This window comes from Rhizobium gallicum bv. gallicum R602sp (assembly GCF_000816845.1).
Lineage (GTDB): Bacteria > Pseudomonadota > Alphaproteobacteria > Rhizobiales > Rhizobiaceae > Rhizobium > Rhizobium gallicum.
On record NZ_CP006877.1, the window covers coordinates 803,438 to 1,028,974 of the forward strand.

At 60.9% G+C, this 225,537-nt stretch carries 217 protein-coding genes, 1 tRNA gene and 4 pseudogenes (2 of these 222 only partly in view); 125 read left to right on the top strand and 97 right to left on the bottom strand.

The genetic code is table 11. The features are described from left to right. Positions 1–177 carry the 3' portion of an ester cyclase gene (locus RGR602_RS03940; RefSeq protein ID WP_039844029.1) on the top strand. It extends 210 nt beyond the left edge of the window, so 177 of the gene's 387 nt are visible here — the last part of the coding sequence; its start codon lies off the left edge, out of view; the stop codon is at positions 175–177. 27 nt (positions 178–204) lie between these two features. On the opposite strand, the gene RGR602_RS03945 is transcribed toward RGR602_RS03940, so the two are convergent. The 3 genes from RGR602_RS03945 to RGR602_RS03955 form a co-directional block, all read right to left on the bottom strand. Further along, positions 205–1,452, bottom strand: a complete 1,248-nt coding sequence (locus tag RGR602_RS03945; protein WP_039844030.1) for an NAD(P)/FAD-dependent oxidoreductase — start codon at positions 1,450–1,452, stop codon at positions 205–207. 77 nt (positions 1,453–1,529) lie between these two features. Further along, positions 1,530–2,033, bottom strand: a complete 504-nt coding sequence (locus RGR602_RS03950; RefSeq protein WP_039844031.1) for an isoprenylcysteine carboxyl methyltransferase family protein — start codon at positions 2,031–2,033, stop codon at positions 1,530–1,532. After that, positions 2,030–3,082: a type III polyketide synthase gene (locus RGR602_RS03955; RefSeq protein WP_039844032.1), complete on the bottom strand. Its 1,053-nt coding sequence runs from the start codon at positions 3,080–3,082 to the stop codon at positions 2,030–2,032. The genes RGR602_RS03950 and RGR602_RS03955 overlap by 4 nt, the downstream gene beginning before the upstream one ends. Positions 3,083–3,251: 169 nt before the next feature. On the opposite strand from RGR602_RS03955, the gene RGR602_RS03960 reads away from it, so the two are divergent. The 6 genes from RGR602_RS03960 (at position 3,252) to RGR602_RS03985 (ending at position 7,881) form a co-directional block, all read left to right on the top strand. Continuing rightward, on the top strand, positions 3,252–3,797 hold the full coding sequence (locus RGR602_RS03960) for a tetratricopeptide repeat protein (protein WP_039844033.1): 546 nt from the start codon (positions 3,252–3,254) through the stop codon (positions 3,795–3,797). Between the two features lie 37 nt (positions 3,798–3,834). Next, positions 3,835–4,440 (top strand): RNA polymerase sigma factor, encoded by a 606-nt coding sequence (locus tag RGR602_RS03965; RefSeq protein WP_039844034.1) that lies wholly within the window; start codon positions 3,835–3,837, stop codon positions 4,438–4,440. Next, positions 4,437–5,228 carry an anti-sigma factor family protein gene (locus tag RGR602_RS03970; protein ID WP_039844035.1) on the top strand — a complete coding sequence of 264 codons (792 nt, stop codon included), beginning with the start codon at positions 4,437–4,439 and terminating at the stop codon, positions 5,226–5,228. Before RGR602_RS03965 ends, RGR602_RS03970 begins: the two co-directional genes overlap by 4 nt. Before the next feature lie 77 nt (positions 5,229–5,305). Continuing rightward, positions 5,306–5,833 (top strand): hypothetical protein, encoded by a 528-nt coding sequence (locus RGR602_RS03975; RefSeq protein WP_039844036.1) that lies wholly within the window; start codon positions 5,306–5,308, stop codon positions 5,831–5,833. 77 nt (positions 5,834–5,910) lie between these two features. Then, the gene (locus RGR602_RS35300) at positions 5,911–6,075 is read left to right on the top strand and encodes a DUF1328 domain-containing protein (RefSeq protein WP_022717247.1); all 165 of its coding nucleotides are present in this window, start codon (positions 5,911–5,913) and stop codon (positions 6,073–6,075) included. 183 nt (positions 6,076–6,258) lie between these two features. Further along, the gene (locus tag RGR602_RS03985; RefSeq protein ID WP_039844037.1) at positions 6,259–7,881 is read left to right on the top strand and encodes an ABC-F family ATP-binding cassette domain-containing protein; all 1,623 of its coding nucleotides are present in this window, start codon (positions 6,259–6,261) and stop codon (positions 7,879–7,881) included. Positions 7,882–7,894: 13 nt separating this feature from the next. On the opposite strand, the gene pepT is transcribed toward RGR602_RS03985, so the two are convergent. Then, the gene (gene pepT, locus RGR602_RS03990; RefSeq protein ID WP_039844038.1) at positions 7,895–9,127 is read right to left on the bottom strand and encodes a peptidase T; all 1,233 of its coding nucleotides are present in this window, start codon (positions 9,125–9,127) and stop codon (positions 7,895–7,897) included. Between the two features lie 109 nt (positions 9,128–9,236). Here pepT and RGR602_RS39610 point away from each other — a divergent pair. After that, positions 9,237–9,425, top strand: a pseudogene (locus RGR602_RS39610) (DUF2950 family protein); the annotation flags it as partial. Between the two features lie 260 nt (positions 9,426–9,685). Here the strand turns inward: RGR602_RS39610 and RGR602_RS04000 are convergent. The 4 genes from RGR602_RS04000 to RGR602_RS04015 form a co-directional block, all read right to left on the bottom strand. After that, a complete protein-coding gene (locus RGR602_RS04000) occupies positions 9,686–10,744 on the bottom strand; it encodes an adenylate/guanylate cyclase domain-containing protein (protein ID WP_039844040.1) in 1,059 nt (352 codons plus the stop codon). A gap of 229 nt (positions 10,745–10,973) precedes the next feature. Beyond that, positions 10,974–11,423 carry an SRPBCC family protein gene (locus tag RGR602_RS04005; RefSeq protein ID WP_022717253.1) on the bottom strand — a complete coding sequence of 150 codons (450 nt, stop codon included), beginning with the start codon at positions 11,421–11,423 and terminating at the stop codon, positions 10,974–10,976. 195 nt (positions 11,424–11,618) lie between these two features. After that, complete coding sequence (locus RGR602_RS36870) at positions 11,619–11,936, bottom strand: DUF899 family protein (RefSeq protein WP_039844041.1); 318 nt, start codon at positions 11,934–11,936, stop codon at positions 11,619–11,621. 305 nt (positions 11,937–12,241) lie between these two features. Beyond that, positions 12,242–13,078, bottom strand: coding sequence for a DUF899 domain-containing protein (locus RGR602_RS04015; RefSeq protein ID WP_052451484.1), 837 nt, complete (start codon positions 13,076–13,078; stop codon positions 12,242–12,244). A 122-nt stretch (positions 13,079–13,200) separates the two neighbouring features. Here RGR602_RS04015 and RGR602_RS04020 point away from each other — a divergent pair, with 122 nt between their 5' ends. Then, complete coding sequence (locus RGR602_RS04020; RefSeq protein WP_039844042.1) at positions 13,201–14,421, top strand: hypothetical protein; 1,221 nt, start codon at positions 13,201–13,203, stop codon at positions 14,419–14,421. Between the two features lie 48 nt (positions 14,422–14,469). Next, positions 14,470–15,099: a Vgb family protein gene (locus RGR602_RS04025; RefSeq protein ID WP_039844043.1), complete on the top strand. Its 630-nt coding sequence runs from the start codon at positions 14,470–14,472 to the stop codon at positions 15,097–15,099. A 175-nt stretch (positions 15,100–15,274) separates the two neighbouring features. Here RGR602_RS04025 and RGR602_RS04030 read toward each other — a convergent pair whose 3' ends face one another. The 5 genes and pseudogenes from RGR602_RS04030 to RGR602_RS04045 all read right to left on the bottom strand — a co-directional run bounded on the left by RGR602_RS04030 (position 15,275) and on the right by RGR602_RS04045 (position 21,088). Beyond that, positions 15,275–16,321, bottom strand: a complete 1,047-nt coding sequence (locus RGR602_RS04030; protein ID WP_039844044.1) for an adenylate/guanylate cyclase domain-containing protein — start codon at positions 16,319–16,321, stop codon at positions 15,275–15,277. Continuing rightward, the gene (locus RGR602_RS04035; RefSeq protein WP_039844045.1) at positions 16,318–16,695 is read right to left on the bottom strand and encodes a response regulator; all 378 of its coding nucleotides are present in this window, start codon (positions 16,693–16,695) and stop codon (positions 16,318–16,320) included. Before RGR602_RS04035 ends, RGR602_RS04030 begins: the two co-directional genes overlap by 4 nt. Beyond that, positions 16,688–18,208 (bottom strand): hybrid sensor histidine kinase/response regulator, encoded by a 1,521-nt coding sequence (locus RGR602_RS38050; protein ID WP_267285096.1) that lies wholly within the window; start codon positions 18,206–18,208, stop codon positions 16,688–16,690. The genes RGR602_RS04035 and RGR602_RS38050 overlap by 8 nt, the downstream gene beginning before the upstream one ends. 3 nt (positions 18,209–18,211) lie before the next feature. Then, a pseudogene (locus RGR602_RS38055) lies at positions 18,212–19,906 on the bottom strand (PAS-domain containing protein); the annotation flags it as partial. 87 nt (positions 19,907–19,993) lie between these two features. Beyond that, positions 19,994–21,088, bottom strand: coding sequence for a branched-chain amino acid ABC transporter substrate-binding protein (locus RGR602_RS04045; protein ID WP_039846632.1), 1,095 nt, complete (start codon positions 21,086–21,088; stop codon positions 19,994–19,996). Positions 21,089–21,654: 566 nt separating this feature from the next. Here RGR602_RS04045 and RGR602_RS04055 point away from each other — a divergent pair. Together RGR602_RS04055 and RGR602_RS04060 are read left to right on the top strand one after the other, a co-directional pair. Continuing rightward, on the top strand, positions 21,655–23,049 hold the full coding sequence (locus tag RGR602_RS04055) for a selenium-binding family protein (RefSeq protein WP_039844047.1): 1,395 nt from the start codon (positions 21,655–21,657) through the stop codon (positions 23,047–23,049). Positions 23,050–23,078: 29 nt separating this feature from the next. Further along, the gene (locus RGR602_RS04060) at positions 23,079–23,708 is read left to right on the top strand and encodes a hypothetical protein (protein ID WP_039844048.1); all 630 of its coding nucleotides are present in this window, start codon (positions 23,079–23,081) and stop codon (positions 23,706–23,708) included. Between the two features lie 228 nt (positions 23,709–23,936). Here the strand turns inward: RGR602_RS04060 and RGR602_RS04065 are convergent, their stop codons facing one another. From RGR602_RS04065 to RGR602_RS04075, 3 genes are all read right to left on the bottom strand, one after another. Beyond that, complete coding sequence (locus RGR602_RS04065; protein ID WP_039844049.1) at positions 23,937–24,320, bottom strand: response regulator transcription factor; 384 nt, start codon at positions 24,318–24,320, stop codon at positions 23,937–23,939. A gap of 102 nt (positions 24,321–24,422) precedes the next feature. After that, positions 24,423–25,067, bottom strand: coding sequence for a response regulator transcription factor (locus RGR602_RS04070; RefSeq protein WP_203226196.1), 645 nt, complete (start codon positions 25,065–25,067; stop codon positions 24,423–24,425). Continuing rightward, positions 25,064–26,947, bottom strand: a complete 1,884-nt coding sequence (locus tag RGR602_RS04075; protein ID WP_082046489.1) for a sensor histidine kinase — start codon at positions 26,945–26,947, stop codon at positions 25,064–25,066. Before RGR602_RS04075 ends, RGR602_RS04070 begins: the two co-directional genes overlap by 4 nt. Before the next feature lie 347 nt (positions 26,948–27,294). On the opposite strand from RGR602_RS04075, the gene RGR602_RS04080 reads away from it, so the two are divergent. The 7 genes from RGR602_RS04080 to RGR602_RS04110 all read left to right on the top strand — a co-directional run bounded on the left by RGR602_RS04080 (position 27,295) and on the right by RGR602_RS04110 (position 36,989). Next, the gene (locus RGR602_RS04080; protein ID WP_039844051.1) at positions 27,295–28,962 is read left to right on the top strand and encodes an arylsulfatase; all 1,668 of its coding nucleotides are present in this window, start codon (positions 27,295–27,297) and stop codon (positions 28,960–28,962) included. Between the two features lie 162 nt (positions 28,963–29,124). Next, a complete protein-coding gene (locus tag RGR602_RS04085; RefSeq protein WP_039844052.1) occupies positions 29,125–30,747 on the top strand; it encodes an arylsulfatase in 1,623 nt (540 codons plus the stop codon). A 128-nt stretch (positions 30,748–30,875) separates the two neighbouring features. After that, positions 30,876–31,889, top strand: a complete 1,014-nt coding sequence (locus tag RGR602_RS04090; protein WP_039844053.1) for an HAD family hydrolase — start codon at positions 30,876–30,878, stop codon at positions 31,887–31,889. A gap of 100 nt (positions 31,890–31,989) precedes the next feature. Then, a complete protein-coding gene (locus RGR602_RS04095) occupies positions 31,990–32,277 on the top strand; it encodes a hypothetical protein (protein ID WP_039844054.1) in 288 nt (95 codons plus the stop codon). A 150-nt stretch (positions 32,278–32,427) separates the two neighbouring features. Further along, positions 32,428–34,662: a tetratricopeptide repeat protein gene (locus RGR602_RS04100; protein ID WP_223843998.1), complete on the top strand. Its 2,235-nt coding sequence runs from the start codon at positions 32,428–32,430 to the stop codon at positions 34,660–34,662. A gap of 161 nt (positions 34,663–34,823) precedes the next feature. Then, a complete protein-coding gene (locus RGR602_RS04105) occupies positions 34,824–36,155 on the top strand; it encodes an alpha/beta hydrolase (RefSeq protein ID WP_039844055.1) in 1,332 nt (443 codons plus the stop codon). A gap of 42 nt (positions 36,156–36,197) precedes the next feature. After that, positions 36,198–36,989 (top strand): hypothetical protein, encoded by a 792-nt coding sequence (locus RGR602_RS04110; protein ID WP_039844056.1) that lies wholly within the window; start codon positions 36,198–36,200, stop codon positions 36,987–36,989. Between the two features lie 143 nt (positions 36,990–37,132). Here RGR602_RS04110 and RGR602_RS04115 read toward each other — a convergent pair whose 3' ends face one another. The 5 genes from RGR602_RS04115 to RGR602_RS04135 all read right to left on the bottom strand — a co-directional run bounded on the left by RGR602_RS04115 (position 37,133) and on the right by RGR602_RS04135 (position 42,052). Continuing rightward, entirely contained in the window at positions 37,133–37,804 is a 672-nt protein-coding gene (locus RGR602_RS04115; protein ID WP_082046491.1) for a sulfatase-like hydrolase/transferase, read from the bottom strand. A 223-nt stretch (positions 37,805–38,027) separates the two neighbouring features. Continuing rightward, positions 38,028–39,218 carry a (R)-mandelonitrile lyase gene (locus tag RGR602_RS04120; RefSeq protein ID WP_039844057.1) on the bottom strand — a complete coding sequence of 397 codons (1,191 nt, stop codon included), beginning with the start codon at positions 39,216–39,218 and terminating at the stop codon, positions 38,028–38,030. Positions 39,219–39,295: 77 nt separating this feature from the next. Continuing rightward, positions 39,296–40,375: an alpha/beta hydrolase gene (locus RGR602_RS04125; RefSeq protein WP_039844058.1), complete on the bottom strand. Its 1,080-nt coding sequence runs from the start codon at positions 40,373–40,375 to the stop codon at positions 39,296–39,298. Positions 40,376–40,406: 31 nt separating this feature from the next. After that, positions 40,407–40,874: a cyclophilin-like fold protein gene (locus RGR602_RS04130; protein WP_039844059.1), complete on the bottom strand. Its 468-nt coding sequence runs from the start codon at positions 40,872–40,874 to the stop codon at positions 40,407–40,409. Then, entirely contained in the window at positions 40,874–42,052 is a 1,179-nt protein-coding gene (locus tag RGR602_RS04135; RefSeq protein WP_039844060.1) for an MFS transporter, read from the bottom strand. The genes RGR602_RS04130 and RGR602_RS04135 overlap by 1 nt, the downstream gene beginning before the upstream one ends. Positions 42,053–42,176: 124 nt before the next feature. On the opposite strand from RGR602_RS04135, the gene RGR602_RS04140 reads away from it, so the two are divergent. Together RGR602_RS04140 and RGR602_RS04145 are read left to right on the top strand one after the other, a co-directional pair. Then, positions 42,177–43,076 (top strand): LysR family transcriptional regulator, encoded by a 900-nt coding sequence (locus RGR602_RS04140; protein WP_039844061.1) that lies wholly within the window; start codon positions 42,177–42,179, stop codon positions 43,074–43,076. 89 nt (positions 43,077–43,165) lie between these two features. Continuing rightward, the gene (locus RGR602_RS04145; RefSeq protein ID WP_039844062.1) at positions 43,166–44,551 is read left to right on the top strand and encodes an IS1182 family transposase; all 1,386 of its coding nucleotides are present in this window, start codon (positions 43,166–43,168) and stop codon (positions 44,549–44,551) included. 652 nt (positions 44,552–45,203) lie between these two features. Here the strand turns inward: RGR602_RS04145 and RGR602_RS04150 are convergent. After that, positions 45,204–46,586, bottom strand: a complete 1,383-nt coding sequence (locus tag RGR602_RS04150; protein WP_203226182.1) for an alpha/beta fold hydrolase — start codon at positions 46,584–46,586, stop codon at positions 45,204–45,206. A 168-nt stretch (positions 46,587–46,754) separates the two neighbouring features. Continuing rightward, a complete protein-coding gene (locus tag RGR602_RS04155; protein WP_039844063.1) occupies positions 46,755–47,651 on the bottom strand; it encodes a LysR family transcriptional regulator in 897 nt (298 codons plus the stop codon). A gap of 96 nt (positions 47,652–47,747) precedes the next feature. Here RGR602_RS04155 and RGR602_RS04160 point away from each other — a divergent pair, with 96 nt between their 5' ends. Together RGR602_RS04160 and RGR602_RS04165 are read left to right on the top strand one after the other, a co-directional pair. Then, positions 47,748–48,068 (top strand): nuclear transport factor 2 family protein, encoded by a 321-nt coding sequence (locus RGR602_RS04160; RefSeq protein ID WP_039844064.1) that lies wholly within the window; start codon positions 47,748–47,750, stop codon positions 48,066–48,068. After that, complete coding sequence (locus RGR602_RS04165; RefSeq protein WP_039844065.1) at positions 48,068–48,847, top strand: SDR family oxidoreductase; 780 nt, start codon at positions 48,068–48,070, stop codon at positions 48,845–48,847. The genes RGR602_RS04160 and RGR602_RS04165 overlap by 1 nt, the downstream gene beginning before the upstream one ends. A 20-nt stretch (positions 48,848–48,867) precedes the next feature. Here the strand turns inward: RGR602_RS04165 and RGR602_RS04170 are convergent, their stop codons facing one another. Further along, complete coding sequence (locus RGR602_RS04170; RefSeq protein ID WP_039844066.1) at positions 48,868–49,335, bottom strand: MarR family winged helix-turn-helix transcriptional regulator; 468 nt, start codon at positions 49,333–49,335, stop codon at positions 48,868–48,870. Between the two features lie 144 nt (positions 49,336–49,479). Here RGR602_RS04170 and RGR602_RS04175 point away from each other — a divergent pair, with 144 nt between their 5' ends. Further along, entirely contained in the window at positions 49,480–50,262 is a 783-nt protein-coding gene (locus tag RGR602_RS04175; RefSeq protein ID WP_039844067.1) for an alpha/beta fold hydrolase, read from the top strand. Positions 50,263–50,432: 170 nt separating this feature from the next. Beyond that, complete coding sequence (locus tag RGR602_RS04180; protein ID WP_039844068.1) at positions 50,433–52,061, top strand: GMC family oxidoreductase; 1,629 nt, start codon at positions 50,433–50,435, stop codon at positions 52,059–52,061. 312 nt (positions 52,062–52,373) lie between these two features. Here the strand turns inward: RGR602_RS04180 and RGR602_RS04185 are convergent, their stop codons facing one another. The 3 genes from RGR602_RS04185 to RGR602_RS04195 form a co-directional block, all read right to left on the bottom strand. Further along, the gene (locus RGR602_RS04185) at positions 52,374–52,595 is read right to left on the bottom strand and encodes a hypothetical protein (RefSeq protein WP_203226183.1); all 222 of its coding nucleotides are present in this window, start codon (positions 52,593–52,595) and stop codon (positions 52,374–52,376) included. Further along, positions 52,592–53,038: a DUF6538 domain-containing protein gene (locus RGR602_RS38060; RefSeq protein WP_223843971.1), complete on the bottom strand. Its 447-nt coding sequence runs from the start codon at positions 53,036–53,038 to the stop codon at positions 52,592–52,594. Before RGR602_RS38060 ends, RGR602_RS04185 begins: the two co-directional genes overlap by 4 nt. Positions 53,039–53,196: 158 nt before the next feature. Next, positions 53,197–53,270: transfer RNA gene (locus tag RGR602_RS04195), tRNA-Gln, on the bottom strand. 248 nt (positions 53,271–53,518) lie between these two features. On the opposite strand from RGR602_RS04195, the gene RGR602_RS04200 reads away from it, so the two are divergent. The 3 genes from RGR602_RS04200 to RGR602_RS04210 are packed head-to-tail and all read left to right on the top strand — an operon-like array spanning position 53,519 to position 56,262. Next, complete coding sequence (locus RGR602_RS04200) at positions 53,519–55,093, top strand: Ppx/GppA phosphatase family protein (RefSeq protein ID WP_039846638.1); 1,575 nt, start codon at positions 53,519–53,521, stop codon at positions 55,091–55,093. Positions 55,094–55,100: 7 nt separating this feature from the next. Further along, on the top strand, positions 55,101–55,820 hold the full coding sequence (locus RGR602_RS04205; RefSeq protein ID WP_039844069.1) for an RlmE family RNA methyltransferase: 720 nt from the start codon (positions 55,101–55,103) through the stop codon (positions 55,818–55,820). Between the two features lie 58 nt (positions 55,821–55,878). Beyond that, positions 55,879–56,262, top strand: a complete 384-nt coding sequence (locus RGR602_RS04210) for a VOC family protein (protein WP_039846639.1) — start codon at positions 55,879–55,881, stop codon at positions 56,260–56,262. A 6-nt stretch (positions 56,263–56,268) separates the two neighbouring features. On the opposite strand, the gene RGR602_RS04215 is transcribed toward RGR602_RS04210, so the two are convergent. Beyond that, entirely contained in the window at positions 56,269–57,690 is a 1,422-nt protein-coding gene (locus RGR602_RS04215; protein WP_039844070.1) for a DHA2 family efflux MFS transporter permease subunit, read from the bottom strand. Between the two features lie 523 nt (positions 57,691–58,213). On the opposite strand from RGR602_RS04215, the gene guaB reads away from it, so the two are divergent. The 5 genes from guaB (at position 58,214) to RGR602_RS04240 (ending at position 62,604) form a co-directional block, all read left to right on the top strand. Next, a complete protein-coding gene (guaB, locus tag RGR602_RS04220; protein WP_039844071.1) occupies positions 58,214–59,698 on the top strand; it encodes an IMP dehydrogenase in 1,485 nt (494 codons plus the stop codon). Between the two features lie 2 nt (positions 59,699–59,700). Then, a complete protein-coding gene (locus RGR602_RS04225) occupies positions 59,701–60,261 on the top strand; it encodes a hypothetical protein (protein ID WP_039844072.1) in 561 nt (186 codons plus the stop codon). 67 nt (positions 60,262–60,328) lie between these two features. Further along, positions 60,329–60,748, top strand: coding sequence for an MAPEG family protein (locus RGR602_RS04230; RefSeq protein WP_039844073.1), 420 nt, complete (start codon positions 60,329–60,331; stop codon positions 60,746–60,748). Positions 60,749–60,831: 83 nt separating this feature from the next. After that, positions 60,832–61,704: a dienelactone hydrolase family protein gene (locus RGR602_RS04235; protein ID WP_039844074.1), complete on the top strand. Its 873-nt coding sequence runs from the start codon at positions 60,832–60,834 to the stop codon at positions 61,702–61,704. 270 nt (positions 61,705–61,974) lie between these two features. Then, on the top strand, positions 61,975–62,604 hold the full coding sequence (locus RGR602_RS04240) for a TetR family transcriptional regulator (protein ID WP_039844075.1): 630 nt from the start codon (positions 61,975–61,977) through the stop codon (positions 62,602–62,604). 3 nt (positions 62,605–62,607) lie between these two features. On the opposite strand, the gene RGR602_RS04245 is transcribed toward RGR602_RS04240, so the two are convergent. After that, positions 62,608–63,564, bottom strand: a complete 957-nt coding sequence (locus RGR602_RS04245) for a LysR substrate-binding domain-containing protein (protein ID WP_039844076.1) — start codon at positions 63,562–63,564, stop codon at positions 62,608–62,610. A gap of 199 nt (positions 63,565–63,763) precedes the next feature. On the opposite strand from RGR602_RS04245, the gene RGR602_RS04250 reads away from it, so the two are divergent. Beyond that, a complete protein-coding gene (locus RGR602_RS04250; protein WP_039844077.1) occupies positions 63,764–64,063 on the top strand; it encodes a DUF1127 domain-containing protein in 300 nt (99 codons plus the stop codon). A gap of 88 nt (positions 64,064–64,151) precedes the next feature. Here RGR602_RS04250 and RGR602_RS04255 read toward each other — a convergent pair whose 3' ends face one another. The 6 genes from RGR602_RS04255 to RGR602_RS04280 all read right to left on the bottom strand — a co-directional run bounded on the left by RGR602_RS04255 (position 64,152) and on the right by RGR602_RS04280 (position 70,641). After that, entirely contained in the window at positions 64,152–65,012 is an 861-nt protein-coding gene (locus RGR602_RS04255; RefSeq protein WP_039844078.1) for a DUF937 domain-containing protein, read from the bottom strand. Between the two features lie 86 nt (positions 65,013–65,098). Then, positions 65,099–66,472: a glutamate--cysteine ligase gene (locus RGR602_RS04260; RefSeq protein WP_039844079.1), complete on the bottom strand. Its 1,374-nt coding sequence runs from the start codon at positions 66,470–66,472 to the stop codon at positions 65,099–65,101. 148 nt (positions 66,473–66,620) lie between these two features. After that, complete coding sequence (locus RGR602_RS04265) at positions 66,621–67,358, bottom strand: 16S rRNA (uracil(1498)-N(3))-methyltransferase (RefSeq protein WP_039844080.1); 738 nt, start codon at positions 67,356–67,358, stop codon at positions 66,621–66,623. 15 nt (positions 67,359–67,373) lie between these two features. Continuing rightward, positions 67,374–68,870: an inorganic phosphate transporter gene (locus tag RGR602_RS04270; protein ID WP_039844081.1), complete on the bottom strand. Its 1,497-nt coding sequence runs from the start codon at positions 68,868–68,870 to the stop codon at positions 67,374–67,376. 64 nt (positions 68,871–68,934) lie between these two features. After that, on the bottom strand, positions 68,935–69,447 hold the full coding sequence (locus RGR602_RS04275) for an NUDIX hydrolase (RefSeq protein WP_039844082.1): 513 nt from the start codon (positions 69,445–69,447) through the stop codon (positions 68,935–68,937). A 297-nt stretch (positions 69,448–69,744) separates the two neighbouring features. Next, on the bottom strand, positions 69,745–70,641 hold the full coding sequence (locus RGR602_RS04280; protein WP_039844083.1) for a LysR family transcriptional regulator: 897 nt from the start codon (positions 70,639–70,641) through the stop codon (positions 69,745–69,747). A gap of 137 nt (positions 70,642–70,778) precedes the next feature. Here RGR602_RS04280 and RGR602_RS04285 point away from each other — a divergent pair, with 137 nt between their 5' ends. From RGR602_RS04285 to RGR602_RS04300, 4 genes are all read left to right on the top strand, one after another. Then, entirely contained in the window at positions 70,779–72,218 is a 1,440-nt protein-coding gene (locus tag RGR602_RS04285) for an FAD-linked oxidase C-terminal domain-containing protein (RefSeq protein WP_039846640.1), read from the top strand. Further along, on the top strand, positions 72,215–73,411 hold the full coding sequence (gene glcE, locus RGR602_RS04290; protein WP_039844084.1) for a glycolate oxidase subunit GlcE: 1,197 nt from the start codon (positions 72,215–72,217) through the stop codon (positions 73,409–73,411). Before RGR602_RS04285 ends, glcE begins: the two co-directional genes overlap by 4 nt. 213 nt (positions 73,412–73,624) lie before the next feature. After that, the gene (glcF, locus tag RGR602_RS04295; RefSeq protein WP_039844085.1) at positions 73,625–74,935 is read left to right on the top strand and encodes a glycolate oxidase subunit GlcF; all 1,311 of its coding nucleotides are present in this window, start codon (positions 73,625–73,627) and stop codon (positions 74,933–74,935) included. 38 nt (positions 74,936–74,973) lie between these two features. Further along, entirely contained in the window at positions 74,974–75,405 is a 432-nt protein-coding gene (locus RGR602_RS04300) for a hypothetical protein (protein ID WP_039846641.1), read from the top strand. Positions 75,406–75,498: 93 nt separating this feature from the next. Here the strand turns inward: RGR602_RS04300 and RGR602_RS04305 are convergent, their stop codons facing one another. Further along, on the bottom strand, positions 75,499–76,170 hold the full coding sequence (locus RGR602_RS04305; protein ID WP_039844086.1) for a L,D-transpeptidase: 672 nt from the start codon (positions 76,168–76,170) through the stop codon (positions 75,499–75,501). A 137-nt stretch (positions 76,171–76,307) separates the two neighbouring features. Then, positions 76,308–77,042, bottom strand: coding sequence for a L,D-transpeptidase (locus RGR602_RS04310; protein WP_039844087.1), 735 nt, complete (start codon positions 77,040–77,042; stop codon positions 76,308–76,310). Between the two features lie 210 nt (positions 77,043–77,252). Here RGR602_RS04310 and RGR602_RS04315 point away from each other — a divergent pair, with 210 nt between their 5' ends. Continuing rightward, positions 77,253–77,882 (top strand): DNA-3-methyladenine glycosylase I, encoded by a 630-nt coding sequence (locus RGR602_RS04315; protein WP_039844088.1) that lies wholly within the window; start codon positions 77,253–77,255, stop codon positions 77,880–77,882. After that, positions 77,879–78,382, top strand: a complete 504-nt coding sequence (locus tag RGR602_RS04320; RefSeq protein ID WP_039844089.1) for a PPC domain-containing protein — start codon at positions 77,879–77,881, stop codon at positions 78,380–78,382. Before RGR602_RS04315 ends, RGR602_RS04320 begins: the two co-directional genes overlap by 4 nt. Position 78,383: 1 nt before the next feature. Here RGR602_RS04320 and RGR602_RS04325 read toward each other — a convergent pair whose 3' ends face one another. Then, a complete protein-coding gene (locus RGR602_RS04325) occupies positions 78,384–79,088 on the bottom strand; it encodes an HAD family hydrolase (RefSeq protein ID WP_039846642.1) in 705 nt (234 codons plus the stop codon). A gap of 239 nt (positions 79,089–79,327) precedes the next feature. Between RGR602_RS04325 and RGR602_RS04330 the strand changes: the two genes are divergently transcribed. Next, complete coding sequence (locus RGR602_RS04330; protein WP_039844090.1) at positions 79,328–80,377, top strand: aldo/keto reductase; 1,050 nt, start codon at positions 79,328–79,330, stop codon at positions 80,375–80,377. A 77-nt stretch (positions 80,378–80,454) separates the two neighbouring features. Here RGR602_RS04330 and copM read toward each other — a convergent pair whose 3' ends face one another. The 3 genes and pseudogenes from copM to RGR602_RS04345 form a co-directional block, all read right to left on the bottom strand. After that, positions 80,455–80,865, bottom strand: a complete 411-nt coding sequence (gene copM, locus RGR602_RS04335) for a CopM family metallochaperone (RefSeq protein WP_039844091.1) — start codon at positions 80,863–80,865, stop codon at positions 80,455–80,457. 70 nt (positions 80,866–80,935) lie between these two features. Further along, positions 80,936–81,287: pseudogene (locus RGR602_RS38065) on the bottom strand (hypothetical protein); the annotation flags it as partial. A gap of 159 nt (positions 81,288–81,446) precedes the next feature. Continuing rightward, complete coding sequence (locus RGR602_RS04345) at positions 81,447–82,205, bottom strand: hypothetical protein (RefSeq protein ID WP_039844093.1); 759 nt, start codon at positions 82,203–82,205, stop codon at positions 81,447–81,449. 136 nt (positions 82,206–82,341) lie between these two features. Between RGR602_RS04345 and hisS the strand changes: the two genes are divergently transcribed. From hisS to hisG, 3 genes are all read left to right on the top strand, one after another. Further along, the gene (gene hisS, locus RGR602_RS04350) at positions 82,342–83,934 is read left to right on the top strand and encodes a histidine--tRNA ligase (protein WP_039844094.1); all 1,593 of its coding nucleotides are present in this window, start codon (positions 82,342–82,344) and stop codon (positions 83,932–83,934) included. Positions 83,935–84,111: 177 nt separating this feature from the next. Next, on the top strand, positions 84,112–85,233 hold the full coding sequence (locus tag RGR602_RS04355; RefSeq protein WP_039844095.1) for an ATP phosphoribosyltransferase regulatory subunit: 1,122 nt from the start codon (positions 84,112–84,114) through the stop codon (positions 85,231–85,233). After that, positions 85,230–85,925, top strand: coding sequence for an ATP phosphoribosyltransferase (hisG, locus tag RGR602_RS04360; protein ID WP_039844096.1), 696 nt, complete (start codon positions 85,230–85,232; stop codon positions 85,923–85,925). The genes RGR602_RS04355 and hisG overlap by 4 nt, the downstream gene beginning before the upstream one ends. Before the next feature lie 57 nt (positions 85,926–85,982). Here hisG and RGR602_RS04365 read toward each other — a convergent pair whose 3' ends face one another. Continuing rightward, positions 85,983–86,429: a DoxX family protein gene (locus tag RGR602_RS04365; protein ID WP_039844097.1), complete on the bottom strand. Its 447-nt coding sequence runs from the start codon at positions 86,427–86,429 to the stop codon at positions 85,983–85,985. Between the two features lie 217 nt (positions 86,430–86,646). Here RGR602_RS04365 and RGR602_RS04370 point away from each other — a divergent pair, with 217 nt between their 5' ends. Both RGR602_RS04370 and RGR602_RS04375 read left to right on the top strand, forming a co-directional pair. Beyond that, positions 86,647–87,357, top strand: a complete 711-nt coding sequence (locus RGR602_RS04370; RefSeq protein WP_039844098.1) for a glutathione binding-like protein — start codon at positions 86,647–86,649, stop codon at positions 87,355–87,357. A gap of 164 nt (positions 87,358–87,521) precedes the next feature. After that, positions 87,522–88,372 (top strand): annotated as a pseudogene (locus tag RGR602_RS04375) (isocitrate lyase/PEP mutase family protein). A gap of 708 nt (positions 88,373–89,080) precedes the next feature. Here the strand turns inward: RGR602_RS04375 and RGR602_RS04380 are convergent. Further along, positions 89,081–89,542 (bottom strand): hypothetical protein, encoded by a 462-nt coding sequence (locus tag RGR602_RS04380; RefSeq protein WP_039846643.1) that lies wholly within the window; start codon positions 89,540–89,542, stop codon positions 89,081–89,083. 75 nt (positions 89,543–89,617) lie between these two features. Here RGR602_RS04380 and RGR602_RS04385 point away from each other — a divergent pair, with 75 nt between their 5' ends. Continuing rightward, on the top strand, positions 89,618–90,139 hold the full coding sequence (locus RGR602_RS04385) for a hypothetical protein (protein WP_203226184.1): 522 nt from the start codon (positions 89,618–89,620) through the stop codon (positions 90,137–90,139). A gap of 35 nt (positions 90,140–90,174) precedes the next feature. Here the strand turns inward: RGR602_RS04385 and groL are convergent, their stop codons facing one another. Next, positions 90,175–91,812, bottom strand: coding sequence for a chaperonin GroEL (gene groL / locus RGR602_RS04390; protein ID WP_039844100.1), 1,638 nt, complete (start codon positions 91,810–91,812; stop codon positions 90,175–90,177). 56 nt (positions 91,813–91,868) lie between these two features. Then, on the bottom strand, positions 91,869–92,165 hold the full coding sequence (groES, locus tag RGR602_RS04395; RefSeq protein ID WP_004675403.1) for a co-chaperone GroES: 297 nt from the start codon (positions 92,163–92,165) through the stop codon (positions 91,869–91,871). A 361-nt stretch (positions 92,166–92,526) separates the two neighbouring features. On the opposite strand from groES, the gene RGR602_RS04400 reads away from it, so the two are divergent. The 4 genes from RGR602_RS04400 to RGR602_RS04415 all read left to right on the top strand — a co-directional run bounded on the left by RGR602_RS04400 (position 92,527) and on the right by RGR602_RS04415 (position 98,279). Further along, positions 92,527–93,375, top strand: a complete 849-nt coding sequence (locus RGR602_RS04400; RefSeq protein ID WP_039844101.1) for a TIGR01459 family HAD-type hydrolase — start codon at positions 92,527–92,529, stop codon at positions 93,373–93,375. A gap of 14 nt (positions 93,376–93,389) precedes the next feature. Next, a complete protein-coding gene (locus RGR602_RS04405) occupies positions 93,390–94,373 on the top strand; it encodes a bifunctional riboflavin kinase/FAD synthetase (protein WP_039844102.1) in 984 nt (327 codons plus the stop codon). Between the two features lie 242 nt (positions 94,374–94,615). Continuing rightward, entirely contained in the window at positions 94,616–97,516 is a 2,901-nt protein-coding gene (ileS, locus tag RGR602_RS04410) for an isoleucine--tRNA ligase (RefSeq protein ID WP_039844103.1), read from the top strand. Positions 97,517–97,655: 139 nt separating this feature from the next. Next, positions 97,656–98,279: a hypothetical protein gene (locus RGR602_RS04415; protein WP_039844104.1), complete on the top strand. Its 624-nt coding sequence runs from the start codon at positions 97,656–97,658 to the stop codon at positions 98,277–98,279. Between the two features lie 300 nt (positions 98,280–98,579). Here RGR602_RS04415 and RGR602_RS04425 read toward each other — a convergent pair whose 3' ends face one another. Beyond that, positions 98,580–99,017 carry a nucleoside deaminase gene (locus RGR602_RS04425; protein WP_039844106.1) on the bottom strand — a complete coding sequence of 146 codons (438 nt, stop codon included), beginning with the start codon at positions 99,015–99,017 and terminating at the stop codon, positions 98,580–98,582. 91 nt (positions 99,018–99,108) lie between these two features. Between RGR602_RS04425 and RGR602_RS04430 the strand changes: the two genes are divergently transcribed. Genes RGR602_RS04430 through RGR602_RS04440 form a run of 3 tightly spaced genes read left to right on the top strand, consistent with a single transcriptional unit; the run spans position 99,109 to position 102,466 of the window. After that, complete coding sequence (locus RGR602_RS04430; protein WP_039844107.1) at positions 99,109–101,013, top strand: pseudouridine synthase; 1,905 nt, start codon at positions 99,109–99,111, stop codon at positions 101,011–101,013. Next, positions 100,994–101,554, top strand: a complete 561-nt coding sequence (gene rsmD, locus RGR602_RS04435) for a 16S rRNA (guanine(966)-N(2))-methyltransferase RsmD (protein ID WP_039844108.1) — start codon at positions 100,994–100,996, stop codon at positions 101,552–101,554. Before RGR602_RS04430 ends, rsmD begins: the two co-directional genes overlap by 20 nt. Positions 101,555–101,614: 60 nt before the next feature. After that, positions 101,615–102,466 carry a patatin-like phospholipase family protein gene (locus tag RGR602_RS04440; protein ID WP_039844109.1) on the top strand — a complete coding sequence of 284 codons (852 nt, stop codon included), beginning with the start codon at positions 101,615–101,617 and terminating at the stop codon, positions 102,464–102,466. Here RGR602_RS04440 and RGR602_RS04445 read toward each other — a convergent pair. Continuing rightward, a complete protein-coding gene (locus tag RGR602_RS04445; RefSeq protein ID WP_039844110.1) occupies positions 102,463–104,271 on the bottom strand; it encodes a monovalent cation:proton antiporter-2 (CPA2) family protein in 1,809 nt (602 codons plus the stop codon). The genes RGR602_RS04440 and RGR602_RS04445 overlap by 4 nt on opposite strands. A 119-nt stretch (positions 104,272–104,390) precedes the next feature. Here RGR602_RS04445 and RGR602_RS04450 point away from each other — a divergent pair, with 119 nt between their 5' ends. From RGR602_RS04450 to lpxK, 6 genes are all read left to right on the top strand, one after another. Beyond that, positions 104,391–105,737: a TldD/PmbA family protein gene (locus tag RGR602_RS04450; RefSeq protein ID WP_039844111.1), complete on the top strand. Its 1,347-nt coding sequence runs from the start codon at positions 104,391–104,393 to the stop codon at positions 105,735–105,737. 34 nt (positions 105,738–105,771) lie between these two features. Continuing rightward, positions 105,772–106,581 carry a 3'(2'),5'-bisphosphate nucleotidase CysQ gene (locus RGR602_RS04455; RefSeq protein WP_039844112.1) on the top strand — a complete coding sequence of 270 codons (810 nt, stop codon included), beginning with the start codon at positions 105,772–105,774 and terminating at the stop codon, positions 106,579–106,581. Positions 106,582–106,642: 61 nt separating this feature from the next. Next, entirely contained in the window at positions 106,643–106,891 is a 249-nt protein-coding gene (locus tag RGR602_RS04460) for a DUF4170 domain-containing protein (protein ID WP_039844113.1), read from the top strand. 177 nt (positions 106,892–107,068) lie between these two features. Continuing rightward, positions 107,069–108,388: a lipid IV(A) 3-deoxy-D-manno-octulosonic acid transferase gene (waaA, locus tag RGR602_RS04465; RefSeq protein ID WP_039844114.1), complete on the top strand. Its 1,320-nt coding sequence runs from the start codon at positions 107,069–107,071 to the stop codon at positions 108,386–108,388. Further along, entirely contained in the window at positions 108,388–109,116 is a 729-nt protein-coding gene (locus RGR602_RS04470; RefSeq protein ID WP_039844115.1) for an HAD family hydrolase, read from the top strand. The genes waaA and RGR602_RS04470 overlap by 1 nt, the downstream gene beginning before the upstream one ends. A gap of 289 nt (positions 109,117–109,405) precedes the next feature. Continuing rightward, positions 109,406–110,449 carry a tetraacyldisaccharide 4'-kinase gene (gene lpxK / locus RGR602_RS04475; protein ID WP_039844116.1) on the top strand — a complete coding sequence of 348 codons (1,044 nt, stop codon included), beginning with the start codon at positions 109,406–109,408 and terminating at the stop codon, positions 110,447–110,449. A 130-nt stretch (positions 110,450–110,579) separates the two neighbouring features. On the opposite strand, the gene RGR602_RS04480 is transcribed toward lpxK, so the two are convergent. Both RGR602_RS04480 and mutL read right to left on the bottom strand, forming a co-directional pair. Beyond that, complete coding sequence (locus RGR602_RS04480) at positions 110,580–110,810, bottom strand: DUF2093 domain-containing protein (protein WP_022716573.1); 231 nt, start codon at positions 110,808–110,810, stop codon at positions 110,580–110,582. Positions 110,811–110,874: 64 nt separating this feature from the next. Then, positions 110,875–112,692 carry a DNA mismatch repair endonuclease MutL gene (gene mutL, locus RGR602_RS04485; RefSeq protein ID WP_039844117.1) on the bottom strand — a complete coding sequence of 606 codons (1,818 nt, stop codon included), beginning with the start codon at positions 112,690–112,692 and terminating at the stop codon, positions 110,875–110,877. Between the two features lie 179 nt (positions 112,693–112,871). Here mutL and RGR602_RS04490 point away from each other — a divergent pair, with 179 nt between their 5' ends. Next, complete coding sequence (locus RGR602_RS04490; RefSeq protein ID WP_039844118.1) at positions 112,872–114,593, top strand: response regulator; 1,722 nt, start codon at positions 112,872–112,874, stop codon at positions 114,591–114,593. 118 nt (positions 114,594–114,711) lie between these two features. Further along, complete coding sequence (locus RGR602_RS04495) at positions 114,712–116,076, top strand: putative bifunctional diguanylate cyclase/phosphodiesterase (RefSeq protein WP_039844119.1); 1,365 nt, start codon at positions 114,712–114,714, stop codon at positions 116,074–116,076. Positions 116,077–116,238: 162 nt separating this feature from the next. Here the strand turns inward: RGR602_RS04495 and RGR602_RS04500 are convergent, their stop codons facing one another. After that, positions 116,239–116,841 (bottom strand): PRC-barrel domain-containing protein, encoded by a 603-nt coding sequence (locus RGR602_RS04500; RefSeq protein ID WP_039844120.1) that lies wholly within the window; start codon positions 116,839–116,841, stop codon positions 116,239–116,241. Positions 116,842–116,979: 138 nt separating this feature from the next. On the opposite strand from RGR602_RS04500, the gene RGR602_RS04505 reads away from it, so the two are divergent. After that, on the top strand, positions 116,980–117,255 hold the full coding sequence (locus RGR602_RS04505) for a hypothetical protein (RefSeq protein ID WP_039844121.1): 276 nt from the start codon (positions 116,980–116,982) through the stop codon (positions 117,253–117,255). A gap of 44 nt (positions 117,256–117,299) precedes the next feature. On the opposite strand, the gene RGR602_RS04510 is transcribed toward RGR602_RS04505, so the two are convergent. Genes RGR602_RS04510 through RGR602_RS04525 form a run of 4 tightly spaced genes read right to left on the bottom strand, consistent with a single transcriptional unit; the run spans position 117,300 to position 120,525 of the window. Next, positions 117,300–118,187 (bottom strand): SMP-30/gluconolactonase/LRE family protein, encoded by an 888-nt coding sequence (locus tag RGR602_RS04510; protein ID WP_039844122.1) that lies wholly within the window; start codon positions 118,185–118,187, stop codon positions 117,300–117,302. A 4-nt stretch (positions 118,188–118,191) separates the two neighbouring features. Next, positions 118,192–118,824, bottom strand: a complete 633-nt coding sequence (locus tag RGR602_RS04515; RefSeq protein ID WP_039846644.1) for a 2-dehydro-3-deoxy-6-phosphogalactonate aldolase — start codon at positions 118,822–118,824, stop codon at positions 118,192–118,194. 13 nt (positions 118,825–118,837) lie between these two features. Then, complete coding sequence (locus tag RGR602_RS04520; protein WP_039844123.1) at positions 118,838–119,755, bottom strand: 2-dehydro-3-deoxygalactonokinase; 918 nt, start codon at positions 119,753–119,755, stop codon at positions 118,838–118,840. Further along, positions 119,755–120,525 carry an SDR family NAD(P)-dependent oxidoreductase gene (locus RGR602_RS04525; protein WP_039846645.1) on the bottom strand — a complete coding sequence of 257 codons (771 nt, stop codon included), beginning with the start codon at positions 120,523–120,525 and terminating at the stop codon, positions 119,755–119,757. The genes RGR602_RS04520 and RGR602_RS04525 overlap by 1 nt, the downstream gene beginning before the upstream one ends. A gap of 98 nt (positions 120,526–120,623) precedes the next feature. Between RGR602_RS04525 and RGR602_RS04530 the strand changes: the two genes are divergently transcribed. After that, the gene (locus tag RGR602_RS04530) at positions 120,624–121,418 is read left to right on the top strand and encodes an IclR family transcriptional regulator (RefSeq protein WP_039844124.1); all 795 of its coding nucleotides are present in this window, start codon (positions 120,624–120,626) and stop codon (positions 121,416–121,418) included. A gap of 235 nt (positions 121,419–121,653) precedes the next feature. Continuing rightward, on the top strand, positions 121,654–122,385 hold the full coding sequence (locus RGR602_RS04535) for a helix-turn-helix transcriptional regulator (protein WP_039844125.1): 732 nt from the start codon (positions 121,654–121,656) through the stop codon (positions 122,383–122,385). A 63-nt stretch (positions 122,386–122,448) separates the two neighbouring features. Here the strand turns inward: RGR602_RS04535 and RGR602_RS04540 are convergent, their stop codons facing one another. Next, entirely contained in the window at positions 122,449–123,423 is a 975-nt protein-coding gene (locus RGR602_RS04540; RefSeq protein ID WP_039844126.1) for a small ribosomal subunit Rsm22 family protein, read from the bottom strand. Between the two features lie 500 nt (positions 123,424–123,923). On the opposite strand from RGR602_RS04540, the gene apbC reads away from it, so the two are divergent. From apbC to RGR602_RS04595, 11 genes are all read left to right on the top strand, one after another. Then, the gene (gene apbC, locus RGR602_RS04545; protein WP_039844127.1) at positions 123,924–125,081 is read left to right on the top strand and encodes an iron-sulfur cluster carrier protein ApbC; all 1,158 of its coding nucleotides are present in this window, start codon (positions 123,924–123,926) and stop codon (positions 125,079–125,081) included. A 412-nt stretch (positions 125,082–125,493) separates the two neighbouring features. Beyond that, positions 125,494–126,471 (top strand): magnesium transporter CorA family protein, encoded by a 978-nt coding sequence (locus RGR602_RS04550; protein WP_039844128.1) that lies wholly within the window; start codon positions 125,494–125,496, stop codon positions 126,469–126,471. A gap of 18 nt (positions 126,472–126,489) precedes the next feature. Beyond that, the gene (locus RGR602_RS04555) at positions 126,490–128,388 is read left to right on the top strand and encodes a potassium transporter Kup (RefSeq protein ID WP_039844129.1); all 1,899 of its coding nucleotides are present in this window, start codon (positions 126,490–126,492) and stop codon (positions 128,386–128,388) included. 146 nt (positions 128,389–128,534) lie between these two features. Beyond that, positions 128,535–129,713: a cell wall hydrolase gene (locus RGR602_RS04560; protein ID WP_039844130.1), complete on the top strand. Its 1,179-nt coding sequence runs from the start codon at positions 128,535–128,537 to the stop codon at positions 129,711–129,713. Between the two features lie 282 nt (positions 129,714–129,995). Beyond that, positions 129,996–130,340, top strand: a complete 345-nt coding sequence (locus tag RGR602_RS04565; RefSeq protein WP_039844131.1) for an AtpZ/AtpI family protein — start codon at positions 129,996–129,998, stop codon at positions 130,338–130,340. Positions 130,341–130,409: 69 nt separating this feature from the next. Then, entirely contained in the window at positions 130,410–131,162 is a 753-nt protein-coding gene (locus RGR602_RS04570; protein WP_039844132.1) for a F0F1 ATP synthase subunit A, read from the top strand. A 68-nt stretch (positions 131,163–131,230) separates the two neighbouring features. Beyond that, a complete protein-coding gene (locus RGR602_RS04575; RefSeq protein WP_027507791.1) occupies positions 131,231–131,458 on the top strand; it encodes a F0F1 ATP synthase subunit C in 228 nt (75 codons plus the stop codon). Positions 131,459–131,536: 78 nt separating this feature from the next. Further along, the gene (locus tag RGR602_RS04580) at positions 131,537–132,178 is read left to right on the top strand and encodes a F0F1 ATP synthase subunit B (protein WP_039844133.1); all 642 of its coding nucleotides are present in this window, start codon (positions 131,537–131,539) and stop codon (positions 132,176–132,178) included. A 3-nt stretch (positions 132,179–132,181) separates the two neighbouring features. Further along, positions 132,182–132,667 (top strand): F0F1 ATP synthase subunit B, encoded by a 486-nt coding sequence (locus tag RGR602_RS04585; RefSeq protein ID WP_039844134.1) that lies wholly within the window; start codon positions 132,182–132,184, stop codon positions 132,665–132,667. Positions 132,668–132,749: 82 nt separating this feature from the next. Beyond that, positions 132,750–133,511: a phosphotransferase gene (locus RGR602_RS04590; RefSeq protein WP_039846646.1), complete on the top strand. Its 762-nt coding sequence runs from the start codon at positions 132,750–132,752 to the stop codon at positions 133,509–133,511. A 184-nt stretch (positions 133,512–133,695) separates the two neighbouring features. Next, on the top strand, positions 133,696–134,145 hold the full coding sequence (locus RGR602_RS04595; protein ID WP_039844135.1) for a DUF4168 domain-containing protein: 450 nt from the start codon (positions 133,696–133,698) through the stop codon (positions 134,143–134,145). 165 nt (positions 134,146–134,310) lie between these two features. On the opposite strand, the gene RGR602_RS04600 is transcribed toward RGR602_RS04595, so the two are convergent. Beyond that, positions 134,311–135,003, bottom strand: a complete 693-nt coding sequence (locus RGR602_RS04600) for a ribonuclease HII (RefSeq protein WP_039844136.1) — start codon at positions 135,001–135,003, stop codon at positions 134,311–134,313. Between the two features lie 194 nt (positions 135,004–135,197). Next, entirely contained in the window at positions 135,198–136,355 is a 1,158-nt protein-coding gene (locus tag RGR602_RS04605; RefSeq protein ID WP_039844137.1) for a PA0069 family radical SAM protein, read from the bottom strand. Between the two features lie 137 nt (positions 136,356–136,492). On the opposite strand from RGR602_RS04605, the gene RGR602_RS04610 reads away from it, so the two are divergent. Continuing rightward, complete coding sequence (locus tag RGR602_RS04610; protein ID WP_039844138.1) at positions 136,493–137,011, top strand: glycosyl transferase; 519 nt, start codon at positions 136,493–136,495, stop codon at positions 137,009–137,011. A 187-nt stretch (positions 137,012–137,198) separates the two neighbouring features. Further along, positions 137,199–137,513, top strand: coding sequence for a hypothetical protein (locus tag RGR602_RS04615; RefSeq protein WP_039844139.1), 315 nt, complete (start codon positions 137,199–137,201; stop codon positions 137,511–137,513). Positions 137,514–137,560: 47 nt separating this feature from the next. Here the strand turns inward: RGR602_RS04615 and moaB are convergent, their stop codons facing one another. From moaB to RGR602_RS04635, 4 genes are all read right to left on the bottom strand, one after another. Further along, on the bottom strand, positions 137,561–138,112 hold the full coding sequence (moaB, locus tag RGR602_RS04620) for a molybdenum cofactor biosynthesis protein B (RefSeq protein ID WP_039844140.1): 552 nt from the start codon (positions 138,110–138,112) through the stop codon (positions 137,561–137,563). Then, a complete protein-coding gene (locus RGR602_RS04625; protein ID WP_039844141.1) occupies positions 138,112–138,999 on the bottom strand; it encodes a 4-(cytidine 5'-diphospho)-2-C-methyl-D-erythritol kinase in 888 nt (295 codons plus the stop codon). Before RGR602_RS04625 ends, moaB begins: the two co-directional genes overlap by 1 nt. A gap of 6 nt (positions 139,000–139,005) precedes the next feature. After that, the gene (locus RGR602_RS04630) at positions 139,006–140,838 is read right to left on the bottom strand and encodes a tetratricopeptide repeat protein (RefSeq protein WP_039844142.1); all 1,833 of its coding nucleotides are present in this window, start codon (positions 140,836–140,838) and stop codon (positions 139,006–139,008) included. 132 nt (positions 140,839–140,970) lie between these two features. Then, positions 140,971–141,987 carry a polyprenyl synthetase family protein gene (locus tag RGR602_RS04635; RefSeq protein ID WP_039844143.1) on the bottom strand — a complete coding sequence of 339 codons (1,017 nt, stop codon included), beginning with the start codon at positions 141,985–141,987 and terminating at the stop codon, positions 140,971–140,973. A gap of 108 nt (positions 141,988–142,095) precedes the next feature. On the opposite strand from RGR602_RS04635, the gene RGR602_RS04640 reads away from it, so the two are divergent. Together RGR602_RS04640 and RGR602_RS04645 are read left to right on the top strand one after the other, a co-directional pair. Beyond that, on the top strand, positions 142,096–142,323 hold the full coding sequence (locus RGR602_RS04640; RefSeq protein ID WP_028739850.1) for a putative signal transducing protein: 228 nt from the start codon (positions 142,096–142,098) through the stop codon (positions 142,321–142,323). A gap of 7 nt (positions 142,324–142,330) precedes the next feature. After that, a complete protein-coding gene (locus RGR602_RS04645) occupies positions 142,331–143,122 on the top strand; it encodes a tRNA1(Val) (adenine(37)-N6)-methyltransferase (RefSeq protein WP_039844144.1) in 792 nt (263 codons plus the stop codon). Here the strand turns inward: RGR602_RS04645 and RGR602_RS04650 are convergent. After that, a complete protein-coding gene (locus RGR602_RS04650; RefSeq protein ID WP_039844145.1) occupies positions 143,100–144,440 on the bottom strand; it encodes an Nramp family divalent metal transporter in 1,341 nt (446 codons plus the stop codon). The genes RGR602_RS04645 and RGR602_RS04650 overlap by 23 nt on opposite strands. 166 nt (positions 144,441–144,606) lie before the next feature. Between RGR602_RS04650 and RGR602_RS04655 the strand changes: the two genes are divergently transcribed. The 8 genes from RGR602_RS04655 to RGR602_RS04690 all read left to right on the top strand — a co-directional run bounded on the left by RGR602_RS04655 (position 144,607) and on the right by RGR602_RS04690 (position 153,286). Beyond that, positions 144,607–145,467 carry a S49 family peptidase gene (locus tag RGR602_RS04655; protein WP_039844146.1) on the top strand — a complete coding sequence of 287 codons (861 nt, stop codon included), beginning with the start codon at positions 144,607–144,609 and terminating at the stop codon, positions 145,465–145,467. A gap of 19 nt (positions 145,468–145,486) precedes the next feature. Beyond that, the gene (locus RGR602_RS04660) at positions 145,487–145,678 is read left to right on the top strand and encodes a membrane protein (protein ID WP_039844147.1); all 192 of its coding nucleotides are present in this window, start codon (positions 145,487–145,489) and stop codon (positions 145,676–145,678) included. A gap of 550 nt (positions 145,679–146,228) precedes the next feature. After that, positions 146,229–147,164: a glycine--tRNA ligase subunit alpha gene (locus RGR602_RS04665; protein ID WP_407692047.1), complete on the top strand. Its 936-nt coding sequence runs from the start codon at positions 146,229–146,231 to the stop codon at positions 147,162–147,164. A 328-nt stretch (positions 147,165–147,492) separates the two neighbouring features. After that, positions 147,493–148,044 carry a LemA family protein gene (locus RGR602_RS04670; RefSeq protein WP_039844149.1) on the top strand — a complete coding sequence of 184 codons (552 nt, stop codon included), beginning with the start codon at positions 147,493–147,495 and terminating at the stop codon, positions 148,042–148,044. Positions 148,045–148,136: 92 nt separating this feature from the next. After that, positions 148,137–149,399, top strand: a complete 1,263-nt coding sequence (locus tag RGR602_RS04675; protein ID WP_039844150.1) for a 3-phosphoshikimate 1-carboxyvinyltransferase — start codon at positions 148,137–148,139, stop codon at positions 149,397–149,399. Positions 149,400–149,442: 43 nt separating this feature from the next. Further along, the gene (locus tag RGR602_RS04680) at positions 149,443–151,377 is read left to right on the top strand and encodes a DUF2207 domain-containing protein (protein ID WP_039846647.1); all 1,935 of its coding nucleotides are present in this window, start codon (positions 149,443–149,445) and stop codon (positions 151,375–151,377) included. A gap of 66 nt (positions 151,378–151,443) precedes the next feature. After that, positions 151,444–152,715: a phosphoribosylamine--glycine ligase gene (gene purD / locus RGR602_RS04685; protein WP_039844151.1), complete on the top strand. Its 1,272-nt coding sequence runs from the start codon at positions 151,444–151,446 to the stop codon at positions 152,713–152,715. Between the two features lie 106 nt (positions 152,716–152,821). Then, entirely contained in the window at positions 152,822–153,286 is a 465-nt protein-coding gene (locus tag RGR602_RS04690; protein WP_039844152.1) for a plant virulence effector HPE1-like domain-containing protein, read from the top strand. Positions 153,287–153,870: 584 nt separating this feature from the next. Here the strand turns inward: RGR602_RS04690 and RGR602_RS04700 are convergent. Both RGR602_RS04700 and glyS read right to left on the bottom strand, forming a co-directional pair. Beyond that, positions 153,871–154,365 (bottom strand): DUF523 domain-containing protein, encoded by a 495-nt coding sequence (locus RGR602_RS04700; protein ID WP_039846648.1) that lies wholly within the window; start codon positions 154,363–154,365, stop codon positions 153,871–153,873. Positions 154,366–154,556: 191 nt separating this feature from the next. Beyond that, complete coding sequence (gene glyS, locus RGR602_RS04705) at positions 154,557–156,869, bottom strand: glycine--tRNA ligase subunit beta (RefSeq protein ID WP_039844154.1); 2,313 nt, start codon at positions 156,867–156,869, stop codon at positions 154,557–154,559. Positions 156,870–157,241: 372 nt separating this feature from the next. On the opposite strand from glyS, the gene RGR602_RS04710 reads away from it, so the two are divergent. The 5 genes from RGR602_RS04710 (at position 157,242) to ubiA (ending at position 163,162) form a co-directional block, all read left to right on the top strand. Next, entirely contained in the window at positions 157,242–159,551 is a 2,310-nt protein-coding gene (locus RGR602_RS04710; RefSeq protein ID WP_039844155.1) for a Tex family protein, read from the top strand. A 136-nt stretch (positions 159,552–159,687) separates the two neighbouring features. Beyond that, complete coding sequence (locus RGR602_RS04715; RefSeq protein WP_039844156.1) at positions 159,688–160,947, top strand: SAM-dependent methyltransferase; 1,260 nt, start codon at positions 159,688–159,690, stop codon at positions 160,945–160,947. A 50-nt stretch (positions 160,948–160,997) separates the two neighbouring features. After that, positions 160,998–161,579 (top strand): histidine phosphatase family protein, encoded by a 582-nt coding sequence (locus RGR602_RS04720; protein WP_039844157.1) that lies wholly within the window; start codon positions 160,998–161,000, stop codon positions 161,577–161,579. 78 nt (positions 161,580–161,657) lie between these two features. After that, the gene (locus RGR602_RS04725) at positions 161,658–162,143 is read left to right on the top strand and encodes a class I SAM-dependent methyltransferase (protein WP_039844158.1); all 486 of its coding nucleotides are present in this window, start codon (positions 161,658–161,660) and stop codon (positions 162,141–162,143) included. A gap of 59 nt (positions 162,144–162,202) precedes the next feature. After that, positions 162,203–163,162 carry a 4-hydroxybenzoate octaprenyltransferase gene (ubiA, locus tag RGR602_RS04730; RefSeq protein ID WP_039846649.1) on the top strand — a complete coding sequence of 320 codons (960 nt, stop codon included), beginning with the start codon at positions 162,203–162,205 and terminating at the stop codon, positions 163,160–163,162. A 57-nt stretch (positions 163,163–163,219) separates the two neighbouring features. Here ubiA and RGR602_RS04735 read toward each other — a convergent pair whose 3' ends face one another. Next, positions 163,220–163,786, bottom strand: a complete 567-nt coding sequence (locus RGR602_RS04735; protein WP_039846650.1) for a DUF6101 family protein — start codon at positions 163,784–163,786, stop codon at positions 163,220–163,222. Between the two features lie 311 nt (positions 163,787–164,097). On the opposite strand from RGR602_RS04735, the gene RGR602_RS04740 reads away from it, so the two are divergent. Next, positions 164,098–166,311: a DUF1217 domain-containing protein gene (locus RGR602_RS04740; protein WP_039846651.1), complete on the top strand. Its 2,214-nt coding sequence runs from the start codon at positions 164,098–164,100 to the stop codon at positions 166,309–166,311. Positions 166,312–166,323: 12 nt separating this feature from the next. Here RGR602_RS04740 and RGR602_RS04745 read toward each other — a convergent pair whose 3' ends face one another. The 3 genes from RGR602_RS04745 to RGR602_RS04755 are packed head-to-tail and all read right to left on the bottom strand — an operon-like array spanning position 166,324 to position 169,412. Next, positions 166,324–167,754, bottom strand: coding sequence for an FAD-binding oxidoreductase (locus RGR602_RS04745; RefSeq protein WP_039846652.1), 1,431 nt, complete (start codon positions 167,752–167,754; stop codon positions 166,324–166,326). 19 nt (positions 167,755–167,773) lie between these two features. Next, the gene (locus tag RGR602_RS04750) at positions 167,774–168,748 is read right to left on the bottom strand and encodes an L-threonylcarbamoyladenylate synthase (protein WP_039844159.1); all 975 of its coding nucleotides are present in this window, start codon (positions 168,746–168,748) and stop codon (positions 167,774–167,776) included. A gap of 55 nt (positions 168,749–168,803) precedes the next feature. After that, positions 168,804–169,412: a DUF6656 family protein gene (locus tag RGR602_RS04755; RefSeq protein WP_039844160.1), complete on the bottom strand. Its 609-nt coding sequence runs from the start codon at positions 169,410–169,412 to the stop codon at positions 168,804–168,806. A 381-nt stretch (positions 169,413–169,793) separates the two neighbouring features. Here RGR602_RS04755 and RGR602_RS04760 point away from each other — a divergent pair, with 381 nt between their 5' ends. Both RGR602_RS04760 and RGR602_RS04765 read left to right on the top strand, forming a co-directional pair. Then, positions 169,794–171,038: an aromatic ring-hydroxylating oxygenase subunit alpha gene (locus RGR602_RS04760; protein ID WP_039846653.1), complete on the top strand. Its 1,245-nt coding sequence runs from the start codon at positions 169,794–169,796 to the stop codon at positions 171,036–171,038. Positions 171,039–171,197: 159 nt separating this feature from the next. Then, a complete protein-coding gene (locus RGR602_RS04765; protein ID WP_039844161.1) occupies positions 171,198–171,677 on the top strand; it encodes a BA14K family protein in 480 nt (159 codons plus the stop codon). Between the two features lie 182 nt (positions 171,678–171,859). Here RGR602_RS04765 and RGR602_RS38070 read toward each other — a convergent pair whose 3' ends face one another. From RGR602_RS38070 to RGR602_RS04775, 3 genes are all read right to left on the bottom strand, one after another. Beyond that, entirely contained in the window at positions 171,860–172,012 is a 153-nt protein-coding gene (locus RGR602_RS38070; protein WP_223843972.1) for a VOC family protein, read from the bottom strand. A 7-nt stretch (positions 172,013–172,019) separates the two neighbouring features. After that, on the bottom strand, positions 172,020–172,259 hold the full coding sequence (locus RGR602_RS39365; RefSeq protein WP_323808234.1) for a VOC family protein: 240 nt from the start codon (positions 172,257–172,259) through the stop codon (positions 172,020–172,022). A 64-nt stretch (positions 172,260–172,323) separates the two neighbouring features. After that, entirely contained in the window at positions 172,324–173,319 is a 996-nt protein-coding gene (locus RGR602_RS04775) for a transporter (protein ID WP_039844162.1), read from the bottom strand. A 200-nt stretch (positions 173,320–173,519) separates the two neighbouring features. On the opposite strand from RGR602_RS04775, the gene RGR602_RS04780 reads away from it, so the two are divergent. The 3 genes from RGR602_RS04780 to mcpU all read left to right on the top strand — a co-directional run bounded on the left by RGR602_RS04780 (position 173,520) and on the right by mcpU (position 178,358). Then, positions 173,520–175,298, top strand: coding sequence for an acyl-CoA dehydrogenase (locus tag RGR602_RS04780; RefSeq protein ID WP_039844163.1), 1,779 nt, complete (start codon positions 173,520–173,522; stop codon positions 175,296–175,298). An 8-nt stretch (positions 175,299–175,306) separates the two neighbouring features. Then, positions 175,307–176,059: a crotonase/enoyl-CoA hydratase family protein gene (locus tag RGR602_RS04785; protein WP_039844164.1), complete on the top strand. Its 753-nt coding sequence runs from the start codon at positions 175,307–175,309 to the stop codon at positions 176,057–176,059. Positions 176,060–176,264: 205 nt separating this feature from the next. After that, a complete protein-coding gene (gene mcpU / locus RGR602_RS04790) occupies positions 176,265–178,358 on the top strand; it encodes a methyl-accepting chemotaxis protein McpU (protein WP_039846654.1) in 2,094 nt (697 codons plus the stop codon). Between the two features lie 92 nt (positions 178,359–178,450). Here mcpU and RGR602_RS04795 read toward each other — a convergent pair whose 3' ends face one another. Both RGR602_RS04795 and RGR602_RS04800 read right to left on the bottom strand, forming a co-directional pair. Then, complete coding sequence (locus RGR602_RS04795) at positions 178,451–179,701, bottom strand: class I SAM-dependent RNA methyltransferase (RefSeq protein ID WP_039844165.1); 1,251 nt, start codon at positions 179,699–179,701, stop codon at positions 178,451–178,453. Further along, positions 179,698–180,444: a TlyA family RNA methyltransferase gene (locus tag RGR602_RS04800; protein WP_039844166.1), complete on the bottom strand. Its 747-nt coding sequence runs from the start codon at positions 180,442–180,444 to the stop codon at positions 179,698–179,700. Before RGR602_RS04800 ends, RGR602_RS04795 begins: the two co-directional genes overlap by 4 nt. Positions 180,445–180,764: 320 nt before the next feature. Between RGR602_RS04800 and RGR602_RS04805 the strand changes: the two genes are divergently transcribed. After that, positions 180,765–182,690, top strand: coding sequence for a methyl-accepting chemotaxis protein (locus RGR602_RS04805; protein ID WP_039846655.1), 1,926 nt, complete (start codon positions 180,765–180,767; stop codon positions 182,688–182,690). Positions 182,691–182,755: 65 nt separating this feature from the next. Here the strand turns inward: RGR602_RS04805 and RGR602_RS38075 are convergent, their stop codons facing one another. From RGR602_RS38075 to RGR602_RS04835, 7 genes are all read right to left on the bottom strand, one after another. Continuing rightward, a complete protein-coding gene (locus RGR602_RS38075; protein ID WP_323808235.1) occupies positions 182,756–182,890 on the bottom strand; it encodes a hypothetical protein in 135 nt (44 codons plus the stop codon). Then, the gene (locus tag RGR602_RS39370) at positions 182,872–183,060 is read right to left on the bottom strand and encodes a hypothetical protein (protein ID WP_039844167.1); all 189 of its coding nucleotides are present in this window, start codon (positions 183,058–183,060) and stop codon (positions 182,872–182,874) included. The genes RGR602_RS38075 and RGR602_RS39370 overlap by 19 nt, the downstream gene beginning before the upstream one ends. A gap of 122 nt (positions 183,061–183,182) precedes the next feature. Then, entirely contained in the window at positions 183,183–185,099 is a 1,917-nt protein-coding gene (gene dxs, locus RGR602_RS04815; protein ID WP_039844168.1) for a 1-deoxy-D-xylulose-5-phosphate synthase, read from the bottom strand. A gap of 101 nt (positions 185,100–185,200) precedes the next feature. Then, positions 185,201–186,124, bottom strand: a complete 924-nt coding sequence (locus RGR602_RS04820; RefSeq protein ID WP_039844169.1) for a pirin family protein — start codon at positions 186,122–186,124, stop codon at positions 185,201–185,203. Positions 186,125–186,196: 72 nt separating this feature from the next. Then, positions 186,197–186,964 (bottom strand): SDR family NAD(P)-dependent oxidoreductase, encoded by a 768-nt coding sequence (locus RGR602_RS04825; RefSeq protein WP_039844170.1) that lies wholly within the window; start codon positions 186,962–186,964, stop codon positions 186,197–186,199. A gap of 88 nt (positions 186,965–187,052) precedes the next feature. Further along, the gene (locus RGR602_RS04830; RefSeq protein ID WP_022716503.1) at positions 187,053–187,304 is read right to left on the bottom strand and encodes an exodeoxyribonuclease VII small subunit; all 252 of its coding nucleotides are present in this window, start codon (positions 187,302–187,304) and stop codon (positions 187,053–187,055) included. Between the two features lie 2 nt (positions 187,305–187,306). Then, entirely contained in the window at positions 187,307–188,242 is a 936-nt protein-coding gene (locus tag RGR602_RS04835; RefSeq protein WP_039846656.1) for a histone deacetylase family protein, read from the bottom strand. A gap of 162 nt (positions 188,243–188,404) precedes the next feature. Between RGR602_RS04835 and RGR602_RS04840 the strand changes: the two genes are divergently transcribed. After that, positions 188,405–188,806, top strand: a complete 402-nt coding sequence (locus tag RGR602_RS04840; RefSeq protein WP_039844171.1) for an acyl-CoA thioesterase — start codon at positions 188,405–188,407, stop codon at positions 188,804–188,806. A 9-nt stretch (positions 188,807–188,815) separates the two neighbouring features. Here RGR602_RS04840 and RGR602_RS04845 read toward each other — a convergent pair whose 3' ends face one another. From RGR602_RS04845 to RGR602_RS04855, 3 genes are read right to left on the bottom strand one after another with little or no spacing between them, the layout of a single operon-like run. Beyond that, the gene (locus tag RGR602_RS04845; RefSeq protein WP_039844172.1) at positions 188,816–189,379 is read right to left on the bottom strand and encodes a biotin transporter BioY; all 564 of its coding nucleotides are present in this window, start codon (positions 189,377–189,379) and stop codon (positions 188,816–188,818) included. A 24-nt stretch (positions 189,380–189,403) separates the two neighbouring features. Continuing rightward, the gene (locus RGR602_RS04850) at positions 189,404–190,012 is read right to left on the bottom strand and encodes an energy-coupling factor transporter transmembrane component T family protein (RefSeq protein WP_039844173.1); all 609 of its coding nucleotides are present in this window, start codon (positions 190,010–190,012) and stop codon (positions 189,404–189,406) included. Beyond that, positions 190,012–190,686, bottom strand: a complete 675-nt coding sequence (locus RGR602_RS04855) for an energy-coupling factor ABC transporter ATP-binding protein (protein WP_039844174.1) — start codon at positions 190,684–190,686, stop codon at positions 190,012–190,014. Before RGR602_RS04855 ends, RGR602_RS04850 begins: the two co-directional genes overlap by 1 nt. 98 nt (positions 190,687–190,784) lie before the next feature. On the opposite strand from RGR602_RS04855, the gene RGR602_RS04860 reads away from it, so the two are divergent. Continuing rightward, positions 190,785–191,975 carry a winged helix-turn-helix domain-containing protein gene (locus RGR602_RS04860; RefSeq protein ID WP_039844175.1) on the top strand — a complete coding sequence of 397 codons (1,191 nt, stop codon included), beginning with the start codon at positions 190,785–190,787 and terminating at the stop codon, positions 191,973–191,975. A 119-nt stretch (positions 191,976–192,094) separates the two neighbouring features. Here the strand turns inward: RGR602_RS04860 and ribB are convergent, their stop codons facing one another. From ribB to RGR602_RS04875, 3 genes are all read right to left on the bottom strand, one after another. Then, complete coding sequence (gene ribB / locus RGR602_RS04865) at positions 192,095–193,198, bottom strand: 3,4-dihydroxy-2-butanone-4-phosphate synthase (protein ID WP_022716496.1); 1,104 nt, start codon at positions 193,196–193,198, stop codon at positions 192,095–192,097. Between the two features lie 10 nt (positions 193,199–193,208). Continuing rightward, positions 193,209–194,306, bottom strand: coding sequence for a chorismate synthase (gene aroC, locus RGR602_RS04870; protein ID WP_039844176.1), 1,098 nt, complete (start codon positions 194,304–194,306; stop codon positions 193,209–193,211). A 369-nt stretch (positions 194,307–194,675) separates the two neighbouring features. Then, positions 194,676–197,855, bottom strand: coding sequence for a bifunctional diguanylate cyclase/phosphodiesterase (locus tag RGR602_RS04875; protein WP_039844177.1), 3,180 nt, complete (start codon positions 197,853–197,855; stop codon positions 194,676–194,678). 244 nt (positions 197,856–198,099) lie between these two features. On the opposite strand from RGR602_RS04875, the gene RGR602_RS04880 reads away from it, so the two are divergent. Beyond that, positions 198,100–198,360, top strand: a complete 261-nt coding sequence (locus RGR602_RS04880) for a DUF1344 domain-containing protein (protein ID WP_022716492.1) — start codon at positions 198,100–198,102, stop codon at positions 198,358–198,360. 7 nt (positions 198,361–198,367) lie between these two features. Here RGR602_RS04880 and RGR602_RS04885 read toward each other — a convergent pair whose 3' ends face one another. The 4 genes from RGR602_RS04885 to RGR602_RS04900 all read right to left on the bottom strand — a co-directional run bounded on the left by RGR602_RS04885 (position 198,368) and on the right by RGR602_RS04900 (position 201,790). Then, positions 198,368–198,958, bottom strand: a complete 591-nt coding sequence (locus RGR602_RS04885) for a histidine phosphatase family protein (RefSeq protein WP_039844178.1) — start codon at positions 198,956–198,958, stop codon at positions 198,368–198,370. A gap of 27 nt (positions 198,959–198,985) precedes the next feature. After that, the gene (gene fabI, locus RGR602_RS04890; protein ID WP_039844179.1) at positions 198,986–199,804 is read right to left on the bottom strand and encodes an enoyl-ACP reductase FabI; all 819 of its coding nucleotides are present in this window, start codon (positions 199,802–199,804) and stop codon (positions 198,986–198,988) included. 122 nt (positions 199,805–199,926) lie between these two features. Continuing rightward, a complete protein-coding gene (locus RGR602_RS04895; RefSeq protein WP_039844180.1) occupies positions 199,927–201,078 on the bottom strand; it encodes a DnaJ C-terminal domain-containing protein in 1,152 nt (383 codons plus the stop codon). 253 nt (positions 201,079–201,331) lie between these two features. Continuing rightward, positions 201,332–201,790: an RT0821/Lpp0805 family surface protein gene (locus RGR602_RS04900; RefSeq protein ID WP_039844181.1), complete on the bottom strand. Its 459-nt coding sequence runs from the start codon at positions 201,788–201,790 to the stop codon at positions 201,332–201,334. Between the two features lie 66 nt (positions 201,791–201,856). Here RGR602_RS04900 and pdxH point away from each other — a divergent pair, with 66 nt between their 5' ends. Then, on the top strand, positions 201,857–202,477 hold the full coding sequence (gene pdxH, locus RGR602_RS04905; protein WP_039844182.1) for a pyridoxamine 5'-phosphate oxidase: 621 nt from the start codon (positions 201,857–201,859) through the stop codon (positions 202,475–202,477). A 4-nt stretch (positions 202,478–202,481) separates the two neighbouring features. Here pdxH and RGR602_RS04910 read toward each other — a convergent pair whose 3' ends face one another. Next, positions 202,482–203,528, bottom strand: a complete 1,047-nt coding sequence (locus RGR602_RS04910) for a polysaccharide deacetylase family protein (protein ID WP_039844183.1) — start codon at positions 203,526–203,528, stop codon at positions 202,482–202,484. Between the two features lie 220 nt (positions 203,529–203,748). Here RGR602_RS04910 and RGR602_RS04915 point away from each other — a divergent pair, with 220 nt between their 5' ends. Together RGR602_RS04915 and RGR602_RS04920 are read left to right on the top strand one after the other, a co-directional pair. Next, complete coding sequence (locus tag RGR602_RS04915; protein ID WP_039844184.1) at positions 203,749–205,014, top strand: D-alanyl-D-alanine carboxypeptidase family protein; 1,266 nt, start codon at positions 203,749–203,751, stop codon at positions 205,012–205,014. A 75-nt stretch (positions 205,015–205,089) separates the two neighbouring features. Beyond that, a complete protein-coding gene (locus tag RGR602_RS04920) occupies positions 205,090–205,389 on the top strand; it encodes a pyrophosphohydrolase domain-containing protein (RefSeq protein WP_039844185.1) in 300 nt (99 codons plus the stop codon). A 261-nt stretch (positions 205,390–205,650) separates the two neighbouring features. Here the strand turns inward: RGR602_RS04920 and RGR602_RS04925 are convergent, their stop codons facing one another. The 3 genes from RGR602_RS04925 to RGR602_RS04935 all read right to left on the bottom strand — a co-directional run bounded on the left by RGR602_RS04925 (position 205,651) and on the right by RGR602_RS04935 (position 208,268). Continuing rightward, a complete protein-coding gene (locus tag RGR602_RS04925) occupies positions 205,651–206,139 on the bottom strand; it encodes a GNAT family N-acetyltransferase (RefSeq protein WP_039844186.1) in 489 nt (162 codons plus the stop codon). Between the two features lie 16 nt (positions 206,140–206,155). Further along, a complete protein-coding gene (gene tldD / locus RGR602_RS04930; RefSeq protein ID WP_039844187.1) occupies positions 206,156–207,571 on the bottom strand; it encodes a metalloprotease TldD in 1,416 nt (471 codons plus the stop codon). 76 nt (positions 207,572–207,647) lie between these two features. Further along, entirely contained in the window at positions 207,648–208,268 is a 621-nt protein-coding gene (locus tag RGR602_RS04935) for an invasion associated locus B family protein (RefSeq protein ID WP_022716481.1), read from the bottom strand. Positions 208,269–208,609: 341 nt separating this feature from the next. On the opposite strand from RGR602_RS04935, the gene coxB reads away from it, so the two are divergent. From coxB to RGR602_RS04965, 6 genes are all read left to right on the top strand, one after another. Next, the gene (gene coxB / locus RGR602_RS04940) at positions 208,610–209,500 is read left to right on the top strand and encodes a cytochrome c oxidase subunit II (RefSeq protein WP_039844188.1); all 891 of its coding nucleotides are present in this window, start codon (positions 208,610–208,612) and stop codon (positions 209,498–209,500) included. An 18-nt stretch (positions 209,501–209,518) separates the two neighbouring features. Then, positions 209,519–211,216: a cytochrome c oxidase subunit I gene (ctaD, locus tag RGR602_RS04945; protein ID WP_022716479.1), complete on the top strand. Its 1,698-nt coding sequence runs from the start codon at positions 209,519–209,521 to the stop codon at positions 211,214–211,216. Positions 211,217–211,282: 66 nt separating this feature from the next. Next, positions 211,283–212,239, top strand: a complete 957-nt coding sequence (locus RGR602_RS04950; RefSeq protein WP_022716478.1) for a heme o synthase — start codon at positions 211,283–211,285, stop codon at positions 212,237–212,239. Next, a complete protein-coding gene (locus RGR602_RS36875) occupies positions 212,239–212,376 on the top strand; it encodes a hypothetical protein (RefSeq protein WP_022716477.1) in 138 nt (45 codons plus the stop codon). The genes RGR602_RS04950 and RGR602_RS36875 overlap by 1 nt, the downstream gene beginning before the upstream one ends. A 4-nt stretch (positions 212,377–212,380) precedes the next feature. Next, entirely contained in the window at positions 212,381–212,989 is a 609-nt protein-coding gene (locus RGR602_RS04960) for a cytochrome c oxidase assembly protein (protein WP_039844189.1), read from the top strand. Positions 212,990–213,050: 61 nt separating this feature from the next. Then, the gene (locus RGR602_RS04965) at positions 213,051–213,929 is read left to right on the top strand and encodes a cytochrome c oxidase subunit 3 (RefSeq protein ID WP_039844190.1); all 879 of its coding nucleotides are present in this window, start codon (positions 213,051–213,053) and stop codon (positions 213,927–213,929) included. Positions 213,930–213,985: 56 nt separating this feature from the next. Here the strand turns inward: RGR602_RS04965 and RGR602_RS04970 are convergent, their stop codons facing one another. Next, a complete protein-coding gene (locus RGR602_RS04970) occupies positions 213,986–214,627 on the bottom strand; it encodes a chloramphenicol phosphotransferase CPT family protein (protein WP_039844191.1) in 642 nt (213 codons plus the stop codon). 127 nt (positions 214,628–214,754) lie between these two features. On the opposite strand from RGR602_RS04970, the gene RGR602_RS04975 reads away from it, so the two are divergent. The 12 genes from RGR602_RS04975 (at position 214,755) to RGR602_RS35330 (ending at position 223,429) form a co-directional block, all read left to right on the top strand. Further along, entirely contained in the window at positions 214,755–215,138 is a 384-nt protein-coding gene (locus RGR602_RS04975) for a DUF983 domain-containing protein (RefSeq protein WP_039844192.1), read from the top strand. Continuing rightward, positions 215,131–215,886 (top strand): SURF1 family protein, encoded by a 756-nt coding sequence (locus RGR602_RS04980; RefSeq protein ID WP_039844193.1) that lies wholly within the window; start codon positions 215,131–215,133, stop codon positions 215,884–215,886. The genes RGR602_RS04975 and RGR602_RS04980 overlap by 8 nt, the downstream gene beginning before the upstream one ends. A gap of 63 nt (positions 215,887–215,949) precedes the next feature. Further along, complete coding sequence (ispH, locus tag RGR602_RS04985; RefSeq protein ID WP_039844194.1) at positions 215,950–216,954, top strand: 4-hydroxy-3-methylbut-2-enyl diphosphate reductase; 1,005 nt, start codon at positions 215,950–215,952, stop codon at positions 216,952–216,954. Between the two features lie 231 nt (positions 216,955–217,185). Next, positions 217,186–218,151 (top strand): homoserine kinase, encoded by a 966-nt coding sequence (locus RGR602_RS04990; protein WP_039844195.1) that lies wholly within the window; start codon positions 217,186–217,188, stop codon positions 218,149–218,151. Continuing rightward, the gene (gene rnhA / locus RGR602_RS04995) at positions 218,148–218,588 is read left to right on the top strand and encodes a ribonuclease HI (protein WP_039844196.1); all 441 of its coding nucleotides are present in this window, start codon (positions 218,148–218,150) and stop codon (positions 218,586–218,588) included. The genes RGR602_RS04990 and rnhA overlap by 4 nt, the downstream gene beginning before the upstream one ends. Before the next feature lie 24 nt (positions 218,589–218,612). Next, positions 218,613–219,416 carry an endonuclease/exonuclease/phosphatase family protein gene (locus RGR602_RS05000; RefSeq protein WP_039844197.1) on the top strand — a complete coding sequence of 268 codons (804 nt, stop codon included), beginning with the start codon at positions 218,613–218,615 and terminating at the stop codon, positions 219,414–219,416. Between the two features lie 165 nt (positions 219,417–219,581). Next, on the top strand, positions 219,582–220,328 hold the full coding sequence (locus tag RGR602_RS05005; RefSeq protein WP_052451485.1) for a GntR family transcriptional regulator: 747 nt from the start codon (positions 219,582–219,584) through the stop codon (positions 220,326–220,328). A gap of 4 nt (positions 220,329–220,332) precedes the next feature. Beyond that, complete coding sequence (locus RGR602_RS05010; RefSeq protein ID WP_039844198.1) at positions 220,333–221,118, top strand: transporter substrate-binding domain-containing protein; 786 nt, start codon at positions 220,333–220,335, stop codon at positions 221,116–221,118. 75 nt (positions 221,119–221,193) lie between these two features. Beyond that, entirely contained in the window at positions 221,194–221,865 is a 672-nt protein-coding gene (locus RGR602_RS05015; protein WP_039844199.1) for an amino acid ABC transporter permease, read from the top strand. After that, the gene (locus RGR602_RS05020; protein ID WP_039844200.1) at positions 221,862–222,521 is read left to right on the top strand and encodes an amino acid ABC transporter permease; all 660 of its coding nucleotides are present in this window, start codon (positions 221,862–221,864) and stop codon (positions 222,519–222,521) included. Before RGR602_RS05015 ends, RGR602_RS05020 begins: the two co-directional genes overlap by 4 nt. Continuing rightward, positions 222,499–223,224: an amino acid ABC transporter ATP-binding protein gene (locus RGR602_RS05025; RefSeq protein ID WP_039844201.1), complete on the top strand. Its 726-nt coding sequence runs from the start codon at positions 222,499–222,501 to the stop codon at positions 223,222–223,224. The genes RGR602_RS05020 and RGR602_RS05025 overlap by 23 nt, the downstream gene beginning before the upstream one ends. Positions 223,225–223,237: 13 nt before the next feature. Then, positions 223,238–223,429, top strand: coding sequence for a zinc ribbon domain-containing protein (locus tag RGR602_RS35330; protein ID WP_170250146.1), 192 nt, complete (start codon positions 223,238–223,240; stop codon positions 223,427–223,429). Between the two features lie 99 nt (positions 223,430–223,528). On the opposite strand, the gene RGR602_RS05030 is transcribed toward RGR602_RS35330, so the two are convergent. Next, the gene (locus RGR602_RS05030; RefSeq protein WP_039844202.1) at positions 223,529–224,728 is read right to left on the bottom strand and encodes an NAD-dependent formate dehydrogenase; all 1,200 of its coding nucleotides are present in this window, start codon (positions 224,726–224,728) and stop codon (positions 223,529–223,531) included. Positions 224,729–225,000: 272 nt separating this feature from the next. On the opposite strand from RGR602_RS05030, the gene RGR602_RS05035 reads away from it, so the two are divergent. After that, the gene (locus tag RGR602_RS05035) at positions 225,001–225,309 is read left to right on the top strand and encodes a Dabb family protein (protein ID WP_039844203.1); all 309 of its coding nucleotides are present in this window, start codon (positions 225,001–225,003) and stop codon (positions 225,307–225,309) included. Between the two features lie 18 nt (positions 225,310–225,327). On the opposite strand, the gene RGR602_RS05040 is transcribed toward RGR602_RS05035, so the two are convergent. After that, positions 225,328–225,537, bottom strand: partial view of a metal ABC transporter substrate-binding protein gene (locus RGR602_RS05040; protein WP_039844204.1) — the 3' portion only. It continues 690 nt past the right edge of the window; the window shows 210 of its 900 coding nt (coding positions 691–900); its start codon lies off the right edge, out of view; it ends in the stop codon at positions 225,328–225,330.

Consider the following 225,537-nt stretch of genomic DNA (forward strand, 5'->3'; position numbering starts at 1 on the left):
CCCCTTATGGCATGCCGGCTGGCTTTCGATTGCGCGCCGAAGGGAACGTTCCTCGGCCTTCCAGTCAACGGAAAGAGAGTCTTTTTCACCGAAAACGTCTTCTATCGCTTCGATCGGGAAAAGATCGATGAGGTATGGTCGATCATCGACAAGGCGGCCATCGAAGCGCAGCTCTAATGAATGCCGCCACGTCTTGTCGTGCCGCTAGGGATTGAAGCGCTGCGGCGAATAGGCGGAAATATTGATGAACGGCGTCCCGCCGGTGATCAGTTCCGCCAGCACGCGGCCGGTCACCGGTCCAAGCGTCAGGCCGTGGTGCGCATGCCCGAAGGCGAACCACAGGCCATTGTGCCGCGGCGCCTTGCCGATGATCGGCATCATGTCGGGCGTGCAGGGGCGCGCGCCCATCCACGGCTCGGGATCGAGCCTGCGTCCGAGCGGGAAGACGGTACGGGCGACTTTTTCTGCGCGGTCGAGCTGAACCGGTGTCTTCGGCGCGTCGAATGCTGCGAATTCCGCACCGGTGGTCAGCCGAATGCCGCGGTTCATTGGCGCGAGGAAATAGCCGCGTTCGGCATCGAGCGTCCAGTTGTTGAGGACGGCATTGCCTTCGGCCGCATAGTGCATGTGGTAGCCGCGCTTGACGCCAAGCGGAAAGGAATAGCCGAGCCGCTTCGTTGCAACCGCAGCCCAAGGACCAAGCGCCATCACCGCGTCGTCTGCCTCGATCGAGCCTTCGGACGTCATGATTTTCCAGCCGGAACCCGACTGGCCGAGCGAAACGGCATCGCCGACAACAAAGCGGCCGCCAAGGCTTTCGAAATAGCTGCGGTAGGCGGCAGTCAGCGCTTGCGGATCAAGGACCGACCAGGGATCGCGCCAGCGGATGCCGCCGGCGAAGGTCTGCATGAGGCTCGGCTCCATGCGGGCAATGTCGGCGGAAGACAGCGTTTCGTAGCTGACGCCGAATTCCTTCTGCCAGCTTTCGGCCTCAGCAAGCTCTTCGTCGCGCTTTCCCTCGGTCCGAAAGATCTTCATCCAGCCATCCTTGCGGATCAGCTGTTCTGCATGCGACGCCTCGATCAGGTCCTTGTGCTCCAGGATCGAGTTCTCGATCAGCGGCGCATAGGCACGGGTGATCATCTCATGGCGCCGTGCATTGGAGTTCCACCAGTATCGGGCGAGGAAGGCGAGCTGGCTCGGGAGTGCCTTCAGGTGATAGTGCGCGTCGATGCGGTTGTTCAACGCGTAGCGCAGCAGCAGTCCGATCTGTTGTGGAAAGCCGTAAGGCACGACACCTTCACGCTGGATCAGTCCCGCATTGCCGTAGGAGGTCTCGCTGCCGGGATTCTTGCGGTCGATCAGCGTCACCTGCCGTCCGCGCCGTTGCAGATGAATTGCCGTCGAAACACCGACGATGCCGGCACCGAGCACGATTGCGTTCTTGGTCATTTTTCCTTGCAGCCAACTGAATTCCAAGGGTCGAAAATGCCCTTAGGATTGCAATGGCGCAATTGAAAAATCGCATTTTATTTCAGAATCATTGCCGTTTTGAGTGCGGCGTTTTCGGCACGGATGCGGATGGCGAGCATGAGCGCATTCAGGATGGTGAAGGCGCCCGCGTAGAGCGGCATCCCGAAGGCAAGCGGCAGGACCGCGATTTCCCCCGCAACGATCGCATAATTCGGATGCCGGATGAATCGATAGGGCCCGCTACGGACGAGCGGCGCCTCCGGCAGAACGATGATCCGCGTCGTCCACCGCTCCTTGAGGGTGGCGAGCACCCAGAGGCGGAGGATTTGCAGCAGCATGAAGGTGCCGAACCAAACAAGGTTCACAGGCCTGTCCAAGGCGAGCAGCCACAACCCGCCGATCCAGGCGGCATGCAGGGCGACCATGTAGGGGTAATGTTCCGCCCCGGTCTCGCGTGCGCCTTTTGCAAGAAGCGCGGCGGTGTTGCGCCTGGAGAGAACAAGTTCGCCGAGCCGCTGGATCGTGACGAAGGTCAGAAGCGCGATGGACGCAAGCATCATGCCGTCCTCCGCAGCGTAACGCAGCTTGCGGAAAATCCCGGTCCCATGGCGATCATCGCAGCGCGCTCGGGCAGACCGGCGCGGATTGCGCGTTCCAGCACGAACAGGATGGTTGGCGAGGACATGTTGCCATAGTCGGAAATCACCGCACGCTCGTGATCGAGCGAACCGGGCGCGAGCGAAAGCGCACTTTCCATTGCCGCCAGCACCTTGGTCCCGCCCGGGTGGCATATGAAACGGTCGATATCCTGACGCGACAGGCCATTGCGCGCAAGGATCGCGTCGACGGCGGGTCCAAGCTCCGTCTCCGCGAAGGGTGGCAGCGACTGCGCAAGCACGATGCCGAAGCCTGCGTCGTCGATCTTCCAGCCCATAATGTCGAGCGTGTCGGCAAATAGATGTTCGCCGCTCGATTCCACTTCGGCGATGCCGTGTCCACCATTGCGAAGCACGCAAGCTGCAGCACCATCGCCGAAGAGTGCGGTTGCAATGATATTGGGCCGCGTCAGCTCGTCCAGCCGGAAGGCAAGGGTGCAGAGTTCGATCGTCACGAAGAGCACGGTCTTGCCCGGTTTGCCTTTCGCCAGACGCGACGCGATGCCGAAGCCCGAGACGCCGGCAGCACAGCCAAGTCCGAATACGGGGACGCGCTCTATATCCGCCCGGAACCCCATTTTTCCGGCAAGCTGCGCATCGAGGCTCGGCGTCGTAAACCCGGTGGAGGAGACGGTGACGACGCAATCGATGTCGTTTGCCTGCAGATCCGCCTGCCGCAGTGCCTTGGTCGCCGCTTCGATGAAGAGGCTGCTTGCGACCTCGGCATAGGCGTCCATCCGGTCCTGCCAGCCATGCGGTTCGTCGAACCATGAGAGCGGTCGCGCCGCATGTCGCTTAGTAATGCCCGCATTGTTAAAGACGCTCGCAAGATGCCGAAAGTCCTGGAAGCGGCCGGCAAAGAGGCGAGCCGATGCCTCGGCTGCTTCTGCCTGCGTAATGATGTGTTCGGGCACGGCAATGGCGAGGCTCAGAAATTTGACCGTATCGTTCACGGCATTCTCCTTTTGCCCCCCGGTGGTAAAGCGGAGAACACCTCTGACGGCGATTTATTCGTAAAGGTTTCGTCACGAAAAGGTGATGGAAAAATGCGTTGCGCCGTCCGAATAAAATTCCGGGCAGGCGTGTTCTTTGGCGGCAACGTCATTATCCCGGAGATATCCCATGACGACCACGATTGTCCGTATCGCTTCTCTCGTCCTCGGCGGCTGCATCGCCGCCTCTATGCTTTCCACTCCCGTCTTCGCAGTCGGCGGCGGTGGTGGCGGCGGCTCGAACACGCCCACCTGCAAAAAGGGTCAGATCTATGACAAGAGGTCGAAGCAATGCGTGAAGCAGCAGAGCGCCAACGTGACGGATGAGAACCGCACCGACTATGCCTATTCGCTGGCAAAGGCCGGCCGCTACGAAGAAGCGCTGGCGATACTGGATACCGTCAAGGACCAGAACAATGCGGAGGTGCTGAATTATCGCGGCTATGCCACCCGTAAGCTCGGTCGCACGGACGAAGGCATCTCCTATTACCTTCAGTCGGTCAAGCTCGATCCCCAATATGCGAAGGTTCGTGAATATCTCGGCGAAGCCTACGTCGTCAAAGGCCGCATCGATCTCGCCAAGGAGCAGTTGAACATGATCAAGGCGATCTGCGGCACGGGTTGCGAGGAATACCAGGACCTCAACGCCGTAATCCTCGATCCATCGAAGATCTGAAAAGAGGCGGCGCGTGGCGGCAAGGAGGGATAGTCGAATGCCGGTCGCGCGCGCCACATTTCCTGCCTATAGTCGCCTGGAAACGGGATTGCCGCTTCGGCTGGCGATCCCCGGAGGACGAACTGGGGCGGAGGCGGCCATCGCGAGCGAAGCGGACATCAGGAAAGGCCTGACAGAGAACCTTGCCAGGCTCTGGCGTTATGGTCTCGTGCTCTCGCGGCAGCGCGATGTGGCCGATGATCTCGTCCAGCAGACCTGTGTCCGGGCGCTGGAACGCGGCGGTCAATTCGAACAGGGGACGCGGCTCGATCGCTGGCTGTTTTCGATCCTGCATTCGATCTGGCTGAACGAGGTCCGTTCCCGCAAGGTCCGCCAGGGCAAGGGCTTGGCGGATCCCGAGGAAGCACTGGTCTTCGACGGAGCCCGCGACACCGAAACGCATGTGATGGCAAATCAGGTGCTGCTGCAGGTGGACGCGCTGCCGGAAGCACAGCGTAGTGCCGTCTTCCTCGCCTACGTGGAAGGGCTCTCCTATCGCGAGGTGGCGGATGTATTGGCCATACCGATCGGAACCGTGATGAGCCGGCTGGCGGCAGCACGCGCGACGCTTTGCGGAGCCATTTCGGACGAGGGACGGCAATGAACAACGATATCAACATAGCCTCTGACGAAGAACTGACGGCCTTCATCGACGGCGAACTGCCGTCGCAGGATGCTGCGCGCATCGAAGCGCTTGCCAATGCCGACGAACGCGTAGCTGCCAGGCTGGAATTCCTGTCCCACAGCAACCTGCCGTTCAAGGAGGCCTTCCTCCCGCTTCTCGCCGCCGCGCCGCGGGCGAGCCTCGAATCGATGCTTGCCGCAATCCCCACACCGCGGGAAAGGAGGGGATCAAGCTTTGGGAGCCGCCGCGCCTTTCTCGGCGCGCTTGCCGCTTCGGTGGTCGTGGGGGTCATTGCAGACCGCGCCTATCTCGGCATCAGCCGCAGCCTTTCGAAGGACGAGGGCGCAGAATGGCGCGCTGTCGTCGCCGAATACATCTCGCTCTACACGTCGGACACGCTGGCAGGTCCCGTTCCGCCTGCCGATGTCCAGAGCGTTCAGCTTGCCCAGATCGACCGAAAGCTCGGGCTTGCACTTTCCCCAAGGATGGTTGCGTTGCCGGGGATAGACTTTAAGCGCGTGCTGCTCCTGGAATATGACGAAAGACCGCTCGCCCAGATCGCCTACCTTGATCCCGAGACCGGCCCGATGGCGCTCTGCATCATCCGCTCGGACAAGGGTGAAAAGGCGCCGGACATCGAAGGCCGCGAGGGCATGAACGTCATTTACTGGTCCAGCCGGAGCCATGCCTTCATGTTGATCGGCCATGCCCCGGCAGACCGGATGCAGGAGATCGTCGATAGCCTCAGGTCAAAATTGACGGCATGATTGCCGTCCGCCATCATGATGACCAGATTGCATGGTGTTGCCGATCATCTCGATACGACAGGGACCGGCGTTTCAGCATGGATTGGATCAATCGTTATATCGACGAGCCGCTGCTTTCCGGCGCGGCGCGTACGCTGCGGGTTTGGCATGTCTACACGGCGCAGCATCCGGAGCGTTTGGAGCCAGTGTGGAACCTGGCGGCGCTTTCGTTCCTGGCAATCGCAAGCCGGTACAATCTCTCTGGACAGCCTCTTGTCCTCAGCCTTGCGGCATTGTTCATGCTGGCTCTGCCGTCCATCTGGAAGCTGGCTTCCTCCGCAAGGGTGGGAAGGGGCGGCTATGACGCCCGGCGTTACAAATCGCTCCGAGCCCGAGCGATCAACAAGCGTGAGGCGGAATGGTCTCTGCGGATGACCGTTCTCTTCGCCTCGGCCGGGCTGCCATTCGTGACGCGCATTGATGATCCCATCGGATCGGCGTTCATGGCTGGCGCATGCATCTGGTTCGTGCTGACAGCGCCCGTGAAGTTCTATCTCGAAGCAGCAGAGCCACCCGCCCCCGACGAAGGCGACCGCACGCATCAGGGCATCTTCCAGTTCGGCTGATGCCCTGAAACCAGGCATTCTGGAACCAATTGCCAAGGGTAGCCGTTGATAGATCAGAATCGAAAGAGGAGTTCACCATGCTGTACTACGCTTTGGTATTTCTCGTCGTAGCCCTGATCGCCGGCGTCCTCGGATTTGGCGGGATCGCAGGGGCTTCGGCTTCCATAGCACAGGTTCTTTTCTTCATATTCCTGGTGCTGTTCGTCGTATCGCTCGTCATGCGCCTGATGCGCCGCGAATAGTGCGACGAAATGAGATGTTTGAAACCCGGCGTTGTGGCGCCGGGTTTTTTGCGTCGATAGGACGCGGTGTCGTCTGGCATCAGCCGCGACCCCGAAATAGATCTTAAAGCGGAAAAACCTGCGACAGCCTCGCCGCCCCGTGGCATAAGGCCCCCGAAAAACTTTTCTGGGTCCTTATCGCATATGATTCGTATCGAAAACATCAGCAAGCAGAACAGCCACCGCATCCTCTTCATCGAGGCGACCGCAGCGCTCAACAGAGGCGACAAGGTAGGCCTCGTCGGTCCGAACGGTGCCGGCAAGACGACCCTTTTCCGGATGATCACACAGGCGGAGCATCCCGACGAGGGGCAGGTATCCATCGATAAGGGCGTCACCATCGGCTATTTCAATCAGGATGTCGGCGAGATGGAGGGCCGCAGCGCCGTATCCGAGGTGATGGACGGCGCCGGCCCCGTGAGCATCGTTGCTGCCGAACTGCGGGAGCTCGAGGCTGCCATGTCGGATCCCGAGCAGGCCGACGACATGGACAGGATCATCGATCGCTACGGCGAGGTCCAGGCGCGCTATGAGGAGCTGGACGGCTATGCCCTGGAAGGACGCGCGCGCGAAGTTCTGGCTGGTCTCAGCTTCAGCCAGGAAATGATGGACGGCGACGTGGGCGCACTGTCCGGCGGCTGGAAGATGCGTGTAGCCCTTGCCCGAATTCTCCTGATGCGTCCTGACGTTATGCTGCTTGATGAGCCGAGCAACCATCTGGATCTGGAAAGCCTTATCTGGCTGGAGGAGTTCCTGAAAGGTTATGACGGCGCGCTGCTGATGACCTCGCACGACCGCGAGTTCATGAATCGCATCGTCACCAGGATTATCGAGATCGATGGCGGCAACTTGAACAGCTACTCCGGCGACTATGCCTTTTACGAGCAGCAGCGCGCCCAGAACGAGAAGCAGCAGCAGGCCCAGTTCGAGCGCCAGCAGGCGATGCTCGCCAAGGAAATCAAGTTTATCGAGCGCTTCAAGGCCCGCGCCTCGCATGCTTCGCAGGTACAGAGCCGCGTGAAGAAGCTGGAGAAGATCGACCGGGTGGAACCGCCCAAGCGCCGCCAGGTCGTCTCATTCGAGTTTCTGCCGGCACCGCGCTCGGGCGAAGATGTCATCAGCCTGAAGAACGTGCACAAGAAATACGGCAGCCGAACCATCTACGAGGGGCTGGATTTCATGGTGCGGCGGCGCGAGCGCTGGTGCATCATGGGCATCAATGGCGCCGGAAAGTCTACGCTTCTGAAGCTTGTTGCGGGTTCGGCGGAGCCGGATGAAGGCAACGTCGCTCTCGGTGCCAGCGTCAAGATGGGATATTTCGCGCAGCACGCCATGGATCTCTTGGACGGCGACCGCACCGTACTTCAGTCGCTGGAAGACAAGTTCCCGCAAGCGGGGCAGGGCTCATTGCGCGCGCTGGCGGGCTGCTTCGGATTTTCCGGCGACGACGTCGAGAAGAAATGCCGGGTGCTCTCGGGCGGCGAGAAGGCGCGGCTCGTCATGGCAATGATGCTCTTCGATCCGCCGAACCTCCTCGTGCTGGACGAGCCGACAAACCACCTGGATCTGGACACCAAGGAAATGCTCATCAAGGCGTTGTCCGAGTACGAAGGCACGATGCTGTTCGTTTCGCACGACAGGCACTTCCTGGGCGCTTTGTCCAATCGGGTGCTGGAACTCACCCCTGACGGCATTCACCAGTATGGCGGCGGCTACACGGAATACGTGGCGCGCACCGGTCATGAGGCGCCTGGCCTTCGCAGTTGAGTCGAGCGCGCGCTTAAGCGCGCTCTTCCCAGATTTTCGCCAGTTCGACGATCGTCTTGACCGCTTTCTCCATATCTTGTCGGCTGACCCATTCGAGCGGCGAGTGGAAGGCGTGGCCGCCTGCGAAGATATTGGGACAGGGCAGGCTCATGAACGAAAGCCGCGAACCATCGGTCCCGCCCCGGATGCTGCCGCGCACCGGCTCCATACCGGCGCGCCGGATTGCCTCGACGGCGTTCTCGATGATTTCCGGATGGCGGTCGAGGATGGCCTTCATGTTGCGGTACTGCGGCTTGACTTTGAAGCCGTAAGAGGAGCCGGGATAGTCCGCCATGACCTCCTTTATGATCCTCTCCAGCATGGCTTCCTTGGCCGCGAGGCCACCGTCATTGAAGTCACGAACGATAAGGTTGAGGGCTGCTCTTTCCATCGAGCCTGTGACGCCCGTCGGGTGGACGAATCCCTCTTTGCCTTCGGTCGTCTCCGGTGCCATGTTCTTCGGCAGCCGGCTGATGATCGCGCCGGCGATCTTGATGGCGTTTTCCATCTTTCCCTTTGCGAAGCCGGGATGGATGGCCACACCTTGAATAGTGATCTCGACGCCATCGGCGGAGAAGGTCTCGTCTTCGATATGCCCTGCCGTTTCGCCGTCCATGGTGTAGGCAAACCGGGCACCGAGCTTTTCAAGGTCGACCTTGTCGACGCCACGGCCGATTTCCTCGTCCGGCGTGAAGAGGATCTTGATCGTCCCGTGCTTGATATCCGGATTGTCGACCAGGATCTGGGCTGCCGTCATGATCTCGGCAATGCCGGCCTTGTCGTCGGCCCCGAGCAGCGTCGTACCGTCGGTGGTGATGATGTCGTTGCCGATCTGGTCGGTGAGCGCCGGATTGTCGTCAACGCGAATGATCTGCTGCGGATCGCCTGAAAGCCTAATGTCGCCGCCGCTGTAGTTCGGCACGATTTGCGGCTTGACATTCGTTCCGGTGAAGTCAGGTGCCGTATCCATATGCGAACAGAAGCAGATGACCGGCACTGGCTTGTCCACATTGGACGGAATGGTCGCATAGACATAGCCGTGTTCGTCGAGATGCGCATCCGAAAGACCGATTGCCAGCAGTTCCTCGACCAGCATACGGCCGAGGTTCTTCTGCTTATCGGTGGAAGGCTGCGTCGACGACGTAGGATCCGATTGCGTATCAATGACGACATATCGAAGGAAGCGATCGGTAACAGTATCGGTCATAGGCTCAAGTCCAGTGCATGATCGTCAGCGATGGACTGCTGTAACCTTCATCCGCCTTGCGGTGAAGGCCTTTTTTGCGCCTGTGTCAGCGCGCAGGCAGGCTTCGTATGGAAACGTGATCGCCGGTTTCGGCCTCGTCGCCTGGCCGGTGACAAACGGCGAAACCGGTATCCACACCTTCGTGGTCAACCGCAACGGCATCGACTATCAGGCGGATCTCGGAGGAGGCACGGAAAAGCTGGCTTCTGGCATCGAGCGGCTCAAGCCGAACGACAATTGGGCCGTGATCGAGGATTGAGCGGATTTCACCGCAGTTCTTGGAAAGGGAATTGCGAGGAGAAATGGCTTGTTGGGAAATCTGTTGACCTCAATCCGGACCTTCATTGGCCGACACCGACACTGGTAAGTGGACTTAGAGCGGAGCCGGAGCGGAGGCCGGAGTCGTAGCCAAGCGCAGCCTCTGGTAATGAACGGCGCAGGTGGAAATATGCCGGCCGCTGCCAAAGCCGATTGCCTGCGGACGTATCGACCTCTCATGAATTGGTGGGACAGCAGAGCTCAATCCTCCGGCAGGGTGAAGACAGCGCAGGGATCAGCGATGCCGCGCAATGGGTGTTCGCCCAAGGGGATCAGGTCCGTTACCGTCTCCTTGGCGACAGCGCCCGAGATGAGCACGCTGTGACCGAGGGGCTTGCAGAGCCCTTCGAGCCGGCTGACCAGATTGACCGCGGGGCCGATGGCGGTAAAGTCCAGCCGGTCGGCCGCGCCGATATTGCCCCATAGCATCTCTCCGAAATGCAGTGCTATGCCGAAGGGCAGCGATGGCAGGCCCTGCGCCTGCCGCGTCGCATCGAGATGAGCCATTCCGGCGCGGGCGGCGGCGACCGCGCGCAGCGCCGCGTCGCAAGCCTCGCCCGGCGCGCCGGCGGCCGGGAAGATCGCCAGCACGCCGTCACCCATGAACTTCAGCACTTCGCCCCCGAAAGCATGCACCGCTCCCGTGACGCGGTCGAACCAGGCGTCAAGGGCGGCGATCATGACGGAGGGCTCTGTCGCTTCGGACAGCGCTGTGAAATCGCGCAGATCGGCGCAGAGCAGTGCAGCGCGGATGGTCTCGCCGGCACCCCGGCAGAGCGCGCCGGCCTGCACCTGCGCGGCGCTGCGCCGGCCGAGATAGGCCTCGAGCAGCGTTGCCAGTGCCGCCCGCGCGGCCAGCGCGGCCAGGGGTGCGGCGGCAAAGCGCGAGGCCTGTCGCAGCCGGTAAGCCTCGACGGGATCGAATGCTCGGCACCCGGCAAAGCCCAGCATCGGGCTTTCCGGAGCCGGGCCGACCGTCTCCTCCAGCACGGGGCCAAGTGCGGCAAGCCAGCCGTGTCCGGCCTGATCGTGCGGACCGCCGGCAAAGCCGAGCGCCTCGATCACTACCCCGGTTTCGGCCCGCCATAACCAGGTGCGGCGGGCGATGATCGGATGCGGCACGGCAAGCGTCAGGGCTGCGCCGGCCAGCGGCAGGCCGTCGGCCAGCAACCGGCCGCCGAGTTCGGCCAGGAACAATTCGGGGCCGGATGAGGCGCCAGCCTCGTCGACCAGCCAGGCGAGGGGGGCGGGAAGATCCATGCCGCGATCATGCCACGGGGGCCGGAGGCTGTCATCCACGCCGTGGCGACGCCATGTCCGCCTGTCCGATGTCGGAGGACATCCCGCGACAGGACGTCATCGAGGAGAGTTGACCCCGGACGAAGCTATCTAGCGGTGCCGCAACGGCCGCTTCACGTTAAGGCCCATGTTCCGGGCGGCTGGCCGTTGCCGGGTAATTGCCTCAAGGCGGGCGTTTCGGGAGCGGAGTTCAGTCGTATCTGCCATGCATCGGATCCGGGCCGGGGTCGCGTCCGGCTGCCACCTCGACCAGCCGGCCGAGGTAGTGAGCCCAGCCTTCCGCATGGCCGGCGCATTGTTCGGCATTGGGCAGGCCAGTGTGGGTCAGGCGCAGCAGCGTCCCGTCCGGCTGCTCGATCAGGTCGATCTCGACCAGGCTCGACCCCGGCGGCACGATCTCGCTGCCGTCCCAGCCGAAGCTGTAGGCCAGACGGTGCACCGGCACCACTTCGCGAAAGGAGCCGCGGGCGAAGCGAGCGCCGGTGACGTTGACCAGATAGATCCCCCCAGGCTGCGGCTCGATCTCCGCCTCGGTACCCATCCAGCGCAGGATTTTCTCTGGATCTGTCAACAGGGCAAACACCGCCGAGGGCGGCGCCGGGATATGGGTTTCGCGACGAACGACAAGGGCCTCTTGCATTGGTCTCTCCTGTTGTTGCTGCCCCGTTTGAGGCGCAGAATGGACGGGGGATGCCCCGCTTGGCGTGAGACAGCATGTAGGCAAACGCTCACCCGCAACAAGGGCACCGGCCACCGCTTGCGATGGCCAGATGATTGCTGGTTATGCCACCGGGCGCCGCATCTTTTGCGTCGGATCAATACTGATCGTGCCGGCTTAGCCACTGCATCGGGTCGTTTTTAAACCGTCCTCGTCAGGGCCCTTTCGGCACGAGGTCGAGGTACTGGTAGGCGCGCGGCCCGATTGGTCGTTATAGGACGCCTCGCCCTTGGCGATCTCTTCCGGGGTGAACGAAACATGATAGTCGAAATTGAAATCGCCCCTCGAACTGATAGGACTTCTCCACGCGCTCCCAGGGCAACGCCACGCGGCGCGCGTCAGCGCATCACGCTGGCGCGTGAATTCCTTCCCGCCAGTGAGCAGGTCAAGGCGCGCCTTCAGCCACTCCTCGTGCGAAACGACTTGATCCTGCATCGTTATTCTCCTGTTCGTTGGTGCTTTGCGGAGCGAAAGCTGAATCGGGACGACAGGTTCCGCTTCGCCGGCTGGAGAGCAGCTTCAGCCAGGGTGCCAAATGAAACGCGCTCATCAGCACGTACATTGGGACCATTCCGGTCAGCGGTGACGTATGAGACGCGGCAGAGCAGATCATGTCCGTACCGCCAGAGACCGACGTCAACACCGCCATGACCGCGAAGGTCGGGGCCGCCGCAAGGGATAGCCAATCGGCGAAACCGAGAGCCGCCAGGTTGCCGCTTTCGCCGGAGGAGCCCAAAGTTTCACGCCGAGCAGCAATCATCGTTGTGATCCCCCCGGCGAAATTGCTTGTCGTACTTGTCGTGGTGGCGCCACCAGACGCCGTGCTCGTTGCGCCCCATAGGAGCACGGTCGAGCCATTGGTACATACCCCACAGGCCGTCCAGACCGCGCGCATAGCTGGAATAGGTATGGTAGACGATGCCGTCGTCGAGCACGAAGGCACTGAGGCCCGGCCTGTCGCGCGTATATGTGGCAACGTCGGTTCCGGTCATGGCTGCGATCTGCGCGACCGGTCCCTCGCTGCCACGCACCTGCCATTCCTGAACGGTTTTTCCTGCGAGCGGCTCCGGTGCCGGCGGCTCGCGATGGAAATTGTATTCTATGCTGCCCTCGCGCTGCTGCTCTTCAGTAAACCAGACGCCGAAGTCACGGTTGAACTCGCCGCCGTTCGACGACGCCCAGGGAAAGGTCCAGCCCATCCGCCGCTTGAACCCCTGCAGCTTTGCGAGCGGTGCGCGCGAGACCGCCGAGAAGGCGACATCGTGGTTCTCCAGATGGACGACGATGCCGTTGAATCCATCTGCGATCGAAGAGCAGGACGGGCAGCCGGCCGTATAGTCGGGACCGAACATGAAGTGATAGACGAGAAGCTGCGAGCGGCCCCTGAAAAGATCCGCCAGCTTGGTGCTTCCTTCATCGGTCTCGAACCGGTATTCCTTGTCGATCCGAACCCAGGGCAATTCCCGACGCCGCAACGCCAATGCGTCGCTGCGCCGTGTCAGCTCCTTCTCATCCTTGAGCAGGTCGAGCCGTGCCGACAACCACTCTTCGCGTGTTCCGGTTACGTGTGCCGTCATCTTTTCTTCTCCAATGGCTGACTGTCGCCGTCTCATTTTCGGTGCGGCGTGTTGCTTGCTGGTCGTGAATAGACTAGGGCCGGATATCGAATGGTGGGAGTTACAAGTGTGACGGGATTCCGATGGACTCGCTGATCACTGCCGCGGCACGCGCCCTCGCCGCAGGCGATCCCCTCGGCGCATTGAAGCGGGTCGCCCTGCGCGACGACGCTCCAGCACTTGCGCTCAGAGGTATTGCGATGGCGCAGATCGGCGATCTCGTCCGTGCCACGGCTCTCCTCAAGAGTGCGGCGCGTGCGTTCGGCCGCAAGGAGGCGGTGGCGCGCGCAAGGTGTGTCGTCGCCGAGGCCGAGATCGCACTCGTCTCGCGCGATCTCACCTGGCCTGCGAAGGCGCTCGACGCAGCGCGGGCGACCCTCGAAGCCCACGGCGACCGCATCAATGCCGCGCACGCACGGAACGTAGAGGTCCGGCGCCTGCTCCTGATCGGCCGCCTCGACGAGGCCGAGCGTATGCTGGCTACGCTCGATGCAGCACCGCTTCCGCCCGCGTCGAGGGCCGCCCATGAGTTGGTGGTTGCGGGGATCGCCATTCGGCGTCTCCAGACGAAATCTGCGCGCGAGGCTCTCACGCGGGCCAGGCACGCGGCGAGCGAGGCAGATATCCCTGCGCTCATGGCGGAGGTAGAACGAGCATCTCGCCTCCTGATAACGCCCGCAGCGCGTCTGATTGCGCGTGGTGAGCAACGCCCCCTCCTGCTCGAGGAGATCGAAGCGCTCCCGGCGTCCGGTGCGCTTGTTGTGGACGCGTGCCGGAATATCGTGCGGGACGCGCGGCTGGCCGTCCCGCTCGCGACGCGCCCGGTGTTGTTCGCGCTTGCCCGTGCGCTGGGCGAAGCCTGGCCTGGAGACGTGCCGAGGGGCGTGCTCATCGCACGCGCATTCCGGGGAAAACATGCCGATGAATCCCATCGCGCGCGGCTGCGGGTCGAGATCGGGCGGCTGCGCGCGGAAATCCGGACGCTTGCAGATGTGAAGGCGACGAAGCGAGGCTTTGCGTTGGCGCCGCGCCGGGCTTGCGAGATCGCTGTGCTGGTGCCGCCCGTCGAAGAGCAGCATCCGGCGGTGCTCGCCTTTCTGGCCGACGGCGAGTCATGGTCGAGCTCAGCACTTGCGATTGCGCTCGGAGCCAGCCCGCGCACGGTACAGCGGGCGCTCGAGCAGCTTGCCGCAGCAGGCAAGGTGCAGTCTTATGGTCGCGGGCGGGCGCGTCGCTGGATGACCCCGCCCGTGCCGGGATTCCCGACAATCTTGTTACTCCCCGGTGCGCTGCCGGGTGATTAAGGTCCGTGCCTGAGCTGAGTTGAAAACCTGAAACGACAGGGTGGAATCATGAAAAGATCCGCAGCCGAAATTCTCCGTGAATATGGACCTTTTCCGGGTGCCGAGCAGGTGCACGGCGTCTCCTTCGACGGGCGGCACGTCTGGTTTGCTTCCGGAGACAAACTGAACGCCCTCGACCCCGCGAGCGGAGAGACGGTGCGCTCCATTGATGTTGCCGCGCACGCAGGGACCGCCTTCGACGGCGAGCATCTGTTTCAGATTGCCGAGGACCGCATCCAGAAGATCGACCCGAAGACCGGCCGCGTCCTCGCCACGATCCCGGCGCCCGGCGGCGGCGACTCTGGCCTTGCCTGGGCCGAGGGCACGCTCTGGGTGGGGCAATACCGGGACCGCAAGATCCATCAGATCGATCCGGAGACAGGAGCGATTCTCCGCACCATCGAGTCCAGCCGCTTCGTCACGGGGGTCACCTGGGTCGACGGCGAACTCTGGCACGCCACCTGGGAAGGTGACGAGAGCGACGTCAGGCAAATCGACCCTGAAACGGGAGAGGTCCTGGAAGTGCTCGCTATGCCGGCCGATGTCGGCGTCTCCGGACTCGAGTCCGATGGCGGCGATCAGTTCTTCTGCGGCGGCGGAAGCAGCGGTAAAGTGCGGGCCATCCGCCGGCCGAGGTGAGACGCGCCGCAGTACAGTCACCAGCTACGCAAAACGGCACTAATCTTCGCTTCCGGGGCTATCCGGACCTTCAGCGGTTTTATATCTCTGCCGAAAAGGCAGCATGCCTTTGCCGTTACCCAGGAACGTCTCAGTCTGGCAAGACGGCGGAATGGCGAAGGGCTGTTCCGATCCCTCAACGAAGTTCCTGGCATTCGATCAGTTCAATCCGACCCTTGCCCTTGATTTCTACGAAGCCCAGTGTATGCCCGCGACCCCGCTCGCGTATGCGATGCCACGTGGCCCCGCTGGTCGCTACAGTCCCAGGGCTAGCATGGGCTGCGATCCGGGAGGCCATATTGACCGTGTCGCCCCACAGGTCGAACACGTATTGCCGCTGCCCGATGATTCCCGCCACAACCGGACCGAATTGAACGCCGACTCGCACCTCCCATTTGGGCTCGATGCGGCGTGATGCCCTCACCATGTCGAGCCCGCATTGCAAGCTGGCAAAAACCGGATCTGGCATGCGGTCAAACAGGCCGGCCGTAGCCATAAAGGCGTCACCAATAGTCTTGATCTTCTCCATCCCATGCTGACTGACGATTCGTTCATATTCGCCGATCAGCGCCTGGAGATCCTCCACCACTTTCTCTGGCGGATTCTCGTCGCAATAGGCTGTGAAGCCAACGACATCACAAAATAGCACCGCGACTTCATTGTATCGGCGGGGACGGACCTCATTGGTCGCTTTGAGCTCACGCACCGCGCCGGCGGGTAGGATGGCGTACAGAAGCTCGTCGGCTCGGCGCTTTTCGTTTTCGATTTGCTGCATATATACCGCCTCTTGGTCGCGCAGCCTCTTCTTTTCCAGGCACGCGGCCACGCGGGCACGCAGCAGAACCGCGTTGAACGGTTTTGCCAGATAATCCTCGGCACCGAGGCTGATGCAGCGCGCCACATTGTCGATCTCATCGACCGCCGATATCATGACAACCGGAATGTTGCGCAGCGTTGTGTCGGCTTTCAGGTGCTCGAGCACTTGGTAGCCGTCCATTTCCGGCATCGTAATGTCGAGCAGCACGAGGTCGAACGGTCTCGTTGCCAGCATTTCGAGCGCCTCGCGTCCATTGCTGGCGCATGCCACGTTCCGGTAGCCTTCTCGCTTCAACCGCTCGGTCAGCGTAAAGCGATTGTCCTCGTTATCATCGACGACGAGCAGGGCATGTCCAACCTCACTCATCGCATCGACTCCTTTGGGAGCAGGGCCTTGATCTTTCCAAGCAGGCGCGCGAAGTCGACGGGCTTGGTATCGAAGTCATCGCACCCGGCCGCCAGTGCTGCTTCGCGGTCGCCAGCCATCGCGTGCGACGAGAGTGCGATCACGGGAATACCCCGCGTCTCAGCCAATGCCTTGAGACGTCTTGTCGCCTCCCAGCCGTCGAGGACGGGAAGGCTTAAGTCCATCAGAATGAGCGCCGGCGCGTCCGATCGTGCACGCGCCACGCCCTGATCGCCATCGGTGGCGACGACTACCTCGTAGCCTTTGCGTCTTAGCCGCGCAGACAGCATGTAGATGTTGTCGTCATTGTCCTCGACATAGAGGATCCTAACCATCACGGCGGTCCTTGTCAGGTGAGCTTCGTTTGACAATGTATCGAGCAACCATCTTGCGCAATTCCTCCAGAAGGTCGTCGCGGCTGAAGGCGGTCTTGGCGAGCACGCGCTCGACGCCACCGTTCAGACGAAGGTGGTCTTCCTTGCCAAGGGTTGCCGCCGTCACAACCACGACCGGCATCGCCTTGAAGGCAGGCTGCTTTCGCAGTGCGATAAGGAACTCGAAGCCGTCCATTTCCGGCATGATGAGGTCGAGAATGATCAGGTCCGGAGGCGCGCGGATCAGCCGTTCCAGCGCGACCCGGCCATTCTCGGCCTCGTCCACATCGCAACCCTCGGTACTCAATATACGACGCCATTGCTGGCGCGTGTTCTCATCATCTTCGACGATCAGAACACGAAGCGCTCGGCTGGGCGCGCCGGACCAGAATTTGGCGATCAGTTTGCGGAGCGCATCGCGGTCGATCGGTTTCATCAAGTAATCGGCGGCACCGAGCGCATACCCCCGATTCCTCTTATCGGCCATGGTGAGCATCACCACGGGGATACTCGCGAGCTCAGGATCTGCCTTCAGTTGCTGCAGGACGCTCCAGCCGTCGCAGCCCGGCATGAGCACGTCAAGGGTGATGAGTGCTGGCTTCACCTGCCGGGCCAGATTAAGGCCTTCGGCACCGTCCCTGGCCGTCACTACATCGCAACCCTCGCGGGCAAGGAACCGGCGCATCTGGTCCCGCACCGCCTTATCGTCATCAACGACGAGGACCACGTTCGAGACGAGGCGAAGGTTATCATCAACGGCGATCCCGGAGCCAGGGGCAGGCTGCTCTTCTAGCATGGGGCCAGCGTCGATTGCCGACGGCAGCCACACCGTGAACTTGGTACCGGCGCCGGGGATGCTGTCTACAGTGATCTGGCCATCCATCGCGCGGCACAGACGTTGGCTGATGGCAAGCCCTAGCCCGGTGCCGCCGTACTTGCGGGTGGTGGAGCTGTCGGCCTGACTAAACTCCTGGAACAGGTTCGTCATCTGCTGCGGCGTCATGCCGATGCCAGTGTCGGCGATGGTGAACATCACGCCACCGCCTCCATCACGCTTCGCGCAGGTCGCCCCAATCGTCACTTGGCCGTTCTCCGTGAACTTGCAGGCGTTACTCAACAGGTTGAGGAGGATCTGGCGCACCCGAAGCTGATCGGCGCGCATGGTGCCAATGTCATCCGCGCAGTGGATGATGATCCGGTTGCGGTTTTTCTGCGCAAGGGGCTGCGCGGTTGTGGCGGCATCTTGAACCATTCCCGCGATATCGAACTCCTCGATATGCAATTCCAGGCGGCCGGCCTCGATCTTTGACAGATCGAGGACCTCATTAATGAGCTTGAGCAGATGCTTGCCGGCGCGCGAAACCCGCTGAAGCGGTTCGACCAGTTCGTCCTGGCCAGCTTCGCTGGCATCTTCCTGCAGCATTTCGGTAATGCCCAGGATGGCGTTCAGCGGCGTGCGCAACTCGTGGCTCATGCTGGCAAGGAACTTGCTTTTGGCCTGGGTCGCCGCCATGGCCGCGTCGCGGGCGATCTCGAGCTCCGTTTCATGCCTCTTAAGTTTGCTGATATCGGTGTAGACCGCGACCGTGCCGCCACCGGTAATGCGCCGCTCGTTTACCTGAACCCAGTGGTCATGGCTGCGATGTTGAACGAGCGTCTGCTTAGGGTTGCAGTGCGCCTCAAGCCGCGCGGCGAGCCACTCCTCCTCCCGACCTTTCGCATCCTCGACGAGGCCCTGTTCCACCGCCTTGCGCACAATCGTCTCAAATTGCGCACCCGGTACGACGGCATCGGCTATGCCGGGATAGAGGATTTCCCTATAGCGGCTGTTGCACAGAACAAGTCGGTCCTCAGCATCGTAAAGGGCGAAGCCCTCGGAGATGCTCTCGATCGCATCGACGAGTCGCTGGCGCGCTTCGGCGACCTCACGCAGGTTTTTTTCCTCGACCTCGACCGCAGTGTCGCGGAACAACAGAAGCGCCTTGGCCATGCGGCCGATCTCGTCGCGGCCCGTGGGAGGCAGTGGTGCGCGAAGATTGCCGCCGGCGATGGCAAGCATGCTTTGGCTCAGCCCCGACAAGCGGGCAAGAAGATTGCGGTCGACATACAGCCATACGACCAGCACCGAACTCAGGAGGCTCAGAACGGCTGAGCCAAGAACAACACCGGTACCGTAGCGCTGGACGGTCGCAGCTTCACGGCCAGCCTCGGTGATGTCACGGTTTGCCGCAGCTACCAGGCGATCCACGGCAACGGTCAAATTACGCGAGAGCTGAGCGTTCTCGACCAATAGCTTCCCGCCGTTTGCGAGTAATGCGAGCTCATCCTCACGCGCTTGCGCGATGCTCTTCGGGCCGTCGATCAGCCCCTCGAACTCGTCAACGCGCTGGCGGAACCGCGTCCGCAGCTTCTCATCGATCTCCGATGTCACCGCCGCAAGCGACTCGACCGAGCGGCGCAGCGGAAACGACATCACCGCTAGGTCGCCGGGCGTCGGCGCAACCGCCGTTTTGAGCAGCGCTTCGTTGATCGCGGAAATCTCCCGTTGGGCCTTTTGTTGCGGGATGTAGGCGGAAATTGCCTGAGCAAGCTCTGTCGTCGCCGCCGCGCGTGCTTCGGGTGGTACGGCGGCATCCGCCACGGTTACGCGCCACTGGGGGACCTTCGAGTTCATCACGAGGATGCCGGGTGCCACAAGACGCTCGCTTGCGACTGTCGTAGCCGACAAACGGCCCAGCAGTTCCTCTTTGCGTGCAACCACACCGAGGCGATCGGCGACAAGATCGTTGAGAGCATTGAGATTGCGCCTCAGGCCAATCACTGCGGCTTCGATCTCAGCCACCGCCGCCGTGCTTGCCGCGGTGCCTTTGAGCGCGGCGAGCAAGTCTTCCAGGCGCGACATCTCCACTCCGATCGCAGCCGAGACCTCGTTGTGCTGAACCGTGCTGGTCGTAGCAAGTACGGCCGGCGTAGTGGCGGCGACCCGCTCAGCTTGGCGGGAGAGCTCGAGCGATGAAAGCGCCGACGGGACCCGTCGCTCCGTGATCCTTTCGACGACCTCGCCCACTTGCAGGAAGGCATACACGGCTGCAGCGGTTGCGAGTACCGCGAAGGTGCTGATCCCAAAGAAAGCGAAGAGTAAGCGACCACGTATGCCGAGACGTTCAAACATCGCGGCGACCCATCGATCCGGCTGATGTGGTCAACATGGCCCGCACAGCTTTTTTCTCGAACGCAATCCGCCGTGGTCAGCGTTGCGTTATTCCAATGGCACGTATTCGCCACCCTTCCAGATATACCATACCCAGCTCTGGACCGTGAGGTCGCCCTTCTCGTCAAAGTCGATACGGCCCAATACAGTATCAAACGAGTGGCCGCGCAATGAAGCAATCACCTCGCCCGCCTCCAGCGAACCGGCTTCCTTGAGCGCCTGCGCCCAGGCCTGAACGGCGCCGTAGCTCAGCAGCGTGTAGCCTGCGGGTTCGAAGTTTTCTGCACGGAACCGCTCGACCACCGGGGCCGCTTCGGGGGTTCGCCGGGCGTCTGCGGAGAACGTGAAAAGGGTTCCTTCAGCGGCTGGACCGGCGATCAGCGCAAATTCCTCGGTTGCCAGGGCATCGCCTGAGATGAACTGAACCGCGTAGCCTTGATCGTGTGCAGCGCGAACCATCAACGCAACTTCAGCATGATAGCCGCCGACATATACGACGGCGACTTTTGCAGCCTTTAGTGCAGCGATTTCAAACGAATAGTCGTTCTTCGCAGGACTGTACGCCTCGTAGATCGTGTCGGTCGCGCCCCTCTTGTTCAACTGCTTTTTGGTCTCATCGGCAAGGCCCCTGCCATAGGTGGTGCCATCATGAAGGATTGCAATTTTCTTGTTGCCCCAATGATCGGCCAGATAGTTGCCGGCGACGACGCCTTGTGCATCGTCGCGACCAATGACGCGAAACACGTTGGCACGGCCTTGCTCGGTCAGCAGCGGATTGGTCGACCCCGGTGAAATCTGCAGAACTCCCGCCGCCTCATAAACCTTTGATGCCGGGATCGAGGCTCCAGAGCAGTAGTGCCCGACGACGAGAACCACACCGTCAGCCACGAGTTTTTTGGCGACGGCCACCGCTTGCTCTGGATCGCAGAAGTCGTCGACCGCGATGAGCCGCACCCGCTGGCCTAAAACGCCGCCCGCCGCATTGATATCGGCCACGGCCATCTCTGCGCCACGCTGTCCCTGTTCGCCGATCCACGCGAGCCGTCCGGTCATCGCTGCTGAAACGCCGATCAGAACCTCAGCGTGCGCGGAATAACCGACCACGGCTGCAAGCGCGAAAACTGAGACGGCGATACGGTGCATGAAACAGCCTTCCGCCTTGATACCAATCTTGCGCACGAGAGGGGTACCGCAACCGCAGCGGGGGCGCCTCTGTCATGATGTGGCACTCGCGACCTGCCGCGATCAGCAGTCTGCTATTCCAGCGGCGCCTAGTCGCACGTTTCAAAATATACCATGCGGCGCTGAGGAGTGATACGGCCTTTAGTGTCGATGGCGCTGAGCAGGGCACGTTGATGGCGAGACGTGAGCGGCTCCGCCGCAAAGAGGGCCGGCAGCGGGGCTTGCCGAGCGGAACCGCCGAATTTCGCGACGTCTGTCGTATGGTGGGCGCTTGCATGAAGCGATGAAGTGGAAGCCGCAATCAGGGAGGCGGCGAAAAAGGGACTGCCAAAACCCGCCATTATCTGAGACAATTATGCGGGGAGGATTACCTCTAAAGTTCGCTCAGCCGCAGAGGGCGGTTTCGAATCTGTATCCCGTCGAAACATCCTTGGATCCTGCCCCGTCCGCAGCGATGAGTCTGCTGTCGGCAAGCATCTAGCGAACACCTTTCATTGTTCAGCAAACGCGAGCCAGGAGCACTTCACATGGTAACGTGGAAACCCGATCCAAGTTTTTATCCGTCACCGCGAATGGCCATGAAGGCTGCGCCGGAGACACTTGCCTATGTCGTCGCCTTCGATCCGACCCGAGCGGTTCCCGACGAACTCGCGGTCGTCGATGTCGATCCTCAATCAGCCTCCTATAGTCAGATCGTCACATCGCTTGCGATGCCTAATGTCGGTGACGAGTTGCATCATTTCGGCTGGAACGCCTGTTCATCCTGCCTTTGCCCGAATGCGCCGCATCCGCATGCAGAGCGCCGCTATCTGGTGGTGCCGGGATTGAAATCCTCGCGTATCCATATCATTGACACCAAGCCCGATGGCCGCAGGCCATCGATCGTCAAGGTCATCGAACCCGGCGAACTCGCCGACCGGGCCGGTTACTCCAGGCCGCATACCGTTCACTGCGGACCAGAAGGGATCTATGTCGCAGCACTTGGCAATGCCGAGGGTAAGGGACCAGGCGGCGTATTCCTCATGGATCACGAGACATTCGAGGTTCGCGGCCAGTGGGAAATGGATCGCGGACCGCAACAGCTTTCCTATGACGTCTGGTGGCATCTCGGCCACGACACACTCATCACCAGCGAGTGGGGCACGCCGGATACGTTCGAAAACGGCCTGGTCCCGGAAATCCTGCTCGGCGCGAAATACGGCCGCCGTCTGCACTTCTGGGATCTGCATAAGCGCAAGCACCTGCAGACTATCGATTTCGGTGACAAGTATCAGCTCGTATTCGAACTTAGACCCGCGCATGACCCGACCAAGGCCTATGGTTTTGTCAACTGCGTTCTCAGTCTTGAGGACCTCTCCTCCTCGATATGGGTCTGGCACCGTGACGGCACCCAGTGGGCGGTGACAAAGGTGATCGACATTCCGGCGGAGCCCGCCGATCCGGACCTGTTGCCGCCGATGCTGAAGGGTTTCAATGCCGTGCCACCACTCGTCACCGACATCGACCTTTCGATGGATGACAGATTTCTCTACGTGTCCTGCTGGGGCACCGGCGACCTGCATCAATACGATGTTTCCGATCCGTTCAAGCCGAAGCTGACAGGCAAGGTTCGGATCGGCGGCATCGTTTCGCGTGCTTCACATCCAGGAGCGAAGAATGGCGCGCTGAATGGCGGCCCGCAGATGGTCGAGATCAGCCGGGATGGTCGCCGTGTCTATTTCACCAACTCTCTCTACGGTGCGATCGACGAGCAGTTCTATCCCGACGGTGTCTCTGGCTGGATGGTCAAGCTGGACGCTAAGCCTGACGGCGGCATTGCATTCGACGAGAAATTCTTCGTCGAATGGCCAAAATCGCATCGCCCGCACCAGGTCCGCCTCCAGGGTGGGGATTGCTCGTCAGATTCATATTGTTATCCGTAAGGAGCGACGCATAGCCGGATGAAGCGCCTATGAACGAACTCTGGCCATGGATTTTGCTGGCGGGACTAGGAGCCTTTCATGGTCTCAACCCGGCGATGGGATGGCTGTTTGCCGTGGCGCTTGGCGTTCACCGGCAGAGTTCTGCCGCCGTGGTTCAGGCAGTGCCCGCCATCGCCGTCGGACACGCCGTATCGATAGCACTGGTGGCTGGAGCCCTGGTCGCGGCCGGCCTCTTCGTGGACCAGGCTGCCGTGCAAACGGCTGCTGGAGCCGGCCTCATAGGCTGGGCTGTCTGGCATCATTTCGTCGGACACGGGCGTCGCGTTCGTATCGGCATGCGCACGGGGCTTGCCGGTCTGGCGTTCTGGTCGTTCCTGATGGCGACGGCCCATGGAGCCGGACTGATGATCCTGCCAGCGTTGATACCACTTTGTCTCGCGGATTCGCCATTGCGCGAAATCGGCGGAGATGGGTCTGTCGCCATCGCGATCGCCGCGGTCGGCGTCCATACACTTGCGATGTTGGCAGTTACAAGCCTCGTTGCCCTGGCGGTCTATCGCTGGGTCGGGCTCGAGATATTGCGCAGCGCCTGGTTCAATGTGGATCTCGTATGGACGCTGGTGCTGCTTGGCACCGGTTGCGTGCTGCTGATCGTCTAGCAAAGACGAGAAAGTTCTTCGACCGGCTTCTGATCGCAAGCGGGACATCCAAGGGGCGAAGGAATACCACGTCGTTGACATAATCATCTGTCGCGTGCCGTTTTACGCCACCTTCTCGTTTGGACGCGAGGTCGGTTCACTGCGTGGGAATAATCAGATAGCGAAATATGATTTACTTGAAAAAATGTGGTTGTCTGGGGAATCTGGGGTCTTCCGCTGTCAGTCCGATTAACATGGACCTTGTGATTTGCACGCGTCGTTGATGGCGTCGATCAGCAAGGCGGCCGGAAACGGCTTCCGTAGATAGGCGATGCAACCTGCTTGTGTCGCCTCAACTTCCAGGGTATCGTCTTCGAGAGCAGTGATGAAGATCACCGGAAGGCCGGAGCCAGCCTCCTTCAATCGGCGCTGCAGCTCTATCCCGGACATGCCGCCCAGATCAACATCCAGAACAAGGCATTCCACATTGCTTCCCGCATCGCGACCGAGAAACGATTCTGCCGACGTATACTCCTCAGCCAGAAATCCGTGGGCATTCAGCAGCCGCAGGACGCTTCTTCGCATACTTGCATCGTCTTCAACGATCGCCACCGTGCGGCGCAGGCTTTCCAACTTGTGCCTCTCTTTCGCTCGTGTGGAAGATGTTCGGCTCGTGCATATGACTGTAGGCCTTCCACGGTACGTCGGATATTGTCCTAAGGGGAAACGGCACGCTCATGAACGCTGCAGCGGTCTCGCGTCGGGATCGAGGAGGCCGCTTTTCTCGGCGATGGAGACCGCTTCGGCCAACGAACGCACCCCAAGCTTTTCCATGATACTGTGGCGATGGGCCTTCACGGTCCTCTCGGAGGTGCCAAGGGCATAGGCGATTTGCTTGTTGAGGTGGCCGCGCACGATCAGGCCGAAGACCTCGGCTTCGCGAGGTGTCAAGCCGGCCACTAGTACCTGCAGCGCGCGAATGCGGTCGTGCTCCACACGCCGCTTTTCGTATTTGACCAGCGCTCGTTGGATGGCCTCCAACAAAATATTGCCGGACGCCGGCTTCTCTAGAAAATCTTCCGCGCCGGCCTTCATTGCACTGACACTGGCCCTTATGTCGCCTTGGCCTGTGAGATACACGATCGGCAGCAGGGGCGCTTTCTCCAAAAGGCGGTCCTGCAGTTCCCGACCGCTCAACCCAGGCAGTTGGAGGTCAAGGAGGAGGCAGCCAGGCTCGGTGGCGGGCAACTGCGCGAGAAACTGATCGCCTGATTCATAGAGAGCCACGCGGAAACCTGACGCCGACAGCAGCCGCCCGACTGCTGTCCGGAAAGATTGGTCGTCATCGACGATGTGAACGACGGGTTCCAATGGATTTATCCGCTTCGGGCAAGAGGCAGCACAACACGAAAAACAGCTCCGCCCTCGGGGCGGTTGTCGGCCCAGATCTTGCCGCCATAGGTTTCGACTATCGCGCGCGCGATGGAAAGGCCAAGGCCCGTCCCGGTGGGCTTTGTAGTATAGAACGGCTCGAAAACGCAGGCGAGCTGTTCGTCAGGGATACCGCGGCCCGTATCGGAAATCGACAACTCGACCTGGGTTTCCTTCGTGAGCGTTGTCTCAAGCACGAGCCTTCTTTCAGTCGTTACCATCTCCAGCATCGCGTCTATGGCGTTGGTCGCGAGGTTGAGAATAACCTGCTGGACATGGACCTTGTCGGCTCGGACCGGCAGCGCCTGTGGGGGCCGGTTGGAACTGACAACAACACCCTTCCGCTCCGCTTCGCCGTGGAGGATTTGGATGGCACTGGTCGTCACTTCATTGAGGTCGAACTCTTGCCAGTCGATCTCGCTTCTCTTCTTAAGCAGGCCTCTCATCCGCAAAATGATATCACCAGCGCGTTGATCGTCGTCCTGAATGTCTATCAGGATCTGCTCGATCAGCTTGAGATCGGGCCTCTCGGATCGAAGAATGACCGCAGCCGCTTCCGCGTTACTGCGGATAGCACCCAGCGGCTGGTTGAGTTCGTGCGCGATCGACGCCGACAGCGCGCCGGCTGTCGCGGACTGATTGAGGTGAACCACTTCGAGGAGACGGCGGCGCGATTCGATCTCCGCCTTCCGGCGGCGGAGGCGTTCGATAAGCAGACCGCTGATGACGATCCCCTGTGCCGTGATGACGGCTAATGCCGCAACCACGGCGAACCAGTGTTGCTCCCAGAACGTCGGTTCCCTGAACATCTGGACTGTGCCCGGAGGAAGGTTCTTCTCCGGCAGCCCCCAGTGCTGTAGTTGCCTCGCGTCTGCGATATAGGTCTGGGGAGACTCGAGGTTGGAGATCGGCTTGCCGGCGAGAGCATCGAGTGCCAGGTCCGCCACGGTCATGCCCAACGACTCGAACGTGACAACGTTGCCACCGACAACGCCGTAGTCGATGTAGGTGGGATATGGACCGTAGATCGGAGCGCTGGCAGTCTGCGATATTTGTCTGATCGCTTCACGCGGAATGAAATTGCGGCCGGCGCTATCTTTGAAAATCGTCAGCGCAAGGACGATGCTGTTACGGGGAAACTCCGCGGCCCGCTTGGTGAACTCGTCGATCGTCATGTCCTCCAGATAGGTCGTTTCGTAGTCCCTGGAGAATGCCGCAAGATCGGCCCGCGCCGTGGCGAGCCACCACCGATCGAATTCTGAGGATCCTCCGATAATGAAGAGATAACGCGCCTCGGGCTGGAGTCCGCGCGCCATCTCCGCTGTCTTTAAGATGTCAAACTCGGTGAAGGCACCGATCACATCGCTGGGCAAGTCTATTTTTTCGGCGGTGGAGCTACTGAAACCGGCGTGGATTATCTTTGCATTCCCTGCAAGCTGCTTGCGGTTCGCAATGATGAACCTTGCCGACTGCTCGCCGAGCGCAACGACCACATCAGGACGACGATCAGCATATTTGGCCGAAAGATACTGCGCCATACGATCAATGTGGGCGCTTTCCGGAAATCTCGAAAGGTCGAGAAATTCGGAGAAAAGATCGATCTTTCCCTGGGTGGCATCCAGCAGCCGCGTCCTCACGGCCTCTCCGGCGGCGGTTGTTGCCGCTATTCGTTCATCGTATGGGTAGAGAATGAGAACACGGGGAAGCCGGCCCACGATCTCCGTGGACGCGGATGGTATCCAAGCGATCACTACGACAAGAAAACAAAAGAGGGCCGCACACCGACCGAGCCGGTCCGATCGAAACGCCCACTTGCGCCCCAAGCCCATAGCCTTCCCCCGAAAAGCTAATCGACGAATGGCAGTTAAGCCAAGTCGCATCGGCCTTGCAACCGTTTAAATATATTTCATGAAGCTTATAAAAAGCCATGGTTGCCCGAAGGTACAATATCGGCGCGGATTGCCATCCGGTATGGTGCGAGCCATGGGTGTCCTTGGCCATCTGCAAGGGATGCTCAGGCTGGATGCCATTTCGACTGAAGGGCGTCCGCAGTTTGATATTGCTCCATTTTGTTTCGATTGAATTCAGAGTGAATACGCGACCGGCGGCGCTCGGTTGCCGTGGTGCGTTTGGATGTACCATCGCTTGGCCGGAAATCACACGGGAGGAACTCAAGATGAATCGCAGAATAATCTGCGGAATTGGAGCAGTGGCTGCTTCAACCGTTCTTTGGTCTACCGCATCGCCTCTGCAAGCCCAGGACGCGCCAGCAAAGCCCAACATCCTATTCATCGTGTCCGACGACACTGGCTACGGCGATCTCGGGCCTTATGGCGGCGGCGAGGGCCGCGGCATGCCGACGCCGAACATCGACAAGCTGGCAGACGAAGGGATGACCTTCTTTTCCTTCTACGCTCAGCCAAGCTGCACTCCCGGCCGCGCCGCGATGCAGACCGGCCGTATTCCAAACCGCAGCGGCATGACGACGGTCGCCTTCCAGGGCCAGGGCGGCGGACTGCCCGCAGCCGAATGGACGTTGGCGTCGGTGTTGAAGCGAGGCGGCTACCAGACCTATTTCACGGGCAAGTGGCACCTTGGCGAGGCGGACTACGCGCTACCGATCGCGCAGGGCTATGACGAAATGAAACATGTCGGCCTTTATCATCTGAACGCCTACACCTATGCCGATCCTACCTGGTTCCCGGACATGGATCCGGCGCTCAGGGAGATGTTCCAGAAGGTGACCAAAGGCTCGCTGTCCGGCAAGGCCGGCGGCGAGGTCAAGGAAGACTTCAAGATCAACGGCCAGTACGTCGACACGCCGGTGATCGACGGCAAGGAAGGTGTCGTCGGCATCCCATACTTCGATGGCTATGTTGAGAAGGCGGCGATCGAATTCCTGGATGCGGCCGCCAAGAAGCCGGATCAACCGTTCTTCATCAACGTCAACTTCATGAAGGTGCACCAGCCGAATCTTCCAGCCCCCGAGTTCCAGCACAAGTCCCTGTCGAAGTCGAAGTATGCAGACTCGATCGTAGAACTCGACACGCACATCGGCAGGATCTTGGACAAGCTGCGTGAAACCGGCATGGACAAGAACACGCTGGTTTTCTACACGACGGACAATGGAGCCTGGCAGGATGTCTATCCGGACGCCGGATACACGCCGTTTCGCGGCACCAAAGGCACCTTGCGCGAGGGCGGCAACCGCGTTCCCGCGATCGCCGTATGGCCCGGTAAGATCAAACCTCGCGGCAAGAACCACGACATCGTCGGTGGTCTCGATCTCATGGCGACATTCGCCTCCGTCGGCGGAGTGCCGCTTCCCGACAAGGACCGTGAAGACAAGCCCATCATCTTCGACAGCTTTGACATGTCGCCAATCCTGCGCGGCACCGGAAAGTCGGACCGCAAGTCATGGTTCTACTTTACCGAGAACGAGCTCTCGCCGGGCGCGATCCGCGTCAACAACTACAAGTTTGCGTTCAATATCCGCGGCGATGACGGAGCGTCAACGGGCGGGCTGGCCGTCGATTCCAACCTCGGCTGGAAGGGTGCGGAGAAATATGTAGCCACGGTGCCCCAGGTGTTCGATCTGTGGCAGGACCCGCAGGAACGCTACGACATTTTCATGAACAACTTTACGGAGCGAACCTGGATGGGCGTGGTCATGGGCGAGGAATTGAAGAAGATCATGGCCACTTACGTGGAGTATCCGCCTCGGAAGCCCCAAAGTCTGACTTACAACGGTCCCATCACACTATCGGATTACGAACGCTTCCAGTGGATACGGGACTCACTAGCAAAGGAGGGCGTAAGTATTCCGATGCCGACCGGCAACTAACGCTGGCGCGGCGGCTTGGGATTACGCCTGGGCCGCAGCGTTGCGGGCGGATTACTTAACCGCGCATCAGAGCGAATAGGCGACCGGCGGCGCTTGATGAATTGCCGTCGTTCGTTTGGATGAATCATCGTTCGGCCGGAAATCGCACGGGAGGAACTTAAGATGAACCGCAGGATAATCGACGGCATTGGAGCATTGGCTGTTTTGGTCGTTCTTTGGGGCCAACCTGTCTCCCCGCGGGCGCAGGATGCGCAAAAACCAAACATCGTCGTCATTATGGCAGACGACGTCGGCATCTGGAACATCGGCGCCTATCACCGCGGCATGATGGCGGGGCGCACGCCGAACCTCGACAAGATCGCCGCCGAGGGAATGCTCTTCACCGACTACTACGCCGAGGCGAGCTGCACGGCTGGTCGCGCGGCCTTTGTTATGGGCCAACTTCCAATTCGCACTGGCCTGACCACCGTAGGACAAGCCGGCGCCACTGTCGGCATGCCTGCAGAAGCGATGACCATCGCGACGGCGCTCAAGGACTTGGGCTATGCCACGGGTCAGTTCGGCAAGAACCATCTCGGCGACCGCAACGAGTACTTGCCCACGGTCCACGGCTTCGACGAGTTCTTCGGCTATCTCTATCACCTCGACGCCATGGAGGACCCGTCGCACCCCGGTTATCCGCAGGAGCTGCTGGACAAGGTCGGCCCCCGCAACATGGTTCACAGCTTTGCGACCGAAACCGACGATGCAGCGGTAGACCCGCGCTGGGGCAAGGTCGGCAAGCAGAGGATCGAAGACGCCGGCACTCTTTATCCGGATCGGATGGAGACCGTGGATGAAGAAATCCGCGACGTCGCCTTCAAGTGGCTGGACAAGGTGAAGGCGGACAACAAGCCGTTCTTCCTGTGGCTCAATCCCACACGCATGCATATCGTAACCCATCTGTCACCCAAATATGAGGCTTTGCGCAATTCGAAGAACGGATGGTCGCTTCAGGAAGCGGGCATGGCCCAACTCGATGACATCGTCGGCGCGACCATGCAGAAGTTGAAGGACATGGGCGTGGACGACAACACGATCGTCGTGTTCACGACCGACAACGGCACTGAGACCTTCACCTGGCCGGACGGCGGCAACACGCCGTTCAAGGGGCAAAAAGGCACCGTCTATGAAGGCGGCTTCCGCGCCCCCGCGATGATACGCTGGCCCGGCAAAGTGCCTGCCGGCAAGATCGAAAATGGCATCATCTCCGGTCTCGACTGGTTCCCCACTTTCGTTGCCGCTGCCGGCAACCCAACCATCAAGGAGGAACTGCTGAAGGGCAAAACCGTCGGCGACAAAACCTACAAGAACCATCTCGACAGCTATAATCAGTTGGACCTGGTTACCGGCAAGGGACCCTCAGCCCGCCAGGAGGTGTTCTATTTCGGCGAAAGCACTCTCGGAGCGGTGCGGGTAGGCGACTACAAGTATCGCTTCATTGACCAGCCCCACGGTTGGATCGGGGTCAAGAACCAGCTCAACGCGCCCACCCTCACAAATCTGCGCCTGGACCCGTTCGAGCGCTTTGGCGATCCTGAAAACGGGACTTTGGATGGCGCGCAGGGAAATTTCATGGGCTGGTTCGTCTACGAGTTCTGGCGCTTCGTGTTCGTCCAACAGCAGGTAGCTGCTCTTGCCCAAACGGCAATCGAGTATCCACCACTGCAGAAGGGCGCAAGCTTCAACCTCGACGCTGTGAAGGCGCAAATCGAGGCAGCGGTTAAACAACGCGCAAGTCAGTAGCACGGCGTCAATCGGGCGGCTGATCGCTCTTTGCGGTCGGCCGCCAACGAATATGTCGCCGTCGATCGGCAATCAGCAGCAGACATATAGCAGCCGTTCGACAACGTCATGAACATATGGAGTGTCACATGCTTGCGAAGTATGATCTACCCGAACTGATCCGTCGCGTCATATTGGCTGCCGCCGCGGCTCTGCTCGTCGCTCCCCTCGCTCTCGCCCAGACCGACCCTCTTCCCTCCTGGAACGACACCGCCCCGAAAGCGGCGATCGTCGCCTTCGTCGAGAAGGTGACAAAGGAGGGTTCGCCCGAGTTTATCCCGGAACATGAGCGCATTGCCGTGTTCGACAACGACGGCACGCTTTGGACCGAGCATCCTATGTACACCCAGCTCGCCTTCGCGCTCGACCGCGTCAAGGCGCTTGCTCCGGACCATCCGGAATGGAAGGACACGCAGCCGTTCAAGGCCGTGCTCGAAGGCGACATGAAGACCTTGGCCGCATCCGGCGAAAAGGGCCTTCTGGAACTCATAATGACGACCCACGCGGGAATGACCAGCGACGACTTCCAGAAGGTCGTCACCGATTGGCTTGCCACAGCGCGCGACCCGAAATTCAAGCGCCCTTACACGGAGCTGGTCTACCAGCCGATGATCGAGCTGCTCGCTTATCTGCGCGCCAACGACTTCAAGACCTTCATCGTTTCAGGTGGCGGTATCGAATTCGTGCGGCCATGGGCGGAGAAAGTTTACGGCATCCCGCCTGAGCAGGTTGTCGGGTCGTCGATCAAGACAGAGTTCAGGATGCGCGATGATACGCCGACCTTATATCGCCTGCCGCAAGTCAACTTCATCGACGACAAGGCGGGGAAGCCTGTTGGGATCAACGAGCACATCGGCCGTCGGCCGATTGCTGCCTTCGGCAATTCCGACGGTGACCTTGAAATGCTGCAATGGACGACGATGGGCGGTGCGCCCGCGCGTTTCGGCATGCTCGTTCATCACACAGATGCGGAACGCGAATATGCCTACGACCGTGAGAGCGAATTCGGCCGCCTTGACAAGGCGCTTGATGCGGCAGCGATCACTGGTTGGACCGTGGTCGATATGAAGGCCGACTGGAAGCAGATTTTCCGGGAGAAGTAGGGCGTTTTGTGCCAGCGACGGCTTTGGCGGAGTAATCCATCTGCAACAAGAATGGACAGGTGGCCCTGCCGCTTGTCCCGAAGCTCGAGGGAGAACAACAATGAACATCCATCGTCTCGCCCGCGTGCCAGCCTTTGTCGGATGCTTGGCACTGGCATCAACTGGTGTAGTCGCCCAGGATTCCACCAAGAAACAACATGTGCCGCTGGCAAAGAACATTGGCCAAGTCCCCGCCACCGCCCCGGTGCCGTCGCTTGCGGTCATCAACTCGGATGGCGCCAGGATTGATGGCGAAAAGCTGGTACCCACCGTGCTACTAAGCTTTTGGGTTGGTCTAATCGGCACGAATGCAAGCGTTCCCAACAGATGGTCGAAAAGCTCCGGCTGATTGGAGGCTGCCCAGTTGCATTTTTGCCCGATGCTTGGTCAAGCTGCCGGGTACAGCGAGACCTTTGTTCCAGAACGACGCGGGAGCGATCGATTGACGGGGTTTTTCCACTCAGCGGCAATTGTTCGGGCAGCCTTATTATTTGGCGCCCTGCTTGTGTTTGCCGCACCGATTGTTGCCGCCGAGACGGCTCCGTCGTCGACTGCCGATCCTCGAATCTCCATCCACACCGGATTCGTGGACGAGAAGACGTGTACATCCTGTCATGGCGACCAGTCAGCCGCCTTCGCCAAATCCAACCATTCAAAAGCGATGGCACTCGCCGATGAGAGGACGGTGCGGGGCAATTTCGACAATGTCCGGTACGATCACGACGGCATCGTCACGATCTTTTCCCGCCGCGACGGCCGCTTTTTCGTCAGGACCCAGGGGCCGGACGGCAAGCAGGGGGAATTCGAGGTCAAATACACCTTCGCCTATGAGCCTTTGCAGCAGTATCTGGTCGATCTGGGCGGCGGCAGGCTGCAGGCTCTCGACATTGCCTGGGATACCGACAAGCGGGAATGGTTCTGGCTTGGCGAAGGCAAGCCAGCAAAGCCGGGCTCGACATATCATTGGACAGGTCCGTTCTACCGGTGGAACCGCACCTGCATCGACTGTCATTCCACCGATCCCCGGAGCAATTTTCAGCCGGAGACGAGCGACTATCGATCAACCTATGTCGCGACCAGCATCGGCTGCCAGTCCTGTCACGGCGCTGGTGCCAAGCATGTCGAATGGGCCGAGGCGAGGTCGAAAGGTGCTTCAATACCCGTCGGTCCGGGTCTGGGGTTACCGCAGGTCGACGCGAACACCTGCGTCGGTTGCCACTCCAGGCGGATCAAGCTTAGCGACGGCTATGCTGCTGGGAAGCCTTTTCTTGATCATTTTTCGCCGGCGTTGCTCCGCCCGGACCTCTACTTTCCGGACGGGCAGATTCTCGACGAGGTTTTCGAGTATGGCTCCTTCCAGCAGAGCAAGATGGCAAGAGCGGGCGTCACCTGCCTTGATTGCCACAGGCAGCACGAGGCAACGTTGAAGGCGGATGGCAATGCCTTGTGCACTCAATGCCACACGAAAACCGCGTCCGAGCGGTTTGCCAGGAATGACCCGAGCGGCATGTTCGATACCCCGGCCCACACTCACCACCCGGCCGGTTCGAGCGGCGCGCAGTGCGCCAACTGTCACATGCCGGAGCGTCCCTATATGAAGGTCGATCCGCGGCGCGACCACTCCTTCGTGATCCCGCGCCCCGATCTCTCCGTCGCTTACGGAACGCCGAATGCCTGTACGACGTGTCATGAGCACAAAACCAATGCCTGGGCGGCGGAGAACATGGACAAGTGGTACGGGACCGCCTGGCGTGCGCGCCCAACGAACGCGCACGCCTTCGCCGCAGCCGCAAGAGGCGATCCGGCTTCGATCGGGGCTCTGCGCAAGCTTGTGGTGGACAAAGAACAGGCTGGCATCGTCAGAGGCAGCGCGATCGCGCAGATGAGCCGCATTGGCGGAGCCGACGTCGTCGCTGACGTAAAAGCGGCCGCGGGGGACTTCGATCCTTTGGTCAGGCTAGGCGCCGCAGAAGCGGCCGGCAGCTTGCCGCCCGAGCTCAGATTGGAGGCTATCGGCAATCTGCTCGGCGATGCAACCCGCGCGGTGCGCGTGGCTGCAGCGACGGCACTCGGCAGCACGCCGTCGTTGGACCTCCTTGGCAATCAACGGAAGAGCTTCGACGCCGCCGTCGAAGACCTGCGTGCCTATGTCGAGGCCAACGCCGACGTCGCCGAGGCACAGAACAACTACGGAACCTTCCTGTTCGGCCAGCGGCTCGCCGGAGACGCGGAAAAAGCGTTCCGACAGGCGATCGTGCTCGACCCGGCGCTTGCGGGTCCACATATCAACCTTGCCGAACTCTACCGCGCTACGGGCCAAAACGACAAATCGGAACGCGCCTACGCCGAAGCCATCGCGATCTCTCCCGATCACGCGGGTCTGCGCTACGGACATGCGCTGTCGCTCGTTCGCGAGAAAGCAATGCCAGAGGCGATGCGGGAACTCGATGAAGCCATACGGCTGGATCCGGGAAATACCCGCTACAAGACGACGCTTGCCATCGCACTCGACTCGCTCGGCCGGACGCAGGAGGCACTCGACCTGCTCGGTCGCGCAGTTGCGGGCGGAGAGCTCGACGCCGAGCTGCTCGGATCTGCGGTCAGGTACGGACTGAAGCTCAGACGCTTTCCGGAGACACTGGAATATGCCGAGGCGCTGGCCCGCCTGCGGCCGGACGATCCACAGGTTGCGGAGCTGGTCAGACAATTGCGGGAAGTAACCGGTGCAAAATGATGGCAATACATACGATCAACCAGTCGCCTCCGCACGACCAAGTATTGCTGTGCTTCGGCCCCAATACTTGCTATCTGTAGAGAGCTGATTTGTCTTTGCGAGTGCGCAGACAGCTTGGGGACGCTTGCTGCGCTGAACATGACTTAGGCTCGGGGGGAAGCGTGAGCAGTCTTCGCAGTGGTGGCATCCGCGTCACCTCATCATCGTCGCTTCGTCGCCTTCTGCGGCTGTCGTTTTGCATCGCGCTCATCGTCCCTGCCGGATGTGGCGGGCATCCGAAGGGCGTGTTGGCGCCCGTTGCCGATGCGTCGCCCGGTTCGAGCAGGGTCAGCATGCTGATCACCACCACGCGTGGGCGCTCGGAGCGTGCCGGAGAGATGTTCACGGGCGAGCGGGCACGCACCCCAGCCTTTGCGGACATCACGGTGTCGATCCCGCCTGTCCGCAAGGTCGGCGATGTCGCCTGGCCAAAGAGGCTTCCCCCCAATCCGGCGACCGATTTCGCGACTCTCAAGGCCGAAGAGATCAGCCAAGAGGAGGCAAAGACCTGGCTCAACGCCGCGGTGAAGAAGAGTCCCGACCGCAGCGCGTTCGTCTTCATCCATGGGTTCAATAATCGCTTCGAGGATTCCGTCTACCGCTTTGCGCAGATTGTCCACGATTCAGGTGTCCGCAGCGCTCCCATTCTTGTGACCTGGCCATCGCGAGGTAGCCTGCTCGCCTATGGATATGACCGCGAAAGCACCAATTACACGCGAAACGCCCTTGAGAAATTGTTTCAGTATCTGGCTGCCGATCCTGAAGTGAAGGAGGTCTCTATCCTCGCGCACTCGATGGGCAACTGGCTGGCCCTCGAAGGGCTACGCCAAATGGCGATCCGCAATGGTGGTCTGCCACCGAAGTTCAAGAATGTGATGCTTGCTGCTCCGGACGTCGACGTGGACGTGTTTCGCTCGCAGATCGAGGACATGGGCAAGCGGCAGCCGCGCTTCACATTGTTCGTATCCCGCGATGACCGCGCGCTGGCCTTTTCGCGCAGGGTCTGGGGCGACATCCCCCGGCTGGGCTCGATCGATCCGGAGGAAGCGCCCTACAAGGACGAGATGGAAACCAATGAGGTCACCGTCATCGACCTCACCAAGGTGAAGGCGGGCGACGGTCTCCACCACAGCAAGTTCGCGGAATCCCCGCAGGTGGTCCAGCTCATCGGCGCACGCATCTCCGAGGGCCAGACGCTGACCGACAGCCGGATGGGCCTTGGGGATCACCTGATCGCCGGAACGACGGGGGCGGCGGCAGCGGCCGGCAACGCCGCAGGTTTGATCCTTGCCGCTCCGGTGGCCGCGGTTGATCCGCATACCAGAGACAACTACGCCCACCAGGTAAGCGGGATGGCTGGACACATCGGCGCAGAGCAGAAGATTGCGGTGAACGACTGCACGTGGAAGCAGGCAGCGGCACGGGATCCGGCGTGCCGCGCGGTGCAGAACTGAGGAAGTAATGGCAATGGTGCCTTCCGACAGAAGGGGATTGGGATGAAGCTTTTGAAATTCGGGCTTTCCGCGGCTGTCGTCGCCATGATTTGCAGCGGCGCCCAGGCGGCCGACGTATCGCCGCTCCTTACTCAGGACCCAAAGCCTGCAGAAGCCCCGGAAGGCTGGACATTCTCGATTGCTCCATACCTGTGGATGGCCGGGATATCCGGCGAGACGGCGCAATTCGGGCTTCCCACCACGGTGGACATCGATGCCGACTTCGGCGACATCCTGGACAATCTCGATTTCGCCTTCATGGCGGCAGGCGAGGCCCGATATGACCGCTTCAGCGTCATCGGCGACGCCATCTATGTCAAGGTGTCTGCCAATGGCGAGACTCCTCTTGGAATATTTGCGACTGATGTCGATGTCACGTCGGAGAGTTTTTCGGGCTTGCTGGGCATAGGCTACGCGCTCCTCGATGGTCCGGCCGGACATCTGGACATCGTCGGGGGTGCGAAGCTCTGGTCGGTCGACACAACGCTCTCGTTCAACGGCGGCCTCCTCGGCGGCATCGAGCGAAGCGACAGCGCGACATGGGTGGATGGCATGGTCGGCTTGCGTGGGAAGTATTCCTTCACGCCGGAGATTTATCTGACGGGATGGGGACTGGTCGGCGGCGGTGGAGCCGACATCGACTGGGATGTCGCCATGGGCGTCGGCTACGATTTCAACGACAGGATTTCCGCCATCGCCGGATATCGAGCCCTCGGAGTTGATTACAGCGACGACGGCTTCGTGTTCGATGTTGTTCAGCAAGGACCGATCCTCGGGCTCGCCGTCCGCTTCTAGCGCGATTTCGCCTCTGACAGCCTGGAGCGCATCGCGACAGGCTGTCGACGCCGGCCATCGTCAGCTTTCGTTGAAAAGTTTTGTTACAGGATCGTGCAGTTTAAACACCATTCAGCGCCGGAACCGACCAGCAATATTGGCATTCAGAACTTTGTCATGTTCGCCGCCGGTGGGTTGGGTGATCGCTCGAGGGTCGCCTTGTATTCCCCCACTACCTTCAGCAGCGGTCCGAGAACCCAGTTGTACATCTCGCCGATATTGTGCTCTTCCTGCGGATCCGACTCAATGTTGAACACCTTCGGATACCCGTTCATAGGTGCGGCGCCGGATCCGATACCGCCCATCAGCGTCGCGCCGCCTGGGCCGCTCCGTCCAGGTGCTACGTCCACAAAATAGGCCCGGAATTGTTTCCAGCGAACGGCGACCAACTCGGAACCCACGAAGGTCAGCAAATGCTCTCGCCGTCCTCTATCATTCTCGCCGCGCAGCAGATCGATCTGGTTGATACCGTCGATTGGCCTGTCGTCGGGCGCCTTGCCGTCTGCCACGTGCGCGAAGGTGGGGAAGAAATCCATGATCGAAAACATCGCGTGGGAGGACCGTGGCCTGATCCGTTGCGGCCAGCGGATCACGGCGGCGGTGCGGATCGCGCCTTCGCTGACGTCACCCAACGCGCCGCGATAAGGTCCGGTCGTCCCCATGTCTGGCATGTCGGTGCCGAAGCGGCTCGCTCCGGGGCCGTCCGGTCCGTTGTCGGAAGCAAAGACCACGATGGAGTCGTCCGCAATCCCAAGCTCCTTCAACGCATCAAGCATCGCGCCGAAAATTGAATCTGGAGGACGTCGCGTTGGGCATCAGTCAACAGGAGGGTACAGCGGCAATTATTTCCGCTGGCCGGGCCGAAGTCGTCATCTGGCGATGACCGCGTGCGTGACCGTTTTGGAATTGCGGACTTCGGCCGCGTCAGAAGCCTAGACGAAACGGCGTCCGAAAAGTCGCGACGGGATGAACAGCATCCCGCGGCGCCACGCTTATCGATCAGCGTACGGTGCCCTTGCTGTAGTCTCCCTCCGAGACCTTCTCCATCCACGTCACCGAGCTTCCGTCCAATGCTTCTGCCACGGCGAAGTGCGTCATCGGCTCACCGCTCGATGCTCCGTGCCAGTGACGGACCTGCGGAGGTATCCAGACGACATCGCCCGGATTAACTTGCTGGATCGGTTCTCCTTCCTTCTGCACCCAGCCACGGCCACGTACGATGAACAGCGTCTGACCAAGCGGATGGGTATGCCATGCCGTACGCGCACCCGCCGAGAAGGACACTGTTGCGCCTCCGACGCGCGCAGGCTCGTCAGCCTGGTAAAGGCCGGAGATCCCAACCTTCCCTGTAAAAAACTGCTCGGGAGCCGAAGCCGCCCCGCTTCCCGCCGGAGTGATCTTGAGGTCTGCCTGGGGAGCGGTCACCTGGGTTCCCTTCCTGCTTTCGAACACCTGCTTGAGAACGGGTACGGCTGACATTGCTCTCGGCCAGCCCGCGTAGAAGGCGACATGGCTCAGAACTTCGGACACCTCTGCCTGGTTCAGGCCGTTGTCCATGGCGCGGTTGGCGTGGAATGGCAGTTGCTCGGGCTGACCGACGGCGATCAATGCCGACATCGTCACCAGGCTGCGGTCGCGTGCCGAGAGTTCCGGGCGCTGCCACAGATCGCCGAACAGGACACGGTTGGTCAGGTCGGCAAGCGCCGCCGAGGTCGGTGCGACCGACGTGTTGAGGGTCTGTCTGCGAGCAGCCTCGGCGGCTGCCTCAAGTTCGACGCGCGGCGCGGCGATGTTCTGAAGCGGCGCGATCTTCCGCTCATCGAAGACCTTTTTCGTTTCCTCGACAGCGGAGATCGCGTTCGGCCAGCCGGAGTAGAAGGCGAGATGCGTTACCAGCTCTCCGATCTCTTCCGGCTTCACGCCGTTATCCAGCGCGCGACCGACATGCGCGCCGATCTGCGCCGTCTTGCCCGTCGATACGATCGCCGAGACCGTGACCAGGCTGCGGTCACGAGGTGCGAGCTCCTTCCGTTCCCAGACTTCACCGAACAGGACATCGTCGGTGAAGTGGCCGAGGCCGGGCGCGACATCGTAGACGGCCGGCGGAGCAACACGGCGGCGTTCTTCCTGAGCCTCCGCTCCCGTAGCAGCGAGCGCAGAGATCGCTATGGACGCAGCGATGTTCTTCATCTTTCAGTTCCTTCTCAAAAAGGTCGGCGACGTCGAGCCCAGCTCGCCCGACGACGCCGGGTCGGTGGCTTCCTCGCCTATGCCAGATGCTGTCCGAAGAAGTCGGCGATCCGGTCGAAGGGGATCTTGTCTACCCGGTCGTACAGGTCGGTATGGCTGGCACCGGGGATGATCATCAGCTCCTTAGGCTCCGCGGCGGCGGCGAAGGCAGTTTCGGCGAAGTAGCGCGAATGGGCCTTCTCGCCGTGGATGAAGAGCACCGGGCGCGGAGAGATCTCCGCGATGTAGGTCAGGATCGGCATGTTCATGAATGACAGCGGCGTCGTCTGGGACCAGGCGTTGCCGGAGTTGACCGCGCGCGGGTGGTAGCCACGCGGTGTCATGTAGTAGTCGTGATAGTCGACCAGGAACGGTGCTTCGCCGCCCTTGAGCTCGTTGTAAGGGGACTGATACGCAGGGGTTCCTTTCTCGGCATCCGCCCAGCGCTGCCGGCTCATCTGCTCGAGCGCCTGCGTCCGCTGCTCCAGCGTCACGCTGTCGTTGTAGCCTTTCGACATCACGCGGGTCATGTCGTACATCGTGCTGGCGACGACCGCCTTGACGCGCTTGTCCACGGCGACGGCATTAAGCGCCATGCCGCCCCAGCCGCAGATGCCGATCATGCCGATGCGCTCGCGGTCAACGAAGGAGTGGAGGCCGATGAAGTCCACCGCCGCGCTGAAGTCCTCCGTGTTGATCTCCGGCGAGGCTATGTTGCGGGGCTCGCCGCCGCTTTCTCCCGTATAGGAACCATCAAAGGCCAGCGTCGCAAAGCCGCGTTCGGCCATCGTCTGCGCGTAAAGTCCGGAAGACTGTTCCTTCACGGCGCCGAAGGGGCCGCCGAGGACAAGCGCGGCAAGCGGTGTATTTCCCCGCTCCTTCGGCAGGTAGAGATCGCCTGCCAGCACGATGCCGTAGCGGTTCTTGAACGACACCTTCTGGTGATCGACCCTGTCGCTCTTCGGAAACACCTTGTCCCATGAGGTCGACTGGGCTAAAGCCTGCGTCGCGGCGACTGCCGGAACCACGCTCATCGCAGCGACGGCGATGCCCGTCGCCTTCATCAAGCTGCGCCGGCCGGCGTTGAATCCTTCGGCATTATCTATCTTCCTGGTCATGATCGGATCTCCTTCTATATGAGGCGTTTGGTTACTGGATACGTTCGATACGCAATGGGAATTGCCCTCGGACATGCAGCGCCTCGTAGCCGTCGTCGAAGCGTCCGAGGCGCACCAGCCCTGGATGCTTGTAGTCGGCGTAGAACATCGCGAGATTGCCCCAAGGCATGTAGTAGCAGAGGTCGTACGGCCGCTCGTTCGTGAATGGGCCGTGGCCTTCCACGGTCAGTTTGCGAGGAAGGTAGGCGATCTTCTCGTTGGATCCGAAGTCGTCGATCTTGAGATCCAGCGGAAGCATGGAAGCGAAGTCGCGCGCCGACGGGTTGTCGTAGAGCGTCGCGGTCATCGTATGCTTTTCGAACGTCAGCCTGATCTTCACGTTGGTTCGCTCCTGATTATTGGGATCGCTCTGGCCGAACACGGTTCTTGGGAAGACTGCGGCGGCCATGGCCGTTGCGAGAAGGCTGCGTCGGGTCAGGTTCCTGAACGGGATGCTCATCACGACCTCGTCACACGCCACACTGCAAGGGATGCCAGCGATGATCCGCACAGCAGCGCGGCGCTAAGGGCGAAGGTGGACTGCCAGCCCACGACATCGAACAGAAGACCGCCGAGCGAGGCCCCGGCCGTGATCGCTAGCTGTATGACGGCAACCTGGAGTCCGCCGCCGGCCTCCACATCTTTCGGGAGAACGCGGCTCAGCCAGGTACCCCAGCCGACTGGCGCGGCCGTTCCGAGTAAGCCCCAGCCGACCAGCGACAGGAACACGGGGAGCTTCATGTCGCCGAATGCGATCATGGCCAAGGCGATGCAGGCCATCAACAACGGGATGACCATGAGAATACTGAACAGGCGATGGGACAGGAGCCAGCCGATAACCCATGTGCCGACCGCTCCCGCGAGGCCCATCATCAGAAGCGCGAGCGAAAGCGTTTCGATCTCTAGGCTAGTCACTGTTTCCAGGAACGGCCGCAAATAGGTGAAGAGCGCGAACTGTCCCATGAAGAGGAGCAGGATCGCCCCCATGCCGAGCGCGACGGGCGGACGTCCCAGGAGCCGGAACACGTTTCCCGAGGTTCCCTCGCGGCGTGGGGGGAGGCTGGGCAGGCTGATCCACTGCCAGATGAGTGCGAGCAGCGCTACCGGGACGACGAGGAAGAAGGCGCCGCGCCACCCGATGTAGGCGCCAAGCAGGCTTCCCATCGGCGCGGAGATCGTCGCGGCGATCGCGTTGCCTGCGTTGAGCAGGGCGAGGGCCTTCGGCACTTGGTCTTGGGAGACGAGACGCATCACGATCGCCGTGGACATCGACCAGAAGCCGCCGATCGAAATGCCGAGCAGGGCGCGACCCAGCATCAGGACCGGATAGGAAGGTGCGAGGGTCACTGTGATCCCCGACAGCATCAGCAGTCCCGTCAAAGCCAGTACGACCATGCGGCGGTCTGACCGGCGGATAAGCGTTGCGATGAACAGGCTGGTTAAGACGGCGAAGATGCCCGAAATCGAAATCGCCTGTCCTGTGTTTCCTTCCGAAACGCCGAGGTCGGCCGCGATGGGCGTGAGCAGGCTGACCGGCATGAATTCAGACGCGATCAGCACGAAGACGCACAATGTCATGGAGAATACGGCCCCCCAAACCGAGCGTCTGCTGTCGATATGGTCGATGGTCAGCGTCATATGCAATCGTCCTGGATGGATCTCGTTTTCAACGTTGCACGGAAGATAGTTCTTGCGTACTTTGCGGATAAGTCGAGCCAATCCGCATGGACCTATCGGTCTCCAATATGAATAAGGTGCGCCGATGCAGCGCGAGGACGTGAAGGATCTGCTCTGGTTCCTCGAGGTGGCGAAGGAGCAGAGTTTCACAAAGGCCGCCGCGAACCTCGGCACGTCGCAGTCGACGCTCAGCCACGCCATCAAGCAGTTGGAGGCTCGCCTCGGCGTCCGTCTCCTGACAAGAACGACCCGCAGCGTCGCCACGACGGAAGCCGGGGAACGCCTGTTCAGGTCGATCGCTCCACGCTTCGATGGGATCGAAGCGGACCTTACAGATCTTGTCGCCTTCCGCGAAAAGCCGTCCGGCACCGTCCGGCTGACCCTGTCGGATCATGCCCTGCAGACGACGGTATGGCCGAAGCTGGCCCGCGTCCTCGCTGGCTACGCCGACCTCAAGGTCGAACTCTACGCCGACAACGGGATGCGCAACATCGTGGAGGAGCGCTTCGACGCGGGCGTGCGGCTGGGAGAGAGCGTCGACAAGGACATGATCGCCGTGCGGATCGGTCCCGACTGGCGGCTTCGCGCCGTCGCCTCGCCGAAATATCTTGCGGCCTACGGATCTCCGACGACGCCGCAGGATCTTGTGGGGCATGTCTGCATCAACACACGCCAGGCGACATGGGGTGGATTCTATGCATGGGAGTTTGAGAAGGACGGTCGGGAACTCCGGGTCAGGGTTGACGGCCAGCTCAGCTTCAACTCCTCCATCGTCCAGATAGACGCCGCCTTAAACGGGTACGGGATCGCATATATCCCGGAAGACCTCGTCGAAGAGCACATCGCCGCGGGGAAGCTGCAGCCGGTTCTGGACGACTGGAGTCAGCCGTTCACCGGCTACCATCTCTATTATCCCAGCAGACGTCAGATGTCGCCGGCCATGGCGGTGGTCGTAGACGCTCTTCGACATCGCGGCGGAGCTTGAGTCTCGGCTTCCGTTAGCCTGTTTTGGGCGGATATTGTTGATTTAGTCGGTGGTTGATCTCGTTACTGCTTCGAGAGGAGAGCGCAACGATGATGGGGATGCAGTCGGAACCGGCGCAATTGTTTTACGATTTCTGCCTGGATGATCACCTCCCCGACGAACATATGCTGCGCGGCATCGATCGTTTCCTCGACTGCGGCGATATCCGCAGAGAGATGAAGCCATTTTACAGCTCAATTGGCCGGCCTTCGATTGATCCAGAGCTGATGATCCGGATACTGCTCGTTGGCTATTGCATGGGCATTCGTTCTAAGCGGCGTCTGTGCGACGAGGTCCATCTCAACCTTGCCTATCTCTGGTTCTGCAAACTCGGTCTCGACGGCAAAGTGCCTGACCACTCGACCTTCTCACGCAACCGCCATGGCCGCTTCCGCGACAGCGATCTTCTCCGTCATCTGTTTGAGACTGTCGTCAAGCGATGCATGTCAGAGGGCCTGGTGCGTGGCGAGGGCTTTGCCGTGGACGCAAGCCTGATCGCCGCCGACGCTAACAAGCAGCGCTCTGTTTCCGGTGAGGAGTGGGCCGCGCCAAACGACGAGGATGCCGCGCGTGCGGTCAGGGAATATCTGGAAAAGCTGGATGATGCCGCCTTTGGAGCGGCCTCGGAGGTGACGCCGAAGTTCATCTCTGCTGCCGATCCGGCCGCGCAATGGACCGGGGCGCACAAGGGCCATGCCTTCTTCGCCTATGCCACCAATTATCTGATCGACACCGACAATGCCGTCATCCTGGATGTCGAGGCTAGTCGTGCCATCCGCCAGGCCGAGGTCGGCGCTTCCCGCACCATGATCGAGAGGACAGAGACAAGCCTTGGGCTCAAGCCAGAATGGCTTGTGGCCGACACCGCTTATGGATCGGCCCCAAACCTTGCCTGGTTGGTAAAGGACAAGAAGATCACGCCGCACATCCCGGTCTTCGACAAGTCGAACCGCACCGATGGCACGTTCTCACGGGCCGACTTCACATTTGATGCGGATGCAAACCACTACATCTGCCCGGCGGACAAGCTGCTGGTGCAATTCCGGCGTACCTACGACAAGCCGCGGACCGGCATCACGAAGGCCGGAACCAAGCTTTACAGGGCCAGCAAGAAGGACTGTGCGGTCTGCGATCTGAAGCCAAAATGCTGCCCGAACATGGTCGCTCGAAAGGTTCCGCGCGACGTCAATGAGGATGCCCGCGATGTGGCCCGTGCGTTGGTTGGAACGCCGGAATACGAGCGCGCACGACATCTCCGCAAGAAGGTCGAGATGCTGTTCGCTCACCTCAAACGGATATTGAGGCTCGGGCGGCTGAGACTGCGAGGTCCACGCGGTGCGCGTGACGAGTTTCTGCTGGCCGCCACCGCGCAAAATCTACGAAAGCTCGCAAAATTGCGACCTCTCGTGGCTCCAACCAACCCGATCGCGGCATAGGGAGCATAGAAATGCGGGCCACGCCACCTACCACCAGCACCGAAGCTCGATAAACGAGGCACTACCCGACGGAACCATCAGCTATGAGACGGCAGACACGTTGAATCCGCGACTAAATCAACAATATCGGCCGATTGCGGACCTCAATCCAAACACGAGCGCGCCAGTAAAATATGTTGCCGCGGCCAGTAAGGTTCTCGACGTCGTGGCGGACCGCCATGGGGTATTTGCCCTTGCCTGCCACCTGCTATACCGCCACGCAGTTTTCGCGTGGGCATCACCTGTGGGCACCAGTTCTGGTGCATCAGGTCGCCAATGATGCCAAAACGATATCCAGCACGACTAGAAAATCAAGGAATTAAGGGGATTTAGAGAGAATTGGCTGGGGAGCCTGGATTCTCACATGATTTCAATGACTTAGCGAAATCGCCTTTGAATTCCCTATATTTTCCCGCCGCGAGCGACCGTGGATGCCACCTTTGTGCCCGGCTTTGGGCCTCAGTCAACCGGTGTGCAAAACGGTAATAATTTCCGCTCTTGGGGCGTAAAGCGGACCTCGCACGTCAGGGTGTTAAGGTCCGAATCGCGTGGATAGCAGAAGTTCAAAGCGAAGCCGCTGAAAAGCCGCTTTGCGCGCCATAGCGGCCATATTTCACTGGTTGTACGCTGTCAGGAACCTGGAGTACTCGTCAAAGAACTGTTCGAAGGCAGCCGTGTCCTCCATGAGCACATGATTGTTTCCAGGAAGCTCAACGAAGGTCGCGTTAGGAATAAGCGTAGCCATGAGACGCCCTTCCTCTATCGGCGCGACGCGATCGCCGATGCAATGCAGGACCAACGTCGGAACATTGACCTGCTTCGCCAACTCCGTCACATCGACCGTGCTGTTCATTTTCCAGATCCGCATCGCCGCTTCCGGACTCGTAGCAATGCGCTGAAGTTCGTCGAAATTCGCAGCCATCTCGGGCTGAGCGTCGGGCATGAAGGTTGTTGTAAAAAAATGCCTGAAGACTGGATTGGTCGAGCCCCAGCCGTCGCGGATCATCATCGTCCCGAGTTTATAAAGGTGCTTTTGGTCCGGTTGCGTCCGCTTGAGCCGACCCCGAAGAAATCCGCCCAAGAGGACGAGGCAGGTCACCTGCTCGGGATTCTCCACGGCGTAGCGGACACTGAATGAGCATCCTTGCGAAATGCCGAGAAGCGCGAACCGGCTCAGTCCAGCAGCGGCTGCGACGGTCGACATGTCGCCAGTCATTGCCCCCTCGGATACAGCTTCGACGCCCCAATCCGATAGGCCATTTCCCCGCTGGTCGAATCGTACCAGCCGGCACAGCCTCGCCAACCTGACCAGCCATGGGTGCCAGATTGGACTGCGCCATTCATACTCCAGATGGTTCAGCCAATTCGGTGCCTTCAGCACCGGCATCCCTTGGCCAATACTGGCCCACGCGATCTGCACTCCGTCTGGGGCAGTGGCGAACTGTACCTGTTGTTGCTGCGCAGCTTTGGGAAGCTCCGAGCTAGGCAGCGAAGCGTCGGGTGTCCACTGCCAAACCCGGATGGGGCGGGAGATATTCTTCACCCGCTGGTTGCCCATGTCGCGAAAAGGCACTTTGATCTTATCCGCGACCGCTTGATGTACAATGTCGGAGATGCAGATGCCGCCTGGCTTCGCCAGCCCCTCAAGGCGGGAAGCCACGTTGACGCCATCGCCGAAGATATCTCCATCCTCGAAGAGGACATCCCCGAGATTGATCCCGAGGCGGTAGAGAATGCGGCGTTCTTCCGGTGACGCTCCCTCACGGTCCGCCATAGCCACTTGGATGTTGATGGCGCAGCGGACGGCATCCTGTGCTGAAGCGAATTCGACCAACATCCCGTCGCCCGTGGTCTTGACGATGCGGCCTCCACGAGTTGCGATCTGCGGATCGAACAACTCCGTGCGGTGCACCTTCTGACGCGTAAGGATATCTTCCTCATTTTGCTCCATGAGGCGGCTATAGCCTGCCATGTCGGCGGCCAGAATCGCGGTCAAGCGACGTTCCACAGAGCGCGTCCCCATAGTTTCAGCCAGATATCACACTACCACATGTCGGCGATCGGATTAAGATTGAGCGCAAGTGCCGAGCCTTTGAGAAAATGCACATCGTAATGCGACGACCGGCTGAACGGCCGCATCGGGCTTGCAAACGAACATAAGAGCTCACTGTCGCGAGAGCTCACGCGCAAGTTCCAAGAACGCCCTCACCCCGGCTGACAGATTTCGGCGCCCAGGGTAGTAAAGGCAAAGCCCCGGATATGGTGGCGTCCAGTCTTCCAGTACACGGACGACGCGCCCCGCCTCAATGTCCGGGAAAATGTCTTGCTCGAAGATGTAGCCTATACCGGCGCTTTCCAGGACAGCGGTTCTTGTGAGGCCAGCCTCGTCCAGGGATATCGGACCGCGTGCATCGATTTGCACCTGCTCCCCGTCCTTCTCGAAACGCCACCGAAACGAGGAGCCATCGGGCAGGCGAACGCGAATGCATCGATGGCTGAGAAGGTCGGGAGGGACCACCGGCTTCCCATGCCTCTCGAAGTATTCAGGAGACCCAACCACAGCATGTCGCTGGGGGTGGCCGAGCGAAACGGCAATCATGTCGCTGGGAACGAGGCCCGCAACCCTAACCCCCAGATCAAACCCGTCCTTGACGATATCAACCATCTTTCCTTCAGTTACAATATCGACATTCATGTCGGGATAGCGGCGCAGGAACTCAAGCACGAGCGGTGAGATGATGGCGCGAGCCGCAAACGGCGCCGCGTTGATCCGTATTGTTCCGGAAGGTGTCTCACGTTGCGCACGCACCGAATCCAAAGCGGCATAGAGATCCTGGAGCGACGGCGCCACCTGCTGCACAAAGAGCCTGCCGGCATCTGTGAGCGACACGCTGCGTGTGGTGCGGTTGAACAATCGCACTCCCAGCCCCGCCTCAAGCCTGCCGATTGTGTGGCTCAGCGCGGTCGTGGACATGTCGAGATCGATGGCCGCTGCACGGAATGTCCCACGCCGGGCAATAGCAATAACCGCTTCAAGTTCTTTCAGGCTGGTCTGTTCCATTGTCCCGGTCTGTTCATTACCGCATGCCGGTTTATCCCACTTATCTACGCAATGGTCGAGCGCTAACTATCGGGTCAACCAGTGAGGAGAAACACAATGGATATGCCCGATATCGTGAACATGTACTTTGACGCTGAGAGCGGCAGCAACGCGGATGCGCTGTCGGACACCTTTGCGATCGAAGCCGTTGTCGAAGATGAGGGATCGCGCCATCAAGGCGTCGTCGCAATCCGTGAATGGTGGGTGGCAGCGAAGAAGGCGACTCAGTACGTTTCTGAACCTTTGGAATCCACCATTGACGGCAACAGAGTGCTCGTCCGAGCCAAAGTTAGCGGCCAGTTTCCCGGCAGTCCGGTGACGCTCTCATATGCCTTCACCATCAAGAACGGCAAGATCGCTAAGCTGGAGATCCGGTGATGACAGACTTTCTCAACCTGAGAGGCAAACGAGCCCTCATCACTGCTGGAACCAAGGGCGCCGGGGCTGCGACCGTCAGCCTGTTTCGGGAACTCGGCGCGCAGGTGTTGACGACCGCGCGGGCGCATCCTGAGAACCTGCCGGAGGAATTGTTTGTCGAGGCCGACCTCACGACTGAAGAGGGGTGCGCGGCCGTCGCGGACGTTGCGCGTCAACGTCTCGGCAACATCGATATCATCGTTCATATGCTGGGTGGCTCGTCAGCAGCCGGCGGTGGTTTTGGGGCGCTAACTGATGCCGAGTGGCACAAAGAAATGTCGCTCAATCTTTTTCCCGCTGTTCGACTCGATCGCGAATTGGTTCCAGACATGGTCGCACGCGGAACCGGTGTGGTTGTGCATGTCACGTCCATCCAAAGAGTGCTGCCTCTCCCGGAAGCGACTACCGCTTACGCTGCAGCCAAGGCAGCACTCTCGACTTATAGCAAGGCCATGTCCAAGGAGGTGTCGCCCAAGGGCGTCCGCGTCGTGCGAGTTTCTCCGGGTTGGATCGAAACGGAAGCGTCCGTCCACTTGGCCCAGCGCTTGGCGGACAAGGCGGGCACGGACCTTGAGGGTGGCAAGAAAATTATCATGGATAGCTTGGGTGGCATACCTCTCGGGCGCCCGGCCAAGCCGACGGAAGTCGCAGACCTGATTGCCTTCCTGGCATCGGATCGCGCTGCATCGATCACTGGTACCGAATACACCATCGATGGAGGAACGGTGCCAACAGCTTAGGAACGAGACGCCTTCACGGATCAAGCGGGTGCGTCCCAGCCGCCGATCTGTGAATAGATGGCGTCGCGGAGATGCCGGACATCGCGATTCAAGGATGCCAACTCCTGAGGCGTCTGTGTAGAGGTTGCGAGCAGGGTGTCGCTGAGGCAGCCGGCCCTGTGCTGCAACGTGCGTCCCTCGTTCGTCAATGCAACGACAACCTGCCGTTCATTGCTCAGATTTCGTGTCCGTCGCAGCAAACCCGATGCTTCAAGACGCTTCAGAAGTGGCGTAAGCGTGCTGGATTCCAGAGCGAGGGTATGGGCGATGGCACCAACCGTCTGCTCGTCCTCACGCCAGAGGACGTTGAGCACGAGGTACTGCGGATAGGTCAAGCCCAGTTGGTCGAGCAATGGCTTATAGGCGCGCTGAATAGCGATGCCCGCGGTGTAGATTGCGTAGCAAAGCTGATCATGAAGCGCTGGTGGATCGTTATGCCGTTCGGTCATTTGTAAACTCCTATCGGCTCAGAAATAGCAAATGATACCGCAAAAAACAATATCGCGATAAATGATGTTTGACACGGAAAATGAAATCTGCCAGCTTATAGTTACCGCGATAACAGTTATCGCATACACAAAGAGGAGAAAGCCATGACCACCAGGACCATATTGGCCGCCGTCGCAGCCGCAGCCGCAATATCCGCCGCAGTGCCTGCGAACGCTGCGGACATAATCCGTGAAAACCAGACCGTGAAAAACGTTGTACTCGTTCACGGTGCCTTCGCCGATGGCTCTGGCTGGAGGGGCGTCTACGACAATCTCACGAAGCGCGGATATCGCGTCACCGTCGTCCAGAATCCGTTGACCTCCCTCGAAGACGATGTTGCCGCCACCAGGCGCGCAATCGAACGACAGGATGGTCTCGCCATTCTGGTAGGCCATTCATGGGGTGGTACAGTCATTACGGAAGCCGGCATCGATGCGAAGGTCGCGGGGCTGGTCTACGTCTCCGCGCTGTCACCGGACGCAGGCGAGACGACGGCCCAGCAGTATGAAGGTTTTGCCCCTGCAACGGAATTCGTCATCGAGACCACGAAAGATGGTTTTGGTTATGTCAGCCCCGAAAAGTTCAAGGCGGGATTTGCGCATGACGTTAGCGACGCCGACGTCGCCTTCATGCGGGACGCGCAGGTCCCCATCAACATGTCGGCGTTCGGCACGAAGCTGGAAAACGCTGCTTGGCGAACCAAGCCAAGCTGGGCTGTCATCGCCACCGAAGACAAGGCATTCGACCAAGCCATGCTGATCCATATGGCAGAGCGGATTAAAGCCAAGATTACCAAGGTTTCAGCAAGCCACGCGCTGTTCATGACGCAGCCGACGGTGGTGGCGGACACTATCGACGAGGCCGCGAAAACTGTTTCGGCGCAGTAAGGATGATCATTCGAGCTTTATCATCGGGACAGGCATCCCTGTTCCGATGATTGCTTGCTGGAACGTCCTCAAACCGTCGATCTCCAATTGAGATCGATTGCGCCTTTGAGCCGTTAGCGCGCACCGCCATTTCTCACAATTTAAGCTCATCAATTCACAAAGGTAACCCCGTGGATCAGAATACGCATGACCTAAACCGACATGAAAATCCGGCACCAACACGTCATGAGGTTTCAGACGATTTTGATTTTATCGTATGTGGAGCGGGCTCCAGTGGTTCAGTGATTGCCGCTCGACTGGCAGAATGCGGAGACGCCCGCGTCTTGCTTCTTGAGGCAGGCGGCGATGACGTAGCCGAGTCTGTTAGAGACCCGGCGCAATGGCCACTCAATCTCGGCACGAGCCGTGACTGGGGTTTCGTTGGAGAGCCGGCGCCTGAGCTCTGCGGTAGGCGGCTTCCTCTCAGCATGGGCAAGGGTCTGGGCGGCGGCTCGAGCATCAATGTCATGGTCTGGGCGCGAGGCCACAAGGAAGACTGGAATCATTTCGCGGCCGAAGCGGACGATGAAGCCTGGGGCTATGAATCGGTTCTCGGCTACTATCGGCGGATCGAAGACTGGCGCGGCCCGCCAGATGCTGTGCGCCGCGGCGCTGGAGGGCCGGTTTATGTCGCCCAGCCACGTTCGCCACAGCCCATCGCGGAGGCTCTATTGAACGCTGCATCGGCGATTGGCATTCCGGTATTCGACACTCCGAACGGCGAACTGATGGAAAGTGCCGGAGGTGCATCGATCGCGGAACTGCGCATCCGGGATGGCAGGCGGGAGTCCGTATTCGGATCCTATGTTCGTCCGCTCATGTCACGACCAAACCTTACGGTCCTCACCGACGCGTTGGTCACGAGCATCATCTTCGATGGCAAACGGGCGACAGGCGTTGAGGTTCTCGTCAACGGTCAGCGGCGTGCGTTCACTGCGCGATGCGAAACGGTGTTGTCGCTGGGTGCGATAAACACGCCAAAGGTGCTGATGCAGTCAGGCATTGGCCCGAAGGATGAACTGAAAGCTCACGGGATACCTGTCGTGCAGCATCTCCCTGGTGTGGGTCGAAATCATCAGGATCATCTCGCGTTCGGCTGCACGTGGGCATATCGAAAGCCGGAGGGCGTCGGTGGGGGAGGTTGCGAAGCAAAACTCTTCTGGAAAAGCGACTCTCGCCTCTCTCAGCCGGACATTCTTCAGTGCCAGTTGGAGTTCGCCGTACCTTCGCCGGCGGAAACAGGTCTGGAAACCCCGGCGCATGGCTGGACGATGTTTTCAGGGCTTGCGCAGCCGAAAAGCCGTGGCCGGCTGAGGCTCTCCGGCCCCAATACAAACGACCCTATCCTGATTGAACCAAATTCTCTCAGTGAGCCGGAAGACATGGCTGCCGCCTTGGCCGCGGTTGAGCTGTGCCGCGAACTCGGAAACAGCGACGCCTTCACGCCGCTGGTCACGAGCGAGGCAGCTCCGGGCACACGCGACCGGGCAGGGATGATCGATTTCATCCGAAAGTCGGCCGTCACTTACTGGCACCAGTCCTGCACGGCCAAAATGGGACGCGACAGCATGTCCGTGGTCAATAACGAGCTCAAGGTCTACGGGATTGAAAGTCTTCGTATCGCAGATGCCTCGATCATGCCGCGTATCACCACCGGAAACACGATGGCACCGTGTGTCGTCATCGGAGAGCGCGCAGGCGATTTGATCAGGAAGACGCATGGTCTTGCTGTCTTGAGTGGTGTCGCTCCATTCGCCTGAAGATGCTTTAGAAGAGCTCGGCGGTCAGCATACACTGGCGGTCGAGCTCTTTGCGCCCTCTTGGGTCAACCGTTCGGCGTGTTCAAGACCTTCTACGAGCACCTCATAGATGAGCGCTTACTGAGTTGTGCTCAGCATATTGACGGCAGTGTCGCGCACCCAATCGGGCATTGAGCCTCAGAGATAGAGCCCGGAAAAGCAGACAGTCACTTCCGAAATTGTCGAAGTGCAGGAGGAAGCCAAGTCGCCGCAGAAAACCTGCGGTATCCGACGAAAAACATCGATTCGCCCTCGATTTGACCTCCGGCATAACTAAGTAGCGACCAGTTCGGCGATTTTAGCGGCGACTTCCGCCATCGGCTCCTCGGCAGTATTCAGCCCGGCTCGGGAGGCTAGCAGGAGGCTGACCTGTTCAAGCTCTTCATAGGTCGTTCCGTGAACGACCGGGACGAGCCGCTCTCGCCGGAGTAGCGCCGAAAGCTCTTTGTCTGCGATGCGTTCTGCCGGGAGGCGCCGCAACAGAGCCGGGGTCACCAAAACGATACCGACCGCGAATTCACCAAGCCCTTGTCGATCGCCCGCATCATCGGCGCCCGAGGCGAAGGCTTCTGAAAGTCGGTTGTGGCCCTGAGACGACCGACATGAGGTGAGCGACGGAGTGGTATATATGCTAGGCTCTGGCCGACAGCGGAATGACAGCTACCGGCCCTCTCGAGTTCCTTGTCCCGCTCATGCTCGAACAGGATCTGGAGCTGCTGTTTGGTGGTCATCGCGTCCTTCGAATTCATCTTCAGTTCGGCCAGCCGGGTGTTGAGCTTCCGGCCGATGATCTGAGCCTTTCTATGGTCCGAACAATGAAGGCTGAGTGAAAGACGGCTACCCGGACGGCAGTGAACGAATGCGGCGGGGATGCGCGGCCGCCAGTAAAAGATGTTTCCGCGGCGGATCAGATTCTCGACCTCGTGGCGCACGGCCATGACGAATACCCTGTCTTCGCCCGAAGGATCGGCTGCAGCGCATTGCGCGCCTGGGCATCACCTGTGGGCACCAGTTCTGGGCATCAGGTCGCCATTGATGCCAAAACGGGATCCGGCACGACTGGAAAATCAAGGAACTAAGGGCTTTTAGGGAGAATTGGCTGGGGAACCTGGATTCGAACCAAGATCGACGGAGTCAGAGTCCGCTGTTCTACCATTGAACTATTCCCCAGCAGCGCGCGGCCGGCAAAGCGGCTCCGCTGGTGTGCGGCGCTTATAAACAAAAGCCGGAGGAATGCAAATACCTGTTTTGGAAAAATTTCTGCTCCCTAATCGGGTGAGGTCGAGCGGGTCTCAAATTCTGAATCCAAAAAGAATTTGGCGATTTTGCATCGCGCTGGTATTCTCGCGGCAACGCAAAAATCTAATGAGCGCCTGCTGCATACCGTCATGGACTTGCGCGGCGCGTGGAAAACGAACGTGGAAGACCCCGAAGGCGGCGCAAAGCCGCAATTTGACGGGGCGTCAGCGGCAGTGCGCAGGGACGGCAAGAAATCCCGGCGCCGAAAGGGCAAACGGGGCGGTCAGTCCCGCAACGCGCCTCATGCCGCTTCGCAGGCCTCCTCCGAGACATCCGGAGAGGCAGCGCGCCCGATGGAAGCTGCAGCCGGGAACCCGGCCCGCAAGCGCAAACGCCGCCGCGGTAACGGCGGCCAGCGGCATGACGGCGCATCCCCAGCGATCCAGCAGCATGAAAAGCCGGCTTCGGCCGCGCAGGCCGATGGCGACGCTTCATCCAGCCGCCGCAACCGGCGCAAGCACCGCGGGAAGCGCGGCCTGCAGGGCCGTCCGCTGGCGCCTGGCAAGCCGGTCGGCCAGCCGGGGATCGCCGCCCAGCCTGCCGCCATTGCCCGGGATCCTGCCATTGCGAGAACCCCAACAACGGCCAAGGCCAATGGGCATTCCGAGCCTCGAAACGATGGCTTCAATCGCGGCGGCCGGCCGCCTGAACGCGAGCGCCGCGATCAGGGAGCCGAGCATCCCTGGCCGGACGAACTTTATGCCGCGCTCGACCTCGGCACGAACAACTGCCGCCTGCTGATTGCCCAGCCCACCCGGCCGGGCCAGTTCCGCGTCGTCGATGCCTTTTCGCGCATCGTGCGCCTCGGCGAGGGGCTTGCCGCGAGCGGCCGCCTTTCCAACGAGGCGATGGACCGCGCCGTCGATGCGCTACGCGTCTGCGCCGGAAAGCTGAAAAGCCGCGAGATCCGCCGCATGCGACTGATCGCCACCGAAGCCTGCCGTCAGGCGGCAAATGGCGCCATTTTCCTAAATCGCGTCGTTGCCGAAACCGGCCTCGAACTGGAGATCATCGACCGCGAAACGGAAGCCCGCCTTGCGGTATCCGGCTGTTCGTCACTGGTCGGCCGCGAAACGCGTTCCGTCGTGCTTTTCGATATCGGCGGCGGCTCCTCGGAAATAGCGGTCATCCGCATCGGCGAGAATCGGTTCAGCCGCCTTGCCAATCACATCACTCACTGGACCTCGCTGCCGGTCGGCGTCGTCACGCTTTCCGAGCGCCACGGCGGGCAGCATGTGACGCCGGAGAGCTTCGAGACCATGGTATCGGAGGTGGGGGGCATGCTTGCGCGGTTCGACTGCCCGGAAATCGAGGTCGCACATTCCGGCGATTTTCACCTGATCGGCACGTCCGGCACGGTGACGACGCTGGCGGGCGTCCACCTCGACCTGCCGCGCTACGACCGCCGCAAGGTGGATGGCATCTGGCTTTCGGATGACGAGGTTTCAGCCATGCAGGCGAAGCTTCTTTCGTGGGATTTCGACAGCCGCGCCGCCAATCCCTGCATCGGGCCGGACCGCGCTGACCTGGTGCTCGCCGGCTGTGCCATTCTGGAGGCGATTCGCCGCCGCTGGCCGAGCCCGCGCATGCGCGTCGCCGACCGCGGCTTGAGAGAAGGCCTCTTGACCGACATGATGGCGGACGACGGCGTCTGGCGGCGCCATCGAAACCGCCGCGGCCAGCGCGCAAGGTAGGGACAGAATGACCAAGGCACCGATCGCGGGCAACCGCACCGGCCGCAAGCTCGGCCAGCGCGTCAAGAAGAAGAAGCTCAAGGCCTCCTCGCGGCAATGGCTGCAGCGCCATATCAACGATCCCTACGTGCAGCGCGCGCAGCTTGAGGGTTACCGGGCGCGGGCTGCCTTCAAGCTTCTGGAGATCGACGAGAAGCACAATATCCTCAAAGGCGCCCGCCGCATCATCGACCTTGGCGCCGCACCGGGCAGCTGGTCGCAGATTGCCGCCAAGGTGACGGGCTCGACCGACGAGGATGTCCGCGTCGCGGCCATCGATTTTCTGGAAATGGCGCCGCTTCCCGGCGTGAAGATCCTGCAGCTCGACTTTCTCGATCCGGACGCGCCGACGAAACTGATGGAAGCGGTCGGCGGTACGCCGGATCTGGTGATGTCCGACATGGCCGCCCCCACGACCGGACACCACCGCACGGACCATCTGCGGACGATGCATCTCTGCGAAGTTGCCGCGCATTTTGCCGTCGACGTTCTGGGCGAAGGCGGCCATTTCCTCGCCAAGACCTTTCAGGGGGGCACGGAGCGTGAATTGCTCAACATGCTGAAGCAGCATTTCCGTCAGGTGGTGCACGTCAAACCGGCTTCCTCACGTGCCGAATCGGTCGAGATGTTCCTGCTGGCGAAGAGCTTCAAAGGCCGCAAGCCGGTCACGGACGCTGTGGGAGCTTGATCTTTGGCTTCGTCTGTGGCGATGATGGCGGCTTGCAGGATTGGAATACCACGATCTGATGCTACTCTACGTCACTCTCGGAACCAATGACATCGAGCGCGCCCGGCGCTTCTATGACGCCGTTCTGCCGGTGCTCGGTTACAAACTTCAGCGTCTCTCTGACGAGGAGATCGGCTACTCCGCCGATGGCGACACCCGCTCGCGCCTCTGGATCGTCACGCCGTTCAACCGCCGCCGTGCCGCCGCCGGCAACGGTTCGATGATCGCCCTCAGCGCTGAAACGCGCGCGGATGTCGATGCGTTCTATGCGGCGGCCCTCGCGGCGGGCGGTACTGATGACGGCAAGCCCGGCTTGCGCTCCTATCATGCGAATTTCTACGCCGCCTATATCCGCGATCCCGACGGCAACAAGCTTGCCGCCGTCTGCGAAAAGCCAAAATAGCAGGGCTTATTTCACCGCTTGTTGCTCGGTCTCGATGGCTGGGCCGATCCGCTTGGCGCGATGGCCCGAAACCAGCGCCCCTGCATTCCTGTCCATGCGAATGAAGGGGATCGTCGCCACGACCGTCAGTCCGGCGATGACGTAGAAGGCCAGATGGAAGTCGGCGACCTGCAGTGTCTCACCGCGGAAATAGATGGATGCCTCGAGGATCGCTGCTGCCACGGCAACGCCGAGCGCGAGGCTGATCTGCTGCATCACCGAGCTCATCGATGTGGCCTGGCTCGCTTCTCGATCCTCAATGTCCGCAAAGGCCAGCGCGTTCACCCCGGTGAACATGAACGAGCGCGAGAATCCGCCGATGAGCAACACCGTGATGATGACGAGATGCGGCGTTGCAGGCGTGAAGAAGCCCGTCGTGATTGTGACGATCGTTGTGACCGCGGCTGCCGAAAGAAGCGTCGTGCGAAAGCCGGTGGCGGCGAAAACGCGCCGTGCCATGAATTTGGTAGTGATGGCGCCGATTGCGCCGGAAAAGGTGATGAGGCCGGATTGGAACGGTGTCAGGCCAAAGCCAAGCTGCAGCATCAGCGGCGTCAGGAAGGGCATGGCGCCGACGCAGATGCGAAACAGGTTGCCGCCAGTCGTAGCAGTGCGGAAGGTCGGGTTGCGGAAGAGGTTCAGGTTCAGGATCGGGGCTGGGTGGCGCTTGGCGTGACGCACATAAAGGTAGCCGCAAAGGAAGCCGGTCAAGGTGGATGTGACGCCGATTGCCGGCGGCAGCGCCGGAAGGCTTACGACGGACAGGCCGAAAACGACACCCGCGGCGGAAAGTGAGGTCAGCATGAAGCCGGTGAAGTCCAGTTTCGGCGGCATGGTTGCTTCAACCTCCGGCAGAAAGATTGTTGCAAGCCAGACGCCGATGATGCCGACAGGCACGTTGATCAGGAAGATCCAGTGCCAGCTGAAATAAGTGGTGATGAAGCCGCCGAGCGGCGGACCGGCGAGCGGACCGACAAGGGCGGGAATCGTCAGCAGCGCCATGGCGGAAACCAGTTCGCTCCGCTGGGTGGTGCGTAGGAGAACGAGCCGGCCGACCGGCGTCATCATCGCACCGCCCATGCCTTGCAGGAAGCGGGCGAAGACGAACTCGACCAGATTGGAAGATACTGCACAGAAGATCGAGCCGATGACGAAGACGCAGATCGCAAGCCGGAAGATGCGCTTGGCGCCGAACCTGTCGGCCATCCAGCCGCTGACGGGAATGAAAACCGCAAGCGACACCATGTAGGAGGTCAGCGCCAGCTTCAGCGTGATCGGCCCGACATTCAGGTCGCTGGCGATCGCGGGCAGGGCGGTCGAAATGACGGTGGAATCCATCTGCTCCATGAAGAGCGCGACGGCGAGGATCAGCGGAACAATGCGGTTCATAGGCAAAAGCCTTGGGCGACTCTTGGGAGGATGGCTCGGGGCCCGTGCTGTGTAGTCCCAGTTGCCGCCTCTGCCAATCCCTGAAACTGCGGGAGCTGCGGGTTTGCATCACGTGTGCGTGACGCGGCGGTTCCCGGCAACTTTTCCGTTCAAAATCGACCCAGGTTCAAGCCGCCGCAGCAAGAATCCCGGACGGCAAAAGGGGTCTGCGCGGCGCGACCACCGGCGTTATTGGAAAGTGGATATATGGCAGTTTCGTTGGCAATGAAGCGGCCACGCTTTTTGATGCAGGCCTTTTTAAGAACGAGCTACCTTTCGTGCTGAAGACTGTCAGTTGGACATCTGATCCAGGCGCAAGGCAGCCATTGCGCGCCCGGTGCATGCGCCAGGCGTTTTGCTATTCCCTTCCTGTCATAGACGTGTTACGAGCCCTCGCCAACTTCCAAAGCAACCCTTGCACACCGCCGGTGCGGACGATTCGTTCCGGGTGGGTCGCATTTTTCTTAATTGAAGGAAATTGGCCATGGCTCGCATCATAGAAACGGCAACCGGAGCGGACGCGCTCACCTTCGACGACGTGCTCTTGCAGCCCGGTCACTCCGAGGTCATGCCCGGTCAGACGAACATCGCAACGCGCATCGCGACCGATTTCGACCTGAACATCCCGATCCTCTCTTCCGCAATGGATACCGTCACCGAAAGCCGATTGGCGATCGCCATGGCGCAGGCTGGCGGTCTCGGTGTCATTCATCGCAATCTAACCCCGATCGAGCAGGCCGAGCAGGTTCGGCAAGTCAAGAAGTTCGAAAGCGGCATGGTCATCAATCCGGTGACGATCGGCCCGGATGCGACGCTTGCCGAAGCGCTGTCTCTGATGAAGACGCACGGCATTTCCGGCATTCCGGTCGTTGAGAAGTCGGGCCGTCTCGTGGGCATCCTGACCAACCGTGACGTCCGCTTTGCCTCCGATCCGGCCCAGAAGGTCCACGAACTGATGACGAAGGATAATCTCGTCACGGTCAAGGAGAACGTCGATCAGCAGGAGGCCAAGCGCCTGCTGCATTCGCACCGCATCGAAAAGCTGCTGGTCGTCGATCCGGAAGGCCGCTGCGTTGGCCTCATCACCGTCAAGGATATCGAAAAGTCGCAGCTGAACCCGAACGCTTCCAAGGATGCGCAAGGCCGTCTTCGTGCTGCCGCCGCCATCAGCGTCGGCGATGATGGCTTCGAGCGTGCCGAGCGCCTGATCGAAGCCGGCGTCGATCTGCTTGTCGTCGATACTGCGCACGGCCATTCGCAGCGCGTTCTCGATGCCGTCACCCGTGTCAAAAAGCTGTCCAACTCGGTTCGCATCATGGCCGGCAACGTCGCGACCTCGGATGGCACCAAGGCACTGATCGATGCCGGTGCGGATGCCGTCAAGGTCGGCATCGGCCCAGGCTCGATCTGCACGACGCGCATAGTCGCCGGTGTCGGGGTGCCGCAACTCGCCGCCATCATGTCGGCTGTCGAAGCCGCGCGCGCACTGGATATTCCGGTCATCGCCGACGGCGGCATCAAGTTCTCGGGCGACCTTGCCAAGGCGATGGCTTGCGGCGCTTCTGCCGTCATGATCGGCTCGCTGCTCGCCGGTACCGATGAAAGCCCGGGCGAAGTCTATCTCTATCAGGGCCGCTCCTTCAAAGCCTATCGCGGCATGGGATCGGTCGGCGCCATGGCGCGCGGCTCGGCAGACCGCTACTTCCAGGCGGAAGTCCGCGACACGCTGAAGCTCGTGCCGGAGGGCATTGAAGGCCAGGTTCCTTATAAGGGTCCGGTCTCCGGCGTCCTGCACCAGCTCACGGGCGGCCTGAGGGCAGCGATGGGTTATGTCGGCGGCAAGGATATCAAGGAGTTCCAGGAACGCGCGACCTTCGTGCGCATCTCCGGCGCCGGCCTTCGCGAAAGCCATGCCCACGACGTGACGATTACCCGCGAGAGCCCGAATTACCCGGGCGTAGGCGCCTGATCGTGACTGCGGGCAGCCGGATACCCTCCCGGATGATCGGGCTGCTTGCCATTCTCTGCCTCGCAGTGCTGGCATGGACGACCTTCGGCTTCGTCCTGCCATTCCGGCATGAAACCGGAGCAATGGTGCTCGACACCTATTTCACCGGCTATGATCGGCCTACGGTTGCCGCCATGCAGCATGTGCTGAGCGACAACGATGTCGCGCGTGCGCTGCTGCGGAGCATGTATCTTGGTCCGGAGCTCGTCCTGCCGGCGCTGGTGATGATGCTTCTCTTCACGATTGTTGTGAAGCTCCAGCCGGGCGGCAGCTATTTCGGCAAACCGATGCATCCAGCGTTCATCAAGGCGATCTACGTTCTGCCGTTCGTCTACTGCTTTGCCGATTATGCCGAGAATCTCTCCAGCCTGATTGCTTTCGGTGACAGCGGCGCCGCGGCATCCGCCGCCGCTTTGCTGCCCTGGATGACAAAGCTGAAATTCGCAACACTCGCCGTTTCGGCAATCGTCATCCTTCGTTTCGTCCTGATCCGTCTGACACCCGGCGGTGTCGACGGGCGATAGGCTGGAAAGTGCCGGAGCTTTCCTCTACTGCTTTGAAAAATATGAGAGAAGCCGCAGAGGAGACATTATGACCGGCTACGAAATGTTTTGGCCCATTATTGCCCACGTCGCGCTGGTCAATGGCCTCTACATGCTGCTCAGCGTTCGCCGCCGCAAGGCGGTGGAAGCCGGCAATGTGAAGCTTTCGGACTATCGCGAAAACCGCAGCGAGCCGCCGGAAAGCCTTTTCGTCAAGAACAGCATCGCCAATCAGTTCGAGCTGCCGGTTCTCTTTTATGTCTGCTGCATCTTGCTCTACATCACCGAGGCCGACAATCTGGGCGCCCTCGTGCTCGCCTGGATCTTCGTGGCGTTGCGGTATGCCCACGCTTTCGTGCATGTGACGAGCAACCGCATGCGCTTGCGCAGTCCGCTCTTTGCTGCCGGATACGTCGTGCTTGGTGCCATGTGGGCGTGGCTTGCCGGCTGGTTGGCCTTCAGCGGGTAACGCAGTTTTGTTCCTGCGTTATCGTCGGCTGGCCTATCTTCTCTCATCGGGCTTTGGCTCGGCGAGGAAAAGAGGAGGTTCACATGGACAAGCCGGAAATCACGCAGGCGATGATCAACGCGTATGACGAATACACGCATCTGACGCTCGACCGCCGCAGCTTCATGGACAAGCTGACGAAACTTGCAGGATCGGCAGGTGCTGCCGCCGTCATCGCACCGATGCTTGCGGCAAACAAGGCGAGCGCGGAAATGGTCCCGGCCAACGACGAGCGGCTGAAGGTGCAGGATGTCAGTTATCCCGGCGGCAGCGGCGAGATGAAGGGCTATCTGGTCGAACCGAAAGAGGCATCCGGAAAGCTCGGCAGCGTTATCGTCATTCACGAAAATCGCGGCCTCAACCCGCATATCCGCGACGTCGCCCGGCGCATGGCGCTGGAAGGCTTCGTGGCGCTAGCTGCGGATTTCCTGTCGCCGCTCGGCGGTACGCCGGAGAACGAGGATCAGGCGCGGGAAATGTTTGGCAAGCTCGAGCCGGCCGAAACTGTCGCGAATGCCGAAGCAAGCCTCAAATACCTGAAGACGCTTCCCTCCGCCAATGGCAATGTCGGCGCCGTCGGCTTTTGCTGGGGTGGCGGGGTCGTCAACAATTTCGCGACGCAATCGCCGGAACTGAAGGCAGGCGTCGCCTATTACGGTGCGCAGCCGAAGGATGGCGTGCCGAACATAAAGGCGGCGCTGATGCTGCACTATGCCGGTCTCGACGACCGCATCAATGCCGGCATCGAGGCCTACAAGAAGGAACTGGAAGCAAACGGCAAGAGCTTCCAGATCTTCGTCTACGACGGCGTCAACCATGCCTTCAACAACGACACGTCCTCGGCGCGCTACGACAAGAAAGCGGCCGATCTTGCCTGGAGCCGCACCGTCGAGTTCTTGAAGAAGAGCCTGGCCTGATCAGGATGCAACCGCCGCTTTCGTGCTCTTGAAAAACAGCACGGCCACAGGCTCGATGCGATCCGTGCACAGCCGGCGGCTGCCTAATAACTGATCCACAGCTTTGGGCGACCAAATCGGGGCTTATCACCCCGATTTTCATATGCTTTCTGGCGTCTGTTAAAATGCGAGCTTTTCGATTTACGGCGCATGAATACCTGCATGCCATATCGCTCGGATGCGCCGGGTTGAGCCATCTTCCGCCGCTCAACGATAATTCATGGGAACGATATGAGCGCGCAGGGTATGGATCGCATCGGCCTTCGCCGGAAGCCGAAGCAGGAACGCAGCATCCAGAGACTTGATCTGATCCTCGCCGCCGCCGCAGAGCTGATCGCGCAAAAGGGCGTCAGCGCCATGCGCATGACGGAGCTCGCCGCTGCCGCCAAGGTGCCGATTGGCTCGGTCTATCAATATTTCCCTGAAAAGGCGGCGATCGTCAAAGCGCTCTTCGACCGGCATGCGGCCGCAGTCCAGGCGAAAACGGCCGTCATGTTCTCCAACGTCGAGTCCCTCGATGAAGCACTGGATCTGATCTCGGTGATGATCGACTGGTACTATAACGAATACCGCAACGACGCCACCTATCTCGGCGTATGGATGGGAACGGAGACCGACCAGGATCTCTTGCAGCTCAACATCGAGCACAGCAATCGCGTGGCCGAGATTTTCCTCGAGGCGATAAAACGAATCGCCCCGGAGATGCCGGAAGTCGATATGCAAGCGCGCACTTACCTTTTCAGCCACCTGATCGGCGCGTCGATCCGCCTCGCGGTCAAGAGCGAAGAAAAGCTGGCAAAAAGGATGCTGGACGAATGGAAGCACGTCATCCGCGCTTCGCTTTTCGCCGAGGCGGCCTGAAGCCTACCAGCTCGGTACCATGTTAGCGGCCTTCAGGCGCGGATACTGCCGCGCATAGGCCGTCTTCACATCCGGTTCCAGGTTGTCGTCGACGACCGCAGGGGTGATGTTGTCGAGGCAGGCGGTGATATGCGCCGTGATCGCGTTCATCAGCGAGATTGAAACCCCCGGACGCTTCATGATGCCGATCTGCACCGGCGGCAGGGCAGGGAAGCCGTCAGCCTGGCTCAAAACCTTCATGCCTGTCCGCAATGCCGATTCCGGCATCACCGATACCGCCATGCCGGCAAGCACCGCAGCGGCAACCACCGTGCATGACCAGCTTGTGAAGAGGATCTGATGCTCGCGGCCCACGGCATCGAGCGCCGAACAGGCGAGTTGCCGCCACTGGCAGTCGCGGCGTCCGACAGCAAGCGGCACAGGCGCGTCGTCACGGAGCGGGTGGTTGGCGGAGCCAACCCAGCAGAGCGGCTCGGTTCTGACGACGTCGGACATTCGTTCCCGCGGGTTATGCGTCACCAGCGCGATGTCGAGCTCGCCCTTGTGCATGCGTTCTGCCAAATCCACCGAAGGCTCGCACACGATGTAAAGCTCCACATTCGGATGAGTCTTGGCGAAACGGCCGATGATCTCCGGCATGTAGCGGTCGGCGTAGTCGTCCGGCGTGCCGATGCGCAGCATGCCTTCGAGACGATTGTCGTCGAAAGCGGCGATTGCCTCGTTGTTGAGGCGGATGATACGGCGGGCGTAATTCAGAAGCTTCTCGCCCTCCACCGTCAGGCGGTTGCCGCGGCCATCCTTGATGAAGAGCTGCTTGCCGATTCGTTCCTCGAGGCGGCGCATCTGCATCGAGACGGCGGATTGCGTCTTGTAGACGCGATCGGCCGCCTTGGTGAAGCTGCCGGAATCTATGATGGCGATGAAAGTCTGCAACTGGTCAATATCAAGAGGCGCGGACATGGGCTCACCTATAACGATTGCTGATAATAACCATTAGAAACATTCGTTGGACTGATCAATAGGTCTTTGGCATCTTCGGGATGCAAATCAAGCAAAGTGACGGACAGACACCCTGCTGTCCTGCCTAGGTTTCAGCCCTCCTTCCCGCTCGACCTCGCGGGAGGGGTGGGCTGTTGCGCCCGAAAGAAAGGAGAGTTCGATGCGCATGATTGACCAGACAGTAGAACTCGACTGTGCCAAGCAGCCTGCGACGTTTTCCCAGCGTCTCGGCGGAACCCTTGCGCCGCTGACGGCTCTCTTTCGCGCATTCCGCAATCGTAGAGCGATCAACGGCCTGAATGACCTCGACGACAATCAGTTGCGGGATATCGGCCTGACGCGGGCCGACGTTACCGGCGCCCTGTTGACGTCGAGCTTCTTCGAAGATCCGTCGGCGCATCTGACGAACTCGGCGCGCCGCCGCTGGCGCCTCGCGATATTCCGTTCCTGCGTCGAGTAGGAGCGGCCAGTTTCCCCGCAGGGTGATAGCCAATAGCCCTGCCGCTTGACCCGGTGACCGGCTTTCCCAAGCCGTCTCCGGGTTTTTTTTATATCTTGGAGGAAGGCTGGCCCTTCTTAGGCAGATATGTCTCGAAGATCGATTCCATGCTTTTCTGATAGCCCCTCTGCACCTCAAGCCCGCTGTCGAACATGGTGTTGAGCATCTTCAGATAATTCTCCGCCTGCTCCTTGGCTTCTTCTTTCGGAGGCTCGGGCGCCTTTTGCGCCGCCGGCTGATTGAGGCTTCCCATCATGTCCTGAAAGGCCTTGGCGAAAGGATTGTCGAGGAACGGGTTGGCTGGAGCCTTCTTGGATTCTGGTTGCGGCGTGCTGAACATCAGCTGCATCGCTTGCGTGAACGGATTGTCGAAGATGCTCGGCTCGGGTGCTGTTTTCGGCTTTGGCGCAAAACCGGTGCTTTCCAGCCATTTCTGGATCGTTTCGCCCATCGCGGTATTGATGAAGGGGTTGACGGGCGAGATCATCTGTCCGGTCGCTTGCTTGAAGAGCCCGCCCATCAGCGTATCGGCCATCACCGGCAGCATCTGCTTGTAGATCTCCTGGCCGATGCCGGTCATCTGCGCTGCTTGTGCGGCGACGGCGCGCGAAACCTCCTTGGAGCCGAAAAGCTGGCCGAGGATATTGTTGCCGTCCGAGATGCCCTGCGGGGTGAAGGCCTTCGTCATGTCCTCGAAATATTTGGCATAGTTGCCGGATGCGACCGCCTGCATGAGACCCATGAAGTCATAGGGATTGCTCGTGCTGCGCTTCAGCCCGGCGGAAAAGGCCGGCATCAGCGCCGCCATCGCCTTGGTCGCCTGTTCCTGGGCAAGGTTGAACTGCTTGGAGATCGCGTCCATCGCCGCGCCATTCTGCGCCTGCATCATCATGTCGAAGAGTGGCAACATGATAGTCCTCCCCCGCTTTCCAGTGCTTGTGAATCGCCACTATAAACGGAAATCGGAATGCGCAAACGGCTTTTTGCCGAAGGGGTTCAGTACTGATATTCCTCGAAGACCGGCTCGACGGAGTGCTGCCAGCGGCCGTTGTAACGCGCCAGCAGGTCCTCGGCGAGCGTGGCTTTTTTGGCCATCACCTCGTCGAGCGGCGATAGGAAGATGCTCTCATCCTGGCCTTCCTTGTTCAGCCGGTTGCGCGACTTCAGACCCGCCTTCGAAATTCCGATGACCTCGCGGGCGGTTTCATAAAGGGCGTGGCCACCGAACTCGGCCTTCAGGCCGGCCGTTGGAACGGCATTGCGCAGCGCGCTGACTTCGGCAAATGTCCAGTTCTTCGTCAGCTGATCGGCCGCATCGAGCGCCGCTTCGTCGTATAGAAGGCCCACCCAGAAGGCGGGCAGGGCACAGATGCGGCGCCACGGACCGCCGTCTGCACCGCGCATCTCGAGGAAACGCTTCAGGCGAACGTCGGGGAAGAGCGTCGAAAGATGGTTCGTCCAGTCGCCCATCGTCGGCTCCCACGCGGCGACCTTGCCCTTCAGCGCGCCGTTCATGAACTGGCGGAAGGTGACGTGGGTACAGTCGTGATAGTGGCCGTCGCGGACGATGAAGTACATCGGCACGTCGAGCGCCCATTCCATGTAGTGCTGGAAGCCGAAGTCGTCGCGGAAGGTGAAATCGAGCAGGCCGGAGCGCCGGTTGTCCGTGTCGCGCCAGATGTCGCCGCGCCAGGAAAGCATGCCATTCGGCTGAGCTTCTGTGAAGGGCGAGGACGCGAAGAGCGCGGTTGCCAGCGACTGAAGCTTCATCGACACGCGCATCTTCTTCTGCATGTCGGCTTCGGAGGAGAAGTCGAGGTTCACCTGGATCGTGCAGGTGCGGTACATCATGTCGAGGCCCTTGGTGCCGACCTTCGGCATGTAGCGGGTCATGATGTCGTAACGGGATTTCGGCATGCGCGGCGTCTCGGCGAGCGTCCATTTCGGGCTGCCGCCGATGCCGAGGAAGCGGATGCCCATCGGCTCGGCGATTTCGCGCAGCGTCGCGAGATGCGAATTGGATTCCCGGCAAGTCTCGTGGATCGTTTCCAGCGGCGCACCGGACAGCTCGAACTGGCCGCCCGGCTCGATCGAGATCGCGCCCATGCCGTGCTGTTCGGCAAGGCCGATGATATTTTCGCCGTCCATGATCGGCTCCCAGCTGTTCTTTGCCTGCAGGCCCTTCAGAAGGGCTGAGATGCTGGCTTCGCCGGCATAGGGAACCGGGTTGTTGTCGGCACGGAAGAAGGCGAACTTTTCATGCTCGGTGCCGATGCGGAAGCGCTCCTTCGGCTTGTTCCCCGCAGCAATGTAATCGGTCAGCTCCTGCACCGAAGAAATCGGTGTCTGGTCGGTAGTATCGCGAGCCATTCAACGTAACCTGTATTCTGGGGAATGCCCGGTAGCACGGGCAATTGGAAGGGTGATTAGTGCCGGTCTCACGTATGTTGCAAGTGAAATTCTTTCAACGACGCATCAAAAAAATAGCAGGCTGTGTCAACGGACCCTGATTTGAAGGTTAATTCCAGTCGCCGACCGCCGCCTGGATGACCGCCATGGCCGCAACCGCAGCCGTGTCGGCGCGCAGGATACGCGGCCCGAGCGGGATGGCCGTGACGAAATCGAGGCCGCTCAGCCGCGCGCGCTCCTCCTCGGAAAAACCGCCCTCCGGCCCGACGAGCAGCGCAAGCTGCTTTTCCTCGATCTTTAAAAGCAGTGGCAGCGGGTTTTGCCCCGCATCGCCCTCGTCGCAAAATATGATCCGCCGCTCTTGCGGCCAGTTGTCGAGCAGATCGAAGAGCTTCACCGGCTCGGCAACTTCCGGGATGGCGAGGATGCCGCATTGCTCTGCCGCCTCGACAGCATTGGCCTTCAGTTTATCGAGATTGGTGATCTTGCCCTGCACATGTTGCGTCATGACCGGCTGCAGCACGCCGGCGCCCATCTCGACCGCCTTCTGCACGAGGTAGTCCAGGCGGCCGACCTTCAGCGGCGCAAAAAGATAGTGCAGGTCGGACGGAGCCGGCTGGGGCCGGGTCTGCTCGGTTGGCGTCACGAGGATGCGCTTGCGGGTCGGAAAGGAAAGGCTTGCCTTCCATTCTCCGTCTCGGCCGTTGAATACCAGGATTTCGGCGCCGTCGGTCATGCGCAGCACATTGGCGAGATAATTGTACTGGTCGGAACTGGCCTCCACTGCGGCGCCCGGCGACAAGGAAGCATCGACGAAAAGCCGCTGCATGCGGAAATTGGCGCGCATCTCAAACAATCCCGATCAAACGAAGAGGGCGAACATAACCCAATAGAGCAACGCCGCAAGCGCCGCCGACACAGGCACGGTAATGATCCAGGCTGCAACGATGGTCATGAAATGCGAGCGCCGCACAAGATAGCGGCGGCGCGCCTCATGAACGTTCGGATCTTCCGGTTCGTCGATCGCCCAGGCCTCGGCCTTGCTGCGCATATATTCGATGCGGCGCTTGGAATTGCGCGTATACCATTCGCGGAAGAAACCGACGCCGAAGACGGCGCCGACGGCGATGTGCGTCGTGCTGACCGGCAGTCCGAACCAGGACGCGACAATGACGGTGAAGGCAGTCGAGAGTGCGACACAATAGGCCCGCATCGGATTGAGTTTGGTGATCTGCTCGCCGACAAGGTGGATGAGGCGCGGGCCGAATAGCAGCAGACCGACGGACATACCGAGGGCACCGATCAGCATCACCCAGAGCGGCGGCGCGTCACCGCCGGATGAAAGGCCCGATATCGAACGCACGATCGCCGAAAGCGGGCCGATGGCGTTCGAAACGTCGTTGGCGCCGTGTGCGAAGGACAGCAGCGCTGCAGAGCCGATCAGCGGGAATTTGAAAAGAGTGCGCAGCGAACTGTTGCGGTTTTCGAGGCCTTGCGATTGCCGTGCGACGATCGGCATTGACGCTGCCCAGGCAACGAGGCCGGCAGATAATCCGAAGGCAAGGATCATCGGTGACGAAAATCGCCCGGCGGGCGTGAGCTGCAAGATCATATAAGCCGCAAAACCGCCGGTCATCATGGCAATCAGAGCCGGAACCCAGCGCCGTGCTGCCGCAATCTTGTCGTCACGGTAGATGATCAAGGTCTTGACGAGGTAGAGCAGGCCAGCGGCGATGACGCCGCCGATCAGAGGCGATGTCATCCAGCTTGAGGTAATCTCGACCATGACGCGCCAGTTGACGGGATCCGGCCCGACAGCGGCAATTCCGGCACCGATCACCGCGCCGACGATCGCATGTGTCGTCGAGACTGGCGCGTTCAGCCAGGTCGCAAGATTGATCCATAGCGCTGCGGCCATCAGCGCGGCCATCATGATCCAGGCAAGCAGGCCTTCGGGAACCTCTACGGCATCGATGATGCTCGACGAGATCGTTCTGACCACCGCTCCGCCGGCGATGGTTGCTCCGAGAACCTCGAAGGCTGCCGCGATGACGAGAGCCTGTGCCATCGTCATGGCACGCGCCCCGACGGCGGCGCCGACATTGTTCGTCACGTCGTTCGCGCCGATGTTCATGGCCATGTAGGCAGCGAGCGCAGCAGCGGCGATGACGAGAACGGCGCCCTGCCGGTCGAAGACGTAGACGCCTGCAAATAGCATCGCCAGACCGAGGAAGATCAGGCCGAGGCCCGGGGCGACCAGCTTGCGCGCGACGAACTTCGCCGCGTCCTCGGCATGGGTGATTTTGTCGAGGTCCTTGTCGAGCGTTCGTTTCGTAAGAACGGGAGTTCGGCTGGGCATTCTGTTCCTTGGGGCAAATCCTGCGTTAGCGCCCCTCTATCCTAGCAGCGCAAGAAGGCAGGAATCATTCCGCTGGAATCTGCCTGGGCAAGCTTGCCTGAGGCCGCTCGCTCATCCTTCGCTTGAAGAGCAGGAAGAGATCGCGAAGCTCGGGCTCGTTGACGCGCTTGACCGCCTCGTCACAGGTTACCCACTCGATCTTGCGTTCGCCCTTTTCCTTGAAGTTCTTGGCGACATCGATGACCTCAAGCACATAGACCTGGACCTTGCAGGTTACTTTCAGTCCGTCCTTCAGGATCTTCGGATAGGTGTAGGAGCCGAGCGGCTCGTGTTCGACAGCGCCACGCGCGCCCGCTTCCTCATGGGCCTCTCGGGCGGCAACTTCATAGGAGCGCTTGCCGTTCATCGGCCAGCCCTTGGGGATGACCCAGCGGCCCGTATCGCGGCTCGTCATCAGGAGAACCTCGACCTCACTGGTCTTCTTCTTCACCCGGTAGCAGAGGGCAGCATATTGCAGTCGCGGCGGGCGACGGAACATCAGCTGCACATCAGAAGCCAGTCGGGTAAGAATCGTCAATTGTCGGGTCACCTTTTAAAGTCTGCCTCAGGAATCACTAATATAAGTTTCGCATGGAAATCTCGCACGGTCCATGCGCCGTTCGACGGTCGAGGACATGATCTACACTTCGAATAAGGAAATTCGTTGCCGTTCCGCTTCGGAATTCCGTCAGATCGTGTGCTGATTCCGTCCTTGCACAGCTGTTCAATATGATCTCGACTGACATCTCATTCAATGCCGGGCACATTTGTTCCTCCGGAATCTTTCAAGATATGGTGACTATGCGTCTTCCGCTGCTCAACTCTCGTGCGTTGCCTAAAGTTCCCAGTAAGGAACCGGGCCGTAGAGGTCGGCGAGATAGTCGATGAACAGGCGAACCTTGGCCGGTAAAAACTGCCGGCTGGGGTATACTGCGGAGAGCGCCACGTTGCGGGAGCCCTCATAGGCCGGCAGCACCTGCACGAGATTGCCGCTCTTGAGTTCATCGCCGATATCCCAGGTGGAGCGCAGCGCGATGCCGAGCCCCGCGATCACCGTCTCGCGGATCACCTCGCTGGAGTTGGTGACGAGCATTCCCTCCGGCCGCAGGCTCGTCGCGCCGCCCGGTCCTTCAAGGCGCCATAGGTCGTTGTTGTGCGCCGGCAGGCAGCGATGGTTCTTCAGGTCGTCGATGCTTTGCGGCATGCCATGCATGTTGAGATAGGAAGGCGCGGCACAAAGCAGGCGCCGGACCGGCGCGAGCCTTCGGGCGACGAGGCTGGAATCGGTGAGCTCGGCAATGCGGATTGCCAGGTCGAAGCCGCCGCCGACGATATCGCTTAGTTCATCCGTCAGCACGAGGTTGATCGCAAGCTCCGGGTGTGCGTCCATGAACGCCTTGAGATGCGGCGCAATATGCATGCGGCCGAATGAAGTGGGTGCCGAGATCTTTAGCGTGCCGTGCATCAGCGCCGAGCGGCCGGAGATATAATATTCCGCTTCCTCCAGCCCAGCGAGAATGCCGAGCACGCGGTCGTAGAAACCCTGGCCGGCCTCGGTCAACGAAATCTGGCGGGTCGTGCGTTGCAACAGACGTGTGCCGAGCCTGTCTTCCAGTCGTTTGATGCGCTTGGAAACGACGGCCGGCGAAAAGCCGAGCACGCGCGCGGCAAGCGACATGCTGCCGGTCGAAACGACCTTGGCAAATATCTCGAGATCACCCAGATTTGTCATATTGCTTTTAGACTTTTTCCCTTTTTGGCATAAATGCCTAGCATTTGCGCCGGTTTCGGGAAAGTGCTAAGCCAAACGAGCCGGTTGTCGTGGAGGACGCGCCGGTTTCGCCGCCATTCGTCCGAAGGAAGCGCGCCATGTCCGACGCCATCTCTTTTCTCGCTCCGCGCGCCGATGTGCTGGCCCGCCGCCGCCAGATCGTAGGCGACCTCATCGACTTGCTGCCGCCCGAATGTCTCATTCACGAGGCGCGAGAGCTCGTGCCCTTCGAAACAGATGCCTTCGTTGCCTATCGCCGGGTGCCGCTTGCCGTCGCATTGCCACGCACCACCGTCGAAGTCGCAGCCGTGATGAAATATTGCAATCGCTACGGCATTCCGATCGTGCCTCGCGGGGCGGGCACGTCGCTCTCAGGCGGCGCCATCCCGCAGGAGGATGCGGTCGTGATCGGCCTTTCGAAGATGAACCGCATTCTGGAAATCGATTATCAAAACCGGGCAGCCGTCGTCCAGGCGGGCGTCACGAACCTCAATATTTCCGAATCGGTCTCCGCGGATGGTTTCTTCTACGCGCCCGATCCCAGCTCGCAGCTGGCCTGCACCATCGGCGGCAATATCGGCATGAATTCCGGCGGTGCGCACTGCCTGAAATACGGCGTCACGACCAACAACCTACTCGGCGTGAAGATGGTGCTGACGGATGGAACGGTCATCGAGCTCGGTGGCAAGGCGCTGGATGCGGGCGGCTACGACTTGCTGGGTCTCGTCTGCGGCCACGAGGGACAGCTCGGCATCGTCACCGAAGCGACGGTCCGCCTGATCGCGAAGCCCGAAGGTGCGCGGCCCGTGCTTTTCGGCTTCGACAGTTCCGAGGAAGCCGGCTCCTGCGTCGCCGATATCATCGCGGCGGGCATCATTCCCGTGGCGATCGAGTTCATGGATAAGCCGGCGATCGAGATATGCGAGGCCTTTGCCCATGCGGGATACCCGCTCGATGCCGGTGCGCTGCTGATTGTCGAGGTCGAAGGCTCCGAGACGGAGATGGACGGCATTTTGAAAAACATCGTCGAGATCGCCCGCCGTCATGGCGTAAGATCCATTCGCGAGAGCCAGTCGGCGACGGAGGCGGCCCAGATATGGAAAGGCCGCAAATCTGCATTCGGGGCCACGGGGCGGATTGCGGACTATATCTGCATGGACGGCACGGTGCCTCTCAGCCAACTTTCCTATGTGTTGAAAAAGTCGTCGGAGATCGTCGATCGCTACGGTCTGCGCGTCGCGAACGTCTTTCACGCCGGCGACGGCAACATGCATCCGTTGATCCTTTTCAATGCCAACGATCCGGAGGACGCAGCGCGAGCCGAGGCCGCCGGCAACGACATCCTGAAGCTCTGCGTCGATGCCGGCGGCTGTCTCACCGGCGAACATGGCGTCGGCATCGAGAAGCGCGACCTGATGCGGCATCAATTTTCCGAGGTAGATCTCGCTCAGCAGATGGCGGTGCGTTCCGCCTTCGATCCGGGCTGGCTGCTCAATCCGTCCAAGGTCTTCCCGCTTGATGGGCGCGCCGCTGTATGACCGATTTTCTGCCGGAGACGGAAGAGGCCGCAGCCTCGATCATTCGTGAACACGCGGCCGCGGGTAAACCGCTTGCCATCTGTGGCGGCAACACCCGCTCGGGCTTCGGCAGTGCTGTGGCGAAGGACCGCTTGCGTTCTACCGGTCTGACCGGCATCGTCTCGTACAATCCCGGCGAGATGGTCCTGACCGCACGCGCCGGAACACCGCTTGCAGAGGTCGAGGCGGCGCTTGCGGAAAACGGGCAGATGCTGGCTTTCGAGCCGATGGACCACCGCCCGGTCATGGGCACGTCCGGCGAGCCGACCATCGGCGGCGTCTTTGCCGCCAACGTCTCCGGTCCTCGCCGCTTCGTAGCAGGCGCGGCGCGCGACAGCCTGCTCGGCATCCGCTTCGTCAACGGCAGGGGCGAGATCGTCAAGGCGGGCGGGCGGGTGATGAAGAATGTCACCGGCCTCGATCTCGTCAAGCTTCTCGCCGGTTCACACGGCACGCTTGGCTTGCTGACGGAAGTCACCTTCCGCGTGCCGCCACGGCCGAAAACGGAAGAGACTATCGTCGTCTCCGGCCTCAATGATGCGGACGCAGCCACTGCGATGGCCGCGGCGATGGCACAGCCGGTCGAGGTCTCAGGTGCGGCCCATCTTCCCTTGACCGTTACCTGGAAATTCCTCGGCGGCAAGCTGCCGGAGGGCGAGACGACCGTTCTCAGGATCGAAGGTCTGCCGGGCTCCGTCGAAGCGCGTGCTGAAAGGCTGGCATCGGCGATGTCGGCCTTCGGCGCGGTCGCGATATTGGACGAGCCCGCCAGCCGCCAGCTCTGGCGCGAAATACGCGATGTGCATCCTTATGTCGATGAAACGATGCGGCCGGTCTGGCGCATCTCCGTCGCTCCGACCATCGGCCATCAGCTCGTCGCTGCCCTGCGCCTCGAAGCTGGCGTCGATGCGTTCTACGATTGGCAAGGCGGCCTGATCTGGATGCGGATGGAGGCCGATCCGGAGTCGCAGCTCATCCGACGGTTCATCAAGGCGCTGGGCGGCGGCCACGCTACGCTGATCCGTGCAACTGACGCGGCGCGCGCTGCCGTATCGGCGTTCCAGCCGCAGCCCGAAGCCGTCGCCCAGCTGTCGGCGCGGGTGAAGGAGAAATTCGATCCGGCGGGAATACTCAATCAGGGAAAGATGGGGTGATATGATGGCCGTTATCCGCTTGTGGCAGCACCCCCCTGCGTCCCTACGGGACATCTCCCCCACAAGGTGGGAGATTGGCAATACATGTCGTGCGCTCTTTCCACTCTGGTCCAACTACGACCGCAAGGCCGTCTCATCCGATCGTCCCCCTTGGGGGGGAGATGTCTGGAAGGACAGAGGAGGGCATGCCTCCCCGCGGCCCGGAGTTGCCTGATGCAAACCAACTTCACCGCCGAGCAGCTAACCGATCCGCACGTCGCCGAATCCGAGAAGATTCTGCGCAAATGCGTGCATTGCGGTTTCTGTACCGCGACCTGTCCCACCTATGTGACGCTCGGCAACGAGCTCGACAGCCCGCGCGGCCGCATTTATCTCATCAAGGATATGCTGGAAAACGGCCGGGCCGCGGATGCCGAAGTGGTTACACATATCGACCGTTGTCTCTCCTGCCTGGCCTGCGTGACGACGTGTCCCTCCGGCGTCGACTACATGCATTTGGTCGATCATGCCCGGGCCCACATCGAAAAGACCTATAAACGTCCTTTCATGAACCGGTTCACTCGCACCATCCTCGCGGCGGTGCTGCCCTATCCCGGCCGCTTCCGCCTGGCGTTGAAGCTTGCGAAGATCGGCAGGCCGCTCCAGGGCCTGATGCGTGCGCCGGTCATGAAGCCGTTTGCCGCGATGCTGGCACTTGCGCCGAAACATATTCCGGCGCCATCGCGCTTCTCGCTGCCGGCGGTCCATGCTGCGAAGGCGGAAAAGCGCGGCCGGGTTGCAATTCTGACGGGCTGCGCTCAGCCGGTGCTCGATCCCGCGATCAACGAGGCGGCGATCAGGCTTTTGACCCGCCTTGGCATCGAGGTGGTAGCGCCCGCCGGCGAGGTCTGCTGCGGCTCGCTGGTGCATCATATGGGCCGCGAGGAGCAGGCGCTTGCAAACGCACGGGCAAACGTCGATGTCTGGACGCGCGAGATCGACAAGGGTGGTCTGGACGCGATCATCATCACCGCCTCCGGCTGCGGCACGACGATCAAGGATTACGGCCACATGCTCCGTCTTGATCCCGCCTATTCACAAAAGGCGACGCGCGTGGCGGCGTTGGCGAAGGACATAACGGAATTCCTGGCATCGCTCGACCTGCCTGCCCATGTGCCGAAGGGCCTGACGGTAACCTATCATTCTGCCTGCTCCATGCAGCACGGCCAAAAGATCACCATGGCGCCGAAACAACTTCTGAAGGCGGCCGGCTTCACGGTGCGCGATCCGGCGGAAGGCCATCTCTGTTGCGGTTCGGCTGGAACCTACAACATCATGCAGCCGGATATCTCCGCGGCGCTGAAGCTGCGCAAGGTGAAGAATATTGAGGCGACGAAGCCGGATGTGATTGCAACGGGAAATATCGGCTGCATCACGCAGATCGCGACCGGCACAGCGATCCCAATTCTGCATACGGTTGAACTGCTTGATTGGGCCTATGGCGGCGATATACCGCAAAAATTAAGAGGTTTTCCGTTAGCGTGAGCCTGGCCGGTTTTCGGCTGGTCACGGAGTTCAGCGCTATGGGGCGTACAATCTTATTGCTCGCAGGTCTGCTTGGCGCGGCAGGGGCTGCTCACGCCGACAGCCGTTTCTTTTGCTCAACAGACGATAATAGCGCGCGGTTCACGATCGAAAGCGGCTTTCAGGACGAGGCCGGCCACAGGCTCAATCATTTCCGCGGCGCGCTGATCGTCAAGAACAACTCGGTTCCCGAGGCCTTCAGGAAACGCGTGTTCGATTCCAGCAAACTCACGAACCGCTGGTCGCATGACGGTGAACTCCGCCTCGAGATTTTCGATGATGGCAGCGAAGACGCCAAAGACCAGTCACTGAGCCTCGTCATTCTTGCCGAGGGTCGGGGGAAGAATTTTTCGGGCACCTACGGACTGACGGTCAGCGGCGACGGAAAGCCGTTCACCGCCAGCGGCAAGGTCAGCTGCGGCTCCAAGTAGCCGTAACGGCTTGAACAGGTCGCAACAATCTTACCTGACGTCAATGTGAAAAGGGCGGCACAAGGCCGCCCGTCGTTACAGTAATCAGCGACGTCAGCCGCCGCCGAAGATGGTGCGCAGCACGTCGATGCCCCTGTCCTGGAAGGCGACGCTGCCTTGCTTGTTGCCGGGGCCGATGACGATCACCTTCGTGCCGACCGGCACGCGCGAATAGAGATGGATGACGTCATTATTCATCATTCGGATGCAGCCGGAAGACATGTTGAGGCCGATCGTCCAGGGCTGATTGGTGCCGTGGATGCGGAAAATGGTGTCGCGTCCGCCCTTGTAGAGATACATGGCGCGTGCGCCGAGCGGATTGTCCTCGCCACCCTCCTGAAAGGCGGGAATGATATGGCCCTTGCGGGCTTCGCGGATGCGCATCTCGGCCGGTGGCGTCCAGCTCGGCCATTCTGCCTTGCGGCCGACCTTGACGACGCCCGACCATCCGAAGCCATCACGGCCGACACCGATGCCGTAGCGCGTGGCGCGGTTCTTCGACTCGACGAAGTAGAGATACTTGTTGTTTGTATCGACGATGATCGTCCCCGGTACTTCGTCGGTCACGAGCCGCACGAGTTTGCGCTTATACTGCGGCTTGACGAACTTCGACTGCGCGACGCGGACGACCGGCGCAGCATCGTGCACTGGTTGGGCAACGGCGGGCATTATTGCGACGGAAAAGGCAATGCCGGCGGCCACAAGGCCGGAGGCGACTTTCAGCATGATTGATTCCCCTCAAAAGCAAGATCGGGCTGAAGCTACCTGAACTCCAGCCTGATTCAAGATCAGTCGCCGGCGCCATTGCACTTTTCGAGTATGCCGGCCCGGATGTTCTTGCACAGCGGAACTAAATCCGGGCGTTACATGACGATAACCCGCGTGCCCACGTTGACGCGTTCGTAAAGGTCGACAACGTCTTCGTTGCGCAGGCGGATGCAGCCGGACGAGACGGCGCTGCCGATCGTCCAGGGTGCGTTGGTGCCGTGGATGCGGTAGAGCGTCGAGCCGAGATACATGGCGCGCGCGCCGAGCGGGTTCTGCGGGCCGCCATCCATGCGCGCAGGTAGATAATGGCCCTTGGCAGCTTCGCGGCCAATCATGTCGGAAGGTGGCGTCCAAGCCGGCCATTCCGACTTGCGGGTGATCTTGTGCGCGCCGGCCCACTCGAAGCCCGGCTTGCCGACGCCCACACCATATCGCCGGGCCGTGCCGTTTGCCATCACGAGATAGAGAAAGCGGTTGTTGGTATCGATGACGATCGTGCCCGGCTTTTCCTTCGTTTCGTAATCGACCATCTGCGGCAGATATTGCGGCTCGATCTGATGGCGGATCACCGGTACTCCGGGACGAACGGCCGCAACCTGCTGCACGGCCGGTGCCCGGCGGAAGAACCGGCGCTGGAAGAAGCCGCGCGGCTGCACGGCCGGGCGCTGATAGACGACGGGACGAACGCCACCGCCGAGCTGGTTGAGCCAGGGCGCGGTGAGATCGGGGCTGAGAACGACCGGCGGGCGGCTCGCATAGCGATCGTTGCCGAGCGCCGGCGAGACAAGAAGGCCGATCAGGCCGGCGGCAATCAAGACTGATTTCATCATCGGACGGACTCTCTACAAATGACCGAGAATGCATGAGGGCGGCATTTCTGCCTGACAGAATGCTGCCATCATCCCGCCAGCGAATGGTAAAGATCGATTCATTAAAAGCCGGCCCCCGCAATAAACTTTTCGTCAGGGTTACTCTTCGGTTTGGAAACAAGGTTTCTAAATGGTAAAGCCGGATTCTGAGCGCAGGAGCTGCGGAGAAACATGAGCGAATCGGGTATCATCACCGGCGACGACGGCAAGAGCCGCTGCCATTGGCACGCGAATCTCCCCGACTACATGCGCTATCACGACGAGGAATGGGGCCGGCCGGTCACCGACGATATCCGCCTCTTCGAGAAAATCTGCCTCGAGGGTTTTCAGTCCGGCCTTTCCTGGCTGACGATCCTGCGCAAGCGCGAGAATTTCCGCACCGCCTTTGCGGGCTTCGATTTCGAAAAGATTGCGCTTTTCGACGAGCGGGATATCGAGCGCTGCCTTGCCGATCCCGGCATCGTGCGCCACCGTGGCAAGGTCGCCTCGACCATCAACAATGCGCGGCACGCGATCGCATTGAGGGCCGAATTCGGCTCGCTCGCGCATTATTTCTGGAGCTATGAGCCGCAACTCCATGAACGTCCGGCCCTCGTTGACCGCCAGCATGTTGCCGCCAATCCGACGACGCCGGTTTCGGCAAGGATATCGAAGGATTTGAAGAGGCGTGGCTGGACCTTCGTCGGTCCGACCACAGTTTATGCCTTCATGCAGGCAATGGGTCTCGTCAACGATCATATCGAAGGCTGCTTCTGCCGTGCCGAAGTGGAGGCGATGCGCGCGGCATTGGTACGCCCATGAAAGTGTGGGTCGGAACCGGTGCGGCAGTCCTGTTGTCCACCACGGCGGCATTTGCTCAGGCGCCGCAACTCGACCCTGGCGAAAAGCTCGAGAAGTTGCAGTTTCCGGCCGTTACCATGCAGATCAAAGGCTGGACCAAGTTCGGCAACAGCGATGTCTATACGCTGCCGGTGCGCGCCGGTCAGCGCGTGAAGATCAGCTTCACGACCAAGAGCCAATTCGCCTTTCTTGCGATCTTCGACCTTTCGAAGACGGATGACGAAGCTTTCTTCGGTACGGACGAGGATGGCACGACGCTGGATGTGACCGTAAAGGAAAACACCACGTGGTTTCTGCGGCCCTATTATTCCAAGGTCTCGCCCCGCCGTGGCCTCGGGGCGCCTTATACGCTACTGGTCGAGCCGCAGCCAGTCGGCGAGCCGCAGCCTGCCACGCCGCAAGAGCCGGAGCGCCCTTCACTCTTTCCGCCGGCACCTTCGAAATCCGGCACCGGCGAATAGGTCAAGACAGTGCCCCGAGCAAGCTGCCAAGCTCGCCAAGGTGGGCGATCTTGCGAAAGCGTGGCGCATCCTTAGGTTCGTCGACGTGCTCCAGAACCCAAGTCATTTCATGCGGCACGAAGACGCCGTAGCTTCCGGCGGCAATCGCCGGCACGATGTCGGATTTCAGTGAATTGCCGACCATCATCGCCCGCTCCGGGCCATCGCCGACCTTCGAGAAAACCCGGCGATAGGTGACTGCGGTCTTCTCCGAGACGATCTCGACGGCATCGAAGAAATCGCCGAGGCCGGATTGTGCGAGCTTGCGTTCCTGGTCGAACAGGTCGCCTTTGGTGATCAGCACGAGCAGGTAATTCCCCGACAGCGCTTCAAGCGTCTCGCGCACATGCGGCATGGTCTCGACGGGATGGGACAGAAGATCGCGGCCCGTGTCGAGAATTTGGGCAATCACGCTCGTTGGCACCTTGCCTTCGGTGATTTCGATCGCCGTCTCGATCATCGACAGCGTGAAGCCTTTTATGCCGAAGCCATAGTGGCTGAGATTGCGCTTCTCGGCCTCCAGCAGGCGCTCGGAAATCTTCGGACCCTCGGCGAAATCGGCGAGCAATTCCCTGAAGTGCTCTTCGGTCAGCCGGTAATATTGTTCGTTCTGCCAGAGCGTATCATCGGCATCGAAGCCGATTGTCGTCAGCGCATGTGTGCTCATCTCAAGCTCCTGCAATCCATGAAGCAATCTATTGAGCGGCCGCGTCGAGACAAGGGCTTTTGCTTTTTCGTCGCAGCCTGTTGCAGCGGCGTTGAAAAGCGGACGATCGGCATTAGGTAAAATATTGCCTAGCCTGCAGCCAGCCTTGGCTGTGCCTGACACGTGCAGGCCAATAATCAAAAATTAGAGTTCAGCAGTCCGCAAGCGGCCGCTTGCGGCCGACACAAGGAAATTTCTCCATGCGATACAATCAACTCGGAAATACGGGACTTTTCGTCTCGGAAATCTGCCTCGGCACCATGACTTTCGGCGAGGCGGTCAGCGGCACCATATGGGGTTCCATTGCCGATGTGGACCAGAAGGCGGCAGACCAGATCGTCGAGCGCTCGCTCGCTGCCGGCGTCAATTTCATCGACACCGCCGATGTATATTCCTCCGGTGAATCCGAAAGGCTGCTCGGCCAGGCGCTGAAGAACCTCGATGTCCCGCGCAAGGACGTCGTCATCGCCACCAAGGTTTACGGCGTGATGGGTGACAAGCCGAACGATCGCGGCGCATCGCGCGGTCACATCATGGATTCCGTCGAGGCCAGTCTGAAGCGGCTGCAGACGGACCATATCGATCTCTACCAGATCCACGCGACCGATCCCGTCACCCCGATCGACGAGACGCTGCGCGCTTTCGACGATCTCATCTCGCGTGGTCTCGTGCGCTATGTCGGCGTTTCCAACTGGCAGGCGTGGCGAATCGCCAAGGCGCTCGGCATTTCCGAGCGTCGCGGCTTCGCCCGCTTCGAAACCGTCCAGGCCTACTACTCGATCGCCGGCCGCGATCTCGAACGGGAAATCGTGCCGCTGATGAATGAGGAGAAGATCGGCCTGATGGTCTGGTCGCCGCTCGCCGGCGGTCTACTTTCCGGCAAGTTTGGCCCCGGTGCGCCTGGCAACGGCGAAGGCCGCCGCGCCAATTTCGACTTTCCGCCAGTGGACAAGGACAAGGCCTGGGCCTGCGTGGCCGTCATGCGCGAAATTGCCGAGAAGCACGGCAGCAACGTCGCAGCCGTTGCGCTCGCTTATGTCCTCGCAAAGCCGTTCGTGACCAGCGTCATCATCGGCGCGAAGCGCATCGATCAGCTCGACCAGAACCTTGCCGCCGTCAAGCTGAAGCTCGATGCCGGCGACATGCAGAAGCTCGACGAGGTCAGTGCGCTGGCGCCGGAATATCCAGGCTGGATGCTGGCTCGCCAGGGTGTCGCGCGCCGCCCGGAACCGTTTGAGCCGAACGCCTGAAAACGGCGAACTGAAAACGCCGGTGCGGGAACGAATAGCCCCCGAAAGTTGGACAACAGCCTTCGGGGGTATCGGCCTTACTTGCCGTGGGCTTTCAGCCAGGCGTTCATGTCCGCGATCTCCGCTTCCTGAGCCTTGATGACGGCTTCGGCGAGTTTGCGGATGTTCGGGTCCTTGCCGTATTGCAGCTCGATCTTTGCCATGTCGATCGCACCTTGATGATGCGGGATCATGCTGCGAACAAAATCTGCATCGGCATCGCCGGTCATTTCAATCGCCATATCCTTGTGCATCTTGGCGTTCGCCTCGGCAAAGGCCTGGCTTGAAGGCCCCTGGTCGCCCATCGGCTTGCTCATGTCCATCTGCATATCATGCATTGGCATATCTTGATTCATGTGCATCGTCTTATCCTGGGCAAGCGCTTCTTGGACAAGCGCTGGGGCGGCGAAGGCGAAGGCTGCGGTAAGGGCAAGAATTTTGATAGACACGGGACTTCCTTCCTCTGTCTGACATAAGTGCTTTTGCGCGCCGCGCGATCGGTATGCGGAAAGTATTGTCAGACAAGGCGGGGGGTGGTGCCTGCGGTGCAGGGCGAAGATCGGCGAGCGCATGTGCAGCGGCCGATGAAGGATACGCGAAGAGAGACTTCGCGCTTCGACCGATCGTGAGCGGCGGAGGCACGATAAGACATACCGCGCAGAAGGCCATGTGGGCCGTGTCGCCTGTTGCGCAGGCATCCTTGGCTGCGACACTCTTTTGCCCGGCCGTATCCATGCCGGCCATATCGTGATGCGTTTCGGCCAGGACGGGCTGTTGCATCGACGCGCACATAGGACATCCCGGCCAGCGCGGACATCGCGCTGTAGAACAGCCAGGCGAAAAGCATCGTCGAGATGGCGAAGACACGCATGCCATCAAAATAGGCACGCCCGGCAAGGATGCCAAGCGACCCATGTGGGAATTTCAAAGCTTGGCGCCTTGCGCAACGCCTCAATGATGCGCCCCCCAGCCCTTGCCCGTCGCCTTGAAGTCGTCTTCGGTGCATTCGGGACTGTCGGAGACGTCCAAATCAGTAGGCGGCAATGACCTTGTGGACGATCTGGTAGTCAGCGCTTTCCTCGCCGATCGGTGCGACCGGCCATGACCAGCTGGCGTTGGCCGCAGGCGGCAAGACGCCATTTAAAAGGTCGTTTTCCTCGTGAGTTTTACCGCAGCGGTCGACGACGGCGTAGGAGATGTCGGTCAGAAGGCAGGTTCGGCAGGGCAAGGCGGCCAGATCGGAAAGATGAGCGTCGATCAGCCGAGCCACGGTGTCATCGGGCATCCTGCCCGGCTCTTCCGCCTCATAGCGCCGCTTCACGCCACGGCCGATTTGCGACAGCAGATTCGCCGAGACCGCGAAATCGAGATAGGGCACCGACCGCAGGAAGCGGAGCGGCTCCACCTCTTTCCCTGCCGCGAGATCGTCATAACCGGAGAGGTCGCGCTCGATGAGCCGGACATTGCGGTAGCCCTTCGTCTTCAGCCAAAGGCGCACCGACGCGATGTGCACGAGATCGACAAGAACGACGGTATCGAAGCTCTTCGAAAGCTCCTTGATCGGCACGTCGCAAAGCAGGCCCGAGCCGAGCACGACGACCGTGCGTGTCTCGCGAAGACCGTCCATCGCGGAGAGGATGGCTGTGCGGCTGTTCTCCACATGCTCCGCCCACGCCAGGCTGCAGCGCCTGGCGCGAGACCAGAGGTTGATGGAATAGCGGATGAACCTGCGGTTCGCCTTGCCCGTGACAGGCAGCGTCGCGAGATAGTGAAGTGCCTCGAAAATCATGGTCGTTCCCGCAATTCGGTGGACTGCCCTTCGATCTTCGATTCTGGCTTGCGCTTCAAGTCCCTTCGCCCTTGCCGCTATCCTCCCAATCCGCTAGGAAACCGCCACTGTCACGATTGAGCGGAATGCGTTGGAAATGAACGAGAAGCAGAAGAAACCACAAAAGCTCAAGGCTCGCTTGCCGCGCGGCTTCGTCGACCGTTCGGCCGCCGATATCCGCGCCGTCAACGAGATGACCGCGAAGATCCGCGAAGTCTATGAGCACTATGGTTTCGATCCGGTCGAAACGCCGCTCTTCGAATATACCGATGCGCTCGGCAAGTTCCTGCCGGACAGCGACCGTCCGAACGAGGGCGTCTTCTCGCTCCAGGACGACGACGACCAGTGGATGAGCCTGCGCTACGACCTGACGGCGCCGCTCGCCCGCCATGTCGCGGAGAATTTCAATGAGATCCAGCTACCCTACCGCACCTATCGCGCCGGCTACGTGTTCCGCAATGAAAAGCCAGGCCCCGGCCGCTTCCGCCAGTTCATGCAGTTCGACGCCGACACCGTCGGCGCGCCAGGTGTTCAGGCCGATGCCGAAATGTGCATGATGATGGCCGATACGCTGGAAGCCCTCGGAATCAAGCGCGGGGATTATGTTATCCGGGTGAACAACCGCAAGGTTCTGGATGGCGTGCTGGAGGCAATCGGTCTCGGCGACGAGGACAAGGCAGGCCAGCGCCTTAACGTGCTGCGCGCCATCGATAAGCTCGACAAGTTCGGCCCTGAGGGCGTGCGGCTTTTGCTCGGCGAAGGCCGCAAGGATGAATCCGGTGACTTCACGAAGGGCGCGGGGCTGACTTCGCAGCAGATTGATCGATTGCTTGATTTCATCAATATCTTGCAGAGGGCAGAAACGGCACTCGGTTCACATCCGTTGGTTCAAAATCCGGTGGCCAGTGCCGAGATTGATGGAGGGGCTATTTTTGACACGCTTCACAACAACTTCAAAGATTCTCCTAAAGGCGTTGAAGGGGTTCTTGAGCTAAAGCAGATTTGGCAATTGGTTGAAGCAGCGGACTACGGTCCAGATCGCATCAAGATCGACCCCTCGGTCGTCCGCGGTCTCGAATACTACACCGGCCCTGTCTACGAAGCCGAACTGCTCTTCGACGTGACCAACGAAAAGGGCGAAAAGGTTGTCTTCGGCTCGGTTGGTGGCGGTGGCCGCTATGACGGCCTTGTCTCTCGCTTCATGGGCCAGCCGGTTCCGGCAACCGGTTTCTCGATCGGCGTTTCGCGCCTGATGACGGCGCTTAAGAACCTCGGCAAGCTTGGCCAGGGCGAGGTCATCGAGCCGGTGCTCGTCACAGTCATGGATGGCCAGGATATGGATGCTTTGGGCCGCTACCAGCGCATGACGCAAGCGCTGCGCGCCGCCGGCATCCGCGCCGAAATGTTCCAGGGCAACTGGAAGAAGTTCGGCAACCAGCTGAAATATGCCGACCGCCGCGGCTGCCCAATCGCCATCATCCAGGGCGGCGATGAGCGTGCCCAAGGCGTCGCGCAGATCAAGGACCTGATCGAAGGCAAGCGCTTGTCCGGTGAGATCGAGGACAATGCCAGCTGGCGCGAGGCGCGCGTGGCGCAGGAGACCGTCGCCGAGGCCGATCTGGTGGCCAAGGTGAAGGAAATCCTGGCGGCTCAGGCGGAGGATCGCGCGAGGGCGGGCGGCAATGGGTGATTTTCCACTCCCCAACCCCTGCCCACAAGCAGGAGGGGCTTTGAGCGCCGCCGTCCTGCCCAGCGCAGCATTCGCCTGGTCGGCCGCGCTGCGTATCTCTCTGGGCGATCGTCGCAGGTTAGTCCTTCCCACTTGTGGGGAGGGGTCGGGGAGGGGACTTTATTTGGGAGCCACCCCATGGCCCTGATCAACCTCCCCGATTTCGCCAACGACCTTCTGGACGAATTTGCCGCCCGCAAGACGGAGCGGATCGACACGCCGGTCATCCAGCCGGCCGAGCCCTTCCTCGACATTGCCGGCGAAGACCTTCGCCGTCGCATCTTCATGACGGAAAGCGAAACCGGCGCCAGCCTCTGCCTGCGACCGGAGTTCACCATTCCCGTCTGCATCCGCCACATCGAGACGGCAACCGGCACGCCGAAACGCTATTCCTACCTCGGCGAAGTCTTTCGCCAGCGCCGCGAGGGTGGAAACGAATTCTATCAGGCAGGCATCGAGGACCTTGGCGACATCAATATCGCCAGCGCCGACGCCCGCGCGATCGGCGATGCGACCGGCATCCTGACGCGGCTACTTCCTGGTGAACGCCTCACGGTCACGCTGGGCGATCAGGCCGTCTTCGAAGCCGTGGTCCAGGCGCTCGGCCTACCGCTCGGGTGGCAGAAGCGGCTGATCCATGCCTTCGGCAATATGGGCCAGCTTGAAGCGCTGCTTGCGAGCCTTGTCAGTCCGCAATTCGTGACCGATCTGGATGACGATGTTGCGCGCCTGATCGCCGCCGGCGACGAGGCAGCACTCATCGCCCACATCAACGCGACGATGCACAGAACCGGCTATTCCTCGAACGCCAGCCGTTCGCCGGCTGAAATCGCCCGCCGGCTGAAGGACAAGTTGGTTCTTTCGGAAACGCGCCTCGATGAAGCGGCCTTCCGCGTGCTCGAAGAGTTCCTGTCGCTGAGGGTGCCGCTCATCAATGCGTCGGCCGCTCTGGCCGGTTTTGCCGATGCCGCCGGGCTGAAGCTCGGCAATGCGCTCTCTCGCTTCGATGGCCGGGTGGCCGCCCTCGGAAATGCCGGGATCGACCTCGCCTCCATCGATTATCGCGCCGCCTTCGGCCGCCCGCTCGATTACTATACCGGCCTTGTCTTCGAGGTGGGCATCCAGGGTTCGTCCGCCGTGCTCGCAGGCGGCGGACGCTTCGACAGGCTGTTGACGCTGCTGGGCGCCAAGGACCGCATTCCAGCCGTTGGCTTCTCGCTCTGGCTCGACCGCATCGAAACGGAAAGGGCGGGCCCATGACCATCACCATCGCGCTGCCCTCCAAGGGCCGGATGAAGGACGATGCCTCGACACTCTTCGAGCGCGCCGGCATGAGGATCGTCGCCGTCGGCAATGACCGCTCCTATCGCGGCCGTGTCGAGGGTTGGGACGATGTCGAGATCGCCTTCCTGTCGGCCTCGGAAATATCGCGCGAACTCGGCAACGGCACCATCGATTTCGGCGTGACCGGAGAAGACCTGGTGCGCGAAGGGCTGGCGGAAGCCGACAGGCGCGTCGAATTCTGCGCCCGCCTCGGTTTCGGCCGCGCCGACGTGGTGGTTGCCGTTCCTGAGATCTGGCTCGATGTCGACACCATGGCCGATCTCGGCGATGTCGCGGCCGACTTCCGCGCCCGCCATGGCCGCCGTTTGACCATCGCAACCAAGTATTGGCGGCTGACGCAGCAGTTCTTCTCCAGACAGCATGGGATCCAGCTCTACCGCATCGTCGAAAGCCTTGGTGCGACGGAAGGGGCTCCGGCCTCCGGCTCCGCTGATATCATCGTCGACATCACCTCGACGGGCTCCACCTTGAGGGCGAACCATCTGCGGGTGCTGAACGACGGTGTAGTCTTGCGCTCGGAAGCCTGCCTCCTCCGCGCCCGCAAGGAGAGCCACGCCGGCGAGCCGTCGGTGGCGAGGATCATAGAGGCGGTGCGCAGCGCCCGTTGATTTGTGCAAAGAACCAAACGAACAACCCGCCGTCTTCCGACGGCGGGTTTCTTGCGCTTAGGCGGCAACGGCATATGCGCCGCGGCGTGCATCCAGCGAATAGGCGCCCGGGCCAAAGGTGGCGAGGAGGATATAGGCGCCGGCAAGCGTCAGGTTCTTCATCAGCATGATCTGGTTGAGCACGTTGATCCAGCCATTGGCTGCAGCCGGAAAATCCGGAACGTTGATCGTGCCGCTGTGGAAGACGAGGCCGGTGAAGGCGCAGAAGAGGGCGAGTGCCCAGCCGACGATACGGGTCTGGAAACCAACGAGGACAGCAAGCCCGGCAACAAGCTCAAAGAGGCCAGCGCCATAGGCGAGAAGCGTTGCGGCAGGAAGGCCGGCACCGCTGATCATCCCGGCCGTACCGGCCGGATCGGTGAGCTTGCCGAAGCCGGACATGATGAACATAAACGAAAGCAGGATGCGGGCGACAAGAAGGACGATATTGGTGGTATTCGACATGGACGCGATCTCCGTTTGAATTGCTCTGGAGGTCCCCGTGCCCCGGCACCGTTTGAACCCCGATTGGCCGGTGTTGTCGCTTTTTTTTATTGCGATGAAAAGATAAACAAATGAGGATGCTTTGTTCACTAATCTGAAACGATCACGCCGTTGAGCGGGTTGTCTTTTGCTTCGCCGGTCTTCTATGTTGGCCACCCAACCCCCAGGAGAAGCCGGCATGGCAGACCTTTCCGCATTTCCGATCACCAAGCGCTGGCCGGCGCAGAACCCAAATGTTATTCAGCTTTATTCGCTGCAAACGCCGAACGGCGTGAAGATAGCGATCGCGCTGGAAGAGCTCGGTCTGCCTTACGAGCCGCATTACATCTCATTTGGAACCAACAATCAGAAGTCCCCCGAATTCCTCTCGCTCAATCCGAATGGCCGCATACCGGCAATCATGGATCCGAACGGGCCGGGCGGGAAGCCGATCGGCCTCTTCGAATCAGGCGCGATTCTCCTCTATCTCGCGGAAAAAACCGGCCAGCTCCTGCCCCCCGATGCTGTGGGGCGCTACGAGACCATCCAGTGGGTGTTCTTCCAGATGGCGGGCGTCGGTCCGATGTTCGGCCAGTTCGGCCATTTTTACAAGTTCGCGGCCGACAAGGTCGCCAACAATTCCTATCCGATGGAGCGTTACCGCGACGAAGCCAAGCGGCTGCTGAGCGTGCTGGAAGCGCGCCTTGAGGGACGGCAGTGGATCATGGGCGACGCCTACACCATCGCGGACATCACCACATTCCCATGGATCCGCGGCGCCGACATCTTCTACGGCGGCCGGGAAGTCCTGGACTACGCCAAGTTCCCCTCCGTCATGGCCTGGCTCGAACGCTGCATCGCGCGTCCGGCAAGCGCCAAGGGTCTGAACATCCCTGTGAAGCCGGAGTAACCCGGCCTAAAGGAAGAGGCCGGTCGCAGGAACGGCCCTTGGAACCAGCGGCTTTGCCGGGAGCTTTTTATGGCAATCGTTCCTTATTTGTTCGGTATCTCGAGTAATGTTCGCATCTAAGGAGGCGAGTCTGGCAGTTAGCAGATGGAAGACAAGCGTATTGCATTTCGAGAAACGAAGCACCGGGCGCGTTCACTATCCCCAATCCCTGGGATATCGGCACAGCCCGGATTTTAGCTGCCGTGGGTTTTTTCCGGCGCTCGCCACCACCAGCGCTGGCATGGCGTTCTCTCTGGGCGCCGCAGAGGGCGCCGTCTCACGTAAGGACGCCTTGGACCATTGCCGATCCATCGTGGCCGCAACGCCGCTGCCCGTCTCGGCCGACCTAGAAAAAGGCTTCGGCGACAGTCCGGAGAGTGCTGCCGAGACGATCCGAGCCGCTGCCGACATCGGTCTCGCCGGGTGTTCGCTTGAAGATCATACCGGCCGGCGCGATGATCCGATCTATGATTTCACGCTGGCGGTGGAGCGTATAGAGGCGGCTGTCGAGGCCCGCCGTTCTCTGCCCCACGATTTCGTGCTGACGTCGCGTTGTGAGAATTTTTTGTGGGCGCGCGCCGATCTCGCCGACACGATCCGGCGACTGCAAGCGTTCGAGAAGGCCGGAGCCGACGTGCTCTATGCATCCGGCCTTCGTGACCTTCGCACGATCCGGTTGGTTTGCGAGGCCGTGACGAAGCCCGTCAACGTGATGGGAATGCCCGGCGCAACGTTCAGCGTGGCAGAGTTGGCGGAGGCGGGCGTCAAACGGATAAGTGTCGGTTCGGGGCTGGCAAGGCACGCCTACGGCACGTTCGTGAACGCGGCGCGGGAAATGCGATCGGCAGGCACCTTCCGTTTCTCAGACCAGGCTATGGGCTTTGCGGAGCTCGAGGGTTTTTTCACCGGAACGGCGAGACGTAGTCGCAAAATTGCTGCAGACCGTGTGGAAACTAACGTCCTCGATTCAAGATGAGGTGCTACGCCGATTCCCGATGGCTTGCTCGACACCAGGGACAGCGTGGCTACCGAACCAGGTGATCATCTTGCGTATGTCGTCTGCTGCTGGAGCCTTGGGCTGGCCGGATCCAATTATTTCCGCTGCGGCGCGCCATGGCGACAAGGATGCGGGAGGCTTCCGGTACATAGGCACGGTCGTCTGTCTTTTCGTGGCGCTCTCGGAAGATCGCGTATCGAATGTTTTCCGGATTGTCCACGCGCTTGTACGAAAGTCGTGCACGCTCACGTCTTGGCCGCGCACGCTAATAGCAGCGTCTCTATCGCTCTCACGGTATCCAGCAGCCTCCACGCGCCCACAGGCATCGATCGCTCGGCCATCATGTCTCGGATCAGTTCCCAGTCAGTCATCCATTTCCCTCCAGGTTCGCTTATTCCCGCTGCCCGAAAGCCAATTGAAAATTCCTTGTGGCAACTGTCGGTCTACGCTTTGCATGGCACATCCTTCTAGAACAGTCCGCTCGCAATGCTGCGTTCGCCCGAGGCGCTGGACATCTGACCGGACAATCCGGTCCGCTTCATCGAAGATTTTCGTGGATCGACTGGACCTAACCGGCCTTCTGGCCGGCTGAGCCCAGCGCTGCCTTCGCGCACAACTGACGGGATTGGCTGAAAATCTGACCACAGCCACCGTCGATCACGCGTTTCCACACAGTCCGCCTGACGTTTATGATGCTTGCGCTTGTTGCCGGCTTGCCGTCTGGTTTGCCCCATCCAGCTTGAAGCGCGGAAAGATGAAGACCCCCGCGATGCTGCCACTGAATTTTTCCTCCACTCCGCTCGATTCACCCATGCAGAAAACCGGCTGACGCAGGCTGTTCGGCATCATGATCGTGGTGGAAAAGCAGAAGGACGACGAAAGTGTTGTGGCTTGTTCGAAAAGCGCGAGGATATGCCCCCGATCTTTCGGATCATAGCAGCGCAGCAGGCTTAGAAGGCCGCATTCCTGTGTCGAAAGGCCATGCAGCAGGCTGCTCCAGTCGCCAAGGCGGATGATTCCGCTTGAAAAGTCGCCGGCCCAGGCCTCGGAGACCGAGAATTGCGCAATCATATCCTGGTTACGATGGGTCAGATCCAGCGATCCAGGCATCAGGGGGGCGGCAACAGTTGCTTTGGCGATCTTAAACAAGGGGTTCCCCGGTTCGGGCGCAGTCTCGGCTGCGCTGCGGTCAGAGCGAAACAGGGTCATTCGGCGCTAGGCATCATGCCTGCGGTCTGGAACCTCGACCCCGGCGGGGCACTGAGGCTTGCTCTTGCTTGTCGCGCAAACGGTCGTCGCCGAATGTTCGCGCAGGTTAAGACGGCGTTCCATCCTCGCTGGCGGGCGAAAACGATCCTCGAACGCGCATCAATTGCAGCGCGGATTTATAGGAGCTTTTCGCCAAACGGCAACGGCTTTTTCGGGGTGGGACCCTCGTCCGGCCAAGACGGTTCAACCGGCTATTTTGCTGGAAAACGTCGCATGAGAAGTACAAGGAATCAATTTGTGATGGATTGCGCCTGGTTTCGCTTCGCAAAGAAGTGGTTTTTGCTCGACAAATGCCTCTTTAAGCGAAATTCGAATATTTGTCGAACAATCTGGCGGCACAAGCTTCGCGAAAGCTACGGGCTGGTGGCGGCAAGTAAACGGGCCAAGTTAAACGCTTTGGAAAGCTTGCCCTGCGCGTGCGCGGCTGCGAATCGCGCTTCAAAAGAAAAGGGCGGCCCGAAGACCGCCCTTTCCTGAACTGAACCGGATGGCTCAGATGCGAGACCTCAGTCTCACATCATGTCCATGCCGCCCATTCCGCCCATGCCGCCCGGCATTGCCGGAGCGTCCTTCTTCGGCAGCTCGGCGATCATGGCTTCCGTGGTGATCAGCAGCGAAGCAACCGAGGCTGCATTCTGCAGAGCCGTACGGACGACCTTGACCGGGTCGACGATACCCATGGCGATCATATCGCCATATTCGCTCGTCTGGGCGTTGTAGCCGTAGTTGTCGTCGTTCTTGTCGAGGATCTTGCCGACGACGATCGAAGCTTCGTCACCAGCGTTGTCAGCGATCTGGCGAACCAGCGACTGCAGCGCCTTGCGAACGATGTTGATGCCGGCTTCCTGATCGTCGTTCACGCCCTTGGACGTGATCTTGACGGAGGAACGCAGCAGGGCGACGCCGCCGCCGGGGACGATACCTTCCTGAACAGCAGCGCGCGTCGCATTGAGGGCGTCGTCGATGCGGTCCTTCTTTTCCTTCACTTCGACTTCCGTCGAGCCGCCGACGCGGATGACGGCAACGCCGCCTGCGAGCTTGGCAAGGCGTTCCTGCAGCTTCTCGCGATCGTAGTCGGAGGTGGTTTCTTCGATTTGCGCCTTGATCTGCGCAACGCGGCCTTCGATGTCGGACTTGGCGCCGGCGCCGTCGACGATCGTGGTGTTTTCCTTGGAGATCGAAACCTTCTTGGTGCGGCCGAGCATGTCGAGGGTGACGGACTCGAGCTTGATGCCGAGGTCTTCGGAGATGACCGTACCACCGGTCAGGATCGCGATGTCTTCGAGCATGGCCTTGCGGCGGTCGCCGAAGCCCGGAGCCTTGACGGCAGCAATCTTCAGCCCGCCGCGCAGCTTGTTGACGACGAGCGTTGCAAGCGCTTCGCCTTCGACGTCTTCAGCGATGATCAGCAGCGGCTTGCCGGTCTGAACGACGGCTTCGAGAACCGGAAGCATCGACTGCAGGTTCGAGAGCTTCTTCTCGTGCAGAAGGATATAGGCGTCCTCGAGGTCAGCAACCATCTTTTCCGGGTTGGTCACGAAGTACGGGCTGAGATAGCCGCGGTCGAACTGCATGCCTTCGACGACTTCGAGTTCGGTTTCGGCGGTCTTGGCTTCTTCGACAGTGATGACGCCTTCGTTGCCGACCTTCTGCATGGCTTCAGCAATGTCGCGACCGACCTGGCTGTCGCCGTTTGCGGAGATCGTGCCGACCTGCGCAACTTCTTCCGAAGTCGAGATCTTCTTGGCCTTGGCCTGGAGATCCTTGACGACTTCAGCAACGGCAAGATCGATACCGCGCTTCAGGTCCATCGGGTTCATGCCGGCAGCAACGGCCTTGTTGCCTTCGCGAACGATGGCCTGAGCAAGAACGGTTGCGGTCGTGGTGCCATCACCGGCGATGTCGTTGGTCTTCGAAGCGACTTCGCGGACCATCTGGGCGCCCATGTTTTCGAACTTGTCGTCCAGTTCGATTTCCTTGGCGACCGAAACACCGTCCTTGGTGATGCGCGGCGCGCCGAAGGACTTGTCGATGATGACGTTGCGGCCCTTCGGGCCGAGCGTTACCTTGACTGCGTCAGCGAGGATATCGACGCCGCGCAGCATCTTTTCGCGCGCGGTGCGGCCGAACTTAATTTCTTTAGCTGCCATTTTGAAAACTCCTGAGAAGGGTTGTCAGCGATTTCGGTAAAAAGCGACCGGCTGGATCAGCCGATGATGCCCATGATGTCGGCTTCCTTCATGATCAGAAGGTCTTCGCCGTTGATCTTGACTTCTGTGCCGGACCACTTGCCGAACAGAACGCGGTCGCCAGCCTTGACGTCGAGAGCGACGACCTTGCCGGACTCGTCACGAGCGCCGGAGCCGACGGCGACGATTTCGCCTTCCTGCGGCTTTTCCTTAGCGGTATCGGGAATGATGATGCCGCCTTTGGTCTTTTCTTCGGATTCAACGCGGCGAACGACGACGCGGTCGTGAAGGGGGCGGAAATTGGTGCTTGCCATTGTCTAATCCCTCGATCAAATGACATTCGCAGGCCGGACGGCCCACATGGATAAGTGTTAGCACTCTCCGTTGAGGAGTGCTAGCGCCGAGCATTTAGGGATGGCTCCAGAAGGAGTCAAGAAGACCCATCACGGAATTTTGCGCCGGAATTGTGAAGAGGGCGGGAATTGTTTGAAGCATCGCCCGATTCGACGCGTGTCGGTTGCCTGAGCTTCGGAGTGCCCGCGCAGGCTGTCAACGGCGTGGCGCTCCTGTCGTGGAAGGTCCGACGGTTTTTGCTGAAGATCGCCCGGAAACCCCTTGCCATCGCGGCATGCCTTTGCAATGTCACGCCTGACTGAAAGCAAATCGGGAAATCGGATGGCCAAGCGGATTAGAAGTTTTGCGGAGATCACCAGCCATTATGATGCGGTGTTCTGCGATGTCTGGGGCGTGCTGCACAACGGCGTCGATCCCTTCCCGACGGCCGCTGCCGCTCTGGAAGCTGCGCGCGGCGAGGGGCTTGCCGTCATCCTCATCACCAATTCGCCGCGCATCGCGCCTCAGGTCGTCGCCCAGCTTCGCCAGATCGGCATCCAGGACGGCGCCTATGACCGGATCGTCACCTCCGGCGACGTCACCCGCGGCCTGATCGCCGAAGGCCCGAAGAAGGTGTTCCTGCTTGGCCCGGATCGCGATCTGGCCATCATCGAAGGTCTCGGCGTCGAGCGCGTCGATGCGAAGGACGCTCAATCCGTGGTCTGCACCGGTTTCTTCGACGACGAGACGGAAAAGCCGGAAGACTACACCGATATGCTCAAGGATTTTCAGGCACGCAACGTGCCGATGGTCTGCGCCAATCCGGACCTTGTCGTTGAACGTGGCCACCGCATCATACCCTGCGCCGGCGCCATGGCTGCCTATTACCACCAGTTGGGCGGCGAGATCCGCATCGCCGGCAAGCCGCACGCGCCGATCTACGACGCCGTACTGGCAACCGCGCACGAACTCCACGGCGATTTCCCGAAAAGCCGCATTCTTGCCATCGGCGACGGCATGCCGACGGATGTGCACGGCGCTCTCGATTACGGCCTCGATCTCCTCTATATCAGCGGCGGTATCCACGCGAAGGAATACACGCTGAACGGCGAGACCGACGAGGCGATCCTGCATGCCTATCTCGAACGCGAGAAGGCCGCGCCCAAGTGGTGGATGCCCCGCCTCGCATAAGAAGAAGCCCGCCGATGACCGTTTTTCACCGCAATGAAACCCGCGAACCCTTGCCTGCCCACCTGAAGGGCGGCGTGATTGCCATCGGCAATTTCGACGGCGTTCATCGCGGCCATCAATCGGTGCTGAACCGCGCGCTGGAAATCTCGAAAGAGCGGGACATCCCGGCGCTGGTGCTGACTTTCGAACCGCATCCCCGCACGGTCTTCAGGCCGGAAACACCGGTCTTCCGCATCACGCCTGCACCCCTCAAGGCCCGCATCCTGGAAGCGATCGGCTTCAATGCCGTTATCGAATATCCCTTCGACCGCGGATTTTCGCAGCGCTCGCCGGACGACTTCATCCACGGCATCTTGAAGGACTGGCTGGGCGCCTCCGAAGTCGTCACCGGCTTCGACTTCCATTTCGGCAAGAATCGCGAGGGCGGCCCGGCCTTCCTTATGGATGCCGGCCATAAATACGGTTTCGGCGTCACGCTGATCGACGCCTTCCGCGACGAGAATGCCGAAGTCGTCTCATCGAGCCGCATCCGCGAGTTGTTGAAGGAAGGCGATGTCAGCGAGGCCGCCGCGCAGCTCGGCTACCGCTACACAATCGAGGCCGAGGTGATCGGCGGCGAAAAGCTTGGCCGCGAGCTCGGTTTTCCAACCGCAAACATGCAGCTTCCGCCGGAGGCCGAACTTGCAGCCGGCATCTACGCCGTCCGCTTCCGCCTGGACGACGGCAAGCTCCACGATGCAGTTGCGAGCTACGGCCGCCGTCCGACGGTGATCGAAAACGGTGCGCCGTTGTTGGAGACCTATCTCTTCGATTTCAGTGGCGACCTCTACGGCCGGACCTGTTCCGTCTCCTTCTTCGGCCACCTGCGGCCCGAACTGAAGTTCGACGGCCTGGAACCGCTCGTCGAGCAGATCAAGCGTGACGAGCAGGAGGCGAGGGCGCTGCTTGCCGGTGTCCGGCCGCTCGGCGAACTCGACCTTAAGCTTTGTTTCGTCTGACGCCGCGATGGCCGGTGGGCACGGCCTCAAATCCCTCTTCCTTTTCCCGGCAAAAACGCCTATGAACCGCCGCTATGAATAAAGTCCGGCTGTCGAGTGCGATGCGAATTATCGGCCCGGCCTTCCGCGCGCGCTGAGCCGGAAGGTCCGGGTTTTTGGCGCTTGGGCAAACGAGCGCTTCCGTCATCAGACATTTTTGAAGCCGTCGCGCCGTGAAGGCGCCCAGAAACGATTGCTGAAACATGACCGACACAGCCGAAAAGATCGATTACTCGAAGACCCTCTACCTGCCCGAAACCGACTTCCCGATGCGCGCCGGCCTGCCGCAGAAGGAGCCGGAAATCGTTGCACGCTGGCAGCAGATGGGCCTCTACAGGAAGCTGCGCGCATCCGCGGCCGGACGCGAAAAATTCGTCCTCCATGACGGCCCGCCCTATGCGAACGGCAACATCCATATCGGCCACGCGCTGAACAAGATCCTCAAGGACGTCATCAACCGCTCGTTCCAGATGCGCGGCTTTGACGCCAACTACGTTCCCGGCTGGGACTGCCACGGCCTTCCGATCGAATGGAAGATCGAGGAGAAGTACCGCGAGAAGGGCAAGAACAAGGACGAAGTTCCGATCAACGAATTCCGCAAGGAATGCCGCGACTTCGCCGCCGGCTGGATCAAGGTTCAGTCCGAGGAGTTCAAGCGCCTCGGCATCGAGGGCGACTTCGATAATCCCTATACGACGATGAACTTCCACGCCGAATCGCGCATTGCCGGCGAGCTTTTGAAGATTGCAAGAAGCGGCCAGCTCTACCGCGGTTCCAAGCCGGTCATGTGGTCGGTCGTCGAGCGCACTGCGCTGGCGGAAGCCGAAGTCGAATACGCCGATGTCGAAAGCGATATGATCTGGGTGAAGTTCCCCGTCGCGGAAGGCCCCGCCGCTCTGGCCGGCGCCTTCGTGGTCATCTGGACGACGACACCGTGGACGATCCCCGGCAACCGCGCGGTGGCGTTCTCGTCGCGCTACCCCTATGGCCTCTACGAAGTTGCGACCGCCGAGAACGACTTCGGCCCGCAGCCGGGCGAGAAGCTGATCTTTGCCAGGCGCCTGGCTGAGGAGTCGGCTGCCAAGGCCAAAGTGACCTTCAATTTCGTTCGCGATATCAAATCGGATGAACTTGCCGCCGTCACCTGCGCGCACCCCTTGCACGGCCTGGGCGGCGGCTATGATTTCCAAGTGCCGCTGCTTGATGGCGAGCATGTGACCGATGACGCCGGTACCGGTTTTGTCCATACCGCCCCCAGCCACGGTCGCGAGGACTTCGATGCCTGGATGGACAATATGCGGGACCTCGAAGCGCGCGGCATCTCGTCCACGATCCCGTTTCCGGTCGACGATGCCGGCTTCTTCACCATCGACGCGCCCGGCTTCGGCCCGGACGCGGAGGGCGGCGCGGCGCGCGTTATCGACGACAGCGGCAAGAAGGGTGATGCCAATGAGCGCGTCATCAAAGCGTTGATCGCCCGTCACGCGCTCTTCGCACGCGGCCGCCTGAAGCACTCCTATCCGCATTCCTGGCGCTCGAAGAAGCCGGTCATCTTCCGCAACACGCCGCAGTGGTTCGTCCATATGGACAAGGAGCTCGGCGACGGAACGACGCTGCGCTCCCGTGCGCTGAACGCGATCGATGAGACCCGCTTCGTTCCGGCTGCCGGCCAGAATCGCCTGCGCGCCATGATCGAACAGCGCCCGGATTGGGTGCTATCGCGCCAGCGCGCCTGGGGCGTGCCGATCTGCGTCTTCGTCGACGAGCAAGGCCAGATCCTGCAGGACGACGAGGTCAACGCCCGCATCCTCGAAGCCTTCGAAAAGGAAGGCGCCGACGCCTGGTTCGCCGAAGGTGCGCGTGAGCGTTTCCTCGGCAAGAAGGCGAACGAGCCGTGGAAGCAGGTCATGGATATCCTCGACGTCTGGTTCGACTCGGGCTCCACCCACACATTTACGCTGGAAGACCGCCCGGACCTTAAGTGGCCGGCCGATCTCTATCTCGAAGGCTCGGACCAGCATCGCGGCTGGTTTCATTCCTCGCTGCTTGAATCGGCCGCTACCCGCGGCCGCGCGCCCTACAACGCCGTCCTCACCCATGGCTTCACCATGGACGAGAAGGGCGAGAAGATGTCAAAGTCCAAGGGCAACGTCACTGCGCCGCAGGAAGTTATGAAGGATGCCGGTGCGGATATCCTCCGTCTCTGGGTCATGACCTCCGATTACGCGGACGACCTTCGCGTCGGCAAGACGATCATCCAGACGAATGTCGATGCCTACCGAAAGCTCCGCAACACGATCCGCTGGATGCTTGGCACACTCGCCCACGACAAGGGCGAAGTGATCGCGCTCGCCGATCTGCCGGAACTGGAGCAGCTGATGCTCCACCGCCTGGCCGAGCTCGACGAGCTCGTGCGCGAGAACTACGATGCCTTCGACTTCAAGAAGATCGCCCGCGCGCTGATCGACTTTGCCAATGTCGAGCTCTCGGCCTTCTATTTCGACATCCGCAAGGACACGCTCTACTGCGATGCGCCGTCGAGCCCGCGGCGCCGTGCGGCTCTCCATGTCATCCGCAATATCTTCGATAGCATGGTGACCTGGATGGCGCCGATGCTGCCCTTCACGATGGAAGAGGCGTGGCTGTCGCGCGATCCGTCGGCGGTCTCGGTTCATCTCGAGCAGTTCCCGGCGATCCCGCCTGAATGGAAGAACGAGGCACTGGCCGGCAAGTGGAAGAAGGTCCGTGCGATCCGTTCGGTCGTCACCGGCGCTCTGGAGATCGAGCGCAAGGACAAGCGGATCGGCTCGTCGCTGGAAGCAGCGCCCGTCGTGCATGTCACCGACAGCGTGCTTCGCGCTGCTCTTGATGGGCTGGATTTCTCGGAAATCTGCATCACCTCCGATATTGCCGTCGACGGCGCCGAGGGGCCGGCCGAAGCCTTCCGGCTGCCGGAAGTTCCGGGGGTTAGCGTCGAGCCAGCACTTGCCGAGGGCACCAAATGCGCCCGCTCCTGGCGTATCACCAAGGATGTCGGCTCCGATCCGCAGTATCCGGATGTATCGGCGCGCGATGCCGCTGCATTGCGTGAACTCGGATTGTAATACTGAAGAAAATTGCCGGATGAATTGCTCTTTTGCAGTTCATCCGGTAAAAGCTGCCTGAAAATGGCCGGATTTTTACGTCAGGGGGACGATCATCCGGTAGGGCGATGATTGCACCGGCATGGCTGGAAGGGTTTTCATGTTAGCGACGCGTTGGTTCCGTGCAGGCGCTTGCCTGGCTCTTGTTGTGGCGGCGGGCTCGATAGCTTCCGGCTGCAGCCCGACTTACGGTACAGGCACGACGGCGATGGCGCAGCTTGGCGACGATATCGGCCAGTCCGTGTCTCTGGCTCCCCGCGAGCCGAAGAACAAGGGCGTCAAGTACACGCCGCGCCCGACGCTCGTCTTGCCTGCCCAGGCTTCCAGGGAAGCGCTGGTCGAGCCGCAGCAGACGATCGCGAGCAAGGAAAATCCGCAGTGGGTCGAGTCGCCGGAAGAAACGCGTGCACGCCTCGTCAAGGAAGCCGACGATAACGAGGACAAGTATACCTACGTCTCGCCGCTCGCCAAGAACGGCGTCGAAGGCGGTCGCCAGACGACCGAAGCGCAGACCAAGGCCTACCGCGAAGCCCGTGCCCTGCAGAAAGGGGCCTATCTCGATCAGCGCCGCTACATTTCCGATCCGCCGTCGACCTATCGCCAGGTCGACGATCCCGCCAAGCTGGAAGACCTTGGCGAACCCGAGCTCAAGAAGGCAAAGCAGCGCAAGAAGGATGCCGCAGTTGCCGGCACCGGCAAGAAGTGGTGGAACTTCCTTCAGTAACTATCGGGCCATCTCAGGCCTGCCGCGCCGCAAACCAGCTGCGAACGAGCGCGATGTGCACAAAAGAATGCAGCCGGTGAAAGCGATATCGTTTCCGCCGGCCATGCCGCTTACGGTCAGCCGGATGAGTATGGCGAGGCAAGTGCCGGCACGAAGCCGAAGGCCATGAGCCGGCGCGCCGACCAATTCACCTTGCCCCGCAAAGACCATTTCATCGGGATTTTCCCTGCACCCGGCGCGAGCGCCCTGTAGGCCGACGCGGCGAGCGCGACTATGGCGGCGAGAACAAGAATGCTCGGGTCATGGAAGCTCTCTCTTTTCGGCAAAGAACGTCCTGAGAATGTCCGCTGATTCCGTTTCGTTCAAACCGGAATAGACTTCCGGCGCGTGATGGCAGGTCGCCTGCGCGTAAAACCGCACACCATTGTCGACTGCCCCGCCTTTGGGATCTTCCGCGCCGTAATAGAGCCTGCGGATGCGCGCGAACGAGATGGCCGCGGCACACATGGTGCAGGGCTCCAGCGACACGTAGAGGTCGGCGCCAACCAGACGCTCTTGCCTCAGGACTTCGCAAGCCATGCGGATCGCAGCCACTTCGGCATGGGCCGTGACGTCGTTGAGCTCCCGCGTCCGGTTGCCGGCGCGCGCGATGACGGCGCCATTGCGCACCACCACGGCGCCGACCGGCACTTCGCCGCGCCCGCCCGCTGCTCGCGCTTCGTCAAGGGCCATCTCCATAAACCGATTTGTCTTCACGATCCGGCAATTTCCCACTTAACCGCAAGGGCGCGACCTGATAGACAGGCCCCAAAAGGCAGGCAAACAACAAATGACATTCAAAGACAAGCCAAAACGGCCGGGCGGCAAGCCCTCCGCGCACGATGCGCGGCCGAAAACCGAAGGCAAACCGGCAAGAAGCTCGGCGGTTCCCAAGGCTGCAGCCGCCGAGACCGAAGGCGATACCAAGGCGGAACGCATCTCCAAGGTCATGGCGCGCGCAGGCGTTGCCTCGCGCCGCGACATCGAGCGCATGATCATGGAAGGCCGCGTCACGCTGAACGGCAAGACGCTCGATACGCCGGTGGTCAACGTGACGCTTACCGACAAGATCGAGGTCGACGGTGTGCCGATCCGCGGCATCGAGCGCACGCGCCTCTGGCTCTATCACAAGCCGGCCGGTCTGGTGACCACCAATTCCGACCCGGAGGGCCGCCCGACGGTTTTCGACAACCTGCCAGAAGAGCTGCCGCGTGTCATGTCGATCGGCCGGCTCGACATCAATACCGAAGGTTTGCTGCTGCTGACCAATGACGGCGGTCTTGCCCGCGCGCTCGAACTGCCGACCACCGGCTGGCTCCGCCGCTACCGCGTGCGCGCCCATGGCGAGATCGATCAGGAAGCGCTCGACAAGCTGAAGGACGGCATTGCCGTCGACGGCGTGCTCTACGGCTCCATCGAAGCGACGCTTGACCGCACCCAGGGTTCCAACGTCTGGATCACCATGGGTCTTCGCGAAGGCAAGAACCGTGAAATCAGGAATGTGCTCGGCGCGCTCGGCCTCGACGTCAACCGTCTCATCCGCGTTTCCTACGGTCCGTTCCAACTCGGCGATCTGCCAGAAGGCCACGTCGTTGAAGTGCGCGGACGCACGCTGCGCGATCAGCTTGGACCGCGCCTGATCGAGGACGCCAAGGCGAACTTCGATGCCCCGATCTACAACGCGCCTGCCCTTGCTGCCGAGGAAGAGGTGGAAACGAAGCCGGAAAAGCGCGAGCGCTCCTGGAAGCCTGAGGACAAGCGCGAGCGTGCTTTGAGCCGTCTCGACACCAAGCGTGACGATCGCCGTGATGACCGCCGGGATGGCAGGCGCGAAGGCGACCGCGATGTTGGCCGCAGGGAAGACGACCGGCCCAAGCGCCCGGCGCTTGGCAGCCGCAGAAACGCCAATGTCTGGATGGCGCCCGGCGCCCGTCCGCTCGGCGAGAAGGCCGCCGCCAAGGCTGCGAAGAATGCCCAGACCGCCCGCAAGCGTGGCGAGAAGCCGGGAAGCGGTAAGCCGCAGCCCTCCAGCTACGGCGACGACCGGCCACGTGTTCAGATCAACCGCGCCCGCGACGAAGAAGGCGAGTGGATCCGCTCCAGCGAAGTTTCGCCGAAGTCCAAGGATGACGGCGAGGGTTTTGGCCGCAAGCGCTCGTTCGGCGATCGTCCTGCACGCCCGGATCGCCGTTCTGGCGACCGCCCGTCCGGCGACCGCCCTCCGCGCGGGGATCGGCCCTTCGGCGACAAGCCCCGTGGCGACCGCAGACCACGTGCTGAGGGTGACGAACGTCCCCGTCCTTTCGGTGATCGTCCCGCGCGTGGTGACCGCCCGTCAGGCGACCGCCCTCCGCGTGGGGATCGGCCTTTTAGCGACAAGCCCCGTGGCGACCGCAGACCGCGCGAAGAAGGTGACGAGCGTCCCCATTCCTTCGGCGATCGTGCGCGCACTGCCCGCAGCGCTCAAGGCGAGGGCCGCTCCGAACGTCCGCGCGGCGAAAGGCCGTTTGGCGATAAACCTGCGGGCGACAAGCCCCGCGGCAAGAGCTTCGGCAAGCCGGGCGGCGGCTCCAAGAATTTCTCAAGCAAGCCTAAGGGCGATCGGCCGGGCGGCGGTGGCAAGCCTTCGGGCGCGCCGTCGCGCGGTGGACCGAAAGGAAAGGGAATGACGCGCGGTGCGGATCGTCGGCGGTGAGTTTCGCGGACGGCCGCTTGCCGTACCGAAATCGAACGACATCCGGCCGACTGCCGACCGGACGCGTGAGAGCCTGTTCAATATCCTGAGCCACGCCTATTCGGAATGCATCGACGGCACCCGGATACTCGATCTCTTTGCCGGCACCGGCGCCGTCGGCCTCGAAGCCATCTCGCGCGGCTGCCGTCATGCGCTCTTTGTCGAAAACAGCGTCGAGGGCAGGGGGCTTCTCTGGGAGAATATCGATGCGCTCGGCCTCCACGGCCGCACCCGCATTCTGCGGCGTGACGCCACGGACCTGGGTTCCGTCGGCAATCTCGAGCCCTTCAGCATGCTTTTCGCCGATCCACCCTATGGCAAGGGTCTGGGTGAAAAGGCGATGGCGGCTGCCGCCAAGGGCGGCTGGCTCGTGCCGGGCGCGATTGCCGTTCTCGAAGAGCGATCGGATGTTGCCGTTTCGGTTGATCCTTCCTATCTCTTCCTCGAAGATCGCATCTTCGGCGATACAAGGGTTCATTTCTTCCGCTACCAGCCTGAATAAGGGCGGCGGGTTATCCGGAGTTGGGTTGTGCGGCAGGCGGCGGTTATTGCGAATAGCGAAATGCCTGTTGCGAGCGGCATGCCGACGGTGGCCATCGCCTTCGGCGGCGGCGGTGCCCGTGGGCTCGCCCATATCCACGTGATCGAAGCCCTGGACGAGCTCGGCATCCGGCCCGTTGCGATTTCCGGCGCATCGATCGGCGCCATCATGGGTGCGGGCATGGCGGCCGGCATGAGTGGCGAGGCGATCCGCGAGCACGCGCTGATGACGGTCGGTAACAAGACGGCTGTCGTCAGCCGCATCTGGGGTCTGCGGCCGCAGACGGTCCGGGACGCCGTCGCAAAGGGCATCCGTATCGGCCAGTTCAATCTCGAGCGTATCCTCAAGGCTTTCCTGCCGGCCGGCCTGCCCGATCGCTTCGAAGATCTGCCTATTCCGATGAACGTCATCACGACCGATTACTACGGTCAGAGCGAGGTCATCATCGGCGAAGGAGCGCTATTTCCGGCGCTTGCCGCATCGTCTTCCATCCCTGCCGTCTTCATGCCCGTTCGCCTCCACGGCCGGGTGATGATCGATGGCGGCATCAGCAATCCGGTCCCCTACGAGTGCCTGATGGATATTGCCGACATCGTCATCGGTGTCGATGTCGTCGGTGCGCCGGAAGGCGACGGCACACATATTCCGAACCGCATGGAAAGCATTTTCGGTTCCGGCCAACTGATGATGCAGACGGCAATCACGCTGAAACTCAAGCTCCAGCCGCCGCATATCTTCCTGCGCCCGGCCGTCGGCCGCACTGGCGTGATGGATTTTCTCAAGGCGCGCGAGGTACTGGCGATGTCTGCGGGCGTCAAGGATGAACTGAAGCGCGCACTCGATCGGGAATTTGAAGCCCGCCTCAGGGCTTAGGCATCCGCTGTCACGTCAGCCGTTCCCGCTAGCGGATCTTCGTCGAAATCCATCGTTCGCTTCGGCTTCACCAGCGGTTCTGGCCGGACCGGCTGGGAAAAGAGCATGTCGCGGCCCGCCTGCAGCCCGCCGGTTACCTGAAGCACGAGCCGCTCCTCGTCGCGCTTGCGGATATCCTCGCCGATCTCCAAGGCGTCCGCATCGTCGAACCCGAGCGCCTCAAGCGTGCGGCGGCCAAAAAGCAGGCCGGATTCCAGCGTTTCGCGCAGTTCGTAATCGACATTGCGATTCCTGAGGGCGATCGAATGGACACGGTCGTAGGAGCGCACGAAGAGTTTCGCGTGCGGATATTCGGCCTGCACCAGGTCCACCACCTTGTCGGTGATTTCCCGCTTCTGCGTGCAGACGACGACGATCTTCGCCTTTTCGATGCCGGCCGAGCGCAGCACGTCCTTGCGCGTTCCGTCGCCGAAATAGATACGGAAGCCGAAGGAGGACGCCTGGCGGATGCGGTCCGCGGAGAAATCGATGACCGTCACGTCGCGCCCGCCCGCGAGTAGGATCTGCGCGGCGATCTGGCCGAAACGCGAGAAGCCTACCATCAGCACATCGGCGCCCGCACCCTCGAAGTCCTCATCGAGCTCCTCATGATCCTCGCCTTTCATCATACGTTTCGAAAGTGCTGCCCCGAGCGGCGTCAGCGCCATCGACAGTGTAACGATGGCGACCAGCAGCGATGCCGTGCTGAAGCTCATCAGTCCCGCCGCACCGGCGGTCGTAAACAGCACGAAGCCGAACTCGCCGCCCTGCGGCAGCAGGAAAGCGATGCGGATGGCGTCGTCGTGCGAAGAACCGCTCACCCGGCAGAGTCCGTAGATGATCACCGCCTTGACGGCCATCACGATCGGCACCGCGGCGATGATGAAGAGCGCGTTGTCGATCAGCACGTCCAGCTCCAGCGACAGGCCGACCGCGATGAAGAAGATAGCGAGAAGCACGCCGCGGAAGGGTTCGATATCCGCCTCAAGCTCGTGCCGGTAGGACGATTCGGCAAGCATGACGCCGGACAGGAACGCGCCCATCGCCATGGAAAGCCCGGCAAACTGCATCAGGCTCGCCGATCCCATGACTACGAAAAGCGCCGCGACAATCATCGCCTCGCGGGCTCCGGTCCTTGCAATCACCTGGAAGAGCGGCGTCAGCAGATAGCGTCCCATGACGATCATCGCGCCGACGGCACCGACCGCGATCGCAAAGTCCAGAAGCGGCGCATTGCTGCCGCTTCCACCGTCGAGAATGGTGATCAGCGCCAAGAGCGGCACGATTGCCAGGTCCTGGAAAAGCAGCATCGAAAAGGAGCGCTGCCCGTATTTGGTGTTCACCTCGCCAGCATCATCGAGTAGCTGCATCGCAAAGGCAGTGGAAGAAAGCGCCAGCCCAAAGCCCGCAACGACGCTTCCCCGCCAGTCGAGAACGCCGGAGAAATAGGAAAGGCCCGTCAACGCCAGTCCCGTCAGCATCACCTGCGCGGTGCCGAGCCCGAAGATGTCGCGTCGCATCTGCCAGAGGCGCGAGGGTTTGAGCTCGAGGCCGATGATGAAGAGCAGGAACACGACGCCGAGCTCGGCAACGCCCAAAATCTGCTCGCCGTCCGTGATGCCATGAAATATCGGACCGATAACGACGCCCGCGGCAAGATAGCCGAGCACCGTGCCGAGCCCGAGCTTCTTGAAGATCGGGGCGGCAACGACCGCGCCGCCGAGCAGCAGGATCGTTTCGGAAAAGAGGGCATTGGGGGCGGACATGTCGCGGAGTTTCTTTCAATGGTGGGAAGCGCGCAAGCCGCGCGAAAAAGAATCGACGGCCGCGGCCTTGATGCTTTCGGAAGTGCACAATAAATGGAAGCCCAAGGAAAGGCCAAATCATGTCCTCAGAAATAGATTCCTCGACACTTCTTTCCCGTGCAAGCCAGTTGATCGATCTTGCCAAGAAGGCCGGCGCCGATGCCGCCGATGCGGTTGTCGTGCGCTCTCGCTCGCAATCCGTCGGCATCCGCCTCGGCAAGGTCGAAGGCACGGAATCGTCTGAGAGCGACGATTTCTCCCTGCGCGTCTTCGTTGGCCGGAAGGTCGCGAGCGTTTCCGCCAATCCGGGCTTCGACCTGACGGCGCTCGCCGAACGCGCTGTCGCGATGGCAAAAGTCTCGCCTGAAGATCCCTTCGCGTGCCTTGCCGACGAGCAGAGGCTTGCGAAGTCCTATGCCGATCTTGAGCTTTTCGACCCGACGGAAGTTTCCACCGACATTCTGCGCGAGGCAGCGCTTGCGACTGAGGCCGCGGCGCTTGAGGTCAAGGGCGTCACCAACTCGTCCGGGGGCGGAGCCTCCGCTGGTTTCGGTGGGCTGGTTCTCGTCACCTCGCACGGCTTCCAAGGCAGCTATATGGGCTCGCGCTTCGGCCGCTCCGTCAGCGTCATTGCCGGCGAAGGCACCGGCATGGAGCGCGATTACGATTACGACAGCCGCCTTTATTACGCCGAACTCGACGATGCCGCCGAAATCGGCCGGCGCGCCGGCGAGCGTGCCGTCAAGCGCCTCAATCCGCGTCAGGTCGATACCGGCAAGGGCGTCACCGTCGTCTTCGATCCGCGCATCGCCCGCGGTTTCGTCGGCCACATCGCTGGCGCCATCAATGGCGCCTCGGTCGCGCGCAAATCCAGCTTCCTGCGCGACAAGATGGGCCAGCAGGTGTTGAAATCCGGCCTTTCGATCACCGACGATCCGCTGATTGTGCGCGGCCCGTCCTCGCGTCCTTTCGATGGCGAAGGCATTTCCGGCGAGCGTCTGGTGATGATCGAGGACGGCGTCCTGAAGCATTGGTTCCTTTCGACTGCGACGGCGCGTGAAATCGGCATGGAAACCAATGGCCGCGGCGTGCGCAGCGGCAATTCGGTGACGCCCGCTTCGACGAACCTCGCGCTGGAACCGGGTGATATCTCGCCGGAAGAGTTGATCCGGAGCGTCGGGAACGGCTTCTACGTAACTGAGCTTATCGGCCAGGGTGTCAACATGCTCACAGGCGAGTATAGCCGCGGCGCGACCGGCTTCTGGATCGAAAACGGCGAACTGACATTCCCTGTCTCCGAAGTGACGATCGCCTCGAACCTCAAGGAGATGTTCATGCGTGTGACGCCCGCAAACGACATCGATCGCAAGTATGGCGTAGCGGCCCCCACGCTGGCGATCGAGGGAATGACGCTTGCGGGACGCTAGAGCGCCCTGACCTTGTTGGAATTGGATTGATGCAATGTGTGACGTTCGAACGGCCCGCTGGCAAAGCGATCTCGAATTGATCGCCGATGCCGCAAAGCAGGCGGGTGATGTTGCTCTCGGTTTCTTCAATCAGTCGCCGGAGGTCTGGTGGAAAAATGGAGGCCGCTCGCCCGTCAGCGCTGCCGATTTCGCCGCCAACGAAAAGCTGGAATCCATCCTGCGCCTCGCCAGGCCGGATTACGGCTGGCTTTCCGAAGAGACCGAGGACAGCGCCGCCCGTCTGTCGGCCGAGACGCTTTTCGTCATTGATCCGATCGACGGCACGCGCGCCTTCCTCGGCGGCTTGGATCTCTGGTGCGTCAGCGTCGCCGTCGTCCATCGCGGCAGGCCGGTTGCCGGAGTTCTCTATGCTCCCGCCCTCGACGAGCTTTTCGAGGCGGTCGAAGGCGGTGCCGCGATGAAAAATGGCGAGCCCATTGCCGTATCGGCCAACGGACCGGATACCGTCAGTCGTTTTGCGATCGGCGAAGACATCCTGAAGGCGTTCCCCGATCCCTTCCGGCGGAAGATCGAAAGGGTGAAGCATGTGCCCTCGCTCGCCTATCGCATCGCGATGGTCGCGGACGGCCGTCTTGAAGGTACCTTCGTCAAGCGCAATTCGCATGATTGGGATCTTGCGGCAGCCGATCTCATCCTCGAACGCGCCGGCGGCCGGCTGACCGATCTCGATGGACGCTCGGTCCTCTATAACCGTTCTGAGGTTAGTCATGCCGAGCTTTGCGGCGCTGCCGGCCCTCGCGTTGCGGAGTTTCTCGAAGGGCTTGCTGAAATACGAAGCAGTTGACGTTTGCGTCAAAATCCCGCAGATGAAAGCGCGGAGGAGACCAGTAGAGAAAGAGAAGAAAATGACGGAATCTGGCGGCAAAAAGCAGCTCTTGCATCTCGTATTTGGCGGAGAACTGGAAAGCCTGACCGATGTTCAGTTCCGGGATCTGAATGATCTCGATATTGTCGGTATTTTTCCGGATTACGCCTCGGCGCTAGGGGCCTGGAAGGCCAAGGCGCAGTCGACCGTGGACAACGCACATATGCGTTACTTCATCGTCCATATGCATCGCTTGCTCGATCCGCAGGACAAGGCTGGAAATAAATAATTTCTCAGCATCTTACGCGCCCGATGCCGCTCCATTCGGCAGGGCCGTCTTTGCGCATCGTTAGATACGCGCCACAGGCGATTGACGCATTCTGAACAAATTACTCGGTCATTCCGGCGGCAACAATAATTGGGGAATGGGTTTGATGTCGATCATCGCTGATCGGAGGCATTTTAAATGAGTTCGCCAAGAGCGCGGTTCGCGCTGGGCGTCTATAGGACGGCAGGGGTCATCGCCTCTCCGATCGTCGGCGCCTATCTCGCCTACCGGACCGCCAAGGGCAAGGAAGAGCGTGCGCGCCGCACGGAGCGCTTTGGCTATGCCAGCGCAAACCGGCCGCAGGGTCCGCTTGTCTGGTTTCATGCTGCGAGTGTCGGTGAGACCAACGCCGTCATTCCGCTTATCCGCGAAATCCGCCGCCGCGACATTCATGTGATCCTGACGACGGGCACGATCACCTCGGCAAGGCTCGCCGCCGAGCGCATGGGCAATGAGGCGATCCATCAATATGTACCGCTCGACCTGAAGCCCGCCGTCAGCCGCTTCCTCGAATACTGGCAGCCGGATTGCGCCATCATTGCAGAGTCGGAAATCTGGCCGGCGACCGTCATGGAACTCGGCCGCCGCCGCATTCCGCAGATCCTCGTCAATGCGCGCATGTCGGATCGCTCCTTCGCGCGCTGGCAGCGTCGAACGGCCATTGCCGAGGCGCTGTTCGAGAACCTCGCGCTTGTGATCGCGCAGTCGGACATCGATGCCGAGCGTTTTCGCGATCTCGGGGCAAGGCACGTGACGACCTCCGGCAATCTCAAGGTCGATACGGATGCACCTCCTTATGACGCATCCGTACTCGCCCGCTATAAGAAGCAGATCGGCGATCGCAAGACTTGGGCTGCGATCTCGACTTTCGACGGCGAGGAAAATGCCGCGGCGGTTGTTCATCGCACACTGAAGGAGCGCAACGGCCAGCTGACGATCATCGTGCCGCGCCATCCCGAGCGCTCCGACGAGATCGAAGAAATGCTCGTCAAGCAGGGCCTCAAGGTTGCTCGCCGCACGCGCGATGACCTACTCTCGCCGGATGTCGATATCTTCCTCGGCGATACGATCGGCGAAATGGGTCTTTACCTGCGGATGACGGAAGTCGCCTTCGTCGGCCGTTCGCTCTTTGCCGAAGGCGGACAAAATCCGCTCGAACCCGCCATGCTGGGCTGCGCTGTACTTTCCGGCAGCAATGTCCAGAACTTCCGCGACGCCTATCAGAAGCTTGCCCGCCGCGGCAGCGCCCGCATGGTGCGCGATACCGAGATGCTGGCCAAGGGGGTGCATTATCTGCTCATCAACGGCGAGGCGCGGCGTAGTATGATCGAGGCCGGCGTCATGACCGTGCAGGAAATGCGCGGCGCGCTGACGGCGACGGTGAAGTCTCTCGAGCCTTACATCAATCCGCTGACGGTGAAGGCAAGACTGCTGCCGAGGTCGGTGGCAGAGGGCTGATGAAAAAGATGACGGCTGCGCAAATCAAGGGCATCCTCTTCGACAAGGACGGCACCCTGCTCGATTATGATGAGAGCTGGCTGCCGGTGAACCGTGAATTGGCGCGCATCGCCTCGCAAGGCGATCCGGCGCTAGCCGACCATCTGTTGCTGGCGACCGGGATGGACCCGGTGACCGGCCATATCGTGCCCGACAGTCTGCTGGCTGCCGGCAATACCCGGCAGATCGCCGAGGGGCTGGTCGCGGCGGGTTCCAGGGTCGATGTCATTGAACTGACGATCAAGCTCGACGCTCTCTTTTCCCATGCCGCCGACTTTTCCGTACCGGTCACCGATCTTGCCGCCTTCTTCGGCCGCCTGCACCGCCGCGGCTTCAAGCTCGGCATCGCGTCCAGCGACAACGAGCGCTCGATCCGCCAGACCGCTCAGCGCTTCGGTTTCGCCGAGTTCGTGAACTACATCGCCGGTTATGACAGCGGCTTCGGCATCAAGCCGGACGCTGGAATGGTTCTCGGCTTCTGCAAGGCGACCGGGCTGGAGCCGGCGCAAGTGGCGGTCGTCGGCGACAACAATCACGACCTGCACATGGGCCACAATGCCGAGGCCGGCCTCAAGATCGCCGTGCTGACGGGCACCGGCTCGCGGGAATCGTTGGCTGCCGCATCCGACTATTGCCTCAACGATATCACCGAACTCGAAGGCCTGTTGCCGGACCTGCAATTGGCATGATTGCCCACTACGCGCCGCCAATCATTCTTGCCGCGACGGCACTCCCTTACTCTCCCTGATCTCTGTGCGCGTCCAGCCGCGCCATGTCGATGGCGCGGAAGACTCTTTTCCGATGTCGTTGTTTCATTTACGGCGCATACGCACCGTGGCTTGATGCTTGTGATAAGCCCGGGAATGAGGACGGTCGGGAGCAAAAGCTTGCTTTTTCTGCAATTTTGCCCTTTCTTTCCGCCAGTCGAGGGGGTGGCCGGTGGCCCGCAAGGCACCGGAGGAGCATAGGGCGGCAGTTATGGTATCCGAAGCGCCGCCGTTTTGGTGGACGAAAGCTGATTGGCGGGCGTGGGCGCTCTCGCCCTTTTCCTTCCTCTATGGACGGATCGCCGGCTATCGCATGACGCATGCGCGCCGCGCTTCCGTTCTCGTTCCCGTCATTTGCATCGGCAATTTCACCGTAGGCGGCGCCGGCAAGACGCCGACAGCGCTGACGATCGCTCGGGCCGCCAAGGCCAAGGGGCTGCGGCCCGGCTTCTTGAGCCGTGGCTATGGCGGCTCCCTGGACGTCACCGTCGTTGTCGATCCCGCTCATCATCGCGCCGTTGCCGTTGGCGACGAGCCGCTGCTGCTTGCCCGCGAGGCGATGACCGTCGTTTCGCGCCGCCGCATCGAAGGCGCCGAACGGCTCGTCAGGGAAGGGGCCGACCTCATCATCATGGATGATGGTTTCCAGAGCGCGCGGCTGGCGATCGACTATGCTCTGCTCGTCATCGACACGACGCGCGGCCTGGGCAATGGGCATACGGTGCCGGGCGGTCCCGTGCGCGCGCCGATCTCCGTGCAGATGCGCTATGCCAGCGCGCTCCTGAAAGTGGGAAAGGGCAATGCCGCCGATGCGATCGTACGCATGGCTGCCCGTGCCGCGAAACCCTACTTCACCGCATCGCTGAAGGTTTGTGGAGAAAACGACCTCGCCGGCCGGAAGGTGCTGGCTTTTGCAGGCATTGCCGATCCGGGCAAGTTCTTCCGGACGGTGGAATCACTGGGCGCCGAAATCGCAATCGGCAGATCCTTCGGCGACCACGAACACCTGAGCGACGATGAGATGGCTGACCTGCTGTCGACCGCCGAACGCGACGACCTGCTGATCGTCACCACCTCGAAGGATTTCGTGCGGCTTGCCGGCCACCATGGCAAAGCGGAGGAACTCGCCGCCAAATGCCGGGTCATCGAAGTCGAAATGGCGTTCGAAGACCCGCAGGCACCCGGCCTCATCATCGATCGTGCCATGGAGGCCTGCCGGGAGCGGCGGCTGAGTAAAAGCCGGAAGTCCGGATGAGTTTGCGGTCCGTCAACGATCACCGCGTTCGCCAGATGGCCTCGAAGCCGGAGCGTGCTGCCCGCGTGCGGCGATGCGTCGTTTCCCGCGTCTCTCGGCAGCGGGCGCTCATTCTCAAGCGTTTCCTGGATCAGCGCTTCTGGTTCGGCAGAACGCCGGCGCGCTTGTCGGCTTCGAGCGAAGAAACGACGTCGGCATAGGGTTCCTGGCGGGCAACGCTCCAGTAGCGCAGCTCGTCGAGCGGGATATGCTTGCCGGTCATGGCGCAGATGACATAGGAACCCGGCGACAGGATCTGGAAATCTGCATCGAGATAGCGGATCTTCGCCTCGCGGTTTCCGTTTCCTTCAAACAAGTTCATCCTGCTCCGTTCCCTATTGCCTTCGACTGCCAATATCGCGGCGAAGGCATTATTGCCAGCGTTTTCAGCTGCGTCCGAACAGCCGCTCGATATCCGACAGCTTCAGTTCGATATAGGTCGGTCGCCCGTGATTGCACTGGCCGGAGCCCGGCGTCATTTCCATCTGCCGAAGCAGCGCATTCATTTCCTCCGGCCGGAGCCTGCGGCCGGAGCGCACCGAGCCGTGGCAGGCCATGGTCGCGGCGACATATTCGAGCTTGGCCGAAAGGCCGGAGGCCGTATCCCATTCGGCAATCTCGTCGGCAAGCTGTCGGATGAGGCCCTGCGCATCGACCTCGCCGAGCATGGCCGGCGTTTCGCGTACGGCAATCGCCCCCGGCCCGAAGCGCTCGATTGCAAGCCCAAGCCCCTTGAGGCCTTCGGCATGCATCATCAGCCGGTCGCAATCCTCTTCCGGCAGGTCGACGATTTCCGGGATCAGCAGCACCTGTGATGGCAGTTGTGTCGATTGCAGCGCCTTTCGCATTGCCTCGAAGACCAGCCGCTCATGTGCGGCGTGCTGGTCGACGATGACAAGCCCGTCATCCGTCTGCGCGACGATGTAGTTCTCGTGGATCTGTGCGCGCGCAGCGCCGAGCGGGTAACGCGGCGGCGGTTCTTCGGCTGATCGCGACTGCTGCCATGGCTGCGCCTGCGGTTCGGCGCGCGCAGCCGGCATGCTCAGTCCGTCGAAGGACGCCTGCGGCCTTGCGCCAAAGCCGCCGTTTGCCGTCTGAAACGGGCGCGATGGGGACGTCCCGGCCGACCATGCGCCTTGCGCTGGCCGCTGGTAACCCGGCTGGAAACCCGACCTGAAGGAGCGCAGCATACCGTCCGCGCCGGTCGTTGCCGCCCGGCTTCCGTCACGCGCCAGCGCCTCGCGCACCGCGCCGACGATCAACCCGCGCACGAGGCCCGGATCGCGGAAGCGTACGTCCGACTTGGCCGGATGCACGTTGACATCCACCAGCGCCGGATCGAGCGACAGCGACAAGACAGCCACCGGATAGCGTCCGGCCGGGATCGTCTCGGCATAGGCGCCGCGGATCGCCGAAAGGATCAGTTTGTCCTGGACCGGCCGGCCGTTGACGAAGGCATATTGATGGGCGGAGTTGCCGCGGTTGAAGGTCGGTACGCCGGCAAAGCCGGTGAGAGCGATGCCTTCGCGCTCGGCGTCGAGTTCGATTGCGTTATCGCGGAATTCCTTGCCGAGCACCTGCGCCATGCGCGCCAAATGATCCTCTCCGGTTGCCGGAAATTCGAGCGTGCTGCGATCGGTGCCGGACAGGACGAAGCGCACGCCGGGAAAGGCGATCGCCATGCGCTTGACGACTTCCGTAATAGCCGCCGCTTCCGCCTTCTCTGTCTTAAGGAACTTCAGTCGCGCAGGTGTTGCGAAAAAGAGATCGCGCACTTCGACGATCGTGCCCGGATTGGAAGCCGAGGGCCTCAGATGCAGGATCTTGCCGCCCGCGACGGCAATCTCGGTGCCGCCCGCACTATCCTTGCGGCGGCTGGAAATACTGAGCTTCGCCACGGACCCGATCGAAGGCAGCGCTTCGCCACGAAAGCCGAGCGTGCGGATGTCGTCAAGGGTCGTGGAAATCTTCGAGGTACAATGCCGCTTCACGGCAAGTTCGAGATCTGCTGCATCCATGCCGGAGCCGTTGTCGCTGACCCGCAGTAAGCCTTTGCCGCCGCCGGACGTGGCGATCTCGATACGGGTCGCGCCGGCATCCAGTGCATTTTCGATCAGCTCCTTCGCCGCGCTCGCCGGGCGTTCGATGACTTCGCCGGCGGCGATCTGGTTGATGAGCGTTTCGGAGAGTTGTCTGATGACCATGCGCCATTTTCGTGGATTCGCGGGTCCGAGGGAAGGGCGAAAACGCTGCGCCCGTGGACTATTGTTTTCCCCGTGAATTGCGGTGCTTAACGTTAAGCCGCCGTTAGGAGAAAGCTGGCATTTTGATCGTACACAACCAGACAGTGCTATGAAATCGGACAGATGTGGGACGTGAAGGAATGAGTGCCGGCTTCGAAAAGGCGGACGCATCATCCGTGAGCGATGAGATGCCGGCCGAAATCGACCTGCAGGCTGCGCTCTTCGATGCCTTTTCGGACGGCCTTTCGGCCGCCCTCATCATCTACGACAAGAACGATCAGATGATCTTCGCGAGCCGCCAGGTGCTCGATTTCTTCCCGATTTCGTCCGTGATGTTGAAGCCTGGAACCCGGCTTCGCGATTTTCTCGGCGCCGTCTACGACACCGGCGTGCGTCAGCAATATGCGGCCAGGCAGCCGGGCATACCGCTCGGTCGCGAGGATTGGCTGTCCCAGAAGATTGCCTCGCATTGGCGCGAGCGCTTCGAAGTCGTCGAGCGCCATGGCAGCGACCGCTGGATCCGCCTGGTCAAGCGTCGTCTGCCGAGCGGCTATTGCGTATCGATCATTTCCAATATTTCGGAGGAGAAGAAGCGTGAGGAGCAGTGGCGCGCCGATCTCGAACGTGTGCAGCTGACCGAGGACATACTCGACAATCTGCCGTTCCCGCTCTTCGTCAAGGATCGCAACCTCACCTACGTCGCCGTCAACATCGCCTTCTGCGAGAAATACCAGACGAGTGTCGAGGAGGTGCTCGGCCGCAAGAGCGGGGATCTCTTCTCGCCCGAAGTTGCCAAGCGCTTCGAGGAGAGCGACCGGCATGTTCTGGAAACCGGCGAGATGTCCGTCGTGCGGCAGCGACAGGTCGCCCGCGACGGTTCGGAGCGCGACATCGTCAGCCGCAAGCATCGCATCGGCAAGCCGGGACGCTACTTTATCGTATCCACGATGCAGGATCTGCCGCGCGACGGCGCCGATCTCGACGAATTCGACCAGGCAACGTCCGTCACCACCTCCAGCAGTCAATCCTATCGCCGCGCCTATGTGCCGCTGAATGGCGATCACGAGCGCCGGCCGCCGGCCCCGATGGAAACGATCGTTCCGGAGAATTTCTCCGGCCGCAAGATCCTCGTCGTCACAGGCGACCTCGCAGCTGAAACCGCCGCCCTCCGCACGCTTGCGAAATACGGCTTCGAGGCCTGCTCCGTTCGCGGCGAAGACGAAGAAGAGCGCTTCCTGGAGATCGCAACCTCGTCCGGCATCGCGCTGGATCTTCTGATCGTCGACAATCAGATGGGCATGCGCTGCCTGGAACTTGCCGGACAATACGGCATCCCGGCGCTGGTCATGGATGGTTTCCAGCTTGCCAACGAGCTTACCTTCCAGATCGCCCGCCACTTCAATCGCAACAACCGCACCGCACCGGAAGGCGAGGCCGACTGGGAAATCAATACGTCTTCCGAGATGGATTTCCTGGAGGTGCTTGTGGCGGAAGACAACGACATCAACCAGATTGTCTTTTCCCAGATACTGGAAGGACTGGGTTACCGCTACCTGATCGCAGCCAGCGGCGACGAAGCAGTGCGCCTCTGGGCGGAATACAGGCCGCAAATCGTGCTGATGGACATTTCACTGCCGGGATTGAACGGTTTCGAGGCGGCGCGCATGATCCGCCAGATGGAAGACAACCACCCGCATAAGACGCCGATCGTCGGCGTCCTGACGCAGGCATTCGAGCGGGATCGCGCCGAATGCGCGAAGGCCGGCATGGATGACGTCATCATGAAGCCGGTCAGTCCGGACATACTGGAAACGCTGTTCCAGAAGCATCTCGCTGCCGAGCCGCTGCGGGCGCACGTCTGAGCGCCGTCAACTCCTCAAATCTGGGGCATCATCTGGGCCGAACGGAGCCGGTTTACTATCGGTTTGTTAAGACTTGCCCGCCATTCTTCCGGGAGGGAGTGACGAAATCTCAGGTTGAATAATGAAGCCGGCGGACATACCCTTCTTGCCTGTGAGCCAGAATGAGCTTCAGGCCATGGCTTACACCGATCCGCTGACCGGGCTCGGCAACCGCCATCGCATGCGCGACAGGGTCAGTCAGATTTCCACGGAACGCGCAAGCGATCCGGCTCCCTTCACCATCGGCATCGCCAACCTCGATTCCTTCAAGCCGATCAACGATCTTTTCGGCTCTGCAGCCGGCGACGAAATTCTCTGCCAGGTCGCCCACCGCCTGAAGGCATGTATACCGGATGGCGCGCTGGTCACCCGCCACGACGGCGACGAATTCGCTTTCGTGCTGCCGCTGATCTTCGAGCGTGCAAGCGCTGAAAAGTTCGGCCAGATGATCCGTGAGGTGCTGTCGGCGCCTTATGATCTCGGCGACCGCAACGTGCGGCTTTCCGCCTCCTTCGGCTTTGCCATCTATCCTTTCGCCGGTGCGGAGTTCGAGGAGCTTTTGAAAAGCGCTGAAACCGCTCTCTATCGCTCGAAGCGCCGCGGCCGCAGCCAGATCACTGTCTATTCGCGCGAGATCGCGCAGGAGATGAAGCGCGCAACACAGCTCGAGCAGGCGCTTCGAAATGCTATCATCTCAGACGCCATCGACGTGCATTTCCAGCCGATCGTCTCTTTGTCGAACAATCAGGTGGTCGGCTTCGAGGCCCTGGCGCGCTGGAACGATACGGACCTCGGCTTTGTTTCGCCGGGCGTTTTCGTGCCGCTCGCCGAAGAGCGCGGCTTCATCGACGCGCTGTCGGAAACCTTGCTTCGAAAGGCTGCCGAAGCGGCACTCTCCTGGCCGCGCGAGCTATTCCTGTCGTTTAACCTGTCCTCCGCCCAGCTCATGGATCCAGGCACAAGCAGCAACGTGCTCTCCATTCTCGGCCGCGTCGGCTTAGACCCGCACCGTTTGGAGTTGGAAATCACCGAAACGGCGGTCATGAGTTCCACCGATACCGCCCACCGCATCCTTTCCGATCTTCGGCAGGCAGGCGTGCGTATCTCGCTCGACGATTTCGGCACCGGTCAATCGAGCCTCGGGCGCCTTCGCGACTTCATCTTCGACAAGGTGAAGATCGACCGCGCCTTCGTCTCGCGCATCAATTCAGACCGCGCCTCCGAGCATATCATCAAGGCGATCCTGACGATGTGCGAAGGCCTAGATCTCGAAGTGGTTGCCGAGGGCATCGAGGATTATTCGGAGGCCGTGAAGCTGCGGTCGCTCGGCTGCGGCATGGGGCAGGGCTACCATTTCGGCAAGCCCGCCGATGGCATAGCCACATTGCGCTTCCTCCACGAAAACTATTACGACTCGGCCGCGATTGATCGCGTGTCGGCCTGAGGCCTGCGCAACGCCGGCAGACGTCGCAATCTGTCCCGCCTTGCGCCATGATCCTTTTGCTCAAGCACCTGACGTTGACGCCTTGCGCTTTTGATCCTCTCTATCGAAAACGGCGGCGCCCGATTGGGGCACCGCCGCCTACACTATACGCACCGCGCGGGATTATTTATTGGTCGAACCCGTAGCTGTCGGGTCTGACGGCATCGTGCCCGAAGGCGCCGGAGCCTTTTCAGCGGCCAGAGCCTGCAGGGTCTTGAATTCCGGAGCGGCCTTCAGAGACTCTGCCGTCTCCGAGGTCGTCAGCTTGAGGCTGCCGTCCTGCGTGTTCTGGGCAGCGGTGATCTTGTCCATCGGCACTGCAACGTTCTTTTCACCGATACCAATGAAGCCGCCGACACCGATGACAGCAGCAACCAAGCCGCCATCCTTGTTCATGATCAGGTCGTTGACCTCACCGATGCTTTCGTTCTCGCCGGTATAAACAGACTGGCCAATATAGGAATTGGCGCTGATCTGGTCTGCACCCTGTTCTGTCAGGTATGCACCTGCCTCGGCCGTATCAGTCGACGGAGCCGGAGCCGGAGCCTGAGCGTCGCCAGCCGGAGGGGTCGCATCCGGCATCTTTGGTGCTGCCGGGTCGGCCGGAGCCGTCTGGGTTGCATCGGGGGTGGCCGGCTGCGGTGCAGTCTGCGAGAACGCCGCCGGCGCGAAAGCCGTGGCAAACAAGGCGCCAGCGGCAACGGTCGTCAGAAGTTTGCGTGTCATTTCGAACCTACCTTTGTGTTCCTCGATTGGTCTTAAGCGCGGCCGCCGGTTTTGTTCTTTGGCGTCTTTTTCCGTGCCGGTTCAAAAGGAAAATGACTGGATAGGCTTTTAGTTCCGGGAACGAATACGGAAAGTTCGATGATTTTCGCGGAATTCTATCGAAATGCGTGTGGTTTTGACGGCTACAACAAAGCGCGCCGCTTTTCGATATTGATTAGAGGCTTTCTCGGTGCGGGCGGCCACATCGCGGCATTCATCGCCGTTCCTGCCGGGGACGGACCTCGGTTGGACGGGCCATCGAGCAGGCTTGGTCGATGCCAGTCTTTCCATGGTGGTGATCTGTCCGGCCAAAAACGTCATAGACGAAAACCGTTTGCTCGCAACGGTGTTCCGACCGGAATGAAGATGGTCTGAAGGCATTTCGCCCTCAGCTTCTTCAAACGTTCGCGTCGCGTTGTTCAGAGCAGGTAGACCGGGTCGAAAACGCCTTTTACCGTCACACCAAGCTCCAGCAGCGCACCAGCTTGAGGCTGCGAGGAGCGTGCGGTGTCGTCGAGCCCTTCCCAGGCGGTCGTCACCGCCAGCCGGTCCGCATTGACGCCGATAAAGGCCGGGCACGAGGGTTGTGCGGCAGGAACCTTGTAACGGGCGATGCGCAGGCCGTCGGGGCTGTACCGGTCGACGACGCCTGCACCCCAGCGTGCGTTCCAGATATAGCCATCCGAATCGCAGACGGAACCGTCGATGCCGCCGGGATCATCCATGCTGTCGACCATGACGATCGGCTCGCCCGTCGGAAGCCCGGTCTGCGGATCGACCATGACGCGCATGAGACGGCTGATGCGCGTGTCCGTGTAATAGCCGATCGTGCCGTCGGGCGAAAAGCAGATCGAATTGGGAATGCTGATGCCGCTGAAGATCTTCGTCACCCTGCCACCGGCGACGTGATAGATCGCGCCTGCCTGGGGTTCCGCCCGCTTGCTCATCGTGCTGATCCACAGTGCGCCGGACGGGTGCGTGCGGCCGTCATTCGAGCGGTTTTCCGGGTTGTCGTTTTCGAATGCGGCATAGAAGGTCAGATTGCCGCTGCCAATATCGCGGACGAAAAGCCCTTCTTCGGTTGCGAGCAGCTGGCGGTTGGCGTCGATGCGTGCGAGCACGCTCGCCATCATCGGAAGCGGATGCACCTTCTTTATTTCGGTGCTGAGGTTCAGTTCGTGCAGTTCCTTGCCGAGAATATTGAACCACCAGACGGTGTCGGTATCCGGATCGTAGGTCGGGCCTTCGCCAAGTACCGAACTGGTATTGCAAAGCGTCTTGCCCTCGAACTCATAAATCTCAGTCATATGCCTACGCTCCTACGGCTGCGTCATAGGCGTAAATGGTGGCCTTGGCGCGCTCGGCAACCTCTGCGGCCGTCATTCCGGGCTTGTAAATGCTGGTGCCGAGGCCGAAGGCCAGAATGCCCGCTTTCGTGTAGTCCGCGAAATTTTTGTCGGAGACGCCGCCGACCGCCGCGATCACCAGTTCGGGCGGCAGAATGGCGCGGATCGCCGTGATGCCTGAAGGACCGAGCACGCTGGCGGGGAAGAACTTCAGGCCGGTTGCCCCGGCGCGGGCGGCGGCGAGCGCCTCGGTCGGCGTGAAGACGCCCGGCATCGACACCATGCCGTAGCTGCGCGCGCGAATGATAACGTCAGGCTCGACATTCGGTGTGACGAGCAGCTTTCCACCGGCATTGTGAAGGTTGTCGACAGCTTCGACCGTCAACACGGTGCCCGCGCCGATCAGGCATTCCGGCGGCGCCATTTTCGCAGCGATCTCGATGGATTTGAAAGGGTCGGGTGAGTTCAGCGGGATTTCGATCGCGACGAGGCCGTTCTCGATCAGCGCGCCGACGACGCTTTCGGTTTCCTCCGGCTTGATGCCGCGGAGAATGGCGATGAGCGGACGCTTCATTGAAGGGAAGGCAATGCGGTTGATCATGAGAGTTTCCTCAATTCGGCCAGATAGCTTCGGCGGCGGCCGAAAGCCCACGGCGCACGGCCGTGTCGGCATCGATGACGGTGTACTTTAGAGACAAGAACTTGAAGGCCGTTTCATAAAGGCCCTGGAGGCGGCCCGACGCGACGAGGGTGACAGGCGTATCGTTCGGTGCGTCGAAAAGCGCACCGGCGATTTCAAGCCCGATCAGAGTACCGGAAATCCTTGCCTGTGCACCGGCCGCCGTCAATCCGTGAAGAAGCTGGCCCGAGCGTGCGGTAAAGAGAAGGTTCGACGCCATGGCAGGCTGTCTGAAAGCGGCCAAGACTGCCGCTTTGAAGGCGGAATTGTCTGCTTGCGCCGCCTCGGCGCTCGCAACGGCATGCGAGAGGATTGTATGCTTGCTGATCGCGTCGAAGAGCTCACCAGTCATGAAGGTCGAAAACCCGATCACTTCGCCGTCCTGAACATGAACCCATTTCGAATGCGTGCCCGGCATGCAGACGGCCTGCAATCCCCTGCTGTCGGGGCCAAGTGCGCCAAGCAGCTGCGTTTCCTCTCCGCGCATGACGTCGGGCGATGCCTTGTCGCGTTGGGCAAGGCCGGGGAGGATACGGATATCCCGGCTTTGGTCCGCAACGGAAACCGCGCCGGTGAGGATCGAGGAGATCGACGCAGGAACGTCGATATAGCCCGCCTCGACCCAGCCCTGCTTGGCGCCGACCATGCCGCAGGCGATGACCGGCACGTTCTGTGGGACCGAGAGTGCGGCAAGATGCGACGCCAAGACATCTGCAAAGCCGGTCTTGGCCGCCGTCGTCATGCCTTCGCCGCTGCGGCGTTCGCCGAGAATGCGGCCGTCCTTGCCGATCAGCCAGAGCCTGAAACTGCTCGTACCCCAATCCACCGCGACATAAACGGGATTTGCCATCAGAAAATGCCTCCGTCGACAATCAAGGACTGCGCCGTCACCGCCGCCGCGCAGTCGGATGCAAGAAACAGACAAGGGCCGACGATCGCGTCGCCATGCAGGACCTTCTTCAGGCACTGCCGTTTAATGGTCTGCGCAATGCCTTCTTCGGTCAGCCAGAGCTTCATCTGCCGTTCGGTCACGATCATGCCCGGTAAGATGCAGTTGACGCGGATATTGTCGGGGCCAAGCTTGCCTGCAAGGCTCTTGGTGAGACCGATCACGGCGGCCTTGGCCGTGGAATAGGCCGGGAATTCCGGCATGTTCAGGAGAAAGGCGATCGACGACATATTTATGATCGCGCCGCCGCCTGCCGCACGCATGGAAGGCGCTACGGCCTGGGCGGTGAAGAAGACATGGCGCAGGTTTGTCGCCTGGTTGTTATCCCAGTATTCTTCGGTCACCGTATCGAATTCATGCCGGTCGTCCCAGGCAGCATTGTTGACGAGAACGGTGATCGGCCCTGATTGCGCGACCACCGCATCAACCGTCTGCCGGATCGCGCCGATATTGCGAAGATCGGCCTTGAAGAAATGCACCGGATGTTCCGAATCGCGGGAAAGCCGCATGGCAAGTTCGCGGCTTTCCGCTTCGGCAATGTCGATGAAGGAAACCTTCGCGCCCTGCCGGGCGAAGCCCTCGACGATCGCGGCGCCGATGCCGGAGCCGCCGCCTGTCACGAGCACGCAACGATCCCTGAATTCCGGAAACTGCGCGACTACGCTCGTCACCGTATCCTCCCGTTTTTCCATTATTCGGAACTCAATTTGACTATGTGGAATTATCTGATTACGCTGCCATTCGTGTCAAGGCCGACGGTAGGCGATCAATGGCTCCACGAAAAGATATATCGAGAGAAAGTAAAACGGGGACATTGGGTAAGGCGATGGGGCTGCTCGAACTCGTGACGCATGCCGAACGTCCAATGCGCTTTACCGACATTCTCGCGCTCGTCGGCCAGCCGCGCGGCACGCTGCACCGCCAGCTCGGTCATCTCGTCGAGGAAGGGCTTTTGGAATTCGACGTAGACGGCCGCTATGGGCCGGGGCTGCGACTTCTCGATTTGGCGTCGCGAAGCTGGGCGAAGAATGAGTTCCGGCTGATTGCCGAACCGCACCTGCGGCACCTGCAGCAGATGAGCGGCGAGACGGTCCATCTCGGCGTCCTGCGCGAAACCTCCATTATCTACCTCGACAAGATCGAGGGCCAGCAGTCTGTTCGCATGTATTCCCAGATCGGCAATGCGTCGCCCGTCTATTGCACCGGCGTCGGCAAGGTTGCTCTTTCGATTTTGCCGGATGACGCGCTGGAGACGCTGGTGCGAAGCCTCTCCTTTCATAGCTTTACTCCACAGACATTGGTCTCAGCCGAGGCATTGCTGACCGAGGTGGCGGCAATCCGCAAAGCCGGCTTCGCCTTCGACCGCGAGGAGCACGAGCCGGGTATCCGCTGCGTCGCGGCGCCAATCCGGATGGAGGATGGAAGCTTTACGGGCGGCGTTTCGATCACCGGTCCGGCTTACAGGCTCACGCTTGAGCGTCTCGAAGAATGGGCTGCACCCTTAAAGCAGACGGCGGAAAGCATCGCGGATGCGATGCGCGTCCGTCTCGGCCCGCGCCGATAGCAGCCTAGGCGGCGAAGCAATCGGCTGGACGCTCTCGCAGAGCGCACTTATGATGAGTGCGATATTGAGATTTGGCTGCGAATCACGCCAACTGCGGTAGTTTGTTAAAACGAATAGTCTCTTCGGCCATTGTATTCGGCCAGGTTGTTTTTGATTTCATGCTGGCGCGTGGTTGGCTTGCAGGCACACATCGATCTGAAACGGCGCCGCCGCTCTTGAGAAGACGAAAAGGTAGATGACAGCACTGTCACGGGCATCTTTCGATGCAGATGGATACATTCAGGAAATCGCCGGCCTGAAAACCCAATTCGATATCTTCCGCTTCATGAAGCGCCTGACGGAAGCGTGCCGAAGCCGCGCGTTCATGGTCCTCAACCTGCCGCCGGTCACGTCATTCGAACTGCAAAGCGCGACGGTGATCACCAGCTGGCCGGCCGAACTGCTGACGCTTTATGATCAGGAAAACCTGCTGGTGAGCAGTCCCGTCATACGCCGCCTGCGCACGTCGTCGGTTCCCTTTTTCGTCGACGTGACCAAGGGCCATAGGAGGGATGACGGGAAGACGGCGATGGCCGTGGCGCTTTTCGAGCGTTTCAAGATGATGCGCTGCGCCTTTTTCCCGACGCACGAGCCATCGGGCATGCGCGGCGCAGTCTCGTTCGCCGGTGATCGCGAGCCCTTCGCGCCGGAAGAGATGCGCGATCTTTCCTATATCTCGATCCATGTGTTCGACAGGCTTGCAGAAATCCGCAGTCTCGATACGCGCATGACGGATGCGCTGACGGACCGCGAAATCGATTGCTTGAACTGGACGGCGGCGGGAAAGACCAGTGCGGAAATCGCCGATATCCTCAACCTCTCGGAACATACCGTCAACCACTACCTGAACCGCGCAACGAAGAAGCTCGACACGGTCAACCGGACGCAGGCGGTCGCCAAGGCACTGCGCATCGGCATCATCAAGTAACCCTGCTGAAAATATTGGCAGTTTGGCTCAAAAGATGGGCAGCGCCGCGTCTTTCGTCCGCTGCTACTCTCCGTCGCGTTCCGGCTCGTCGCCCCAATTCGCCCGTCGCGCCCATTTGAAGGTGGCGCCGTCGCGTTTGGAGAAGGTGCGCTCGCCCGCCGTCCCGTCGCTTTGACAGAGCTTCAGCCGGATCACTCCGCCCGAGCCCTGAGGCGGTGCGATGATGCGGGCCTGGGGAGCCTCGCCCGCAAAACGGCTTGCGGCGATGAAAATATATTTCTCGTCCTCCCACGGCACGTCCGCATCCTTGACCAAGCGGTGCATTTTCGAGCGGGCGACCCGGCGCGAAAAATGACACCAATCTGGCCGCGCGAGAGGACAGTCCGATGCATGCGGGCAGGGCGCGATCAGATGCGCCCCTTTTGAGAGCAGTAGGTCACGCGCGGCGAGGATGCGGTCCCAACCGGACGGCGTTCCCGGTTCGACGATGACGATCGTGTCGAGGGTCATCGCCCAGAGCTTATCGATCGACGCGTCGATCTGATGCGGCTCTATCTCATCGAGCACATAGGCGATAGTGACAAGATCGGCGGGCGCAATTTTCGGCAACGCCTTGATAAGATTGCCATCCAGCCATTCCGTCTGAAGGTCGAGCCGCCCCGAGAGGCTTCTTCCGACGTTGCGGATCGCATCGCTTGCCTCCACCATCACGGCGCTTTTGATCTCCGGCCAGCAGTCGGTGGCCGCCCAGAGTGCCGAGCCTGGACCAGCCCCGATATCGACGAAATACTCAGGGGCGAAATCGGGCCGGGCTTGCGAAATCATTTCATATGCGGCGCGGATCGCGGCATAGGTGGCGGGCAGCCTGGCGGCGAGATAAGCCTTGGCAGCAAGGCTATCGCTGATGTGGAAACTGCCGTCGCGCAGTTCCTGGCGATAGCGGCTGGAAAGGCGTGCCGCGGCGCGCTTCAGCCCATCGAGCGGCTGGCCCTCCAGCATCTCCTCCACCTGTTCCCGCAAGATCCTTGGCAATTCCATCGCTGTCGCCCGCATTGATCGATCACGCCATACAGCCGGGTGCGATCCATGCCAAGCGGCTTATGAAGCGCTTGCCGATCATCATCTGGCACGAGCCTTGCTTCTTATTCCGCAGAGGTCCAGAGGGGACTTTGAAAGAGCGCCAAAACGAACGGCGCCATCGGCAACCCGCCGTCGGCAGCGTAGATGCATGTCTCCCGCATCCGTTGCCGGCGGCGGTTGTTGCCATTTTGTAACGGCGCTTCCGTGATGTCGCTCCAACCCCGTGGTTCGGCGTGATTTTTCCTCTGGTCATTTCCCCACATTGTTCTACTTCGGCCTGCATTGCGCCGGGTATCGGGCAGACCGTTGCGGCCATCGGGGCGAAAGCCCGGCGGACCAGATGGCCGCAACGGTTTTCGATAGAGCGCGATTTCCGTTGCCCTTGATGCCGATTTCGTTTGGCGAAGCCGCAGCCCTCCACTATCTACGTCTCTTCAAAGACTATGCGTGAGGGTGGAATGACGGACGTCACCAAGGAACAAGTTCTCGAAACGCTGAAGACCGTGCGCGGTCCCGATCTCGAACATAATATCGTCGAGCTCGGCATGGTATCCGATGTCTTCATTGCCGACGGCAAGGTCTATTTCTCGATCACCGTTCCGGCCGAGCGAGCCAAGGAGCTTGAGCCGCTGCGTCTCGCGGCCGAACGCGTCATCAAGGAACTGCCCGGCGTCAAGGGTGCGCTCGTGGCGCTGACCGCGGACAAGAAAGCGGCCCCTGCCTCCGCACCTGCCGCCCGTCCTGCTGCAAATGCCGGGCACGGCCATGACGGCCATGCGCACGCGCCGCAGCAACAGCCGCCGCGCGCCGGCAAGATCGGCGTTCCCGGCATCAAGTCGATCATCGCGGTTGCCTCCGGCAAGGGTGGCGTCGGCAAGTCGACGACGGCCGTCAATCTCGCGCTCGGCCTACAGGCGAACGGTCTGCGTGTCGGTATTCTCGACGCCGACATCTACGGTCCCTCCATGCCGCGCCTTTTGAAGATTTCCGGCCGGCCGACGCAGGTCGACGGCCGCATCATCAATCCGATGGAGAACTACGGCCTCAAGGTCATGTCGATGGGCTTCCTCGTCGATGAGGAAACTGCGATGATCTGGCGCGGCCCGATGGTGCAATCGGCGCTGCTGCAGATGCTGCGCGAAGTCGCCTGGGGCGAACTCGACGTGCTTGTCGTCGACATGCCGCCCGGTACCGGCGATGCGCAGCTGACGATGGCTCAGCAGGTGCCGCTCGCTGGCGCCGTCATCGTCTCCACGCCGCAGGACCTTGCATTGATCGATGCCCGTAAGGGGCTCAATATGTTCCGCAAGGTGGAGGTCCCGGTTCTCGGTATCGTCGAGAACATGAGCTATTTCATCGCGCCCGATACTGGCACCCGCTACGACATCTTCGGCCATGGCGGCGCGCGCAGGGAGGCCGAGCGCATTGGCGTGACCTTCCTCGGCGAGGTCCCGCTCACGGTGAGTATCCGCGAAACCTCGGATGCCGGCACGCCGCTTGTCGCGTCCGAACCGAACGGCATCGTTGCTGGCATCTATCGAGACATCGCTTCGAAGGTGTGGGAACAACTCGGCGGCCAGCCGCAGCGCCAGGCGCCGGCGATGATTTTCGAATAGCTGTTTCGGCGCGCCGCATACCCCAAATCGTGGGGGAAATGTGGTGATATCGCCCAGTTCGCCCAAGATGACTTGATTATTTCACAGCTTTCCGTCATATGGCCCGCCGTCGCCATGATGGCGGTTTCTGCGGATGCTCGATGATGGCCGCCCTTGCTTGAAAAGTTTCGGCCAGCCTGCATGTTCGGAGTTATCTTGTCGATCGAAGGATTGGTGACTGCGATGCGGTTGAGCAGAATGCATGGCCGGGTTATGACCGGATGCAGCTGGAGTTGTATGAACCTTTTTCCGCGTCCGGTAAGATCGAAGACTATTAGCCTGTACGGCGCCGTGACGGCGGCCATTCCAGTGAAAGGCTCTCGATGAAAAGCGCACGCATTGCAGGACGTGCCGGCGGCTGGAGCAACGCCCGGTGATCACTGCCTATTGTTCAAATTGCAAGTCGGTCGAAATCCGTGACCTATCGCACGCCGCGAAGTTTCCCGACGATGTGGTATGGATCGATCTGCTTGAGCCAACCCGTGAGGAGGAACTCTACGTCGAAAAGATCGTCGGCATCGAGGTTCCGACCCGCGACGATTTGAAGGATATCGAGCCGTCCGCACGCCTCTATACCGAGAATGATGCGGTCTATATGACGGCTTCGCTCGTCTGGAAAGCTGAGACAGAGGCCCCGACGCTGACGGATGTTGCCTTCATCCTCGTTGGGAACCGGTTGATCACCATCCGCTACGCTCATCCGAAATCCTTTGCCCTGTTCATCGCCGCCCTTCATCGCGTGCCGGAAGAGTGGCGCAGCGGTGCGGCTCTCCTTGCCAAGCTGCTCGAGACGATCGCCGACAGGACTGCGGAAATTCTCGAACTCTCGGTCGCCCGCATCGATATCCTTTCGACGCACGTTTTCGGCGACCGCGCCAGAAAGGTCCGCAAGCCCTCGAACTATCTCGAGGTGAAGCTTCGCGATATCGCCGGCCACCACCGCCTTGTCAGCAAGGTGCGCGACAGCCTCGCCTCGCTCGCACGCCTCATGACCTTCTTCTACACCATCCCCGCAGTTCAGAAGGACCAGGCGACGAAGGAACTGTCGCGCACCGTCTCGCGCGATATCCAGTCGCTGACGGAGCATGCATCCTACATCGCCGGAAACATCACCTTCCTCCTCGACGCCTCGCTCGGCCTCATCAACATCGAACAGAACTCGATCATCAAGATCTTCTCGATCGCATCCGTCGTCTTCTTGCCGCCCACCCTTGTCGCATCGATTTATGGCATGAATTTCGAATTCATGCCGGAACTGCACTGGGTCGCGGGCTATCCCTCTTCGCTGGGCCTGATGGTGATGTCCGCCATCATTCCGTTCTTCTTTTTCCGATGGAAAGGCTGGCTCTAAGGAGCCTGTTGTCACTTCATGTCCGACGAAAGCCATTCACACGATCGCCACATCACGCCGCGCAAACTCTTCTATCTTACGCTCGGCTCCGTCGGCGTCGTCTATGGAGATATCGGTACCAGCCCGCTCTACGCATTCCGCGAAGCGCTGAAGCCGATCGCGCACGATGGGATCACCCGTTTCGAGATCATCAGCCTTATCTCGCTGATGCTCTGGGCACTGACGATCATCGTCACCCTCAAATATGTCCTTCTGCTGCTGCGCGCCGATAACGAAGGCGAGGGCGGCACACTCTCCCTGCTTGCCCTGTTGATGAAGACGGCGAACGGGCACACCGCATTGCTGCTTACACTCGGCATGGCAGGTGCGGCTCTGTTTCTGGGCGATGCGATGATTACGCCGGCGCTGTCGGTTCTGTCTGCCGTTGAAGGCGTTAAGCTGATGGCCCCGAGCCTGTCGGCCTACATCGTGCCGATTTCGGCGGCCATTCTTGTCGTGCTGTTCGTTTTCCAATCGCACGGCACCGGCGTCATGGCCCGTTTTTTCGGACCGATCACCGCGCTCTGGTTCATCGTCATGGCGATTGCCGGCATTTCGCATATCTCCGACGACTACGGGATCTTGGCAGCCTTCAATCCGTATTATGCCGTCAGCTTCCTACTCCACGAGGGATTCTTCGGCATCATTGTTCTGGGTGCGGTCTTTTTGACGGTGACCGGCGCCGAAGCGCTTTACGCCGATCTTGGCCATTTTGGCCGACGCCCGATCCAGTGGGCCTGGTTCGCGCTGGTCTTCCCGTCGCTCGCGCTGAACTATCTCGGCCAGGGCGCGCTCGTCCTCGGCAATCCGCAGGCGATGTCCGAGCCCTTCTATCTCATGTTCCCGAAGTGGGCGCTGCCTTTTGCCGTCATACTGGCGACGGCTGCAACCATCATCGCCAGCCAGGCGGTCATCACCGGCGCCTTTTCGCTCGTGCGCCAGGGGATCAACCTCGGCTTCCTGCCGCGCATGGAGATCCTCTTCACATCGGAGACCAATACCGGGCAGATTTTCCTGCCGACGGTCAACACGGTCCTCTTCCTGGGCGTCATGTTCCTGGTCATCACCTTCCAGACGTCGGAAGCTCTTGCAACGGCTTACGGCATCTCGGTCACCGGCGCGATGGTCGTCACCACAATCATGACCTTCGAATTCGTGCGGACGCGCTGGAACTGGTCGGCTTCGATCGCAACGATCGTTCTGTTGCCGCTGCTTGTGCTGGAACTGATCTTCCTCGGTGCCAACCTGCTCAAGATCCACGACGGCGGCTATATTCCGATCCTCATCGCCACCGCCTTCATCGTTGTCATGTGGACCTGGCGCCGCGGCACGGCGCTCCTCATGGAAAAGACCCGCCACACGGATATTCCGCTGCCTTCCTTTGTCAGTTCCATCGAGCGCAAGAGCGATCACTCGCCTGCCCATGTGCCGGGTACCGCGATTTTCCTCACCAGCGATCCGGAATCGGCGCCCGCAGCCCTGCTTCACAATCTAAAGCACAACCATGTCCTGCATGACCGCAACGTCATCCTGACGATCCGCACGGTCAACAAGCCGCGCGTTGCGAACTCCGAACGCTACAAGGTCGAGCAGGTTTCCGAGCGCTTCTCGCGTGTCGAGCTGCTCTTCGGCTTCATGGAAACGCAGAACGTCTCCCAGGCTCTCGCAGCACTTAGAAAGACCGGGCTGAAGTTCGACATCATGACGACCTCCTTCTATCTCGGCCGGCGCAAGCTGGTGCCGGATGCGAAATCCGGAATGCCTTACTGGCAGGACCGGCTCTATATCGCGCTCGCCAACGCGGCAGCAAACCCCTCCGACTACTTCCGTCTTCCGGCGAACCGCGTAGTCGAACTCGGCTCGCACGTCATCATCTGACACGTTTTCCAGACAGTCTTCTCCCCGCGGGGGAGAAGACGAAAAACCGCTCAGGATGAATTCTGGCACACCGCATTAACCAAGCATCAAGGTTAATGGGTGATTTTTGTCTGACTGTTGAAGCGTCCCGTGTCCGGAGTCTGGCGTTGCGTCGAATTCGCGTTTTCCGCAGCAAGCTGCGTTTTCTCCCTCAGAGCTGGATTTCACCCGCCATCTTCGGCATTTGCGGGTGGCTCGCATCCCCCACCATCGCATCGCATGCCGACCTCGCCGCCATGCTCGCCGGGCTTGATCAAAGCCGCGACAACTGGCGCATGGTGATGACAAATTCTCCGGCGGGCTCCATTCATCAGGCCGAACTCGCTTTCGCGGATCCGATTGTGACGGGAACGATCGCGGCCGGCGCGGGCATGGTTCTTCCGGATGGCCGCAAGGTTGCCTTTGTCGCGAAAGGCAAGGGCCACGAGGAAACGCCGGACGAAGACCGCGTCAACCGCGGAACCAAGAAAGGCCGCATCGTCGCCGTCGAGAAGATGCAGCCGCCGAAGGATTTCTCCGCCGGCTCCATTCTCCAGCGCACACAGCTCCTTTTCCAGCCGAGCTTCGCCATCAAGGACAAGTCCGCCTTCGTGAAGCCGAAGATCATGGGCAAGGAAATCGAGATCGCCACCAATTTCTACAGGAAGCAGCCGGTCATGCCGGAACCCGGTGTTCCGGCGATGCTTGCAGGCCTCGTCACGAGCAACAAGGCCGACGTGCTGGCGACCGCCTATGCGCCGGCAGCCCCGGACTACGCCCGTCAATCGCCCTTCGACTCGATCCTCGCCGATCAGGCAAATGACGGCCGCTTCGTCCCGCAGATTGGCGCGGGCGATCACGCATGGGCGGCGAGCATCCTGCCGGCCAGCGTGTTTTCGGCGCGCGAGCAGCAGTGCCTTGCATCTGGCATCTATTTCGAAGCTCGCGGCGAATCGGTAAAGGGGCAGGCCGCAGTCGCGCAGGTCATCCTCAACCGCGTCAGGAACCCGGCCTACCCGAAAACCATCTGCGGCGTTGTCTACCAGAACGAAGACTGGCGGAACCGCTGCCAGTTTTCCTTTGCCTGCGACAACATCCGCGATCGCGTGAACTCCGAAAATCACTGGCGCGTTGCCCGCGACGTCGCCATGGCCGTCACGGCCGGCAAGATCTGGCTTCCGCAAGTCGGCTCGGCTACACATTATCATGCGGTCTATGTCCGGCCGAAATGGGCAAGGACCATGGAAAAGGTCGGCCGGATCGGCCTGCACGTCTTCTACCGCACCTATGGCGGCGGCTGGAGCTGAGGAAAAGCCGGTCCGGCAGCGGATTTCAGCGCCGATCATCGGCTTCGAAAGCGGATTCTTTCGCTCGAATTTTCAACGCAGTGTGAAATTCGGATCAAATCATTGATTCGGAACGATAATTTTATGGCTGGACATAAGCTTCCTACGCCTTGACTATGGTTTCCCCTAAAACTATGTTGCGCGCGACTTCAGAACGGGCCGAAAGGTTTTCAGACCTTGTGTCCGTTGTCCTGAAAACCGGGGTAGCGGGGATCGCGGACAGCGGAAGACGAGGAGGAAGCCATGGCGGATGACCGCGAGGAAAGTCTTGAAAAGCGCCGTGCGCAGCTGGGAGCGAAGCTCAGAGCCAAGCGCATAGATGCGGGAGAGGACGAGGCGAACGAAGCCCGCGCCGAGGTAAGCCGCAAAGGCTATGCTGAGGCGATGAAGCTTTCGAGCGAGTTCATTTCCGCCATCGTCGTCGGTGCCCTTCTTGGCTATCTTTTGGACCGTTTTGTCGGCACGGCGCCTTGGGGGTTGATTGTTCTTCTGCTTCTCGGTTTCTGTGCCGGCGTTTTGAACGTTCTTCGTGCTGCAGGCAAGGTTGCAAAACCGGAGCCTGGAGAGGCCGAAAACGGCAAGAAATAGGGCAGCGTGCCAGCGCTTTGTCCAGTGTGATGATCCCGCAATCGCGGGCCAAAGAGGAGAGAACAAGCGGTGTCTAACGATCCGACCCATCAGTTCCTGATCCAGAAGATTGTGCCGATCGAAATTGGCGGAATTGATTTCTCGTTTACCAACGCTTCTCTCTTCATGGCGGCATCCGCTGCCGTTGCCGCAGGCTTCCTTTATTTCTCGACGTCAAACCGCGCGATCGTTCCCGGCCGCTCGCAATCGGTCGCCGAAATGTCTTACGAATTCATCGCCGGAATGCTGAAGGAAGGCGCAGGAACCAAGGGGATGAAGTTCTTCCCGCTGGTCTTTTCGCTCTTCATGTTCGTGCTGACGGCAAACCTGCTTGGCATGTTTCCGTATTTCTTCACGGTGACGAGCCAGATCATCGTCACCTTCGCCTTGGCACTGCTCGTCATCGGCACCGTTCTCGTCTACGGCTTCTATAAGCACGGCTTCCATTTCCTGAATGTCTTCGTGCCCTCGGGCGTGCCAGGCATTCTTCTGCCGCTGGTGGTGACGATCGAAATCATCTCCTTCCTGTCCCGCCCCATTTCACTTTCTGTTCGTCTTTTCGCCAATATGCTCGCCGGTCACATCACGCTGAAGGTGTTCGCAGGCTTCGTCGCCTCGCTTGGAGCCCTCGGTGCAGTCGGTGTCGGCGGTGCCATTCTTCCCCTGATCATGACGGTCGCCCTGACCGGTCTCGAGTTCCTCGTCGCCTTCCTTCAGGCTTACGTCTTTGCGGTGCTGACTTGCATGTACCTCAACGACGCAATTCACCCGGGTGGCCACTAAGGATACCGACATTGACGTCAACGGGCGTCAGTCAATTCGCCGCAACAACCATTTCAAAGGAGTTCAACATGGAAGCGGAAGCAGCAAAGTTCATCGGTGCAGGTCTGGCTTGCTTTGGTATGGCCGGTACGGCTCTCGGCCTCGGCAACATCTTCGGCAACTACCTCGCCGGCGCTCTGCGCAACCCCTCTGCCGCTGACAGCCAGTTCGGCCGTCTGGTTTTCGGCTTCGCCGTTACGGAAGCTCTGGGCATCTTCTCGCTGCTCGTCGCTCTCCTTCTGCTCTTCGCCGTCTAATATCGGCGGATTGAGGGATCACGGCCTGCGACCAGCAAGCCGTGATCCTTTGTATTTGCAGTACACCTGGAGGTGAGCATGTTTTTTGTGACCCCGGCCTATGCTCAAGAAGCTCCGGCGGGAACGGCAGAACCGGGTGCAGCGCCCGCCACGGACCCGCATGCCGCTCCGGCGCCCGGCGAGGTCCATACCGAGACCGGCGTTCCCGGTGGCGAGCATGGCGGCGGTGTTTTCCCGCCTTTCGATTCGTCGACTTACGCATCCCAGCTTCTGTGGCTGGCGATCACCTTCGCCGTTTTCTTCTTGCTCATGCAAAAGGTCATTACGCCGCGAATCGGCGGTATCCTCGAGCAGCGCCATAAGCGCATCTCGCAGGATCTCGACGAGGCAAGCCGCCTGAAGGCGGAAGCCGATGCGGACGTTGCAGCCTATGAAGCTGAACTCGCTGCGGCCCGCGCCAAGTCGAACTCGATCGGCTCTGCCGCGCGAGACGCCGCCAAGGCCAAGGCCGAAGAAGATCGCCGCTCCGTCGAAGCGAGCCTCTCCGAGAAGCTGAAAGCTGCCGAGGGCCGCATCGCCGACATCAAGGCGAAGGCATTTGCAGACGTCGGCACGATTGCCGAGGAAACGGCCGCTGCCGTTATCGAACAGCTGATTGGTGGCACAACCGCCAAGACCGACGTTGCTGCTGCTGTCGCAGCCGCCAAGAAGGAGGCTTGATCGATGGAATTTGATGCAACTTTCTTCGCCTTTGTCGGCCTCGTCCTGTTCCTGGCCCTCGTCGTCTATCTGAAGGTTCCGGGCATGATGGCAAAGTCGCTTGACGACCGCGCCGACCAGATCCGCAACGAGCTGGCCGAAGCCAAGCGTCTGCGCGAAGAGGCTCAGCATCTGCTGGCCGAATACCAGCGAAAGCGCAAGGAAGCGGAAGCGGAGGCTGCGCATATCGTCGCCGCCGCCGAGCGCGAAGCCGAGATGCTGACTGCCGAGGCGAAGAAAAAGACGGAAGAGTTCGTCGCCAACCGCACGGTCCTTTCGGAACAGAAGATCAAGCAGGCGGAAGCCGATGCGATGAAAGCCGTCCGTTCGGCTGCCGTCGATCTGGCGATCAGCGCGGCCGAAACGGTTCTCGCCAAGAAGGCCGACGGCAAGGTCCAGACCGACCTCTTCAAGGGTGCCGTCGGCGAAGTGAAGACGCGCTTGAACTGAGCGTTCTTTCATGTTGATCTGGAAAGGCCCCGGCAACGGGGCTTTTTTATTGGCGGCGGTGCGGCTGCCCGGAGAGTTGCTGATGCTGAAGGATGAGACGGGTTCCGGACCGATCTTGCGTGACGGGCTCGTATGGCGCGCCACGCGTCCATGGACTGCGAATGTGCATTCCCTCTTTCGCCACCTGAAGCAGTGCGGCTTCGCTTCAGCGCCGCGATCGGCAGGCTATGATGAGAATTTCGAGCGCGTGACTTTTATTGAGGGCGAGTGCGGCGACCTCGATAGTGTCCAAATGCGCTTGGACACGGTACTGACTTCTGCGGCGCGATTGCTGCGCATCTACCACGATTGCTCGACATCCTTTCAGGGGGCCGCTGAAGGCGCCTGGCAGCTTAAGCCGAAGCCGCCGTTTGAAGTCATCTGTCACGGCGATTTTGCACCGTACAACGTCGTCATGCGCGACGGCAAAGCGATAGGCATCATCGATTTCGAAGCGGCACATCCCGGTCCGAGGCTCTGGGATATCGCCTATGCTGTCTATCGATGGGCGCCGCTGTCGAGACATATCGCGGTAGAGAGCATCGTCACGATAGAAACGCAGATCAACCGGGCGCGGGACTTCCTCGACGGTTACGGCTTGCCAGCCGATGAACGCGCCGCTTTGCCCGATCTTGTCATCGAGCGTTTGAAGGGGCTTGTCGCTTTCATGGAAGCGGAAGAGGCGCGGGGATCGGAAAAATACCGCAAGGATATCGAAGACGGCCACCATCGGCTTTTTCGCGATGACATCGGCTACATCCGCGGTCATCGGGCTCAGATCGCGGCCGGTATCATGGCCAATTGATTGAGCCGGCAGCACGCCGAAGCGGTGAATCCTGCCACAAAGCCGCCGCTTGATTGTCGGCAGATCGCCTTCCTATTGCCGCACCGAAAACGCCTGAGAGTCACATTGTCGCCGGATCGTTCCTCAACCCTAACCGGCGGCCAAGGCACTATGTCGCCGTCCATGCCACCACAGAGGAATGAATATGATCACACGTTTTACCCCTGTTGCATCGTTGACCGCTGCAGCTCTCAGCTTGATGTTTTTCAGCAGCCCCGCGTCCGCACAGCAGGCAGCTCCAGCGCAGCAACCGGTTCAAGCGCAACCAGAAGGCAAAGGCGCGGCCGCAGCCGTCAGCGATCAGAAAATCGAGGCCTTTGCGGTCGCCTATCTTCAGGTTGACCAGGTTAGGCAGGAATACTCGGCCAAGATCGGAGCAACACAGGACACGGCAGCCAAGCAACAGCTGCAGACTGAAGCCAGTAAGCAAATGGTACAGGCCGTGGAAGCCTCTCCAGGCATCTCGCTGGATGAGTACAACTCAATTCTAACCGCCGCGCAGAACGATCCGGCGCTCGTCAAGAGAGTTCAGGAAAAGCTCCAGGAATCTGCGCCCGCGCAGCCGGCGCAGCCGGCGCCCGCGACGCAGCAGTAAGCTGGGCGCCGGGACTGCACTTGTGCTGTTCTGGTTCCATTGAAGCGGTCCGAATGACCGCTTCAATCATCGCGTGCGAACGCATGATGCTGCTTCTATGAACGGCAATATAGAGTTCGGTCTCATGGAAGCTCGGTCTCGTGGACAGGTTTGCAGCGGCAGCAGTTACTCTTCCAGCATTTCGTCCATCGTGGCGCCTTCGGTTCCGTTCTTCTTCAACGGCCGGAAGCTCATGCGGTGAAGCGAGCAGGGGCCATGCCGCTCGATGCCGGCGCGGTGCTGCGCCGTGCCATAACCCACATGCGCGGCAAAGCCGTAATCGGGGAAGACGGCATCTGCACGGGCCATCATCCGGTCGCGGGTCACCTTGGCAACGATAGAGGCGGCGGCGATGGAGACCGAGCGGGCATCGCCCTTGACCACCGCTTGGCCCGGGCACTCCAGCCCCGGCGGTACGTCGAGGCCATCGGTCAGTACATAGCTTGCAGGAATAGCAAGGCCGCAGATTGCCCGGCGCATGGCGTCGAGGCTCGCCTTGCGGATATCCGTGAGGTCGATGTGTGTTGAACTCGACGATGCGATGGAAACCGTCGCGGTAGCGAGGATCTGGGCGAAAAGTTGTTCGCGCCGTTGCGCCGAAAGCTGCTTGGAATCGTTCAGCCCGTCCGGGATACGCCTGGGATCAAGAATGACGGCAGCGGCGACGACAGGTCCGGCCAAAGGGCCGCGCCCTGCTTCATCGGCGCCAGCGACCGGCCAGTGACCGGCCTTGCGTGCCTTCAGTTCCAGCTTGAAGTCCGGGACGAGCGGCACCTCTTCGAAAAGCAGAGGAGAATCGGGTGACGTGCGAGGTTTCATGCGGCTGAACCTCGCACGCCAACCCGATTTCCTGCAAGCCCCCGGATCAGGGCGGCGCACCGGGGGCTCAGGCCGCAAAACGGGCAGGGGAGCCGTTTGCGGCGGCAAGAAGCCAGGGCGGCGGCCTCCTGCGGGGTAACTCGTTATGGCATTCCCCGGGCGGCCTCAGGCAACACCCGCGCCCGGACGGGCTGCTAAAGCAGCGAAAGCTGCACGCCGCTGCCATCCGGCGGCACGAAAAGATCATCGCGAAGCGGCATGCTGCGCCTTGTCATGCCGAGCCGTTTCGTCGCCATCTCGAAGCGGCGGGCGAGCTGCCAGGCATAGGGGCCGGCGCCTTTCATGCGCTTGCCGAATTCTGCGTCGTAGTCCTTGCCGCCGCGCATCGAGCGGACCAGCGACATCACGTGCCGGTAGCGATCCGGATAGTTCTGCAGCAGCCAGTCGCGGAAAAGCGGCGCGACTTCCAGCGGCAGGCGCAGGATCACGTAGCCCGCCTCCAGCGCACCGGCAACCTTTGCCGCGTCGAGAATGCGTTCCAGCTCGTGGTCGTTCAGCGCGGGGATCATCGGAGCGGCCATCACCGAGGTCGGGATGCCCGCCTCTGTCAGGGCCTGGATCGCCTCCAGCCGGCGCGGCGGCGTTGCGGCGCGCGGTTCCATCGCACGAGCGAGCTTGCGGTCGAGCGTGGTCAGCGAAAGCGCGGCACGCACAAGGTTCTTGGCTGCCATCTCCTGCAGGATGTCGATATCGCGCAGAATCAGCGCCGACTTGGTAACGATCGAGACCGGATGGTTCGCCTTGTTCAGCACTTCGAGGATCTGCCGCATGATACGCCATTCCTTCTCGATCGGCTGGTAGGGATCGGTATTGGTTCCGATGGCGATGACCCGCGGCTTGTAGCCGGGCCTCGCGAGCTCGCGCTCCAAAAGTTTGGCCGCATCCGGTTTGGCAAACAGCCTGGCTTCGAAATCGAGGCCCGCCGAAAGCCCCATATAGGCATGCGTCGGCCGGGCGAAGCAGTAGATGCAGCCGTGTTCGCAGCCGCGATAGGGATTGATCGAACGGTCGAACGGAACGTCCGGCGACTCGTTGCGGGTAATCGCCGTGCGCGGCTTTTCGATCTGCACTTCGGTCTTGAAGGGGGGCAGTTCTTCCAGCGTTTGCCAGCCGTCGTCGAAGGCCTCGCGGTGCATCGGCTCGAAGCGCCCGCTGGGGTTCAGTCCAGCCGCACGGCCGCGGCGCCGGTCGCCCTCGATGCGAAGGCCGGAAGAGGCGATCAACGCTTCGGCAACATCCGCCGTATTGGCAGGCGCAAACGCAGCCTGCCCTGCAAGGGACTGTTCGTTCATTCGGTTCTCCCGGGACAAGGCCATTGCCGTCGTCCGTCTTGATGATTAAATTCCTATCGAGAAAAAGAGAACAATGCAAGAACAAAATGAGGAAAGACATGCTGGCAAATTTTTGTGCGGCGCTTTATAAATAGGCAATGTTGACGGTTGTTTTGGAGTGCCAGGATCAGGAACCTGAGCTGGCGCAGACTTTATCGGTGCTGGTGGCGGGTGCAGTCGAAGGGCTCGTAAGCGACGTGGTCGTGCTCGATCACGGCTCGCGCGATGGTACATCCAGGGTGGCGGACGCGGCTGGGTGCCGGTTCCATTCGCAATGGGATATCAAGGATGTATTTCGCTCGGCCCGCGGCGAGTGGCTACTTTTCGTCGAACCTGGCGCCCGGCCGCAGACTGGTTGGATAGACGAGATCGCCGAATACGTCGCCCTCAACAAAGTTCCGGCGCGTTTCACCGCCTCGCGCGGATACAGGCGCCCGTTTTTCCAGCGTGTAGGCCGGTCGCTGCCGCCGCTGGAACTCGGCCTTCTCCTGTCGAAGAAACACGCGATTGCCGCCGCAAGAAGCGGAATGCGCCTTTCCGAATTTGCCAAGGGGCAGAAGCTGCGCAAGCTTTCCAGCGAACTAATTCCCTCCTGGGTCGCCCGCGCCGCACGATAGCGCGCAAACTTTGCAGCACCCGCGCTAAAGATGGCGCCCGATACGATTTCGCGCTATAATTCAGCCATGGCGCCGCCCGAGCGCCCCCGCTTCTTGGCGGCCGACCATGGAATTGCCGACAGACGGCAGAACAGGTCACAGCGGAAGTCTCCTCTTCTGCCGGGTTTCCGGCGAAAGGAGGTGCGTCATGAAACGCAATATGATCCGCGGCCTGCTGGCCGTCATATTGACGACATTGGTGATCGCGCATCCGCATTCGGCAGCATCGCAGATGATGCGCAGTTGCGCAGGCCGATCCGAGGTCGTCGAGTTCCTGGACAAGAACTTCGCCGAAAAGCTCACCGCGGTCGGACTGATCAACCAGAACGCCATTCTTGAGGTCTATGCCGCCAAGAGCGGCACCTGGACACTCATCATTACGGATGTTCACGGCGTCAGCTGCTTCCTGCTGTCGGGTGACAGCTGGGAAACGATACCCACTCTGCCGGGCTTGGATACATAGCGAACCCAGGCTGCTGCCATGGCGCATCCTGGGCAGCAGCGCGCCTTCTACTTCCCCATGCCGCGCTTCATGTGCTCGTCGAGCCGCGGCATGATCTCCACGAAATTGCAGGGCATGTGGCGGTAGTCAAGCTGCGCCTTCAAGATGCCGTCCCAGGCGTCCTTGCAGGCGCCAGGCGAGCCCGGGAGCACGAAGATGAAGGTCGCCTTGGCAACCCCTGCCGTTGCCCGCGATTGGATCGTCGACGTGCCGATCTTGTCGTAGGAGACGCGGTGGAAGACTGCCGAGAAGCCGTCCATGCGCTTCTCGAACAGCGGCTCCAGCGCCTCGGGCGTGACGTCGCGGCCGGTCAGGCCGGTGCCGCCGGTGGTGATCACGACGTCGATGCCGTGCGTCTCCGTCCAGGCGTTGACCTGGGCAGCGATCGCCACCTTGTCGTCGCGCACGATGGCGCGGTCCATCAGCTTGTGGCCGGCCTCGGCGATGCGCGCCACAAGTGTGTCGCCGGATTTGTCGTTCTCCAGCGTGCGCGTGTCCGAAACCGTCAGAACGGCGATGCCGACGGGAATGAACGGCCGCTGTTCGTCGATACCTGCCATCACCTGTCTCCCGAAAGCGTTTCCGTCGCCTGGAAATACCAGTCCGGCCGTTCTCTGTGAAGCTTTGCCGCGGCCGCTCGGGCTGTTTCAATCGAGCCGAAGATGCCGAAACAGGTTGCGCCGGAGCCGGACATGCGGACAAGTCTTGCGCCTGCGTCCTTCAATGCGGCCGACACATCTTCGATCTCGGGAACAAGCCTGCGGGCAGGCGGCTCGAGATCGTTCCGGTTGGCCCCGATCGCCGCCAGCCAGTCGCTGCCCCGCAAGGCAAGCGGCGGGTTGTTCTTCGCCGTCAGCATCCGGAATATCTCGGGCGTCGAGACCGCCTTCAGCGGATTGGCCAGCACGATCGCAAAAGAGGGCAAGGCAACGGGCTCGATCTGGTCGCCAATCCCGCGCGCAATCAGCGGCCGGTTCGCGAGGCACATGGGAACGTCGGCGCCAAGTCTGAGAGCGATCGCCGACAGCCTCCCGCCGGGCAGGCGGAGGCTCCAAAGCCGCATGAGGCCGCGAAGGGCGGCTGCCGCATCCGCGGAACCGCCCCCGATACCAGAGGCGATCGGAAGGTTTTTTTCGAGATGGATATGGACCGGCGGTGCATGGTCGCCCTGCGCCAGCGCTGCCTGGCGAAGCATGTCGCGCGCCTTGAGCACCAGATTGCTGCGCGAACCGATGTCGAGAGCGGGGCCGAACCGTCCGCTGATCGTGAATTCGTCCGATGGCGAAGGGGCAAAGCCCAGCCTGTCGCCGTGGCCGGCAAAGGTCACCAGCATGTCCAGCAGATGATAGCCGTCGGCTTTCTGGCCCGTCACGTGCAGGGCAAGATTGATCTTAGCGAAAGCATCTTCGGTAACCGCGAAGCCGCCGCCCATGCCCGCACCAGGCATGGGTTGTCAGGACTTCTTGTCGGCCGGCGGCGGCGTAACAGGCACCGGATCCGGCTGCTTCTTGTCGGCCGCCTTGGCGTCGTCGTTGTCCGTCGTCAGACCGTTCGCGATCTTGTCCTTGATTCTCGGAATCTCGGTCTCTTCCGGTTCCGAACTAAGCGCCCGGTTCCACTGATAAACGGCCTCGAGCTTGCGTCCGACGTGCCAGTAGGCGTCGCCCAGGTGGTCGTTGATCGTCGCATCACCGGCCTTGATTTCGGCGGCCTTTTCCAGTTCGGCAACGGCATCGTCGTAACGGTTCAGGCGGTAATAGGCCCAGCCGAGCGAGTCGATGATGTAGCCGTCGTCCGGACGAAGGTCGACGGCCTTCTTGATCATCGTCAGGCCCTCGTCGAGGTTGCGATTCATGTCGATCCATGAATAGCCGAGATAATTCAGAACCTGCGGCTGATCCGGATTGAGGTCGAGCGCCTTGCGGAAGTTCGGCTCGGCCTGGTCCCACTTCTTCAGGCGCTCATAGGCGATTCCGCGCTGGAAGAAGACAGTCCAGTCGGCGCGGCGCGGCAGCGGGCCGATCACCTCCACCGCCTTGTCGTAATTCGCCGCCATTTCCGCATAGTCCTTGGCGTCGGAAAGCACGCTGCCATAGGCGAGATAGGAGCGGACGTCCTTAGGGTCAGAAACGATCAGCGCCTTGAGGTGTTTGCGTGCCTCGTCGGTCTTGCCGCCCTGTGCCAGGGCAAGGCCGAGCTGAAGCTCCGAGATGCGTCGCATCGGGGAGTTTTCCGGCACGCGCCTGTAGAATTCGATGGCGCGATCCGTCTGTTCCTGTTTTTCAGCAATGCCGCCGAGAAGGACCAGCGTATCGGCGCTGTTCGGGTCAAGCGTATTGGCCGTCTGCAGATAGAGCGAGACGATGTCTTCGGCGCCGTCGCGGTTCAACGCGCTGCCGATGGAGAAAAGCACCGCGGCAGCGCCCTGCGCGGCGTTGCGCACTTGCTGTTCGGGCTTTTCGCCCTTCTCGATGCTCTGGCGCAGCGCATTCAGCGGCGCATAGTTCGGCAGCATGTTGTCACCGACCGAGATAGCGTCGAGCGCCTTCTGCTTGTTGCCCTGGGATGCTTCGAGGCGGGCAAGCGCCATGACAGCGCGCATGAAGGTGTCGGGTGCGGTCGCGCCGCCATCCTTGTCCAGCACTGCATCGTTCAAATGTCTGCGCGCGGCCGCCACGTTGCCGGTTACGATCGCAATTGCGCCCGCATGATAGTTCTGGAATATGCCGAACCATTCCGGGCCCTTCATCTTCTCGACCATCGAAAGAGCTTCCTTGTTGCGGCCGGCGCCGGCGCGCGCCCAGGCGAGCAAAAGGTCGTTCATCATGCGGTCGAGGTCGTTCGGGCCGTCATATTTAAGGATCGCTTCAGCGCTCTTGAACTCGCCGCGGCGCATCGCGTCCATGCTGCGCACGACGGTGGTGATGCGCTCGACGGAAGGATCCTTCTTCAGGTCGTTGGCATATTTCACGCCATCTTCGATATTGCCGTTCAAAAGCAGCGAGATCATCAGGCGCTGGCGGATCTCCGGGTTGCCAGGCTCGATCTGGAGGGCCTTCTTGTAGAGCTCGATCGCCGTCTTGTAGTCATGATCGACATCGGCCGTGCGGGCAGCAAGAAATGCGCCTGCAAAAGTACCGACCGTATCCGGGTCGAAGATCACGTTCTTGCTGGCATCGTCCGTCTTGGTCGCCTCTTCGGCATTCACGCCGCCAAGCGCGCCGAGCGAAATGACCGCTGCAAGGGCTACGCTCGAAAGAAGACGGATGGCATATCTCTGCCGCATTAGAAAACCTTTCATCAGGGCAGCCGATTTATCCGGCCGGCTGCGAAATCAGTTGAAAAGACTGATTCACAATAGGATGGCTTTTTTGAAGCGGCCCTGCAAGAAAATCAGCCCGCGATCAAGGACCTTTGATCAGTTGACCCGCTCGATGCAGAAATCGATCACTTCCATGAGGGCCGATTTCCAGGCCGTTTCGGGGAGCGGCGCCAGCGCGTCGCGGGCGATCGTGCCGTAATGAACGGCCCGCGAGATCGTGTCGTTCAGCGTGCCGTATTTGGTGATCAGGCCGAGAGCCTTTTCCAGGTTGGCATCAGTGCTGTTGCCGCCTTCGATCGCATCACGCCAGAAGGCGCGCTCGTCCTGTGTTCCGCGGCGATAGGCGAGGATGACGGGAAGGGTGATCTTGCCTTCGCGGAAGTCGTCGCCGACATTCTTGCCGAGGTCCGCAGCCTTGCCGCCGTAATCCAGCGCGTCATCGACAAGCTGGAAGGCGAGGCCGAGATTCATGCCGTAGGATTTCAGCGCATTGCGGCCTGATTTGCCGGCGTCTGCGACGATCGGGCCGACTTCGGCAGCAGCGGCAAAGAGTGCTGCCGTCTTGGCCCGGATAACGGAAAGATAGTCGTCCTCCGTCGTCTCCATGTTCTTGGCGACCGAAAGCTGCAGCACTTCCCCTTCGGCAATGACGCAGGCGGCGGACGAAAGGACATCGAGCGCATCGAGTGAGCCGACATCCACCATCATGCGGAAGGCCTGGCCAAGCAGGAAATCGCCAACGAGAACGCTCGCCTGGTTGCCCCAGATCGTGCGCGCCGTTGATTTGCCGCGGCGCAGATTGCTTTCGTCGACGACGTCGTCATGCAGCAGCGTTGCCGTGTGCATGAACTCGACGCTGGTCGCGAGCTTGACATGGTTTTCGCCTCGATAGTCGAAGAGACAGGCCGATGCGAGCGTCAGCATCGGGCGCAGGCGCTTGCCGCCGGAAGAGATCAGGTGATTTGCGACCTCCGGGATCATCTGCACGTCGGAACCGGCCTTCGAAAGAATAAGCTGGTTGACCCGCTCCATGTCCGCCCGTGTCAAATCGACCAGCGGCTTGACGGATGCCAGTTTGTTTTTGCTTTCTTCAAGCGGTATGACCACGCCCAACGACCCGGACTCCTGTTCATTCTTTGGAATTGACAATAGAAAGGGGCGATTGAAGCGGCAAGGGGTGAATTGTCGCGCAACACAGAATTGAAAGGGAATTGACCGCAAATGCATGAACTTATCCGCGCAAATGACCCTGTTCTATTGTCCTATGCGCAGAGTCTTCTGAAGGATGCGGGAATTCACTGCTTTGTCGCCGATCAGGATATGAGCATTCTCGAGGGGTCGCTCGGCATGCTGCCGCGCCGTCTGCTCGTCGAGGAGGAGCGAGCCGATCAGGCCCGCCGCATCCTCACGGATGCCGGTCTCGCCGGCGAATTGCGTATCGCGAAATAATGTGGCCATGAACGGCGCTTCCGACACGATCGATGCCTTCCATCGCGGCAGCTTTTACATCGTCCAGCCGAAGGGCAGGGGGCACCGTTCGGGCATGGATGCCATGCTGCTCGCAGCACTCGTTGCCGATGACCGTGCGATCAAGGTTGCCGATCTTGGCGCCGGCGCCGGTGCCGCCGGACTGGCCGTGGTCTGCCGGCTGCAGAAGGCGCAGGCCGTGCTTTTCGAACGCTCTGCGGAAATGGCCGATTATGCCCGCCGAAGCATTGCGTTGCCGGAAAATGCCCATGTGGCGGGCCGCGTTTCGGTCGTCGAGGCGGATGTGACGCTCACGGCAAGGGCGCGCAACGACGCGGGCCTTGCCGACGAAGTCTTCCATCATGTCATCATGAACCCGCCTTTCAACGACGCGGCTGACCGGCGAACGCCCGATGCGCTGAAGGCTGAAGCGCATGCGATGACGGATGGTCTTTTCGAAAGATGGATTCGTACCGCCGGCGCGATCATGATCCCCGGCGGGCAATTGTCGCTGATTGCGCGGCCCGAATCCATCGCCGACATCATCACCGGCTGCGGCAGGCGCTTCGGCGGCATCGAGATTACCCCCATCCATCCGCGCAAAGGTGAGAATGCCGTCCGCATCCTGGTGACGGCGATCAAGGGGTCGCGGGCGCGCCTTTCATTGCGCGCACCCCTTATCATGCACGAAGAAGGAACGCATAAGTTCTCCCCCTTCGTCGACGATCTGAACAATGGCCGCTCGGCCTATGCAAGGCTTAGCCGGTCACGAAGTCGATAAGCAGCTTGATATTCAATCCGGCGATCACGACTGCGATCACATAGGCAATAGTGCTCAGCCAGCGCGGCGCGACGAGCTCGCCCATCTTGGCCTTGCTGGCGGTGAACATCACCAGCGGGAAGACGGCGAAGGAAAGCTGCAGGCTGAGCACGACCTGCGTCAGGATCAGCAATTGTGCCGTGCCCTGGTTGCCGTACCAGATGGTCACGATCGCCGCCGGCACGATTGCGATGGCGCGGGTAGTCAGACGGCGTACCCATGGCTGAAGCTTGATCTTCAGGAAGCCTTCCATGACGATCTGGCCCGCAAGCGTTGCCGTCACGGTCGAATTCAGGCCGCAACAGAGCAGGGCGATGCCGAAAAGCGTGGGTGCGATCGCAAGCCCGAGCAGCGGTGACAGCAGCGAGTGCGCCTCGCCGAGTTCGACGATGTCCGTCCGGCCGTGGGCGTTGAATGCGGCTGCGGCAAGGATCAGGATCGAGGCGTTGATCAACAGCGCAAAAGAGAGCGCAAAGGTCGAGTCGATCGTCGCATAGGTCAGCGCTTCCCGCTTTTCCGGCACGGTGTGGCCGTAGGCGCGGGTCTGCACGATGCCGGAATGCAGATAGAGATTATGTGGCATGACTGTCGCGCCGAGAATGCCGAGCGCCAGATAGAGCATTTCCGGGTTGCTGACGATTTCCGTCGTCGGGAAGAAGCCCGTGATGACGGCGCCCCACTGCGGGTCGGCGAGGAAGATCTGCACGCCGAAGCACAGCGCAATGACGCCGAGAAGCGTGATGATGAACGCTTCGATCCAGCGGAAGCCGAGCTTTTGCAGATAGAGAATAAGGAAAACGTCGAGCGCCGTAATCAGCACGCCGAGTTCCAGCGGAACGCCGAAGATCAGGTTGAGGCCGATTGCCGTGCCGATCACCTCGGCAATGTCCGTCGCGATGATTGCGATTTCCGCAAAGGCCCACAGCGGTACGGAAACGATTTTGGGGAAGGCGTCCCGGCAGGCCTGCGCCAGATCGCGGCCAGAAGCAATGGCGAGCCGGGCGCAAAGCGATTGCAGCACGATCGCCATGAGGTTCGAAAGCAGCGCCACAGTCAGCAGCGCGTAGCCGAATTTCGAGCCGCCGGCGAGCGAGGTCGCCCAGTTTCCGGGATCCATATAGCCGACCGCGACCATGTAGCCAGGGCCGGCAAAGGCGGCAATCCGCCGGAGTTTCGATCCCGGGCGGCCTGTGCCGATCGTGCGATAAACGTCTGAAAGCGAGGCTTCTTCGCGGTCGTGTCGCCAGCCGCCTTTTGGAGTACGATTCAAAACATCCATATGATTACCGCTTTTGGGACCAATGCCCCGCACTATGCCCGATTAGAATGATAATGCAAGTCATTCGCAAAATGAAAAATCGGATGCATGTTGGGAAGTTGGCCCATTGCGTTTGCTGCTCCATTGCATACATGGATTGCGATGCCGAGAGCGAGAAGGATTTGAAATGGCCGGATTTTTGAGAAAGCTGGTACCGAAGCGTTTCCGCAAGGAAGGGGTGATCATCCCGGTCGTCAGGCTTCAGGGCGCAATCATGAGCGGCGGCGGCCAGTTCCGCCCGATACTCAATCTCGCCAATGTCGCACCGGTGCTGGAAAAGGCGTTCTCTGACAAGGAAGCTCCCGCTGTCGCCATTGCCGTCAATTCGCCGGGCGGTTCGCCCGTTCAGTCGCGGCTTATCTTCACCCGCATCCGCGAGCTTGCTCGTGAAAAGCAGAAGAAGGTGCTGGTCTTCGTCGAGGACGTGGCGGCCTCCGGCGGCTACATGATCGCGCTTGCCGGCGATGAGATCATTGCCGACCCGACCTCTATCGTCGGTTCGATCGGCGTCGTTTCCGGTGGCTTCGGCTTCCCCGAACTCCTCAAGAAGATCGGCGTCGAGCGCCGCGTCTATACGGCCGGCGAAAACAAGGTCATCCTCGATCCCTTCCAGCCTGAAAAAGAGAAGGACATTGAATATCTGAAGACCCTTCAGCTCGAGATCCACGAGGTCTTCATCACCATGGTGCGCGAACGCCGCGCCGGGAGACTGAAGGATGACGAAACCGTCTTTTCCGGCCTATTCTGGAGCGGCACGCGCGGGCTCGAGCTCGGCCTCGTCGACAGCCTCGGCGACATGCGCCAGGAACTGAAAAGGCGCTACGGCCCGAAGACCAGGCTGCAGCTCGTCACCGCCGCCCGCAGCCTCTTCGGCCGGCGGATGCCCGGTGTCTCGCCCGTCTCGATTGATGGCTTGGCATCAGGTCTCGCGACGGGACTTGTCGAAGCGGCGGAAGAAAAGGCATTGTGGAGCCGCTACGGACTGTGAGAGGAGAAGAAAAAGGGAGATGGCGCAGCTTATAACAATCATAATCCTGGTCGGCGCTGCCTGGTGGCTTTACCGCCGCTTCATCTCCGATGCCAAGCGCTTGCAGGAAAAATCCCGCCGTGCCGAGAAGGAGCGTCAGACCGGCGCCGTCGGCACGCTTGTCAAGGATCCGGTGACCGGCGAATACCGCGTGAAGCGGGAGGATGAATGATGGTGACCAATGAAGAACATGCGCAGGCTCTCGACTGAATACGCGCTTTGCGGCTGCAAGTGCCGGCCGACTACAAGTTCGGTCGTGACAAGGCGAGTTCTTGCAATAGGAGCGTGCTTAACCCCGCTCGACAGCGAAGCAAATGACCGCTTTATCTGAAGCCGGATGCCCGGAGCCCGGGGGAGCGTCGTTTCTTATGGTTCGATATGAGTCGTGTTCGCCGGCTCTCCGTAGGTCGGAATAGTTTGAATTAAATCGCCGATATTAAGCAGGTCGGTCTTCGACCTCTTCCTCAAGCCGCATTGGGGCGATACCCTCGCCAATGACATCGGATGCGCTTGGAAAACGCCCCGTTTTCGGCGAACTCTTCTGCAACGCGTAAATCCTCATCAGACAGCATGACCGTTGTCTTGACGTTGGCGACGGAGCTCCTTCCAAAACATGGTCCGATCATACGTTAAGTATTGACCCTTGCCCTCTCCCATGGCACCTGTCCGGCAAAATACGCAACCGGTGGCTTGTCTCCATGTCTGCATCGATTTCCGACCATATGAACCCGAAGCGCTCGTTCCAGGCGCTGATCCTGACGCTTCATAACTACTGGGCGGACAAGGGTTGTGCGGTTCTGCAGCCCTATGACATGGAGGTCGGCGCCGGTACGTTCCATCCGGCGACCACGCTGCGCGCGCTCGGCCCGAAGCCGTGGAAGGCTGCCTATGTCCAACCGTCGCGCCGTCCGTCGGACGGCCGCTACGGTGAAAACCCAAACCGTCTGCAGCATTATTACCAGTATCAGGTCATCCTGAAGCCGAACCCGCCGAACCTGCAGGAGCTTTACCTCGGCTCCCTGGCGGCGATCGGTCTCGATCCGCTGCTGCACGACATCCGGTTCGTCGAAGACGACTGGGAAAGCCCGACGCTCGGCGCATGGGGGCTGGGCTGGGAGTGCTGGTGCGACGGCATGGAAGTCTCGCAGTTCACTTACTTCCAGCAGGTCTGCGGCATCGAATGCGCGCCGGTTGCCGGCGAACTGACCTATGGCCTCGAGCGTCTGGCGATGTATGTGCAGGGCGTCGACAACGTCTACGACTTGAACTTCAACGGCCGCGAAGGCGACGAAAAGATCAGCTACGGCGACGTCTTCCTGCAGGCCGAACAGGAATACTCACGCCACAACTTCGAATTCGCCAATACCGAGATGCTGCATCGCCATTTCATCGATGCGGAAAAGGAGTGCCAGGCGCTTCTCGCCGCCGGTGCGCCGAGCGACAATGCCAATCAGCTGCTGCACAAGTGTGTATTTCCGGCCTATGACCAGTGCATCAAGGCAAGCCACGTCTTCAACCTCTTGGATGCACGCGGGATGATCTCGGTCACCGAGCGTCAGAGCTATATCCTGCGGGTGCGCACGCTCGCCAAGGCTTGCGGTGAAGCCTTCCTTTTGACGGATGCCGGCGGCATCAATATCGCCGTGGCCGCCGCCTAAGAATGCCGCTTAGCGGCGGTGGTTGGAGCGTACGACGATGCGCCGGGGCGCTGGCCGTGGAGTCTTTCGGAAGACGACGAGAGATGCGATCGCCGACAGGCTCAATAGGTAGATTGCTGCGCTCATTGTCTGATTATTTCCTCGTCGTGAGTTGCGAGTGCACCGTAACCAGGCGGCACATAAGAAAGATATAACCGGCTATGTGTGTGCGGTATCGTGATATTTCGCTAGTCGCTGATGTAAGCCACAGCCCGGAAATGCGGGATGACAATCCAGCGGAAGCCGCATAGTCTCGGTCCAGACTTTGCGTCGTTGCGGGGGATTCGCGATGTATATTGTTGTCGGTGTGATCGTTCTGATCGCGCTTTATCTTGTCTTTATCTATAATGGTCTTGTCCGCGCCCGGCAGATGGCCGAAGAGGCCTGGTCCGGCATCGACGTGCAGCTCAAGCGCCGCGCCGATCTGATCCCAAACCTCATCGAGACCGTCAAGGGCTACGCTACCCACGAAAAGAGCACGCTGGAAGAGGTCGTCGAGCTGCGCAACAAGGCGCAGGCGGTGCCTTCTGGCGATGTAGCGGGCAGGGCGCAAGCGGAAGGCCTTCTCGGCCAGGCGCTGGGCCGTGTTTTGGCGCTAGCCGAAGCCTATCCGGACCTGAAGGCGAACGAGAACTTCTCCGAGCTTCAGGCCTCGCTCGAGACGATGGAAAGCGAAATCCAGATGGCACGCCGGTATTACAACGGCGCTGCCCGTGATCTCAACGTCAAGGTTGAAAGCTTCCCCTCCAATCTGGTCGCCGGGCAGTTCGGCTTCCAGAAGCGGGAATATTTCGAGATCACCAACGAGGCCGACCGCGCCGTTCCGGCCGTCAAATTCTGATATGGGCGTTTGCCTTTGCGCAAAAGCTGCTATGAGCAGGGCCGGTCAAGGCCGCAGGGCGGCTAGCGCAATGGACGGAATAGACAAGCCTCATGAGCAAGGACAAGAAACTCACCATCATCCCGGCTAAGGCTCCGCTCGTGGGGCGCGCCGTGCCGCCGGGCTCGAAGTCGATCACCAACCGCGCGCTGCTCCTGGCCGGCCTCGCCAAGGGTATCAGCCGTCTGACCGGCGCACTGAAGAGCGACGATACGCGCTACATGGCGGATGCGCTGCGCGCCATGGGCGTCGTCATCGACGAACCGGACGATACGAGCTTCGTCGTCACTGGAAGCGGCAAGTTGCTGGCGCCGAAAGCGCCGCTCTTCCTCGGCAATGCCGGCACTGCAACACGCTTCCTGACGGCCGCTGCCGCACTCGTTGATGGCACCGTCGTCGTCGACGGTGATCAGCACATGCGCAAGCGCCCGATCGGCCCGCTCGTTGATGCGTTGCGGTCTCTCGGAATCGATGCGACGGCCGAAACCGGCTGCCCGCCTGTAACCGTCAAGGGGACAGGCTGCTTCGAGGCGAGCCGTATCGGGATCGATGGCGGTCTCTCCAGCCAGTATGTATCCGCGCTGCTGATGATGGCGGCCGGAGGCGACCGCCCGGTGGATATTGAACTCCTCGGCGAGGACATCGGTGCCCTCGGCTACATCGATCTCACGACCGCCGCGATGCGAGCCTTCGGCGCCAAGGTCGAGAAGACGAGCGCAGTCACCTGGCGCGTCGAACCGACCGGCTACACGGCGGCCGATTTCGTCATCGAGCCGGATGCGTCGGCGGCAACTTATCTCTGGGCTGCCGAAGTCCTGACCGGCGGCTCCATCGATCTCGGGGTGCCGAACGGCGCCTTCACGCAGCCGGATGCGCGCGCCTATGAGATGATCGTCAAATTCCCGCGCCTGCCGGCTGAAATCGACGGCTCGCAGATGCAGGACGCGGTTCCGACGCTCGCAGTCCTTGCCGCCTTCAACGAAACGCCCGTCCATTTCGTCGGCATTGCCAATCTGCGCGTCAAGGAATGCGATCGCATCCGCGCGCTGTCGACCGGCCTGACGCAGATTCGCCCGGATCTGGCGCGCGAAGAAGGCGACGATCTCATCGTCCAGTCTGATCCGTCGCTTGCCGGAAGGCGTCTTCCTGCCGAGATCGACACTTTCGCCGACCACCGCATCGCCATGAGCTTCGCGCTCGCCGGGCTGAAGATAGACGGCATCACGATCCTCGATCCGGACTGCGTCGGCAAGACGTTCCCTGCCTATTGGCGCACGCTGGCAGGCCTGGGCGTCAAATATGTGAACGAGGACTGACATTGTCTGAGGCGGCAGCGCGCCGCCGGCGGGGAGAGGTATGATGATCCGGCGGCTTTTCGGCCTTTGCTTCATTCTGTTTCTGGCGCTTGCAGCATATGGGGCAAGTGCCGCGGAGGTCATCAACTCCTTCGCATCAGATATAAAGCTCGAAAAGAGCGGCGCTATGACGGTGACGGAGACAATCACCGTCAATGCCGAGGGCAATCGGATCCGGCGCGGCATCTTCCGCGACTTTCCGCTGACTTTCGTCGATGAAAAAGGTCGCCGCCGCAGCGTCGACTTTGACGTTGTATCGGTGAAACGCGACGGCAATGACGAGCCGTGGAAGACGGAATCCGTCTCCGGTGGCATCCGTATCTATGCTGGGTCGGAAGACGTCATGCTTCCACCAGGCCGCCATCAATATGCCTTCACCTACACCACCAATCGCCAGATCCGCTATTTCGCCGATCACGACGAACTCTATTGGAATGTGACCGGTAACGGCTGGATCTTCCCGATCATGGCCGCGACCGCGACCGTGAACCTGCCAGATGGTGTCATCGCAACCGATACGAATGTCTTCACCGGTGCGCTTGGCGCAAAGGACAAGAATGCCCGGATTTCAGGCGGCAATGCCCGGCCGATCTTCTCGACGACCATGCCGCTCGATGCCAACGAAGGTCTGACGATTGCCGTCAAGCTTCCGAAAGGCGCGATCGATCCACCGAGCGCATCCGATCGGAACATCTGGTGGCTGAAGGACAACCGCGACTATTTCATCGGTTTCGGCGGCCTCCTCCTTGTTTTCCTTTACTACACCCGCTCCTGGCTGAAGGTCGGACGCGACCCTTCCCGCGGCGTCCTTGTGCCGCGCTGGGATCCTCCCGAAGGCATCTCACCGGCGCTCGTCAACTACATCGACAACAAGGGCATTTCAGGCGGGGGTTGGACGGCACTTTCGGCAACGGCGCTGGACCTGGCGGTTCGCGGCTATGTCGCTCTTGAAGACCTCAGGCAATCGATCATCGTACGCCGCACGCAAAAGCCGGTGGGTAAGGAGAAGCTGGAAGCCGGCGAAGCCAGCCTCCTGAGCGCCGTCGCCAACAAGGGCTCGCTGACGATCGACAAGGCAAACGGCGAACGCGTGAAGTCGGTCGGCCAAAGCTTCCGCTCGGCGATCGAGCGGGAACATCGCGGCAAATACTACAATTCCAATACCGGCTATACGACCGGCGGCATCGCGCTCAGCGCTGCCGCACTCGTCGCGCTCTTCGTTTTCGGCACGCTGGAACCCGATGCGATCGTCTTGATGATCATCCCGATCGTCGTTTCTGTCTTCGTCGCCATCTTCGTGGCCGGCTTTGCACGGTCGTTCCGCCCCGGCCAGTCCTTGGGCGGCAAGATCGCCGCTGTGATCGCGATCGCCGTCATCGTTTTTGTCGGCTTCAGCATCGTTTCATCGCTGGCTCTGGCGCTTTTCTCCACGCTCTTGGAGTTCCACGAGACGCCGATGCTCTTTGCCGTCGGCGGCATCGTGCTGCTCAACCTGCTCTATGTCTTCATCATGGGTGCGCCGACGCCGCTTGGTTCGAAGATCATGGATGGCATCGACGGCCTTCGTCAGTATCTGACCCTTGCCGAGAAGGACCGGATGAACATGGCCGGTGCGCCGGAAATGTCGCCCCAACATTTTGAGAGGCTGCTGCCCTATGCGGTTGCACTGGGTGTCGAGAAGCCCTGGACACGCACCTTCGAAACCTGGCTCGCGGCGGCCGCTGCCGGTGCGGCTGCCGCCTATGATCCGTCCTGGTATTACGGCAACTTCAGCAGCGGCAGCTTCTCCGACCGCATCGGCGGCTTCTCGTCGTCGATGGCGTCCACGATCGCCTCGACCATTCCTTCACCTGCGCCCTCCAGTTCCTCTTCCGGTTTTTCCGGTGGCGGCGGTTCTTCGGGTGGTGGCGGGGGAGGCGGCGGCGGTGGCGGCTGGTGAGCTTTCCCGCTTGACCTTTGGCTTCCCGCCCCTTAACCGCCAGACAGAAAACGGAAAGGATCAGGCATGAAGGTTCTGTTGATCGGCTCGGGCGGACGCGAGCATGCGCTTGCCTGGAAGCTGGCACAATCGCCGCTGATGACGGAATTCTATGCCGCGCCGGGCAACCCGGGTATTGCGGAACATGCGAGGCTCGTTTCCCTGAAGGTAGAAGATCACGAGGCAGTCGCCGCCTTCTGCGCGCAAAAAGCGATCGACTTTGTCGTCGTCGGCCCCGAGGCGCCGCTGGTTGCCGGCCTTGCCGACCGCCTGCGAGCCGATGGGCTGAAGGTCTTCGGTCCTTCCGCTGCAGCAGCCCAGCTCGAAGGTTCCAAGGGGTTTACCAAGGATATCTGCGCCCGCTACAACATCCCCACCGGTGCCTACCGGCGCTTCAACAACGCCCCTAAGGCAAAGGCCTATATCCGCGAACAAGGCGCACCGATCGTCGTCAAGGCGGATGGTCTTGCCGCGGGCAAGGGTGTGACGGTGGCGATGACCGTCGAGGAGGCGCTTGCCGCAGTCGACGATTGCTTCGAGGGTGCGTTCGGCGCAGCCGGCGCCGAGGTCGTGATCGAGGCTTATCTCGACGGGGAAGAGGCAAGCTTCTTCTGCCTCTGCGACGGCAGCAACGCCCTGCCGTTGGCGACCGCACAGGATCACAAGCGTGTGGGCGAGGGTGATACCGGCGTCAACACCGGCGGCATGGGCGCCTATTCGCCGGCTCCGGTGATGACGGCCGAGATGATCGAGCGGACGATGAAGGAGATCATCGAGCCGACGATCTGCGGCATGGCCGAAAGCGGCTATCCCTTCTCCGGTGTTTTCTTCGCCGGGCTGATGATTACGGCAAAGGGCCCGGAACTCATCGAATACAACGTCCGCTTCGGCGATCCCGAGTGCCAGGTACTGATGATGCGCTTGAAGAGCGATCTGCTGCCGTTGCTGCTGGCAGCGGCCGAAGGCACGCTCGACAAGGTCACAGCCGAGTGGAGCGACGATCCGGCGCTGACCGTCGTGATGGCCTCTAAGGGGTATCCGGGCTCCTACGAGAAAAACACGCCGATCCTCTCGCTGCCGGAGGCAGGCGACGGCTCGAAAGTGTTCCATGCCGGCACGTCTTTGAAGGATGGCGAGCTTGTCGCGACCGGCGGCCGTGTGCTGAACGTGACCGCCACCGGCCGAACGGTCGGCGAGGCGCAGAGCCGCGCCTATGCGCTGCTCGACAAGGTGCAATGGGAAAACGGTTTCTGCCGCCGCGATATCGGCTGGCGGGCGATCGAGCGCGAAAAAGCTTAGCTCTGGCCCGAAATCGGGTCAGTTCCCTAAATTTTTACCCTTTCCCCTGACGGGATGGAAATAAAGGCGCGCTATTCTGTTCCCATAGTAAGTCGGAGCAGTTTCCATGCGTCAATTCATTCTCGGTGCGGCATTTCTTCTGGCAGCCGGCTCGGCGATGGCATCCTCGATCGAGGTGATCGGCAAGACACCGCGCACAGGCGGTGAAAGCATCGTGACCGAGACGTGCACGACCTGCCCGCCGCTGCAATCGACCGAACGCAAGAAGGATTACACAGTGCCGGCGTTGCCGCCCGGCGCCATCCAGGCCAGCGCGCTCCGCGATGTGGCCGGAGAGCAGAAGCTCTACCGTACCGAAGGCTGGATGGGCGGCTCGCCCGTCGTTTTCGTGACCAAGGCAACCCCCGAAGTCCTGGCCGCCTTCAAGGTGACGGTCCCCGTCGAAGGCATCGACCCGACGTCAACGACCTCTGTCATCGGCGGCGATGCGAAGCCGGTTGTTGCAGGTATGTCCGCTCCTGCGGAACAAACGGCGCCGCTCGACGTTTCCGACTTTAAGCTAAGGATGTGATTTTTAGTTCCCTGCCCCTGACCCGGCCAAGGTTTTGGTCGTACGGGGTCCGCCGTATGGCGGATTGAATGCGCTCCTGAAGAGAAGCAGGAGCGCATTCTTTATTTCAATTGATTTCAAAGTACGCATGCAATCTGCTTAATCGATCGCCATCAGCCTGCAACGCAAATCGTCTGCCGATGGCATCACAGCGAGCGCTACGAAATGCTGCGCACGAGGCCGCCAAGCGCGTGCATGCCGTCAGTACCGAAACGAGCCGCAGCGATGCCGTCGTCTCATCCACGGCTTCCGCGTCTGCGGCGTGGGTCAGGCGGCAACCGTCCCGGCGCGCCGCGCGGCATAGGCTTAAACGCCGCCACCTTCATCACGTGATACGAACGGCCGCCGGCGAAAATCCGGCGGCTTTGTCTGCGCAGTTGCCGCAGCAGCGTGTCGATAGAGTGGCATATGTGCACCAATCCGGATGTCATCATGCCAGACAGCGATCGATTGCGGGTGTCGCGCATCCAGACCGGCGCGCGGCTCGAAAAACGGTTGGTAAAGGTGATGAAGGCGCTGGCAGAGCACAAGGACGTGCCGTTTGATCAGATGAGCGTCGCGAGGCTTTCCACCAGCCGGTCGATCTCCCGGTCCGAGAAGACCTGGATTCCGGCGCGCTTCAGCAGGGCAGCTGTAACACCATTTCCGTCCCGCCGCGATCCGCTGAAAGACCCATCATAAATGAAACCGGAACCGCACGAGGGGCTGCCGTCGATGAGGAGCGCGTGGGTGCAGCCCGTCTCCTGTGCCAGCCTGAGCGCATTCTGCGCGGCTTCTCGAAATGCAGCCGTCACATCGCCTCCGGTGATCTCGAACACCCGTGCTGCTCCCGACAGCACGTCCTTGCCGCTCGCGCCGCATTCGATTTCCGCCGGCGGCCGCGGCACCGGCATGCCTGCCGACATCTCCGGACAGATCGTCACCAGCCTGCCCTCCGCCCGCCACCGCTCGAGCGCCGGATGGGCCAGCGGCTTCGCCCGGCCGTCATAACGCACGGCATGGCCCATGAGACAGGCGCTGACGAGGATTTTGGTGGTCATGATTGTCTGATAGCGCGAGCGCTGGTGAATGACCAGTGGAATGCGCTTCTCCTCCATGTCATCCGCAGATCCAGCAGCGCCATGTCCATCGCGCGGGAGACCTCATTCAATGGCCAACAGAACCATTCACGGCGCAACGCGCCGTTAATGGGTTCCTGTCACAGGCACAAGAATGGGCTAGTCCGAAAACGTTACCCTGCGATCTTCGAGAAGTCCGCAACCGTCCCCGTCGCCTCGCGGATCAGCCGCAGAAGGGCGAGGCGGTTGGCGCGGATCGCCGCGTCCTCGTCGTTGACGAGCACGTCGTCGAAGAAGCGGTCGACCGGGGCGCGGAGCTTCGAAAGCGCCTCCATCGCCGAGCGGAAGTCTTCCCTGGCGATTGCGGCGGAAGCCTCGGCCGAGGCTTTGGTGATGGCGGCAAAGAGCTCCGTTTCGGCATTCAGCCGGAACAGCTTTTGCGAAACGCCATCGGCGATGACGGTGCCCTTCTTCTCCTCGGCGGCCAGAATCTGCGTGGCGCGCTTGGTGCCGACCAGGAGGTTCTTGCCGTCCTCCGAGGTAATGAAAGCCGTCAGCGCCTCGACGCGGCGGGCGATCATGAGAAGGTCGTCGGCCTCGGATGTGACGACGGCATCGATCAGATCGTAGCGAGCACCCTGGTCCCGGAGATAGACCTTGAGGCGGTCGTGGAAGAAGGAGAGGAGGTTGATTGCCAGCTCATGTTCTTCTTCGATTGTCTTTGGATGGCCGTCAGCAAGGTAATTCTTGCAATATTTGATAGCTTCGCGCTGTTCGTGTACGAGCCTCTCGTGGTCGAGTCTTTCGTTATCCTGTTGGATTTTAAGCTCGAAGAGTCTTATCGAAGCTTCATGGCTAGCGATGGCCACAGCCCATTCGCTACGAAATGCAGAGCGAAACAGCGGGATGAGGGATGCTCTGATTCCCCGTTCCAACAGCAGCCGTATCGATCCTAGCGCTGCCCTTCTTAACGCGAACGGATCCTTTGAACCGGTTGGTTTTTCGTTTATTCGCCAAAACCACACAAGTGTGTCGATCTTGTCAGCAAGCGCTATGGTTATGGCAACATGGTCGGTAGGCACTCGGTCGGTAGGACCCTGAGGCTTATAATGGTCCTCCAGTGCCGCCGCCACTGTTTCATCTTCACCTTGCAGCAGCGCATATTTCTTCCCCATTGCACCCTGCAGTTCGGGGAATTCGCCCACGATCTCGGTTCGCAGGTCCGCCTTTGCCAACGCTGCGGCCCGGCTGACCTTTAGGGGATCTGCATTGACGATTTTACTGATTTCGCCGGCAAGGGTGCGAATGCGCGTTACCCGCTCGCCCTGCGTTCCGATTTTCGCGTGGAACGTCACATGCAGCGCATCGAGCTTCGCCATCCGCTGATCGAGCGGCTTCCTCAGATCAAGCTCGAATTTCTTCGCCGAAGCCTCCAGCGTTTCGAGGTCCGGCAAGTTCCCCTGGTCGCGCTTCCAGAAATGTAGCGCGTCGGAAAGGCGGGCGCGGACGACTTTGCCATTGCCGTGGATGATTTCCTTGCCGCCGTCGGTCGCCTCAACATTGGAGACGAGGATGAACTTGTTCGAAAGCGTCTCTTCGCCCTGTTTGCGCGTTACGAAACACTTCTGGTTCGTCTTGATCGTCAGCCGGATGATTTCGGAGGGGATGGAGAGGTAATCCTGCTCGAAGCTGCCCATCAGCACTTGAGGCCATTCGACAAGGCCGGAGACTTCCTCCAGCAGAGCGTCGTCCTCGACCAGTTCCAGTCCGCCGGCAAAGGCGATGTCGCGGGCATCATGCAGGATGATGTTCTTGCGCCGCTCGGCATCGAGTATGACCTTCGCTTTTTCGAGGCCCGCGGCATAGTCGTCGAAACGCTTGACGGTGATGACGCCTGGCGCATGGAAGCGGTGGCCGTAGGTCACATTGGAGGCGACTATGCCGTCGATCTCGAAGGGAATGACGGAGGTTTCCTCATGCTCGGTGCCGAAAGTGCAGACGATCGATTGCAGCGGGCGCACCCAGCGCAGCGAGCCAGGTTTGGAGGACGCCTTTCCCCAGCGCATGGACTTCGGCCAGGGGAAATCGCGGATGATGCCGGGCATAACGTCGCTGATGATCTCTTCCGCAGCGCGGCCGGGCCTTGAAATCACGGCAATGTAGAAATCACCCTTTTTCGGGTCGCTACTCACCTGCGCCTCGGAAATCGAGGAAAGGCCGGCGCCGCGTAGAAAGCCTTCGATCGCCTTTTCGTTGGCATCGGTGCGCGGGCCCTTGCGCTCTTCGCGCACATCGGCAGAGCGGGCGGTCAGTCCGCGGATATCAAGCGTCAGGCGGCGCGGCGTCCAGTATTCGCGCGCGCCCTCATAAGAAAGCCCTGCCTCCACCAGCGCATCGGTGACGAGCTTCTTCAGGTCGCCGGCAGCCTTGCGCTGCATGCGGGCCGGAATTTCCTCGGAGCGAAGTTCTAGAAGCAGATCGGGCATGTCACTTTTCCTTGCCTCCCTTAGGGGGGCGGTCCACAACGGTCGCCTCTGCTACCAAAGAATGCCGCATCTGCACAACCGCAAAAACGGGAAATCCAGGCGCGCGAGCCAAGCGAGGAGGCAAACGCCCTTCTGTGTCGCGCCACCCCCGCATCCGCCCTGCCGGGCACCTTCTGCCTGAGAAAAGGAGATGAGGTCGCTGCGCTTTGTCGTCCCTTCTCCCCAGCGGGGAAAAGGTGGCCCGAAGGGTCGGATGGCTGCGAGCGCAAACCTGTATGAAGGCGTCAGTCTGTTGTGGAAAGCTCTGCCGGGCATTGCCTTGCCGCTTTTCGCCGCTATGGTCCCGCTACCTTCGTTAGTTGAGGAAATCCCATGGCCGCAGACCTCCGCTCGCTTGCCGCAGTCATCGCCTCCGAAATCAATGCCCGGCCGGACCAGGCCAAAGCCGCGATCGAGCTGCTCGACGAGGGCGCGACCGTTCCCTTCATCGCGCGCTACCGCAAGGAAGTGACGGGCGGCCTGGATGATACGCAACTGCGCAATCTGGCAGAACGCCTCGTCTATCTGCGCGAACTGGAAGCCCGCCGCGACACGATCGTCGAATCGATTTCCGGCCAGGGCAAGATGACCGACGAATTGATGGGCAAGATCGTCGGCGCCGCCACCAAGGCGGAGCTCGAGGATCTCTACCTGCCCTATAAACCGAAGCGCCGTACCCGTGCTGAAATCGCCCGCGAACGCGGCCTCGGAGCGCTGGCCGACGCGATCCTCGCCGATCGCTCGAAGGGACCGGCGGTGCTGGCGGAGGACTATATCACCGCTGATGTTCCGGATGCGAAGACGGCGCTCGAAGGCGCACGCGATATCGTCGCCGAAGGCATTGCGGAAAATGCCGATTTGCTCGGCAAGCTCCGTGCCCATATGCGCAGCGCCGCGTTTGTGAAGGCCAAGGTCGTGGATGGCAAGCAGACGGTCGGCGAGAAGTTCTCCGACTATTTTGACCATTCGGAGCGCTGGGCGACCGCGCCCGGCCATCGCGCACTCGCCATGCTGCGCGGCTGGAACGAGGAAGTGCTGACGCTGACGATCGAGGCCGACGCCGAGACCGCCTCTCCCAACAAACCTGTCGAGCGCATGATCGCTGCTGCCTATGAGATCGGCGCGAGCCGCCCCGGCGATCGCTGGCTGATGGAGGTCGCAAGCTGGACCTGGCGCGTCAAACTTTCCATGTCGCTGTCTCTCGACCTGATGCGCGAACTGCGCGAACGCGCCGAAGAGGAGGCGATCCACGTCTTTGCGCGAAACTTGAAGGATCTGCTGCTGGCCGCGCCTGCCGGATCGCGCGCCACGATGGGCCTCGATCCGGGCATCCGCACTGGCGTCAAGGTCGCAGTGGTCGACGGCACCGGCAAGGTCGTTGCGACCTCCACGGTCTATCCCTTCCAGCCGCGGAACGACGTGCGTGGCGCTCAGGCAGAGCTCACCGCGCTGATCCTTAAGCACAATGTCGAACTGATCTCCATCGGCAACGGCACTGGAAGCCGCGAAACCGAAAAGCTGGTGGCCGACATGCTGGCCGTTCTTCAGGGCGCAAAGCCCACCAAGGTCATCGTTTCGGAAGCCGGCGCGTCGGTCTATTCCGCCTCCGCGACCGCCGCAGCCGAATTTCCGGATCTCGACGTGTCGCTGCGTGGCGCAGTTTCCATCGCCCGCCGCCTCCAGGATCCGCTGGCCGAACTTGTCAAGATCGAGCCGAAATCGATCGGCGTCGGCCAGTATCAGCATGACGTCGACCAACAGAAGCTGTCGCGCTCGCTGGACGCTGTCGTCGAAGACGCGGTGAATGCCGTCGGCGTCGATCTCAACACGGCTTCAGCGCCGCTGCTCTCACGCGTTTCCGGCCTCGGCCCGTCGATTGCCGAAGCCATCGTCGTCCATCGCGACCAGAACGGTCCCTTCCAAAGCCGCCGCGACCTGCTCAAGGTCGCGCGTCTCGGCAACCGCACCTTCGAGCAGGCGGCAGGCTTCCTGCGCATCCCGAACGGCAAGGAGCCCCTCGACGCGTCATCGGTGCATCCGGAAGCCTATGGCGTGGCAAAGAAGATCGTTGCCGCCTGCGGCCGCGACCTGCGGTCGCTGATGGGCGACAGCGCGGCGCTGAAATCGATTGATCCGCGGCAGTTCATCGACGAGAAGTTCGGCCTGCCGACGGTCCAGGATATCCTCGCCGAACTGGAAAAGCCCGGCCGCGATCCGCGCCCGAGCTTCAAGACGGCAACCTTCGCAGAAGGCGTCAACGAAATCTCCGATCTCAAGCCCGGCATGATGCTGGAAGGCACGGTGACCAACGTTGCGGCCTTTGGCGCCTTCGTCGATATCGGCGTGCATCAGGACGGCCTTGTGCATGTCTCGCAGCTTGCCGACCGTTTCGTCAAAGATCCTCACGACGTTGTGAAGGCCGGCGATGTCGTCAAGGTGCGGGTGGTCGAAGTCGATGCAAAACGCAAGCGCATCGGTCTTTCGATGCGCAAAGACGATGGCACCTCGGCTTCAGCGCCACGCGGCGAGCCCCGGGGAAATCAGGGCGCGCGGCCGCAAAACGATAGGCGTCCGGCTGTCCCGAAACAGCAAACCCAAGGCGCCTTCGGCGCTGCCCTTGCCGAGGCCATGAAGCGAAAATAATAGCTTAGCGGCAGGCATTGCAAAAATGTCACAGTTCGGCAGCCTTGTTGCGGAACTGCCAAATACGGCGCTTGTGTGGCGGAAGAGAGCGACTAAGTTTAACCGATATCATCCTGTCACATATGCGAGGCCTTTCATGGCGTCGGGATTTTTATCGATTGTCCAAAAAATCATCCGCAAGGGTAATCTGAAGCTCACGCTGGCCAATGGCGAGACACACGCGATTGGCGATGGCACCGGGGATCTGGTCGTCGTCCGGATTGCCGACGAGGAGGCGGAGAAGCTTGTCCGCCGCGATCCCACCCTCAAGCTCGGCGAAATGTACATGGACGGCCGGTTCATTGTTGAACAGGGCAACATCTACGACTTCCTTTCGATGGTGAAGCAGAACACCACCAACGAAATTTTCGATGTTCCGATGGCCGCACTTCTGGTCGGCCGCATTGCACTGCAGCAGCTGAAGAGCCGGCTGCCGGTCAATCACAACAAGCGCAATGTCGCTCATCATTACGACCTGTCGGAAAAGCTTTTCGAACTCTTTCTTGATGAGGACTGGCAATATTCCTGCGCCTATTTCGACCCGCCGGGCATCAGCCTGGAGGAAGCACAAGTCGCCAAGAAGCGCCATATCGCAGCCAAGCTTCTGCTGGAGCCCAACCAGCGTATTCTGGAAATTGGCTCGGGCTGGGGCGGCATGGGGATGTATCTGGCGGAATCGACAAAGGGCGTTGACGTCACCGGCATCACGCTCAGCGAAGAGCAACTGAAGATCTCGCGCGAGCGCGCCCAAAAGCGCAGTCTCGCCGATCGCGTCCGCTTCGAGTTGCAGGATTACCGCACGATGACGGGCATGAAATTCGACCGCATCGTCTCGGTCGGCATGTTCGAGCATGTCGGCATCGGCAATTTCAACAATTACTTCCGCAAGGTGCATGAACTTCTCGCCGACGACGGCGTCATGCTCCTTCATTCCATCGCCCGGCCGAAGCCGAGCTTTGCGACAAATGCTTTCATCGAGAAATACATCTTCCCACAGGGCTACATCCCGTCGATCGGCGAGACGGTGCCTGCAATCGAAAAGGCCGGACTGCTGATCCGGGACATCGAGGTCCTGCCGTTGCATTATGCCTATACGCTCCGCCGTTGGCGCGAGCGCTTCATGGCGCGCAAGGCAGAAGCCGTCGCTCTTTACGACGAGCGCTTCTTCCGGATGTGGGAATTCTATCTCGCCGGCTCCGAAATAGGCTTCCGCTGGGATGAACTCTTCGTCATGCAGATCCAGGTTTCCAAGAACCAGTATTCGACACCGGACAACCGCAATTACATTGCCGAAAACGAGGCGAAGCTGAAGGAATTCGAAGCCACGCGGCCTCCCTTGGAAAAGGTTGTCTTCTGATATCGCGGCGCGGCTTCGGGCGCGTTTTTTCTACAAGGAAAGGCTTGCAGATGAGCAGTGCATTTCCCGAAATCCATCTTGTCCGCCACGGCGAAACAGAATGGAGCCTCTCCGGAAAACATACCGGCAGGACTGATATCCCGCTGACCCCGAATGGCGAGACGGCCGCCCGCAAGCTCGCGGATCGCCTGAAGGGACTGATTGTCTCGGCCGTCTGGTCGAGCCCTTCTCAAAGGGCGGCGAACACCTGCGCCCTTGCCACTTTCGGCGCAGATGCCGTGATCAAGCCCGATCTCGCCGAATGGGATTATGGTGCCTATGAGGGGATCACGACGAAGGAAATCCTCGCGGCCCGCCCCGGCTGGCAGCTCTTCCGCGACGGCTGCCCGGACGGAGAAATGGCCGCAGATGTCGGCGCAAGGGCGGACCGTATCGTGCGCGAGCTTCGCCAAGCCGGCGCGCCGATCCTGATCTTCTCCAGCTCCCATTTCCTGCGCGTGCTCGCTGCCCGCTGGCTCGGCCTGCCGCCGGAAGACGGCTCGCGCTTCGTCCTTGATACTGCAAGCATCAGCATCTTAGGCTATGAGCACGATCTGACGGAGCCGGTGATCCGGCGCTGGAATCAGCGGTAGGGGTCTGTTGCGCTTTCGAGCGGCGCGATGAACGATTGAAATTAAAGCTTGTTTCGAGTTCAAGCTTCGGAGCTGTCTATGCGAACGCGTCTCGACGATTTCATCAGCAGGATTTCCGCACAGAGGGATATCCTCGATCACATCGCGGCAAGGCAGGCGAGCCTGCCCGATGGACCGATCCTCGAAATCGGCCTCGGCAATGGCAGGACCTACAGCCATTTGCGGGTGCGCTTCGCGGATCGGCACATCATTGCATTCGACCGCGAAAACGGCGCACATGGAAGCTGCCGGCCCGATGACGGCGATGTCGTCATCGGTGACATCAGGGAGACTTGCCTGAGTTATACCGGCACTAGGGCGGCCCTCGTTCATGCCGACATCGGAACCGGTTATCCGGAGCAGGATGCAATCATCCGCGAGTGGTTGCCCTCTCGCATGGTCGCGGTGCTGACCCGTGGCGGATTTGTAGCAAGCGGCCTGGGATTGAAGCATTCCGAACTGGAGGAAATGCCGGTGCCTCCGTCCGTCGAGAAGGGCCGATATTTTCTCTATCGGCGAAGATGAACGCGGAGGCAGGGCTCGCTGCTATTGACCCGCGCCTTCGCCCGTCGCTAGATGGCTGCATGCAACAGATTGGCGGCTTGAACGGGCGCGTTGCCGATGCGCCTTCGGACAATTGGGTTTACCGGGTTTTGCCCTCATGGCTCTGGCCCTATGCGCAGCTGGCGCGCTGGGACAGGCCGATCGGCTGGCAACTCCTGATGTGGCCCTGCTTCTGGTCGGTGGCGCTTGCCGCAAATGTGGCCGCGGGACAAGGTCTGTTTTCCGGCTCGCAGACGCTGTTTCACCTGGTTCTCTACTTCATCGGCGCCGTCGCCATGCGCGGGGCAGGCTGCACCTACAACGATCTGGTCGATCACAGGATCGACATGGAGGTCGCACGCACCCGCTCGCGGCCCCTGCCTTCGGGGCGCGTCACGCGCCTCCAGGCAAAGATATTCATGGTGCTTCAGGCGCTTGCCGGTCTGCTGGTGCTTCTGCAGTTCAACTGGTTTGCAGTCATTCTCGGCGTGCTCTCGCTCGCCATCGTCGCGCTCTACCCGTTTGCCAAGCGCTTCACAGACTGGCCCCAGTTTTTTCTCGGTCTTGCCTTTTCCTGGGGCGCACTGATGGGTTGGGCTGGCATATTCGGCGGCCTGTCTTTCGCGGCGATTGCGCTCTACCTTTCTTCCGTTTCCTGGACGATCGGTTACGACACGATTTATGCGCATCAGGACAAGGAAGACGACGAATTGATCGGCGTGCGTTCCACCGCCCGGCTTTTCGGCGATCGGACGCGGCAGTGGCTGATCGGTCTTTATGGCGCAACACTGATCCTGATGCTGCTTGCCTTTGTTTTGGCAAGCGTCGGTTTCGCGGCCTATCTCGGGCTGCTGATTGCCACCGGCATGTTCGCCTGGCAGATCGCCAGGCTCGATATCAACGACGCGACGCAATGCCTGGCGCTTTTCAAGTCGAATAACCGTGTCGGGCTGATCATCTTTGCGGGACTGTTCGTCTCGCTGCTCTTTGGGCTTCCCTGATTGAAACGAAAAACCCGGCGCTCGGCCGGGTTTCAGATTGGGTCACTCGCCGAATTCTTAATTGCGGGCGATAATTTCCTTGCCTTCGATCTTCATTGTCACGCCGAGCTTGCCGGTCGTGCGGCGCACGAGGAAGCGCGGACGGCGATTGGCAAAATAGGAATGGCGCCGGCGCGGTTTCATGTGGCTGGTACGCAAATCGCCGAGGTGCTCCTCGAGCGGGCGTGCAATGCCGTCGGCCTCCACCATCAGCATCGGAATGCGGAATGCCTCCGACCAGCCGCGCCAATCGGCCGCGATATCGGACAGATCGTGGGCGACAAGCAGGGGAATGCAGAGATCCGGGTCTTCGTGGTGCAATTCCAGCGTTACGGTCACTTCCCCGTTGCCGTGGTCGATCGCCCGGGCTGCAACGCCCTTGAAAGCGCGCTTCGGCAGGGCAACGGAAAGCGGCAGGCCGCTGGAGGGAAGGGTCTTGCGGAGGACGGCGCCGCGTTCATCGATCGTTATGCTGACGTCACTTGTGGAGTCGTGGATGGCGTAGCTGACCTGCTGGGGAAAGCGCGACGGATCGAGACGCAGTGTCGTTCCAGCCCAAGCGGGCTTCATAACGGTGTTATTCATGTTCATTTCTACCCTTGTCTTACCTGAGAGCCGGTTTCCGGTCTTCTCCTCGGGGCTTTTTCGCCCTCTACGCCTCGACAATAGGCGGGGCCTCTTCCGGACCACTTAAAATTTGCGGTTAAGAAAACTTTGCCTTCCCCGATGGTTATCAAAAACCAATGTGGCAGGGTTTCCGGACCATGAACGGACCGGCGAGGATGGCTGCGCCAAAGCGGGACAGCGTCAGGTAAGTCTCGGGTAAGCTTTGCATGGCAAAATGCGCGCAGGATCCTGCATTATTCTTTTAGGTTTTGCTGTTTAAGGGCGCATTCATGATTTCCGCCTCCGTTGCCTACGCGATCATAAGTCGTGACCCGAAAACGAGTCTTGATCGCATTGCCTCGCAGGCGACGGTCAAAAGGGACGCCGAATACTACGCCGAAAATATCAACAAGGTGAAGGACGTCGACGACTTCCTCGGCAACTACAAGCTCTACAGCTATGCGATGAAGGCCTATGGCCTCGACGACATGACCTATGCCAAGGCCTTCATGAAGAAGGTGCTGGAAAGCGACCTGACAGACCCCGACAGTTTCGCCAACAAGCTTTCGGACCAGCGCTACAAGCAGTTCGCGGCGGCGTTCAATTTTAATGCGCCCAAGCCCGATGCGCAGACGGATGCGCAGGAAGACGACCTGATAGACAGGTACAACGCATCTTTCACCGATCAGGAAAAGCAGGCGATCAAGGACACCGACTATTACAGCGCGGAGATCGCTGACGTGCAAACAGTCGATGATCTCGTCAATAATACGCGGCTGCGCACCTATGTGCTGAAGACGTTCGGCATCGATACGACCTACGCGTCCAAGCAGTTTCTGCGGGATGTGCTGACCAGCGATCTCAACGATCCGAACAGCGTGGTGAACCTTCAGGGCGGTGAGAAGTACCAAGCGCTCGCGGCGCAGTTCAATTTCAATGCAGACGGCACAGTCAATGGCTCGGCCCAGACCGCGACCCAGAAAAACACGGTCATGGAGCAGTACAATCTGAATTCGTCGACCGTCATTGTCGACAACGACGTGTTTCCGGATATCGTCTATACGACGAGGGCCGCTGCCGACTACAACAAGGCCTATTACGAATCCAAGATCAAGACGATCACCAACGTTGACAGCCTCATCGCCGATGAGCGCCTGACGGACTACATCAGGGCCGCTTACAGTCTTGGCCCGAGCAGCTTCGGCACGGACCTGAGCGACACGGCCTTGAGGCAAATCCTTGTTGATCCGGCCTATGCCAATACGATGGGTGCCACGGCTGTCCATCAGGCCTTCAGCTTTGAGGCTGATGGAAGCGTCCTCGGACCCGACGGCCCGCAATCGGATTCCCTGATCCAGGCAACTTCCGTAAACTACATGGCCCGTTACGACGACGAGGCGAAAGCGGCCATCGAGGAAATCGTCGCCAACTACAAGACACGCATGTCCGATACCAGGACGCTGGACAATTTCTCCGACGTCGACAGCATCAACGATTTCCTGAAGACCAACAAGACCGGCGACCTAGACAAGACGAACGACGATCTGCCCGACCTCTATCAGGTTGCGCTTCAGGCTTACGGCTTGACGGAAGAGGAATTGTCGAAATCCGTCATGCGCAAGCTGCTGGCAAGCGATCCTTACGACCCCGAGGGCTATGTCGCGTCGTTCAAGGATGACCGCATCACCCAATTGGCAAGAGCCTTCAATTTCGATGGCGAAGGGAACGCGTCGATCCAGCTGCAGGCACTGTCGCCAGCCGCGATGGCCAAATATGCGACGAACTATAAGTCGCATGTCACAATGCTGATGAAGGACGGTCCCCTGAAGGAGAAGGCATCCAAAGATGCGACCGAGGAAGTCGACTATTTCGCCAAGACCATGGAATCGGTGCAATCTCTCGATGATTTCCTGGAGGACGACCGGTTGACCGGTCTGATTCTCAAGTCTGTCGGTCTCGATCCGAAGGACTACGACGAAGAGACGCTGCGGAAGATTTTCACATCCGATCCCGACGATGCAAGCAGTTATCTGAACACCAAGGTGGACTCGAAGTTCAAGAACCTCGTCGCCGACTTCAACTTCGACACGGAGGGCAATCTCACGCGCGCCAAGCTGGGCATCGTCCAGGATCAAGGTGCGCTCGATCGCACGCAGGATGCCTATCTGCAACAGACGCTCGAGACGCAGGAAGGCGAGACGAACGACGGCACGCGCTTGGCGCTTTACTTCGCCCGCAAGGCGCCGGATATCACCTCGCTCTACTCCATCCTAGGCGACAAGGCACTCTTCCAGGTTATCACCACCGCCTACAACCTGCCGAGCCAGATCTCCAGCATGGATGTCGACAAGCAGGTTGCGCTTCTCGAAAAGTTTGTGGACCTGAAGGATCTTGGCGACTCGAAGAAGGTCGACAAGTTGGTGAAGCGATTCACGGCGATGTACGACATTCAGAACGTCACGAGCCAATCGCCGGCTCTGCAGATTCTGACCGGTGGCGGTTAAGCCGCCACGTTCTCATTCCACGCTGACCACTTTCCCGGGGTTCATGATGTTCGCCGGATCAAGGGCACGCTTGATGCGGCGCATCAGGTTGATCTCGATGGCGGGGCGGATCGCGGCGAGTTCGTCGCGCTTGAGCTGGCCAATGCCGTGCTCAGCCGAGATCGAGCCGCTGTGTGCCAGAACAATGCTGTGCACAATCGCGTTCATCTCATGCCAGCGGGCGATGAAGGCGTCCTTGTCGGCGCCGACCGGCTGAGAAATGTTATAATGGATATTGCCGTCGCCCATGTGGCCGAAGGCGCATATGCGGGCGCCGGGCATTGCCGCCATCACGGCGTCGCCGGCTTCGTGCATGAAATGCGGGATCTTCGAGACCGGCACAGAAACATCGTGCTTGATCGACCCGCCTTCGGGCTTTTGGGCCTCCGACATGCTCTCGCGCATATGCCACAGCGCCTTCTGCTGCGCGACGGATGAGGCAATCGCCGCGTCCTGGACCAGCCCCGCATCAAAACCCTGTTCGAGCAGCGTATTCATCATCCGCTCGGCGGTTTCGGCCGAATCCGAGGTCGAGATGTCGATCAGCACATACCACGGGTAAGCCGATTCCAGCGGATCGCGCACGCCCTCGATATGTTTGGCAGTGATCTCGACACCGAACCGCGGCATCAGCTCGAAGCCGGTCAGCGAGGTGCCGCAGAGGCTGCCCGCCAGATTGAACAGGGCAAGCGCCTCCTCCACGGAGTTCAGTCCAGCAAAGGCGACCTGATGGCCGAGCGGCTGCGGGTAAAGCTTGAGGACGGCACCGGTGATGATGCCGAGCGTGCCTTCGGCGCCGATGAAGAGATCGCGAAGGTCGTAGCCCGTATTGTCCTTCTTCAGGCGGCGAAGTCCGTCCCAGATTTCGCCGGTCGGCAGCACGACTTCGAGGCCAAGGCAAAGCTGGCGCATATTGCCATAGGCCAGCACCGCCGTTCCGCCGGCGTTCGTCGACAGGTTGCCGCCGATCCGGCAGGAGCCTTCGGCGCCGAGCGAGAGCGGGAATAGTTTGCCATGCGCCTCGGCCGCCTTCTGCACCTCGGCGAGGATTGCGCCGCCGTCGGCAACCAGCAGGTTCGCGACCGGATCGACGTCGCGGATCCTGTTCATCCGCTCGAGCGAGACGATGATGTCCGACTTGCCCTCGCGCGGTGTCTGGCCGCCGACGAGGCCGGTATTGCCCGTCTGCGGTACGACCGCAGTGCCGGTTTCCGTGGCAAGCTTCAGGATGGCCGAAACCTCCTCGACATTCGCGGGCTTGAGCAGGAGAGGCGAGGAGCCGTGGTAGAGGCCGCGGTTCTCAATCAGGTGCGGGGCAAGCTCGGCCTCGCTGCGCAGCGCGTATTTCTCGCCGACGATTGCGGCGAAGCGGTCAAGAAGTTCGGGCGAGACGCTGGCGCTCATCGAGCTCATTCCTTCCTTGTTATTCGCGCGGCGCGGCGGCACGCCGCAAACGGTCGTTGATCGCTTCGCCAAGACCCTCGTCCGGTATCGGTGAAAACGCGATCGTCGCTGCGCCGCTGGCATCGGCCTTCTTCATGTAGTCGAAAAGATTGGCAGCCGCCTCCGCCAGATCGCCACAGGGGCTGAGGTTGAGCACGATGACGGCATCGCTCGCACCCGGGACATCGACCGCGCCGAAGGCAATCAAGGCCTCGTCGCTTTTAACAGCCCCGGCATCGAGACGGACATTGGCACCGGGCGCATAATGCGAGGCGAGCATGCCGGGAGCCTCGATTGCTGCGGATGCCTTGCCCGCACGCCGCAGCCGCTTGCCGGCGACGCGCTCGATCTCGGAAGCCGGAAGCCCACCAGGCCGCAGCAGTTTCAGGTCGCCGTCCTCGACCTTGACGATGGTGGATTCGACGCCGACGGTGCTGGCGCCTGCATCGACGATGAGCCGGATCTTGCCGCCGAGATCGGCGTCGACATGCGCTGCGCTGGTGGCGCTGATCCTGCCCGATGTGTTGGCGCTGGGTGCGGCGAGCGGTTTGCCGAAGGCGCGGATCAGATCGCCCGCAAACCCCTTCGGCACGCGGATACCAACCGTATCCAGACCGGCTGTTGCCAGCGCATGGATCCGGCTTTCCGCCTTCAAGGACAGAACGATCGTCAGCGGCCCTGGCCAGAAGGCTTCCGCCAGTGCGCGCGAGATCGGATCGAACTCCGCATATTCTTCCGCCATCGCCAGATCGCTCATATGGCAGATCAGCGGATTGAAGCGGGGGCGGCCCTTAGTCTCGTAGATACGGGTTATCGCCGCCGCATTGGTGGCATCGGCAGCAAGGCCGTAAACGGTTTCAGTCGGGATGGCGACCGGAAAACCTTCCGAAAGCACGGCGGACGCCATTTGCAGCGCTTCATGTCGATGTTCTGCGATGTCGATTATGCGTGCCATGTGCCGCCCGTTGTTCCAGGCAGTCCCATAGGCCTTTGAAAGCTTGCGATCAATATCAGAGCTGGCGGATGATTTCTCGAAGCTGTTCGTTGCGGGCGCCAAGCAGAAGCACATTCCTGATCGCCACCTGCGGATCGTCGGTTCTGAAGAGCACGCCATTACCGCGAATGGAGCGGTCGATCGTCATTTTCTCCGGCGTATGCTCGCCGGGCTTGATTGCGACGGCGAAATACATGCGGGAATATTTGATATCGATGTGGTGGAAGAAATTGTCGTTGTCGCCGATGTCTGCGTAGAAATTAGCGATGTAGAAGGCCCAGCTGACCTCCTCGTAGCGGGCGAATTTCGTCCGAGCCGCCGTGACATGGCAGTAGCCGAGATGCGGGCTGTCGGCGAGCGTCCGGTGGAACACCATCTTGGGGAACTGGATCGTGCGGTGGAAGCCATTGATCTGCTGGTGCGCCTTGATGCCTGCCGTGTGCAGTTTTCGGCCGGTTTTCTCGCTTACTTCGCGGTAGCTCAGGTAGCGGCGTTCTTCGGCGAGCCAGTGCGCACGATCGCGGGTGATCTTGCCGGTGCGGAGAAATTCGGAATGCGGCGCTGCAGGCTTCATCTCCTGCGGCCTGGCATCTCCTTTGGCGTCGAAATAGCGAATTTTCGCCATGGCTCGCATTCCATCTGCTTTGTCTGATAAGGGAAATATAGGAGTTTATGCTTAATGGCCCGTTAAAGCGCATCTCCTGCGCATGATGGCGGGAGCGTGTGGCGAAAGGGCGTCGCAGATGCGATAATGACGGCGAATGCAGGTGGATTGTGCTGTCAGGTTTGAGTTTGTCGGATGTCGCATTTGAAGGCTCTGGAGCGGAGGCGAAAATCGTGTTGCGTCGCCACGCTGTCGTCAATTTCGAAGCCGATGTCGCATTACAACCAAGCGGCAGTCATGGCCGGTGGTTAAATGACGCCATGATAGTTCTCCCGCATGGAGAAGAAGCGGGCGCTTCCATCCCGCCTTTTCGGCGGCAGCCTATGGCACGAGGATAAACAGATGGATATTCGCACCAACGTTTTGCGGCAGCTCAAAAACCGGCGCGCAGGCTTCAGCCTTGAGCAACCTTTCTATATCGACGAAGATTATTTCAAGCTCGATATGGAGATGATCTATTATCGCGACTGGCTGTTCATGGGTCATGATTGCGAATTGCCGAAGCCCGGCGCCTATTTCACGGTTCAAATCGGCCAGTATCCCGTCGTCATCGTACGCGGCCGCGACAACGTCATCCGTGCCTTCCACAACAGCTGCCGCCACCGGGGCTCGCGAGTCTGCACCAAGGAGCACGGCTCGTCGGTCCGCCTCGTCTGTCCCTATCACCAGTGGACTTATGATCTCGACGGCAAGCTCGCCTTCGCCCGACACATGGGCGATGATTTCGACAAGAGCGGCTACAACCTGAAGCCCGTGCACTGCGAGAACTTTGCGGGCTACATCTTCATCTGCCTGGCAGAAAAGGCACCGGACTTCCAGCCGATTCGCGACATGGTCAGCCCCTATCTGCTTCCCCACCGTCTGAGCGAAGGCAAGATCGCCTTCCAGAGCACCATTATCGAGAAGGGCAACTGGAAGCTCGTTTGGGAAAACAACCGCGAGTGCTATCACTGCGCCGCCAACCATCCGGAACTCTGCCGCACCTATCCGGAAGCCCCGAGCGTCACCGGCACGGACGGTGGCGCCGACGACCCGGAAATCGCCGGTCACTGGGCGCGCTGCGAGGCGGCGGGCCTTCCGAGCAAGTTCCAGATCTCGCCGGACGGCCAGTTCCGTACCGCCCGCATGCCGCTGATCGAGGATGCCGAAAGCTACACCATGTCCGGCAAGAGTGCCGTCAAGCGCCCGCTTTCGGAGGATGTTAAGATCGACCGCATCGGAACTATGCTGCTCTTTCACTATCCGACGACCTGGAACCACCTGCTCGGCGACCACGCGATCTCGTTCCGCGTCCTGCCGCTCAGCGCCAACGAGACAGCCGTCACGACGAAGTGGATCGTGCACAAGGACGCCGTCGAAGGCGTGGACTACAATCTCGAGGAACTCACGCACGTCTGGACGGAAACCAACGATCAGGACCGCCGCATCGTCGAAGAGAATGCCTTCGGCATCCATTCGCCGGCCTATGAGCCCGGTCCCTACTCGATGCTCCATGAAGGCGGCGTCATGCAGTTCCTCGAATGGTATTCGAACTTCATGGTGAACCGCCTCCAGGGCGATCAGGCGAAGCTTTCCGACGTCGCCTGACTCTTCCCGTTTCAATTGCAGGAATGAACCGGTTAATCCCCGGTTCATTTGCGTTCCGGTAGAAACGCAATCCCTGCCGAACGGCGCGTGTTGGGAACATTTTCCGCACCCATACGTTACAGGCGAGGCCAGATTCGCGCTTGGGGATTGGAGAATACAATGAATGTGCTCAGTAAGAAAATTGTCAGTGCCGTCTTTTCCGCCGCTGTTGTCCTGACGAGCTTCGTGCCGTCCCAGGCCATTCAGATGCCGGCAGCACCGCAGATGGAAAAATCCTCGGACGTGCAGAACGTTCAGTATCGCCGTTACTATCGCCCGGGCTATCGTCCCGGATACTATCCGGGTTACAGACCCGCATATCGCCCTGGTTACTATGGCGGCTATCGCGGCTATCGCTATTCGCGCCCTGGCTATCGTCACTATAACGGCTACTGGTATCCGCTGGCTGCTTTCGGCGCCGGCGCCTTAATCGGTGGCGCGATCGCCTCGCAGCCGCGCTACGTCGCTCCGCCGGCCTACAGTGGCGGCGGCGGTCACGTCGCCTGGTGCGCAAACCGCTACCGTTCATACCGGGCTTACGACAATACGTTCCAGCCCTATAACGGCCCGCGGCAGCAATGCTATTCGCCTTACAATTGAGGCTCAATACAATTTTTGAACCGATCAGCCCGGCAGCACTGCCGGGCTTTTCGATAGTGAATACAAACGCCGCCAGCCCACCTCGAGAGGACGGCACTATGGCGGCTGCTTTGCGCCAGAGAACGAACGCGCACCGCAAAGCCTTCGTCTCGACTCGATGCGCTCAATATAGAGCCAGTTGCTCACCTCTCGAGGAGGTTGCCGTCCGGATCCTTGGAGTAGACGGACGGGATTTTACCCATCGCTCCGGCCCGCTCGCCCGGCCCGTCGACAATTTCCACGCCTTGGCGCTTGATCTGCAGGATGACCGCGTCCAGCGGGGTATCGGTTAGCAAACAGAAGTTACCGCTGCCCGGGACAGTTTCGCGGGGCTATGTTTGGCGGTGCACCGGCGTCCTGAAGGCTGATCTTGTTGGCGCCGAAATGCAATGACCACTTCCCGGATCGCTCCTCCCGGACCTCCATGCTGAGCACGCGTTCGTAGAAGCGGCAGGTCACCGCAACATCATTTACACCCAGTATAATGTCGTCGAGTGCACGCACTTTGATGTTGTTTCTGCGCGACGAAGTACGAGCCGGCACGCAAAGTCTGCGCTATTTCGATACGCGTCCATGGCAGCAGTGCATTGGACAGCGATTTTTCTTGTCAGAGAATATTGACCCGCTTGAGCAGCCACCAGGCAAGCAGCACCGAAGCGATAAGGAGCGCCACCGCGTATTCCGTACCGCCAGGTCCTTCGGCGAAGGGTAGATTAGCCGTATTCATGCCGAAGAAGCCGGTCACCAGCGTTGGCGGCAGCAGGAAGGCTGTCATGATCGAAAGGATGTAGAGGTGACGGTTGGTCTCGGAGGATTGCTTCGAGTCGATTTCCTCGTGCAACAAGCGGGCGCGTTCCTGCAATGCATAGATATCGTGGTCGACCGATTCCAGCCTGCTCGTTAGCCGCCCGGCGATATCCTCGAAGCCGAAGGGCATCTCGTCCTCGTCGGAGGCCGAGGCCCGCCGCATGAGCGTCAACACGTTTCTAAGGTGCCGGTGGAGGCGTACGATTGTGCGGCGTGCCGGCGCCAGCCGCCGCCGCTCATCGCGCGAAACGTTGTCGTAGACGAAGTCCTCAATGAGGTTCAGCTCTTCGGTGAGCTCCATGACAACAGAAATCAGCGTGCGCTGAAACTCGATCACCAGCAGTTCGAAGAGGTCCACCGGCCGGGAGAATTTTGCCGGATTCTTTTCGATCATCGCGCGCGCCCGCTCGACGCTGCGCAGCGGCTGCAGACGGGTGGTGATGATGAAGCGATCGGCGATTGCGAAATGCAGCCAGCCGAGATCGTTGGTATCCTGATCGAATTCACGCTGGCAGTCGATGAGCGTGCCGTAGAGCATTTGCTCGTCCACGGTAAGCGCTGCATGCGTATCGCGCGTTGTGAGAGCCGTCTTGGCATCTTCGGAAAGGCCGTCCAGCGTCTCGAGCAGGGCGGGGACGCGCGCATCGGCGAGGTTGAGATGCAGCCAGTAAAAGCCGTTGCCGGACACCAGTTCTGCCGGAAACGCACTGTTGTGCAGGCGCACTGCCTTGCCGCTTCCTGCCGGAAAACTGTAGGCCCAGACGAGGCCGGGTATATTGGCGGGCAATGTATCCATCGGTCGCGATCCTTTCGATGCGATCAGTCTGTTTAGAGATTCTCCATGACGGTTGTTTGTGCAAGTGTGAAGACCTGCGAGCGGCAAGATGTCGTCAATTCTGAAACGCCGAATTCGAAATTGACGTTTACGTAAAAATCAATTAGCTCTGCCATCGGAGGCTTGGAACCACGGTTCCGTTTGAGATGCGAGGAGATGATATGTACAAGGCGCCCGTCGAGGACATCGCGTTTACTCTGAGACATGTCGCAGGGCTGAGCGACGCGATCGATAAAGGCCTGCTCGGTGACCTCGGCGAGGATCTCGTCGACGCGATCCTGAACGAAGCTGGTCGTTTCGCGACGGAAGAAGTCGCCCCGCTGGCCGATATCGGCGACAGGCAGGGCGCTCGTCTGGTTGACGGCGAAGTGAAGACCCCGGATGGCTGGGCGAAACTCTATCAGGACTGGATCGCAGGGGGCTGGAACGGACTGACAGGCCCCGAGGAATATGGCGGCCAGGGCCTGCCCAACATGCTGAACGTCGCCGCGCTTGAAATGTGGAACTCCGGCGCCACAGCCTTCGCGCTCTGCCCGACGCTGACGATGGGTGCGGTCGAGGCGCTGAGCGCCCACGGCAGCCCGGAACTGCGACACAAATACCTGGCGAAGCTCATCTCCGGCCAGTGGACTGCCACCATGAACCTCACCGAGCCGCATGCAGGATCGGACGTCGGCGCGCTGAAGAGCCGGGCCGAGCGGCGCGATGACGGCACCTATCGCCTGTTCGGCCAGAAGATATTCATCACCTGGGGCGAGCACGACGCTACGGACAACATCATCCATCTCGTCCTCGCGCGCCTGCCTGATGCACCGGCCGGCACGCGCGGCATTTCGCTGTTCCTCGTCCCGAAGTTCCTTGTCAACGACGATGGCTCGCTTGGTCGCCGCAACGACGTCTTTTGCCATTCGCTGGAACACAAGATGGGCATCCACGGATCGCCCACCTGCACGATGATTTATGGCGACGGCAGGTTCGGCGGCGAGAAGGGGGCGGTCGGCTGGCTCGTGGGCGAGGAGAACAAGGGTCTCAACTGCATGTTCACGATGATGAACAACGCCCGCCTGACGGTCGGCATGCAGGGTGTCGCGATCGCCGAAGCCGCGACGCAGAAGGCGATAGCCTATGCCATGGAGCGCACGCAGGGCAGGGCGCCCGGCTGGAGCGGCAGCGGCATGAGCCCAATCATCGAACATCCCGACGTTGCCCGCATGCTGCTGACGATGAAGGCGCTGACGCAAGGCTCCCGCGCCATTTCCTATGCCTGCGCCCACGCGATCGACATGTCGCATCGCGCCAGTGGAGACAAGCAGCATTGGCAGGAACGCGCTGCGCTTCTAACGCCGATCGCCAAGTCCTTCTCGACCGATGCGGGCGTCGACGTCGCCTCGCTCGGCATTCAGGTCCATGGCGGCATGGGCTTCATCGAGGAGACGGGCGCTGCCCGCTTCTTGCGCGACGCTCGAATCGCGCCGATCTACGAAGGCACCAACGGTATCCAGGCGATCGATCTCGTCAGCCGCAAGCTGCCGCTTTCGAACGGCGATCACGTGAAAGGTTTCCTCGCCGAGCTTCGCGATATCGCTGATCAGGTGCGCAGTTCCAATCTCGATGGCTTTGGCGAAACGGCAGCGCGGCTTGATTCGGCCATCGCCGATCTCGAACAGGCAACCGGCTGGCTTTTGAAGGTGCAGGCAGATGGCAAGGTGGCCGATGCCCTTTCGGGAGCGACGCCCTATCAGCGCCTCTTCGGGCTCGCCCTGACCGGCTCCTACCTCGCCAAAGGCGGTCTTGCCAGGGTATCTGACGGTGCAGACGAAAGGCGCATTGCGCTTTGCCGCTTTGCCGCCGAAAATCTGTTGTCGGAAACCGCCGCCTTGAAGGATCGCGTCATCAACGGCGCAGATAGCCTCGCCGCTGCCCGCATTGCTCTTGCCTGAGGATCATCATGTCCGACCACATCATCGTCGAACAATCCGCTGCCCATCCCGGCGTACAGATCATTCGCTTCAACCGCCCGGAAAAGAAGAACGCGATCACCCGCGCCATGTATGTGCGGATGACCGAAGCGCTGAAGGCCGCGAATGAGGACATCGCCATCCGGGCGACGGTCTTCCTCGGCACGGAAGGCGCTTTTTCCGCAGGTAACGATATCGGCGACTTCCTTGCGGCGGCGATGGGTGGCTCCCTTGGCCGCGAGCTTCTCGATTTCCTCAATGCGCTCGTCAATGCCGAAAAGCCCCTGGTTTCCGGCGTCGATGGGCTGGCGATCGGCATCGGCACGACGATGCACATGCATTGCGATTTGACGGTCGCCTCCGACCGCAGCCAGTTTCGCACACCTTTCGTCGACCTGGCGCTCGTGCCGGAAGCTGCCTCCAGCTTGCTCGCGCCGCGCATCATGGGTCATCAGCGCGCCTTCGCCCTGCTTGCTGCAGGTGAAGCATTCTCCGCGCAGGAGGTAAAGGATGCCGGGCTGGTCTGGAGGGTTTGCTCCGCGCCGGACGTTGAGCCCCTAACCCTTGCTGCCGCCGCAAAACTCGCCGCCAAGCCCCCGGAAGCCTTGAAGATTGCTCGTGATCTCATCCGCGGCGACCGTGCCGAAGTCATTGCGCGCATCGATGACGAGGCCCGGCATTTTGCCGCACAGTTGAAGAGCGCGGAAGCCCGTGCGGCTTTCGAGGCCTTCATGCGGCGCTGATGCGGGGCACAGGATTTTTGCTAAATTTTAAGCCTGTTTTAAGTAGCCCCTAATAATCAGGGGGTGACGAGTTGATTCCATTCGGTCGTCCGGGCGCATGAGGCGCTTTGCGCATCCTTGTCTCCATGAGCCATCTGCCTGTTCCGCTCCCGCCCCGCGTTCCTGTGCGCCGATGGGACGGCAGACGATCCGAAAGGACCGCATCTTGAAAAAGAAGACGAATTTGATGACGCGCATCCTTGTCGCCGCGTCTGCCGTGGTTCTCGCGGCCTTTGTCGCCTTTTCCTCCTATATCAATTTTGTGCAGCGCAGCGTCACGGCGGCCTCGATCGAAGCGAATATCCAGTCTTCCGGCGAGCAGGCTGCACGCAGCCTTGCCAACTGGATGAACGGTCGCGTCACGCTGACCGCGATGGTCGCAAACGCCTCCGCAAAGGCTGTCGATCGCGCCGGCGTTGTCAGCGTGCTGCAGAACGACGTCCTGACGAAGCACTTCGTCAGTACCTATCTCGGCGACGAACAGGGCGTCTTCACGTCCTGGCCGGACCTGCCGCTCCCGGCGGACTATGATCCGCGCAAGCGCCCGTGGTATCAGGATGCTGTCAAGGCCGATGCGCCCGTCCTGACCGAGCCCTACACCGACGCCTCGAGCGGCGACCTCATCATCAGTGCTGCCGTTCCGGTCAAGCGCGACGGCAAGCTTGCCGGCGTGGTCGGCAGCGATTTCTCGCTCGATACCATGGTGAAGATGATCAAGGAGATCGATCTCGGCGGCCAGGGCATGGCTTTCCTGGTCAACAAGAGCGGCCAGATTCTCATCCATCCGGATGCAAAGCTTGTTACCAAGACACTTGCCGATGCCTTCCCGAACGCGACGCCGTCGATCGGTCCCGGCCTGGTCGAGAGCGAATTCGACGGAAAACCGGCTCTCGTCAGCTTCCTGCCGGTTGACGGCCTGCCGACGGTCGAGTGGCATCTAGGCTTCGTCGTTGACGGCGACAAAGCCTTCGCGTCCCTGGACGAATTCCGCATCGCAGCGACCATCGCCACGCTTCTCGCCGTTGGCCTGATGATCGTCGCCATGGCTTGGCTCCTGCACGGTCTCGTCATTCGCCCGGTCACCGCCATGACAGCTGCGATGCAGAACCTGGCAGCCGGCAATCTCTCCGCCGCCATTCCCGGGGAGGAACGCCGCGATCAGATCGGCTCGATGGCCGAAGCGGTCGCCGTCTTCAAGAACAACGCAATCGACCGCGAGCGCCTGGAAGGAGAGGCCGAGACCAGCCGCGCACTGAGCGAGCGCGAGCGTCAGGATCGCGAAGCGCAAAAAGCGCTGGAGGCGGCGCAAATCCGTACCGCCGTCGATGCGCTGGCGGGTGCGCTGGGAGCGCTTTCGGAGGGTAATCTCGCCCACCGCATCGAAACGCCGTTCGCCGTGCATCTCGACCGTCTCCGCAGCGACTACAACACGGCCGTCGGCAAGCTGCATGCGGCACTCCAGAGCGTCGGCCGCAACGCGCATGCGATCGATGCCGGTGCGTCGGAGATCCGCACGGCTGCCGATGGTCTCGCCCACCGCACGGAACAGCAGGCAGCGTCAGTCGAAGAGACTGCCGCAGCACTCGAGGAAATCACGACCACCGTCAAGGACACCGCCCGCCGCGCCGAGGAAGCAGGCAATCTCGTCAACCGCACACGCGCCGGCGCCGAAGAATCCGGCGAGATCGTCCGCAAGGCGGTCGATGCGATGAACGGCATCGAGCAGTCGTCCGAGCAGATTTCGAACATCATCAGCGTCATCGACGATATCGCGTTCCAGACGAACCTTCTGGCGCTCAATGCCGGTGTCGAAGCCGCACGGGCCGGCGAGGCAGGCAAGGGCTTTGCCGTCGTCGCGCAGGAAGTTCGGGAACTGGCGCAGCGTTCCGCCAAGGCGGCCAAGGAGATCGAGAGCCTGATCACGGCCTCGAATTCCCAGGTTCGCTCCGGTGTGACGCTGGTCGGCGATACCGGCAAAGCACTGGAGGGGATCGTTCTGCAGGTGCAGGAAATCAGCCGCCATGTCGGCGCGATCGTCACGGCCACCCGTGAGCAATCGACCGGCCTCCACGAGATCAATATGGCCGTCAACACAATGGATCAGGGCACACAGCAGAACGCTGCAATGGTCGAAGAGCAGACAGCGGCAAGCCACGGCCTCGCAACCGAGGCCGCAAAGCTGATGCAGCTTCTGGCGCAGTTCAACCTACAACCCGGGGCGCACGCAACGACGGCTTCGGCTAGCCGCCGCGCCGCCTGACCCCTGCCGCTTCAAACCAAAAATGCCCGCGTTGGCGCGGGCATTTTCATTCGCGCGCTGGATCGCGATGGCTCAATGAGAGCCTGGGGGGCCTATTTTTCCAGCGTCGCCACCACCTCGACATGCGAGGTCCAGAGAAACTGGTCAATCGGCGTGACGCCGGTGATCCGGTAGCCGCCCTCGATGAGAATGGAGAGGTCGCGCGCCAATGTCAGCGGATTGCAGCTGACGGCGGCGATCTTCTTCACTGTCGAACGGGCGAGCTCGCGGCACTGGAACTCGGCTCCGGCGCGAGGCGGATCGAAGACCACAGCGTCATAGACTTTCAGCTCGGACGTCATCAGCGGGCGGCGGAAAAGGTCGCGTTTCTCGACGCTGACCGGCTTCAACCCTTGTGTCTTGCGCGCCGCCTGGTCGAGGGCGGCGAGCGCCTTCTCCTCGCCTTCGACGGCATGCACGCGCCCGATCCGGGCAAGCCGAAGAGAGAAAGTTCCGGCGCCCGCAAAGAGATCGGCGATGCGCCTTGCCTTGCCGACATGGGCAAGCACCAGCTCGGCCATCGTCTCTTCGGCTGGCTTCGTCGCCTGGGTGAAGCTGCCAGCCGGCGGCGAGACCTGCACACCGCCGAAGTCGACGATCGGCTTGGAGGGCTCGACGAGGATTTCGCCATTCAGCGAAACGCGCGCGATGCCGCGAAGGCCAAGCACGGTTTCAATCGCCTTGCGCCGCTGCGGGTCCGGCATTTTCTTGATCCCGTCTACGGCGAGATCGAGCCCGGAAAGTGTTTCGAGAACCGAAATGCGAAAGGCCTCGGCGCTGGTGGCAAGCGCTGCGCCTATTGCCTTGATCGCCGGCAGCCGTGCAAGGATCGCTGCCGATGAGATGGGACATTCCTCGATCGCAACGATATGGTGGCTTTCGGCCTGGTTGAAGCCGATCAGCATATCCTTCTCGGTCTTGCGTGCCGCAAAGACGACGCGCCGCCGCTCGCCGGGATGTGCCGGGACGAGTTCGCCGACCCCGGTCGATATGCCCTTCGACTTCAGTGCGTCGATCACCAGCTGCCGCTTGAAGGTCCGGTAGGGCTGATCCGCCATGTGCTGCAGCGTGCATCCGCCGCAAGTTCCGTTGATGCCGTCCGGGCCGAAATGTCGGCAGGGCGGCTCCTGCCGGTCGGCTGAAGGCTTGGCAATCGACATGATCGTGCCGTGGTTCTTGACGCGCGCGATCGCCACGCTTTCGCCGGGCAGCGAGAAGGGCACGTAGATCGGGCCATCCGCGCCGTCGGCAATACCGTCGCCCTGGCCGCCGAGTTTCTGGATGGTGACTGTTTCGGTGCTCACGGCTTTGTTCCTGCGAGTAGAAATTCCTGATTGCCGTCGCCGCCGACGATCGGCGAAGCGATGAGCCCGAGGCTCTTCCAGCCCATGTCCTCGGCGAACCAGCGCTCGAGCTCCGCTGCGACCGCGGGCGCGGAGGAAGGGTCCTTCAACAGTCCGCCCTTGCCGATCGCTTCGCGCCCGGCTTCGAATTGCGGCTTTACCAAAAGCGCTGCAATGGCGCCAGGCTCGGCGATCTTCAACGCAGGCGCCAGCGCCAGCTTCAGCGAAATGAACGAAACATCCGATACGACGAAGGTTGTTGGCCGGCCGATATCCTCTGCCGTCAAATTGCGGGCGTTCAGCCCCTCGATATTCGTGACCCGCGGATCGCCTGCGATGCGCGGATGCATCTGCCCGTGACCGACATCAATGGCGGTCACATGGGCCGCGCCGCGCTCCAGCAGCACTTCCGTGAAGCCGCCCGTCGAAGCGCCGATGTCGAGACAGTGGTGGCCCGCCGGATAGAGATGGAAATGATCGAGCGCCGCAATGAGCTTGAGCGCGGCACGGGAGACGTAATCCTGCGCCGGATCATCGACCTCGATTTCGGCGTCCTCGGCAAGGAGCGCGCCCGGCTTTGTCACGACAGCGCCGCCGACCTTCACTGTGCCACGGCTGACGGCATCGCGTGCCCGCGAGCGGCTGGAAAAAAGACCGAGGCTCACGAGAAGCTGGTCGAGGCGCTGGGTATTCTGATCGGACATCGGCTGTCCATGACCGGCAAATCCGCCGCTTGCAAGCCTTTTGTTGCCGGCGCGCAGGTGAGATGACGGCTTTCGAGGAAATGCGGGAGCGGGTGGAAACAATTTCTCCCCCAAATTTTGGCCAGGACAGATTAAGTAAATTTAAAGCCGGTGCCCGTAGCGTCGCGGTGATTGCAGCGGTCCGCTCGGGCCGTTCCCTGCCATGATGGCATCAAAACCTCCACCTGCAGATCATGATTCAGTTTTATTCGCTCTGCCGCTGCGTCTCGCGCGGCTTGTTTCGCCGTTTTTGTCAGGAGAGTTGACCGGTGTTCGCCAACATGTCCTTGAAGGGAAAGCTTGCCGCAACCTTTGCTGCACTGATTCTCATCTTCATTTCCGTCTCAGCCCATGTGTACAGCAAGGCGAACGCCTCGGCTGCTGCTGCCGCCGAACAGGAGAAATCGGAGCTCCTCGTCAATCACATCGACGACGCGCTGCAGGCGATGCTGGAGCAGGCCGTCAACCTGCGGGGGTTCATCCTCTTCCGCAGCGACAGCACCTATGGCGATATCTTCGCCAATCGCGAACGCATGCTGAAGGCGATTGCTGCCGCCAAGCAGACAGCTGCAGGCGAGGCCGAACTGATCGGGATGATCGACGGCATGCAAAAGGCGGCCGATCTCTATTTCCACGAACTCGCCGAACCGCAGGCCAAGGCCCGCAAGGAAACCGAGACGCCGATCGCAGACGTCGTCAAGATCGGTGTGAACGCCACGAAAGGACAACTCGACGGCTTCCGTCAGGCCTCCGCCAAGATCAAGGCTGTCGCCCGCGAAAAGTCGGCGGCCTTTGCCACAACCCAGCTCGACGCCAACGAGGATCTGACCTTCACGCTGATCGTCGGTGGCATCGCTGCATCGCTTGCCGCAGCATTGCTCGCCTGGCTTCTATCACGTACCATCGCGCAGCCGATCGTCGGCATGACCGTCGCCATGAGCCGCTTGGCAGCTGGCCACAACGATATCGACGTGCCGGCGCTTGACCGCGGCGACGAAGTCGGCCTGATGGCGAAGTCGGTGCTGGTCTTCAAGGAGGCCGCAATCGAAAAGCAGCGCCTTTCCGGCGAGACGGACCGCATGCGCGACGAGGCCGAGCGCCAGCGCCAGCTCTCCGACGAGGAAAAGGCCCGCGAGGCAGCCGAGATCCGCTTTGCGATCGACAGTCTGGCAGGCGGTCTTTCGAACCTGGCCAACGGCGATGTCGCAAGCCGGATCGCAACGCCCTTCTCCGCTCACTTCGACAGCCTGCGAAACGACTTCAACCATGCCGCTGAAAAGCTTCAGTCGGCACTCCAGGCGGTTGGCCGCAATGCCTCGGCGATCAATGCCGGCGCCGGCGAAATCCGCTCTGCCGCCGACGACCTCGCCCGCCGCACCGAACAGCAGGCTGCTGCCGTCGAGGAAACCGCCGCAGCTCTCGAAGAGGTCACGACGACGGTCCGCGACAGCGCCAAGCGCGCCGAAGATGTCGGCCATCTGGTCGAGCGTGCGCGTCTCGGTGCCGAGCGCTCCGGCGATGTCGTCCGCAAGGCCGTCACCGCCATGCAGCAGATCGAGAAGTCATCGGGCGAGATCAGCAACATCATCGGCGTCATCGACGACATCGCCTTCCAGACGAACCTGCTTGCCTTGAACGCGGGCGTCGAGGCCGCCCGTGCAGGTGATGCGGGCAAAGGCTTTGCCGTCGTCGCCCAGGAGGTGCGTGAACTGGCTCAGCGCTCCGCCAACGCCGCCAAGGAGATCAAGGCTCTGATCACGACCTCAGGCGACCATGTCAACACCGGCGTCTCGCTTGTCGGTGAAACCGGCAAAGCGCTTGCCGAGATCGTGAGCGAGGTCCAGGAGATAAATCGCCATATCGGGGCGATCGTCACCGCGACGCGCGAACAGTCGATCGGCCTGCAGGAGATCAACACCGCCGTCAACAATATGGACCAGGGTACGCAGCAGAATGCTGCCATGGTCGAAGAGCAAACGGCGGCAAGCCATGCGCTGGCTCAGGAAGCCAACGCGCTGGACGCCTTGCTGCAACAGTTCAAGCTCGGCCAGGCCGTACCGTCGGCCACGCCCCGTTCGATTGCCGCGCAATCAGGCGCCCGCCCTGTTGCATCGCCCGCCCGCGCGCTGACCAACAAGCTCGCCAGCGCCTTCGGCGGCAAGGCGGCAACCGCCGCAGCCGTACAAGACGATTGGACGGAATTCTGAGATCGCTGATCGATCTGGCATATAAGAGGGGCGGCCGGTTTGGCCGCCCTTCTCGTCGTTGCGTGCTAGCCGCGCATCCGCTCGACGTCGCGTTTCGGCGCCATATGGGGGAACCGGACATAGTCGCCGCTGAACTGCGGCGGGCTGTCGTAGCCTACGCGAAATCCCGCTTCGGCCGCCGTCATGCCTTCGACGACCATGCGGCGCCGCGCCTCCTGCAGCCTGATTTGCGCACGAATTCGATCGCGCGGCCGATCTGGTTCAGTCGGCTCTCGCCATTGGCGATCTGCTCAAGCAGACCCGCCTGCGGCCCGCTCAGCAGCCGGTACAGGATCTCGCCTTCAAAAAAGCGGTGCCAGGACCTCCGCATGTTCCGGCTGCGCTGGCTCCTGCGACTGACCTGCCGCCGCCTCGGTGCGGCCGCATACCGGACGGATGAAGTAGATTGCTAGTTTTGGGCCGCCTTCGCGCTGCCGAAGGCTCCGGATGGCGTCAGCCCGCAACCCCCACGGCTGCGCCGTGGCCGAGTGTCCGGAAAACCGTTGAAACGATGCCTGCGCGGTCGAGGCCGGCATGGGCGTTCATCACCTCTGGTTTCGCCTGCTCCATCCAGATATCGGGCATGGTGAGCGAGCGGACCTTCAGGCCGCTTTCGAGCAGACCTTCCATCGCGAGGAAATGCAGCACATGACTGCCAAAGCCGCCGATGGCGCCTTCTTCGACGGTGATCAGCATTTCGTGGTGGCGGGCGAGCTGGCGGATCAGGCCGTGGTCCAGCGGCTTGGCGAAGCGCGCATCGGCAACCGTGGTCGAAAGGCCGGCAGCTTCAAGATCTTCGGCCGCAAGCATGCAGTCCGCGAGCCGCGAGCCGAAGGAGAGCAGCGCAACCTTGGTGCCTTCCTTGACAATGCGGCCCTTGCCGATCTGCAGGATTTCGCCGCGCGCCGGCATCTCGACGCCGACACCTTCGCCGCGCGGATAACGGAATGAAATCGGGCCGGCGTCATAAGCCGCCGCCGTACGAACCATGTGCTTCAGTTCCGCCTCGTCGGCCGCAGCCATGACGACGAAGCCGGGAAGCGTCGCAAGGAATGTCGTGTCGAACGAGCCCGCATGCGTCGGGCCGTCGGCGCCGACGAAACCAGCGCGGTCGATCGGGAAACGGACCGGCAGGCCCTGGATTGCGACATCGTGGACGACCTGGTCGTAGGCGCGCTGCAAGAAGGTGGAATAGAGCGCCGCAAACGGCTTGTAACCCTCGGTGGCGAGGCCGGCCGCGAAGGTGACGGCATGCTGCTCGGCGATGCCGACATCGAAACAGCGCGCAGGGAAGACTTCGGCAAGCTTGTCCAGGCCGGTGCCGTTCGGCATGGCCGCCGTGATGCCGACGATCTTGTCGTCGAGCGTTGCCTCCTGCACCAGCGCCTCGGCGAAGACGCTCGTATAGCTCGGCGCGTTTGGCTTCACCTTGGCCTGCGCCCCTGTGATGACGTCGAACTTGTTGACGCCGTGGTACTTGTCGGCGGCGGCTTCGGCAGGCGGATAACCCTTGCCCTTCTGCGTGACGACGTGGATCAGCACCGGACCCTCGGCGTTGTCGCGCACATTGCGCAGCACGGGGAGCAGATGCTCGAAGGAATGACCATCGATCGGGCCGATGTGGTAGAAGCCCATTTCCTCGAACATGGTGCCGCCGGTGACGTAGCCTCGCGCATGCTCGACGGCGCGGGTGAGCGCCCGGTCGACTTTCTTGCCGAGATAAGCCGTCAGTTTCTTGCCGAAATCGCGAAAGCCCATATAGGTCCGTCCGGAGGCGAGGCGGGCGAGATAGGCGCTCATGGCACCCGTCGGCGGGGCAATCGACATATCGTTGTCGTTGAGGATGACGATGAGCCTTGCATCGAGCGCGCCGGCATTGTTCAGCGCCTCGTAAGCCATGCCGGCCGACATGGCGCCGTCGCCGATGACGGCAATCACGCGTCGGTCTGTCTTGCTGAGTTCCGCGGCGACTGCCATGCCGAGACCCGCGGAAATCGAGGTCGATGAGTGCGCAGCCCCGAAGGGATCGTATTCGCTCTCGGCGCGCCGCGTGAACCCGGAAAGGCCGCCTTCCTGACGCAGCGTGCGGATCCGCTCGCGGCGGCCGGTAAGGATCTTGTGCGGATAACACTGGTGGCCGACGTCGAAGATCAACCGATCCCCGGGCGTATCGAAGACACTGTGGATGGCGATCGTCAGTTCGACGACGCCGAGACCCGCGCCCAGATGTCCGCCGGTGCGCGAGACCGCGTCGATCATCTCGTCTCGGACTTCGCGCGCAAGCTGCGGCAGGTCACGATCCTCGAGCTTGCGCAGGTCGGCGGGATATTTGACCTGGTCGAGCAGCGGGGTTTTCGGCTGATGTGTCACGGGCGGGAGCTCTTTCTTATGGTTCTTGCTTTGCTTATTCGATTAGATTGCGGCAAAACAAGTGCATTTCAAGAACCGCAACCCCATAATTCTAAAGGAGTTCATCCTTCAGGCAAAGGCACGAATTCCTCTTCGTCCCCCGGAACGATGTCGAAGCGGCCGGTGCGCCATTCCTCCTTCGCCTTCTCGATACGCTCCTTGGAGGAGGAAACGAAGTTCCACCAGATGTACCGCTTCGAATTCAGCGCCGCACCCCCAAAGAGCATCAGATGACAGCCCGCAGGACCTGCCTCAAGGGTGATCGCGTCACCTGGCCGGAAGACGAGCAGCTGATCCGCGGCAAAGCGGTCGCCGGCGATGATGACTTCGCCCGAAAGCACATAGGCTGCGCGCTCTTCATGCGCCGCGCCGAAGGGGAACCTGGCGCCCGGTTCAATATCGAGGTCGGCATAGAGCGTGTCCGAAAACACCTTGACCGGCGACGTCATGCCTTCGAAGGAGCCGATGACGACGCGCCCTCTGACGCCACGTTCATTGATCAGCGGCATCTCGCTTTTTTCCGTATGGGCAAAGCAGGGGTCGATTTCTTCCTTGTCGTCCGGCAGTGCCAGCCAGGTCTGCAGGCCCGACATCAGCAGCGGGTGACCACGCAGATTGTCGGGCGTGCGCTCCGAATGCACAATGCCGCGTCCGGCCGTCATCAGGTTGATGTCGCCGGGCCGTATCACCTTCTCGGTACCAAGACTGTCCATATGCCGGATTTCGCCATCGAAAAGGTAGGTGACTGTCGACAATCCGATATGCGGATGCGGCTTCACATCGAGCGCCTCGCCGGGCTTGAGAATCGCCGGTCCCATCCGGTCGAAAAAGATGAACGGCCCCACCAGCCGCCGCTGCCGCGTCGGAAGCGCCCGACGCACCTGAAAACCGCCGATATCGCTGGTGCGCGGAATGATTAGATTCTCAATGGCGTCGCAGGCGAACGCGTCACCGGGCAGCGGGTCTTTACCGGGGAAGAAGGACATATCGGTTCTCCGAGCACGAGGGCGCGACCAGCAATAGCGCCTGGAGGGCCGCCGCGAAAGGGTTCATGTTCGTCAGATGGCTGTGAAGCCGTTATCGACGAAGAGATGGGCGCCGTTGACGAAGCTGGATTCGTCGCTCGCCAAATAGAGCGCCGCCCTCGCCACGTCTTCCGGCTCACCGATCCTCCCCTGCTGCGCAGCAATCGCGGCGTCGGAAACATCGACCCCAAAGGCCTGTAAGTCGGCCACCTCACGAAGGCCGTGCGGCGTGCGGATGAAGCCGGGGCAGACAGCATTGCAGCGGATGTTGCGGTCGCGGAATTCTACCGCAATCGCTCGCGCGAACATATGCACTGCGCCCTTGGTCGTGTCATAGAGCACTTCCATCGGCGTTGCGGCAACGGCGGAGATGGACGAGGTACAGACGATCGATCCGCCGCCTGCCGAAATCATCTTCGGCAACACGGCCTTTGTCATCAGGAACATCGAGCGCACGTTGACGGCATGCAGCCAATCCCATTCCTCAAGCGTCGTTTCAAGGAACGGCTTGATGACGATGGTGCCTGCATGATTGAAGAGCACGGTAACGGCGCCATAGCGCTCCTCGATACCGGCAACGGCCGTGTTCACCGCTTTCTCGTCGGAAACGTCGGCAACCCAGTAATCCGCTTCACCGCCTGCATCCCGGATGGCCGTGGCGGTCTGCGCCGCCGCCTCGCCATTGCGGTCTATGATCGCGACACGAGCGCCTTCGGCCGCAAACAGCTTTGACGCTGCGCCGCCCATGCCGGTCGCACCGCCTGAGATGATGGCAACCTTGCTCTTCAGCCTATCCGTCATTCTGAACTGTTCCCTTTGCTGTTTGGTGGGGGATGTTAGACTGACGATTTGCTTCCGGCCTGAAGTCTTGGGCAAATGTTTTACGAGCTCACGCCCCGTCCAGCGGCTCCGTGCCCTGCGGTTTGCCGGCGCGGTCGAGCCGGATCTTCTCGATGCGGTTTTCGGCCGCCGAAAGCAGGGTCTCACAATGCTTCTTCAGCGCTTCGCCGCGCTCGTAGATCTCGATGGATTCATCGAGCGCCACGTCGCCGCGCTCCAGGCGGGCCACGATGCTTTCGAGTTCGGCAACCGCCTTTTCGAAGGAAAGACCGGAAACCTCCGGCTTGGCGCTGTCAGTCATACTCAACCCTTCATCAATCGGAGCACATGCAGGCCTGCCGATTCGGCAAGCCCTTCCAGATCATAGCCGCCTTCCAGCAGGCTGACGACCCGGTTGGAGGCGCTTTTGTCGGCTATCTCCAGCAATCTTCCGGTCGCCCAGTCGAAATCCTCGCCGACGAGATTGATCTGCGCCAAGGGATCGCGGTGATGCGCGTCGAAGCCGGCAGAGATGATGATGAGGTCCGGCCGGAAATCGACAAGCGCCGGCAGCACGCGCGTTTTGAATGCCTCGCGGAAATGATCGCTGCCGACATTCGGCGAAAGCGGCGCATTGATGATCGTGCCGTGCTTGCCGCTTTCGTCCTTCGCTCCCGATCCCGGATAGAGCGGCATCTGATGCGTCGAGCAGAAGAGCACGGAGGCGTCGTCCCAGAAGATGTCCTGCGTGCCGTTGCCGTGGTGTACATCCCAATCGACGATCGCGACACGCTCGGCGCCATGGCGCCTTTGGGCATGGCGCGCGGCGATCGCTGCATTGTTGAAGAAGCAGAACCCCATCGCCGTCATCTTCTCCGCGTGATGCCCCGGCGGGCGGGCGGCGACGAAGACATTGTCGGCCTTGCCGGTGAAGACGTCATCCACCGCAGCCATGGCCGCACCGACGCCCGTCAGCGCCGCCTGCAGGCTCTTCGGGCTCGCATAGGTATCGGCCTCGATCTGGTTGATCTCGCCGTCTCCTTCGGGAATCTGGCGCATGACGGCGCGCAGATGTTCCTCGGGATGGGCAAGCAGCACGGCCTCCTCGTTCGCCTGCGGCGCCTCCTTGCGCTCCAGCCGCTCGAAATTCGGATGGCCGAGCGCGACGTTGATTGCCCGCATCCGGTCCGGCCGCTCGGGATGGCCCGCGGGTGTGACATGTTCGAGAAAGATCGGATGTTCGTAAAGGCGGGTGCTCATGCGGAAACTCTTATCGCTTGCCCCAGTCATGATCCACAGCAGATGGTGCAAATGCCGGCAATTTCAACATACGCGCGGTGTCGTGCCCATGTCAGCTCCACCGTTTACTTCGGCCTGTGTCGCCATTAGTCTTTCAGCAGGGAAATGAGGATAGGCAGGCAGATGGCAAAATCAGCGCGCTCGAACGTAGCGGAAATACGCGTGCCGTTTCGGGATGTCGACATGCATGGTGAGATGTTCATCTCGTCCTATATTTCCTATGCCGAATCCGTACTTGCAAATTTCTGGCTGACGCGGCCGGAAGTGGAAGGCGAGCCAATTTATACTGCAAGCAAGATTTCCTGCATCCTGCACCGGCCCTTGCACTACGACGAACTGATGGAATTCACGACTGCGGTCGACAAGATCGGCGTTCGCTCCGTCGGCTTTCTGATTGCCGTCGAGGCAGAAGGCGAACGCGCCGCCGAGGTCGAGATCATCTGGCAGGCGCGCAATCGCGAAGACCTGTCGCCGGCCGCGCTCCCTGAAGAAACGCGCGACTGGCTTTACACCTTCGTTGATTAGGCTCCAAACCTAAGCACGTGCAGGCAGCAGCGGATAGCCGACCATGACGGCGCGGCCGGCGAGCGCTGCGACGAACGCCTTGATGACATCGCCGGGGACGAAGGCCATCGAGCCGACGAACGCCTGTTGCAGGCCGACGCCGGCAGCGACCACGAGATAGGCGATCCCGAAAGCATAGAGAACGATGATGCCGCCGATCGCAGATGCGAGGAAGAAGCCGACCGTCTGCACGAGGCCGGACTGCTCGGCCCTCACCAGGCGCTCGGCGACATAGCCGGTGACGGAGGCGGCAAAGAGCCAACCGATGAGGAAACCGGTCGTCGGTGCGGCAAATGCCGCAAGGCCGCCGCGGCCGCCTGAAAGCACCGGAAGGCCGATCGCAACGAGAACAAGCACGATCAGCACGGCGATCGCGCCGCGGCGCGCGCCGAGCACGACGCCTGCCATCATGACGCCAAGCGACTGCGCGGTGATCGGCACCGGAATGAAGCCGAGCGTGATCGGCGGCAGAATGCCGAGCGCCACGATGATTGCGGCAAAGAGGGCTGAGAGAACGAGGTCGCGGGTGCTCATCATGGGCTCCGTGTTTACAGAATGTTAACTCACATGCCGCCGAACGCCGCGCGCGTCAATCGCTGCGGCAATATTATCCGCATCTCTGAGCGTGAGGATGATCAACGGCGCAAGCACGGTGACGGGCCGCAACTTAATGCCGCGGGCTGCATGCGCCTCCTTGATCGCCTGGTAGCGGCCAAGGATTTCCGGCACGAAACGGACGACGAGGCCGACCGCAAGTCCGACATCGTTCGCCGCCACCAGGCCGGCCCGCTCCAATGGGCGGGCAAGCAGCGTGATCTCGTCGATGAACTCGCCGATCGTCGTTGTTGCCGTCACCGCCGCCGCAAAGAGCATCAGCGCCGTCAGCCGCAGCAGCGCCTCGACCGCGCCATGCCAGGGATTGAAGGCGAGGCTGAAAAGTGCCACGACGAGAATCGTCAGCAGCACGGGCTTCAGCCGTGCAATCGCCTGCCCGAAAGGCAGGCCGAGGCTGAAATAGACGGCCCCTGTTATCAGCACGCCGAGCGAAAGCAGCGGAATGTTGCGGGTGGTGAAGAGAATGACGCCGAGGATCGCGAGAACAAGCAGCTTCGAGCGCGCCGGAAGCCGGTGCATGATGCTGGTTCCCTCGACATAAAGCGATTGCATCAGGCGGCAATCTCCCGGTAGCGCGCGATTGCCTCGGCCGCCGGCGCATCGGCGGCAAGCCTGCCCTCGTGGAAGAGCAGGACGCGGCCGAAATGCGCGACCAGTTCCAGATCATGGCTGATCACGATGGCGTTTTCAGGCAGGCCCTCGATGATCTTCTGCACCAATGCACGATTCTTGAGATCGAGCTGGTTCGTCGGCTCGTCGAGGATCAGGATATCCGGGCCTGTCACCAGAACCGCGCAGAGGGCGGCGATCTGCAACTCGCCGCCAGAAAGCTCATGCGCCCGGCGCGCTGCCAGATGGGCGGCATCGAAGCGGCCGAGTGCAGCTTCAACCTTCGCCTCGATCTCGGCCTTCGAGAAGCCGCGGCCCTTCAATCCGAAGGCAATGTCGTCGCGCACGATCGGCAGGATGATCTGGTTCTGCGGCTGCTGGAAGATGAAACCGACCTCCGGAAGGGCCGAATGGGAATCGGCCGTGTCCCGCCCATTGACGATCACGCGTCCGGCTGTCGGCTTCGTCAGACCATTGATCAGCCGCGCGAAAGTGGTCTTTCCCGAACCGTTGAGGCCGATGACGCCGATGCGGTTTTCCGTAAGAGTGAGGGTCAGCGGCGAGAGCGCTTCGCGCGCGCCATAAGTGACTGCAGCCCCTTCGAAGCGGATCTCCAAATCATTCCCCTGTCACAATCCGATGCTGCTTCTATAGCCGCAGCGTCAAAAGTGCAAAACCGGGTGGCTAGGAACATTTTCCCGAATATGATGTGCCCATGACGAATCTCTTGTCGAACAGCGATGCCCGCCGCGTCTTCCTCGCCAAACAGGGCCTCAGCTCTGCGCCGAACCGCGCCCTGACCAAGGCCGGGCTGCTGCAGCTGATCCATAACATCGGTTTCGTGCAGGTGGATAGCATCCAGACGGTGGAGCGGGCGCATCACCAGATCCTCTTTTCCCGCAACCAGACATACAGACGCGAACACCTGACCGCGCTCCTGGAGAAGGACGGCGCGCTGTTCGAACATTGGACGCACGACGCCTCCATCCTGCCGAGCGCCTTTTTCAAATACTGGAAGCACAAATTCCGGCACCAGGAAGAGGTGCTCGTCGAGCGCTGGCGCAAATGGCGCGGCGAGGGTTTCGAGCATGCCTTCGACGAGACCTACGAGCGCGTGGCGCGCGACGGCGCGATCATGGCGCGCGAGATCAAGGCCGACGGACACACCTCGGGCGGCTGGTGGAACTGGCATCCTAATAAGACCGCGCTCGAATATTTCTGGCACACCGGCAAGTTCGCCATCGCCGGCCGCTCCAATTTCCAGAAGATCTATGATCTGGTCGAGCGTGTCATCCCCGCCGAATTCCGCGATCCGGAAGTAAGCCGGGAGGAGTTTGTCGATTGGGCGTGCCGCAGCGCGTTGAAACGGCTCGGTTTTGCGACACACGGCGAAATCGCCGCCTTTTGGAATCTGCTGTCGCCGGACGAGGCCAAGGCCTGGGTTTCAACCCATCGCGACGAGCTGACCGAGATCCTGATCGAACCGGCGCTCGGCGGCAAGCCGCGCCCCTCCTGGGCCTTTGCGGATTTCCTTTCGACGCTGGATGGCTATCTCGAGGCTCCGGCGCGCATTCGCGTCTTGAGCCCCTTCGATCCGACGATCCGCGACCGCAACCGCACCGAACGCCTGTTCGGCTTTTTCTACCGCATCGAGGTTTTCGTACCTGAGCCGAAGCGCGAATACGGCTATTACGTCTTTCCGCTGCTCGAAGGTGACAAACTCATCGGCCGCATCGACATGAAGGCCGACCGCAAGAAGGGGACGCTGGATGTGAAGCGGCTATGGCTGGAGCCCGGCGTGAAGGCTTCTGCGGGGCGGATGGAGAGGCTGCGCGCGGAACTGGAGCGCGTGGCGAAGTTTGCGGGGGTGGAGAAGGTTGTGTTTCTCATGGGGTGGAGGGGTTAGCCGCGTGTCTCTTCTCCCCAGCGGGGAGAGGTGCCGGAGCCTAGCTTACGAGATTGTCGGAACGCTCCTCTCATCCGGCGCGGCGGGCTGCCTTTCTCCCGGGGGCAGAAGGGAACCTCTCACCAAATCTCCGTCTTTGAAATCTTGATTCCAAATCCCTCCAGCCCGACATAGTGTCGCTCGCGGCTGGTGAGGAGCCTGATCGAACTGACGCCGAGGTCTTTCAGGATCTGCGCGCCCAAGCCGATTTCCAGCCATTCGCTTTCGCGGCTCTTGGCTTCGGCGTGGGCTTCGCGTCCCTGGCTGCGGGCCTTGCGGCCGTTGTCGTAGTGGCCCACGCCCACGGAGCCTTCGCGGAGGTATACGATGATGCCGCGGCCTTCCTCGGCGATTTTCTGCATATAGTGGTCGACCGGGCTTTTCTTGCCGAAGAGGTCCTCGGCGACATTTTCCGGGTGCAGGCGCACTGGGATGTCGATGCCGTCGCGTATATCGCCGAAGACGACGGCGAGGTGCTGCATCGGATCCCAGGGGAGCGAGTAGGTGTGCGCCTTGGCTTTGCCGAACGGCGTCTCGATATCGAAGCTGGCGCCGAGTTCGATCAATGTTTCCTTGCGCTGGCGATAGGCGATGAGGTCTGCGACCGAGACGAGCTTCAGCCCATGCTTTTCGGCAAAATCGATGACCTGCGGCCCGCGCGTCACCGTGCCGTCGTCATTAACGAGCTCGCTGATGACGCCGATCAGCGGCAGTCCGGCGAGCCTGCAGAGATCCACGGCCGCTTCCGTATGGCCGGAGCGCATCAGAACGCCGCCTTCGCGGGCAACGAGTGGAAAGATGTGGCCGGGCCGGACGAAATCGCTTGCACCGACATTCGGATTGGCGAGATTGCGCACCGTCAGCGTGCGGTCGTCGGCGGAAATGCCGGTCGTCGTGCCGTGCTTGAAATCGACGGACACGGTAAACGCCGTCGTGTGCGCGGAGTCGTTTTCGGCCACCATGGCGTTGAGGTTCAGTCGCTTCGCCTCTTCTTTCGGCATTGGCGTGCAGACGATGCCGGAGGTATGGCGGACAATGAAGGCCATCTTTTCCGGTGTGCAATGGACGGCGGCGACGATCAGGTCGCCTTCGTTCTCCCGGTCGTCGTCATCCATGACGACGACGATTTCGCCGGCCTCGAAGGCCCGGATGGCATCGACGACACGCTTCTGGTCATAAGGCATGGGACAGTTCCTATTTCAGCCGGCCGGTCTGGCCGCGGTCGCGCAGGTAGTGGTCGGCGATGGCGCAGGCGACCATGGCTTCGCCGATAGGCACGGCCCGGATGCCGACGCAGGGGTCGTGCCGGCCCTTGGTGCGGATATCGACATTGTTGCCATCGGCATCAATCGAGCGCCGCTCGGTAAGGATGGAGGAAGTCGGCTTGATCGCAAATCGCGCGATCACCGGCTGACCGGTCGATATGCCGCCTAAAATACCGCCGGCGTGGTTGGAAAGAAACAGCGGCTTGCCGTCATTGCCCATGCGCATCTCGTCGGCGTTTTCTTCGCCGGTGATCTCGGCGGCACCGAACCCATTGCCTATCTCGACGCCCTTTACGGCATTGATCGACATCAGCAGCGAGGCGATGTCCTGGTCGAGCTTGGCATAGATGGGCGCACCGAGCCCGGCTGGAACACCTTCAGCCACGACTTCGACGACGGCGCCGATTGAGGAGCCGTTCTTGCGGATGCCGTCAAGATATTCCTCCCATACGGGGACGATCTCAGCATCCGGCGAGAAGAAGGGATTCTGGTTAACCTGATCCCAGTCCCAGTTCTGGCGGTTGATCTTGTGCTTGCCGATCTGCACGAGAGCTCCGTGAACTCTCATGTTCGGCACGACGAGACGGGCAATTCCGCCGGCAGCGACACGTGCCGCGGTCTCGCGAGCGGAGGAGCGGCCGCCGCCGCGATAGTCGCGGATGCCGTATTTGACGTCATAGGTATAGTCGGCGTGGCCGGGGCGGTATTGCCGGGCAATCTCGCCGTAATCCTTGGAACGCTGGTCCGTGTTCTCGATCATCATCGCGATCGGCGTTCCGGTCGTAGTCATCGTCTCGCCGTCGGCATCCAGCATCACGCCGGACAGCACCTTCACCAGGTCCGCCTCGCGGCGCTGCGTCACGAAACGCGACTGGCCGGGCTTGCGCTTGTCGAGCCAGGCCTGGATGTCTTCCAGCTTGAAGCGCAGGCCGGGAGGGCAGCCGTCGACGACGCAGCCGAGCGCCGGGCCGTGGCTCTCGCCCCAGGTTGTCACGCGGAAGAGATGACCGAATGTATTATGCGACATGTGTTCCGACCACGCGCGGCAACCCGCGCCATTCTCCAAAATGCGCGACACTCATAGGCCAAAAAGAGGTTGGGGCAAAAGCCTTTCTTTGCGCGAAATCCACGTGAGGGAGAAATGCTGTTTCCGCAATTGCAAACGATGCGGGTTTTGGACGTCATCGGCAATGAGAAATGCCGCGGCCCCTTCATCCGCCTGCCGCCACTTTCCCCCGTTCTGACGGGTAGATGGGGGCATGCCCTAGCCTTCCTCAAGTCTCGGCGCTGGGTATGGCAAGTTCCCTCGCCCCGTTTACGGGGAGAAGCGTTAGGGCGAGGGGCAAATCATGCGATGGAGAGCGGCACAAAATCGCAAACAGCTGTTTAAAGCCCCTCAGGAAGCGATCCGCCATGCCGCACCATCGGCTGCGGCGGCCGTGAAGTCGTCGAAGGAGAGGGGACGGGAGAAGGCGTAGCCCTGCAGCAGGTCGCAGCCAAGATCGCGCAGCATATCGGCATGCGAGATCGTCTCGATCCCTTCCGCCACCGTTTCGACGCCGAGCGAGCGGGCGATGTCGATGATCGAGCTTACCAGTGCGCGCTCCTGCGGGGAGTTGAGGATCGGCTGCACGAGTTGGCGGTCGATCTTGAGCCGTTTCGGCTTCAGCTTCAACAGGCTGACGATCGATGTATGGCCGGTGCCGAAATCGTCGATTTCGATGTCGATGCCGAGCGCCTTGATGCGGTCGAGGTTGTGAGCCGCCACATCTTCGCTTTCGTCGAGGAAGATGGATTCCACCAGTTCGAATGAAAGCTCGCCCGGGCGTATCTGCAGGTCGCTCAGCGATTCGAAGAGGCTACCGTCATGCAGCCGCCGCGCTGAAACATTGACGGAGACCTGCGGCACTGAAACGCCGAGTGCTGCCCAGCGCATCTTGTCCTTCAGAGCGGTTTCGAGAACGATGCGGTCCAGCGCCTGCACCACGTTGATCTCGTCGGCGATGCGCAGGAACTTGTCCGGCGTCAGCAGGCCGTGGGCCGGGTGGTTCCAGCGCACCAGCGCTTCGACACCGGTGAGCCGCATTGTCCGCGCGCAAAATTGCGGCTGATACCAGGCGGTGAATTCGCCATTCTCGATGCCGGCAAGGATCTCGTCGGCGATGCGCTTGCTGTTGATGATGTCGGCCTGTAGGTTCTGGTTGAAGAATTCGTAGCGGTTCCGGCCCAGGCTCTTTGCGCGGTAGAGGGCGATATCGGCGTTGATCAGCACCTTGCGCGCGTCGACATGGATGCCGTTGGCAAGCGCGATGCCGATCGAAACGCCGCAGCGGCAAGGGAAGCCCTGGAAATCGACGGGCTGGCGCATTTCTTCGATGATCCGACCCGCCAGCGCGGCCATCTCCTCGTCGCTGGCATCGAGTGCGAGGATGACGAACTCGTCGCCGCCGATGCGCGCGACGACATCGCTGCCACGGACATTCTTCGAAAGAACCTTCGACGCATGCACCAGCATCGCGTCCCCGGCTGCGTGGCCGAGCGTGTCGTTGATCTGCTTGAAACGGTCGAGGTCGATGTGGAGGATTGCGAATTTCTGCCGCTGCGATCGGCTGCTGGCCGTCAGGTTTTCGAGCGCGATGTCGAGCTTGCGGCGGTTGGCCAGTGCCGTCAGCGGATCATGCAGCGAATTGTGCTCGATACGATTCTTGGCAAGTTCGAGCTCGATATTCTTGGCAACCGCTTCGTCCTTCGCTGCCTTCAGCTCGGCGGTCAGCAGCGCATCTTCCGTGACGTCGAGCGCGACGCCAATGAGCTTCAGCTGACCTGTCGCCGTCTGGTGCACTTTGCCGGTCGAGCGGATGTAGCGAATGCTGCCGTCCTCGGCCGGCACGCGGCAAATGAGCGTGTGCTTGTCGCCGAGCTGCTTGAAATGCCGTGCGCTTTCGAGCGCAAAACCACGATCTTCCGGATGAATGCAGGAAAGCCAAACATCCTGGGGCATGAATCCCTGCCGTGGTTCCAGCCCGTAGAGCTCGTGCATGCGTTCGTCCCAGACCGAGCCGGCCGTGCCGAGCGTCGTTTCCCAGATGCCGCACTGATAGGAATCGAGCGCCAGATCGAGTCGGGTTGAAAGTTCGGCAAGCTGCGTCTCGCGCCGGGAGAGCTCGTCCAGCGCCAGTTCCAGCTCGGCATTCTTGATATCGCTGTTTTCTTTTGCCTTGCGCAGCATATCGGCTGCCTCCGCGTCTGCAGTCACGTCCGCGACGATGCCGATCGTCCTGCCGGTACCGCCCGCATCCGTGTAGAAGGAGCCCACCGAGCGCAGATACCGGATGCGGCCGTCCGAAAGCCTGATACGGTACTGTGCCGTGCAGGACGTGCCTGCCAGGCTGCAGTTGAAAAAGTGCGTCTCGGCGATTGGCCGGTCTGCCGCCACGATTGCCTCGAGCCAGCTTTCAAGCGGATGACTGCCTTCGCCGGCAGGCTGGCCGTGAAGGCCCGAGGCGCGCGTGTCCCAGTAAAGGCTGTGGCCGTGATCCTGCAGTTCCCAGATGCCGATATTGGAAGAATCCAGCGCCAGGTTCAGCCGCTGCGAAAGTTCGAGCAGCTTCGTTTCGCGGGCCTCGAGCTCGTTGACATTGCGGGTGCGCTCGCCAAGAAGCAGGGTCGCGAGGAAGATCGGCACGATGATGACGCAGCCGGCCGCGATGATGATCAAGCGAAGCTGAAGCTGGTTCGGCGGAGCTTTGTTCCATCCGGTCGTGGGCACGGCCGAAAGCTCCCAGCGCCCGCCCGCGAAGGTGATATTGCGGCGGAACGGCTGCTTGTCGAGCACATCGGCGCTGCCGAAGAAGGGAAGGGCGCGTTGCTCGGCCACAGTCCCCAGGTCGCGCACCGCGATCGAAAGATGGTCGAGATGCGGGTAGCGTTCCTGGTTTTCGCTATTGCGCGCGGGTTTGAGGCCAGTGTTTTCGTAAAACATATCCTGGTCGATCGTGACTTCGACGGCACCCCAGATCTTGCGCTGCCCGTTCTCCTTGATGAAGATCGGAAAGAAGATCGCGAAGGCATCCCTTCCGCTGCCGATCTTGACCGGGCCGTAAAAACGCGCCTGCTGGTCTCCCGTATTGCGCCCGACGGACTGGCGCAGCATCAGCTTTTCACGCACATCCTTGCCGATGCGGCTCTTGCCGGACTGCGGCGGGAAGACGTTGCCGACGACGAAATCGGGTGCGACGGCGATGCTGACGAAATGGGGATTTTGGATGAGCAGCCAATTGATCTGGCGCGCCATTTCTTCATCGCCGGCTTTCGCGCTCACGGAAATCATGTTGGACAGATCGCGGACAACGGTAACGTCCATATTGATCTGTGCCGCCATGCGCGCGCGAATGAGGTTCGTCTCGTTTTCTGTGCGGATCTGCAGCTCTCGCAGATAGGCCGCAGTATTCGCACGGTCGAGCGTGAAGCCGACCACAACGACCACAAATGCGACGAGAGTCGAAACCAGCAGTGAAACCCAGGTATTCTTGAGTACCCGCCGCAATTGAATGTTGGCGCCTAGCCGGAAAAGCAAAAATATGTCCCCCTGTTCGGCGGAACTCTAGGAGGAACCGGTTAATTTACGATTTCCTGATGGTTCATCTTTGCGGCTTGCAATCAAGAGCGCTCGAATGGTTAGCGGCTGCTCTTGATCGTTGTTGAAGTGCCATTCATCAATGAGGCGCGGAAAGCCATTCTTCCGGGCAATTTTCGCCATATTCAGGAGCTTATCTGTGTTTCACTGGATTTTTGCGTCGAGTTCCAAGAGGGTTGCCGCGATGCGTTTTTTTGTTGCCACGCTGCTGGCCACAGCAAGTTTCCTGTCGCCCATCAGCAGCTTTGCGGAAAGCGCCGACGTCGAAGCGACCATCAAGAAAGTCGACATGAGCAGCCTCAGCCTGACACTCGATGACGGCAAGACATACCAGGCGCCCGAGGAGTTCAACTTCGATGGGCTGAAGGCCGGTGTGAAAGTGGTGATCTTCTACACGGAAGTCGACGGCAAGCGGGTGATCAACGACCTCGATATCGTGCAGTGATTAGAGACTATATCCAGCCGATCAGTCTTTTCGCAGTGTCGATCTTCAAGATTCGGTCCTGCGGAATTTCCCCCTCGGCAGCCTCGTGCTTCGGCAGATCGGCGATCATCTTGAAGAGGCTGCGGATGACGCCGCCATGCGTGACGCAAACGGTTGGGCGCTCGACGGAATTCAACCATGAGCGGATGCGCCACGACATGATTTCGTAGCTTTCGGCATAGTCGCCAGGCGGGATGAAATCCCATTTGTTGATATTGCGCTCGATGATGCGATCGCGCTGGGTCGCCTTCAGTTCCCGGATGGTGAAGCCTTCCCAGTCGCCGAAGGAAACTTCGACCAGCCGGTCGTCGCTGCGGTAGTCCTTGGGCGGCAGGCCCATTGCCGTGCGCATGATCTCCATCGTCTCGCGCGTGCGCTGGAGCGGGCTTGCGACGAAATCGAAGGGAATGGCTTCTACCCTGACAATCTCGGCCATGTCGATGCCGTTCAGCCGCGCCTGTTCGCGGCCGATGACATTCAGCGGAATATCCTTCTGGCCTTGCAGACGGCGTTCAGCGTTCCAGTCGGTCTGACCATGTCGGACCACATAGATGAGCAAGGCAGGTTCCGCTTGATTTGACTTCGATCAGTCCTTGATAACTGAAATATCCGGCGCGTCTACCGCCTTCATGCCGATCACATGATAACCGCTGTCGGCGTGGTGTACTTCGCCGGTGACCGAACGCGAGAGGTCAGACAGCATGTAAAGGCCAACATCGCCGACGTCTTCGATGGTGACGGTGCGGCGGAGCGGAGCGTTATATTCGTTCCACTTCAGGATATAGCGGAAATCGCCGATGCCGGAGGCTGCCAGCGTCTTGATCGGGCCTGCCGAAATCGCATTGACACGGATGTTCTTCGGTCCGAGATCGACGGCGAGGTACTTGACGCTCGCTTCGAGCGCAGCCTTTGCAACGCCCATGACATTGTAGTTCGGCATGACCTTCTCGGCGCCGTAATAGGTGAGCGTCAGCAGCGAGCCGCCCTCGGTCATGAGTTTCTCGGCGCGGCGTGCGACGGACGTGAACGAGTAGACGGAAATCTGCATCGTCTTGGAAAAATTGTCCGGAGAAGTATCGACGTAGCGGCCGGTCAGCTCGTCCTTGTCCGAAAAGCCGATCGCGTGAACGACGAAATCGATCTTGCCCCACATCTTTTCGATGTTCTCGAAAACCGCATCGATGCTCGCTTCATCACTGACGTCACAGTGGCCGGCGAGTACGCCGCCAAGTTCGGCAGCCAGAGGCTCGACGCGTTTTTTCAGGGCATCTCCCTGATATGTAAAGGCAATTTCGGCGCCCTGTGTATGAATGGCTTTGGCAATGCCCCACGCAATCGAACGATTGTTGGCGACGCCCATGATGACGCCACGCTTGCCTGACATGAGGCCTGTTGCTTGAGCCATATTTTGCCCCCTAATGAACCAATTGGAAGTTGCCTATGGCATAGGCCGTTAATCGGTTCAAGATTGCGGGCAATCATCAACTGTTAGGGATCGTAACAAAGGGTGCGCTTGTCACGAAAATTTCACAGAAACAGCCCTTCGCGCATGCTTCTCATGAGATCCGTGACCTTATCATCCGGCTTTTCCCACAACATAATGCGCAGCTCGACGATCAGGTCGCCCTTTCCGCCTGTGTCGTCGGGCAGGCCCTGGCCGGAGATTCGGATCGTCTTGTCGGATCCTGACCAGGCGGGAACGGTGACCTCGACCGGCCCGTTCGGCCCGTCGATGCGCGCTTCGGTTCCAAGGACGGCATTCTCGATCGTCACCGGCAGCACGGTACGCAGGTCGAAGCCGTCGACGGTGAAACGCGCATCGGATGCGATGTGGATGCTGACGACCGCGTCGCCTCGCTGCATGTTCGGCAGCTTGTAGCCTTGGCTCTTCAGCCGGACCTGAAGGCCTTCCCGTGTCCCGGCCGACAATGCGAAGCTTGCCTCGCGGCCCTCGCCGAGCTGCACCGTGGTCCAGCTGCCCTTCAATACGTCCTCGATCGTGACCGTTACCTGTGCGGATTGATCCGGTGCCTTTTCAGGTGCGGGCGCGCTGCCGGTAAAGCGGCGCACAAGCGATGTCAGAATGCTCAAGGGCTGGAGAATGCCGCCAGCGGCCGCAATCGTCTCCGTGCTTTCTTCCTCGGGCTTTACAGCTTCCGCTTCGAGTTTGCCTGCCTCCGCCTCTGTCCGCTTGCCGGCATTTGCCTGTGGATGAGCCGTCGCGCCGGCGCTTGCAGCCTTGGCCTGCGCGCCAAAAATGCGCACGACCATGTCTTCGGCGGATTCCGGGCTGAAGTGCTGCTGTTTTGCCGCCTCGGCGGCGGCCTTCGCAGCCTTCTGCGCGTTGGCGCGGGCGAGTTCTTCCATCACCCGTTCGGCATTCGCCTGCGCGGCCCTCGCACGGACTGCCGCCTCGCGAGCCGCCTGGCGCTGCTGCATGATCGTCTCGCCATTCATTCGCGCCTCTGCCATCCGTGCGGCCGTATCGAAAAGGCTGCGCTTCTTGGGGTCCTTCAATGTCTCATAGGCACGACCGACCTCGGCGAAACGAGCCGTTGCGGTCGGATCGCCCTGGTTGTGATCCGGATGAACGGCCTTGGCCATGTTGCGCCAGGCCGCCTTGATCTCGTCTGTCCCTGCGTCCTGAGGAACGCCCAAAATCTTGTAAGGATCGCGCATTTAATAACCGCCGGTGTTGCGATGCGGCGTGCCTGTCCTTGCCCAGCACCCCGAAGCCCAATGACAACTCTCCGCGCGCCTTCCGGCATTTCAGACGAACCGGAACACGCGTCTACTAGCCGATCGTGCGTCAGAGTTACTAATCAGTCCTTATTTTTCGGGGAGGGGAATGCGGCTTTCGCCGCAAATGGTTAGCTTTCTGCTAAGCATTGCGGCTGCGGTCCGGCTGCGATTAATCATGTCTTGAAGCGGGTCAGCCTTCCGGCTGGAAGCTCAGCAGTTGCCAGTTGCCGCCGCCGACGAGGCAGGTCTTGCCGTAGAACTTGGCAATGCCGGCATAGGAGTGCCGCGTCGTGCGGAACTGGCGGCAGACCTGGCCCTGATCGTTGTTTTCGACGATCGTGTCGATGACGCCGGCGCTGCCGGTGGAGGAATTCGCCCAGGGCAGCGGCTGGCCGGCCATCCTCTGGATGTCGGCAGAGGTGACCGCGTTGCGAACCGTCATTTCGTCGGAAAGCGTATCGGTGCTCGGCGGCGTCTGCGGCACGGTTCCGGTGGCAACCGAACGGTCCACCTTCGAATCGCTCAGGAAGTCAAAACCGCCCGTCATGCAGCCAGAAAGCGGCAGCATCGCCGCGCCGATGACGAACAACGTGGCGCAACGGCACAGCAGGCCCTTTGTATGGCGATTTGACTTTGCTATGACTTCCACCCTGCGTCCTGTCCAGTCGTGAAAAGCTGGGCATTAAACCAATAAACCCGGGGCATTTGAGCTAATATGTCGGCAAATGAGTTAATAAGCGGTGACTTCACCGAGCGCGACGAGCCGTTCAAGCTTTTCGCGGAATGGCTAAAAGATGCCGAGGGTTCCGAGATAAACGATCCGAATGCGGTAGCGCTTGCGACGGTCGATGAAGATGGCCTTCCCAATGTCCGCATGGTTCTCCTGAAGGGATTCGATAGCGACGGATTCGTCTTCTACACCAATTTCGAGAGTCAGAAAGGCCGCGAAATCTTGGGGCAGAAAAAAGCGGCCATGTGTTTTCACTGGAAAACGCTGCGACGGCAAGTGCGCGTGCGCGGTCCTGTGGAAATCGTGACCGAGGAGGAAGCCGACGCTTATTTCCAGACGCGCGCCCGCGGCAGCCGCATCGGCGCCTGGGCATCCAAGCAGTCCCGTCCGCTGGAAAGCCGTTTTGCGCTGGAAAGAGCCGTGGCCGAATATACGGCGCGCTATGCCATCGGCGAAATCCCGCGGCCGCCCTACTGGTCGGGTTTCCGCATCAAGCCGGTTTCGATCGAATTCTGGAAGGACCAGAACTTCCGCCTGCACGACCGCATCGAATTCCGCCGCAAGGCCCCGGAAGGCGATTGGCAAAAGATCAGGATGTATCCTTAAGCGGTTAACGGCCCATCAGCTTCAGCGGAATGCCGGAGGCGAGTGCCGAGACATAGCGCGGCTTCTGGTAAAAGCCATTGAGAGAAAGCCGCGGCAGATAGGTGGTGCTGCCGGGCAGGTCCGGCCGCATGACACCCGGCCGGGTCGTCACCGCGACCTTGAACCTGAGTTCGGCTGCGATTGCCGCCTCGCGACGGCTTGCTGCTTCGGGTGTGCCATATGGGAATGCGAAGGTTTGCGGCCGTTTGCCGGTAATCGCCTCTACATGGTCGGCGGAAAGCGCTATTTCCTCCCGTGCTTCGGCTTCCGGAAGCCGCGCAAGCGCGCGGTGGCTGACCGTATGGGCGCCGATGGAGGCGAGGGGGCTTGCGTCGAGAAGATTGAGTTCCGCCGCGCCCATCACGAGATCGTCGACGAGTTCGGCCGGATCGATTTCATGGTGACGGGCGAGCGCATCGATCTTCGCAACCGCCGAGGCCTCGTCGGTGCCGTGGACATGGGCTGCTAACCGCGAGAATGCGGCATGCTGATCGGCCAATGTGAAAAGCGTGATGTTCTCTTCGCCTCCGCCGAAATCGAAGTGGACCTTTCCGGCCTTCCGCAAAACGGCGGCAAGCGTCTCCCACCAGATCGTGTGCGTGCGCTCCGTCAGGCCCTTTGCCACGAATACGGTAAAGGGTGCCGCGTGCTTCTCGAAGATCGGATAGGCGTGAACGAGGTTGTTGCGGTAGCCGTCGTCCAGGGTAAAGGCTGCGAAGGGCTGCTCGCCGGCCCGTCCGTAAAGCAATGCCGGAATCTCGTCCAGCGCGACGAAACGGTACCCGTCATGCGCAAGCCGCGTCAGCGCCGCATCGAGAAATTCCGGCGTGATTTCGAGGTGTGCATTCGGCTCGAAAGCATGCGGCTCGTGCGGCCTGACATGATGGAGGGTGAAGATCGCGCCGCGCCCGCGCGCGCTGCGCATGAGCCGGAGAGCAGCGATGAGATGCGCAGCTTCGAGCCCGCCGGTAATGGCGATCCGTTTCGCGCGACTTTTCCACAGCCTGTGCATTGCGCCTCCCTGAAGACGGGCGAACCTATCAATTATGGTGTTAAGCGTTGTTGAACGTTGCATTTTCGGGTGAAATCTTTACGTTCCGTTCACCAAGAGCAAAGAAAACTCAAAAAATCAGTGTCCGTTGCGTCAAAGTCGCGCCAAATTAGCGGCTTCTGTCGCAGAACGGGACATGTTTTGGCTTCGCCGCAGTCGGCACTTGTATTGAGGGGACTTCATGAAAAGGTTGTTGGCCGCATTTCTAGCTGTGACGCTTGCCGTTTCGGCACCGATCGCGGCCATGGCCGGCAGCGCCTCCCTCATCCTCGATGCCCGGACAGGCAAGGTTCTCGCGTCCGAGAACGGTGATGTGCTGAACCACCCGGCGTCGCTCACCAAGATGATGACGCTCTACCTCACCTTCGAGGCGCTGAACCGCGGCAAGATCACTTGGGACACGCCGATCGTCATGTCGAAATACGCATCCAGCCGCCCGCCGACAAAGCTCGGCGTGAAGGCGGGCGGAACGATCACCGTGCGCGAAGCCGTCTATGGGATGATCGTTAAATCCGCGAATGATGCCGCGGCCGCGGTGGGCGAAACGCTCGCAGGCTCCGAAAGCAACTTCGCCCGCGTAATGACGCAGAAGGCCCGTCAGCTCGGCATGAACCGTACCGTCTTTTATAACGCTTCCGGCCTGCCGGATAAGCGGCAGGTGACGACGGCCCGCGACATGTCCACCCTTGGCGTTGCGCTGCTCAAACACTATCCGAGGGAATACCGGCTCTTTTCGATGACGGCGTTCACCTTCCGCGGCAAAACCATCCGCGGACATAACAACCTGATGGTTCGCTACCAGGGTATGGACGGCATCAAAACGGGTTACACGAACGCCTCCGGTTTCAATCTCGTGAGCGCCGTGCGCGATGGCAACCGCCGCGTCGTCGGCGTCGTTCTCGGCGGCCGCACGGCCCGCAGCCGCGATGCCCAGATGGCCGCACTACTCGACAAGTATCTCGGCCGCGCTTCTAGCGGCGGCAGGCTGCTTGCAAGCGTCGGCGCCAAGCAGCCGGTCGAAGTCGCCTCAGCCGCCGATGCGGATGCACCGCTTGCAGCCGCCGCGCCACGAAGCGAAGCTGAAACCGGCACCGCACCTTTCGCGCTCGGTTACTCTGACACCGCAGCCGTTCCCTTGGAGCGTCCGGCAGCACTTGAGGAAATGGCCAATGCTGGCAAGCCGCAGCCGTCGATCCGCGGCTGGCAGATCCAGATTTCCGCCGCTCCAAGCGCCGACGCCGCCCGTGCGCTGCTTGCGCAGGCAAAGTCCGCAGGCGGCACGGCGCTGAAATCCGCAACGCCCTATACGGAAGCCTTCGGCGCCGGCGCCAACGCCATCTACCGCGCCAGCTTCGTCGGGTTCGAAAGCGAGCAGGCCGCCACCGCCGCTTGCGAAGCCCTCAAGAAGCGCTCCTACGATTGCGTGCTGCTCGCCAACCAAGGCTAAGCTCCCAAACATCCTTCGCTGGACAATCCGGACGAATCGGCCTTCTCCTGTTTTGGATACAAAAGGAGAACGCCGATGCTTGCCGATCTCGCGGAACAGTTCGAATCCTCTTCCCGCCGTTATGCTCAAGTGCATGGCATCGAAAGAGATCCGGATTGGTATCTCCTGAAGCTGCAGGAAGAAATGGGCGAACTCACGCAGGCCTGGAACCGCCTGAGCGGCAGAGGGCGCCCGAACGGCAAGGCGCCGGACGAGCTGAAGCAGGACCTCGCCGACGAAACGGCGGACATGCTCGGCCACATCCTGCTTTTCGCCCGCCAAAACGGCATCGACCTCGCACGAGCGATCGAGCGCAAGTGGCTGTTTAGGCCGTGAGCTGGGTGCGCTTCAGGAAAGTCGACTTGCCACGCAAGCTCCCGGCGATCGACCACCCGCCCTGTTCTTCGGTGTAAGACGCGCTCCCTTTCGTTCGTCCAGGGGAGCGGCTCGTTCATCAGCTCAAAATACCTGCCTTAGCGTCTGGCGGGCCTCAAAACGCGTTTCATGCGCCGAACATCCAGGCGAGGTGATATTCAGCAGGAACTTCTGCCGCCAAAGATTACTCCTGAACTGAGACTCTGGTCCGGTGGACGATCGCTAGACTTCCCTCCGGTAGAACTTGTTGTCCACGGCCATCAAGGGGAAGGAGCGGGGAAGGTCGCCGCGCTTGATCTCAGTGAAGCCGTTCTTCTCGTAAAAGCGATGCGCGGCCAGGAACCTGTCGGTCGTGCCAAGGAAGATCTCGAGAATGCCGTGCGCTTTGGCATGGGTAAAGAGCGTGTCGAGCAGCCTTGCGGCAACGCCGTATCGGGGCCCGCGCACGGGCGCGGCGACGAACATCTTGCGGAGCGCTGCCCGGTTGTTGCCGATATCCTTGAGGCCGATCGTGCCGACGATGACGCCGTCAAGCTCCGCGACCCAGAACTGGCCCTTGCCGGACTGGTAAAAATCCGGGATGACCTGCAGATCCGGTTGGTCGTCGGCTGTGATCGCGAAGCCGAATTCGTCGCGCTGGATCGGCAGGATGACCGAAAAGACGCCATCGATGTCAGGGGCGGCGAAGGGTCTAATCTCGATCTCGCTCATCGCCACCTCCGGATCGTCAGGTTGTCGTGCCGCCAACGGTCACCTGGTCCATGCGCAGATGCGGCTGTCCGACGCCGACCGGAACCCACTGCCCGGCCTTGCCGCAATTGCCGATGCCGGTGTCGAGCTTCATATCGTTGCCGATCATCGATACGCGCTTCATCGCATCCGGGCCGTTGCCGATCAGCATCGCGCCCTTGATTGGTGCGCCGATCTTGCCGTTTTCGATGAGGTAAGCCTCGGTGCAGCCGAAGACGAACTTGCCGGAGGTGATGTCCACCTGGCCGCCGCCGAAGGAGACGGCATAGATGCCCTTCCTCACCGAAGCGATGATCTCTTCCGGCATCTTGTCGCCGCCGAGCATGTAGGTGTTGGTCATGCGCGGCATCGGCACATGGGCATAGCCCTGGCGGCGGCCGTTGCCGGTCGGCTGCATGCCCATCAGCCGGGCGTTCTGGCGGTCCTGCATGTAGCCGACGAGCTTGCCGTTCTCGATGAGCACGTTGTAGCCGGAGGGCGTGCCCTCGTCGTCGATGGTGATCGAGCCGCGTCGGCTATCGATCGTGCCGTCATCGACCACGGTGACGCCCGGTGCAGCCACCATCTGGCCAAGCAGGCCGGCGAAGGCCGAGGTCCTTTTGCGATTGAAATCGCCTTCGAGGCCATGGCCGACCGCTTCGTGCAGCATAACGCCCGGCCAGCCGGAGCCGAGAACGACATCCATTGTGCCGGCCGGCGCTTCGATCGCTTCGAGATTGACGAGTGCCTGACGAAGCGCTTCGTCGGCGCCGTACTGCCAATTGCCCTCGGCAATAAAATCGCCGAAGCCGATGCGCCCGCCGCTGCCATAGGAGCCGCTTTCCTGCCGATCGTCCTTCCCGACGATGACGGAGATGTTGATGCGCGTCATCGGGCGGATATCGCGAACGCGATGACCATCGGCGCGCAGGATATCAACAACCTGCCAGCTTGCGGCGACTGAGGCCGTCACTTGGCGCACCTTGTCGTCCTTGCCGCGCAGGTATGCATCGATATCGGTCAGGACTTTAACCTTCTCTTCGAAGGTTGGCGAGCCGATCGGGTTCTCGTCGCCGTAGAATTTCTTGTTGGTGCGCTGGGGCGCTGCGGCGTAGCTGCCAGAATAGCCCTTCGTGACCGCTCCTACGGCCTCTGCCGCGCGCTTCAGTGCCGCAACCGAAAGATCGCCTGCATGTGCGTAGCCGACCGCTTCGCCGGCGACGGCGCGAAGGCCGAAACCCTGCTCGGTATTGAAGCTTCCGCCCTTGAGGCGGCCATTGTCGAACATCAGCGATTCCGCCTGCGCATGCTCGATGAAGAGCTCGCCGTCATCGGAGCCGGAAAGCGCCTCGGCAACGTGTTTGCGCATCGTCGTTTCGTCGGCGTCGAACAGCGTCAGCAGGTCGGTATTCATAGTCGTATTCTCCGCTTCGAAGCAGAAACGCTTCCAGGCCGATGTAGGTCCGCAGAGCTGTTCGAGCAAGCCCCTATCAGGGCAGGGCGTCGTAGCCTTCTGCAAAGCCCTTGAGGTCGACCGGAATACCGATGCCTTCTTCGGGCGTCTGGAAGACGATGAAAGTGGCGCTGGTGCCGCTGCGGAATGTCTTCAGCAGCTCGTCTTCGAGCACGACTTCGGCGTAGCAGCCGTCGGCAAAGCAGCGCACGAAATAGGCGCGGCCGATGTCCTTGCCGTCGACATTGAGGCCGAGGCCGTTCGGCAGCAGGACACCGAGCGGCGCCAGAACGCGGAGGATCTTCGACTTGCGGTCGGCGGTCTTCAGCACGACGACCGAGAGGCCGACCTCCGGCCGGTCTTCGGCAATCACGTTCTGCATCAGCGCGCATTGCTCGGCCGAAGCGCCAGCCGGCTTGTCGCAGACGACGGACCATGCGCCGTGGTTGGACTTCACGGTTCCGGGGGCCTGTGGCTGGCTTTGTCCGGGCGTTGCCTGCTGCGGGCGATCCGGTTGCGCTGGTGCCGGCTGTGCTGGTGCCGGTTGCTGGGCAGGCGGCTTCGGCGCAGGCTGCTGCTGGGCAAATACGGGGGTTGTCGCCGCGGCTGCGATGCTGGTGGTCAGAATAAGCGACCGCGCGAGGGAACGGAAACCCATGGAAACCTCTGGAATTCGAATCAGTGCCGCTATTGTTGAAGGCCGCCATCGGAAATGAAAAGCCCCGCCCCGTCAAAACCGGGGGACTACGGCAGAAATAGGACCTTTCGCCGATATTGTCGGGAGGGCGGATTGGTTGCAGCCGGTCTTTTTCATATGACCATGAAAATCTTCAGGAATGTTTTGCCCTGGCTGCGGAATTTGACTTTAGGCAAAAATGCCGCATAGACAATCGCTCTGGCCTGTTGCGGTAGATGGCAAACTGTGGTTTGAAGCGCTGAAGATGGCAAGGATTCTGCGTTCGATTTGTGGCAGATCAAGCGCTCGAGGGAGATACTAAGGTGATTAAGAAGGCTTATGCAGCACTGGCCGCGCTGGTCTGTCTGCTTTTTGCTTCCGGCAGTCTTGCCGATCAGCCGCTGCCGTGGCAGGCAACGCTGCAGCCGGCGGCAACGCCGATCATGCGGGAAATCCGCTGGTTCGAACAATATACGCTGTGGTTCATCGTTCCGATCACGCTTTTCGTTCTCGTGCTGCTGATCGTCGCCTGTTTCAAGTTCCGCGCCAGCGCCAATCCGGTGCCTTCGAAGACGAGCCACAACACGCTGATCGAAGTCATCTGGACGGTCGGGCCGGTTCTCGTTCTTCTCTTCCTTGCCGTTCCGTCGTTCAACCTTTTGACGGCGCAGCTCACCCTACCGGAAAACCCGGATGTCACGCTGAAAGCGACGGCCACCCAGTGGCAGTGGAATTACGAATACGCAGGCACCGGCGAGACGCCGCTCGCCTTCGATTCCTACCTGCTCAAGGATCCAGATCGCGCAGCTGCCGGCAAGTCCGACCTCGCCACCTATCCGCGTCTGCTCGCCGTCGACAACGAAGTGGTTCTGCCGGTCAACAAGACGGTCCGTGTTCTCGTGACGGCCGCTCCGACCGACGTTATTCACGCTTTCGCCATGCCGTCCTTCGGCATCAAGATCGACGCCGTTCCCGGCCGTTTGAATGAAACCTGGTTCAAGACGGAGCGCGAAGGCCTGTTCTACGGCCAGTGTTCCGAGCTCTGCGGCAAGGATCACGCGTTCATGCCGATCGCGATCCGCGTCGTGTCCGAAGACAAGTACAAGCAGTGGCTGACGGCTGCCGCTTCTGATCTTCCTGGAGCCTACAAGGCTCTCCTGGCTGCCACCGACGGTCCTGCAAAGACCGTCGACGTCGCCGAAAACATACAGTAATAGAAGGGGCTCGGGACAATGGCTGGACCTTCCGCTCACGATCATTCTCATGATCACTCGCATGACGCTCATGCGCATGACGATCATCACGACCACTCGCACAAGCCGAGCTTTGTCAACCGCTGGTTCTTTTCGACGAACCACAAGGACATCGGCACGCTCTACCTGATCTTCGCGATCATTGCCGGCATCGTCGGCGGCGCGCTCTCTGTTGCCATGCGCATGGAGCTTCAGGAGCCAGGCATCCAGATCTTCCACGGCCTGGCCTCGATGGTCTATGGTTACGAAGGCGACGCCGCCATCGACGGCGCCAAGCAGATGTTCAACATGTTCACGACTGCGCACGCGCTGATCATGATCTTCTTCATGGTCATGCCGGCGATGATCGGCGGTTTTGCCAACTGGATGGTGCCGATCATGATCGGTGCGCCGGACATGGCATTCCCGCGTCTGAACAACATTTCCTTCTGGCTAATCGTTCCCGCCTTCCTTTTGCTCGTGCTTTCGATGTTCGTCGAAGGCCCGGCGGGCGCTTACGGTGCCGGCGGCGGCTGGACACTCTACCCGCCGCTTGCCACCTCCGGTACGCCCGGTCCGGCGGTCGATCTTGCGATCTTTGCGCTGCATGTCGCGGGAGCCTCCTCGATCCTCGGTGCGATCAACTTCATCACCACGATCCTGAACATGCGCGCTCCGGGCATGACGCTGCACAAGATGCCGCTCTTCGCCTGGGCCGTTTTGATCACGGCTTTCCTGCTGCTGCTCTCGCTGCCGGTTCTGGCAGGCGGCATCACCATGCTGCTCACCGATCGCAACTTCGGCACGTCGTTCTTCGCGCCGGAAGGCGGCGGCGATCCGATTCTTTACCAGCACCTGTTCTGGTTCTTCGGTCACCCGGAAGTCTACATCCTGATCCTGCCAGGCTTCGGCATGGTCAGCCACATCATCTCGACCTTCTCGCGCAAGCCGGTCTTCGGCTACCTTGGCATGGCATATGCCATGGTCGCGATCGGTGCCGTCGGCTTCGTCGTCTGGGCCCACCACATGTATACGGTCGGCCTGTCGCTCGATGCGCAGCGCTACTTCGTCTTCGCGACGATGGTCATCGCCGTTCCGACGGGCGTGAAGATCTTTTCGTGGATTGCAACGATGTGGGGCGGCTCGATCACCTTCCGCACGCCGATGATCTGGGCGATCGGCTTCATCTTCCTGTTCACGGTGGGCGGCGTGACGGGTGTTCAGCTCGCTAACGCCGGTCTCGACCGCTCGCTGCATGACACCTATTACGTCGTGGCACATTTCCACTACGTTCTGTCGCTCGGTGCCGTTTTCGCCATCTTCGCCGGCTGGTACTACTGGTTCCCGAAGATGACCGGCTACATGTACAACGAGTTCGTCGGCAAGCTGCACTTCTGGGTCATGTTCATTGGGGTCAACCTGGTGTTCTTCCCGCAGCATTTCCTCGGCCTTGCTGGAATGCCGCGCCGTTACATCGACTATCCGGATGCATTTGCCGGCTGGAACTACGTTTCCTCGATCGGCTCCTACATCTCGGCCTTCGGCGTGCTGATCTTCCTCTTTGGCGTCTTCGAAGCCTTCGCCAGGAAGCGCGTCGCCGGCGACAATCCGTGGGGCGAAGGTGCCACGACGCTCGAATGGCAGCTGCCTTCGCCGCCGCCGTATCACCAGTGGGAACAGCTCCCGCGCATCAAGTAAGATGCTGATATTCCGGGCGCCGCATGCAAATGCGGCGCCCGGCCTTGAAGAATGCAGGACGGAAGAATGAGGGTCATAAACAATCACGAGGTACTTGTGAACGACGGCGAACATCTCCTGTCGGAAGCCAGTGCGCGCGATTATTTCGAGCTTCTGAAGCCGCGCGTCATGTCGCTCGTGGTCTTCACGGCTTTTGCCGGCCTCGTGCTGGCACCCGGCCACATCAATCCCGTGCTCGGCCTGATTTCGATCCTCTGCATTGCCATCGGCGCAGGCGCCTCGGGCGCGCTTAACATGTGGTACGATGCCGATATCGACGCCATCATGACCCGCACCGCGCGCCGCCCGATTCCGGCAGGTCGCATCACGCCGAAGGAAGCACTGGCCTTCGGCCTGATCCTCTCCTGTTTTTCGGTCGTCATCCTCGGCCTCGCGGTCAACTGGCTCTCGGCATCGATCCTCGCCTTCACGATTTTCTTCTACGTCGTCATCTACACCATGTGGCTGAAGCGTTCGACGCCGCAGAACATCGTCATAGGCGGTGCCGCCGGCGCCTTCCCGCCGATGATTGGCTGGGCGTGCGTGACGAATTCGGTGACGATCGAAAGCACCGTCCTGTTTCTCATCATCTTCCTCTGGACGCCGGCGCACTTCTGGGCGCTCGCGTTGTTCAAGATGCGCGATTATGAGGCCGTCGGCGTGCCGATGCTGCCGAACGTATCTGGCGAGCGCGCCACCAAGCACCAGATCGTCGCCTATGCCGTATTGACGGCCGTGTGCGGCGTCGTTCCGTCCTTCCTCGGCTTTGCGAGCGCGGGATATGGTCTTGTCGCGGCATCGCTCGGCGCGGTCTTCATATACTGTTCGATCGCCGTCTGGCGCATGCCGGATGGCGATCCCAAGATGATCCCGGCGAAGAAGCTTTTTGCTTTCTCGATCTTTTATCTCTTCGCCATCTTTTCTGCCCTGTTGATAGACCGGCTCGCTTCCATGCTGGTCTCGCATGCAGGAGGTTTGCTTTGATGGAAACGGTCAAGCTCACGGAAGCGCAGCGCAAGTCGCGCCGCAACCGGAACATCGCTCTCGGCCTCGCCCTTGCTGGCCTTTGCGTTCTCTTCTACGCCATCACCATCGTGAAGTTCACCGGGCACGGAGGATAAACCGATGAGCGATACCGTAAACGCACAGAACAAGCAGGGCCGCAACAACGGCGCCGTCGTCTTCATGTGCCTGAGCTTCGTCATCGGTATGACGGCGATGAGCTATGCCGCGGTTCCGCTCTACCGCATCTTCTGCCAGATGACGGGTTACAACGGCACCACGCAGCGTGTCGATCAGGCGTCGAGCGTCATCCTCGACCGCAAGATGCGCGTGACCTTCGACGCCAATGTGGCGTCGGGCCTGTACTGGGACTTCAAGCCGGTGCAGCGCGAGGTCAATCCGCGCATCGGCGAGACCATCCAGGTCAATTTCGTGGCGGAGAACAAGTCGAACGAGACGCAACGCGGCCAGGCAGTCTTCAACGTGACGCCGGGCGAGGCGGGGGTCTACTTCAACAAGATCCAGTGCTTCTGCTTTACCGAAACGGATCTGAAGCCGGGCCAGAAGCTTGAAATGCCCGTAGTGTTCTATATCGATCCGGATATTACCAAGGCCGTCGAGTCGAAAGACATCCACACGATTACGCTGTCATATACGTTCTACCCGAAAGAGGGACCGGAGCCGGTGGCTTCGAACGAGGGTAGAGCGCAGAAGGTTGAAAAGAAACTTTGATTGAGGATCGTTTCCGGCTATGCCGGAGGCGAAGCGAAGGAAGACATCCCGGGGATCTGACATGGCCGATGCGCATCAGAAAAATCACGACTACCACATCATCGACCCAAGCCCGTGGCCGATTTTGGCGTCGCTTGGCGCCTTCATCGTAACATTCGGCGGCGTCGGCTATATGCGCTACCTGAACGGCGGTTCGCTCCATCTTTTTGGCGTCGAATGGGCCCAGCCCTGGCTGTTTTACATCGGCCTCGTACTGATACTCTATGTCATGTACGGCTGGTGGGCCGATACGGTGAGGGAGGCTCATGAGGGTGCCCATACCCGCGTCGTCTCGCTGCATCTGCGCTACGGCATGATCATGTTCATCGCCTCGGAAGTGATGTTCTTCGTCGCCTGGTTCTGGGCCTATTTCGACGCCAGTCTCTTTGCGAATGAAGCAATCCAGGCGTCGCGCCTTGCATATACTGGTGGCCAGTGGCCGCCGAAGGGCATTGAGGTTCTCGATCCCTGGCACCTGCCGATCTACAACACCGTCATCCTGCTGCTGTCCGGCACGACGGTCACCTGGGCGCATCATGCGCTGCTGCACAATGATCGCAGAGGTCTCATTCAGGGCCTGACGCTCACCGTCCTGCTCGGCGTCCTGTTTTCCGGCGTCCAGGCTTACGAGTACATGCACGCGCCCTTCGCGTTCAAGAACTCGATCTACGGCGCCACCTTCTTCATGGCGACCGGTTTCCACGGTTTCCACGTGCAGATCGGAACGATCTTCCTGCTGGTCTGCCTGCTGCGCGCGCTGCGTGGCGACTTCACGCCGAAGCAGCACTTCGGTTTCGAAGCCGCCGCCTGGTACTGGCATTTCGTCGACGTCGTCTGGCTCTTCCTGTTCTTCTGCATCTACGTCTGGGGCGGCTGGGGCGCTCCTGTCGCGGCAGGCTGATGGACCGAAAGAAAATTAGCAAGGCGGGAGCCATCGGCGCCCGCCTTTTTTCATCGCTACCTTGAAGCAGCGATCCGCTCGAAGGCCGATGGCTCCGCAATTCCGAGATCGAGTTGGTGCCGGATCGCCTCGGCGCATTCATATGGCGTCAGTACCGAGGTATCGAGCTCGAGATCGTAGATACCCGGCCTGTGCACCTCCTCCTGCCAGCGCCGCACGGGGTCCGGAACAGGGATCTCGCCATTGCCTCTTTCGTAAAGATTCTCGCGCCCGGGCTCCTCGATGTTGCGGCGCTTCATGATGGCGTCGAGCGGGCAGCGCACACCGACGAAGAGAACCGGGAAACCTTCAAGCCGCCGGGCGCAATCGGTGAGAATCCCGAGCGGCTGCGAAAAGGCGTCGTGATGACCGAGGTCGGCAACGACGTTCAGCCCGAGCCCGGCATGGATGGCGATGGACTCGTAGAGTGCCGCGTAGAAGAACGGCACCAGTTCCTCAAGATCGGGGCGCTCGCCGCCGGGGCGAAGGCCGATGCCCGGCAGGTAGCGCGCCGGCGTCGCGGCATTGTAGATGTCGACGCCGAGGTTCATCCAAGGTCCTTCGAACTGCTGCTGAACGGCTCTCGCGATCGTCGTCTTGCCGCTTCGCGGCGCCCCGTTCAGGATCACGATCTGGCCCGCAGGGTTCTCGTTACTCATCAGCTTCTTCTTCTGTTTGGCGCGAATCGCTGAGGCGAAATCGCGCAGCTATTTCCTTTCGTCCTGCAGATACTTTATGGGAGAGTTAAGGCGCGGCTGAAAATGATCTCCGGCCGAAAGGAAGACGATGAGCCAAGACAGTGCAAATTTTCCCCCTGTGGATCCCGTAAGGACCGGGATGCGGGGCTGCTGCCCGCGCTGCGGACAGGGAAAATTGTTCGATGGCGTGCTCGCGGTGAGGCCACGCTGTGCAGCCTGCGGCCTCGATTATTCCTTCGCCGATTCCGGCGATGGCCCCGCCGTCTTCGTCATTCTCATCGTCGGCTTCATCATCATCGGCTCCGTGCTCTGGCTGGAGGTGAACTATTCGCCGCCGATCTGGCTGCACATTCTGCTGTTCGCTCCGTTGACGATCGCTCTTTCGCTGGTGGCGCTGCGTTGGTGCAAGGGCATCCTGATCGCCGTGCAATACCGCCACAATGCCCGTGAAGGACGCATTTCCAGTGACTGATACCCAGGCCGTGGCTGCGCGTCGCAGGCTGCCGGTCTTCACCGGCATTGCCGTGCTGATTGCTCTCGCCATCCTCGTCTCGCTCGGCACCTGGCAGGTGGAGCGCCTGCATTGGAAGGAAGGGCTGATCGCCAGTATTGCGCAGCGCCGCGCCTCGTCGCCGGTACCGCTCGCCGATATCGAGCGGATGCTCGCCTCGGGCGGCGACATCGAGTACCGGCCCGTCACGACAACCGGCCGTTATGTGAACAACAAGGAGCGGCACTTCTTCGCCACCTGGCGCGGCCAGACAGGCTATTACATCTACACCCCGCTTGAGCTTGCCGGCGGACGCTACCTCTTCGTCAATCGCGGCTTCGTTCCTTTTGAGAACAAGGAGCCGGAAATGCGCATGCAGGGCCAACTGACCGGCGAGCAGATGGTCACCGGCCTGACGCGCAAAAAGTTGCCTGGAAAACCTTCCCGGCTTGTACCGGACAACGATGTCGCTAAGAACATCTTCTACTGGAAAGACCTCGACGTGATGGCAGCAAGCACTGGTCTCAACAAGGCGAGCGTCTTGCCCTTCTTCGTCGATGCCGATTCGACGCCCAATCCGAAAGGCCTGCCGATCGGCGGCGTCACCGACGTCGACCTGCCGAACAACCACTTGCAATATGCCTTTACTTGGTATGGCCTGGCGGCGGTGCTGGTCGTGATCGTTGCGATCTCGTGGTTCCGCGGGCGCGGCAAGCCGGCCTCGCAATAGTATCGCTTCAATTCCTTCTTATATTGGGCTAGACAGCCCCTATCCCAGATTACCGGACATGACATGAACATAGCGGCGAAACCTCCATTGACGATCAGGCTTTGCGGACCGCGCGGCTTCTGCGCCGGCGTCGACCGCGCCATCCAGATCGTCGTGCTGGCGCTGAAGTCCTATGGCGCGCCCGTCTACGTCCGCCACGAGATCGTACATAACCGCTACGTCGTCGAGGGACTGGAGGCCAAGGGCGCGGTCTTCGTTGAAGAACTCGATGAAATACCGGCAGAGCACCGAGCCCAGCCCGTCGTTTTTTCTGCGCACGGCGTCCCGAAGTCCGTTCCCGAAGATGCGAACGCCCGCAATCTTTTCTATCTCGATGCCACCTGTCCGCTGGTTTCCAAGGTTCACAAGCAGGCGATGCGGCACAATCGCCTCGGCCGCCATGTCGTGCTGATCGGCCATGCCGGTCATCCGGAAGTCATCGGCACGATGGGTCAGCTTCCCGAGGGCTCGGTCTCGCTGATCGAGACGGTCGAAGACGCCGATGCCTATCAGCCTGCCGATCCCGACAATCTGGGCTACGTGACCCAGACGACGCTTTCGGTCGACGACACGGCCGGCGTGATTGCGCGTCTCGAGCAGCGTTTCCCGAAGCTGACGGCACCCGCCGCCGACTCGATCTGCTATGCCACGACCAACCGCCAGGAAGTGGTCAAGCAGGCCGCATCCGGCTGCGACCTCTTCATCATCGTCGGTGCGCCGAATTCCTCCAACTCCAAGCGCCTTGTCGAAGTCGCGCTGAGGGCAGGGGCAAAGAAGTCGATCCTCGTGCAGCGCGCCGCTGAACTGGACTGGAACGAGATAGGTCCGATTTCGACGCTTGGCCTTTCCGCCGGTGCCTCCGCGCCGGAAGTGATCGTCAACGAGATCATCGAGGCCTTCCGGGCGCGTTTCGACGCCAGGGTGGAGCTTGCCGAGACCGTGCAGGAAAACGAGCATTTCCTGGTCAACCGGGAACTGCGCAACATCGAGCTGACGACGGCTGACATGGCTTTTGTGAACGGGGATTAGAGGCTTGGATCGTGCCGCTTACCCTCCTCTGCCGTGCCGGGCATCTCCCCCACAAAGGGGGAGATCGGCAGTAGCACCGTCTCCGGCAATCGCGACGAAGACGATAGAGTGCAAGGCAAGACGCATGCTTTTGATCTCCCCCTTGTGGGGGAGATGTCACGAAGTGACAAAGGGGGGTATCCCCATGCGCTTCACCACTGCCCCTTTGCGTATTTAATGTGAGAGCCCTCCTTGGCAGTCTATACCGATATTTCAGAAGACGATTTGAAGTGGTTTTTGACGGAGTATGATGCCGGCACTTTGCTTTCCTACAAGGGGATTGCCGAAGGCGTCGAAAATTCCAACTTCCTGCTGCACACCACCAAAAAGCCGCTGATCCTCACGCTCTACGAAAAGCGCGTCGAAAAGGCAGACCTGCCGTTCTTCCTCGGCCTGATGCAGCATCTTGCTGCCCGCGGCGTGTCCTGCCCGCTGCCCCTTCCGCGCAAGGACGGTGCGCTGCTCGGTACGCTTTCGGACCGACCGGCGGCGCTCATTTCCTTCCTCGAAGGCATGTGGCTGAGGAAGCCCGAGGCCAAACATTGCCGCGAAGTCGGCAAGGCCCTGGCGCAGATGCATATCGCCGCCGAAGGTTTCGAACTGAAGCGGCCGAACGCGCTGTCGCTGGAGGGCTGGAAGTTGCTTTGGGATAAGTCCGAGGCGCGCGCCGACGAAGTCGAGAAGGGCTTGTCTGCCGAAATCCGGGGCGAGATCGATTTCCTCTCCGCCCACTGGCCAAAGGACCTTCCGGCCGGCGTCATTCATGCCGATCTCTTCCCCGACAACGTCTTCTTCCTCGGCGATGAGCTGTCCGGCCTGATCGATTTCTATTTCGCCTGCAACGATCTGCTTGCCTACGACGTCTCGATCATTCTCAACGCCTGGTGCTTTGAAAAGGACGGAGCCTACAACATCACCAAGGGCACTGCCATGTTGGAAGGCTACCAGAGTGTTCGGCCGCTCAACAGTGCCGAACTCGCAGCGCTTCGTGTGCTTGCGCGAGGTTCTGCGCTCCGCTTCTTCCTGACTCGCCTCTATGACTGGCTGACGACGCCGGAAGGCGCAATGGTCACCAAGAAGGATCCGCTCGAATACCTGCGCAAGCTGCGCTTCCACCGGCAGGTCGCATCGGCCGTTGAATACGGGCTTTCGGCATGAAGCACGTCGATATTTTCACCGACGGCGCGTGCTCAGGCAATCCCGGTCCTGGCGGTTGGGGCGCGATCCTGCGTTATGGCGACATTGAAAAGGAACTCTCCGGCGGCGAGGCGGAGACGACCAATAACCGCATGGAGTTGATGGCGGCGATTTCGGCGCTCTCGGCGCTGAAGACGCCCTGCGAGGTCGACCTCTATACCGACAGCGCCTACGTCAAGGACGGGATTTCCAAGTGGATTTTCGGCTGGAAGAAAAACGGCTGGAAGACCGCGGACAAGAAACCGGTGAAGAATGCCGAGCTCTGGCAGGCGCTGGAGGAAGCCAGCAACAAGCATAAAGTGACGCTCCACTGGATCAAGGGCCATGCCGGCCATCCGGAGAACGAGCGTGCCGACGAGTTGGCGCGCATGGGCATGGCGCCCTTCAAGAGGCGGTAGGGCGGCAAATCCGGGGAGGTGATATTGCGCATCATTTCGCTGAATGCCTGGGGCGGCAAGCTGCATCGGCCGCTGATGGACTATTTCCGGGCTGCTGAGGCGGACGTGCTCTGCCTCCAGGAGGTTACCCGTTCCGTGACCGTCAAGAGCGACTGGCTGGAATATCGCGATGGCAGCCACATCCTGCCGCAGCGCGCCAACCTTTTCGAGGAGATCAAGGCGGTTCTTCCCGAGCATGACGCCTTCTTCTCGCCGACGGCGAGAGGCGAGCTTTTTGATGACGAAAACAGCGTGCCTTCGGAATTCGGTCTTGCGACGTTCGTGCATCGGTCGGTTGCGGTCATCGGCCACGCCGCAGATTTCGTGCATGGCGAATTCTCGGCAGATAGCTACGGAGAGCATCCGCGCGCCCGCAACGCCCATGCCCTCCGCCTTTTCGACTATGGGGCCGGTCAAGCGATCACGATCGCCCACCTGCATGGCCTGCGTGACATGGCCGGCAAGGGCGATACGCCCGCACGCCGGGGTCAAGCCGACGCGCTAGTCAGCTTGATCGGGCAGATCTGGCGCAAGGGCGAGCCTCTCGTCGTCTGCGGCGACTTCAACGTGCTGCCCGGAAGCGTCATGTTCGATGTGCTCGGTGGTTTCGGCCTCACCGATCTCGTCACTTCCCGCGGCTTCACGGATACGAGAACATCGCACTATGCCAAAGACGGGCGTTTTGCGGATTATATGCTGGTGACGCCTGAAGTCGGGGTCGTGCGCTTCGACGTCGTCGGGGAACCGGAAGTGTCCGACCATCGGCCGCTCTTGCTGGACATTGGGTAGCCTTCAGCACGGGTTGCCTCCAATATCGACGCCTCGTCGTTATTCAGACTAAGAAACTGCCTAAATAGCGAGCATTGCAACGGACTGTTTCGCGGCCCAGGTGGGAAAGCCGTTGTAAATGAAAGATTTGTAAAAACTGGCATATGGCTTGCTTACCCGTCTTGTATGCAAGACAGCCATACATCCGAAAGCACACAGAGCAACATCGAAGAGGCCATCGTTTCGGGCATTCTTTCCGCCCGGATCCGGCCCGGCACGCGGCTCAGCGAAAACCAGCTTGCGTCAGTCTTCGGCGTTTCGCGAACCCGTGTGCGCGAGGCGATGATGAGGCTCGAAACGCGCGGCATCGTCACCGTGAGCCCCCGGCGGGGCTGGTTTGTGGTCGAGCCGTCCGCTGAAGAGGCGATGACCGTCTATGAGGCAAGGCGTGCTATCGAATCCGGCCTGCTGCGGGGCATGCGCGCGCTGACGCACGAGGGCCGCACGGTTCTCGTCTCCCACCTCGACGAGGAAAAGGCTGCGATGGCTGCAGGCGACCGCCAGCGCCTCACCTGCCTCATGGGTGACTTCCATATCCGCATCGCCGAACTCGGCGGCAACCCGATCCTTGTCGACATCCTGCGCGATCTGACTGCCAGGACAATCCTGATTTCGATGCTCTATCAGTCGGAATTTCACGCAGTCCAATCTCATGAGGGGCATTGCCGCATCTTCGAGGCCATGGCAGCAGGCGATTTCGTCAAGGCCGCCGAGCTCTCCGTCGAACATCTGGACGAGGTGGAAACGGGCCTGGACCTCACGACCCGCCCGGACCCACTCTCGGAATTGCGCAGCTCGCTGTCGCTGCCTCCCAAGACGATGTCTTCCCAACCGGCAGGCACACGAAAAACCGCAACTTCAAAGGAGAAATGAACACATGCTGACACGAAGAACATTCTTTGCAATCGCAACCCTCGCAGCCGCTGTCGGCTTCGGTTCGGTTTCCCATGCCGATGCGCTTGCCGACATCACCGCGCGCGGCACGCTGCGCGTCGCCGTCCCACAGGATTTTCCGCCGTTCGGCAGCGTCGGCACCGATATGGCGCCGATGGGCTATGACATCGACATGGCCAATCTGATTGCCGAAAAAATCGGCGTCAAAACCGAACTCGTGCCGGTCACCAGCGCCAACCGCATTCCCTATCTGCAGACGAACAAGGTCGATCTGGTTATTTCCAGCCTCGGCAAGAATCCGGACCGCGAAAAGGTCATCGATTTCTCCGCGGCCTATGCTCCCTTCTATAACGGCGTGTTCGCACCAGGTGATCTTTCCGTCGCCAAGGTGGAAGATCTTGCCGGCAAGACGGTCGGCGTCACCCGCGGCGCCGTCGAAGACCTCGAACTGACGAAGATCGCGTCTGCCGATGTCACGATCAAGCGCTACGAGGATAACAACGGCACGATTTCCGCCTTTCTCTCCGGTCAGGTCGAGGCTGTTGCAACCGGCAACGTCGTTGCCGCCGCCATTCTTGCCAAGAACCCCCCGAAGCGACCCGAGCTGAAGTTCCTGATCAAGAACTCGCCCTGCTACATCGGCCTCAGCAAGGAGCAGCCAGCGCTTCTTGAAAAGGTGAACGGCATCATCGCGGCCGCCAAGGCCGATGGTTCGCTGAACGCCATTGCCCAGAAGTGGCTCGGCGCCGACCTCCCGAAAGACCTCTAAAAACCGGTCCAGCATGGTCATCCCGCCACCGCGGGGTGACCACTCGCCGTCGGTAATCAAAGAGGGGACAGTGTCTTGAGCTACCATTTCGAATTCGGTTGGCTGCTTCAATATTACCCGCAGATCGTCAAGGGAATCGTGATCACCATCGAGCTGATCTCGATTGGCGGCGTGCTCGGCATTTTGCTCGGCACCTTCTGTGCCTGGGTGCGCGCGCTCGGCCCGGCCTGGCTGAAGCCCGTCGTTGCGGCCTATGTCGAGCTGATCCGCAATACGCCGTTCCTGATCCAGCTCTTCTTCATCTTCTTCGGCCTGCCGTCGCTCGGTCTGCAGCTTTCTGAGCTGACGGCCGCCAATCTTGCCATGATCGTCAACCTCGGGGCCTATAGCTGCGAGATCATCCGCGCCGGCATCCAGGCGACGCCGAAGGGACAGTTCGAGGCGGGCGCAAGTCTTGCCATGACGCCTTTCGAAACCTTTCGACATGTCGTTCTCGTGCCGTCGCTCCAGCGCATCTGGCCGGCACTCTCCTCGCAGGTGGTGATCGTCATGCTCGGCTCCTCCGTCGTGTCGCAGATCGCCGCCGAGGACCTGACCTTTGCCGCCAACTTCATCCAGTCGCGAACCTTCCGCGCCTTCGAAGCCTACATCGTCTCGACGGCCCTCTATCTGGCGCTGGCGATCCTGCTCCGGCAGCTTTTGATGGTGGCCGGCGGGTTCATCTTCCCGAGGAGACTTGTCCGATGATAGAGTTCACGCTCTGGGATATCCTGCGTAACCTGCTGCTCGCCACGCGTTGGACGGTTCTGCTCTCGCTCGTTTCCTTCATCGGGGGCGGCACGGTCGGGCTCGGCCTGCTCTTCCTGCGCATCAGCAAGCGGAAGTCGCTGCGGGCGCTTGCAAAATACTACATCGAGCTTTTTCAAGGCACGCCGCTCCTAATGCAGCTCTTCATCGCCTTCTTCGGTCTCGGCCTTTTCGGCATCGACGTGCCGGCATGGCTTGCCGCCGGCCTGGCATTGATCCTGTGGGCCGCCGCCTTCCTCGCCGAAATCTGGCGCGGCTGCGTCGAAGCGGTTGCGAAAGGCCAATGGGAAGCCTCCTCCAGCCTCGGCATGGGCAGGCTGCAGCAGATGCGCTACGTCATCCTACCGCAGGCGCTGAGGGTCGCCGTGCCGCCGACGGTCGGCTTCTCCGTCCAGGTCGTCAAGGGAACGGCGCTCACCTCGATCATAGGCTTCGTCGAACTATCGAAGGCAGGCACCGTCGTCACCAACGCCACCTTCCAGCCCTTCACTGTCTACGGGCTCGTCGCTCTTATCTATTTTGCGCTTTGCTGGCCTCTGTCGAAGAGCAGCCAGATCCTCGAAAGGAAGCTCAATGTCGCTCATCGAAATCACTGAAGTCCGCAAGAGCTATGGCACGAACGAGGTGCTGAAGGGCATCAACCTGGATGTGGAGCCGGGCGAGGTCATTGCCGTCATCGGCAAGAGCGGCTCGGGAAAATCAACGCTGCTGCGCTGCATCAACGGCCTCGAGACCATCACCCGAGGATCGATCTCGGTGGCCGGCGCCCAGCTTCTGGACGACGAATTGCATCTGAAGGCGCTCAGGTTGAAGGTCGGCATGATCTTCCAGCAGTTCAATCTCTTCCCTCACCTGACGGCCGGCGGCAATGTCATGCTGTCGCAGTCGGTCGTCAAGAAGACGCCGAAGGCAGAGGCTGAAGCGGTCGCCCGCAAGATGCTCGATCGCGTCGGTCTCGGTCACAAGTTCGACGCCTATCCCGACGAGCTTTCCGGCGGCCAGCAGCAGCGTGTCGCGATTGCCCGGGCGCTTGCCATGCAGCCGATCGCGCTGCTGTGCGACGAGATCACCTCCGCCCTCGACCCGGAACTCGTCGCCGAGGTTCTGGCTGTCGTGCGGGAGCTTGCCTCCGAGGGCATGACATTGCTGATGGTGACGCACGAGATGAAATTCGCCCGCGACGTCTGCAGCCGCGTCGTCTTCATGCACCAGGGCCGCGTCCACGAAATCGGCCCGCCGGAAGAAGTCTTCGCCAACCCGAAAACCGCCGAACTCAAGCAGTTCCTCGGCGTGCATTAGGGGGCGTTCGCGTGTGCTATCCCGCCGCATCAGGGAAAGCCGCGAAAGCCAAGCGTCTTTCCGCTGTTGCCAATGCGGCTTGCGCACCCATGCCGACCACAATGCTGCAATCAACATCCTGCGTCGGGACACGGCGTCTATGATCGTGGAGGAAGGGCAGCGGCTCTGCGTTGAAGCGATAACGATCGGCGGAGCTTCGCTCTGAACAAGTCGGCATAACGCTTGGGATAACGCATGCCTGCAATCGCTTCGGCTCTCGGCAGGCAACGAGAGCCGGTCGAGCCTTCCGAGCAACCGGGCGCCTTCAGGTTTTGAAGCGCGCCGCCTCTTCAGACCCACGCGTCGCGTCTCCGGCGCTGTAAGAGTGAGCACCGGCGCCGGCAAGTTTGCCGCCATCGACGATCAGATATTCCTCGCGGATCGGCTTGCCTTCGAACCAGCATTCGAGAATTTCCCGCGTGCCAGCGGCGTAGCGCGCCTGGGCGGAGAGCGACGAGCCGGAAATATGCGGCGTCATACCGTGATGCGGCATCGACCGCCAAGGATGGTCCTTCGGTGCGGGCTGCGGGAACCACACGTCGCCGGCATAACCGGCAAGCTGCCCGCTCTCGAGCGCCCGCGCGACGGCATCGCGATTGCAGATCTTGCCGCGCGCCGTGTTCACCAGGTAGGCGCCGCGTTTCATCTTGGCGATCATCGCTTCGTCGAAGAGGTTTTCCGTCTCCGGATGCAGCGGCGCGTTGATCGTGACGACATCGCAGACGGGCACCATCTCAGTTGGCGTCTTGTGGAAGGTAACGCCGAGCTCCTTCTCGACTGCATCGGGAAGCCGGTGGCGGTCGGTATAGTGCAGCTTGACGTCGAACGGTTTCAGCCGTCGAAGCACCGCGCTGCCGATCCGCCCGGCACCCACCGTGCCGATCTCCATACCCTCGATATCGTAAGAGCGCGCGACGCAGTCGGCGATGTTCCAGCCGCCTTTCACGACCCACTGGTAGGAGGGGATATAGTTTCGCGCGAGGCTGAGGATCATCATGACCACATGTTCGGATACGCTGATTGAGTTGCAGTAGGTCACCTCGGCGACGGTGATGCCGCGATCCATCGCGGCCTTGAGATCGACATGGTCGGAGCCGATGCCGGCGGTGATCGCCAGCTTGAGCTTGGCCGCCTTGGCGATCCGCTCGGCGGTCAGGTAGGCCGGCCAAAAAGGCTGCGAGATCACGATCTCGGCGTCGGCAAGCTCGCGTTCGAAGACGCTGCCGGGACCGTCCTTGTCCGAGGTCACGAGCAGGTTGTGCCCCTGGCTTTCGAGAAACTTCCTCAAGCCCAATTCGCCGGAGACGCTGCCCAACAGGGCGCCCGGCTGAAAATCGATGGCTTTCGGGGTGGGAAGCGTCTGGCCACCCATATAGTGTTCGAGTTTCGGCAGGCCATCCCGCGCATAGGCGCTCGGATATCCATCGACCGGATCGTCATAGAGGACGCAAACGACCTTTGCCATTTCCATCTCCCTTCATTTGAAACGAAGAGGGAGGGCCGCGAATTCTTCAGAGCTGCCGGTCAATGCGGACGAACAGCAGGGCAATGTGCTCTGTTGAATGATCTGTGGCCAGCAGGCTCGCTCGCAGCGCTCCCGCGTTCGTAATTGGCACCACTTTGGAAAGGTGGAGGAGCCGGACACGGTTTCAAGTAGCCGCCGGGAAGTCACCGCAATCCCCTTGCCCTCTGCCTCGTTCCCTCTATTCTGCCGGCAACGCCATAGGAGGCCACCATATGATCCTGCATTGCGTATTGCTGAGGCTGAAGGCTGCCATGACGGGCGAGGAGAAGCAGGCGTTGCTCGAATCGGTCGTCGCGCTGAAGCAGGTGATCCCGGGCATCCTCGATGTCAGATACGGCCCAAACGTCTCGCCCGAGGGGCTGCATGGCGGCTTTGTCGACGGCTTCGTGGTGACCTTCGAAAATGCCGAGGCGCGGGATGCCTATCTCGTGCATCCCGAGCATGTGGCCGTCGGCGAGCGCATCATCTCCTCGACGGATGGAGGCCTTGCCGGCCTCCTGGTCTTTGATTTCAATCTCTGAGGGAAGCCGCGGCGCCGATCAGCTCGACTTTGCCATCGCCGCGGCGATCTGATCGACATTGTAGCGGAACATCTTCTCGTAGGTCGGTGCCGGTCCCTTCGCATCCGAAAGCGATTCGACATAGAGCTCGCCGCCGGGTTGCGCACCTGTTGCCCTGGCGACCTGCCTGACGAGGCGGGGATCGTTCGAGTTTTCGAAGAAATAGCTCTTCACGTGCTCGGCCTTGAT

Excerpts from the sequence above, each read along its gene's own strand:
- RGR602_RS03945 (WP_039844030.1), bottom strand. The coding sequence starts at position 1,452 with ATGACCAAGAACGCAATCGTGCTCGGTGCCGGCATCGTCGGTGTTTCG.
- RGR602_RS03950 (WP_039844031.1), bottom strand. The coding sequence starts at position 2,033 with ATGATGCTTGCGTCCATCGCGCTTCTGACCTTCGTCACGATCCAGCGG.
- RGR602_RS03960 (WP_039844033.1), top strand. The coding sequence starts at position 3,252 with ATGACGACCACGATTGTCCGTATCGCTTCTCTCGTCCTCGGCGGCTGC.
- RGR602_RS03965 (WP_039844034.1), top strand. The coding sequence starts at position 3,835 with ATGCCGGTCGCGCGCGCCACATTTCCTGCCTATAGTCGCCTGGAAACG.
- RGR602_RS03970 (WP_039844035.1), top strand. The coding sequence starts at position 4,437 with ATGAACAACGATATCAACATAGCCTCTGACGAAGAACTGACGGCCTTC.
- RGR602_RS03975 (WP_039844036.1), top strand. The coding sequence starts at position 5,306 with ATGGATTGGATCAATCGTTATATCGACGAGCCGCTGCTTTCCGGCGCG.
- RGR602_RS35300 (WP_022717247.1), top strand. The coding sequence starts at position 5,911 with ATGCTGTACTACGCTTTGGTATTTCTCGTCGTAGCCCTGATCGCCGGC.
- RGR602_RS03985 (WP_039844037.1), top strand. The coding sequence starts at position 6,259 with ATGATTCGTATCGAAAACATCAGCAAGCAGAACAGCCACCGCATCCTC.
- pepT (WP_039844038.1), bottom strand. The coding sequence starts at position 9,127 with ATGACCGATACTGTTACCGATCGCTTCCTTCGATATGTCGTCATTGAT.
- RGR602_RS04000 (WP_039844040.1), bottom strand. The coding sequence starts at position 10,744 with ATGGATCTTCCCGCCCCCCTCGCCTGGCTGGTCGACGAGGCTGGCGCC.
- RGR602_RS04005 (WP_022717253.1), bottom strand. The coding sequence starts at position 11,423 with ATGCAAGAGGCCCTTGTCGTTCGTCGCGAAACCCATATCCCGGCGCCG.
- RGR602_RS36870 (WP_039844041.1), bottom strand. The coding sequence starts at position 11,936 with ATGCAGGATCAAGTCGTTTCGCACGAGGAGTGGCTGAAGGCGCGCCTT.
- RGR602_RS04015 (WP_052451484.1), bottom strand. The coding sequence starts at position 13,078 with ATGACGGCACACGTAACCGGAACACGCGAAGAGTGGTTGTCGGCACGG.
- RGR602_RS04020 (WP_039844042.1), top strand. The coding sequence starts at position 13,201 with ATGGACTCGCTGATCACTGCCGCGGCACGCGCCCTCGCCGCAGGCGAT.
- RGR602_RS04025 (WP_039844043.1), top strand. The coding sequence starts at position 14,470 with ATGAAAAGATCCGCAGCCGAAATTCTCCGTGAATATGGACCTTTTCCG.
- RGR602_RS04030 (WP_039844044.1), bottom strand. The coding sequence starts at position 16,321 with ATGAGTGAGGTTGGACATGCCCTGCTCGTCGTCGATGATAACGAGGAC.
- RGR602_RS04035 (WP_039844045.1), bottom strand. The coding sequence starts at position 16,695 with ATGGTTAGGATCCTCTATGTCGAGGACAATGACGACAACATCTACATG.
- RGR602_RS38050 (WP_267285096.1), bottom strand. The coding sequence starts at position 18,208 with ATGAGCCACGAGTTGCGCACGCCGCTGAACGCCATCCTGGGCATTACC.
- RGR602_RS04045 (WP_039846632.1), bottom strand. The coding sequence starts at position 21,088 with ATGCACCGTATCGCCGTCTCAGTTTTCGCGCTTGCAGCCGTGGTCGGT.
- RGR602_RS04055 (WP_039844047.1), top strand. The coding sequence starts at position 21,655 with ATGGTAACGTGGAAACCCGATCCAAGTTTTTATCCGTCACCGCGAATG.
- RGR602_RS04060 (WP_039844048.1), top strand. The coding sequence starts at position 23,079 with ATGAACGAACTCTGGCCATGGATTTTGCTGGCGGGACTAGGAGCCTTT.
- RGR602_RS04075 (WP_082046489.1), bottom strand. The coding sequence starts at position 26,947 with ATGGGCTTGGGGCGCAAGTGGGCGTTTCGATCGGACCGGCTCGGTCGG.
- RGR602_RS04080 (WP_039844051.1), top strand. The coding sequence starts at position 27,295 with ATGAATCGCAGAATAATCTGCGGAATTGGAGCAGTGGCTGCTTCAACC.
- RGR602_RS04085 (WP_039844052.1), top strand. The coding sequence starts at position 29,125 with ATGAACCGCAGGATAATCGACGGCATTGGAGCATTGGCTGTTTTGGTC.
- RGR602_RS04090 (WP_039844053.1), top strand. The coding sequence starts at position 30,876 with ATGCTTGCGAAGTATGATCTACCCGAACTGATCCGTCGCGTCATATTG.
- RGR602_RS04095 (WP_039844054.1), top strand. The coding sequence starts at position 31,990 with ATGAACATCCATCGTCTCGCCCGCGTGCCAGCCTTTGTCGGATGCTTG.
- RGR602_RS04110 (WP_039844056.1), top strand. The coding sequence starts at position 36,198 with ATGAAGCTTTTGAAATTCGGGCTTTCCGCGGCTGTCGTCGCCATGATT.
- RGR602_RS04115 (WP_082046491.1), bottom strand. The coding sequence starts at position 37,804 with ATGCTTGATGCGTTGAAGGAGCTTGGGATTGCGGACGACTCCATCGTG.
- RGR602_RS04120 (WP_039844057.1), bottom strand. The coding sequence starts at position 39,218 with ATGAAGAACATCGCTGCGTCCATAGCGATCTCTGCGCTCGCTGCTACG.
- RGR602_RS04125 (WP_039844058.1), bottom strand. The coding sequence starts at position 40,375 with ATGACCAGGAAGATAGATAATGCCGAAGGATTCAACGCCGGCCGGCGC.
- RGR602_RS04130 (WP_039844059.1), bottom strand. The coding sequence starts at position 40,874 with ATGAGCATCCCGTTCAGGAACCTGACCCGACGCAGCCTTCTCGCAACG.
- RGR602_RS04135 (WP_039844060.1), bottom strand. The coding sequence starts at position 42,052 with ATGACGCTGACCATCGACCATATCGACAGCAGACGCTCGGTTTGGGGG.
- RGR602_RS04140 (WP_039844061.1), top strand. The coding sequence starts at position 42,177 with ATGCAGCGCGAGGACGTGAAGGATCTGCTCTGGTTCCTCGAGGTGGCG.
- RGR602_RS04145 (WP_039844062.1), top strand. The coding sequence starts at position 43,166 with ATGATGGGGATGCAGTCGGAACCGGCGCAATTGTTTTACGATTTCTGC.
- RGR602_RS04155 (WP_039844063.1), bottom strand. The coding sequence starts at position 47,651 with ATGGAACAGACCAGCCTGAAAGAACTTGAAGCGGTTATTGCTATTGCC.
- RGR602_RS04160 (WP_039844064.1), top strand. The coding sequence starts at position 47,748 with ATGGATATGCCCGATATCGTGAACATGTACTTTGACGCTGAGAGCGGC.
- RGR602_RS04165 (WP_039844065.1), top strand. The coding sequence starts at position 48,068 with ATGACAGACTTTCTCAACCTGAGAGGCAAACGAGCCCTCATCACTGCT.
- RGR602_RS04170 (WP_039844066.1), bottom strand. The coding sequence starts at position 49,335 with ATGACCGAACGGCATAACGATCCACCAGCGCTTCATGATCAGCTTTGC.
- RGR602_RS04175 (WP_039844067.1), top strand. The coding sequence starts at position 49,480 with ATGACCACCAGGACCATATTGGCCGCCGTCGCAGCCGCAGCCGCAATA.
- RGR602_RS38060 (WP_223843971.1), bottom strand. The coding sequence starts at position 53,038 with ATGGCCGTGCGCCACGAGGTCGAGAATCTGATCCGCCGCGGAAACATC.
- RGR602_RS04205 (WP_039844069.1), top strand. The coding sequence starts at position 55,101 with ATGACCAAGGCACCGATCGCGGGCAACCGCACCGGCCGCAAGCTCGGC.
- RGR602_RS04210 (WP_039846639.1), top strand. The coding sequence starts at position 55,879 with ATGCTACTCTACGTCACTCTCGGAACCAATGACATCGAGCGCGCCCGG.
- RGR602_RS04215 (WP_039844070.1), bottom strand. The coding sequence starts at position 57,690 with ATGAACCGCATTGTTCCGCTGATCCTCGCCGTCGCGCTCTTCATGGAG.
- guaB (WP_039844071.1), top strand. The coding sequence starts at position 58,214 with ATGGCTCGCATCATAGAAACGGCAACCGGAGCGGACGCGCTCACCTTC.
- RGR602_RS04230 (WP_039844073.1), top strand. The coding sequence starts at position 60,329 with ATGACCGGCTACGAAATGTTTTGGCCCATTATTGCCCACGTCGCGCTG.
- RGR602_RS04235 (WP_039844074.1), top strand. The coding sequence starts at position 60,832 with ATGGACAAGCCGGAAATCACGCAGGCGATGATCAACGCGTATGACGAA.
- RGR602_RS04240 (WP_039844075.1), top strand. The coding sequence starts at position 61,975 with ATGAGCGCGCAGGGTATGGATCGCATCGGCCTTCGCCGGAAGCCGAAG.
- RGR602_RS04245 (WP_039844076.1), bottom strand. The coding sequence starts at position 63,564 with ATGTCCGCGCCTCTTGATATTGACCAGTTGCAGACTTTCATCGCCATC.
- RGR602_RS04250 (WP_039844077.1), top strand. The coding sequence starts at position 63,764 with ATGCGCATGATTGACCAGACAGTAGAACTCGACTGTGCCAAGCAGCCT.
- RGR602_RS04255 (WP_039844078.1), bottom strand. The coding sequence starts at position 65,012 with ATGTTGCCACTCTTCGACATGATGATGCAGGCGCAGAATGGCGCGGCG.
- RGR602_RS04260 (WP_039844079.1), bottom strand. The coding sequence starts at position 66,472 with ATGGCTCGCGATACTACCGACCAGACACCGATTTCTTCGGTGCAGGAG.
- RGR602_RS04265 (WP_039844080.1), bottom strand. The coding sequence starts at position 67,358 with ATGCGCGCCAATTTCCGCATGCAGCGGCTTTTCGTCGATGCTTCCTTG.
- RGR602_RS04270 (WP_039844081.1), bottom strand. The coding sequence starts at position 68,870 with ATGCCCAGCCGAACTCCCGTTCTTACGAAACGAACGCTCGACAAGGAC.
- RGR602_RS04280 (WP_039844083.1), bottom strand. The coding sequence starts at position 70,641 with ATGACAAATCTGGGTGATCTCGAGATATTTGCCAAGGTCGTTTCGACC.
- RGR602_RS04285 (WP_039846640.1), top strand. The coding sequence starts at position 70,779 with ATGTCCGACGCCATCTCTTTTCTCGCTCCGCGCGCCGATGTGCTGGCC.
- glcE (WP_039844084.1), top strand. The coding sequence starts at position 72,215 with ATGACCGATTTTCTGCCGGAGACGGAAGAGGCCGCAGCCTCGATCATT.
- glcF (WP_039844085.1), top strand. The coding sequence starts at position 73,625 with ATGCAAACCAACTTCACCGCCGAGCAGCTAACCGATCCGCACGTCGCC.
- RGR602_RS04300 (WP_039846641.1), top strand. The coding sequence starts at position 74,974 with ATGGGGCGTACAATCTTATTGCTCGCAGGTCTGCTTGGCGCGGCAGGG.
- RGR602_RS04305 (WP_039844086.1), bottom strand. The coding sequence starts at position 76,170 with ATGCTGAAAGTCGCCTCCGGCCTTGTGGCCGCCGGCATTGCCTTTTCC.
- RGR602_RS04310 (WP_039844087.1), bottom strand. The coding sequence starts at position 77,042 with ATGATGAAATCAGTCTTGATTGCCGCCGGCCTGATCGGCCTTCTTGTC.
- RGR602_RS04315 (WP_039844088.1), top strand. The coding sequence starts at position 77,253 with ATGAGCGAATCGGGTATCATCACCGGCGACGACGGCAAGAGCCGCTGC.
- RGR602_RS04320 (WP_039844089.1), top strand. The coding sequence starts at position 77,879 with ATGAAAGTGTGGGTCGGAACCGGTGCGGCAGTCCTGTTGTCCACCACG.
- RGR602_RS04325 (WP_039846642.1), bottom strand. The coding sequence starts at position 79,088 with ATGAGCACACATGCGCTGACGACAATCGGCTTCGATGCCGATGATACG.
- RGR602_RS04330 (WP_039844090.1), top strand. The coding sequence starts at position 79,328 with ATGCGATACAATCAACTCGGAAATACGGGACTTTTCGTCTCGGAAATC.
- RGR602_RS04345 (WP_039844093.1), bottom strand. The coding sequence starts at position 82,205 with ATGATTTTCGAGGCACTTCACTATCTCGCGACGCTGCCTGTCACGGGC.
- hisS (WP_039844094.1), top strand. The coding sequence starts at position 82,342 with ATGAACGAGAAGCAGAAGAAACCACAAAAGCTCAAGGCTCGCTTGCCG.
- RGR602_RS04355 (WP_039844095.1), top strand. The coding sequence starts at position 84,112 with ATGGCCCTGATCAACCTCCCCGATTTCGCCAACGACCTTCTGGACGAA.
- hisG (WP_039844096.1), top strand. The coding sequence starts at position 85,230 with ATGACCATCACCATCGCGCTGCCCTCCAAGGGCCGGATGAAGGACGAT.
- RGR602_RS04365 (WP_039844097.1), bottom strand. The coding sequence starts at position 86,429 with ATGTCGAATACCACCAATATCGTCCTTCTTGTCGCCCGCATCCTGCTT.
- RGR602_RS04370 (WP_039844098.1), top strand. The coding sequence starts at position 86,647 with ATGGCAGACCTTTCCGCATTTCCGATCACCAAGCGCTGGCCGGCGCAG.
- RGR602_RS04385 (WP_203226184.1), top strand. The coding sequence starts at position 89,618 with ATGCCTGCGGTCTGGAACCTCGACCCCGGCGGGGCACTGAGGCTTGCT.
- groL (WP_039844100.1), bottom strand. The coding sequence starts at position 91,812 with ATGGCAGCTAAAGAAATTAAGTTCGGCCGCACCGCGCGCGAAAAGATG.
- groES (WP_004675403.1), bottom strand. The coding sequence starts at position 92,165 with ATGGCAAGCACCAATTTCCGCCCCCTTCACGACCGCGTCGTCGTTCGC.
- RGR602_RS04400 (WP_039844101.1), top strand. The coding sequence starts at position 92,527 with ATGGCCAAGCGGATTAGAAGTTTTGCGGAGATCACCAGCCATTATGAT.
- RGR602_RS04405 (WP_039844102.1), top strand. The coding sequence starts at position 93,390 with ATGACCGTTTTTCACCGCAATGAAACCCGCGAACCCTTGCCTGCCCAC.
- ileS (WP_039844103.1), top strand. The coding sequence starts at position 94,616 with ATGACCGACACAGCCGAAAAGATCGATTACTCGAAGACCCTCTACCTG.
- RGR602_RS04415 (WP_039844104.1), top strand. The coding sequence starts at position 97,656 with ATGTTAGCGACGCGTTGGTTCCGTGCAGGCGCTTGCCTGGCTCTTGTT.
- RGR602_RS04425 (WP_039844106.1), bottom strand. The coding sequence starts at position 99,017 with ATGGAGATGGCCCTTGACGAAGCGCGAGCAGCGGGCGGGCGCGGCGAA.
- RGR602_RS04430 (WP_039844107.1), top strand. The coding sequence starts at position 99,109 with ATGACATTCAAAGACAAGCCAAAACGGCCGGGCGGCAAGCCCTCCGCG.
- RGR602_RS04440 (WP_039844109.1), top strand. The coding sequence starts at position 101,615 with ATGCCTGTTGCGAGCGGCATGCCGACGGTGGCCATCGCCTTCGGCGGC.
- RGR602_RS04445 (WP_039844110.1), bottom strand. The coding sequence starts at position 104,271 with ATGTCCGCCCCCAATGCCCTCTTTTCCGAAACGATCCTGCTGCTCGGC.
- RGR602_RS04450 (WP_039844111.1), top strand. The coding sequence starts at position 104,391 with ATGTCCTCAGAAATAGATTCCTCGACACTTCTTTCCCGTGCAAGCCAG.
- RGR602_RS04455 (WP_039844112.1), top strand. The coding sequence starts at position 105,772 with ATGTGTGACGTTCGAACGGCCCGCTGGCAAAGCGATCTCGAATTGATC.
- RGR602_RS04460 (WP_039844113.1), top strand. The coding sequence starts at position 106,643 with ATGACGGAATCTGGCGGCAAAAAGCAGCTCTTGCATCTCGTATTTGGC.
- waaA (WP_039844114.1), top strand. The coding sequence starts at position 107,069 with ATGAGTTCGCCAAGAGCGCGGTTCGCGCTGGGCGTCTATAGGACGGCA.
- RGR602_RS04470 (WP_039844115.1), top strand. The coding sequence starts at position 108,388 with ATGAAAAAGATGACGGCTGCGCAAATCAAGGGCATCCTCTTCGACAAG.
- lpxK (WP_039844116.1), top strand. The coding sequence starts at position 109,406 with ATGGTATCCGAAGCGCCGCCGTTTTGGTGGACGAAAGCTGATTGGCGG.
- RGR602_RS04480 (WP_022716573.1), bottom strand. The coding sequence starts at position 110,810 with ATGAACTTGTTTGAAGGAAACGGAAACCGCGAGGCGAAGATCCGCTAT.
- mutL (WP_039844117.1), bottom strand. The coding sequence starts at position 112,692 with ATGGTCATCAGACAACTCTCCGAAACGCTCATCAACCAGATCGCCGCC.
- RGR602_RS04490 (WP_039844118.1), top strand. The coding sequence starts at position 112,872 with ATGAGTGCCGGCTTCGAAAAGGCGGACGCATCATCCGTGAGCGATGAG.
- RGR602_RS04500 (WP_039844120.1), bottom strand. The coding sequence starts at position 116,841 with ATGACACGCAAACTTCTGACGACCGTTGCCGCTGGCGCCTTGTTTGCC.
- RGR602_RS04505 (WP_039844121.1), top strand. The coding sequence starts at position 116,980 with ATGATTTTCGCGGAATTCTATCGAAATGCGTGTGGTTTTGACGGCTAC.
- RGR602_RS04510 (WP_039844122.1), bottom strand. The coding sequence starts at position 118,187 with ATGACTGAGATTTATGAGTTCGAGGGCAAGACGCTTTGCAATACCAGT.
- RGR602_RS04520 (WP_039844123.1), bottom strand. The coding sequence starts at position 119,755 with ATGGCAAATCCCGTTTATGTCGCGGTGGATTGGGGTACGAGCAGTTTC.
- RGR602_RS04530 (WP_039844124.1), top strand. The coding sequence starts at position 120,624 with ATGGCTCCACGAAAAGATATATCGAGAGAAAGTAAAACGGGGACATTG.
- RGR602_RS04535 (WP_039844125.1), top strand. The coding sequence starts at position 121,654 with ATGACAGCACTGTCACGGGCATCTTTCGATGCAGATGGATACATTCAG.
- RGR602_RS04540 (WP_039844126.1), bottom strand. The coding sequence starts at position 123,423 with ATGGAATTGCCAAGGATCTTGCGGGAACAGGTGGAGGAGATGCTGGAG.
- apbC (WP_039844127.1), top strand. The coding sequence starts at position 123,924 with ATGACGGACGTCACCAAGGAACAAGTTCTCGAAACGCTGAAGACCGTG.
- RGR602_RS04555 (WP_039844129.1), top strand. The coding sequence starts at position 126,490 with ATGTCCGACGAAAGCCATTCACACGATCGCCACATCACGCCGCGCAAA.
- RGR602_RS04565 (WP_039844131.1), top strand. The coding sequence starts at position 129,996 with ATGGCGGATGACCGCGAGGAAAGTCTTGAAAAGCGCCGTGCGCAGCTG.
- RGR602_RS04575 (WP_027507791.1), top strand. The coding sequence starts at position 131,231 with ATGGAAGCGGAAGCAGCAAAGTTCATCGGTGCAGGTCTGGCTTGCTTT.
- RGR602_RS04580 (WP_039844133.1), top strand. The coding sequence starts at position 131,537 with ATGTTTTTTGTGACCCCGGCCTATGCTCAAGAAGCTCCGGCGGGAACG.
- RGR602_RS04585 (WP_039844134.1), top strand. The coding sequence starts at position 132,182 with ATGGAATTTGATGCAACTTTCTTCGCCTTTGTCGGCCTCGTCCTGTTC.
- RGR602_RS04590 (WP_039846646.1), top strand. The coding sequence starts at position 132,750 with ATGCTGAAGGATGAGACGGGTTCCGGACCGATCTTGCGTGACGGGCTC.
- RGR602_RS04595 (WP_039844135.1), top strand. The coding sequence starts at position 133,696 with ATGATCACACGTTTTACCCCTGTTGCATCGTTGACCGCTGCAGCTCTC.
- RGR602_RS04600 (WP_039844136.1), bottom strand. The coding sequence starts at position 135,003 with ATGAAACCTCGCACGTCACCCGATTCTCCTCTGCTTTTCGAAGAGGTG.
- RGR602_RS04605 (WP_039844137.1), bottom strand. The coding sequence starts at position 136,355 with ATGAACGAACAGTCCCTTGCAGGGCAGGCTGCGTTTGCGCCTGCCAAT.
- RGR602_RS04610 (WP_039844138.1), top strand. The coding sequence starts at position 136,493 with ATGTTGACGGTTGTTTTGGAGTGCCAGGATCAGGAACCTGAGCTGGCG.
- RGR602_RS04615 (WP_039844139.1), top strand. The coding sequence starts at position 137,199 with ATGAAACGCAATATGATCCGCGGCCTGCTGGCCGTCATATTGACGACA.
- moaB (WP_039844140.1), bottom strand. The coding sequence starts at position 138,112 with ATGGCAGGTATCGACGAACAGCGGCCGTTCATTCCCGTCGGCATCGCC.
- RGR602_RS04625 (WP_039844141.1), bottom strand. The coding sequence starts at position 138,999 with ATGCCTGGTGCGGGCATGGGCGGCGGCTTCGCGGTTACCGAAGATGCT.
- RGR602_RS04630 (WP_039844142.1), bottom strand. The coding sequence starts at position 140,838 with ATGCGGCAGAGATATGCCATCCGTCTTCTTTCGAGCGTAGCCCTTGCA.
- RGR602_RS04640 (WP_028739850.1), top strand. The coding sequence starts at position 142,096 with ATGCATGAACTTATCCGCGCAAATGACCCTGTTCTATTGTCCTATGCG.
- RGR602_RS04645 (WP_039844144.1), top strand. The coding sequence starts at position 142,331 with ATGAACGGCGCTTCCGACACGATCGATGCCTTCCATCGCGGCAGCTTT.
- RGR602_RS04650 (WP_039844145.1), bottom strand. The coding sequence starts at position 144,440 with ATGGATGTTTTGAATCGTACTCCAAAAGGCGGCTGGCGACACGACCGC.
- RGR602_RS04655 (WP_039844146.1), top strand. The coding sequence starts at position 144,607 with ATGGCCGGATTTTTGAGAAAGCTGGTACCGAAGCGTTTCCGCAAGGAA.
- RGR602_RS04660 (WP_039844147.1), top strand. The coding sequence starts at position 145,487 with ATGGCGCAGCTTATAACAATCATAATCCTGGTCGGCGCTGCCTGGTGG.
- RGR602_RS04665 (WP_407692047.1), top strand. The coding sequence starts at position 146,229 with ATGAACCCGAAGCGCTCGTTCCAGGCGCTGATCCTGACGCTTCATAAC.
- RGR602_RS04670 (WP_039844149.1), top strand. The coding sequence starts at position 147,493 with ATGTATATTGTTGTCGGTGTGATCGTTCTGATCGCGCTTTATCTTGTC.
- RGR602_RS04675 (WP_039844150.1), top strand. The coding sequence starts at position 148,137 with ATGAGCAAGGACAAGAAACTCACCATCATCCCGGCTAAGGCTCCGCTC.
- RGR602_RS04680 (WP_039846647.1), top strand. The coding sequence starts at position 149,443 with ATGATCCGGCGGCTTTTCGGCCTTTGCTTCATTCTGTTTCTGGCGCTT.
- purD (WP_039844151.1), top strand. The coding sequence starts at position 151,444 with ATGAAGGTTCTGTTGATCGGCTCGGGCGGACGCGAGCATGCGCTTGCC.
- RGR602_RS04690 (WP_039844152.1), top strand. The coding sequence starts at position 152,822 with ATGCGTCAATTCATTCTCGGTGCGGCATTTCTTCTGGCAGCCGGCTCG.
- RGR602_RS04700 (WP_039846648.1), bottom strand. The coding sequence starts at position 154,365 with ATGACCACCAAAATCCTCGTCAGCGCCTGTCTCATGGGCCATGCCGTG.
- glyS (WP_039844154.1), bottom strand. The coding sequence starts at position 156,869 with ATGCCCGATCTGCTTCTAGAACTTCGCTCCGAGGAAATTCCGGCCCGC.
- RGR602_RS04710 (WP_039844155.1), top strand. The coding sequence starts at position 157,242 with ATGGCCGCAGACCTCCGCTCGCTTGCCGCAGTCATCGCCTCCGAAATC.
- RGR602_RS04715 (WP_039844156.1), top strand. The coding sequence starts at position 159,688 with ATGGCGTCGGGATTTTTATCGATTGTCCAAAAAATCATCCGCAAGGGT.
- RGR602_RS04720 (WP_039844157.1), top strand. The coding sequence starts at position 160,998 with ATGAGCAGTGCATTTCCCGAAATCCATCTTGTCCGCCACGGCGAAACA.
- RGR602_RS04725 (WP_039844158.1), top strand. The coding sequence starts at position 161,658 with ATGCGAACGCGTCTCGACGATTTCATCAGCAGGATTTCCGCACAGAGG.
- ubiA (WP_039846649.1), top strand. The coding sequence starts at position 162,203 with ATGCAACAGATTGGCGGCTTGAACGGGCGCGTTGCCGATGCGCCTTCG.
- RGR602_RS04735 (WP_039846650.1), bottom strand. The coding sequence starts at position 163,786 with ATGAATAACACCGTTATGAAGCCCGCTTGGGCTGGAACGACACTGCGT.
- RGR602_RS04740 (WP_039846651.1), top strand. The coding sequence starts at position 164,098 with ATGATTTCCGCCTCCGTTGCCTACGCGATCATAAGTCGTGACCCGAAA.
- RGR602_RS04745 (WP_039846652.1), bottom strand. The coding sequence starts at position 167,754 with ATGAGCGCCAGCGTCTCGCCCGAACTTCTTGACCGCTTCGCCGCAATC.
- RGR602_RS04750 (WP_039844159.1), bottom strand. The coding sequence starts at position 168,748 with ATGGCACGCATAATCGACATCGCAGAACATCGACATGAAGCGCTGCAA.
- RGR602_RS04755 (WP_039844160.1), bottom strand. The coding sequence starts at position 169,412 with ATGGCGAAAATTCGCTATTTCGACGCCAAAGGAGATGCCAGGCCGCAG.
- RGR602_RS04760 (WP_039846653.1), top strand. The coding sequence starts at position 169,794 with ATGGATATTCGCACCAACGTTTTGCGGCAGCTCAAAAACCGGCGCGCA.
- RGR602_RS04765 (WP_039844161.1), top strand. The coding sequence starts at position 171,198 with ATGAATGTGCTCAGTAAGAAAATTGTCAGTGCCGTCTTTTCCGCCGCT.
- RGR602_RS04775 (WP_039844162.1), bottom strand. The coding sequence starts at position 173,319 with ATGGATACATTGCCCGCCAATATACCCGGCCTCGTCTGGGCCTACAGT.
- RGR602_RS04780 (WP_039844163.1), top strand. The coding sequence starts at position 173,520 with ATGTACAAGGCGCCCGTCGAGGACATCGCGTTTACTCTGAGACATGTC.
- RGR602_RS04785 (WP_039844164.1), top strand. The coding sequence starts at position 175,307 with ATGTCCGACCACATCATCGTCGAACAATCCGCTGCCCATCCCGGCGTA.
- RGR602_RS04800 (WP_039844166.1), bottom strand. The coding sequence starts at position 180,444 with ATGTCCGATCAGAATACCCAGCGCCTCGACCAGCTTCTCGTGAGCCTC.
- RGR602_RS04805 (WP_039846655.1), top strand. The coding sequence starts at position 180,765 with ATGTCCTTGAAGGGAAAGCTTGCCGCAACCTTTGCTGCACTGATTCTC.
- RGR602_RS38075 (WP_323808235.1), bottom strand. The coding sequence starts at position 182,890 with ATGGTCGTCGAAGGCATGACGGCGGCCGAAGCGGGATTTCGCGTAGGC.
- RGR602_RS39370 (WP_039844167.1), bottom strand. The coding sequence starts at position 183,060 with ATGCGGAGGTCCTGGCACCGCTTTTTTGAAGGCGAGATCCTGTACCGG.
- RGR602_RS04820 (WP_039844169.1), bottom strand. The coding sequence starts at position 186,124 with ATGTCCTTCTTCCCCGGTAAAGACCCGCTGCCCGGTGACGCGTTCGCC.
- RGR602_RS04825 (WP_039844170.1), bottom strand. The coding sequence starts at position 186,964 with ATGACGGATAGGCTGAAGAGCAAGGTTGCCATCATCTCAGGCGGTGCG.
- RGR602_RS04830 (WP_022716503.1), bottom strand. The coding sequence starts at position 187,304 with ATGACTGACAGCGCCAAGCCGGAGGTTTCCGGTCTTTCCTTCGAAAAG.
- RGR602_RS04835 (WP_039846656.1), bottom strand. The coding sequence starts at position 188,242 with ATGAGCACCCGCCTTTACGAACATCCGATCTTTCTCGAACATGTCACA.
- RGR602_RS04840 (WP_039844171.1), top strand. The coding sequence starts at position 188,405 with ATGGCAAAATCAGCGCGCTCGAACGTAGCGGAAATACGCGTGCCGTTT.
- RGR602_RS04845 (WP_039844172.1), bottom strand. The coding sequence starts at position 189,379 with ATGAGCACCCGCGACCTCGTTCTCTCAGCCCTCTTTGCCGCAATCATC.
- RGR602_RS04850 (WP_039844173.1), bottom strand. The coding sequence starts at position 190,012 with ATGCAATCGCTTTATGTCGAGGGAACCAGCATCATGCACCGGCTTCCG.
- RGR602_RS04860 (WP_039844175.1), top strand. The coding sequence starts at position 190,785 with ATGACGAATCTCTTGTCGAACAGCGATGCCCGCCGCGTCTTCCTCGCC.
- ribB (WP_022716496.1), bottom strand. The coding sequence starts at position 193,198 with ATGCCTTATGACCAGAAGCGTGTCGTCGATGCCATCCGGGCCTTCGAG.
- aroC (WP_039844176.1), bottom strand. The coding sequence starts at position 194,306 with ATGTCGCATAATACATTCGGTCATCTCTTCCGCGTGACAACCTGGGGC.
- RGR602_RS04880 (WP_022716492.1), top strand. The coding sequence starts at position 198,100 with ATGCGTTTTTTTGTTGCCACGCTGCTGGCCACAGCAAGTTTCCTGTCG.
- fabI (WP_039844179.1), bottom strand. The coding sequence starts at position 199,804 with ATGGCTCAAGCAACAGGCCTCATGTCAGGCAAGCGTGGCGTCATCATG.
- RGR602_RS04895 (WP_039844180.1), bottom strand. The coding sequence starts at position 201,078 with ATGCGCGATCCTTACAAGATTTTGGGCGTTCCTCAGGACGCAGGGACA.
- pdxH (WP_039844182.1), top strand. The coding sequence starts at position 201,857 with ATGTCGGCAAATGAGTTAATAAGCGGTGACTTCACCGAGCGCGACGAG.
- RGR602_RS04910 (WP_039844183.1), bottom strand. The coding sequence starts at position 203,528 with ATGCACAGGCTGTGGAAAAGTCGCGCGAAACGGATCGCCATTACCGGC.
- RGR602_RS04915 (WP_039844184.1), top strand. The coding sequence starts at position 203,749 with ATGAAAAGGTTGTTGGCCGCATTTCTAGCTGTGACGCTTGCCGTTTCG.
- RGR602_RS04920 (WP_039844185.1), top strand. The coding sequence starts at position 205,090 with ATGCTTGCCGATCTCGCGGAACAGTTCGAATCCTCTTCCCGCCGTTAT.
- RGR602_RS04925 (WP_039844186.1), bottom strand. The coding sequence starts at position 206,139 with ATGAGCGAGATCGAGATTAGACCCTTCGCCGCCCCTGACATCGATGGC.
- tldD (WP_039844187.1), bottom strand. The coding sequence starts at position 207,571 with ATGAATACCGACCTGCTGACGCTGTTCGACGCCGACGAAACGACGATG.
- RGR602_RS04935 (WP_022716481.1), bottom strand. The coding sequence starts at position 208,268 with ATGGGTTTCCGTTCCCTCGCGCGGTCGCTTATTCTGACCACCAGCATC.
- ctaD (WP_022716479.1), top strand. The coding sequence starts at position 209,519 with ATGGCTGGACCTTCCGCTCACGATCATTCTCATGATCACTCGCATGAC.
- RGR602_RS04950 (WP_022716478.1), top strand. The coding sequence starts at position 211,283 with ATGAGGGTCATAAACAATCACGAGGTACTTGTGAACGACGGCGAACAT.
- RGR602_RS36875 (WP_022716477.1), top strand. The coding sequence starts at position 212,239 with ATGGAAACGGTCAAGCTCACGGAAGCGCAGCGCAAGTCGCGCCGCAAC.
- RGR602_RS04960 (WP_039844189.1), top strand. The coding sequence starts at position 212,381 with ATGAGCGATACCGTAAACGCACAGAACAAGCAGGGCCGCAACAACGGC.
- RGR602_RS04965 (WP_039844190.1), top strand. The coding sequence starts at position 213,051 with ATGGCCGATGCGCATCAGAAAAATCACGACTACCACATCATCGACCCA.
- RGR602_RS04970 (WP_039844191.1), bottom strand. The coding sequence starts at position 214,627 with ATGAGTAACGAGAACCCTGCGGGCCAGATCGTGATCCTGAACGGGGCG.
- RGR602_RS04975 (WP_039844192.1), top strand. The coding sequence starts at position 214,755 with ATGAGCCAAGACAGTGCAAATTTTCCCCCTGTGGATCCCGTAAGGACC.
- ispH (WP_039844194.1), top strand. The coding sequence starts at position 215,950 with ATGAACATAGCGGCGAAACCTCCATTGACGATCAGGCTTTGCGGACCG.
- rnhA (WP_039844196.1), top strand. The coding sequence starts at position 218,148 with ATGAAGCACGTCGATATTTTCACCGACGGCGCGTGCTCAGGCAATCCC.
- RGR602_RS05005 (WP_052451485.1), top strand. The coding sequence starts at position 219,582 with ATGCAAGACAGCCATACATCCGAAAGCACACAGAGCAACATCGAAGAG.
- RGR602_RS05010 (WP_039844198.1), top strand. The coding sequence starts at position 220,333 with ATGCTGACACGAAGAACATTCTTTGCAATCGCAACCCTCGCAGCCGCT.
- RGR602_RS05020 (WP_039844200.1), top strand. The coding sequence starts at position 221,862 with ATGATAGAGTTCACGCTCTGGGATATCCTGCGTAACCTGCTGCTCGCC.
- RGR602_RS05025 (WP_039844201.1), top strand. The coding sequence starts at position 222,499 with ATGTCGCTCATCGAAATCACTGAAGTCCGCAAGAGCTATGGCACGAAC.
- RGR602_RS05030 (WP_039844202.1), bottom strand. The coding sequence starts at position 224,728 with ATGGCAAAGGTCGTTTGCGTCCTCTATGACGATCCGGTCGATGGATAT.
- RGR602_RS05035 (WP_039844203.1), top strand. The coding sequence starts at position 225,001 with ATGATCCTGCATTGCGTATTGCTGAGGCTGAAGGCTGCCATGACGGGC.